This is a genomic window from Burkholderia sp. AU17457, assembly GCF_002223255.1.
Classification (GTDB): Bacteria; Pseudomonadota; Gammaproteobacteria; order Burkholderiales; family Burkholderiaceae; genus Burkholderia; species Burkholderia sola.
This window is the reverse complement of the sequence record NZ_NKFB01000003.1, coordinates 1,188,893-1,416,966: the sequence shown is the minus strand read 5'-3', so window position 1 is coordinate 1,416,966 and position 228,074 is coordinate 1,188,893. Positions and strand designations below refer to the sequence as shown.

Below are 228,074 nucleotides of genomic sequence, written 5' to 3'. Positions count from 1 at the left end.
GGCACACGCGCCGCTGTCGATCGACGGCGACGCAAGGGATCGGAGCAGGCATCGACAGGAGCAGACGATGGGAATGAACGTGCCTTCGGGCGGGGGCGGCAGCGAGCCGGACGTGATGGTCGACATCAACACCACGCCGCTGATCGACGTGATGCTGGTGCTGCTGATCATGCTGATCATCACGATCCCGATCCAGATGCATTCGGTGAAGATGGACCTGCCGGTGGGCAATCCGCCGCCGCCGGCCACGCAGCCGGAAGTCGTGCAGATCGACATCGACTTCGACGGCACGACGACGTGGAACGGCGCACCGGTGCCGGACCGCGCGGCACTCGAGGCGAAGCTGACGCAGGTCGCGCACGAGCCCGTGCAGGCGGAGATCCATCTGCGACCGAACAAGCTGGCGCCGTACAAGGACGTGGCGGCCGTACTGGCGTCCGCGCAGCGCGTGGGCGCGACGAAGATCGGCCTGATCGGAAACGAGCAGTTCATGCAATGATGGAACGGGCCAACCGATGAACCAGCGACGATGGAAACGGATGATGGCGCTGACGGCGCTCGGTGCGGCCTGCATGCTCGGCCGGCCGGCGTGGACGGCCGACGCGTTGCGGCCCGAGGTGGCGAAGCCGCTGGCGGCGGCGCAGGACCTGTATCGCGCGCACAAGTATCGCGACGCGCTCGGCAAGATCGCGCAGGCGGCCGCCGTGCCCAACCGCACGCCGTATGAGACCTACATGGTGGAAGCGACGCGCGGCGCGGCGGCGATGGCGGCCGGCGATACCGGCGTGGCCGCGCAGGCCTACGAAACCGTTCTGAACTCGGGACGCCTGTCGGGTGCGGACGAGCAGCGGACGACGGCGGCGCTCGCGGGAATCTACTTCCAGCAGAAGAACTATCCGCAGGCGATCCGCGTCGCGCAGCGCTACCTGAAGGCGGGCGGCACGGATCCGGAAATGCACACGCTGCTCACGCAGTCGTATTACTTGTCGAACGATTGCAGCCAGGTCGTGAGCCAGTTGAAGGCGGGCGCGGATGCACAGGTGAAGGCCGGCCACGCGCCGGACGAAGGGCAGTTGCAGATGCTGGCGACCTGTGCGCAAAAGAGCAAGGATTCCGGTGCGTATCGCAGCGCGCTCGGCATGTTGGTGGCTTATCATCCGAGCCCCGCGTACTGGGAGGAAATGGTTTCGGCCATTCGCGGCAGCCCCGGTTATCTGTCGTCGCTCGACCTCGACATCTATCGGCTGCGCAGGGCGACGGGCTCGCTGACGACGGCCGACGCCTATATGGAGATGACGCAGCTCGCGCTGGTGGCGGGCACGCCGGCCGAGGGCCGGCAGGTGATCGATCAGGGCTTCGCGTCCGGCGTGTTGGGCAAGGACGCGCAGGCGGACCGCGAGAAACGGCTGCAGGCGCTGGCCGCGAGGCGCGCGCAGTCGGGCGCGGACGCTGCCGACCCGGTGGCGCCGATCGACGCCGGCATGAATCTGGTGTTCGCGGGCCACGCGGCGCAGGGGCTGTCGATGATGGAGCAGGCGATCGCGAAGGGCGGGCTCGAGCATCCCGATGCGGCGCGGCTGCGGCTCGGCGAGGCGTACTACGTGGCGGGCCAGAAGGCGCATGCGGTCCAGGTGCTGCATACGGTGAAGGGTACCGACGGATCGGCGGATCTGGCGAAGCTCTGGACGGTCGTCGCGTCGCGGTAAGGCGACGCTGGGGACGCGGGGGCCAAACGCGGGATGGGCGCCGTACCGCATACACGTGCCATTGCGCCACCTGAAGGAAGGGAAGTCTGACTGGACGACGAAAAGGGGAAGCCTTGTTAATTAGTAAGCCGAATGAAATGAGCGCGAATCGCGAGACCGCGAAGCGGGAATCCCGTTTCGCGCGGCGTGCGACGTGCGCGCGGCGGCAAAGGGCAGCGGAGCCTCGCGCCGCGGCGGCAGCCTCATGGCGCCGGGCAAGGCCCGCCGACATCAAACCGATTTCGATTGAGAGGGTCCGTTCTTCCATGGTCTTGCCTCCCGATGAATCGGTGCTCGTCGCGGTTTCGCTCGGCAACAAGATCCGCGCGCTTCGGCAGCGGCTGAAACTCACGCTCGACGAAGCGGCCACGACGGCAGGGATATCGAAGCCGTTCCTGTCGCAGGTCGAGCGCGGGCGCGCGACGCCGTCGATCACGTCGCTGGTCCGGATTGCGAAGGCGCTCGGTGTGACGGTGCAGTACTTCATCGACACGCCGACCGAGGCGCGCTCGGTGTGCCGCGGCGATGCACTGCGGTATTTCCAGTTCACGAACTCGGCGAATTCCTTTGCCCGGCTGACGAATCTCGTGGACGGCCGCAAGCTCGACGCGATTCTCGTCAGAATACCGGCGGGGCAGTCGCCGTCGGAAGTGACGACGCATGCAGGAGAGGAGTTCCTCTATGTGATGCGTGGAAGGGTCGCGCTCACGCTGGAGGATTGCACGTTCGTGTTGAGCACGGGCGACACCGCGCACTACGAGTCGACGATGCCGCATGCGTGGCACAACACGGCCGACGAAGAGGCGGTGATCGTCTGGGTTGGTACGCCGCGGCTGTTCTAGCCGAGGCGGCAGGCGCCGTACGCCGCGATGCAGGAGAAGTCACCGATCGATGGAAGGCCGCACGCAATACGGCGGGCGAACATTTTCGCTGCCGACAGGGCGGGCCCGTCGTCCATCGAATCGGAAGTAGCAGGAAGTGCGCTCATTCCATGTAGTAAGTAAGACGAATCAAATTATAGAGACGGTGATGCTGAGTGGCACGGGTGCCCCGAGGCCGATCCGTTCGAGTCGTGGCAGTCGGAAGCGTGGCTATCGCGGGTTCCGTTACACGGGCGCCCAGGGCGAGCAAGGAGTGCAGCAGGTGGGGTCTTACTACGAGCGAGAGGGAACAAGATGAAGCAGAGAGTTTTGGCGTTGGCCATCAAGCGGATAGTCTGGGCGGAGCTGGCGCTGACGGCCGCGCTGGTGCCGCCCGCGTTCGCCCAGAGCCAGCCGGCGCCGGGAGCCGCATCGATCGCGGACGCAGTCGCGAACGGCGCACCGATGACCGTTGCACAGGCGGACGGTGCGGCGGGTGCTGTCGCTGCCACGGGGGCTGCGGGATCCGGAGCGGCACCCGTGGCGACGCCTGGCGCGAATGGGCAGGGCAAGGTCGCGCAGATCAAGCGGTTCGAAGTGACGGGTTCGCTGATCCGGCAGGCCGACAAGGTCGGCTTCAACCAGGTTCAGACCGTCACGAGCAAGGACATCGAGAACAGCGGCCAGACCAGCGTCGCCGACTACCTGCGCAGCACCTCGGCGAATTCGGCAAGCAGCTGGAGCGAAGGCTCGACGAACAGCTTCGCACCGGGCGGCGCAGGTATCGCGCTGCGCGGCCTCAGCGAGAAATACACGCTGGTGCTGATCGACGGCATGCGGGTGTCGCCGTATGCGTTCGCGGTGAACGGCAGCGATCAGTTCTTCGACCTGAACACGCTGCCGCTCAACATCATCGACCGTATCGAAATTGTCAAGACCGGCGCGGTGTCTCAGTATGGTTCCGACGCAATCGCGGGCGTGGTGAACATCATCACGAAGAAAAACTTTCAGGGTCTTGAATTGGGTGGCAGCTACGGTGGCGCGACGAACGGTGAAGGTGGCCAGGGCACGACGAAGTTCAGCGTCCTCGGCGGCTTCGGTGACCTGAACGCGGACCGCTTCAACGTGACGGCGGCGCTCAGCTACTACAAGTCGAACGGCATTTCGATCGCCGATCGCGACACGACGCAGAACCAGAACTTCTCCAATTTCCCGGGCGGCCTGTCGAACCAGAGCGTCTCCTACTGGCGCAATCCGACCACCGGCGCGAAGGTGCCGCTGAGCCCGTGTCCGAACGGAGGCCAGGCCGTGCCGGGCACCTCCGTCGCGCAGGTCAACGGGCCCGGCACGGTCTGCGCAAACAACACCGCGTACGCATCGTCGCTGTCGCCGTGGACTGAACGTCTGAGCGCGAAGGTGCACGCCGACTTCAAGATCAACGACGCGATGCAGGCGTTCGCCGATCTGTGGGAAAGCAACAATACGACGGTCACGAACAACTTCGTCGGCCGCCTCGGTAACAGCACGCAGACCTATGATCCGGCGACGGGCGGTCTCAACCCGATTTCGAACCTTGTACCGGGCAGCAACCCGTATAACCCGTTTGGCGTGCCGGCGAAGCTGGTCTACGCGTTCCCGGCCGCGCAGGCCGTGCATACGAGCTCCAACTTCTGGCGTGCCGCGACAGGCGTGAAAGGCTCGTTCAGCACGCCGCGCGTGGGGGATTGGGATTGGACGGCGTCCTACACGCATTCGCAGGACACGGTGTCGAACAACTATTCGAACCTGATCAACGCGGCCGCACTGGAGAATATCGTCCAGAACGGCGTATTCAATTTCGCCAATCCATCGTCGACACCGAACGGGTTGAACGGGCTGTACGGAAGCACGTCGACACAGGCCATCACGAAGCTCGACGCTGTCGACGCGACGCTGTCGACGCCGAACCTGTTCACGTTGCCCACGGGTAACGTCGGCCTGGGTCTCGGTACGCAATTCACGCACCAGAGCCAGTACATCGGTACGGGCGCGGACTACGCGAATGGCACGCTCATCCAGCCGTCGCTGCAATCGGTCAACGGGGAGCGCAACGTCGCGGCGGTCTACTACCAGATCGACATTCCTATCCTGAAGAACCTGACGTTCAGCCAGTCGGGGCGTTATGACCACTACAGCGACTTCGGTGGCGCGTTCTCGCCGCGCTTCGCGTTGCGCTTCCAGCCGATCCGCGAGCTGACGATGTACGGTTCCTACAACCGTGGCTTCCGCGCACCGACGCTGATCGAAAACACCTCGTCGCGGACCTACGGCGCGCAAGGCGCGGTCGATGCGAACGATCCTAACAACCCGAACGCATACAACCTCGTTGAGGAAGTGCAGACCGGTAACAGCAAGCTGCAGCCGGAGCGGACCAAGAACTACAACATCGGCTTCCAGCTGTCGCCCACCCGCAATACCGATTTCGGCTTCGACTGGTACAAGATCCACATCGACAACGTGATTGGCACGGAAGACATCCAGACGGTGGTCGACCAGAATGATCCGTCGAAGGTGATCCGTAACCCGAACGGCTCGATCGCGTACGTGCTGCTGCCGTACATGAACCTGTCGTCGCTCGATACGGACGGCTTCGAGACCACCTTCCGCCAATCAGTGTCGACCAAGATCGGCACTTTCACGCTGTCGGGCGACTGGGCCTACGTGTGGCACTTCAAGATGCCGGTGGGCGGCGAGACGACCGACTTCGCGGGCAACAACGGTTCGCTGAACGAGCCGTTCGGCGGCAGTTTCCCGCGCTGGAAGGGCAACACGAGTCTGAACTGGAACTACCACAACCAATGGAACGCAACGTTGACGTGGATGTTCACGGGGCCGTACAGCCAGGCCATCCTGTCGCCGGGCCAATATCCGAACATGCAGGACAGCGTGGCTTCGTACAGCCAGTTCAACCTGATGGTCAGCTACACCGGCTTCAAGCACTGGACGATCTACGCGGGCATCGACAACATCTTCAATCGTGCGCCGCCGTTCGACCCGGTTTATATGAACGCGAGTTACCAGACGGGCTACGACACGTCGCTGTACACGTATGTCGGTCGATTCGCACAGGTTGGCGCGACCTACAAGTTCTGATGGCGATTGCGATGCACTGATGGGCTTTAGACCGGCCGCTCCACGTCCACCTCCCCATTTTTTGGAGCGGCCCTTTTTCGCCTGGCGCCACGACGGCCTGCAACCGGGACGTGCGGCGATGCAGTTTGCAGGATCGTTTTCAGCACGAACAACCAGTGGGGTGCAGGTGGCACGCGGCATCCTGCACAGGCATCTACCGCGCGCAGGCATCGCGCCCGCACGCTTTCGGACAGACGGACCATGAAACTGTTGAAATGGCGATGGGCAGGCGTGCCGCGCGCGGCGCTGTTCGCATGCGCCGTGCTGCTCGTGTCGGGCAGCGCCATGCCACGTGCGGCGCTCGCGGTGTCGGCGATCGCGCAATACGACCAACCCAAATACCCGGCCAATTTTACGCATTTCGATTATGCCGATCCCGACGCGCCGGACACCGGCACGCTCAACTTCGAAAACTACGATCAGGCACAGAGCTACGACTCCCTCAACCCGTTTCTGACCCGCGGCTCGCCCGCACCGGACATCAAGAACCTGATGTTCGACACGCTGATGCAGCGCAGCTGGGACGAACTCGCGTCCGAATACGCGTTGATCGCCGACGACGTCGAGGTGGCGCCCGACGGGCTGTCGGCCACATTCCACATCAACGCGGCCGCGCGCTTCTCGAACGGCGACCCGATCACCGCGGCCGACGTCAAGTATTCGTTCGATACGCTGACGAGCCCGCAGGCGTCGCCGCTGTACAACGCGCAGTTCTCGATCATCCGGCGCGCGGTGGTCGTCGACGGTCACACGATCCGCTTCGAGTTCAAGCACGCGGAGCGTGACGCCGCGCTGATCGCGGGCGACCTGCCGGTGTTCTCGCCGAAATGGGGGCAGCGCGCGGACGGTACGCGGCCGCCGTTCGACCAGATCGCGAACGTGCCGCCGATCGCGAGCGGTGCATACCTGATCGAGCAGCGCAGGAACGACAAGCAGATCGCCTATGTGCGCAATCCGCACTACTGGGCGGCGAACTTGCCGTCGCGGCGCGGGATGTTCCGTTTCGCACGCGTGTCGTTCAAGCTGTATCTCGACCAGTACACGGCACTCGAGGCGTTCAAGGCCGGCGATGTCGACGCGCGGATGGAGTACAGCTCGACGCAGTGGGCGCGCAAGTACGTCGGCAAGAATTTCGGCAACGGCACGCTGAAGAGGGGGGAATTCCCGGACGGCCCCGCGCAGATGCAGGGTTTCCTGATGAACCTGCGCAAGCCGATGTTCCAGGACGTGCGCGTGCGGCATGCGCTCGCGCTGGCATTCGACTTCGACTGGATGAGCCGGATGATGTTCTACGGACAGTACCGCCGCACCAACAGCTTCTGGGACGCGAGCCCGTTCGCCGCGTCCGGCATGCCGAGCGCGAAGGAGCTCGCGCTGCTCGAACCGTACCGCTCGACGCTGCCGCCGGAGGTGTTCGGCCCGATGGTCAAGCAGCCGTCGACGCTGCCGCCGGGCTCGCTGCGCGCGAACCTCAGGCAAGCGCGCGACCTGCTCGCGCAGGCCGGCTGGCATTACCGCGACGGCGCGCTGCGCGACGCGAGCGGCACGCCGATGACGATCGAGATCATCGACGACCAGCCCGGCATGGATCGCCTGATCCTGCCCTACACGCAGGCGCTCGCGACGCTCGGCATCCACGCGTACCTGCACGAGATCGACAGCGCGCTCTACCAGAAGCGGCTCGACAATTTCGAGTACGACATGACGACGTATATCTACTCGCCCGTGACGATCCCGGGCGCGGAGCTGACGCGCCGTTTCGGCAGCGCGGCCGCCTCGCAGACTGGTTCGGAAAACTATCCGGGCGTGAAGTCGAACGCCGTCGACGCGCTGATCCGCGCGGCGCTCGCGGCCAACACGCTCGACGATCTCGAGACGGCCACGCACGCGCTCGACCGCGTGCTGATCAACCTGTACGTGCTGGTCCCGCAGTACTACATGCCGAACGCGCGGATCGCGTACAAGACGACGCTCGGCCATCCGCCGGTCGTGCCGGCTTCCTATCAGTACGAGGACTGGATCATCGACTACTGGTACGTGAAGCGGCCGGCGGCCCAACCCGCTCCGGCGGCCTGACGGAGAACGACCATGCTGGCATACATACTCAAGCGACTGCTGCTGATGATTCCCACGCTGATCGGGGTGGTGACGATCACGTTCGCGGTCACGCAGTTCGTGCCGGGCGGCCCGGTCGAGCAGGTGCTCGCGCAATTGCGCCACGGCAGCGCGCGCGGCGGGGAGGCGGGCGGAGGCGGGGGCGGCTACCACGGCAGCCAGGGCGTCGATCCGCAGCAGATCGAGCAGATCCGCAAGCAGTTCGGCTTCGACAAGCCGCCGCTCGAGCGCTACGCGCTGATGCTGAAAAGCTATGCGACGTTCGACCTCGGGCAGTCCTATTTCGCGCACCGCAGCGTATGGGCCGTGATCCGCTCGAAGCTGCCGGTGTCGATCACGCTCGGCTTGTGGACGGTGTTCCTCACGTACCTCGTGTCGGTGCCGCTCGGCATCGCGAAGGCCGTGCGCAACGGCTCGCGCTTCGACACGGTGACGAGCGTGCTCGTGCTCGGCGGCTACGCGATTCCGGGCTTCGTGCTTGGCGTGCTGCTGCTGATGCTGTTTGGCGGCGGCACGTTCTGGCAGGTGTTTCCGATGCGCGGCTTGACCTCGGACGACTTCGACGAGCTGACGCTGATCGGCAAGGCCCTCGACTATCTGTGGCATATCGCGTTGCCGGTGACGGCCTCGGTGGTCGGCAATTTCGCGATCGTCACGATCCTCACGAAGAACACGTTCCTCGACGAAATCGGCCGGCAATACGTGCTGACCGCACGCGCGAAGGGCGCGCCGGAGCGCGACGTGCTGTGGAAGCACGTACTGCGCAATGCCGCGATCCCGCTGCTCACCGGGCTGCCGGCCGCGTTCGTCGGTGCCTTCCTGAACGGCAACCTGCTGATCGAGACGCTGTTCTCGCTCGACGGCATGGGGCAGCTTTCGTACGACTCGGTGATTCGCCGCGACTATCCGGTGGTGCTCGGCTCGCTGTTCCTGTTCACGCTCATCGGCCTCCTGACCAAACTCATTGCTGACGTCTGCTATGTCCTCGTCGACCCCCGCATCCAGTTCAACCGCCTGGATCACTGATCCGGCCGCCGTCGCATGCGCGACGTCCCCGTCGCCGTGGCGACGCACGTGGCTGCGGTTTCGCACGCAGCGGCTCGGCTACTGGAGCCTCGTGATCTTTGCCACGCTGTTCGCGCTCAGTCTGCTGGCCGAAGTATTGTCGAACGATCGGCCGCTGGTGGTGCGCTACGACGGGCACTTCTATTTCCCGATCGTGAAGAACTATCCGGAAACGCAGTTCGGCGGCGATTTCCCGGCGAAGACCAACTATCTCGATCCGTACATCCGCGCGAAGATCGAATCGCACGGCAACTTCGCGATCTACCCGCCGAACCGCTACCGCTACGACACGATCGACTATTTCGCGTCGCGGCCGTATCCGGCGCCGCCGTCCGCGAGCAACTGGCTCGGCACCGACCAGTTCGGCCGCGACGTGCTGGCGCGGCTGCTGTACGGATTTCGGCTGTCGGTGCTGATGGCGTTCGCGCTGACGGTGTCGGGTGTCGCGCTCGGCGTGCTGACGGGCGCGCTGCAGGGCTTCTACGGCGGACGCACCGATCTCGTCGGGCAGCGCCTGATCGAGATCTGGAGCGCGCTGCCCGACCTGTACCTGCTGATCATTTTCGCGTCGATCTTCGAGCCGTCGCTGTGGCTGCTGTTCGTCCTGCTGTCGATGTTCGGCTGGCTCGTGCTGTCCGACTACGTGCGCGCGGAGTTCCTGCGCAACCGCGCGCTGGACTACGTGAAGGCCGCGCGCACGATGGGGCTGTCGAACTGGCAGATCATGTGGCGGCACGTGCTGCCGAACAGCCTGACGCCGGTGATCACGTTCCTGCCGTTCCGGATGAGCGCGGCGATCCTGTCGCTGACGAGCCTCGACTTCCTCGGCCTCGGCGTGCAGCCGCCGACGCCGAGCCTCGGCGAGCTGCTGCAGGAAGGCAAGAACTACCTCGACGCTTGGTGGATCTCGATCTCCGCGTTCTCGGCGCTGGTCGTCACGCTGCTGCTGCTCACGTTCATGGGCGACGCGTTGCGCAATGCGCTCGACACGCGCGCGCGCGGCTCGGCCTTCGGCGGGGAGCAGCGATGACGGCCCCTTTGCTGGACATTCGACGGTTCTCCGCGCACTTCGGCGCGAAAGCCGCCGTGCAGGACCTGAGCCTCGCGGTCGGGCGCGGCGAGCGCGTGGCGCTCGTCGGCGAGTCGGGCTCGGGCAAGAGCGTGACGGCCCTGTCGATCCTGCGGCTCGCGCAGCAGGCGACGCTGTCGGGACAGGTGCTGTTCGACGGCGAGGATCTGCTCGCGAAGACCGAGCAGCAGATGCGCGGCATCCGCGGCGCCGATATCGCGATGGTGTTCCAGGAGCCGATGACGGCGCTCAATCCGCTCTATACGATCGGCAAGCAGATCGCCGAGAGCCTGCGGCTGCACGAGGGGCTGCGGCCGGGCGCCGCGCGCGAGCGCGGCATCGCGCTGCTGCGGCGCACCGGGATTCCGGAGCCGGAGCGGCGCATCGACAGTTTTCCGCATCAGTTGTCGGGCGGCCAGCGGCAACGCGCGATGATCGCGATGGCGCTCGCGTGCCGGCCGCGGCTGTTGCTCGCGGACGAACCGACGACGGCGCTCGACGTGACGGTGCGCCAGCAGATCGTCGACCTGCTGATCGAGCTTCAGGAGCAGGAGGCCGCCGCGCGCGGGATGGCCGTGCTGCTGATCACGCACGACCTGAACCTCGTGCGGCGCTTCGCGCAGCGCGTGGCCGTGATGGAGCAGGGTGTGCTCGTGGAGACGAACACGACCGGCGCGCTGTTCGCCGCGCCGCAACACGCGTACACACGCCGGCTGCTCGACAGCGCGCCGCAACGCGCGGTCGAACCGGTCGCGGCCGGCGCGCGGACGATCCTCGACGTCCAGCAACTCGCCGTCGATTACCGCATCGCGGCGAAGGGCTGGCGCGCGGTGTTCGGCAAGACGGCGTTCCGGGCCGTGCACGACGTGCAGCTGAGCCTGCGGCGCGGCGAGACGCTCGGCATCGTCGGCGAATCGGGATCGGGGAAATCGACGCTGGCGGCGGCCGTGCTCGGCCTGCAGCGGCCGGCGTTGGGTGGCATCGAGATCGACGGCATGCCGCTGGCATCGCTGCGCACGACCCGCGGCCGGCGCGCGCTGTACGGCCGCATGCAGGTCGTGTTCCAGGATCCGTTCGGCTCGCTGTCGCCGCGCATGACGGTCGAGCAGATCGTCGGCGAAGGTCTCGCCGTGCACCGGCCGACGGTGGCCGGCGCCGCGCGGCGTGCGCGGATCGCGGCCCTGCTGCAGGAGGTCGGCCTGCCGGCCGACGCGATGCTGCGCTATCCACACGAATTTTCCGGCGGCCAGCGCCAGCGCATCGCGATCGCGCGCGCACTGGCGGTCGAGCCGGAACTGCTGGTGCTGGACGAACCGACGAGCGCGCTCGACGTGTCTATCCAGAAGCAGGTGCTGAATCTGCTGACGAACCTGCAAAAGAAGTACGAACTGAGCTACCTGTTCATCACGCACGATCTGGCGGTGATGCGCGCGATGGCCCATCGGGTCATCGTGATGAAGGCGGGGCGCGTGGTCGAGGAGGGCGAAACGCTCGACGTATTGCACGCGCCGTCCCACCCGTATACGCAGGCGCTGCTCGCATCGTCGATGCTCGCGCCGGAACCGGGTCCGCTGCAGCGGGAAGGGGGCGCGGATGATTGACGTGAACCGGGCGCGGCGCGCCCGTGCCGTTCGCTGACGCGTCGCGATGCCGTCGTTCTTCATCGACCGCCCGGTGTTTGCGTGGATCGTCGCGCTCGCGATCGTCGTCGCGGGCGTGCTTGCCATTCCGCAATTGCCGATCGCGCAGTATCCGCGCCTTGCGCCGCCGCGCGTCGTGATCACCGCGACCTATCCGGGCGCGTCGACCGAGACGGTCGACGGCAACGTCGGCAGCATCATCGAGGAAAGCCTCGACGGCGCCGACGGGCTGCAGTACTACGAGACGAGCAGCGACGGTCACGGCAATCTCGAGATCGACGTGACGTTCGCGCCCGGCACTAATCCGGACATCGCGCTCGTCGACGTCAACAACCGGCTGAAGCAGGTCGAGCCGCGGCTGCCGCAGCAAGTCGTGCAGCAGGGCATCGGCGTGTTCAAGGCCGCCAACACGTTCCTGATGCTCGTCACGCTGACGTCGACCGACGGCACGCGCGATTCCGCGCAACTCGGCGACTATCTGAACCGTTACGTGCTGCGCGAACTGAAACGTGCGCCGGGAGTCGGTGCGGCCCAGCTATGGGACGCCGACGAGGCGCTGCGAGTCTGGCTCGATCCGAACAAGTTGCGCGAATACGACCTGGGCGCCGACGACGTGATCGCGGCGATCGGCGTGCAGAACGCGACGGTGACGGCCGGCGCGATCGGCGATGCGCCGTTCGTGCACGGCCAGCAGCTCACCGCGACGATCGTCGTCAAGGGGCAGTTGACGTCGCCGGAGGAGTTCGGCCGGATCGTGCTGAAGTCGAAGCAGGACGGTTCGGTGGTGCGCGTCGCCGACGTCGCCCGCGTCGACATCGGCCGCGACGACTATTCGTTCTATTCCCGGCTGAATGGCCGTCCGGCGGCCACCGTCGGTATCCAGCTCGGCCCGCGCGGCAACGCGCTCGAGACGTCGAACGCGATTCGCGCGCGGCTTGCCGAGCTGTCGAAGACGCTGCCGCCGGGCGTCGCGATAGAGATTCCGTTCGACGGCGCGCATTTCGTTACGATCGCCATCCGGGAAGTCGTGCTGACGCTCGCCGAAGCCGTCGTGCTGGTGTTCTGCGTGATGTGGCTGTTCCTGCGCGAGCTGCGCTACACGCTCGTGCCGACCGTGGTGATTCCCGTCACGCTGATGGGCGCGTTCGTCGCGATGTGGGCGTTCGGGCTGTCGATCAACGTGTTCACGATGTTCGGCCTTGTGCTGGCGATCGGCATCCTCGTCGACGATGCGATCGTCGTGGTCGAGAGCGTGCATCGCGTGATGGAGGAGGGCGTGTCGCCGCGCGATGCGACGCGCCGCGCGATGAAGCGGATCGGCGGGGCGATCGTCGGCGTGACGGCGGTGCTGACCGCCGTGTTCGTGCCGATGGCGTTCTTCCCGGGCAGCGTCGGCGGCATCTACCGGCAGTTCGCGGTGTCGATGATCGCGTCGATGCTCGTGTCGTCGTTCATGGCGCTGTCGCTCACGCCGGCGCTGTGCGCGAATCTGCTGAAACCGGTCGGCCGTCGCGAAGGCGGGGGTGGCCGCGTGCCGCGACGCGGCATCGGCGCGCGCGTGGCCGACCGCTTCGGCGTCGCGTTCGCGCGCGCGGAGGCCGGTTATCGGCGCATGACCGTGTCGGCGGTACGCCGCACGGGCGCGGTCGCGGGCATCTACGTCGCGCTCGTGGCCGCTTGCGGGCTGCTGTCCTGGATGATGCCGGGCGGTTTTCTGCCGACCGAGGACCAGGGACAACTGCAGGTGATGATCCAGTTGCCGGCTGGCGCCACGCAGGCGCGCACGGTCGCGGTCGTCCAGCGCGTCGAGGCGATCCTGCGAGCGGAGCCGGCCGTCGCGAACGTGACGAGCGTGATCGGCTGGAGCTTCGCGGGCAGCGGGCAGAACGTCGGGATGGCGTTCGTCGAGCTGAAGGACTGGGCGCAGCGCGACGCCGATGCGATGACGTTGCGCGATCGTCTCAACCGGCGTTTCGACGCGATTCTCGACGGCGACGTACAAGCGACGCTGCCGCCGTCGGTGCCCGGCATCGGTCACGCGGACGGCTTCACGTTCCGTCTCGAGGATCGTGGCGGGGTCGGGCTCGACGCGCTGAAAGCCGCTCGCGAGCAATTGGCCGCGCGTGCGAAGACGGACCCGGCGCTCGCTTCCGTGCATGTCGAGGACCTGCCGGATGCGCCGCGCATCGAACTCGACGTCGATCGCGCGAAGGCATATGCACTTGGCGTGCCGTTCGAGCGCGTCGCTGGGCTGCTCGGTGGCACGTTCGGCTCGAACTACATCAACGATTTTCCGGCGTCGGGCCGGATGCGCCGCGTGATCATCGAGGCCGATCCGGCCGCGCGCGCGACCGACGCGCAGTTGATGGCGCTGACGGTGCCGAACCGGACGGGGGACATGGTGCCGCTGTCGGCCATTGCCGCGCCGCACTGGACGGTCGGGCCCGTGATGCTGAATCGCTACGACGGCTACCCGTCGCTCGACGTCAGCGGGCGGGCGGCGGCCCACACCAGTTCGGGCGCGGCAATGGCGGAGATGGAGCGGCTGGCCGCCATGCTGCCGGCCGGGATCGGTTACGACTGGGTCGACGCGGCGCGCGAGGAGCGGATCGCCGAGCGGCAGACGCCGCTGCTGGTGGGGTTGTCGGTGCTCGCGGTATTCATGGCGCTGGCCGCGCTGTATGAAAGCTGGACGATTCCGCTGTCGGTGCTGACGATCGTGCCGCTCGGCATCGTGGGCGCGTTGGCGGCGGCGCTCGCGCGCGGGATGCCGAACGACGTGTACTTCAAGGTCGGGATGATTACGGTGATCGGATTGTCGGCGAAGAATGCGATTCTGATTGTGCAGTTCGCGCGCGAACTCGTCGCGCGCGGTGTGCCGCTGCGGCCGGCGGTGGTGGAGGCGGCGGCCGCGCGGTTTCGGCCGATCGTGATGACGTCGATGGCGTTTCTGCTCGGCGTCGTGCCGTTGGTGCTGGCGACCGGCGCGGGCGCGGAAAGCCGGCGTTCGATCGGGACCGGCGCGTTCGGGGGCGTGCTGGCGGCGACGATGTTCGGGCTCGTGTTCGCGCCGGTGGCGTTTCGGGTAGTCGTGTCCCTAGGTCGGCGCGGGCGACGTGCGGCGGTGACGAAGCGCGTGGAAGCGGCTGGGAATCTGGAGGTCGATTGATGGTCGAGACGGGGTGTTGCGGAGGGATCAAGGGACGACGATGTGTGAATAACACACGAAAGCCGTCAATTCGGCGGTGCGCGACGCCACGCACGTGCTCGAAGGGCGGTTCTATCAGGAATCCTATCGGCTATTCGAGGAGCACCACACGGGCACGACCGGGGAATCCCGTTCTTGACGGGTATCCGTCCCGGCTAAACAAAACAGTTCGGACCGGCGAGCGCCTGCCGTGTGCTCCATTGCGGCGCATTCTCGATCGGTTGAAAAAAGCAGCAGAACAAGCAAGAAAGGCAACGGTGGCGGTTGATGAACCATATCTATTTTCATTCGGCACCAACCGAGTGCATTTAATGCACCTAAACAAAGTTATGTACTATCAAATATTTTTTGACGCGTCGATTCTGTCCTGCTATGTTCGCGTCCAACGTAAAACTTTGGTAGTGAACGGTAACGAAGATTCCGTGCATTAAGACTTTCAAAGTGAAGACGTAAAGCAGCCCTTCAACGGGCGACTGCCTTACCGCGCAGCGCATGCGCCGTAGTTGATGAAGCCGATGGCGACAATGTGCCAGGTGCAGCTTGTAGTGCGGCTGGCATGCAGCCGTCCGATGCATGGATGGATCGATCCATGTAATTAGAGGTACTTATTTATAGGTGTGTCGCTTCTTGTACTTAAGCTTAATTTCCTTGGAAAAAGAATAAATAAATTTGAAAGAAATAAGCAAGCGAATGGAATGGTTGTGAGCACCAGATGACGGATCAGGAACGCGGGGCAACGCTATTTAAAGGCCGGCGAATCTCCGTGCATACAAAAAGGTCAGGCCTTGCGACGACAAAGGGGTGTTATGAAACCAACGGCTTTGGGATCGGCAATACGCAGCATCGCATGGGCTGAAGTCGCGTTGACGGCGGCTTTGGGTACCACCGCTTACGCGCAGACAACGCCAGTCGACGGGAGCGTCGCCGCCGAGCAAACCGGCAGCACTGCCGCCACCGCGCCCGCGCCGGCATCGGGCACCGCCGCGGGCGGGCAGACCGTGAAAAAGCTCGACAAGTTCGAAGTGACGGGCTCGCTGATCCGCACGTCCGACAAGGTTGGCCACACCGAAGTGCAGGTCATCACCGCGAAGGAAATCCAGCAAAGCGGATACACGACGGTCGCCGATTTCCTGCGTTCGACCTCGGCCAATTCCGCAAGCAGCTGGGGCCAGACGACGATGAACAGCTCGGCCCCCGGTGGCGCCGGCATGGCGTTGCGCGGGCTCAGCGAGAAATACACGCTCGTGCTCGTCGATGGCCAGCGTGTCGCGAACTATGCGCAGTCGGTGAACTTCACCGACACGTTCTTCGATGTCAACGCGATCCCGCTGAACATGGTGGAGCGCGTCGAGATCGTCAAGACCGGCGCGGTGTCCGTCTACGGGTCGGACGCGATCGCGGGCGTCGTCAACATCATTACGAAGAAGAACTTTCAGGGCCTGCAGATCGACGGCCAACTCGGCAAGGCGCAGCATCCGGGCGACGGGCAAGGCAACTTCAGCGTACTGGCCGGCTTCGGCGATCTGAATTCGGATCGCTTCAACGTCACCGCGGCCGCCAGCTATTACCGCGATTCGGGCTCGACGCTCGGCGATCGCGACATGACGTCGGCGCAAGACTTCACGCAATATCCCGGCGGGCTGGCCGCGCCGCTCGGGCCGAACCAGCAGTCGTACTGGTCGCTGGCGGACGGCTCGAAGGTGCCGCTTTCGCCGTGCCCGCCGGGCAGCAAGACGAGCGCGACCAATTGCACGTACAACCCGGCCGCCTCGACATCGCTCGTTCCCTCCACGACGCGCCTGAACGCGAAGGTGCGCGCGACCTTCAAGATCGACGACAACACGCAGGCCTATGCGGGCTTCTGGGTGAGCCGCGATGAAACGGTCCAGTTGCAGGGGCCGGCCTCGATCTCGAGCACGACGAACATCTACAACCCTTCGACCGGGTCCGTTTCGCCGCTGCCGCGCACCGTACCGGTGAGCAACCCTTATAACCCGTTCGGCGTGCCGACGGCGATCAACCTGACCTTCCCGGGCAACGTCGTGGGGGCGGACACGGTATCGACGTTCTGGATGGCGAACACGGGCGTCAAGGGCGCGTTCGACGCGGGCAGGTTCGGCGCGTGGGACTGGTCGGCCGATTACGGCCACTCGCAGAGCACCGTCGATACGACGTATCGCAACCGGATCAACGTCGCGGGCCTCGAGAACATGCTCGCCAGCGGCAGCTACAACTTCTCGAACCCGGCCTCCACGCCAAATGGCCTGAAGGGCGTTTTCACGGACGACGATCAGCAGGCCATCTCGAAGGTCGACAGCGTGACGGCCAAGGCCTCGACGGCGAATCTCTTCACGCTGCCCGGGGGCGCGGTCGGTCTGGGCCTGGGCACCGAGTTCCGCCACGAATCGTCGACGATCAACCCGCAGACGCTCGCGTCGCAAGGCGTATCCGCGCCCGCGAACGTGCAGACGGTGGAGGGCTCGCGCAACGTCGCCGCCGCGTTCTACCAGGTCGACATTCCGATCCTGCACAACCTGACGTTCACGCAGGCGGGCCGCTACGATCACTACAGCGACTTCGGCGGGGCGTTTTCGCCGAGCTTTGCGCTGCGTTTCCAGCCCGTGCAAATGCTGACGACGTATGCATCGTATAGTCGCGGCTTCCGCGCGCCGACCCTCGTCGAAAACTCGCAGGCCGTCTATCTCTCTCACCAGAACCTCGTCGATCCGAACGATCCGAGCGGTGTGCCGACCAAGCACTTCACGACGGAGCAAGTCGCGGGCAATCCGAATCTTCAGCCCGAGCACACGAAGAACTACAACATCGGCTTCCAGCTTTCGCCAGACGCGATGACCGATATCGGCGCGGCGTTCTACAAGGTCCGCATCGACGGAGTCATCGGCACCGACGATCCGAACGCGGTGCTCGTCGCCAACGATCCCTCCCGCGTCGTGCGCAACGCCGACGGGTCGGTGCGTTACCTTGTGCAGCACTTCGTGAACCTCGGCGCGCTCGACACCGATGGTTTCGATCTCAACTTCCGCAAGGCGCTACGCACCAAGTACGGCACGTTCACGCTCGCAGGCGACTGGGCTTATGTGTGGCACTTCAAGCTGCACAGCCCCGGAACCGCACCGCAGGACTTCGCCGGCAACAACCTTGCGCTGCTGCAGCCGTTCGGCGCGAGCAACCCGCGCTGGAAGGGCAATACGAGCCTGAGCTGGGACTACCGGCAACTGACCACCACGCTGACCTGGCAATACACGGGACCCTATACGAACGCCGTGGCCGCGGAATTCGGCGACGGCGGCACGGGCTCGGTGGCGTCGTACAGCCAGTTCAACCTGATGTTCAACTACCGCGGCTTCAAGCATTGGACGATTTACGGCGGCATCACGAACCTTTTCGACAAGAAGCCGCCGTTCGACGTCGAGTGGCAAGCCGTGCCCGACATTACGGGCTATGACCAGTCGCTCTACACGGACCTCGGCCGATTCTTCCAGATCGGGGCGACGTACCGGTTCTGACGGCGAGGAAGCAGCCAGGCGGCAACGGTCCCGGCGCGCGGCGCGCGCCGGGACGACGAAGGATGAGCGAGGATCAGATCGGCTATATCGAGCAGAAGTACGGTGGTGAGATACACACGTTCGATCCGCTTGCAGCACGAACGACGGTGGCCGGCGGTATCTTCTTCATGTTTTCAATTTGACATAATCAACACCGCCCCGACCCCATTTCCTTCCGCTGGCGCGGGTTGCGCGGGGGTAGGTGTCACAAAATTTGTGACAGCGGCGTCTGCCTCGTTAGGCGTCGTCGAATAGATCGCCAGTCCAAGGGTCACGGTCGCGGCTACCCCGGCCGCTCGTAGGTTTCCCAGGGCGCGCGCCCATACCGATGCGTGCTTCTCGTCCAGTTGCTGCTCAACTTTCGCGAGCGTTTCGAACGGCGGGAGTTCTGCCATCTCGGCAAGCATCATGATTTGGCTCGCGTTGGGCTTTTCTCGTCCGGATCGCCAGTTGGATAGGTTGGACTGGTGGAACCCGAAACGCTGCGCGATCACGCCCAGCGATCCCTGTTTGCGCTTCGCTGCGTCCAGAAGTTCGGCGATCGTCATATCAAATCCTCTTGACTTTTTTGGTTAACACCAAAATAATGCGCTCGTGTGTTTGGCTTTTACCAAAAAGTTTTGGTGATGGCCCATAAACGCGCAGTCTATCAGTCTGGTTGGAAAGGTAAACCCCGGTCGTCGGGGTTTGTAAGTTAACGGACGGGGGTCTCCGTGGCTGCATATCGAGTCCATGCCTATACGCCGCACGCGCATGCCCGCGTTGCGACGATCGAAGTCCGCGCTCGTGATGGCGAGAGCGCGCGTCAGAAAGCCCGTGCCGAGTTGTGTCGGCAGGGCCGTCAACCGGATTTCCTAACGCTCGTGCCCGTTGAAGTCGGCGCGACGTTCAATCCCTTCCGAGTGTGAGCCGTGGCAAAGAGCCCGACCGATTACGTCACGCCTGATCTGTTCGACGGTCGTACGTCGGTGCCGCCGCGCCGGATGCCGATCGACGTGCGGCGTCGCGATATGCGGGCGGTCCCGGTAGAGGTCGCGGATGAGATTTGCGGCTGGTGCGGCGTTGACCGTGCTGGCGGCTGTGGTGCCTGTAGTGATCTGAGAGTCGTTGAGCGCTGAGAGCGCATTTTGTCGCCCGACATGGGCTTGTTTCATGTGATTAGTGGTCCTAATGGAGATAGGTATGAACAAGCAAAAGTTGTCCATTCTGCAAGTCATCAAGCGCGACGGTGTGTCCCAAAAGACGGGCCGGCCGTGGGCGATTCATTCGGCGCAATGCGTTCTGGAGCAGGACGTCGATGGTCAAAAGCAACTGCTCGTTGGCACGATCAACCTGCCGGACCACCTCAAGGCCGTCGAGCCGGGTGAGTACTTGGCTGACTTTGGGTTCTTCCAGTCGATGGAGGGCCGGCTTGAGCCGCGTATCACGTCGCTGGTGCCGTTCGGCATGCCCGTTGCGAAGCCCAAGCCGGGTGCGGGCGTGGGCGCGACGGCGTAAGGCCGTGGTGGCTCGATGCGGCTGCTCGGCGTGCGCGTGGGTATACCTATGGCGCGCTCGGTTGCTTGACGCGCTGTCGGCAGGCGATCACGGGTTGGCAGCGTCGAGCCTTTCGATGCTCGGCGGGCTGTGTGGGGTGTGGTGAATGGAGAGTCTTCCGATCGATGCGTTGGACCGGATTGCGCTTCAGCTGACGTTGCTGAACGTGATGCTCGGAACGTATCTGTGTTGCAAGGGCGTGGGCTACGTGTCGCGTGTTCTGCTGCGACGCGATCCACCGAAGAAGTCGATTCGTTCGAGGCTGGCCCAATCGGACGGATCCTAATCGGCGGGCCAATCAGGGAGAAAAACGATGTTGAAGATGAAGAAGCTGGTCGCGGGTGTGAAGGGTGCTGCTGCTCGCGCGGCGGTGGGTGTGGTGGCTGCGGGCGGTTCGGTTGCGGCGTTCGCGCAATCGACCGGCACGGGATCGACGTTCGACACGACCGGGATCGTCAGCGCGGTGAGCGGCACGACGGCGTCGGTCGTCGCGGTCGGCACGGCGGTGTTGGGTGTCGTGGCCGTGGCGTGGGGTATCAAGATGGTGCGGTCGTTCCTCGGTCGCTGATCGAGGGCGGGTGGTGTTGGGGCGGCGTTCTGGTGTCCGGGGCGTCGCCCTTTTTGTTGGCGAGGGCGAGGGCGTGAGCATGGGCGAGGCAATGAGGATGGGTTTCGGTGTGCGGCGGTGGTGTGCGGGCGCGTGGCGCGTGCTGGCCGTGCTCGTCGTTGCGCTCGTCGCTTCCGGCGCACGCGCTCAGTCCTCGGCGCTGGCGGCAAACATTGTTGTCTGCGGCCCGCAAGGCTTGGCGGGTGTCACGTATGTGAGTGCGGCAGGCCAGTCGGTTTCGTGCGGCACCGATGCGAACGGTAATGCACTGGTATTGCAGTTGAGCACGCAATTAGTTGCGCTGAACGTGAACGATACGACGGATGACGGCGGCGTTGCGGTCGGCTTGCCAATTGGCGCTGCGGTGCTCGGTGTGCTGGCGGTGGCGTTCGGATTTCGGGTACTGCGCAATCTGATCAATTCGTCGTCCGAGGGGTAAGCGATGCATATCGGCTTTTGGTTCGAAGTGGCGCTCGTCGTTGGGACGTGCTGGTCGGTCGGTTTGATTCTTTTTCTCTGAAGCGATACGCGGGGGCGTCATGCGGTTTTCTCACTTCGTTCCGTCGTGCGCTGCTTTGTTGTACGGCATCTTTGCGACGATGCCGCACGACGTGGCTTATGCGCAGGTGTCGCCGGATTCGACGTCGGTGCCGCGTGCGATTGCGCGGTTGATTGCAAACAAGGCGGGGCAACTGGGGTACACCGGCACGGCGTTGGATGAGATTGTCGCGGCGACGGAGCAGGCAATGGCCGCTGCCGCGCAAGCTGAGGCTGCCGCATCGGCAGGTGCATCGTGGCTGTTGGTAGGGCTACAGGCCGTTGTAGGGGCGGGGCTAATGGCGATCCCTACGTCGTTGGGTAACGATACGTTGACGACGTGGCAAATCAATAAGGACGGGACAGTGACGCTTGCGCATGGCTCTGGGGCAACGGTTTCAAGTCCTTATCCGCCGTTGAATCCGGGGGTTGCCGTGTGGTGCTACTACGGCTGGTGCGGGTCGTCGGGCGAGGCCGCCGTGCAGTCGTTTACGCAGTACAACTCGGGTATCTTGGCTACGCAAGGGCAGTCTGAGCGCCTGGTGAGTTGTTCCGCCGGTTCGAGTAGTAATTCAGTAACATGCACTGTTGAAATCGATCGAGTGTCCGATGGTTCCAGCTATACGCAGGATGGCTTTATCGCAAATCGAAATGGCACGTATGGCGGCGGTGCATGTGCGAGCGGGATGCTCGATAAGACCGGTGCTTGTACGGCCTATGTGCCGCCGAAGTCAACGACGCCGACTCCGGTGAAGGAATCGTTGCCTCAGGCTATTAGCGGCTTGTCGAACGACGAATTGAGCCAACCGCTGAACCCCGAGGTTCTCGCGGACGTTGTTGATGCGCTTTGGCAGGATGCATCGCAACAGTCCGGCTATCAGGGTATTCCGTATCCGGTTGATAACCCTGTTACTTCATCGGATGCGGGTGCGGTTCAGCAGTCGAATCCTTCGGCATGGCCGACAGTGGGCGGTGCGGCTGCACCGGTTGCGGCACCTTCGGGCGGTGGTAATCCGTACGTGATTCCGAGTCCGTCGACGGGTACCGGCACCGGTACAGGTACAGGTACAGGTACAGGTACGGGCACGGGAACAGGCACTGGAACGGGTACGGGTACCGGCACAGGAACAGGAACAGGAACAGGTACCGGTAGCGGAACGGATCCGGGAACAGGAACGGGAACCGGCACAGGCACTGGTTCGGGGTCCGGAGGATCGTCCGACACGTCGGACCTGTGTCGATTGAACCCGTCAATTGTCGCGTGTCAGCAGTTGGGCTCTGCGTCGGCGCCGACGTTGCCGGCGAGCGGCGCAACAGTTTCGCTTTCTCCCGTCTCGGTTGGTGGCCCGTCGAATCCGGTCTGTCCCGCACCTGTCAGCGTCGATGTGTTCGGGAGCCAACTGCTTATCCAGTATCAACCCGAGTGCGATTTCATGGTCCGCGTTAAGCCATTCATATTGGCGATGTGCGGGATCATCGCGGCGGGGATTTTTGTTGCGGGGCTCCGATCATGACGATTGCCGCGTGGTTAATGTCTTTGGTCGGGCCGATGCTGATTCAGGCGCTGATTGCGCTTGGCGTCGGTGTCTTGACCATCGCTGGAACAGACGTGGCGTTGAATCAGGCCATCGCATGGATTACAGGCGGCGTCGGTGGGCTGCCGAGCGACATGGCGAATGTGCTGGCGCTCGGCGGTGTTTTTCAGGGTGCGTCTTACATCGTCGGGGCCTTTACTGCGCGCGTGACGATGTTCGGTCTGTCGGCTGCTAAACGGTTCTTCCTGAAATGATTACGCTCATAACGGGGGTGCCCGGTAGCGGCAAGTCGTTGCGGGCCGTGTTTGAAATGTCGCGCGAGGTCAAGGCCGGTCGGCGACTCATGGTCGACGGCATCAAAGGTTTGGCGCTCGATCATGTCATGGTCGACGAGCCTTGGTTGCGAAAGTGGTTCGAGCATGCGGAAGCGCAGGACCTGATTGTCGTGGATGAGGCTCAGCGGATCTGGCCGCCTACGTCCGTGAGCGTGAAGCCGGGCGAGGATATCGAAAAGCTGCACGTGCATCGCCATATGGGCGTCGACTTCATCCTGATCACGCAACACCCGCAGCGAATCAACAAGACAGTGCGCGATCTGGTCGGCCGGCATGTGCACGTTCGCAAGCTGTTCGGGCTCAAGCGGGCGATGCTCTACGAGTGGGACCACTGCCATAACGTCGCGAGCCTTAAGGACGCGGTTAAAACGGTGTGGGCGTATCCGCGCTCCGTGTTCAAGCTCTACACGAGTGCCGAGGTCCATACCAAACCAAAGGCGGTCATTCCAAAGTCCCTGTTGTTGATACCTATTGCTGCTGTCGTCACGGTCGTCTCTGCATACGTCGGTTTGAAGTCGATGCATAGCGGCTTTGGTGCGACCAATAAATCGGGCGGTCAGGCATCGATGACGGCGTCGGGGCCTTCGGGTATTGGAGGGGTATCGAGCACGGCGGCAGCGTCGGACGGTGGCTCCGAAACTTGGCGAGTCGTCGGCCGCTATGCGTTGGGTAGCCGGGCGTTCGTAGTTGTCGCGAATGAGCGCGGTGCGCTGCGGGTCGAGGATTCCTCGCGGTTCGTTGGCGAAGGATTGGCGACGGTCGGGACCGTTGACGGGCAACGCGTCGGTATGTGGTCGGGCAAGCTACGGGGAACAGAAAAATGATGCGTGCGTTAGGCGTTGCGCTGTTGATGGTTTGCGGTCCTGTTTGGGCGGACGTGCCGGGTTTGCCCCCGTTGCCGCCGTCGCTCGCGTCTGCGCCTATGCCTGCGGTCGCGTTAAAGCCGCTGCCGCCCGTTCGCAATGGTGCGTTCGACCTGCGATTCGTGAACGTCGGCCAAGTGGTCGATCTTGTGTATGGAGACGCGCTCAAGGTGCCGCACGTGATTTCGTCGGACGTGCTCGAAGATAACCGGCTCGTGTCGTTTCAGTTCGATAGCAGCAAGGGCGATTTGCACGAGTTCTTTAAGGCGTTCCTCGATTCGCAAGGCTTCGAAGTGGTGACGCGTAGCGGCGTGGATTTCGTCGGGAAGAAGCGTGATGCGAGGCCGTCCGAACGCGAGACGTTCGTGTATACGCCGCGCCATCGCAGCGCGGGCTACCTGCTGAAACTCGTGCAGCCGCTTTTCGGCAGTCGGCTTGCGAGTGTCGCGCAAGTACTGCCAGTGCAGTCGGTCGCCGCGGCCGTGCCAGCTACCGCGTCCGGCGTTCCAGCGACTGTGCCGAGCGCGGCCGTGCCGGGTAATGACGGGCCGATGGCGGCGGCCGGCGATCAGCTCGTGTTCGTCGGTGCGCCGGGCGACGTGAAGCAAGTCAGGGCGCTGTTGCCCGAACTAGATACGGTGGTGGGCGAGGTCGTCGTACGGGGATGGGCGTATGAGGTTGACGATACGGACGGGGGGAATACGGGCTTTAGCATCGTCTCGCGGCTGCTCGGCGTGGGGCTGCAAGTCGGCGGGGGTTCGACGGCTATCGATACAACGGCGCTGCAATTCGGCGCGGGCCGACTGAGTTTCGCGATATCGGCGCTGAGTACCGATTCTCGCTTTCACGAGGTGTCGTCGCCGAATGTGCGGTGCGTGTCGGGGCAACAGGTCAAGCTCAATGTCGGACAACGTGTGCCCACAGTGTCAAGCATCAGTTACCAAGGGACGAGCGGCACGCCTGTGCAGTCCATTGAGTACCAAGATGCCGGCGTCATCTTCAACGTGACGCCGACCGTGCTTCAAGACACGATTCAGTTGAGCATCGATGAAGAAATTTCCAGCTTTGCGGCGACGACGACGGGCGTGAACGGCTCGCCGACGAAAAGCACTAGGTCACTGCAAACCGTCGCGGCGCTCAAGGATGGCGAGGTGATCGTGCTCGGCGGGCTGATTCAGGATCAAGACAGCGAGACGCATAGCGGGCAGCGTTGGTTGCCGTCGTTCCTGCGCGGGCACACGCGTTCGAAGGGACGAACCGAAGTTGTGCTCGTGCTGCAAGTGCAAAAGGTGTAAATGCCGGCGTGCGGGTGGGGCGTCTAGCGTTAGGAGTGTCCCGCCGTGTTCGAAGCGACGTACCGCCTCGGCGGTTGTGCGAAGTCGGGGCGGCTGCGGCCTCTCAAGGCCCCTCGCGGGACCGAGTAGCGGGTATCGGCGCAGGCCGTGAACGTAGGCGGTGCGGCAATGCCGGGGCACCCCTCATTGCTAAGCCGATTTTCCGGGGCGTCTGCCGAGCTATAGGGGGCTAGCGTAGGGCGCTTTCGCGGGCCGGCCGATGGTTGTGTAGGGGAACATGCTGGCGGGGCGCGCGCGGGCCTCCCGCGAGCCGCAGGCCGCGAAGGCCGGCGCGCGCAGCGCGCCTAAACTTGTACCTCTAACACTTAACGGAAACGGCCTACAGCAGGGCGCTGGCAGCAAGGCGGAGACAGGCGGCAGTAAAAGAAAAACCCGGCGATCGCGGCAACGATCCCGGGCGGTGGCAAACATCGGATAAAGGGCTATCCAACGTGAGCAACGATATTGTAGTCGATGGTGGGCGCGAGTACGGCGATGGCTTGATGCAGTTTTCGCCGTTCAGTGACGAGTACATTGTCCGCACGCGGCGCTTTGCCGATGGCCAGCAAGAGGTAGTGTCTTTTGCTGCGCGCATCCGGCGACACTTTCAAGAGATCAGGTTACGTCCCAGGGCAGCAAGGGGCGAGCGCGAAAAAGCTGACGGTGAGACTGATGAGCAGGTCACGGCGCGGGCGTCGAAGTCGTTGCAAACGTCTATCGAGCGATCAAAGCGCATGGTGCGGTTGAGGTGCAAGGCGATCGGCGCCGACCGCATGCTGACGCTCTCAACGCGTGAGAACGAGACGCGCGTCGAGGTTTGGGCGAAGTGGTGGGACGAGTTCCGTCGCCGGTTGAACCGCATTCACGATTTCCATTACGTCGCGGTGCTCGAGCGACAGCAGCGCGGCGCATGGCATATCCACGTGGCCGTGAGCGGCCGGCAGAACTGGAAACTGCTGCGCTCGATCTGGCTGTCGGTCGTCAGCAAGGCGGGCACCGATGGTGCGGTCAATGACAGCACCGGCAACAAGAAATGGCGTGCACTGGTGCGCCGGATGGGCGGCAAGGGACGGGCGATGCGCCATCGGATTGCCACTTACATCGCGAAATACATCGGCAAGGATGCCGACGCGTCGACGTTCAACAAGAAACGGTATTGGACGAGCCGGGGCATTGTCGTGCCTGAGGTCGAGCCGTACGCGCATCTGGGACCGGAGTTTGGTGCGAAGGATGCCATTGTCGAGGCGCATCGCGCTGTGTTGTCGGCCGGTTCCTCGTGCGACGGGGCGCAGTTTTACTGGAATCAGGGAATAGGCGTTTTCTGGATGGCGACGGGCAACGGGACGTAATGATTTTGAATGTATCGGTAATGCACTCGAAGCCAACGTAACAGATTGCAACAGATTGTAGTCAGCGTTTGCTTAAATGCCGGACATTCGTGTTTTTTGTCGGGGTGGGTATGCACGGATTGCTTCCGATTTTAGCTGTCGGTCTGGTTGCGATTCTTCTAATGACTGGCGGCGCTAAGAAAGGTGCGAGCGGTCCTAGACGCGACGGTTCTGTGCGTTACGTTCGCCGTCGGCTCATGACGGCTCGGGAATTTCAGTTTTTTGGCGCGTTACGGGCGGCGCTTCCTGATGCGGTGATTCATTCGCAGGTGGCTATGGCTGCGCTTATTGACGTTGAGGGTGCGAACCGGTCGGCGCGGAATTCGTTCGACCGAAAGATTTTCGATTTCGTGGTATGTCGCGCGGACGGGGATGTGCTGTACGTAATCGAGTTGGATGACAGGTCGCATGCGTCGGGGAGCGCACGTCGTCGTGACTCGGTTAAGGACGATATTGCGGCCGCTGCTGGTTTGCGTGTGGTGCGATATCGGAGTGTTGGCACGGACGCGGCCGTTTTGCGACGCGATTTCGAGTCGCTGGATGCGTTGGCGACGGGTAGCGCGAGGCGTGTCGCCTAGCTATGGTTCAATTGGAGCTGTGGGAACGTGAGCCGTTGTCTGGATCTCAGTTGGCGGCGGTGGTCGGCGAGATACGGAATTTGTACTGGCATATTCGTAACACGCGTCCGGGGCTGCACGACGCACGTCGTCGGCGCGTGTATCGTCAAATCGCGGTGCAAAAAAAACGCCTGCTCGTGGCAGGCGTCTCGAAGCGTGAAGTTTTGGACTTCCTAGCGTGTTGCCGGGCGAGGCAGTGTCGGGATACATGTTGCATAGGCTGCGTTCAGCCAGCGGCGTAGCTTGCGCATCCAATTTGACATAATCAACATTATCGACATTTTTGTTTGTGGCAGCCATATCCTAATGTCGTGTTCTGGCTATTTACAGATGTCGTGTTTTTGACTGCTGGCATGCTGGACGGCTCGTTGAGCAAGCGCGGGAGCCGACCATGCAGCCAGCCGGATTGGTGACACTGACGATGCGAGAGCTTGATCGACTCAAGGTGATCCAGGCCGTGGTGGATATGGGTTTGAAGCCCGGGCGTGCAGCCGAACGGCTGGGCCTGAGCGTGCGCCAGGTAGAACGGCTGGTCATCCGGTATCGCGAGCACGGACCTGGCGGCGTCGCTTCGGGCCGTCGTGGCCGGCCAGGCAACCGCAAGCTCGACGACGGGCTCGCGTTACGCGCCTTGACCATTATTCGAGAGCGCTACGCCGATTTTGGGCCGACGCTGGCCTGCGAGAAGCTCTGGGAGTGTCACGGCATTCGGCTGGCCAAGGAGACGGTCAGGAAGCTGATGACAGACGCAGGTTTGTGGATTCCGCGCCGGCAGCGTCCGCCGAAGGTCTACCAGCCGCGAGCGCGCCGGGCGTGTCTGGGTGAACTGATCCAGATCGACGGCTGCGATCATCGGTGGTTCGAGGAACGAGCGCCGGCCTGCACGCTGCTGGTGTACGTGGACGACGCGACGAGCCGGCTGATGATGCTGCACTTCACGCAGGCGGAGTCGACGTTCAGCTACTTCGAGGCCACGCGAATGTATCTGGAGCGCTACGGCAAGCCGGTGGCGTTCTACAGCGACAAGTACAGCGTGTTCCGCAATACGAGCGCCAGCAAGACCGGCCAGAGCGTGACGCACTTCGGCCGGGCGATGTACGAACTGAACATCGACACGTTCTGTGCGAACAGCAGCTCGGCCAAGGGGCGCGTCGAGCGGGCCCACCTGACGCTGCAGGATCGGCTGGTCAAGGAGATGCGACTGCGCGGCATCAACACGGTAGCGGACGCCAACGCGTATGCGCCCTCCTTCATCGCCATGTATAACGCGCGCTTCGCGAAGCCGCCGCGCAGCGGCTTTGATGCGCATCGGCCGCTGCGATCCGACGAGGATCTGGATCTGCTGCTGACCTGGCGTGAGACACGCCGGGTGACGAAGGCGTTGACGGTGCAGTACGACCGGGTGCTGTACCTGCTGGACGATACGCCGGAGAATCGAGCGTGGATACATCGCGACGTCGAGGTGTGGGAGTACCCGGATGGTCGGATTGAAATCCGAGCAGCCGGTCAGATACTGGCAGCTCAGTCCTATGACCGGCTGGCTGAGGTCGACCAAGGCGCAATCGTGGACCACAAGCGGCTGAGTCACGCGTTGCAGGTGGCGCAAGCGTTTCAGGCGCAGCGCGACAGCCGGCGGATCGGCACCGCGCCGTCGCGAACGCATCGCGGGCTGCCGGTGCGGGCAAATGAAGCGCAACCCGGCACGAAGAAACCCCGCCGGTTCACGGTGGCTGACATGGAAACGGCGATTCTGGAAGTTGCGTCAAAAGCAGAAACTGAGCGGCGGTCTGCGAAGGCCCGCGGGTGAACGTAAGCGCCCTGCTGCTTCGGGCTTGGCGCTTCAACGTTCAATGATGGAAAGGCCGATGAAACATGCGACATCTGAATTTAGCTGGCGCTACGACATCTGAATCCGGGTATGACATCGTTTGTAGTATGGAACTAGAAATTGCGCGCCACGCCGACCATGAACATGTCCTGGTCCTTGTCGTTGCCGGTTGCGACACGATTGAAGCGCAAGCTTGCCGCCCAGTCGTTCGTGATCTGATAGGCCACTTGCGCGCTGAGCAACGCATTGAGCCGTGTCGTGCCCGAAACATCGTTCCGATCCCGCGAGAGATACGGACCGACGCCTGCCGAAAGCGTCCATTTGTTCTTGATCGGCGCGACGTACCAGAATTGCGCGGCCACGCCTCGTCGGCCGGCAACACCATTGTTGCCTTCATAGATGAAGCTCGCCGAATACGCCCACGCATTGCCGAGCGGCCGCTTGACTTCGACCATGTATCCCTTTTCGATCGGCACTTGCGGACGGTTCGTCTGCGACGTCCCGGCCCAAACGCCGACCTGCGTCTTGCCGTCCGAAAACGCCGGGCGAGGATCGCCGCCGAAATCCGAGCCGATACCGAAGAGCACCGCGTCGGAGTTGAATCCGCCGATCATCTGGACGTGGTTGTACTGCAGCTTGAGGAAGAAGCGGTTGGGAACGACGTAATACCGCACCGCTGCCGACGCACGCCCCAGCGCTTTTCATTGCGTGGCTGGTCGTCGACATGTGTCGTGTCCATGCTGAAATACGGGCCCGCCGAAAATTCGAGCGCCAGACGACTGCCGACCGGCCAACGAAACGAACCCAGGGCGGCGAAACCGTCACGGTGGTGATCCAGCGGATGCCCCTCGTTCATGTACGCGAGGTAGACCGACAGGTAATCGTTCAAGACGTCACCGAAGCCGACTTCGTAAGCACGCCAATGCATGTCGCCGCCCTCGGTCGCGCGTCCGTCGCCATACACCGCATAGACGTTGAGCGCTCGCTCCGATGGTTTGGGCCCGATCGGCGAGCTTGAAGGACCGTCCTCGGCGTGCGCGTGTGCCGGGCACGCCAGTATTGTCAGACCAGCGATCGAGCTTGCAAGGACGAAGCGCGAACAGATGCGACGGCACTTTTCCATCTGGACACCCTCACCTCGGTCACCACGATTTCGTGGACAAGCTGATAGCGATTATAGGCGGCGTCCGGTCAGTCGGCTGACGTGTATCGCATGCCGACCTACCCTCCCGATCCCGCCAAACCGCTCATTTACCCTGCAACTACCACTACTGCCAGTACCTGCACTGTCCCTGCCCCCGTAACCTTGTCGTCATCGCTGGCGCGCCGTCGAAGGCCGCGCCGCTTCGACCGGAGACACGAACAGATGCCATTCGACTGGACACAGGAACAGCACGCGACGCGTGCGCGGTTTCGCGATATCGGCGCGGAGATCGCCATCGCCGTGGAGCAGGACGGCCGCACGCCCGCCGAATTCGACGAAACCGGCTGGACGCGGCTCGGGCACGAAGGACTGTGGGACATGATCGTGCCCGAGACGTATGGCGGCGACGGTCACGGCTGGTGGCATTTTTCCGCGGCGCTCGAAGGGCTTGCGTCGTCGATCCGCCGCCCGGCGCTGCTGCTGTCGGTGATCGCGCAGGCCGGCATGGTGCGCGCACTCGAGCGCCATGGCACGGCGGCGCAGCAGGACCGCTATTTCGGCTCGATCCTGCGTGGCGAACTGAGCGCGACCGCGATTGCCGAGCCGGGCACCGGCACCGACGTGCGCAGCATCGCGACGACGCTCGCCGAGCACGGCGACGGCTACCGGCTGACCGGCAGCAAATTCAATATCGCGCATGCGCCGCTCGCGCGCTTCATCCTCGTCGTCACGCGCATCGAAACGCCGGGCCGGCGCAACACCGCGCTCGTGATCGTCGATCGCGACCAGCCAGGCATGACGGTGGCCCCGCCCGACCGCAAGCTGGGCCTCAACGACCTGCCCACCGGGGCGCTGCATTTCGACGACTGTCCGATCACGCGCGGCCAGTTGCTCGGCGAACCGGGCGCCGGGCTCGGCAACCTGATCGACATCATCTCGCTCGGCCGTCTCTATTACGGCCTCGTCGCGGCCCAGGTGACGGCGCCCTATCTGCGCGATGCGATCGGCTATTGCCGCGAGCGACGCAGCTTCGACAGCACGATCGATGCTCACCAGTACGTGCAGCGCCGTCTCGTCGACCTGCAGATCGGCATCGAGCGCGGTACGTGGCTCGCGCGCGGCGCGCTCGCGCAATTGCTGACGGATCACCCGCAGGCGTTGATGACGTGCTCGGTCGCGAAGCTGGTCGGCGCACAGGATCTCGTCGACGGCGCGATCGGTCTCGTGCGGCTGTACGGCAGTCTCGGCTATCAGGCCGGGCCCGTGGCCGCGTTCGCGTCGGACGCGCTGGGCTTCATGAGCGTCGGCGGCACCGAGGAAATGCATCGCAAGAACATCTTCAACCAGATGATGCGCGCCGGCTGAGTGCCCGCGCCATCGCCACGCGCAGCCCCGCGCCCTACAGGAAACCACGCATGACACCGACGAACCGACGCCCTTCCCGCCTGCGCCGCTCCTGGCTCTTTCTCGCCGGCGCCGATCACGATGCGCTCGTTGACGGCACCGCGAGCGGAGCGGATGTGTTGATCCAGGAACTCGAAACCTTTACCCCGCCCGACCGGCGCCCGGCTGCGCGCGAACTGAGCGAGCGGGTGCTCGCGGGCTGGCGCGACGCCGGCGTGCTGGCCTCCGTGCGCGTGAATCCGCTCGACGCAGGCGGCATCGACGACCTGCGCGCCGCGATGCGCGGCCGTCCGGACATCGTGATGATGTCGTACGTCGCGACGCCCGAGCAGGTCGTCGCGCTCGACGAAGCCGTCACGCGCTTCGAGCGCGAATACGACATCGCGCCGGGCTCGACCGAACTGGTGCCGAACGTCGAGACGACGCTCGGCCTCGTGAACACGATGGCGATCGCGCGCTCGAGCCCGCGCGTGTCGGCCGTGCTCGTCGCGACCGAGGACATGGTGGCCGACATGGGCGCCGAGCGCACCCGTGCGGGCCGCGAGCTCGACTACGTGCGCTCGCGCTTTCGTGTCGAATGCGCGGCGGTCGGCGTGACCGCGATCGACTGCCCGTACAGCTATGCCGACAACGAAGGCGCGGAACGCGACATGCGCGTGTCGCGCGGCCTCGGCTACCAGGCGAAAGCGATCGTCAACGCACAGTTCGTGCCGGTCGTCAATCGCGTGCTGACGCCGACGGCCGATGAAGTCGCCCTCGCCCGCCGCGTGATCGACGCGTTCGATCACGCGCGGCGTACCTCCGGCGGTCGCCGTGTGGCCGCCGCCGTCGTCGACGGCTTCCTCGCGGAAGTCCCCGACTATCTCGCCGCGCATCGGCTGATCGCCCGCGCGACGCAATTCGGCATCGCATGAGTGTCGCCATGGATACGATCGCCACGCGCCTGAAGGCGCTGAAAACCCTCGCGCATGCCGCGCCGCACGTGCCGGCCGACAACTGGGCCGCCACGCCGCACGCGCAGTTCGAGCGCTGGCTCGACGAGGCCGTGACCGCGGGCGCGCTCGAACCGCAGGTGACGACGCTGTCGACGGTCCGCCCGGACGGACGGCCCGATGCACGTTCCGTCGTACTGCTGAACCTCGACGCGCGCGGCTGGCATTTCGCGGCGAACGCGCGCAGTCCCAAGGGGCGCCAGCTCGCGAACCGGCCATTCGCGGCGCTGACGTTCTACTGGCCCGCGATCGCGAGCCAGATCCGGCTGAGCGGCCCGGTCGAGCGCTTGCCGGACGCCGAAGGCCATGCCGATTTCGCGAGTCGCCCCGAGCGGTCGCGCGCAAGCATCCTGGCCGGACGGCAAAGCGAACGGCTCGACGATCCGGCCGATCTGACGCGTGCGATCGACGCGCAGCTCGAACGGCTGGCCGCGGATCCGGCGCTCGTGTCGGACGACTGGCACCTGTATACGCTGGCGCCGGACGACGTCGAGTTCTGGCGGGCCGACAGTTCGCGCCGTTTCGCGCGGCAGGCTTATCGTCGCGTCGGCGAGCGCTGGGAGCGGTGTGCGCTATGGCCGTGAAGCGTGACGAACCGCCGTCGCTGCCGCGCGACGGCGCGCACGACCGCCTGCACGACGACACGCGGCTCGCGCACGCGGGCCGCGACAGCGCCGCGTGGCACGGCTTCGTCAATCCGCCCGTCTACCATGCGTCGACCGTGCTCAGCCCGACGGTGTCGGATCTGCTGAACCGCACGCAGCCGTATATCTACGGCCGTCGCGGTACGCCGACGACGGAGGCGCTCGAGCGTGCGGTGACGAGCCTCGAAGGCGGCGCCGGCGCGGTGCTGTGCCCGTCGGGCCTGTCCGCGTGCACGCTCGCGCTGCTGTCGTGCCTGACGCCCGGCGACCATCTGCTGATGACCGCGTCGGTCTACGGCCCGGTGCGTCACGCATGCGAAGGCGTGCTGGCGCGGCTCGGCGTCGAGACGACGTGGTACGACGGCAGCACGCCCGTCGCGGCCGCGTTTCGTCCGAACACGCGCGCACTGTACGTCGAGGTGCCCGGGTCCTACACGTTCGACATGCACGACATCCCTGCCCTCGTGCGGCTCGCGCACGCGCACGGCGCGCAGGTCATCGCGGACAACAGCTGGGCCACGCCGCTGTTCTTTCAGCCGCATGCGTTCGGGATCGACGTGTCGATCCAGGCCGGCACGAAGTATCTGGTCGGGCACTCGGATGCGATGCTCGGCACGGTATCGGCCAACGCGCGCGCGTGGCCCGCGCTGAAGCAGCTGCATGGCGATCTCGGACTGTGCGCGGGCCCCGACGACGTCTATCTCGCGCTGCGCGGGCTGCGCACGCTCGGCGTGCGGCTGCGGCAGCACCAGCGCAACGCGCTCGCGGTCGCGAGCTGGCTCGCGCGGCGTCCCGAGGTGCAGCGCGTGCTGTATCCGGCGTTGCCAGGGGATGACGGCCACGCGCTGTGGCGCCGTGATTTCCGCGGCGCGTCGGGGCTGTTCTCGGTCGTGCTGCAGCCGGCTCCCGCGCAGGCGATCGACGCGTTTCTCGATCATCTGACGCTGTTCGGGCTTGGCTATTCGTGGGGCGGCTACGAGAGCCTCGCGCTGCCGTTCGAGCTGGACGCGCACGGTCTCGCGGCGCGCTGGCCGTCCGGCAGCCGCGGCGTGCGCCTGCACATCGGGCTCGAGGATGCGGACGACCTGATCGCCGATCTTGCGGCGGGCCTCGACCGCTACGCGGCATGCGCGTCGATCGCCGCCTGCGAGGATGCCGCGCGATGCTGACCGTCTGGGGCCGCCGCACGTCGTTCAACGTGCAGAAGGTGTTGTGGCTCATCGGCGAGCTCGGCCTGCCTTACCGGCATATTGCGGTCGGCGGCGAGCACGGCTCGCTGCAGACGCCCGCGTTCGCCGCGCTGAATCCGACCTGCCGGATTCCGGTGATCGACTGGGACGGCGACGTCGTGTGGGAGTCGCACACGATCCTGCGCTATCTCGCCGCGCGCGTGCCGAACAATCCGTTCTGGTGCCGCGACACGTTCGCCCGTTCGCGCGCGGAGCGCTGGATGGACTGGTCGCAGACCACGCTCGAACCCGACGTGATGACCGGGTTGTTCTGGGCACTCGTGCGAACGCCGCCGGAGCGGCGTGACGAAGCGATGGTGCTCGACAAGGCCGCGCGCAGCGCGACGCATTACCGGCTGCTCGACCGGCTGCTGTCGACCCAGCCGTTTCTCGGTGGCGCGTCGCCGGGCCTGGCCGACATTCCGGCCGGCACGACGCTGTTCCGCTATTTCTCGCTCGACGTCGAGCGGCCGCCGTTGCCGCACGTCGAGGCCTGGTACGCCCGCCTGTGCCGGCGGCCCGCCTATCGCGAACAGGTGATGGTGTCGTTCGACGCGTTGCGCGGCCAGCCGGGCTGACCTTCTACCGACCATCCGACATGACGCACTTAGCCCTTCGTCCGATCCTGATCGTGCTGCATCGCGAACAGTCGAGCCCCGGCCGGATCGGCCGGCTGCTCGCCGCCCGCGGCCATCCGCTCGACATCCGCCGTCCGCCGCTCGGCGATCCGTTGCCGGCGACGCTCGCCGACCATGCGGGCGCCGTGGTGTTCGGCGGGCCGATGAGCGCCAACGACGACGATCGCTGGATCCGCGACGAGATCGACTGGATCGGTGTGCCGCTGCGCGAGGCGGCGCCGTTCCTCGGCGTCTGCCTCGGCGCGCAGATGATGATTCGCCACCTGGGCGGTCGCGTGAACGCGCATCGCGACGGACGCGCGGAAATCGGCTACTGGCCGATCGCCGCGACGCCCGCCGGCCGGCGACTCGGTTCATGGCCGTCGCACGTGTACCAGTGGCATCGCGAGGGCTTCGAGCGCGTGGCCGGGCTCGAGATCCTCGCGACCGGCGAGCATTTCGAGAACCAGGCCGTTCGTTACGGGCCGCGCGCGTACGGTGTCCAGTTCCATCCGGAAGTGAGCTATCCGATGATGCGGCGCTGGAGCACGGCGGCCGCGCACAAGCTGACGGTGCCCGGCGCGCAGGACCTGGCGACGCAGGCCAGCGAAGGCCGCCGGCACGACCGCACGACGGCCGCGTGGCTCAGCGCGTTTCTCGACCGCTGGCTCGACGAGACGCCGGCATCGGCGTCAGGTGGACACCGTCACGTCGGAGATGCTGATCAGCCCCCACTCCACCGCGCGCAGCACGGCTTCGTGCCGACGTGACACGTTGAACTTGCGACGGATGTTCATGAAGTGGAAGTTGATGCACGACTCGGTCACGTTCAGGATGTGGCCGATTTCCCACGAGGTCTTGCCGGCCGCATGCCAGCGCAGGCATTCGACCTCCCGCCGGCTGAGGCGCGGCACGCTGTCGGGCGGTGCGTGGCAGCGCGTGCCCGCGATCGCTTCGCAGGCGATGTCGCGCAACAGCGTGAGCGCCGCCAGATGCCGGTCGCAGCGCTCGCGCGTGGCGGCGAGATCGTCCGCGCTCGCGCACGACAGCATGCCGACCTCCCCCTTCGGGCCGCGCACGGGCAGCACGACGCCGCTGCGCATGCCGTATGCGGCCGCCGCTTCGTAGCATGGCCGTTGCCCGGCCAGCCCGAACAGCGTGTCGTCCCAGACGAGCGGCAGCGCCGAGCGGAAGCAATGTTGCAGCGTCGGATCGATGCGGTCGAACTGCCGCTGCCGGTACAGCGCCGTCCAGCCCGGCACGCCGCTGCTCCATTTGCGCGCGAGATCGAACGATGCGCCGGTAAACGGCAACACGATCAGCACGACCTTGTCGAATCCCATGCCGGCGGCCGCGTCGGTCATCCGCTGCCATGACGCATCCGTGTCGCCGGGTACCAACCATTTCAGACAATCCAGTCCTTTCATACAAGCCACCCCGTTTATTTGTTGGAATCTGCAATCAGGCGGACTTGCGCAACCGGTTCGAGGCGTTGCGCGCGAACGGGCCGCGCTAGACCGCCTCCATCAGGCGTCGCCGGCCGGCCTGCTTCGCATCGTCGAGCGAAGCGGTCACGTCGAACGGAATCCCGAACGCCTTTTCGATGCCGGCCGCGTTGGCGATGGCCGCTTCCCGCTCGTTCGGGTCCGGTTCGACCGACACGAGCGCGCGGCAAACCGCGGCGAGCGCGGCGCGGTTCTGCTTGAGCCACATGCCGCGTTCCTTGCGGTCGTCATGCTGCTCGTCGGGCCGGGCCGGCGGAAAGATCATGACAAACGGCTCGCCGTGCCGCATCAGCGCGTGCATGTCGTCGAGCCAGCGCTGCGCGTAGCCGCGGGATGCAATGGCATCGTTGCGGACGATGACGAGCGGAAATTCCGTGACGTCGAACACGGCGAGCGCCGCCAGTGCGGAGGTGGCGTTTTCAGCGTGGTGGGTAGGCATCGGGTCAATCTCCATCGAATTGAACAGCATGGGTCGGAACGGGCCGCGCGGCGCCCGCTTCATCGTTTCGCGGCGGCGCCGGGGCCGAACGGCGGACGGGCGAGCCACACCACCGCGATCACGGCGAGATACACGCAGCCGAGTGCGAACGACACGTCGTTGAACGAAATCTGGTATGCCTGCGCGTCGACCAGGTTGCCGAGCAGCGTCGCCGCGCGTTGCGGATCGCCGCCGCCGAGCTGTGCGAGTTCGGCGCGAACGGCCGGATCGAACTGGCTCAGGTGTTCGCTGAGCTGCGCGTGATGCAGGATCGCGCGCCGGTCCCACAGGAACGACGTGATCGACACGGCGAAGCTCGCGCCGAGCGTGCGCAGGAACGTCGACAGGCCGGAGCCCGCGGCGATCTCGTCCGGCTTCAGGTCGGACAGCAGGATGCTGTTGATCGGCATGATGAACAGCGCGAGGCCGAGGCCCTGCAGCAGCTGGATCAGCGCGATGTGCGTGAAGTCGACGTCGGGCACGAAGCCCGCGCGCAGGAACGACGACGTGCCGAGGATCGCGAACGCGCAGCACACGAGCACGCGCATGTTGAAGCGCGGCGCGTACTTGCCCATGAACGGCGTCATCAGCACGGGGATCACGCCCATCGGCGCGACGGCCAGCCCGGCCCAGAACGCCGTATAGCCGAGCGTGCGCTGCAGCCATTGCGGCACGATCACGTTGACCGCGAAGAACGCCGAGTACGCGAGCACGAGCGTCAGCGTGCCGGCCGCGAAGTTGCGATGCGCGAACAGCCGCAAGTTCACGATCGGGTTCGGCTCGTTGAGCTCCCAGATCAGGAACAGCGCGATCCCGAACGCGGCGACCACCGACATCACGACGATGAACGTCGAGTTGAACCAGTCCGCTTCGTTACCCTTGTCGAGCACGATCTGCAGCGCGCCGACGCCGACGACGAGCGCCGCGAGGCCGACATAGTCGACACGCGCGGCGACCGTCGTCTCGACGCGCGCGCGCATCTGCGCGAACACGCACATCGCGGCGAACACGCCGATCGGCAGATTGATCAGGAACGCCCAGCGCCACGAGTAATGTTCCGTCACCCACCCGCCGAACACGGGGCCCGCGATCGGCGCGACGACGGTCACCATCGCGATCATCGACAGCGCGAAGCCGCGCCGCTGCGGCGGGTAGATCGACAGCATCAGCGCCTGCGTGGTCGGGATCATCGGCCCGGCCACGAGACCCTGCAGCGCGCGGAACGCGACGAGTTGCGGCAGGTTTTGCGCGAAGCCGCACAGCAGCGACGCGAACGTGAACGCCAGCGTCGCCCACACGAACAGCCGGACCTGCCCGATGCGCTTGACGAGAAACCCGGTCAGCGGCAACGCGATCGCATTGCTGACCGAGAACGTCGTGACGACCCATGCGCTCTGCGTCGTGCTGACGCCGAAGTTGCCGGCGATCGTCGGCAGCGATACGTTCGCGACGGTGCCGTCGAGCACCTGCATGAACACCGCGAGCGCGAGGCCGAACGTCGTCAGCGCGACGTTCGACGGACGAAAGCCGGCGTCGGCGGCCGGCATCGGGCCGCTCATCGCACACGCTCCGCACGCACGGCCGCCGGCAGGTTCGCATGCACGACGTCGGCGATCAGGCTGTCGGCGCGCGCGAGCTCGTCGCGGTACACGTCGGTCCGGAACACCGGCGCATCCTGCGCGCGATGCGACAGCATCGCACCGCTGCGGTCGTGCTGGTCGACGCGCGCATGCATCGACAGGCCGATGCGCAGCGGATGCGCGTCGAGTTGCGACGGGTCCGTCAGTTCGATGCGCACTGGCAATCGCTGCACGATCTTGATCCAGTTGCCGGTCGCATTCTGCGCGGGCAGCAGCGAGAACGCGCTGCCGGTGCCGACGCCGAGGCTCTGCACGCGGCCCGTATAACGCACGGCGTCGCCGTACAGGTCGGCGGTCAGTTCGACCGGTTGGCCGATCCGCATGTGCTCGAGCTGCTTTTCGGTGAAGTTCGCGTCGACCCACAGCTGGCGCAGCGGCACGACCGCGAGCAGCGGCACGCCCGGCGACACGCGCTGCCCGACCTGCACCGTGCGCTTCGCGACATAGCCGGTGACGGGTGCGACGATGTCGGTGCGCGCACGGGCCAGATAGGCGGCGCGCAGCCGCGACGCCGCGGCCTGGACGTCGGGATGCGACGCGACCGCGGTGTCGTCGACGAGCGCCTTGCTCGTCTGGTGCTGTTCGCTCAACGTCGCGAGCGCGCTTTGCGCGGCGGCGTACGCGCTTTGCGCGGACGTCAGCGTGTCGAGCGCATGCGCGAGCTCCTCGCGCGAGATCGCGCCGGAGCGGCCGAGATCCTCGCGGCGCCGGTAGTCGGCCTTCGCCTTGTCGAGCGCGGTGCGCCGCGCGTCGAGGTCGGCGCGTGCGCCGTCGATACTGTTCGCGAGCCCGCGCTCGTTGCTGTACAGGCCACGCACCTTGCGCACCGTGGCCGCGAGATCGGCTTGCGCGGCCGCGAGCGCGATCTGCGCGTCGCTTGCGTCGAGACGGACGAGCGGCGTGCCGGCGCGAACGAGATTGCCGTCGTCCGCATCGATCGACACGACGGTGCCCGTCACCTGCGGTGTCAGCTCGACGACGTTGCCTTGCGCGTACGCGTTGTCGGTGGATTCGTACCAGCGGCCGACGATCCCGTACCAGATGCCCCAGCCGACGATGCCGAGCGCGAACACGGCGACGAGCGCCCGCACGAGGTACTTGCGTCGTGCGGGCGGCGGTGTGGCCGGTGCGGCGCCGCCCGGCGCCGGTTGCGTGCGGGCGTCCGACCCGCCTGGCGCGCGCGGCGCACCGGTGTGGTCGGCCGACGGGGGCTGGCGGGCATGGGCCGGATCGGCGGCTGCGGGCCGCGCGGGAGTCTGCAGGGTGTTGTCGCTGCTCATGGTTCGATGTCAAGGACGGTGGGAGGGAGTGGCGGCGAGCGCGACGTCGTCCGGCTCGGCGTGGAAGCCGCCGCCGAGCGCGGCGACGAGCTGCAGCGACTGGTCCGCGCGCTGGGCGCGCAACGCGGCGACTTCGCGGCTCGCGATCAACAGCTGCTGGCGCACGACGAGCGCGTCGAGGTAGCTGCCGACGCCGGCCCGGTAGCGCGCGTCCGCGAGCCGCCACGCATCGGTGGCGGCGTCGAACGCCTGCTGCTGCGCATCGACCTGCACCGCGAGCGAATGCAGCCGGTGCAGATCGTCGGCCACCTCGCCGATCGCGCCGATCAGCGTCTTGTTGTAGCTGGCGACCGCGACGTCGTATTGCGCGTCACGCTTGCGCAGCACGCCGCGCCGTTCGCCGCCGTCGAAGATCGGCAGGCTCACGGCCGGGCTGACGTTGTAGGTGCGCGAAGCGGCCTGGAACAGCGATGCGCCGCCGCGCGTCGCGAGACCGATCAGCGCGGTGAGACTCACGTCGGGCAGGAAGTCCGCGCGCGCGGCCGCGACGTTGCGGCTCGCGGCTTCCACCCGCCAGCGTGCGGCGACGAGATCGGCGCGCCGGCCGAGCAGCGCGGCCGGCAGGTCGGCCGGCACCGCGAGCGCGGCGGTGGGCAACGGCGCGGGCCGCACGAGCGCGAGGCCGCGATCGGGGCCTGCGCCGAGCAGGATCGCGAGCGCGATGCGCGCGCTGTCGATCGCCTGCGCCGCGCGTGCCTGCTCGCGCATCGCGGCCGCGACCTCGCTTTCCGCCTGGCGTTGCTGTGCGACGTTGTCGATGCCTTTCGTGACACGCTGACGCGTGAGCGACAGCGCTTCGTCGGCGCGCTCGTATTCGGCCCGCGCGACGTCCTGCTGATCGAACGCATAGGCAAGATTCACGTAGGCGCGCGCGACGTTGACGGACAGCAGCACGCGCGCGGCCCGCGCATCGATCCGCGCGGCCCGCGCTTCGCCGAGCGCGGCTTCCCACGCGGCGCGGCGGCCGCCCCACAGATCGAGATCCCAGCTCAGGCCGAGATTGATCTCGCGCGTGTGGCTGAAGAAACCGCCGCCCTCGCTCGCCGAGAACTGCGTGCCGGACGTGCGTTCCCCTTTGGCGCTGGCGCGGCCGACGAGGTGCGGCAGGCGCGCAGCCTGCGCTTCGATCACGAGCGCCTGCGCTTCGCGCGCACGCGCATCGGCGGTCGCGAGATCGGGATTGCCGGCAAGCGCCTCGTCGATCAGCGCATTCAACTGCGCATCGTTCAGCGCAACCCACCAGTCGGCGGCCGGCCAGTCGGCGGCCGGCGCATGCGCGAGGCTGCGCGACGCGGCGAGCGTATCGGCGCCGCGCAGCGTGCCGGCGGGCGTGAGCCCGTCGCGGCTCGCGCATGCGCCGAGCATGGCGAGTGCCACGGTGACGGCCATTCGCGACAGGACGCGCGACGCGACGGCATCGCGTGGCGGCGGAGCAAGTGCTGCATGCATCGCATTCCTCGGATTCGTTTGGATATGAATACGACACGCATTGTTGGACGCTCCCCGGCAAAGCTGATAATGTTGTTTAGACAAAAAATAATGAATTCCGGCCATGCCCATCCGAGACACCTCTCCCGTCCGCGCGGCGCAACGCGCCGACGCCGATCCGAGCGAACGCGCGGACGGCCCGTCGCTGATCGCCGTCTGGGGCGAGGACGACGGCAGCAACGCCTACCAGCTCGGCACGCGCGAGGTCGACTGGCACAGCCATCTGCGCGGCCAGGTGTTCTGCGTCGAAAGCGGGTTCGCGCACGTGCGCACGCCGCACGGTTCATGGCTGCTGCCGCCGCATCGCGCGGGCTGGATTCCGCCGGGCGAGCAGCACAAGGTCAGCATCAGCGGCGCGTTGAGCGGCTGGAGCGTCGTGATCGCACCGGCCGCGAGCCGCCGGATGCCCGACCAGCCATGCGTGATCGCGATCAGCGAACTGATGCGCGCGCTCGTGCGGCGCGCGGTGTCGTGGGCCGACCAGGACCGGCTCGACCTCGAGCAGGCGCGCATGAGCGTCGTGCTGCTCGACGAGATGCGCCGCGCGCCGCACGAACCGCTGCACTTGCCGATGCCGCGCGACCGGCGGTTGCTGCGGATCGCCAACGCGATCCTCGGGCAGCCGCACGACAGCCGGACGCTCGACGCGTGGGCCGAATGGGCCGGGCTGTCCGCCCGCACGCTGAGCCGGCTGTTCGTCGCGGAAACCGGCACGAGCTTCGCGCAGTGGCGGCAGCAGGCGCGGCTCACGCATGCGCTCGAACGTCTGGCGAACGGCGACAGCGTCGCCAACATCGCGGACGCGCTCGGCTATGCGACGCCGAGCAATTTCATCGCGATGTTCCGCCGCGCGTTCGGCGATTCGCCCGCGCATTACTTCGCGAAGCGCAAGCAGCCGTAATGCCGCGCGGCATCGCCCGGCCCCCTATCACCCCTGCCAGTACTGCGCGCGCATCGACGTCGCTATAGTCGCCGTGCGACCGGCCGGTCGGTCGCCCAATGTGACTTATGGAGGGTGTCGATGTCGAATGCCGTCGGATCGGACAACACGCCGATCGTCTCCGAGCAGCAGCTCGTCGATCATCTCGCCGCCGGCTGCAAGCCGGCCGCGCAGTTCCGGATCGGTACCGAGCACGAGAAGTTCGTCGTTTCCCGCGCGACGCACGCGGCTGCGCGTTATGAAGGACCGTCCGGCATCGCCGAGGTGCTGGCGCGGCTGCGCGGCGACGGGACGCCGATCGTCGACGCCGGGCACACCGTCGGCGTGATCCAGCGCGACGGCGCCGCGATCTCGCTCGAACCGGCCGGCCAGCTCGAACTGTCGGGGGCGCCGCTCGATACGCTGCACGATACGCACGCCGAACTGCATGCGCACCTCGCCGCGGCGCGTGCGGCATGCGATCCGCTCGGCCTGCGCTGCGTGCCGCTCGGCTTTCACCCTCACCTGTCGCGCGACGCGCTGCCGTGGATGCCCAAGCAGCGCTACGCGATCATGCGGCGCTACATGCCGCGCGTCGGCACGCGCGGGCTCGACATGATGCAGCGCACCTGCACCGTGCAGGTCAACCTCGATTTCGCGTCGGAAAGCGACATGGCGCGCAAGCTGCGCGCGTCGCTCGCGTTGCAGCCGATCGCGACCGCGCTGTTCGCGAATTCGCCGTTCGTCGACGGCCGCCCGTCGGGCCTGCTGTCGACGCGCGCCGACACGTGGCTCGATACCGACGCGGATCGTTGCGGCGTGCCGGCCCTGTTCCTGTCGCGCAGCTTCGGCTTCGAGCGCTACGTGAGCTGGCTGCTCGACAACGTGCCGATGTACTTCGTGCGGCGCGGCGACCGTTATGCGGACGCGACCGGGCATACGTTCCGCGATTTTCTGCGGCGGCGCATTCCGCATCTCGAAGGCGAGATGCCGACGCTGGGCGATTTCGCGGACCATCTGACGACGGTATTCACCGAGGTGCGGCTGAAGCGCTATCTCGAGATGCGCGGCGCCGATGCCGGCTCGCCGGCCATGATGGTCGCGCTGTCCGCGCTCTGGACGGGCCTGCTGTACGATCCGGCCGCGCTGTCGGAAGCCGCGACGCTGGCTGCCGAGATCGACCGCGGTACGCTGCTCGTGCTGCGTCGCGACGTGCCGCGTACCGGGCTCGACACGCCGGCCGGCGGCCGGTCGTTACGCGCGATGGCGGCCGATGCGCTCGCGATCGCGCATCGCGGGCTGCGCGCGCGGGCGCGCAAGGATGCGGCCGGACGCGACGAATCGATGTATCTCGCGCCGCTCGACGACATCGTCGCCGGCGCGCCGACGCAGGCCGAACACTGGCTGGCCCGCTATCGCGACGCGTGGGCCGGCGACGCGACGCGGATCCATGACGAAGCCGCCATCTGAGCGCGTCGCGCCGGGCCGCTCACGCGCAACAGGCGAGCAGCGGCTCGTGCGCGAACTCGGCGCCGAGCGGCAGCGCATGGCCGCGTCGCCGTGTCCGCACGGCGTGCGCGAGCGTCTCGAACAGCTGCGCGGTATCGGCGAACGACAGGCACGCGTCCGTGATGCTCTGCCCGTAGCGCAGCGGCACGCCGGGCACGAGATCCTGCCGCCCTTCGATCAGGTTCGACTCGATCAGCACGCCGACGATGCGCGTATCGCCGGCCGCCACCTGCGCGGCGACTTCCGCGCCGACGGCGAGCTGGTTCCGGTACTGGCGGCGGCTGTTGCCGTGACTGACGTCGATCATCACGCGCGGCGCGACGTGCGCGGCCGTCATCCGCTCGCAGGCGGCATTCACGGCGGCCGCGTCGAAGTTCGGCTCGCGCCCGCCGCGCAGCACGACGTGCGTATGCGGATTGCCGGGCGACGCGCTCGCGCATAGCCGGCCGTCCGCATCGATCGACAGGAAGCGATGCGCGTGCGCCGCCGCGCGCATCGCATCGACGGCGACCTGGACATTGCCGTCGGTGCCGTTCTTGAAGCCGATCGGGATCGGCAGCGACGACGCCAGCTCGCGATGCACCTGCGACTCCACGGTGCGCGCGCCGATCGCGCCCCAGGCGACCAGATCGGCCAGGTAGCGCGGCGACAGCGGATCGAGAAACTCGGTCGCGGCCGGCATCTCCGTGCCGTTGACGTCGCACAGCAGCGTGCGGGCCGTATGCAGGCCGACGTCGATCCGGTCGCTGCCGTCCAGCAACGGATCGTTGATCAGCCCCTTCCAGCCGACCGTCGTGCGCGGCTTCTCGAAATACACGCGCATCACGATTTCCAGCTCGTCCGCAAAGCGCGCGCGTTGCAGCGCGAGCCGTGCCGCGTAGTCGCGCGCGGCGTCCGGATCGTGTATCGAGCACGGGCCGGCGATGACCACGAGCCGGTCGTCCGCGCCGTCGAGCACGTCGACGATCGCGCGGCGGGTCGCATGAACGGTGCGCGACGCGCGCCACGCCGGCGGCAGCGCGCCGGCGAGATCCGCAGGGGACGGCAAGCGCGGCACGGCGTCGCGGTTGGTCGTCCAGGCGTTTGCATGCATGGGGACTGCCCTCCTGTCGATAATGAACGGGATTTTTTACTACAGCGCGACTGTATTGAATGGCGCTTTCCATGCGCAACTAACATATTTATCAGTTTCTCATTCATAACCTTATGAATGAGAAGAATAAGAGTCGGATTCGATAATCGAGGGGCCGGGTGCGAGCCCGTTTGCGGCGTTGCGGGAGCCGTGTGTTAATCGGGTTTCATTCGAAAATGCGGATGTGATATTGCAGAGCGGAATGCAGGCTGGTGCGACTTTCCGCCACGCGTCGCTATTCGTTCTGATAGTGGCGGCTCGATAGTCGTTCGATTAATTTTCGGATGCCCGACAGGCCATTCGGGCTCGAAAATATAAATCAACCCAGTCATTGCGGAGAGTCACCATGTCGAAACGACATTACGAAACCCCCATTCACGTCAAGTATCGCGATACGGATTCGATGGGGCATGTGAGCAGCCCCGTCTATTACGACTACCTGCAGCATTCGTATCTCTGCTACATGTTCGACCTGCTCGGCCTGCCCCGCAGCGAGAAGCTGCCGCACATCATGGTGAAGACGCAGTGCGAGTACCTCGCGCCGGCGCAATTCGGCGACAACCTGACCATCCGCTCGAGCATCGTGCGCTTCGGCAGCAAGAGCTTCGATCTCGAACACCTGATGGAGCGCGACGATCGGACCATCGTCGCGCGCGGCGTGTCGACGCACGTGATGTTCGATTACGTGAACAACACGACGCTGCCGGTGCCCGACGAATTCAAGACGCGCGTGCTCGAATTCCAGGGATCGCTGTGATGCGTGCGCACCCGTTCGGGAGCAATACATGAGCTGCGCGGTGGCGCGCGCCCGGCGCCGGATCGGCGCGATCGTGGAGCGGCGGGACGATCGCGCGATCGTGATCGTCCGGCATGCGGCGCAGGCGTTGCTCGAGCCGGCTGCGCTCGAGCGGCACCGTGCGCTCGCGTACCGCCACGAGGACGAGCTCGAGGTGCTGCTGCAGCCGTGCGGTGGCGCGCACGACGGCGTGCGGACGCTGCTCGGCCGGCTGCGGGATGCCGGCGTGGCCGTGGCGCTCGATGCGGCGACGGTCACCCACGATGCGTCGCTGCTCGAATTCGCGAGCTGGGTCACACGATGTACGACGCACGACGGCTCGGCGACGGCCCCCGACGACGCGGCCGTGCCGGGCGGTGCGCTGCTCTCCGGGCTGGTCGTGCGATGGCGCGATCTGCACGGCAGGTGGCGGCGGACCGAGCGCGATGCCGAAGCGGAACGCACGCCTCGGACCATCGCGGCGGATGCAGCCGAGCACATCGCAGCCGGCGATCCGGACGAGCCGATACTCGGCGCGCTGCTCGACGCCGACGACGCGTCGACCGGTGCGGCGCTCGACACGCTGTCGGATGCGGTGCGCGCGCGACGGATCTGCCTGGCGACGCGGGCGCGCTGGCCGCTCGCGCGACGGTTATGAACACCGCCGTCGCGACGACGGGCGGGCGCGCGTTTCTGGTCGGCATGATGGGCGCGGGCAAGTCGACGCTTGGCCGCGCGCTCGCGGCTTCGCTAGGCTGGGCGTTCGCCGACAGCGACGACGAGATCGAGCGGCGCACGGGCCGCTCGATCGCCGCGCTGTTCGACCTGGTCGGCGAAGGCGGCTTTCGGCTGCTGGAAACGCAGATCGTCGACGAGCTGACGCAGCACGCGAACGTGGTCGTGGCGACCGGCGGGGGCGCGGTCCTGAATCCGCGCACCCGCGCCCGCCTGAGCGAACGCGGCAGTGTGATCTATCTGCATGCGGACCCCGATGTGCTGTGGCGCCGTACGCGCGACGACGCGCGGCGGCGGCCGCTGCTGCAGGCGGGCGAGCCGCGGCAGACGCTCGCCGCGCTGTACCGGATGCGCGACCCGCTGTATCGCGAATGCGCGCATGCGCTGGTCGATACGACCGCACACGGCGTCGCGCGTGCAACGGCGGAGGTGTTGACGCTGCTGTTTGCGCGGATGAATGGGCCGGTGTGATGGCGCGTTCACTTCCCTGCCCTTCGAATCGGCCGCACGCTCGACGCCATACGCGTTTTTGAAACGGCAAGTTTGGATTCTACATAGTGCTATTGTGATAAGAAAAGTTATCCGGATAGAGGCATTGTTTTATCCAACTGCGTGTTCCGCGACAGAAGGTGCAGGTCATCAAACCACCGGAAAATCGGTTCCCTCGCGAGCTCTCGCCACGTTTCGACATTCACTCGCGGCGATCACCTTGCCGAGCGCCCGAACCCTATCGGCCAAGAACCACATCGGCGAAACCGCATCGTCTGGCTGGCGGCCGTGGCTCATTGGGGGCGAAATCGTCTGAAAGCCTTGCCAGGCAAGGCGCTACCCGTTTCAGATACATTGAAATACAAAATATCGCATGCGATTTAATCGAATCCGCTTGACGTGGGCGGTCGTCAAGCGGAAACTGCATCGCATGCGATCGAATCGCATCTGACACAAACCCCAAACTGACGGAGCAAACGATGAGCAAGATCGACAAAGTGCTGTACACGGGCAAGACGCATACGACTTCCGGCGGTCGCGACGGCGCGGCGCGCAGTTCCGACGGCCGCCTCGACATCCAGTTGTCGTCGCCGGGCAGCGCCGGCACCGGCACCAACCCGGAACAACTGTTCGCCGCAGGCTGGTCGGCCTGCTTCATCGGCGCGATGCAGCTTGCGGCGCGTGCCGAGAAGGTGACGCTGCCGGCCGATCTCGCGGTCGACGCCGAAGTGGATCTCGGCACGGCGGGCAACGCGTACTTCCTGCAGGCCCGCTTGAACGTGAGCGTGCCGGGGCTCGAGCGCGACGTCGCGCAACGCATCGTCGACGCCGCACACCAGACCTGCCCGTATTCGAAGGCGACGCGCGGCAACATCGACGTCGACATCCGGATCGCCTGAACGTTGCATCGGGCGGCCGAGCGCCGCCCTCCCGAATTCCCGATTCCTTTTCCATCGAGGTGAAAAAATGAAGACCCAATTGATCGCTGCCCTGCTCGTCGCTGTTTCGTCCGCCGTTGCCGCTCCGGCGTTTGCCAATGAAGCCGCCGTGACGCGTGCGCAGGTGCGCGCCGAACTCGCGCAGCTTCAACAGGCCGGCTATCCGCTGAACCGCGCGACCGACGCCACCTACCCGAACGATCTGCAGGCCGCACTGACGCAGATCCACGCTGACGATGCCGTCGCGGCCAACGCACCGGCTGCCGGCTACGGCAGCAACGGCGACGCCGCGACGCAATCCGGCCGCCGATATGTCGCAAGCGTGGCCGAGCGCTCGGTGTACTTCGGTCATTGAGCACCACGCCGGTACGTGAACTCCGAGTCCTTTTATCCCTGATTCCATTTTGTCGAGGTGAATGATGAAAACCCAATTGATCGCCGCCCTTCTCGTCGCCGTTTCCGCTTCCGTCGCCGCACCGGCGTTTGCCGACGCAGCCGTCGTGTCCCGCGCGCAAGTACGCGCCGAACTCGTCCAGCTCGAACAAGCCGGCTACCGGCCGGGCCGCGCGAACGATCCGCATTACCCGGCCGACCTGCAGGCCGCGTTGACGCGCATTCACGCCAGCGACGCGGTGGCGGCCGATGCGTCGGCATCCGGTTACGGCAACGATGCCGCCGCCGCGACGCAGTCGGGCAGCCGCCCGGCGACGCGTATCGCCGAACGCTCGATCTACTTCGGCCATTGAACGAACGCGCGGACGACGCCGATGGCCGGCGTGCGGCGCGCGCCCTGAATTCCTGAATCCCTGTCGAGGTGAATGATGAAGACCCCACTGATTGCCGCCCTCCTCGTTGCCGTGTCGGCCGCCGTCGCCGCGCCGGCTTTTGCCAGCGAAAGCACCGTCACGCGTGCGCAGGTGCGCGCGGAACTGGCCGCGTTGCAGCAAGCCGGCTACCAGCCGAATCGCCCCAACGATCCGAATTACCCGGACAATATCCAGGCGGCGCTGAAACGGATTCGCGACGACGGCGCCGTCGCGGCCGATACGCAGACAGCCGGTTACGGCAGCGATGCCGGCGGCGTCACGCAGTCCGGCAGCCGAAACACGCTGCGCACCGCCGAGCGATCGATCTATTTCGGACATTGAACGCGGTACCGCGAATTCGGTCGCTGGAGTCCGCCATATAAAGCGCATGCGATATAATCGTGTGCGCTTTTTTCATGTTGCCTGAGTCTGCGTGGACAGTGCTACCTGCCCGGCCCATCCAGGATTATTCTGTGCGGCATTCCATCTTCCACCAAGGAGCCGCCGATGCCGGACGCCGTGACCGGAAACACGACAGGCGATGCGCACGTGCTCGACCGGGTCGTCTGGAATGCGCTCGCGGGCAGGCAGCGCCGTTTTGCGCTCGGCGACGGCCGTGCGCGGCGGTTCCCGGCGGCCATCGCGCCGTTTGCCGCGATCGACGACACGAGCCCGGCGTCGTTCGACGCACTGCGCGGGCTGATCGCCGCACACGGGCCGGCGGCGCTCGTCACGCCGGACGAAATGGAGCCGCCGGCGGGACTGTCGGCGATTCGGCGCGCGACGTTGCTTCAAATGATTTGGCAACGGACGTTCGACCCGGCACACGAATCGGAACATGTTCCGCTGGGCGAAGCCGACGTGCCGGACATGCTCGCGCTGACCGCCGCCGCGCAGCCGGGCCCGTTCGGCCCGCGCACGTTCGAGCTCGGCCACTACATCGGCGTACGCAGCGAAGGCCGGCTGGCCGCGATGGCCGGCCAGCGGATGCAGGTGGACGGATTTACCGAGATCAGCGCCGTCTGCGTCGATGCCGCGTTTCGGCGGCAGGGGCTGGCGGCGCGGCTGATCCGGTCGTTGATCGCGACGATCGGTGCGCGTGCGGAAACGCCTTTCCTGCACGTCCTCACGACGAACCAGGTGGCGATCGAGCGCTATCTCGCGCTGGGTTTCGTCGTCCGTCGCGAGATGCACCTGCTGGTGCTGGAGGATGCGCACGCATGACGACGCGGCCGGCGCGATTCACGCGCCGGCCGCTTGCGGTGCCTGGGGGTTTTTATGCGTCGGTCGACCGGATCAGGTTGCCGCGCAGCGTGACGATCGCCTTCTGCACTTTCGCGAACTCGTCCGGCTTCAGCCCGGTCGCTTCGACCAGGTTCATGTCGAGCCCTTTCTCGCGCACGCGGCGCCCGCTTTTCGTCAGGCTGACGAGCACCTGACGCTCGTCGGACGGATCGCGGTGCCGCTCCAGATAGCCCATTGCCTCGAGCTTCTTCAGGATCGGCGTCAGTGTGTTGGATTCGAGGAACAGTTTCTCGCCGAGCTGGCCGACGGTCTGGTTGTCCTGCTCCCACAGCGCAATGATCGTGATGTATTGCGTATACGTGAGGCCGAGCTCGTCGAGGATCGGCTTGTACGCCTTGCCGAACGCGAGGTTCGCCGAGTAGATTGCAAAGCACAGGAACTCGGACAGCTTCGGCGCGGCAGGCGACGGGGTTTCGGTCGGTTTCATGGACTTCCTCCAGCGACACGAACGGTCGCACACAACCGCATTATATATCGCATGCGATCTTATCGGAAGCATGATAATCGGGGCCGATCGGCTGACGCGCGAAGCGCTCAGCCCGGCTTGCGGCGCTTGCCGGTTTGCTGACGGCTCACCGACAGCAACGTGCACTGCACCGGATGCGCGATTTCGGTCGCGAGGCCGCCCGCGGCAAACAGCAGGATCATCAGCCAGCGTTTCATGCGTCCTCCACGACCGACAGGCTCGCGCCATCGGCGACCGTCGCGTCGAGCGCGTACGGATCGACGCCGTCGAGGCAACCAAGGTTGACGCGCCAGCAGGCCGGATCCTTGCGGGTCTGGTGAAACGGATAGACGCCGCAGCCGCTGCAGAAGTAGTGACGCGCGGTGTGCGTGTTGAAGCGATAGCACGTCAATGCGTCCTCGCCTTCGACGATCGTCAGATTGGCGGCGGCGAACATCGGGCTCATCAGCGCGCCGCGCCGGCGGCACAGGCTGCAGTTGCAGCGGATGGCCGGCGCAATGGCCGTCGTGACTTCGAATTTGACGGCCCCGCAATGGCAGGACCCCTTGAACCAGGTTGCAGACATGATGGACTCCGGAAGAGGTCATGCCTGCTTTATAGCGAACCCGCGCGCGGGCGGTGTATCGCACTGTATCGATGGTCGGCGCGGATACAGGACATTGCAAATCGGCGGCTCGTGCGGTCTGTCCAGCACGCGTTGTAACCGCTCGATTGCCGTGCGCGTGTTTCATGGAACGGCGTTCGTGCCGGCCGATTGAGCACGACCGTGTGGCCGTCGGCGGCGGTTGCGCCGGCGACCACGCAACCGGCGTCATGGTTTTCCCGGACCGCCGGATGGTGCGAGTGCCCATCGTTTTCGATACGCGCCCGCCCGCCACGCAGGCTGCAACGGCCTGCCGCGCGAATCCTGGCCACCGCGCGTGCCCTACCCTTTCTGCCCAGGAAACGAGGCTTGAGACATCCTCAATTATCACGTGCTGCCGATTTGCCCACCATGTGTTGGACGATCGGCACAGCCCGCATGGCCGGCGCTTGCGCGAGCCAGGCGATGCCTGTCGTCGCGCCGCGCGGCCGACGCGTTACGCCGGTCGCGAACGGCCAGAGCCTCGCGCCACCGCATATCGATAATCAGGAGACACCATGAACAGCCAATCCCTCGACCTCGACGGCCACGCGGGTGGACCCGCGTCCGCCCGACCGCCGGCCGCCTCCGCAGGCGCCGGCGTCGACGCAGCGGCCCTCCCCGGCTGCCGCGTCACGCTCGGCGATTTCATGGACGATCTGCCGGTCGGTGCGTTGCATCGATTCGTCGTCTGGGTGATCGGCATCGGGTTGTTCTTCGACATGTACGAGATCTTTCTCGTCAGTACGATCGGCTCCGCGTTGCAACACGAATACGGGCTGAGCCGGCAAAGCGCCGATTTCAAGCTGCTGCTGGCGTCCGCGTTCATCGGCATGTTCGTCGGCGCGATGTGCCTGGGCAGCCTGGCCGACCGTATCGGCCGGCGCAAGGCGTTCCTGCTCACGCTCGGGTGGTACAGCGCGTTCTCGCTGGTCGGTGCGTTTTCGGTGAATGCCGACATGCTCGTGGCATGCCGCTTCCTGACCGGCATCGGCGTCGGCGCGATCTATCCGGTCGCCGACAGCTTCCTGTCCGAAATCCTGCCGAAGGACAAGCGCGGCCGGCTCGCCGCGTGGGCCTATACGACTTCGTATGTCGCGGTGCCGCTCGTGGGCTTTCTCGCGCTGTGGCTGAACCCGTTGCATGTGGCGGGCGTCGCCGGCTGGCGCATCATTCTCGCGATCGGCAGCCTTGGCGCCGTGTACGTGCTGTTCGTCCAGCACCGGCTGCCGGAAAGTCCGCGCTGGCTGCTCGCGCAAGGCCGCACGGCCGACGCGCATGCGGCGCTGCGGCGTTTCGCGGAAAGCGCCGGCGTGCGCGTGCCCGAACACTTCGCGGAACCGACCGAACCGCAGCGGCCGCTCGGGCTGGGCGAGCGCATCGCGCTGCTGCGCCGCCAACCGTATGGCGCGCGCTACCTGATGCTCGCAATCTTTCACCTGTTCCAGGGTTTCGGCTATTACGGGTTCGGCACGCTGGCCGGCACGGTCGTGAAGAGCCGCGGCTTCGACGTGACGGACAGCACGCTATTCATCGCACTATCGTTCATCGGCTACCCGATCGGCTCGCTGTTGTCGATTCCGCTGCTCAACTGGATCGAGCGCCGCACGCTCGTGATCGTATCGATCCTGTCGATCGCGGTGTTCGGGCTGTGCTTCGCGTATTCGGGCAATACCGTGCTGATCGTCGGCTTCGGGTTCCTGACGACGTGCGCGTCGAACGTGTTCAGCAACGCGTATCACGTGTACCAGGCCGAGATCTTCCCGGCGCGCGTGCGCTCGACTGCGATCGGCAGCACCTATGCGCTGTCGCGCATCGTCAGCGGCGCGCTGCCGTTCGTGTTGCTGCCGGTACTCGTCAATTACGGCGCGGGCGCGATGTTCGGCGTGATCTCGGCCGCGCTCGGGATCGTCGCCGTCACGCTGCGCGTGCTGGGGCCGCTGACCACGCGGCGTAGCCAGGATGAGATCAATCCGGTTTGACGCGGCGATCGGCGCGGAGCGCACGGGCGCATGCCCGTGCGTCGCCGCTTCATCGCACCCCTCGCATTCACCGCGCCGACATGAAATCGAACAGCTTCGCGACGTCGGTCGTCAGCACCGTGTCGGCTTTCACGCCGACCCACAGCGTGCGCGTCGCCCACGTATCGTCGAGCGTCACGACACCGAGCCGCGCCGCGCGCTCGCGGGTCACCGCGTCGCGCGGCAGCACGCCGATGCCGAGGCCGGCCTCGATCATCCGGCTCACGCCGTCGAAATTCGATACCTGGATCCGCAGCTTCAGCGAGCGCTCGGCCGCGAACGCGGCGTCGGTCATCCGTGCGAGCAGCGAGCTGCCGTCGCTCAATCCCACGTAGTCCTCGTCGAGCGTATCCGCGAAGCGGATGCTGTCCCGCGCGGCGAACCGGTGCGTGCGCGGCACGAGCAGCACGAGCTCGTCGCGCCGGTACAGCCGCCGGTCGATGCCGGGCGCCGGCACGTTGTCGGCGAATACGCCGAGATCGGCCTTGCCCGACGCGAGCGCGTCGACGATCTCGTGGCTCAGCCGCTCCTCGAGACTGACCTTGATGCCGGGGTTGTCGGTGAGGAACGCGGCAAGATCGGCGGGCAGGAACTGCACGATCGCGGACGTGTTGGTCCACACGTGGATATGGCCGCGCACGCCGGCGACGTAGTCGCTCATCTCGTGCGCCATCCGGTTCACTTGCTCGATCACTTTCGCCGCATGATCGAGCAGCGCGCGGCCCGCGGGCGTCAGCTCGACGCCGCGCGCATGCCGGACGAACAGCGCGCTGCCGGTCACGCTTTCGAGTTCGGCGATGCGCTTGCTGACCGCGGACAGCGTGAGCTGGCCGTGTTCGGCGGCCCGCGTCAGGCTGCCGTGCTCGGCGACGAGCGCGAACACGCGCAGCGACTGCAGATCGAAATGAAGCGGGTTCACCATGTCGGGATCCTGGAGGGCCGTGCGGATACGCGGTCAGCGCGCCGGCCTGACGCCGATCATACGCCGGGCCTTGCGCGGGCGATACGCACGATATGGCGCGGGCTAACGCGGCGCGATTGCGTGCAATGCGGCGAGCATCGCACCGTCCGGCGTCGCGAGATCGTCGAGCACCGCGAAGTGCTGCATGCCGGGCAGCCACGCGCGGGCGATCCGCTCGCCGGCGGCTTCACATGCCGTCGCGTATTCGTCCGCTTGCCGGATGAGTTCGGGCAGTTCGGCGTCGCCGACCGCGACGACGATCGGTGCGCCCGGTCCGACATGACGCAACGGGCTGTACGCGTCGACCTCCCGCGCGGTGAGCTGCAGCTTGTCGTTCAGGCAGCACAGCGCGATCGGTTCGAGATCGACGAGCGGGCTGATCGCGAGTGCCGACACGACGGCCGGATGCGCGCGATGCATGGCCGTCAGGTGGCCGCCCGCCGAATGGCCGCTCAGGTGGATCGGCCGCCCCGCGGTGCCGAGGCCGTCGGGGTCGGCCGCGAGATGGTCGAGCAGCGCGCCGATCTCGCCGACGATATCGGTCATCGTCGCGACCGGCGCGAGCGTGTATTCGGCCAGCACGACGTCGTAGCCGCACGCAAGCGGCCCGCTCGCCGCATACGCGAAATCCTCCTTCGTGCAGTGTTGCCAGTAGCCGCCGTGGACGAACACGAACAGCGGCGCGTCGGGCTGCCCGCACGGCAGCCAGTCGAAGCGCTGCGCGGGTTGCGCACCGTAACGCAGGTCGCGGCGGCCGGGCGTCGCAGCGTACAGCGCCGCGCTGCGCGCCTGGCATGACGCGAGCAACGCGGGGAAATCGGGAACAGCCTTCGTGTTCAGGTAGGCGGCGTCGAGCGCCGCGCGGTCCATGCCGCGATAGAGGATCGTCATTCGGGAAGCGCCTTGGATCGGGTTGCGGATGCGCGCGGCCGGTTTGTCCGTGCGCGCGGCGAAGGCGACGGCCGGGCCGGCGCCGTTGCACCATTATCCGCAGCGCGGCCGCGCACGGCTATCCGGAATCGGCGGCCGCGGCGCGGGCCTGTCCGTTTTCGGCGAAGGACTGTTGCGTCGTGCGCACGGCGTGCCGGCGCCCCGCGCGGGCGGCCGGACCCGGCAGGTCAGATCGGCTCGGCGATTTCGATCAGGTTCAGGTCGGGATCGCGCACGTAGACCGAGCGGATCTTCTGCGTCGCGCCCGTGCGTTCGACGGGCCCTTCGACGATCGGCCAGTCGACACGCCGCAGGTGCGCGATCACGTCGTCGAGCGGGACCGACGCGATGAAGCACAGATCGAGCGCACCCGGCGCCGGCAGGTGCGCTTTCGGCTCGAATTCCGCGCCACGTACGTGCAGGTTGATCTTCTGGTGACCGAAACGGAACGCGAGCCGGCCCGCGCCGAAGGTTTCGAGCTGCATCTGCAGCACCTCGGTGTAGAAATGCTTCGTCCGCTCCGGATCGACGCAGGTCAGCACGAGATGATCGAGGTGGTCGATCAGCGCCATGGCATTCGCTCCTGTTTCTGTTGACGTTCACGAGAAAGCGCGCTGCGCGGGCATGTCGCCGGCGTCGGCGCGCGGCGGCGGATGAAGGTCCGAGCGGCGTCCGGCCTTCAGGAGCTGGCTCGGCACGTCATGCCCGATCAGCGCGGGCAGCCGCGCCGCCGCGGCGAGCACGGCCGCGAGGTCGATGCCCGTATCGTAGCCGTCGAGTTCGAGCATGTGCACGAGTTCCTCGGTGCACGCGTTACCGGTCGCGCCCGGCGCATACGGGCAGCCGCCGAGCCCGCCGAGCGACGCATCGAAGCGGTCGATGCCGGCGTCGAGCGCCGCAAGGGTGTTCGCGAGCGCCATCCCGCGCGTGTTGTGGAAGTGCAGCGTGAGCTGCAACGCGCGGAAGCGCTCGCGTGCGCGGCGGGACAAATCGCGCACCTGCGACGGAAACGCCATGCCCGTCGTGTCGCACAGCGTGAAGCCGTGCACGCCGAGGTCCGCGAAGCGCTGCATCCACGCGAGCACCGTTTCGGCCGGCACGTCGCCTTCCATCGGGCAGCCCATCGCGGTCGACAGCGACACGTTGATCGCCACCCCCGTGCCGCGCACCGCGTCGATCACGTCGCGCAACTGCGCGAACGACTGCTCGCGCGTCATCCGCAGGTTCGCGCGGTTGTGGCTCTCGCTCATCGACATCACGAGGTTGACCTCGTCGACGCCGCACGACAGCGCGCGCTCGGCGCCGCGCACGTTCGGCACGAGCACCGTATAGACGACGCCCGGCGCGCGCGCGATGCCGTGCATCACGGCCTCCGCGTCGCGCAGCGCGGGAATCGCCTTCGGCGACGTGAACGACGTGACCTCGATCTTCGCGTAGCCACAGGCGCTCAGCGCGTCGACGAGCGCAATCTTGTCGTCGGTGTCGACGAACGCCGCTTCGTTCTGGAAACCGTCGCGGGTCGCGACTTCGTGGATATGGAGTCGTTGCGGATGGCAGGTCATGTCTTCGTCCCGGTGGTTGTTTCAGATCACGCCGCGCGTGCGCCAGTCGTCGCGGGTCGCCGCATCGATGCCGAGCGATTCGAGTACCGCATCGGTATCCGCGCCGAGCGCGGGCGCCGGCCGCTCGATGCGCCCGGGCGTCGCGTCGAGTTTCGGCACGATGCCCGGCACGAGCACGGGTGTGCCGTCGGGCAGCGCGGCGTCGACGATCATGTCGCGCGCTCGGTAGTGCGGATCGGCCGCGATGTCGGCCACGTCGTAGATGCGCCCGGACGGAATGCGTGCGTCGTTCAGCGCGGCGAGCACGTCGTCGAGGTCGTGGCGCGCGCTCCACTCGCCGATCGCCGCATCGATGCGCGCGACCTGCGCGACGCGCCCGTCGTTGTGCGCGAGCGCCGGATCGTTGCCGAGATCGGGCCGCCCGATCAGTTCCATCAGGCGCCGGAAGATGCTGTCGCCGTTGCCGGCGATCAGCGCGTACCGGCCGTCGCGGCAGCGGTACGCGTTGGTCGGCGCGATGCCCGGCAGGCTGCTGCCGGCCGGCTCGCGCACCGCGCCGAACGCCGCATATTCGGGCAGCAGGCTTTCCATCATGTTGAACACCGATTCGTACAGCGCGACGTCGACGACCTGGCCGTTGCCGCCCTGCCGTTCGCGATGGCGCAACGCGAGCAGCACGCCGATCACGCCGTGCAGCGCCGACAGCGAATCGCCGAGCGAGATGCCGACGCGTACCGGTGTGCGGCCCGGCTCGCCGGTCAGGTGGCGCAGGCCGCCCATCGCCTCGGCGATCACGCCGAAGCCGGGGCGGTCGCGATACGGGCCCGTCTGGCCGAAGCCCGACACGCGCAGCATCACGAGCCCGGGGTTGATCGCGGACAGCGCGTCCCAGCCGAGCCCCCAGCCTTCGAGCGTGCCGGGCCGGAAGTTTTCGATCAGCACGTCGGTGTCGGCGACGAGGCGGCGCACGACGTCCTGCCCTTCGGGCGTGCGCAGGTCGAGCGTGAGCGAAGCCTTGTTACGCGACTGCGCGGCCCACCAGACCGACGTGCCGTCGTGCAGCAGCCGCCATTTGCGCAGCGGATCGCCGACGCCGGGCGGCTCGACCTTGATGACGTCTGCGCCGAATTCGGCGAGCATCCGGCCCGCGAACGGCCCGGCGATCAGTTGGCCAAGCTCCAGCACGCGGATGCCGTCCAGGGGGCGTGTCATGACTGTCTCCGATGAAATCGTGTTGTCGACGACAGCGATCATGACGGCGTTCGCGCACCGCGAAAATCGATCGATGGTCAACCAGCCTTTCCGGAACGGAAAGGGGTGCGACGACGCGAGCGCATTGTCGGCTGCGTGTGGGTAGCCAGCCTTTCCATACCGGAAAGCGCGCTCGCGCAACGGTCAAACGACGGCACGCGCGGCGCCCGCAGAATCGGATCCGTTCCGCGCCACCGGGCGCCTGTCAGCGAGACCCGCCATGTTTTCCGTTTCCTCTCCCGCGAAGATCGTGTTGCTCGACCGCGCGACGCTGTCGCCGCAGACCGTGCTGAAGCCGTTTCCGTTTCCGCACGTGGCGCAGACGTTCGACCGGACGGCCGCGCACGAAGTCGCGGCGCGCATCCGCGATGCGGACATCGTCGTGACGAACAAGGTACGGCTCGACGCGACAACCCTCGCCGACGCGCGGCGGTTGCGGATGATCGCGATCGCCGCGACCGGCACCGATATCGTCGATCTCGATACATGTGCGGCACGCGGAATCGTCGTGAGCAATATTCGCGGCTATGCGGTGCGTACGGTGCCCGAGCACGCGTTCGCGCTGATCTTCGCGCTGCGCCGCAGCCTCGTCGCGTACCGCGACGCGGTACGCGACGGACGCTGGCTCGACAGCGGGCAGTTCTGCTTCTTCGATCATCCGATTCGCGACCTGGCCGGTTCGACGCTCGGGATCGTCGGCGACGGCGTGCTCGGGCGTGCGGTGGCCGCCATCGCGCGGGCGCTCGACATGCGCGTGCTGTTCGCCGCGCACGACGACGCGGCAGGCGACGGTTATGCGCCGCTCGACACGCTGCTGCGCGTGAGCGACGTGATCACGCTGCATTGCCCGCTCACGCCCGCGACGCGGCATCTGATCGACGCACACGCGTTCGCGCGGATGGCGCGCCGGCCGCTGCTGATCAATACCGCGCGCGGCGGCCTCGTGGACGAAAGCGCGCTCGTCGAGGCGTTGCAGTCGGGACGGATCGCGGGCGCGGGGTTCGACGTGGTCACGCAGGAGCCGCTGCCGGCCGCGCATCCGTTTCACGCGATCCTGTCGCATCCGGCGTTCATCCTGACACCCCATGTCGCATGGGCCAGTGACGAAGCAATGCAGGCGCTGGCCGATCAACTCGTGGACAACGTCGCCGCGTTCGTCGCCGGCGAGCCGCGGCATGTCGTGTGACACGCGCAAACGGAACGGCCCCGCTCGATTGCTCGAAGCGGGGCCGACGGAATGCAGGGTTGCCGACGGCAGCGACGCGGCACGTATCGGAGTCGTGCATTCGCGCTGTCTTGCGGCGGGTTTCCGAATACGTAACGAGACTGCTGCAGGGCATTCAGGCCGGCAGTGACGTCGCGCAAGTCCGAAAAGCGGAAAGCCGGTTCAGTAAGCGGACATCTCGACGCAAGGGTCGACCTTGGACGGCGAGCAGATGGCCGAGTACTTGGCGCTCTCGCGCATCAGCGCTTCGCCTTCGTGCAGCGCGATCTTGATCTCGGGGTGACGTTCGTACGCGAGGAAGGCCGAGCACACGACGGCGGACATCACGACGAGGGAAAACACAAATTTTTCAAGGGTTTGGAAGCGTTCAGGCATGGTATGACCTTTCTCTCATACCTGAAATTATACCTTGAGATAAGGGTTTTCCCTATACCTCTGCCCGCATACCGAGGATGCGTTCAAACGAGATGGACGCGGCGCTCGCGCCCTTTTTATCGGGAAAAGCAGCAGAGCGGCCCGCACAAGCGCAGCCGCCTGGAGGATGCAGGAGAAGAAGGCTGCCGCCGGCGCGTCACTGCGGCGCCGACGCGCCGCTCGCCGCATTGCCCGGCCAGGCCTTGCCGATATGGTCGATCAGCGACTTCGCGGTGCCGGTCACGAGCGCCGCGTCGACGCCCGACGTCTGCCATGAGCCGTCGGCCGCCTTCACGAAGGTGAGGTTCGCGCGCGACGGCGAGTAATCGGCGTTGCGCCACGTGACCACGACGTCGCACGAGTACGTCCGATCGCCGAGCTTCTTGCAGTCGCCGTCCGGTTTCGCCGACACGACGTCGGCCGACACGGGCAACGGCTGGCCGAACAGCGCGTTCAGCCCACCATGGTTCTCCGCTTCGAGCGCGCGGCGCACGGCGGCGTCGACGTCGCTCGACCCGGGACCGTCGTGGAGCAGATTGCAGGCGGCCAGCAGCGTCGAGGCGCCGGCGAGTGTCAGCAGCGTTTGAAACTTCATGGATATCCGTCGATCGGGTGAACGCCGCGTAGTCTGCAACGTCCGCGTGTCGTGCGCGGTATCCATTTGTAACCAATTGCACGGTTGCCCGACAGGCTGCCGGCCCGCGCGATCGTGCGGCGCCTCGCCTACTGCCGCTCCTGCTTCACGCGGCTCACGAGCTGGGTCGGACTGACGAACTGCAGCGCGATCACGACCCACACGAGCGTGATGGCCATGTAGATCATCGCCATCGCGTCGATCGACTGCGGCGCGCGCACGCCGGTCGAGAACACCGCGTAATACAGCGCGACGACGAGCGTCTGCGTGCTCGGGCCGGCGGTGAAGAACGTCAGCTCGAACATCCCGATCGTGCGCACCAGCACGAGCAGCCCGGCCGCGAGCATGCCGGGCACGAGCAGCGGCAGCAGCACGTAGCGGAAATAGCGCGACGTGTTCGCGCCGAAGATGCGCGCGGCGGCTTCGAGATTCGGGTCGATCTGCTCGATGAACGGCGTCATCACGAGGATCACGAACGGCAGCGCCGGCACGAGGTTCGCGAGGATCACGCCCGGCAGCGTGCCCGCGAGCCCGATCTTGTACATCACGGTCGCCATCGGAATCCCGTAGGTGACGGGCGGCACCATCAGCGGCAGCAGGAACACCAGCAGCGCGAAACGCTTGCCGCGAAACTGCACGCGCGCGAGCGCATACGCGGCCGGCACGCCGAGCGCGATCGACAGCAGCACGACCGCGCCGACGACCTCGACGGTCACCCACAGCACGCTCGCGAGCTGGAAGTCTTCCCACGCCTTCGCATACCAGTGCAGCGTGAAGCCCTGCGGCAACGGCGTGCCGAACCAGCGCGTCGCGACCGAGTTCACCGCGACGGTCGCGATCAGCAGCATCACGTTCAGCAGGAAGAACGTCATCAGCCCCCAGACGAGCGCCCTCCATGCGCGGCCGGCGAGATGGCTTTTCATCCGGTGCGGTTCCCTTGCATCGACGGGCCGCGCACCGGGCGCGTCGTGCTTCGGCGGCCACGTGCGAGCGGCATGATTGTCGGTCGCCATCAGCCCTTGCCTCCCATGACCGCACCCGTATAGAAGAAGCGGCGCGCGCCGAGCATCGACGCGACCACCAGCAGCTGCACGAAGCCCATCACGATCGCAATCGCCGACGCGAGCGAATAGTCGTAGCTCTCGAACGCGGCTTCGGCCGCCGCGATCGAGATCACGCGCGTCGGGCCGGCCGGCGCGCCCAGCAGCACGGCCGACGGGAACACCGAGAACGCCTGCACGAACGACAGGCATGCGGCCATCGCGAGCCCCGGTACGAGCAGCGGCAGGTAGATCCGCCGGAACTGCTGCCACGGGTTCGCGCCGAGCGTCGCGGCCGCGCGCGCGAGCGTCGGGTCGATGCCGCTGATGTACGACAGCATCAGCAGGAACGCGAACGGAAAACCCGACACGATCAGCGACAGCAGCACGCCCCAGTAGTTGTGCGTGAGGCGCACTTCGTCGGTGTACAGGCGCAGCCCCTGCAGCGCCTGCGGAAACCAGCCGTTCGGCCCGAAGTACGTGAGCATCCCGTCGGCGACGAGCACCGTGCCGAGCGTGACGGGAATCACGAGCAGCGTCGTGACGAACTTCTGGTACGGCGAATTGCGGCGCAGCGCGAACGCGACGGGCACCGCGATGCCGACGTTGAGCAGCGTCGCCGGCACCGCGAGCTTCAGCGTGACGAGCACGGTCGGCCACATCGCGGTGTCGGTGAAGAACTGCACGTAGTTCGCGAGCGCGCCGCCGCCGTTCGTCGGCTGGAACGACAGCACGAGGCCATACGCGAACGGATAGATGAACAGCGCGGCGATGAACGCAAGCGCCGGCGTGACGAGCCAGGCTTTCGCGTCGCGCGGCGCGCCGCCGGTCGCGAGCGTGCTCATGCGGCCTCCGGACGAGGTACCCCCGCGCATGCCGATTGGTGCAGCCCGTTCATTGCGCGTCTCCCGCATAGACGAGCGTGCGCGCCGGCGGCACGCGCAGCCGCAGCGCCTCGCCTTGCGCGAACTCGCCGGCCACGCGCGCCCAGATCGCGCCGAACGGCGTGATCGCGCGGATCAGCGAGTCGCGGCCGCCGTACTCGACCGTCTCGACGGTCGCGTCGAACGCATTGTCGGCACCCGCTTCCGCGCGCTCGATGTCGTCGGGGCGCAGCGCGATCACGACTTCCTTCGCGTCGAAGCCGGCCATCGGCACACCGACGAGGCGCACGCCACCGGCTGTCACTCGAACGCCGTCGCCGGCCATCCCTTCGAGCGTGAACGGCAGCACGTTGCGATAGCCCATGAAACGCGCGACGTGCAGATTGTGCGGGCGCGTGTAGACGTCCTTCGGCGACGCGACCTGCTGCACGACGCCCTCCTTCATCACGACGATGCGGTCGGCCATCGACAGCGCCTCGTCCTGGTCGTGCGTCACGTAGATCGTCGCGCGTTCGAGTTGCGTGTGGATGCGGCGGATCTCCGCACGCATCTCGATGCGCAGTTTGGTGTCGAGGTTCGACAACGGCTCGTCCATCAGCACGAGCGGCGGCTCGATCACGATCGCGCGCGCGATCGCGACACGCTGCTGCTGCCCGCCCGACAGTTGCCCGGGCAGCTTGCCTTCGTGACCGACCAGTTGCACGAGTTCGAGCGCCTGCTGCGCGCGCCGCCGCGTTTCCTGCTTCGCCACGCCGCGCATCTTGAGGCCGAAGCCGACGTTGTCGAGCACGGACATGTGCGGAAACAGCGCGTAGTTCTGGAACACCATCCCGAAGCCGCGACGCTCGGGCGGCAGCACGTCGATGCGCGTGTCGTCGAGCCAGATACCCCCCCGCGTGAGCGGCTGCAGCCCGGCGATGCAGTTCAGCGCGGTCGATTTGCCGCAGCCCGACGGGCCGAGCAGCGCGATGAATTCGCCGCGCCGGATCTCGAGGTCGAGGCCGTTCAGCGCGGCGACCTGCGCGCCTTCCGCATTGGTGAAACTGCGGCACACGCCGTCGAGCCGCAGCCGTTCGAAACTGTGCTTCATTCCACGAACTCCATCGACGCGGGCGCCGCGACGCCCGCCGGTTCAGCCGTCATTTCGACTTCTGCGAACCGATCTCGCGGTCCCATTTCTGGAACGCGGCGACCATCGCCTGCGCGTTGAGCGGCTGCACGTGCGGGCGATCGGCGAGCAGCTTCGCGTATTCGGGGCGGCCGAATTTCCTGATCACTTCCTGGCTGTGCGCGGGCGCCATCTCGAGCGTCACGCCCTTCACCGCCGGGCCCGGATAGAAGTAGCCGTCGTCGTAGGTCATCGCCTGTTGCGCGGGCTCGAGCAGGAAATTCATCAGCTTGAACAGCACGTCTAGCTTTTCCTTCGGCACGCCCTTCGGGATCACCATGTAGTGCGCGTCGTTCACCCACGTCATGTTGTCGAACGCCTGGACCCTGAATTCGGCCGGCACGATCCCGAGCGCGCGCGGGTTGAGATCCCAGCCGGTGACGGTCACGGTCATGTCGCGCGTGCCTTCGCCGAGCTCCTTCATCACCGCCGACGTGCCGCCCGGGTAATACGGCACGCAGTCGTTCAACTGTTTCAGGAACGCCCAGGTCTTGTCCCAGCCGTTGATCGGGTCCTGCGGATTCTTGTCGCCGAGCACGTACGGCAGCCCCATCAGGAACGTACGGCCGGGGCCGGAGTTCGCCGGGCGCGCATAGATCAGCTTGTTCGGATGCGCCTTGCACCACGCGAGCAACTGGTCGGGCGTCTTCGGCGGGTCGCTGACCTTCGCCGGGTTGTATTCGAGCAGCGGGCCGGCCGGCATGTAGGTCACTTCGAGGCCGAAGCCCTGCGCGAGATCCTGCATCTTGCGCGGGCCGGGCGCGTACTTGTCCAGCACGCCGGGAAGCGCGGCCGCGTTGTCGGGCAGGAGCTTCTGCCACAGGTTCTGTTCGATGCCGGCGGCCAGTGCGTCGGTGCCCGTCAGCACGAGATCGATGTCGGAGCGCCCCGCCGCCTGCATCGCCTTGATCTTGCCCGGCAACTGCGGCGCGGGTGCGTTCGTGAACGTGACGCTCGCGACGAGCCCCGGATTCTTCTCCTTGAATGCCTCGATGGCCTTCTGCGTCAACTGCAGGTTGCCTGCGACGTCGACGATGTTCAGCGATACGGGGGCGGCAACGGCGGCGCCCGACAGCGCGAAGCCCAGGGCGAGTGCGATCCGGCGGACGCGGCGAGCGATCGGGGTGGTGTTCATGTCTCCTCACTTCGGTCGATGGAAGGGACCTTTCTTGTCAGGAAATCATGACGGCGTTATACGATGTCGGTCAACAAAAAACCACGGGATGCGGGGCGGGACTTTCCCTGACAAAAAGCTTCCGTTGGTTGATGAATTGCGTTGGGGTGGATTTTGCCGGCGGTTGCGCCATCGCCTGACACGTCGTGTAGGACGTCGTATCTCGGTGGAAGACGGAACGCGTCGGACCGTATGTTGTCCGGCGGCCGGCGGAGCCGTGATGCTTGCCGTGTCTTGCGGCATCGTGAGCGACGCCGGGCACGGCTATCGCGCCGGACGACCGACCCCTGCATCGATTCCCCGGATCGGCTACAGTGGGCGCTTTCGGCGCGCTCCGCCCTGCCGCCGCGAACCGTGCGCGAGCGCGGCGGCACGGGCGCAGCGCGAATCATTCACTTCGACGAGCGAACCTTCATGCCCGATCTGTCCGCCTTCCCGATCACGCAAAAGTGGCCGGCCCAGCATCCCGACCGTCTCCAGCTTTACTCGCTGCCGACACCGAACGGCGTCAAGGTGTCGATCATGCTCGAGGAAACCGGCCTGCCGTACGAGCCGCACCTCGTGCGCTTCGACACGAACGACCAGTTGTCGCCCGAATTCCTGTCGCTGAACCCGAACAACAAGATCCCGGCGATCATCGATCCGAACGGCCCCGACGGCCAGCCGCTGCCGCTGTTCGAATCGGGCGCGATCCTGATCTATCTCGCGGACAAGACGGGCCAGCTGATCCCGAAGGATCTCGCGGGCCGCTACGAGACGATCCAGTGGGTGATGTTCCAGATGGGCGGCATCGGGCCGATGTTCGGCCAGGTCGGCTTCTTCCACAAGTTCGCCGGCCGCGATTACGAGGACAAGCGTCCGCGCGACCGCTACGTCGCCGAATCGAAGCGCCTGCTCGGCGTGCTCGACGCGCATCTCGCGAACCGCCAGTGGATGATGGGCGATACCTACACGATCGCCGACATCGCGATCTTCCCGTGGGTGCGCAACCTGGTCGGCTTCTACGAGGCGGGCGATCTGGTCGGATTCGGTGAATTCCGGCACGTCAAGCGGGTGCTCGACGCGTTTGTTGCGCGGCCGGCTGTCGAGCGAGGGCTCAATATTCCGGCACGGGGCTGAGTGACGGGGCGGCAGCGGGCATGCCGCCCGAGCCACGCTCGAGCCAGCCCACCGCAATGCGCGGTGGGCATTTTCTGCTCATCGCGAATTGTCGGGGACCGCTGGAAGACTGTCGGTGCTCGGCCAATCGCCGTCATACACGTCGTTGCTGCTTCGGAAATTCAAACGACGAATTTCCGCCCGTGAGCGGCCCTTTGCCTCGCACGAATCCTCGGATTGCCCGCCATGTTCGCACGCTCCGCGTGTGCCCGATCAGAACGCAGAGCGGATCGTGCCACCATCTACGCGGATCGTGGCGCCGCTCACGTAATCGGCATAGTGGCTTGCGAGATAAGCAACCGCGGCCGCGATCTCTTCGGGACGACCAAGACGGCCGACGTCGTTGGGCACCATGTCGCGAACGAAGCCGCGCTCGATCTCCTCCCACGTTTGGCCCCATCCGTGCTGCGGAGCAATGTGCTCGAGCAGTTCCCGGACGGCAGGCACGAGAATCGCGCCCGGCGCCACGATATTCGAGGTCACGCCGGAGTCCTTGAGGTCGCGGGCCAGCGAAACAGCGAGGTTGTGCCTGGCGGCAAGCGACGCGTTGTAGTCAGGCTGCATGGGGACCGGCTGACCGGCGAGCCCACCGCCGATCTGGATTACGCGGCCCCACCCACGCTCGCGCATGGCGGGCACCAGCCGCTGGATCATGCGCACGGCGGACAGTACGTTGACCTCATAGCTCTCCATCCACTTGTCGGGTAGGGCCGTGTTCCAGGTCAGATGGTGATAATAGCCGGCGTTATTGACCAGGATGTCGATGGCTCCCCCTTCGGTCGCCTGGGCAACCACGGCATTGGCGCCCGCATCGCTTGCAAGATCGCCCAGTGCGACTTCGGCATGGCCGCCCGCCGCTGTGATCGCTGCCGCGACCGCCGCTGCGCGATCACCGCTGCGGCCATGAACGACCACCGTTGCACCTTCCGCCGCGAGCATCTTGGCAATCGCCTCACCGAGTCCGGCCGTCGATCCCGTCACCAGCGCACGCTTTCCCCTCAGATTCAAATCCATGAGTGTTTTCCCTTGATCACCGTAAACTTATACAATCGTATACTTTTATGTTCAAAAAATCTACGGGTGTTTGATTAATGAAAACGCTGGGCAAGAAAGGCGCGGCTACGCGCGAGGCGATCCTCGCAGCCGCGCGACAGGCATTTACGCAGTCGGGCTACGATGTCGGCGTGCGCGAGATCGCTGAGAAGGCGGGCGTCACCGCGATGCTCGTGAATCGTTATTTCGGGTCCAAGGAACAGTTGTTCGAGGAGGTAGTCGACGTGGTACTGTCGGCGCCGGGCATCCTCACTCGGGAAGTGATGACCAACACGCCTGACGTATCGACACTATGCCGCGATGTCGCTGCCGCGCTCGTGGCGAAGACAGCACCGGACATCACCTCGATGGACGGGTTTCTGATCATGCTGCGGTCGGCCAACAACAGGCAGGCTACCGCCATTCTGCGCAGCAAGTTCGAAACGCACTTCGCCCGACCGTTAAGCGAACTGCTGCCCGGCGAAGCAACCTCGCAGCGGGCCGCGATGTTTCTCGCGGTCATTGCCGGCTTCCAGGTCATGCGGCAGGTCGTCGAGATGGCCGCATTGGCGCAAGCAAAACCGGATCAGCTGGAGCGACAACTACAGGCGCTCTTTGAGTTGCTGATTAGCGGAACTCCGATCAAGGACTTGGCGGGCTGAAGTGTTGCGAAAGGGCATTGCAAATATTGCCTAATGGCGGGTATGGCGTTGGTTGAGCCGTCCGCGCGCAAAAGCCGGACTGACCGCAACGGGTCGGCAAGCGACGTCCACGAAAATTCCGAAGAGCTTTTTTGCCCGCCGCGTACGTTTCCATCACGCAGTCTTCAACGCGGCGTCTCTTGCTCCTCTTCAGGCGCCCCGGCGTCCAGCCCCGCCAACAGTTTTCCCAGCAAGTGCGACAACTGCGCCTGTTCCGCCGCCGACAACACAGCCAGCACCGCACGCTGGTTATCGATATGCGCAACAACCGCTTCGTCGATCAGCGCTCGCCCGGCATCCGTCAGCGCGACCAGCGTGCCGCGCCCGTCGGCCGGATTCGGCCGGCGCTCGACCCAGCCGGCCTTCTGCAGCCGGTCGATGCGCGCGGTCATTCCGCCCGACGACATCATCAGCGCGTCGTACAGCGCGGTCGGCGTCAGCGCGAACGGCGCGCCGCTGCGCCGCAGCGTCGCGAGCACGTCGAATTCGCCCGGCTGCATGCCGTAGCGCGCGAATAGCGGATTGAGACGGTCGCGCGCGATCACGAGCGCGGCTTCCTGCAACCGCCCCATCACCACCATCGACGTTGCGTCGAGATCCGGACGCTCGGCGCGCCATTGCGCGAGCGCATGCTCGGCTCGATCCATTAACCCTCCTCGGTCTACCAGTTATCTTGACGTCGAGACAAATCCGCGTTTATCTTGATGTCGAGATACTTTACCTGAAAAACGCGCGGCGCCTTGCTGGCAGCCGCGCACCGATATCGAGGGCCTTGCGATGAATCGCTTCACTTCCCCCGGATGGCGGCTCGCCGCGATCGTGCTCGTCGGGCTGAACCTGCGGCCGGCGCTCGCGGCGATCGGCCCGCTGCTCGACATGATCCAGCGCGCAACGGGTATCGGCGACGGCGCGGCCAGCCTGCTGACGACGATTCCGATCCTGCTGATGGGGCTCGGCGCGCTGAGCGCGCGGCGCCTGCAGCGCATGACCGGGATCGCGGGCGGCGTGTGGCTCGGCGTCGCGTTGATCGGGCTGGCTTGCGCGTCGCGCGTCGGTGCGCAGCACGCATGGCTGCTGCTCGCGAGCGCGTGCTGCGCGGGCGTCGGGATCGCGATGGTGCAGGCGCTGTTGCCCGGCTTCGTGAAGGCGCATTTCGCGACGCGCATCGGCGGCGCGATGGGCGTCTATTCGACGTCGATCATGGGTGGCGCGGTGCTCGCGAGCGTCGTCGCGCCGTTCGCCGCCGCGCGCTGGGGCTGGCTCGCCGCGCTCGCGGGCTGGGCGCTGCCGGCGGCGCTCGCCGCGCTGGCCTGGCCGCTGGCGAGCCGTGGCGGCGACGCGCTTGCCGGCGGGCCGGCGTCGGTATCGAATGCACGGCCGTTGCGCTCGCCGCGCGCATGGCGGCTCGCGCTGTTCTTCGGCATCGCGACCGGCGCTTACACGCTCGTGCTCGCGTGGCTGCCGCCGTACTACATGCGGCTCGGCTGGTCGCCGACCGCGGCCGGCAGCCTGCTCGGCGGCGTGACGCTCGCGGAAGTCGTCGCGGGGCTGACGATTTCCGCGACCATCGATCGCCTGCCCGATCGCCGGCCCGCGCTGCATGCGGCGATCGCGTCGCTGTTCGTCGGCTTGCTGGTGATGCTGGCCGCGCCCGACGCGCTCGCGTTGCCTGCCGCGCTGCTGCTCGGCGCGGGGATCGGCGCGCTGTTTCCGCTGTCGCTGATCGTCACGGTCGACCATGCGGCCACGCCGGCCGATGCCGCGTCGCTGACGGGGTTCGTGCAGGGTGTCGGCTACCTGGTGGCGGGCGTGTTCCCATTCGCGGCCGGCCTGGCGCGCGAGCATCTCGCGGACCTGACGCCCGCGTGGATCGCGATGGCGTGCCTGTGCGCGGTGCTGTTCGTGCTCGCTGCCGGGTTTGCACCGAAGCTGGCGCGGCACGTCGCGCGGGCCTGAGCGACGCCGCGAGCCAGCGGCGCTGGCGCGCGTGCGTCAGCCCGCGCTCGCGTACAGCGTCGAATCCGCGAACCCTTCGGCGTCGAGCACGCGCCCGATCAGGATCAGCGCGGTGCGCTCGATTTGCGTGCCCTGCACCTTGCCGACGATGTCGGCCAGCGTGCCCGTCACGCGTTCCTCGTCGGGCCAGCTCGCGCGATAGATCACGGCCACCGGGCAAGCGGCGCCGTAGTGCGGCAGCACTTCGTCGACGATGCGCGCGAGATGACGCACGCCGAGATGGATCGCGAGCGTCGCGCGATGCGCGGCGAGCGCGCCGAGCGCTTCGCCTTCCGGCATCGTCGTCTTGCCCGCGAAGCGCGTGAGGATCACCGTCTGCGCGACGCCGGGCAGCGTCAGCTCGACGCCGAGCGTCGCCGCGCACGCGGCCGTGGCCGTCACGCCCGGCACGATTTCGTACGGAATCCCGAGCGCTTTCAGGCGGCGGATCTGCTCGCCGATCGCGCCGTACAGCGACGGGTCGCCCGAATGCACGCGCGCGACGTCCTGCCCTTTCGCGTGCGCGGCGGCAAGCAGCGCGACGATCGCATCGAGGTCGAGCTCGGCCGTGTTGACGACCTGCTCCGCGCAATGACCGTCGAGCACGGCGGCCGGCACGAGCGAGCCCGCATACAGGATCACCGGGCACGTGCGCACGAGGCGCTGGCCTTTCACCGTGATCAGCTCCGGGTCGCCGGGGCCCGCGCCGATGAAGTACACCGTCATCGAAAATTCTCCGTCAATTCGTGGGATGGCCCGCTGCGTCGCGTCACGCGCGCGCGGCCGGATCGAGTGCGTCGATGAGCGCGTTGACCGAGTCGAACGCGCGGTCGGCATCGGGCAGCGGCGGCCGGCGCAGCATCACGACGGGCAGCCTGCGTTCGCGCGCGACGTCGAGCTTGGCCTCGGTGGCCGCGCCGCCGCTGTTCTTGCTGACGACGACGTCGATGCCGGCCAGCGCGAACAGCGCGCGCTCGCCGTCAGCCGTGAACGGCCCGCGCGCGGCGATGACCTGTGCGCGGGCGTTGCCGGGGTGCGCATCGAGGCAGCGCACGAGCCAGTACTGGTGCGGCGGGATCGCGTCGAGGTGCGCGAGCGGTTCGCGGCCGAGCGTGAACAGCGGACGCCTGAACGGCGCGAGCGCGGCCTCGATGCCGGCCCAGTCGTCGACCATCCGCCAGTCGTCGCCCGGTTGCGGCGTCCACGGCGCGCGGCGCAGTGCCCACAGCGGCACGCCTGCGTCGCGCGTCGCCGCCGCGGCGTTCGCGCTGATTTGCGCGGCATACGGATGGGTGGCGTCGATCACGAGGCCGATGCCGGCGTCGCGAAGATACGCGGTCAGCCCGGCTGCGCCGCCGAAACCGCCAACGCGCACGTCGCACCGCAAATCGTCGGGCGTCTTGCCGAGGCCGGCCAGACTATAGACGTGATGCGGGCCGAGCGCGCGCGCGATTTTCAGCGCATCGCCGGTGCCGCCGAGCAGCAGGATGCGCGGGCTCATCGCGCCTCCCCGACGAAGCGGCCCTGTCGGTCGATCGCGAACATCTCCACCGCGACCGACGGCGGCACGATGTCGCGCGCCACTCGCAGCGCATGCGCGCAGACGAGATCGCCGAGCGGCACGCCGTCGGCCTGCGCGAGTTTCAACGCTTCCTGGCTCGTGTTCGCGGCGCGCATCGCGTCCTGCAGCGCCTCGCTCGCGCCGGCTTCCGCCGCCCACTGCGCGAGCAGCGGCAGATCGATGCTCGAATGGCGGCTGTGCAGGTCCAGATGGCCGGCCGCGAGCTTGCTCAGCTTGCCGACGCCGCCGCACATCGACAGGCGCGCGATCGGCGCGCGCCGCAGGTGCTTGAGCACCGCGCCCGCGAAATCGCCCATCTCGATCAGCGCCATGTCAGGCAGATGGTAATGCGCGCGCATCGCATCCTCGCTCGCATTGCCCGTGCAGGCGGCGATGTGCGCGATGCCGTTCGCCCGCGCGACGTCGATACCCTGATGAATCGACGCGATATAGGCCGAACACGAGAACGGCCGCACGATGCCGGTCGTGCCGAGGATCGACAGCCCGCCGACGATGCCCAGGCGCGGGTTCATCGTCTTCAGCGCGAGCGCCTCGCCGCCTTCGACGCCGATCGTCACGTCGAAACCACCCGTATAGCCGTGTTCGGCGGCAAGCGCTTCCAGGTGCGTGGTCATCATCTGGCGCGGCACCGGGTTGATCGCCGGTTCGCCGACCGCCAGCGTGAGCCCCGCGCGCGTGACCGTGCCGACGCCCGGCCCGGCATGAAAACGCACGCCCGGCGCCGCCGCGAGCGCGACGCGCGCGAAGATCAGCGCGCCGTGCGTGACGTCCGGATCGTCGCCGGCATCCTTGATCGTGCCGGCTTCGGCGCCGTCGGCCGTGGTGCGGCAGAATTCGAGCCGCATCATCACGCGCTGCCCCTTCGGCAGCACGATCTCGACCGCGTCGTCCGCGTGACCCGCGAGCAGCAGCCGTGCCGCCGCGAGCGACGTCGCGGTCGCGCAGCTGCCGGTCGTATAGCCGAAGCGCAGCGGCGCGGGCTGTTCGGGGGTTTCGTCGCGCATCACGCGTCCGTTGGGTTCGACATAGTCGACGAACCGGCCGCGTCGGCAGCGGCTGTCGTGTCGGGCTTGCGCACGTCGTACAGCGTGACCGGCAGCGGCTGTCGCCACGTGTCGAAGCGCCCGAGCGGCTCGGCATGCGCGAGCGACACGCGCGTGAGCGTGCCGCCGTGCGCATCGCGCCACGCGGCGAGCGCCATCTCGCCTTGCAGCGTGACCGCATTCGCGACCAGCCGCCCACCGGGTTTCAGCGACGCCCAGCACGTGTCGAGCACGCCGGGCGCCGTCGCGCCGCCGCCGATGAAGATCGCGTCGGGCGCGGCGAGCCCCGCGAGCGCATCGGGCGCACGGCCCGCGACGAGTTGCAGGCCCGGCACGCCGAGCGTATCGCGGTTGTGTTCGATGAAGCGCTGCCGTTCCGCATGCGCTTCGATCGCGATCGCCTGGCAGGATGGATGCGCGCGCATCCATTCGATGCCGATCGAGCCGCTGCCGGCGCCGACGTCCCACAGCAGTTCGCCGGCCGCGGGCGCGAGGCGCCCGAGCGTCATCGCGCGCAGGTCGCGCTTGGTGAGCTGACCGTCGTGGCGGTACGCGTCGTCGGGCAGGCCGGGCGTGAGCGCGCGGCGCGGCGCGTTGGGGCTCGCCCGGCAGTCGAGCGCGACGAGATTGAGCGCGGCGGTTTCGTCGATGTTCCAGTCCTGCGCGAGGCCGTCGATGCGCCGCTCGAGCGGGCCGCCCAGATGTTCGAATACGCTGACGCGCGTCGGCCCGAAGCCGCGGGCGGCGAGTTCGGCCGCGACCGCGGCCGGCGTGCGGCCGTCGGCGCTCAGCACGAACAGCCGCCGGCCCGGCAGCAGGTGGCGGCCGAGCGTCGCGAGCGGACGCCCGACGAGCGAGACCGCGCCGACGTCCTGCAGCGCCCAGCCGAGGCGTGCGGCCGCGAGCGACAGCGACGACGGCGCGGGCAGGACGCGCCATTCGTCGGGGGAAAGCGCGCGGGCGAGCGTCGCGCCGACGCCGAACAGCATCGGGTCGCCGCTCGCGAGCACGCACACGGGCGCGCCGCGGCGCGCGAGCAGCCCCGACAGGTCGAACGGCGACGGCCATGCTTCGCGCGCGGCGCGCAGCCGCGCCGGCAGCATGTCGAGATGCCGTTTCGCGCCGACCACATGGGTCGCATCGTGCAGCGCGCGCCGCGCGTGGCGTCCGAGCCCCGCGTAACCGTCGTCGCCGATGCCCACTACCGTCAGCCACGCCGTCATGCACCCTTCCCCATCGTTCGATTCCATCGTGTCGCCGCGCGGCCGTGAAAGCGCCGATGCAGCCGTCCGTATTGCAAAAAACGGCATGGTACCGTGTTCCACCCGGCGTTTCATCTGCCGGCCCGCCCGCGCCCGACCGTTGCCCGCTTTGCCCGCCGCGAACGCCGGGCCGGTCGCGAATCGCGGCCGAAATCGGGTATCCTACGGCCGTTCGTTCGCCGGTGCCCTTCGGGGCCGAAGAGGGAACACAGGGCGCACCGCGCGCCGCTGTGGCTGCCCCCGCAACTGTAGACAGCGAGCCGATCTCCCCCTCATGCCACTGGTTTCACCGGGAAGGCCGGGAGGCGGCGCCGACCTGTCAGCCAGGAGACCTGCCGGCCAGAAAGTGCGTGCGTGCCAGTCGGCGTCGGGCGGGGTGTACCGATGCGTTGGCCGCGGCGCCACACTGTTCCGGTATCCCGTTGAGTTCCGCCCCCGATTCGATTCCTGCGTCGCCCGTCGTGCGCCCGTCGGCTTGCCCGGGGCTCGTGCGCGTGGTCGCGGCCGCCGACGGCGGGCTGTGCCGGATCAAGCTGCCGGGCGGCCGGCTCGACGCGCGCCAGGCGCGTGCGATCGCCGCCGCCGCGCGCCTGTACGGCTCCGGCGAGATCGATGCGACCAATCGCGCGAATCTCCAGTTGCGCGGCGTTCGCGACGGCGCGGCCGATGCGCTCGCGCATGCGCTGCTCGACGCGGGGCTCGGCCCGCGCACCGGCGCCGACAACACCGCCGTCGATGCGGCCGCGCTCGCGGCCAGCGACGACATCCGCAACGTGATGCTGAGCCCGCTCGCCGGGCACGACCCGGCCGCGCTCGTCGATAGCCACGCGCTCGCCGTGCCGCTGCTCGACATGCTGGCGAGCGAGCCGCGCCGCGGCGAACTGTCGCCGAAGTTCTCGATCCAGTTCGATGGCGGCGAAGCGGTCGCGGCGCTCGATCATCCGCACGACATCTGGCTCGCCGCGTGGCGCCGTGGCGACGGCGCGGTACGTCTCGCGGCGGGGCTGGCCGGCTGTCCGCCGGTTGCGCACGGCGACCGGCCCGCGTCGGTCGACGTGTCGGTCGATCAGGGCGTCGCACTGGTTCGCGCGCTGCTGCTTGCGTTCCTCGATCTCGCGCCGGCCGACGTCACGCGGATGCGCGCGTTGCTGGCGACGTGCGGCGAACGCGCGCTGCTCGAGCGCGCGCAACAGGATCTGCCGTTCCCGCTCGCGGCCGATCCGACGCTTGCCGGCTGGCGGCGCACGCGCGCGGACGCCGCGTTGCGTTTCGGCGCATACCCGTCGCGCGACGCGGCGCGCTGCAGCGTCGGCGCGCAATTCGCGCTCGGGCGGCTCGACGCGGCGCAACTGGAGCGGCTCGCCGCGCTGGCCGAAGCCGACGGCGACGGCACGCTGTCGATGACGCCGTGGCAAGGCGTGTTCATGCACGGCGTGCCGAACGAACGCGCGGCTGCGGCGCGCGAAGCCCTCGCGTCGCTCGGGCTCGTGTGCGCAGCGTCCGACCCGCTGGCGACGCTCGTCGCCTGCACCGGCAGCGCGGGCTGCGCGAAAGCGCGCGCCGACACGAAGCACGACGCGCGCGTGCTCGCCGCGCGCGCCGGCCATCCGCTCGACGTGCATCTGACCGGTTGCGAACGCCACTGCGCGCTGCCGCACGCTGCCGCGCATACGCTCGTCGCGGTGGCGCCCGCACACTACGACCTTTATCGGCGCGACGCGGCCGCGGGCCTCGGCGCCCCGCTCGCGCGCCGTCTGACGATTGACCAGGCCGCGGTCCGACTCATGGACGCGCGGCACAGCCAGGACACCACCGATGCTTGACTACATTCGCGACGGGCAGGAAATCTACCGCCAGTCGTTCGCGACGATCCGCGCCGAGGCCGACCTGTCGCAGGTGCCGCCCGATCTCGAGAAACTCGCGGTACGCGTGATCCACGCAAGCGGGATGGTCGACGTCGTGTACGACCTGCGCTTCTCCGCCGGCGCCGGCACGGCCGGCCGTACCGCGCTCGCGGCCGGCGCGCCGATCCTGTGCGACGCGAGGATGGTCGCCGAAGGCATCACGCGCGCGCGGCTGCCCGCGGCCAACCGCGTGATCTGCACGCTCGGCGAGCCAGAGGTGCCGGACCTCGCGCAACGCCTCGGCAACACGCGTTCGGCCGCCGCGCTCGAACTGTGGCGTCCGCATCTCGCGGGCAGCGTCGTCGTGATCGGCAACGCGCCGACCGCGCTGTTCCACCTGCTCGACATGATCGACGCCGGCGCGCCGCGCCCCGCGCTGATCGTCGGTTTCCCGGTCGGCTTCATCGGCGCGGCCGAATCGAAGGCGGCGCTCGACGCCGACAGCCGCGGCGTGCCGTACGTCACGCTGCTCGGCCGGCGCGGCGGCAGCGCGATGGCCGCCGCCGCGGTGAATGCGCTTGCGACGGAGGTCGAATGACGAGCGCGCGCGGACGGCTGTTCGGCGTCGGGGTCGGCCCCGGCGATCCCGAACTGATGACGATCAAGGCGCTACGCGTGCTGCAGGCGGCGCCCGTGGTCGCGTATTTCGTCGCGAAGGGCAAGAAAGGCAACGCGTACGGCATCGTCGAGGCGCACCTGCTCGACGCTCAGACGCAACTGCCGCTGGTCTACCCGGTGACGACCGAGGCGCTGCCCCCGCCGCTGTGCTACGAGACGGTGATCGCCGATTTCTACGACACCGCGGCCGAGATCGTCGCCGCGCACCTCGATGCAGGCCGCGACGTCGCGGTGATCTGCGAAGGCGACCCGTTCTTCTACGGCTCGTACATGTACCTGCACGACCGGCTCGCGCCGCGTTACGACGCCGAGGTGATTCCCGGCGTATGCGCGATGCTCGGCGGCACGGCCGTGCTCGGCCAGCCGCTCGTCTATCGCAACCAGAGCCTGTCGGTGCTGTCGGGCGTGCTGCCCGAGCACGAACTGCGCGAACGCCTCGCGCGGGCCGACGCGGCCGTCGTGATGAAGCTCGGCCGCAATTTCGACAAGGTGCGGCGCGTGCTCGACGAACTCGGGCTCGCGAAGCGCGCGCTGTACGTCGAGCGCGCGACGATGGCGAACCAGCGCATCGTGCCGCTCGACGAAGTCGATCCGATGGCGTCGCCGTATTTCTCGTTGCTCGTCGTGCCGGGGGAAAAATGGCAAGGATGACGACGCCGCCCGCGATCGTGATACTCGGCGCGGGCGCGCTCGATACCGCGCGACGTATTCAGGCGCGTTATCCAGGCGCCCTCGTGCACGGTCTCGCATCGCGCGTCGATGCCGACGTGCCGTTCGACGAACTCGGCGCGCACCTGCGCGAACTCTATGCGCGCGGCTCGCCGATCGTCGCGCTGTGCGCGGCCGGCATCGTGATCCGCTGCCTCGCGCCCGCGCTTGCCGACAAGGGCATCGAGCCGCCGGTGCTCGCGGTCGCGGAGGACGGCTCGGCCGTCGTGCCGCTGCTCGGCGGGCTGACGGGCGTCAACGCGATCGCGCGCGAAATCGCCGCATGCGTCGGCGTCGCGCCCGCGATCACGACGAGCGGCGAACTGCGCTTCGGCGCGTGCGTGCTCAATCCGCCGGAAGGCTATGCGCTCGCCGATCTCGCGCAGGGCAAGCGCTTCGTGTCCGACCTGCTCGCGGGCGCGTCGACGCGCATCGACGGCGCCGCGCCGTGGCTCGACGACGTCGCGCTGCCGCGTGATGACGCGGCCGCACACGCGATTCGCGTGACGCCCGATGCGTGGCGCGGCGCGCACGATGAGCTCGTGATTCATCCGCGCAGCGTGGTGGTCGGCGTTGCCGCGGATGCCGTGCATGCGGACGAAGCGCTGGCCGCGCGCATCGAAGCCATGCTCGACGCACAGGGGCTCGCGCGCCTGGCGCTCGCGGCCCTTGTCGCGCCCGCATCGGCGATCGGCGAACCCGTGCTGGAAGAAGCGGCGAGCACGCTCGACGTGCCGCTGCGTTTCGTCGATAGCGACAGTGATCGCCACGCGCCCGCCGACGCCACCACGCTGGTCGGGCGCGCATTACGCGTCACCCACACGCTGCGTGAAGAATCGCACGGCCTCGCGTGCGCGATCGCATCGCATCCGGTCGATCCAGCCACGCTCGGGCGCGCACGCGGCCGCCTGACGGTGCTCGGCCTTGGCCCGGGCGGCGCCGCCTGGCTCACGCCGGCCGCGCGCGCGGCGCTCGCGGACGCGACCGACATCCTCGGCTATACGACCTACGTGAACATGGCCGGCCCGTTTCGGGCGGACCAGCGCGTGCACGGCACCGACAACCGCGAAGAAATGCAGCGCGCGCGCCATGCGTTTGAACTGGCGACCGAGGGCCGTCGCGTCGCGGTCGTGTCGTCGGGCGACCCCGGCGTCTTCGCGATGGCCGCAGCCGTACTGGAGGCGCTCGACGACGCGCGCGACCCGCGGTGGGCCGCGGTCGACCTGCGCGTGGAGCCCGGCATCTCGGCGTCGCTCGCGACGGCGGCACAAGCCGGCGCACCGCTCGGCCACGATTTCTGCGCGATCTCGCTGTCGGACAACCTGAAGCCGTGGGACGTGATCGAGACGCGCCTGCGGCATGCCGCGCAAGCCGATCTCGTGATGGCGTTCTACAACCCGATTTCGCGCGCGCGGCCGTGGCAGCTCGACCGTGCGCTCGATATCGTGCGCGCGCATCGGGCGACCGATACGGTGGTCGTGCTCGGCCGCGACATCGGCCGGCCCGGCGCGACGCTTTCGACGACGACCCTCGGCGCGCTGCGCGGCGACCAGGTCGACATGCGCACGATGGTAATCATCGGTTCGTCGACGACGCGTCGCTTCGCGATCGGCAACGCGCGCGAATGGGTCTATACGCCGCGCTGGTATCGCTGAGCGCAGTGGCACCCGCCGGGTTGCGCATGTCGCATCCGGCGGCGTTCGCACGAATGCGCATGCGCGCGAGCGAGCCGTTGATCGGCATGCCGGTTCGCTGGAACCGGTCCATCCGCGCGGCGTCGCGCGATCGATCGGAAAAAGTGCCCTCCGCGCGTTTCGATCTTCGACCGAATCGGCAAGTTCGTTACGTATCGGGAATCGAATAACAAAAAGAAGAACAACTAAGTTTCCTATTCGATGCGAATCCTCCAAGATAGGCACGCCGCCGGCGGGACACGTGCGTTGCCTGCCGGCGACGATACGCAGGCCAGCGTATCCCTCTTCCACTTGGAGAACACAGAATGAACAACAATGTGTTGCCGCGTTTCATTCCGCGTGCGTTTGCCGCGGGTTGTCTGCTCGCGATGGCGAGCGTGTCGCAAGGGGCCGGCGTCTATGCGCCCTATGTCGACGTGACGCTTTATCCGACACCGTTGGTCGATCAGATCGGCGTGCGCCAGGGCATCCAGCAGTTCACGCTCGCGTTCGTGGTCGCGGGCAACGGCTGCGTGCCGTCATGGGGCGGCGTCCAGCCGATCGGCAACGGCGCGAGCGGCGGGCTGCTGACCGCGCTGTCCACGTCGATCGCGAGCTACCGTGCGAAAGGCGGCGAGGTCGCCGTGTCGTTCGGCGGGGCGAACGGCACGCCGCTGATGCAGGCCTGCTCGACGGTTCCGGCGCTGAAGACCGCGTACCAGACGGTGATCGACACGTACGGCCTCACGCATATCGACTTCGACATCGAGGGCGCGTCGCAGCAGGACACGGCGGCGATCGCGCGCAACTTCCAGGCAGTCGCGCAACTGCAGGCCGACTACGCGGCGAAGGGCAAGCCGCTGCACGTGACGCTGACGCTGCCGACGATGCCGACCGGGCTCACGCAGGACGGCGTGAACGTCGTCAACGCAGCCATTGCGAACAAGACCGCGTTCGACGCGGTCAACGTGATGGCGATGGATTACGGCCCCGCGAACATCGACATGGGCGCCGCCGCGATCAGCGCCGCGCAGGCGCTCTATTCGCAGCTCGACACGGCGTTCAAGTCGGCCGGCCAGCCGAAGACCAACGCGCAGCTGTGGCAGATGGTCGGCGTCACGCCGATGATCGGCGTCAACGACGTGCAGGGCGAAACCTTCACGCTCGCGAATGCGCAGACCGTGCTGAACGCGGCCGTCGCGAACGGCTACGGCTTCTTCGGCAACTGGTCGGTCGGCCGCGATCAGGCGTGCCCGTCGGGCGGCACGTATGCGTCGCCCACCTGCTCGGGCGTCGCGCAGCAGCCGTACGCGTTCGCGACGATCTTCAAGAAGCTCGACGGCAAGTGGGGCGCGGGCGTCACGCAGGACCCGAACTACGGCGGCGGCTCGGACGGCGGCACGCCGCAGCCGGGCGCACCGTGGGCGGCCGGCCAGGTCTATACGGCCGGCGCGACGGTCACCTACCAGGGCACCACGTATCAGGCGCAGTGGTGGACGCAGGGCGACGTGCCCGGCCAGGCGGCCGTGTGGAAGCCGGTCGGCGGCGGCACGCCCGCGTGGTCGGCGACGACCGCCTATCAGGGCGGCACGTGCGTGACGTATCAGGGCGCGAAGTATTGCGCGAAATGGTGGACGCAAGGCGACAACCCGAGCGCGGGCGGCGTGTGGGTGAAGTCGTGACGGGGCGACACGCTCGCGCGTGACGTGCGGCGGGCCGTTGCCGGCGTGGCAGGACTGAACGCCGCCGACGGCCCGCCGCCGGCGCCGACGCGCGCCGCTGCCCTACCCGCGCGCGTGCTCGGCCTGCAGCCGCGCTTTCGCGTCGACGAGCAGCGCCGCATGCGTGTCGCGATGCTGGCGGATCCGCTCGGTCGGCCCGACGACCGACAGCCCGTACCAGTCGCCGTCGAGCGTCAGCGCGACCGCGATCGCCGACAGTTCGGGTGCGCTCTCGCCGAAGTTCTCCGCCCAGCCGAGTTCGCGAAACCGCGCGGTCTGCGCGACGAGCGCCGGAAGGTCGGCCACCGTCGCATCGGTAAAGCGTTCGAACGGCAGTTGCACGCCGAGCGCCTGCTGCGCGTCGCTCGCGAGTTCCGCGAAGATCGCCTTGCCGATCGAGTTCGCATGCAGCGGCCGCAGCTCGCCCGGCTGGCGCGTATAGCGGATCGCCTGCTCGGATTCGACGACGTCGAGATACGTGACCGACGCGCCCTGGATCTTGCCGAGGACGGCCGTTTCGCGGCTCGCGTCGCGTAGCGCGACGAGATGCGGATGCACGATGTCGACGACCGGATCGGTCGCGTCGATCGCGGCGGCGACCGTCTGCAGGCGCCGCGTCGGATAGTAGCCGCCGCGCCTGCGCACTTCGTACAGATAGCCGCGGCTCACGAGCGTGCGCGCCATCGCGAGGCAGCTCGACGCCGGCACGTTGAGCAGGCGCGCAAGTTCGGTGAGCGGCAGCGGCCGCCGTTCGGCGGCGAACAGCTCGAACAGGTCGAGCGTGCGGGCAACGAGTTTGACGTCCATGGCGAGCGCTTGATTCGGAACGGGAAACCGCGCGCCGGGCGGGCCGCCGGGTCGCTACGGTCAGTACGACTTCGGCAGCCCGAGCACTTTCTCCGCGATGTAGCACAGGATCAGTTGCGGACTCACGGGCGCGAGCCTCGGAATCATACACTCGCGCAGATAGCGCTCGACGTGGTATTCCTTCGCATACCCCATCCCGCCGTGCGTCGCGATCGCCGTCTGGCACGCCTGGAACGCGGCTTCCGCGCCGAGGTATTTGGCCGCGTTCGCCTCCGCGCCGCACGACTGGCCGGCGTCGTAGCGCGTCGCGGCCTTCATCACCATCAGCCACGCGGCCTCGAGCTGCATCCACGCCTGCGCGAGCGGATGCTGGATCGACTGGTTCTGCCCGATCGGCCGGCCGAACACCACGCGCTCGCACGCATACTGCGTCGCGCGGCGCAACGCGGCCTGCCCAAGCCCGATCGCCTCCGCGGCGATCAGGATCCGTTCGGGGTTCAGCCCGTGCAGCAGATAGCGGAAACCGTCGCCTTCGTTGCCGATCAGGTCGTCGCGCGACACGCGCAGGTTGTCGATGAACAACATGTTCGAATCGACCGCCTTGCGGCCCATCTTGTCGATTTCGCGCACCTCGACGCGCGCCCGGTCGAGGTCGGTATAGAACAGGCTCAGCCCGTCGGTCGGTTTCGCGACCTGATCGAGCGGCGTCGTGCGCGCGATGATCAGCATCTTGTTCGCGACCTGCGCGGTCGAGATCCAGATCTTGCGTCCGCTCAGCACGTAGTAATCGCCGTCGCGGCGCGCCTGCGTGCTCAGGTGCGTGGTGTCGAGGCCGGCGTCGGGCTCGGTCACCGCGAAGCACGCCTTGTCGCGTCCGGCGATCAGCGGCGGCAGGAAGCGCGCCTTCTGCGCGTCGTTGCCGAACACCTGCACCGGGTTCAGCCCGAAGATGTTCATGTGGACGGCCGACGCGCCCGACAGGCCGGCGCCCGACGCGCTGATCGTGCGCATCATCAGCGCCGCCTCGGTCATCCCGAGTCCGGCGCCGCCGTAGGCCGGGTCCATCGCGATGCCGAGCCACCCGGCGTCGGCGAGCGCCGCGTGGAAATCGGCCGGAAACCCGCCCGCGCGATCGCGTTCGAGCCAGTAGTCGTCGCCGAAGCGCTCGCAGATTTTCTCGATCGCGCTTTCGATCGCGCGCTGGTCGTCGGTCAGGTCGAACTGCATGGACTGCTCTCCCGGAAAGCGTGAACGGCCGCGCCGCTCACAGTGGAAACAGGCCCGTCGCGACCGCGGCGAAGACCATCAGCACGGTGGCGGCGAACAGGAACGGAATCGTGAATTTCTGGTGCTCGGCGAGCTCGACGCCGGTCAGGCCGACGATCAGGAACGTCGCGGGCGTGAGCGGGCTCACCGGAAAGCCCGTCGTCATCTGGCCGAGCAGCGCGGCCTGCGCCATCTGGATCGGCGGCACGCCGAGCAGCTTGCCGCTCTCCGCGAGCACCGGCAGCACGCCGAAGTAGAAAGAATCGGGATCGAACAGCAGACTCAGCGGCATCGACAGCAGCCCGAGCACGAACGGCATATGGCGCGCATGCTCGACCGGCACGTGCGCGACGACGACCTCGGCCATCGCCTTCAGCATCCCGGTGCCGGACATGATGCCGGTGAACGCGCCGGCGGCGAGCAGCACGCTCGCCATCATCAGCGCGGCCTTCGCATGCGCGTCGATCCGCTCGCGCTGCGCGTGCACGTCCGGATAGTTGATCACCAGCGCGGCGACCGTGCCGAGCATGAACATCACCATCGGGTCGACGATGCCCGACACCAGCGTGGCGAGCACGACGAGCGTCAGCGCGACGTTGATCGCGAAGCGTCCCGGCCGGCGCAACGCGCGTTCGGCGTCGGTCAGCTCGCGCGGCGCGATCGCGAGCGCGGCCGCGCCGGCGCGGTCGAGCCCGAGCCGTTTCGCCTCGCGCACGCCGAGCACCCAGGCGGTGCCGAACACGAACGCGAGCCCGACGATCTGCACCGGAATCATCGGCGTGAAGATCGCCGAACCGGGAATGTGCAGCGCCGCCGACGCGCGCAGCATCGGCCCGACCCACGGCAGGAAGTTGACGCCGGCCGCCATCGACGCGACGCATGCGAGGATGCGGCGATCCATCCCGAGCCGTGTATAGAGCGGCATCATCGCCGGCAGCGTGACGAGAAACGTGACCGCGCCCGAGCCGTCGAGATGGATCAGCAGCGCGAGCAGCGCCGAGCCCATCACGATGCGCGGCGGATGGCAACCGATCACGCGCAGCACGCCCGCGATGATCGGGTCGAGCATGCCGGCATCGGTGAGGATACCGAAAAATAGAATCGCAAAAACGAACATCCCGGCGATCGGGCCGATGTTCTGTACGCCGTGCACGACGAACTTGCCGGTCTGCAATCCGAAACCGGCCGCGAGCGACGCGGCCACCGGCACGACGATCAGCGCGACGAGCGGCGACAACCGCTTCGTGATGATCAGGCCGAACAGCGCGACGATGGCGACCGCGCCGATCCATGCGAGCATGATGCGTCTCCTCTTCAGCCGGTGCGCATGTCGGTGCGTGTCGATGCGCGGCCCGGCGTGATGTCCGAACGGGGGTGTGCCGGCGCGTGCGGCCATGCGCCGCCGGGCGGCACGGCCGGCGATGCCGGTCAGGTGCGGCGGTGGTCGTCGTTGCCGTTGTCGTCCGCGAACACCTGCGCCGCATGTTCGTTCAGCGCGGGCGGCGGCCGCCGGTACGTGGCCGGCGTGCGGCCGAGCTTGATCGGCGACGCGATGCCGCGATGCCGGCCCAGCTCGACCTTCATCCGCCGGTGCGCGACATGCGGATGGTCGAGCGCCGCGTCGAGCCCGAGCACGGGCGCGCACGGCACGCCGCGGCGCATCAGGTGCTCGGCGAGCGTCGCGCCGTCGTGCGCGGCCAGCGCCGTTTCGAGCAGCGCGCGCAGCGCGGCGCGGTTCTGGCTGCGCGTGCGGTTGTCGGCGAAACGCGGATCGTCGAGCCAGTCGCGCGTGCCGAGCACGTCGCACAGCGCGGCGAACTGCCCGTTGTTGCCGACCGCCAGGAAGATGTCGACGCCCGCCGTCGGAAAGCTGTCGTACGGCGTGATGTTCGGATGCGCGTTGCCGGTGCGCACGGGCGCGTTGCCCGAATGAAAGAAGTTCGGCGTATGCGGATGGAGGATCGACAGCGCGCAGTCGAACAGCGTCGATTCGACGAACTGGCCGCGCCCGCTCGCATCGCGCTCGCGCAGCGCCATCAGCACGCCGAGCGCCGCGTTCAGCCCCGTGACGAGATCGACGATCGGCACGCCGACGCGCAGCGGCGCACCGCCGGCTTCGCCGTTGACGCTCATCAGCCCCGCGAGCGCCTGCACGGCCGCGTCGTAGCCTGGCAACCCGCCGAGCGGGCCATCCGCGCCGAAACCCGACACGCGGCAATAAACGAGGCGCGGAAACCGCGCATGCAGCGCGTCGAACCCGAGCCCCCAGCGCTCCATCGTGCCGATCCTGAAGTTCTCGACCAGCGCGTCCGCGTGTTCGAGCAGGCCGAGCAGCCGCTCGCGATCGGCCGGCTGCGTCAGGTCGAGCGCGATGCCGAGCTTGTTGCGATTCACGCCGAGGAAGTACGACGCGGTATCGCCGTCGAACGGCGGGCCCCACGTGCGCGTCTCGTCGCCGGACGGCGGTTCGACCTTGATCACCTCCGCGCCGTGGTCGGCGAGGATCTGGGTCGCGTACGGGCCGCCCAGCACCCGCGACAGATCGATGATGCGCAATCCCGCCAGCGCGCCCTGCTGCTCGTGTTCCGCCATGCGTCTCGCTCCTGGTTCCGGTCGATCGGACTGCCGGTTCCGGTGGTCCGGCGCTTGCGCGCGGCTTGTCCGGATTCGGCGAATAATTCTTGTATGTGAATTTATATTCACACTCAGGAATTTCGTTGTCAAGCCCGGATGCACCCGGCCCCGGCGCGGCTCACGTCGCCGCGCGCAAGGGGGACGACATCGAACGCGGGCCGGTTGCGGTGGCGCCCCGCCGTTCGCTAAGCTGACGGGCCACGTTCATCCCGAACGATACGAGGCGAAACATTCATGAAACGATTGTGGCTGGCGGCCTTCGTGCTGGCGTCGACGCTGGGCGTCGCGCATGCGCAGAACCAGACTTTCCATTTCGGCGAAGGACAAACCGGGATGCCGGGCACTGCGCCGCATGCCGCCGCGCCGGCGGCCCGGCCCGCGCCCGCCCGTCGGCACGTGACCGCGCCGTCGCCCCATCACCGGCGTGCCGTTCACAAGCGCCGCCATTCGCGCCGCGCGAAGCCGACGCGCAGCGGGATCTACACGCACGCATGAGCTGTCGGCCGTTCCGTCGTGTGATCGCGGTGCACGGAACTGTCACGAACGGCCGGTAACATCGGCGCGGCGGCTTGCATGCCGTCGCCGCCTGCTGTCGGACAACGGCCGCCGGCGTGCACTTCTCTCCACGATTCAGCACCTGTCTTGCCAGAACATGCGCACCGGGCCGGATACCCTCGCCGTCATCAAGGAACGCGCCACGATCGTGTGCCGCCAGCGCAGCAGCGTGCTGCTGGTCGCGCGCACCGCGGCGCGCTGGTCGCTGCCGGGCGGCACGATCCGGCGCGGAGAGACGCCGCTCGAAGCCGCGCGGCGGGAACTTGTCGAGGAAACGCAGCTCGAGGGGCTCGCGCTCGACTACGCGGTGCAGTTCGGTGGGCTGACGAAGCTGCATCACGTGTTCGTGGCCGACGTACCGGCACACCTCACGCCGCGCGCGAGCAACGAGATCGCCCACTGCAAGTGGTTCGCGGTCGACCGGCTCGACACGCTACGGGCGAGCGTGCCGACACGCAAGATCATCGAGCTGCTGCGGCTCGACTGTTTTTCTGCGTTCGTCAGCGAGCCGCTTCGCTGAAGTCGGTACCGGCGCAGGCTCGGGCACGGATTGCGGCGACTACCCGCGCAGGAACGGGCCGGCCTTGCGTTCGAGCAGCGCGACGAGTTCGGGTTGCATGAACGCGTAGCGGTCGGGGATGTCGAGGCAGACGATCTTCCGGTGCTTCAGACGCGCACCGAATTGCGCCGACAGTCGCGCTTTGCGCGCGCGCTCCATCACGAACACGATGTCCGCCCAGTCGAGCTGCTCGGCGGACAGCCGCACGTCCGCGTCGGGCGCGAGGCCCGCGGAGTCGGTTTCGATGCCCGGCCACGCGGCGAACACCGCTTCGGCCGTCGGGCTGCGCAGCCGGTTGCGGCTCCAGATGAACAGAGCACGTGTCATGTCGCTTCGCGGCCGCCCGGGGGCCGGCTTAACCCTGCGGAATCGTGCCCGGCCGCACGTACGCGAGCATGTGCGGCACGTAATCGGCCTTGCCGAGTTCGACGCCGTGATGGCGCAGGATCGCGTACGCGGCGATCGCGTGAAAGTAGAACTGCGGCAGCGCCCAGTCGCGCGCGTACTGTTCACCCGTCATGTCGAACGCGATCCCGTTCGGCATCTCGAGCGAGATCGGCAGCGCAGCGCCGCCATCGAGCGCATCCGGTGCGAGTTCACCGAGAAAGGCGAGCGTGCCGGCGATGATCGCCTGCGCATCGGCCGGCGAGCCGGGTTGCGCATCGGCGTTCCAGCCCGCCTCGCGCAGTGCGAGCAATGCCGCCGGCAGCGGTTCGCCGCGCAGCCGGTGCACCGGCTCCATCGCCTGGAAACACGAGAAGCGCACCTGCGCGGCGAGCGGATACATGTCGGGCGCGAGCCTCAGCGTCATCGCCGCGTCGGGTTCGTCGCCGGCGGCCTGCCGGTGGGCGACGGCCTTGTCGAGCCACGCGGACTGGGCGCGCAGCATCTGGGTGTAGGTCGGAACGAGAAGTTGGGTCGGTGACACGCGTGCGCTCCTGTGCTGGGGTTCGGGCCACACGATAGCAGCGTCGGCGCGAACCGGCATCCTGACCGGGCGCAGATGCGTGACGTCACGGCTTGCCGTGCCGCGCCAGGAACCGGTCGAGCTGCGACGCGAACGTCTTGCCGTCGCGCGCGCTGAACGGCGCCGGCCCGCCCGTGTCGATGCCCGCGCTGCGCAACTGGTCCATCATCGCGCGCGTCGACAGGCGTTCCTCGATGTTCTCGCGGCTGAACCAGTTGCCGCGCGGGTCGAGCGCATGCGCGCCCTTGTCGAGCACGGCGGCGGCCAGCGGGATGTCGGCGGTGATCACGAGGTCGCCGGGTTCCGCCAGCTCGACGATGCGCGCGTCGGCCACGTCGAAGCCGGCCGGCACCTGCACGGCCTTGATGAACGGCGACGGCGGCGTACGCAGAAACTGGTTCGCGACCAGCGTCACGCGGATTTCGGCACGACGCGCGGCGCGAAACAGCATGTCCTTGATGACGGCCGGACACGCGTCGGCATCGACCAGTACTTGCATGGCGGGAGTTTCCAGTGGGCGGAAGCAGAAGCGGCGATCATAGCGCACCGCGGGCCGGCCATCAGCCGGCGAGATCCGTGCGAAGCGCGTCAGCCGTCACCCACTGCGCGCCCCAGGCCGCGGCGAGCCGCGCACCCTGCCCGATTCGCACGGCCGCATCGTCGAAGTCGACGAACACGACGTGATCGGCCGCCGCGGGTTTGGCCGGCATATCGCGCGTGCGCCCGTCGGACAGCACCCACAGCCAGCGCGTTTTGCCGGGCTCGCGCCGCGCGTCGCGGGCGAGCAGCTGCGCGGCGGTCGCGATGCCGTCCGCGAGCGGCGTGCCGCCGCCGCCGTCGACCGGTTCGAGCCAGCGCGCGTTCCACCAGCGCGGCACGGCCGGGCCGAAGCGCCGCGCGGCGCCGTTGCCGCCGAAGCAGACCAGTGCGGTTTCGACACGTGCGCGCGCAGCCTGGTCGAAATACGCGACGATCAGCCCCTTCGCGAGCGCGAGCCGCTCGTGCGACAACATCGACGCCGAACAGTCGAGCACGAAGCAATGCAGCGCGTGCGGCGTGCCCGCGCGCTTCCCGTAGCGCAGATGCTCGCGATGCAGCGGGCCGCCGCGTTTCGCGGCAAGCGTCGCCGGCCACGCGACGGCCGTGCCGACGCGCACCGTGCCCGGCACGCGCCCGGCGGCGCCTGACTGCCATCGAGGACCGCGAATCGCGTTCGCGGCGGCGCCGGCTCGATGGCTCAGCGTTTTTTTAGCGGCAGCGGCACCACGCTTTTCACGTCGCGCAACCCGACCGGCTCGGGCGGCAGGTAGCCCCAGTCGCCCTGCGATGCGGACGCGTCGGCCTCCGTGTCGTCGGTGTCGCGCTGTTGTTTGTCAGGCTGCCGCGGGTTATCCGACCGCAAACGATCGTCGCGCTCATCACCTTGCCGCGACGATTGCTGCGACGGCGGCGGCCCCGCATGGCGCCGATGCCGCAGCACGGCGTCGGCCACGCGCGCCACATGCGACACCGTCACCGCGTCGGCCTGCTCCAGCGCGGCCAGCGCACGCGCGGCGCGCAGCATCACGAGATCGGCGCGCAATCCGTCGACGGCCGCGTCGATGCACAGCATGCTGACGCGCGCATGGACCGCATCGTCGAAATCCAACGCCGGCAGCCGTGCACGCGCCGCATGAATCCGGTCCGAAAGTTCGCGCTGGGCCGCCGCGTGACGCGCGCGAAACGCGTCCGGATCGAGATCGAACGCAAGGCGCGCCTTCACGATCCGCTCGCGCTGGGCGGCGTCGAAGCAGTTCTCCAGCTCGACCATCAGCCCGAAGCGGTCGAGCAGTTGCGGGCGCAACTCGCCCTCCTCGGGATTCATCGTGCCGACCAGCACGAAGCGCGCGTCGTGCGCGTGCGACACGCCATCGCGCTCGACGATATTCACGCCGCTCGCGGCGACGTCGAGCAGCGTATCGACGAGTCCGTCGGCGAGCAGGTTCACTTCGTCGACATACAGCACGCCGAGATGCGCGCGAGCCAGCAGGCCGGGCCGGAAGCGCACGCCGTTTTCGGCGAGCGCGTGCGCGAGATCGAGCGTGCCCGTCACCTGCTCGTCGCTCGCCGACAGCGGCAGCGTGACGAACTGCCCTTGCGGCAACAGCTCCGCGAGGCCGCGCGCGGCCGTCGATTTCGCGGTGCCGCGCGGCCCGCTGACGAGCACGCCGCCGAGCGACGGGTCGATCGCGGCAAGCAGCAGCGCCTGCTGCAACGCGTCCTGCGCGACGAGCGCCGCAAACGGAAAAACCGCGCGGGCGCGGTGCGTCGTCGGATCGGTCATCGCCGTCCTCCTTCCTGGCGTTGTTCGCTGGCGAGCCAGATCGCCTCGATCCGCTCGCGATAGGGGCCCGGCTGCTGCCACAGCCCGCGCTGCATCGCTTCGACGAAGCGCTCGCAGATGCCGTGCAGCGCCTTCGGGTTGTGCCGTTCGACGAACGCGCGGGTGGCGTCGTCGAACAGGTACGCGTCGGCGACGAGCGCGTACTGGTGATCGGACAGCACGCGTGCGGTCGCGTCATAGCCGTACAGGTAATCGACGGTCGCGGCGAGTTCGGCCGCACCCTTGTAGCCGTGACGCTTCACGCCGTCGAGCCATTTCGGGTTGACGACGCGCGAGCGGATCACGCGCGCGATTTCCTCGCGCAGCGTGCGCATCTTCGGCGCGACCGGGTTCGCATGGTCGCCGTGATAGACGCTCGGCTGCTGCCCGGACAGGTGCCGCACCGCCGCCGTCATTCCACCCTGGAACTGGTAGTAATCGTTCGAATCGAGGATGTCGTGCTCGCGGCTGTCCTGGTTCTGCACGACGACGTCGATCGTCGCGAGCCGCGCGCCGAACACGTCGGGCGCCGCGTCGCCCGCGCTGTTCTGCGCGTATGCATGGCCGCCCCATTGACGGTAGGCATCCGCGAGATCGGCGTCGGTCTGCCAGCGGCGCTGGTCGATCAGGTCCTGCAGGCCCGCGCCGTAGCTGCCCGGCCGCGCACCGAACACGCGCCAGCCGGCGCGGCGCCGTGCTTCGTCGGGCGCCACGCCCTGCGCGATCCATTTCGCACGTTCGCGCTCGATGCGCGCGCGGATCGGGTTCAGTTCCTCGGGCTCGTCGAGCGCGGCAACCGCCTGCACGGCCGCGTCGAACAGGTGCATCAGGTTCGGGAACGCATCGCGGAAGAAACCCGACACGCGCAGCGTCACGTCGATGCGCGGCCGGTCGAAGATCTCGATCGGCAAAATCTCGAAGTCGGTCACGCGATGGCTGCCGTGCGCCCATTTCGGCCGCACGCCGATCAGCGCGAACGCCTGCGCGATGTCGTCGCCGCCGGTGCGCATCGTGGCCGTCCCCCAGACCGACAGCCCGATCGCGCGCGGATAGTCGCCGTGATCCTGCAGATGGCGTTCGATCAGTTGCTGCGCGGATTTCAATCCGAGCGACCACGCGGCCTGCGTCGGCACCGCGCGCGTATCGACCGAGTAGAAATTGCGGCCCGTGGGCAGCACGTCGGGACGGCCGCGCGACGGTGAACCGCTCGGCCCCGGCGGCACGAAGCGGCCGTCGAGCCCGCGCAGCAACTGGCGCATTTCCTCGCCGCCGCACGCATCGAGCGCGGGCAACAGCGTCGAACGCACGCGTTCGAGCACCGCGAGCGTATGCGGCCATTCGCCGGCCGGCGGAATGTCGAGGTCGGGATCCTCCGAAGCGGCTCCGCACACGACGTCGAGCCAATGCTGCGCCAGCCGTTCGAGCCGCTCGCGCGTATCGCCGGCATGACGCCACGGCGACGCGTCGAGCGTTTGCAGCACGGCCGGCCGCGGCCCGGTCCACGGTGCGGCCCAGTCGGCCGAAAGCGGGTCGAAATCGTCGCCAAGCGCGAGATCGCGCGCGAGCGCGCCGATCAGGCCGGCCCGTTCGCCCTTGCCGTCTCCAATCGGGAAGCGTGCGAGCGCGAGCAGCGTGTCGCGCCGCTGGCGCTCGACCGGCGACGCGCCGAACACGTGCAGCCCGTCGCGAATCTGCGCTTCCTTCAACTCGCACAGCCACGCATCGACGCGCGTGAGCAGCGCATCCTCGTCGCCCGCATCGCGCGGCGGCGACACGCTCAGCTCGTCGTGTAGGCGATGCTCGGCGATCGTCGCGAGGATCGTCCTGCGCAGCAGCTTCGCGCGCCGCGCATCGACCATCAGCGCCTCGTAGTATTCGTCGACCTGCCGTTCGAGATCCTGCAGCGGACCGTAGTTTTCCGCGCGCGTGAGCGGCGGCATCAGGTGATCGACGATCACCGCCTGCGCGCGCCGCTTCGCCTGGCTGCCCTCGCCCGGATCGTTGACGATGAACGGATACAGGTGCGGCAGCGGCCCGAGCGTCAGGTCGGGCCAGCACGCGTCGGACAGCGCGACGCTCTTGCCCGGCAGCCATTCGAGGTTGCCGTGCTTGCCAAGATGGATGACCGCGTCGACGCGATACGCATCGCGCAGCCAGAAATAGAACGCGAGATACGCGTGCGGCGGCACGAGGTCGGCATCGTGGTAGCTCGCGTAGTCGTTCTCGTCGCGCGAGCGCGACGGCTGGATGCCGACGAACACGTTGCCCGCGCGCCAGCCGGCGATCGTGAAGCGCTGTTGCCGCAGCGTCGGGTCCGCTTCGGGCGGCCCCCAGCGTTCGTTCAGCGCGTCGCGCACGGCCGCCGGCAGCCGCGCGAAACGCGCGACGTAATCGGCCAGCGCGTAACTCTGAAACGCGGGCCGCAGCGTGCGCATGGCGGGATCGTTGGTCACGCCTTCGGTGAGTTGCGCGATCAGTGCGTCGCCGTCGGGTGGCAGGTCGGCTACCGTATAGCCCGCATCGCGCAGCGCCGCGAGCACGCGCAGCGCGGATGCGGGCGTGTCGAGCCCGACGCCGTTGCCGATCCGCCCTTCGCTTTGCGGATAGTTCGCGAGAATCAGCGCGATGCGTTTGTCGGCGTTATCCAGCGTGCGCAGCCGGCACCAGCCGCGCGCGAGCGCCGCGACGAACGCGATCCGCTCCGCATCCGGCTGGTAGCGCACGACGTCGACTTCGGTGTGCGCGCAACGATACGCGAGCCCCTTGAAGCTCACCGCGCGCGTGACGATGCGCCCGTCGACTTCGGGCAGCGCGACATGCATCGCGATGTCGCGGGCGTGCAGCCCCTGGTTGTCGGCCACCCATGCGTCGCGATTGCCGCCGGACAGGATCACCTGCAGCACCGGCGCGTCGCCGGCCAGCACGTCGGGCTCGGGGCTGTCGATCGCGCCGGCCGCGAACGCGGTGGTATTCAGCACGAGCGCGACGTCATGCGCATCGCACAGTTGCGTGATGACCTCGCGGCTCACCGCGTCCTTCAGCGACGTCACCGCGATCGGCAGCGGATTCAGCCCTTCGTCTGTCAATGCATCGGCCAGCGCGTCGAACACGGCCGTGTTCGCAGCCTGCCAGTGCGCGCGATAGAACAGGATCGCGACGACCGGCGCGCCGGGCGTCCAGCGCGGCCGCCAGTCGTCGACGCTCGCACGGTCGCGCGCCGGGTGATACAGCGCGGCGGCCGGCAGCGGGCGCGGCGGTTCGGGCGCTTCACCGAATCCGAGCGTGTGAAACGCGATGCTGCGCAGCAGCGCGTCGGCGTTGTGCACACCGCCTTCGCGCAGGTAGCGCCACCACAGCCGGCACAGCTCGGCCTCGACCGTGCTCTTCGCGACGAGATTCGGGTCTTCCTGCAGGTCGCCCGAGAACATCGCGAGCTGCTGCCCGCGCTTCGATGCGAGCGACACGGCCTGCTCGATCCCGTACGGCCAGTACGCTTCGCCGCCGAGATGATCGATCACGACCGTCTTCGCGTGGCGCAGCACGTCGTCGACGTAGAAATCGACCGACGCCGGCTGCCGCAGGAACGTGACGTTCGCGAGCCGCACGCTCGGGAATCCTTCGGGCAAGTGCGGCACGACGCTCGCGAGCAGCGACAGCGTCGTGTCGGCCGAACTCAGGATCACGATGTCGGCCGGCTGCTGGTCGATCCGGACGACGCCCTGCGTATCGTCGACGAAGCCGCCCGGCGTGGTGCGCAACAGATGCATCGTGCGTTACGCCTGTTGCGGCTCGGCCGCGCACGCGGCGTCGAACGCACGTTGCAGCACGGCCGCGTCGAGATCCTCGCCGATCAGCACGAAGCGGCTCGCGCGCGTTTCGCCGTCCTGCCAGCGGCGGTCGAAATAGCTGTCGAAACGGCGTCCGACGCCCTGGATCACGAGCCGCATCGGCGCGCCGGGCAGCGCGGCGAAGCCTTTCGCGCGGTAGATCGTGTGCGTTTCGACGACGCGCTGCAACGCGGCGATCGTCGCTTCCCGCGTGCCGGCGTCGCCGGACACGACCACCGAGTCGAAGTCGTCGTGATGGTGATCGTGATCGCCGTCGTCGGCCGAGCCGTGATGATCGTGGCGCAGGTGGATCGTTTCCTCCGATGCCGATTCGAGGCCGAGCAGCATCGCGAGATCGAGCTCGCCGCGCGTCGCGCGCACGATCTTCACCTGCGGCGGGATTTCTTCGCGGATCGCGGTTTCGATCTGCGCGAACTCGACGTCGTCGACGAGGTCGGCCTTGTTCACGATCACGAGATCGGCGGACGACAGTTGATCGGCGAACAGTTCGTGCAGCGGCGATTCGTGGTCGAGGTTCGGATCGGCGCGACGCTGCGCGTCGACGGCCTGCGGGTTTTCCGCGAACTGGCCGCTCGCGGCGGCCGGCCCGTCGACGACGGTCACGACCGCGTCGACCGTGAAGCTGTTGCGGATCGTCGGCCAGTTGAACGCCTGCACGAGCGGCTTGGGCAGCGCGAGGCCCGACGTCTCGATCAGCACGTGGTCGATATCCGCGCGGCGCTCGACGAGCGCCTCCATCACCGGATAGAACTCTTCCTGCACGGTGCAGCACAGGCAGCCGTTCGCGAGTTCGTACAGCTGGCCCGATGCTTCGCCCTGCGCGCCGTCGGCATCGTCGCAGCCGATGCCGCAGCCCTTGAGGATTTCGCCGTCGATGCCGAGCTCGCCGAATTCGTTGACGATCACCGCGATGCGGCGGCCTGCGGCGTGCTGCAGGATGTGGCGCATCAGCGTCGTCTTGCCGCTGCCGAGAAAGCCCGTGACGATCGTGACGGGCAGCTTGCGTAGGGTCATGGTAGGTCCGGTGTCGAAGAGGGAATCAGGACGGGATCGTCGCGTCGGTGGCGGCGTGGCAATTCATCGGGCGACGCGCAGGAAGATCGCCGCGTGATCCGCGCGGACAGCCGCGCGACAGGCGGAACAACGAATCGGGCATGGTGCTTCCTTGCGAACGGTCGACATCGTGAATGCCAACACGGCTGCCGCCGGCCTCGCCCGTGCCGCCTCCCGTTCGCCGCGCCCGCCGCGCACGTGCGGCGGCAGATGGACGGAGCAAGCGTCGAACACCGGGCGTCGGGCCGGCTGCGGCCGTGGACGATGCGCCGCCTCCCCGCGGCGCTGAACCCCAACGTTTAGGCCGGTATCCGGGCTGACGAACACGCCGCTTCGCCTTCCCGGATGCGTCGCATCCAGTGGCGGTCGTCCGCATGCGCATGGCATGCGGCGAAGCGGCACTGCGTGGCGCTTGCGCGCGACGCGTTCGCTTACCGTTGCGGGGGCAGCACAGGTTGGCTCGACTGCGGTGCAGGCAGGCTCCCTGTTTCCCGTTTAACTGCGCGTGCCGGAGCGGCGCGCGCGAGCACCAAAACGCGTGCGAGTGTAGGCGGCGGGGCCGGGAGCGTCAAGGCAAAACGGGCCGCCGCCGGGCGTTCGCCGCGGCCGCGCGCCCACGCGGGAGGCCGCATCCTGCCCCCCGCAGCGGGTTCGCGCGGGTCGGTCGCTGTGCTATCGTATGCGCCGCGTTCGGTGCTCGCATGCGCGTTCCGCGCCTGCAGTTAAACGGGAAACAGGAGGCGGACATCCGCCCGGCCTGTGCTGTCCCCGCAACGGTACGCCGCCCGCGCAACGCGCTTTCCCGCGCGTGCGCCCAGGCCGCCCGCGATGCCACTGCCCTTCGACCGGGCGGGAAGGCTGCGGCCTGGCAAGCGGCCAGCCCGGATACCGGCCGACGCAAGGGGCGAGCGCGATGCTCGCCGAACGCCCGATCCGCGGGGAACGGATGGGGTGCGCATTCCACCGCGTTCGCGCGGGTTTCGCCCGATCCGACATGCACTGCCTGCCCGCCGGCCGCCGATGTGCCGCCCGCCTTCCCTGTTCCACCGTTTCGACACGGTGTGCGCCGTGCCGCGCGCGATGAGCCGCGCGTGGCTGATCGGCGCCGGCCCCGGCGACGCCGACCTGCTGACGCTCAGGGCCGTGCGCGCGATCGGCGCGGCCGACGTGCTGCTCGTCGACGATCTCGTGAACCCCGACGTGCTGCGTCACGCGCGCGCCGATGCGCTGATCGAGCACGTCGGCAAGCGTGGCGGCCATGCGTCGACGCCGCAGGAGGCGATCGTCGCCACGATGCTTGCGCACCTGCGCGCGGGCCGCAGCGTCGCCCGGCTCAAGGGCGGCGATCCGTTCGTGTTCGGCCGCGGCGGCGAGGAGCTGATCGCACTCGGTGCGGCAGGTTTTCCGGCGGAAGTCGTCAACGGCATTACCGCGGGCATCGCCGCGCCGGCCGCGCTCGGCATCCCGGTCACGCACCGCGGCGACGCGCAAGGCGTGATCTTCGTCACGGGCCACGGCGCGGGGGCCGATGAGCCCGACTGGCGCGCACTCGCGGCCACCCGCATGACGATCGTGATCTACATGGGCGTCCGCCGGCTCGACGCGATTGCCGCGGCGCTGCGCGACGGCGGCCTGCCCGGCGACACGCCGTGCGCGGCGATCGAGAACGCGACGCGCCCCGAACAGCGCCACGTGCTCGCGACGCTCGATACGCTCGTCGATCGCATCTCGGAAACCGGTATCGGTTCGCCGGCGATCGTCGTGATCGGCCGCGTCGCGGCGCTCGCCGACGATCCGGCGGTGCGTGCGGCGCTCGGCGGCCGCGCATGATGCGCATCGCGCTCGGTGTCGGTTTTCGCTCGGGCGTCACGGCCGCGCAACTCGATGCCGCGATCCGCGCCGCGCTCGCGCGCTATCCGGCCGCCGAACCGGCGCTCGTCGCGACGCTCGCCGACAAGGCGCGCGCCCGTGCGCTGCGCACGCTGTGCGCGCGCCGTGGCTGGCCGCTCGTCGCGTTCGACGCGGCGCAACTCGCGAGCCATCCGGAACTGGCCGCGAGCGGCCCGTCGGACGCCGCGCTGGCCCGCTTCGGCATCGCGGGCGTGGCCGAGCCGTGCGCGCAGCTCGCCGCGCCGCACGGCCGGCTGCTCGGCCCCAAATCCATTCTGGGCGGCGTGACGGTCGCGCTCGCCGGCCCGCTCTGAACTCATTGTTTCGCTTTCGAGAGGACGATTTCCGATGAAGACCGATTCCGAATCCCATCAGCGGATGGCCGAACGCCGCCGCGCCGGCCACGAGAAAAAGCAGGCCGCCGCCACGCATGAGAAAGGCCTGCTGATCGTCCACACCGGCAACGGCAAGGGCAAGAGCACGGCCGCGTTCGGGATGGCCGTACGCGTGCTCGGCCACGGGATGCGGCTCGGCGTCGTGCAGTTCATCAAGGGCGCGCTGCATACATCCGAGCGCGACTTCCTCGGCGCGGTCGCGGAGTGCGATTTCGTGACGATGGGCGACGGCTATACGTGGAACACGCAGAACCGCGACGCCGATATCGCGACTGCGCGCAAGGGCTGGGACGAAGCGCGCCGGATGATCGAAAGCGGCGACTACCGGATGGTGATCCTCGACGAGCTGAACACCGTGCTGAAGTACGAATACCTGCCGCTCGACGAAGTACTCGCGACGCTCACGGCCCGACCGGAGTCGGTGCACGTCGTCGTCACCGGGCGGCACGCGCCCGATGCGCTGATCGATGCGGCCGATCTCGTCACCGAAATGCGGCTCGTCAAGCATCCGTACAAGGAGCAAGGCGTGAAGGCGCAGCGCGGCGTGGAGTTCTGAGCATGCCGGCCTGCCCCGCGCTGTTCGTCAGCGCGCCCGCGTCCGGACAGGGCAAGACGTCGGTGACGGCCGGCCTCGCGCGGCTGCACCGCCGGCTCGGCCGCCGCGTGCGCGTGTTCAAGACCGGGCCCGATTTTCTCGATCCGATGCTGCTCGAACGCGCGAGCGGCGCACCCGTGCATGCGCTCGACCTCGGGATGGTCGGCGAGGCCGGTTGCCGCGCGCTGCTCGCCGACGCCGCACGCGACGCCGATCTGATCCTGATAGAAGGCGTGATGGGACTGTTCGATGGCACGCCGAGCAGCGCCGATCTCGCGGTCGCGTTCGGCGTGCCGGTCGTCGCGGTGATTTCGGCGAAGGCGATGGCGCAGACGTTCGCGGCGATCGCCTTCGGGCTCGCGCGGTTCCGGCCCGAAGTGCCGTTTCACGGCGTGCTGGCGAACCGCGTCGGGTCGGCACGGCACGCGGAGTTGCTGCAACAGGCATTGCCCGACGACCTGCACTGGCTCGGGCACGTGCCGGCCGATGCGGGCATCGCGCTGCCGGAGCGGCATCTCGGGCTGCACCAGCCGGCCGATATCGACGATCTCGATGCGCGGCTCGATCGCGCGGCCGACGTGCTCGCGCAAACCGCCCTCGCCAAGTTGCCGCCTGCCGTCTCGTTCGCCGAACCGGACGTTGCCGCGCCGCTGCCGCACGCGCTGGCCGGCAAGCGGATCGCGGTGGCGCGCGATGCGGCGTTTTCGTTCATCTATCCGGCCAATCTCGCGTTGCTGGATACGCTCGGTGCCGAGCTGCGGTTCTTCTCGCCGCTCGCCGACGAACCCGTGCCCGACGATTGCGACGCGCTGTTTTTGCCGGGCGGCTATCCGGAACTGCATGCGGCGACGCTTGCCGGAAATGCCGTGACGGCTCGGACGATTCGCGCGCATGCGGCAGCCGGCCGGCCGATCGTCGCGGAATGCGGGGGGATGGTGTATCTGTGCGAGTCGCTGACCGACGTGGATGGCTCGACGGCGCCGATGCTCGGCCTGCTGCCGGGGCATGCGACGATGCAGCGCCGGTTCGCGGCACTCGGCATGCAGGAGCTCGATACGCGCACCGGGCCGATACGTGGCCATACGTTTCATTATTCGCGGCTGGATACGCCGCTGGCGCCGGTCGCGTCCGCCGCCCGGCCCGATGGCGAGGCCGGCAGCGGCGAAGCCGTTTATCGCGCGGGCGCGATCGTCGCGACGTACATGCACATGTACTGGCCGTCGAATCCGGATGCGGTCGTGGCGCTGTTCGGTGGGGAAGTGTTCTGAACGGTCGATCTCATGCCTGCATGAGGTGGCACAAAGCCTGTCGGAATTGGGTGCTGCCGTGTAGCAACTACAGCATTCGACGTGCGCGGCTACAGATTTCGTTCGATGTCATCCGCTGATACAGGACACGGATGACGTCGATGGTTTCATCCGTTTCGCGGTAAAACACAACGTGAGCGCCGGCGGGGTAGATAGTCGGCCCAGTGCCGCATGTCTCGCATCCTCCATCACACCAGAAACGCCTCGGCCAACTTCACCCAGTACGACGCACCGGTCGGCAGCACGGCATCGTTGAAGTCATAGCCGGGGTTGTGCACCATGCAGCCACCTTCTCCGTCGCCGTTGCCGACGATCAGGTAGCACCCCGGCCGCTTCTCGAGCAGGAACGCGAAATCCTCGCTACCGGTAAGCGGCACCATCCCGTCGATCAGATTGGCTTCACCCGCCCATTCGCGTGCGACGCCGCGCGCGAACGCCGTCATCTCCGCATCGTTCACGAGCACCGGATAGCGGCGCTGGTAATCGATCGTCGCCGTCGCGCCGAACACGGCCGCCTGCGCATGCACGACCTCGTTGATGCGCGTTTCGAGCAGGTCGCGTACGTCGGGCTTCAGCGCACGCACCGACAGACGCATCTGCGCGCGATCGGGAATCACGTTCGGCGCATCGCCCGCGTGGATCGCGCCGACCGTGATGATCGCCATGTCGAGCGGCGACACGTTGCGCGATACGATCGTCTGCAACGCCAGCACGATCTGCGCGCACACGACGACGGGATCGATCGCCCGGTGCGGCACCGCACCGTGGCCGCCGCGGCCCTGCACGTCGATGACGACGGTATCCGACGACGCCATGAACGGCCCGGGCAGGAAACCGAACTTGCCGGTCGGGAAGCCCGGCATGTTGTGCATCGCGAAGATCGCGTCACACGGAAATTGGTCGAACAGCCCTTCGTCGAGCATTTTCTTCGCGCCGCCGAGCCCTTCCTCGGCCGGCTGGAAAATCAGGTTCAGCGTGCCTGAGAAGCGGCGCGCGCGCGCGAGATGCTTCGCGGCCGCGAGCAGCATCGCCGTGTGGCCGTCGTGGCCGCACGCGTGCATCTTGCCGGGGATCGTGCTCTGGTACGGCAGGCCCGTCGCTTCGTGGATCGGCAGCGCGTCCATGTCGGCGCGCAGGCCGAGGCGCTGCTTGCCCTCGCCCACTGTCAGCTGCGCGACGACGCCGGTGCCGCCGAGCCCGCGATGCACGGTGTAGCCCCACGACTGCAACTGCTCGGCGACGAGGTCGCTGGTCGCGAATTCCTCGAAACCGAGTTCGGGATGGGCATGGATGCGGTGCCGGATCTCGATCATTTCGTCGGCGAGGCCTGCGGGGATCACGCTGTGCGTCACGGTGTCGTCTCCTGAAGTGCGGTGGAAAATATGCAGGCAACGATAGTTGATTCGTCAGCAACCGGGCAGATGGATAGTCGTGGCGGGAGCAACCAGAAGTTGCCATATGTGACGTGACTCGCGACAAGGAGGGCCGGCCATCTGGACGATTGCCGCGAACGCCGTGGACAGGCAAACCTTCCACGTCGATTTTTCGCGCGCGAGGAAAGCGAACGTGGTGCTCAGACTAGCCAGTCTTCCAGCGACAACCCCGCGACACGATCGAATTCACGCCCATTGTTCGTCACGAGCACCGCGCCGGCCGCGATCGCATGTCCGGCGATCGACGCATCGTTCGCGCCGATCGGCGTGCCGCGCACGGCAAGATCCGCGCGAATCGCGGCGGTGGCATCGACCGCCGCCGAATCCCACGACAGCACGCCGTCGAGTCGCGAAACAAAGGCCGCGACGAGCTCCGCATGCTTCGGCGACGCTTTCCTGCCCACCGCGCCAAAGCGCATCTCGGCGTAGGTAATGGCCGACACGACGATCCGGTGCTGTGCGTTGACGCACGACTGCAACCGCGACAGCACCACGGGCGGCCGCTCGCGCATGATGAACGAACAGATGTTCGTATCGAGCATGTAGAGCGTAGTCACCGGTTGGACCCCGCCGGTGCATCGGCATCGCCGGACAGGTCGAAGCGACCGGACTCGATGACGGCCGGGCGTTCGGCCAGGAAATCGGCATCGGCCAGCGGTTCGTTCGCAAACGACAGCCACGTGGGACGTACCGGTCGCAACAGCAGCGTGTCGCCCTCGCGGCGGATCTCGAGTTCGGTGACACCCTCGAACTCCATGTCCTTCGGGATGCGGATTGCCTGGTTACGGGCGTTCTTGAAAATGGAAACGGTGCGCATGAGCCACTCCACGGGAGTACGATGCGCCCATTCTAGACATATGCTGGCATATGTCAATTTGGCGGGAGGCGAATTCGCCGTTGCGTCCCACGTTGTCGAGGATGTCTGATTCATGCTGCCGGCCTGTCGTCGATGAGAGGAGCGATCCATTCTTCATGACGCAGGCCGCACGGTCCATATGCCGGACGGCCGATGCGTACGCATCGCAAGCACGCCGTCGCACCGACGCCGCGCGCGCGCCCCGTCACGGCAACCGGAAAGTGTCAAAGAACGTATCGCGCTCGATCACCGTGAGCGCCGCGCGCTTGTGCGGGAAATCGAATTCCTTCAGCGTGTAGAACCCGAGCCGATGCATGTACGCGATATGCCGCACGTGATCGACGCGCGGCTCGCCGACGAGCCGCCGGGTACGCGGTTCGTCGACGAACATGTAGTGCAGCACCCCGCTCCACCACGCATGCAGCTTGCCGGCGCTCTGGAATCGCGAGTCGCCGATCAGCAGGTGCAGCCCGCGATCGTAGTCGTGCGCGTCGTAGAACGGCGCGAGGCGGTCCTCCTTCGCCCAGTAGAACTCGAAATAGCCGAACGGCGTGTCGTCGAAATAGCCGATCATCGGGTGCATGTGCGGATCGGCCAGCCGTTCGGCGAGATACGCCGCATGCTCGTCGCGCGTGCCGCGCTGGTCCCAGAAATGCGCGACGCGGTCGAGGTTCATCCAGTGGCTGAACAGGTCCGCGTGTGCGTCGATATCGACGGTGCGCAGGCTGAACGTCATCCCGACCTGCGGCATGGTGCGTGAATAGATCTCGCCGGCCGGCGACGGCGGCCGCACCGGATGCCGGTGGCCGTTCGTGATCGCGTAGCGCAGCGGCATCCCGCCCGACGCGGGCGCCTTCAGCCACGGCCGCGGATTCTGCCAGAACGTCGTGCGCGACACGGTGAGCCGCAACGTGTCGCCCGCGACCTGCGCGCCGTCGATCACGCCTTCGCGCACCGCACGCGCGACGTACGAAGCCACGGCCGCCGCATCGGCGCCGCCGAGCGGCACCGAGACCGTCGCCGCATCGTGCCGCGTGTCGGTGTTGAACAGCGCCACCAGCGTCGGGAGCAGCGCGTCGGGGGCGTCGTCGGGCCGCCATGCGTCGAGCGCATGCTCGACGACGGCTGCCGCCTGCCCGTGCGCGGCGCCGTCGAGCGCGGCGGCCACTTCACCTTCGACGGCGTCGGCGGCGCCGGCCGGTTTCGTCAGCGTGTCTTGCATCACAATGCTCCCGCGTCGTGGCGATCGGCGAGCACATGCAGCCCGCGCTCGAGCGCCGGAAACAGGCTGCGCTGGAAGTTGTTCCAGCGCAGTTCGAGAATCGTGTCGTCCGGCGCGATCGGCGTGTCCAGCACGTCGCAGATCACCTCGCCGGAATCGATGCCGTTGTCGACGTAGTGGAACGACGCACCCGTCATCGTCACGGGTTCGATGGACGACGTCGCGCCGGTGGCCCAGTCGACCCGTTCGCCGCGCGCGCCGTGCAGCGCGTCGAGCGTCGCCCACGCGCCGCGCCGCTGGTACGGCGAATCGTCGGCGGTGATGCCCGGGTGGATGTTCGCGATGCGCCGGTGAAAGCGCGCGCCCGGCCGCACGAGTTCGTCGAGGATCACGAGCAGCCCGTCGAGGACGACGATATCGGCATCGAGTTCAAGCAGGCGCTCGAGCAGGCGGCGCTCGAACGCCTGTTTGCCGGCCACGCGCTCACGCGCGTCGCGCGGCAGCCGCCGGTACGTCGACGGGATCGAACAGAACAGCTCGTCGACCGGCCGGCCGTGCACCGTCAGGCCTTCCGGCAGGATCCACGGGCGGCCCGGCGTGCGCGCGAAACCGTAATCGGCCACTTTCGCGCGGTCGGCCGGCGAGCCTTCGTCATCGTCGACGATCACGCCCTGGAGCGTGTAGCGCTCTCCGAGCGGCGAATCGTTCAGGCGCTCGACGAGGAATTCGAGGGGCGCCTTCATGTAGCGCGTGCTGCCCCGATAAGCGACCGGCTGGCCGGCGCGATCGGCCGCGCCGTTGCGCAGCGACTGGATGTAGACGAGATTTTTCTTCGGCATGGATGCGTCGTGGAAAAAAGCGGACGAAGGCGCCGCGGCCGGGCCGCGCCGGCCCCGAAGGCCAGGCCGGCCGGCGAGCCGCGGCGCGCGACGTCACCAGTTGTATTTCGCGGTGGCAATCACCGTGCGGTCGGTCCCGAAAATGCAGACGTTCATCGACTGGCAACCGCTGATGTAATGGCGGTTGAACAGGTTCGTCCCGTTTACCGCGAAGCGCCAGTTGCGCGTGTCGTAATGCAGGCCCGCGTCGAACAGCGTGACGCTCGATACCGTCAGCGAGTTGTCAGCCGCCCCGGCCGCCGCGCTCTGGTAGCGAATGCCGCCGCCGAGGCCGAAGCCGGCGAGCGGCCCCGTGTACCAGGTCCAGTCGGTCCACAGCGACGCCATCTGGCGCGGACGCGGAATGTCGACCGGCCAGTTGTTCAGCGAGACGTCGTTGGCCTGCACGTTCTTCACGTCCTGATAGACGTACGACGCGATCACCGACAGGTTTCGCGTGACCTTGCCGGTCGCGCTCAGCTCGATCCCGCGCGAACGCACTTCGCCCGTCTGCACCGACTTCGTGCCGGTCGGGTCCTGGCTCGGCAGCGCCGACGTGAGCACGTTGGTCTGGTTGATCTGGTAGATCGCCGCGTTCAGCATCAGGTTCTTGCCGGGCGGCTGCCAGCGCAGGCCGGCTTCGATCTGCTTGCCGCGCGTCGGCTGCGGGAGTCCGCCGCCGACCAGGTTCACGCCGATCAGCGGATTGAACGACGTCGCGTAGCTGACGTACGGCGACAGCCCGTAGTCGCCCTGGTACGTGAGGCCGACGCGGCCGGTGAATGCCGTCACGTCGGCCTTCGTCGACGTGCCGGCCGCGCGGTCGTCCTGCCGCATGTCGACCCAGTCCTCTCGGCCGCCGAGCGTCAGCGTCCAGCGGTTCCACTTGATCTGGTCCTGCGCGTACAGGCCGAACGTGTTCAGCGTCGTGTACGTATTGGTGCGGAACGTCGCGTCGGGCGTGAACACCGCCGTCGTGACCGGCTGGTACACCGGGTTGTAGATGTTCAGCTGCGGCGCGGCGGCGAGCCATTCGCTGTCGGTCGCGGTCTGCCGGTTGTACTGGAAGCCGAGCAGCAGCGTGTGCTGCAGCGGGCCCGTCGCAAAGCGGCCCTCGAGGTTGTTGTCGATGTCGAAGCGGCTGTAGTTCATCTGGAACACGCCGGCCCAGCGGTTGATGTCGGTCAGGCTGCCATCCGCGAAACCCGCGCCGAACACCGAACCGTTGTCGAGCGACAGGTGCATCAGCCGCGTGTTCTGGCGGAACGTCCAGGCCGGCGTCAGGTTGCGCTCGAACTGGTAGCCGACCGACCATTGCTTCTTGCGGTAGTAGTTGAAATTCGGGTCGCCGCCGTAGACGTCCTTGCTCAACTGGCCGTTCGGGTTCGGCAGCACCGTGCCCTGCGCGGGCAGGAAGTTCGACGAGATGTCGCCCCAGTCCTGCAGGTAGGTCGCGGACAGCGTCAGCGACGTATCCGCGTCCGGGCGCCAGCGGAACGACGGCGCGAGCGCGACGCGCTGGTCGTTGTTCGGGCCCGTCAGCGCGTTGCCGTCGCGCGCGACGCCGACGAACCGGTACGCATACTTGCCGTCCGGATCGAGCTTGTCGCCGACGTCGATCATGAACTGCTTGCGCGCATAGTTGCCGATCTGCACGCCGGCTTCGCGCACGCGCTCGCCGTCGGCCAGCTTGGTGTGCACGTCGATGATCGCACCGGGGTCGCCCGCGCCGTACAGCACCGAGGTCGGCCCGCGCAGCACGCTGATGCTGTCGATCATGTACGGATCGACGCGCCAGCTCGCGAGGTTGATCGTGTTCGGCACCTGCAGCCCGTTCACGTAGGCGGTCGGCGTGAAGCCGCGTAGCGCGGCGTACCAGTCGGAGCGGTTGTCCGACCCGTACGACGAGAAGCCCGGCACGTAGCGCAGCGCCGCGTTCACGTCGGTGGCGCCGGTCATCTCGATCTGCTGCGCGGTGACGACGTTGATCGTCTGCGGGATCTCGTTGAGCGGCGTGTCGGTCTTGGTGCCGGTCGTGCTGCGCTTCGCGACGAGTCCGACCGTGCCGTCGCCGGCCGCGGCCGCGTTGACGGTGATCGCCGGCAGCGTGCCGTTTTGCGCGCCGGTCGACGTACGCGTCGTCGCGCCGGTTTGCGCACTGCTGGCCGACGCCGCGGCGCCTGCGTTCACGGCCGGCGCCGTCTGCGCGTAGGCGTGCCCTGCCGCCGCCGTGCCGAACGCCACGCTTGCCGCGGCTGCGATCGCACGCAAACGCGTGCCTGTTGCCCACTCCATCTTCTTCTGCTCCACTTTTTTCATGCGGTCTCGGACCGCGCCTTTGTCAAAGAGCGAAAGCCATCCGGCCCGCGCTCACCCCGTTGTTCGGTCGTTTTTCGTGCGTGTCCCGGGCCGCGCCTTCGTCGTGCGCGGGCGCGATCCCGTCTTCGAGCGACGCGCAGATCTCGTCGGCGCGGCGCGCCAGCACCGACAGCAGCGTGTCGGACAGGCCGTGGCTGTCTTCGCAGCAGCCTTGCAGATAGATGCGCGGCGCGAAGTGCTCGGGCGTCGCGAGCAGGTAGTCGCGCGTGACGTCGCCGCGCGTGAGCGCATCGCCCAGGTGCGGCGCGAGCCCTTCGAGCAGCGCCGAATGCGTGTCGCGGCGGTAGCCGGTCGCGAGCACGAGCGCGTCGAAGCGCTCGACGCGCGTGGCGCCGCTCATCCGGTCGCGCAGCATCAGCTCGATGCGGCCGTCGGCGGCGCGCACCGCGGCCTCGATCGCGCTGTTCGCGAGCAGCGCATGACGCGGCGTGCCGTCGATGCGCTGCAGATACAGCATTTCGTAGATTTGCTCGATCAGCGGCCGGTCGACCACCGCGTAGTTCGTGTCGCGATAGCGCTCGAGCAGCGCGCGGCGCGCGTCGTGCGGCTGCGCATAGACAACGTCGGTGAATTCGGGGCTGAAGATTTCATTGACGAACGGGCTGTCATCGGCCGGTTTCAGCGCGCCTGCGCGCATCACGAGGCTCGCGTCGACGTGCGGGAAGCGGCGCGCGAGGTCGATGAACACCTCGGCCGCGCTCTGCCCCGCACCGATCACCGCGACGCGGCGGCGCTCGCCGTCGCGCGACGCGACGAGCCGGTCGATATCGGCCAGATACGTCGACGAATGGATGACGCGGTCGCGGCCGAGCGCGGCGAACGCATCGGGAATCGCCGGCGTGCCGCCGACGCCCACCGACAGCGCGCGCGTGACGCGCTGGCGCTCGTGACCGGCCGCGTCGCGCGACAGCACGCGCAGCGCGTCGATCTTCGCGCCGTCGCCGCGCACGGGCTCGATCCCCAGCACGGTCTCGCTGTAATGGACGCGATCGTCGAACGCGTCGGCCACCCAGCTCAGGTAGTCATGGAATTCGACGCGGGTCGGATAGAAGTTCTTCAGGTTGATGAATTCGTTCAGCCGGCCGCGTTCGAACAGGTAGTTGATGAACGTGTAGCGGCTTTTCGGATCGCGCATCGTCACGAGATCCTTCAGAAACGAAATCTGCATCCGGCAGTCGTCGAGCAGCATCCCGCGATGCCAGCCGAACTCCGGCTGGCGCTCGATGAAGCAATGGGCGAACGTGTGCGCACCGCCGCGCTCCGCGAGGCGCACGGCCAGCGCCAGATTCGACGGCCCGAAGCCGACGCCGATCAGGTCGAATACGGTTTCTCTCTGCATGTCTCAGCTCCCTTGTCGATGAATCCGGCCCGTCAGACGTGACGGCCGGAGAAGAACGTCTCGCGCAGCGTGCGCATCCACAACGGCTGCGCGTCGGCCAGCGCGAGACGGCGCTGCCGCGCGAAGCCATGCCGCGCGAGATGGTCGGCAACCCGCGCGTGGCCGGCCGGCACGGCACAGCCGACCGCTTCGGTACGCAGGTCGTCGAGAAACAGGTAATGCACGACGGACGGCAGCCAGCCGGCCACGCGGTGCGCGCCGCGCCAGCGCGGCGCGCCGACCAGCATCCGCAGCCCGCGGTCGTAGTCGCGCGCCGCGACGTGCGGCGCGAGTGCGTCCTCTTTCAGCCAGAACGCCTCGAAATACGCGAATGGCTCGCCGTCGAAACAGCCGACGAGCGGCGTCACGTGCGGATCGGTTTCCTGCGGGCCGTCCGTGCCGCGTTGCGCGGGCTGTGCGCCCGGCCAGCCGTCGCGCACGCGCTGCTCGTCGAACCAGCGCGCGAGCCGCCCGGTATCCTCCGCCGGCCGCCAGCCGCGCAGCGTGAAGCGCACGCCGAGCGCCGGCAGGTCGCGCGCATAGACTTCGCCACGCGGTGCGGGCGGCCGGCGCGGATGACGCCGGCCGTCGGTGATCGTCGGCAGCGTCGCGCACGGCAGAAGCGGGCCGACGCGCCACAGATCGGCCTGTTGCGCCCAGCCGTCGCGCATGCAGCGGCCGCCGTCGGCCAGCACGCCGCTCGCGCGCAGCGCGTCGAGCGCGACCGCCGGCCAGGCGGCCGGGTCGAGCCGGATCGCCGCGTGGCGCGCGCTGTCCGAAAACGCCGCGGCCAGTGCGGCCAGCAGCGCCCGCCGCTGATCGGCCGGCGCCGCGCGATGGTTGTAGGCGACGAGGCGCAGCGCACCGTCGTCGCCGAGCTGCGCGCGCAGCAATTGCGCGCCGATCCCGTCGCCCTGCGCGACGCGGATCTCCGCGCCGTCGCGCGCGGCGAACAGACCGTCCGCGAACGCGAGCCGGTAGGTATCGAGCATCGTGAATCCGTCCGGGCGCACTTCAGCCAGCATGGCGCGCCTCCTGCCCCGTTTCCGCGTGCGCATCGAGCCGCGCGCCGAGCGCCGCGAGCGTCGGCGCCGCGAACACGTCGGCGACCGTCAGCGCATGGCCGGCACGGCCGGCCGCGTCAACGAAGCGCACGACGTCGAACGACGTCGCGCCGGCCTCGAACAAGTCCGCATCGGGCTCGGGAGCGGCCGTCGCGAACGTGTCCGACCACAGTGCGGCGAGCGCGGCGGCCGCCTGCGACGGCATGGCGTGGGGCCGTGTTGCGGCGCTGGCGCGTGCGCCGGACGCGGCGTGCGTGGCTGCGCGCGCATCGGCGGCGCCGAGCGCCGCCTCCGATGCACCGGCGAAACACGCGACTTCGTCGTGGTACAGATCGACGAGCGTCTCGACGAAATCGCGCGCGAGCAGTTCGTCCGCATACGAGAACGCGGCGCTCACGCGGCCGTCCGGATGCTCGACGACGTCCAGCTCGAGCGTGAACACGACGCGATGGCGTACGTCGTCGAATCCGGCCAGCGACAGGCCGGCCCAGTCGCGCGCGGCGGCGCCGGTCGGGCGCAGGTAGTTGAACATCACCTGGAACAGCGGATTGGCCTGCGCGGCGCGCGGCGCACGCAGCGCGGCCACGACGTCGGCGAACGGCACGTCGGCATGCGCATACGCGGCGAGCGCGGTGTCGCGCACTTGCGCCAGCACGTCCGCGCGGCGCGCGGCCGGATCGATCCGCGTGCGCACGACGACCGAGTTGATGAACAGGCCCAGCGCGGCGCGGGCCACGTCGCCCGTGAGCTCGCGCGTCGACGCGAGCACGCCGACCGGCTGGTCGGCCACGCCCGTCGCGCGGAACAGCGCGGTGTTGAGCGCCGCGTGCAACAGCATCGGCAGCGTCGCGTGCGAAGCCGATGCGGCGTCGCGCGCGGCGCGAATCAGTTGCGCATCGAACTCGAACGCGATGCGGGCCGCGCGCCATTGCGGCACGGCCGGCGCGTCGGCGCGCAGCGGCAATACGCGCGACGGCAGATCGGCGAGCGCATCGCGCCAGTACGCGACGCGCGCCGGATGGCACGGTGCGGGCAGCACGAGCGGTTGGGCGGCCGGTTCGACGGCTGCGTCGGCCGACACTGCGCTGCGTTGCACGCGGGAAACATAGCGGGCACGCACCGCGTCGAGCCACAGCTCGATCGATTCGCCATCGGACACGATGTGGTGAATCGTCACCGACAGCACGTGGTCGTCCGCACCGAGCCGCAACACGCGGGCGCGCCACAGCGGCGCGTCGGCCGCGAGGTCGAACGGTGCGAGCGCATCCGCGTCGGTCAGCGCGGCCGCGCGGGCCAGTGCATCGGCTTGCGCCGACAAGTCGATCACCGACAGGTCGACGGCAACGTCGGCGTCGATCCGCTGGCCCGGCAGCGCGCCGTCGCGAACGACGAGCCGCGCACGCAGCGCGGGATGCACGGCTGCCGCTTCCGCGAACGCAGCGCGCAGCGCATCGACGTCGAGCGGGCCGCGCACGCGCAGCGCAACCGGAATGTTGTACGCGGCGTTGTCCGGCTGCGCGCGCCACAGAAACCACAGGCCGAGCTGCGCGGGCGACAGCGGCCACACGCCGTGCGCGTCCGGTTTGGCCACGGCGACGCCCGGCGCCGTGGCGCCGGTATGCGCGGCGCGCGGCGCATCGGCCACCTGCCGCGCGTACTGCGCGAGCACGGGCGCCTCGAACAGCGCGCGCACCGGCACGTCTCGGCCGAGCCGCTCGGCCACGCGCGTCGCGACGCGCACGGCCGCGAGCGAATGGCCGCCGAGATCGAAGAAGTGATCGCCGCGGCCGACGCGTTCCAGGTTCAGCACGTCGCACCAGATCGCCGCGAGCGCGGCTTCGTCGCTGTCGCGCGGCGCCTCGTACGCACGTTCGACCCGCACCGGCGCCGGCAGCCGCGCACGGTCGACCTTGCTGTTCGCGTTGCGCGGCAGCGCGTCGAGCACGATCAGTTGCGCGGGCACCATGTAGTCGGGCAGCGTGCGGCGCAGGTGCGCGTCGAGCGTCGCGGCTTCGACCGGCTGCGCGGCCGCCCGCGCGTCGGCGGTCAGTTCGACGTATGCGACGAGCTGCGCGAGCGCGCCTTGCCCGTGCACGACCGCGCAGGCTTCGCGCACCGCGTCGTGCGCGGCGAGCTGTGCTTCGATTTCACCGAGTTCGATGCGCAGGCCGCGCAGTTTCACCTGATGATCGACGCGGCCGATGAAATCGAACACGCCGTCCGCACGGCGCCGCACGAGGTCGCCGGTGCGGTACAGACGCGCGCCCGGCGCGCCGTATGGATCGGGCACGAAACGCTCGGCCGTCAGCGCCGGGCGGTCGAGGTAGCCGCGCGCGACGCCGATCCCCTCGCCGCCCAGGTACAGTTCGCCGATCACGCCGACCGGCAACGGGTGCAGCCGCGCGTCGAGCACGTGCGCGGTGCGCGCGCCGACCAGCGTGCCGATCGGCAGATACGCGGCGTCGCCGAGCTTCGCGAGATCGTCGCCGGGACGGAACATCCACAGCGTCGGCGTGATGACCGTTTCGGTCGGGCCGTAGCCGTTGACCACGCGCACGTTCGGCAGCGCGCGGCGCAGCATCGCGAACGCCTCGCGCGACGTCGCCTCGCCGCCGACGGTCAGCGAACGCAGCGTCGGCGGCGCGCCATGCGCGAGCGCCCATTCGGCAAGCTGGGCGGCGCAGCCTGGCGGCACGTAGGTCATCGTCACGCCGTCGCGGATCATCATCGCGCAGGTCTGCGCGGGCGGCCACAGCACGTCGGCCGTCACCGACACGGCGGCGCCCGACATGTATTGCGAAAACCAGCCTTCGTGCGCGCCGTCGAAATTGACCGACTGGAACAGCAGGAACACGTCGTGCTCGCCCGCGCCATAGCGCTCGGCGATCGCCGCGCAATGCAGCGCGAACGACGCGTGGTCGACGATCACGCCCTTCGGCTTGCCGGTCGAGCCCGACGTGTAGATCGCATACGCCGCGTGGCCGGGCAGCACGTCCGGCAGCGCGACGTGCGCGGCCTCGTCGAGCGCGTCGATTTCGTCCGCGCGCCAGATGCGCAGTTCAGGCAATTCGGGCAGCGACGCGGCGCTCGCGGCGTCGGTCAGCACGTGCGCGATGGCCGCATCGCCGACGATCTGCGCGAGCCGTTCGCGCGGATGCGCCGGATCGAGCGGCACGAACGCGGCGCCCGACTTCAGCACCGCGATCAGCGCGACGAGCAGGTCGACCGAGCGCTGCAGCGCGACGCCCACGCGCATCTCGGGCCGCACGCCGGCCGCCACCAGGTGGCGCGCCAAACGTGCGGCACGGACGTCGACCTCGCCGCGCGTCAACGCGCGATCGATATCGGCGACACCGCGTGCGTCGGGCCGCGCGTGGGCATGCGCGGCGATGCGCGCATGCACCGGGACGAACGGCTCGGCGTCGGTCGCGCCGGCCGGCGCGTTCCACGCGAAGAGTTGCGCGCGTTCGTCGGCGGGCAGCCAGTCGAGATCGCCGACCGGCAGATCCGGGCGCGCGAGCGCATCGGTCAGCAGCGTGACGAAGCGCGCGGCCAGCCGTGCGATCGCGTCCGCGTCGAACAGGTCGAGCGCGTAGATGAAGGCGGCGTCGAACGTGCCGTCCGGCGTCGCTTCGACGGACAGCGTCAGATCGAATTTCGCGGACGGCGTACCGGACGGCAGCAGCGCGGCCGACGCCGCGCCGAGCGGCGGCAGCGCGCGGCGTTCGCCATACGCGGCCATCACCTGGAACAGCGGATGGTGGCTCGCGCTGCGCGGCACGCCGAGCGCGTCGACCACCTGCTCGAACGGCACGTCCTGGTGCATCTGCGCGTCGACGAGCGCACGCTGCGTACGCGCGACCAGCGACGAGAAATCGCCGTGCGCGGGCACGTCGACGTCGATCGCGAGCGTGTTGACGAAGAAGCCGATCAGGCCGGCGACTTCCGCGCGCTCGCGGTTCGCGGCCGGTACGCCGACGCAGATCCGTGCGTCGCCGGTCGCGCGCGCCAGCAACGCATCGAGCGCGGCGAGCAGCACCGCGAACGGCGTCGCGCCGGACGCGGCCGCGAACGCGCGCAGCTGCGCGCCGGTGCGCGCGTCGAGCGAAAACACATGGCGCGCGCCGCGCGCACTGCGACGGGCCGGCCGCGCGGTCGCGCCCGGCAGCGTCAGCACGCCGCGCTGCGGATCGAGCCGCTCGCGCCAGAACGCGAGCTGACGGTCGCGCTCGCCGGCATCGAGCCAGCGGCGCTGCCACAGCGCGTAGTCGGCGTACTGGATCGGCAACGGCGCGAGCGGCACCGGTTCCCCGGACGCATATGCGCGATAGAACGCCGCAAGCTCGGACAGCATCACGCCCGACGACCAGCCGTCCGACACGATGTGATGCACGGTCAGGGCGAGCCAGTGATGCGTCGCGTCGAAGCGCACCAGGTGCGCGCGCACGAGCGGCGCCGTGCCGAGATCGAACGGTTCGGCTTCGTCGGCCGTCGCGACGGCTTCGGCGCGTGCCGCGCGCTGCGCGTCCGGCAGCGCTTCGAGATCGGTTTCGCGCCACGGGCAGCGCAGCGGCGCGTGGATCGTCTGCGCGACGCCGTCCTGCGCTTCGTCGAAGGTCGTGCGCAGCGTCTCATGGCGCGCAATCAATGCGTCGCATGCAAGACGCAACGCGTGCACGTCGAGCGGCCCCGTCAGCGCCAGGCGCTCGGTGATGTGATACGCGTCCGGCGCATCGATCAGCCGCGCGTGCAGCCACAGCCGCGTCTGCGCGAACGACGCCGGCACGCGGTCGCTGCGCGGCGTGCGCGGCGGAATCGGCAGCACGCGGAAGTCGATGCCGGCCGCGCCGAGCTTGTCGATGAACACCGCGCGCTGCGCGTCGGGCAGTTGCGCGAAACGCGTCGCGAGCGCGAGCCAGTCGGGTTGAACCTTCGTCATCCGTCGTCCTTATTGGGTTTCCAGTTCGCCTAGCAGCGCGTCGATCGCGCTCGCCGCATCGGTCGCGCCGCGTGCCGCGCAGGCCGCGTCGATCGCTTCCGCGCAGCGTGCGAGCGTGCGCGTGTCGAACAGCGTGCGCAGCGGCAGCGCGAGCCCCCAGTGCAGGTTGGCCTGCGCGTGGGCCTGCGTCGCGAGCAGCGAGTGGCCGCCGAGCAGGAAGAAATCGCCGTCGCGGCCGATCGCGTCCACATGCAGCACGCGCTGCCAGATGTCGGCGAGCGCGCGCTCGGTATCGGTCGCGAGTTCGACGGCGTCGGTCGCTTCGCGCACCGGCGCGGGCAGCGCATGGCGGTCGCACTTGCCGTTCGGCGTGACCGGCAATGCATCGAGCTCGATCAGCTGCGACGGCACCATGTACGCCGGCAGTTGCGCACGCAGCGCGTCGAGCAGCGCCGCGCGGTCGAGCGGGCCCGCGTCGCCGCGCGCGACATAGCCGATCAGTTGCTCGTCGCGCACGATCACGACCGCATCGTTGACGCCTGGCGCCGCGCGCAGCAGCGCCTCGATCTCGCCCGGCTCGATCCGCTGGCCGCGCAGCTTCACCTGCGTGTCGACGCGGCCGAGATAGTCGAGCGCGCCGTCCGCGCGCCGGCGCGCGAGGTCGCCGGTACGGTACATCCGCGCGCCCGGCACGAACGGATCGGGCACGAAGCGCTCGGCCGTCAGCGCCGGACGGCCGAGATAGCCGCGTGCAAGGCCCGCCCCCGCGAGATACAGCTCACCCGTCGCGCCGGCCGGCACCGGCTGCCACGCGGCATCGAGCACGTGCAGTTGCAGGTTCGCGATCGGATGGCCGATCGGCACCGCGACCGCCTGCGCGTCGTCGGGGCCGCAGGTCCAGTGCGACACGTCGATCGCGGCCTCGGTCGGCCCGTACAGGTTCACGAGCGTCGCGTTCGGCAACAGGCGCGCCATCTTCGCGACGAGCTCCGGCGCCAGCGCCTCCCCGCTCGCGACGATCAGCCGCACGCTGTCGCATTGCGCGGCGGCCGAGAAATCGTCGAGATGCGCGGCGAACGCGGCCAGCATCGACGGCACGAAATGCAGCACCGTCACGCCGTGCGCGTGGATCGCGGCGGCCAGACGCGCCGGATCGCGATGGTCGCCCGGCGCGGCGATCGCGAGCTTCGCGCCGATCGCGAGCGGCCACACGAATTCCCACACCGACACGTCGAAGCCGAACGGCGTCTTGTGCAGCACGACGTCGTCGCGCGTCAGCCGGTACGCGTGCTGCATCCACGCGATCCGGTTCGCGAGCGCGCCGTGCGTGTTGCCGGCGCCCTTCGGCTTGCCGGTCGAGCCGGACGTGTAGATCAGGTACGCGAGCTGCGCGTCGTCGATCGCGACGGCTTCGCGGTCGATTTCGCCCGCTTCGTCGGCCAGCAGATCCGCGACCGTCAGCAATTGCGTGTCGGCGCCCTCGCCCAGCGCGGCCTCGACCTGCTCGCGCAGATGCGCCTGCGTGATCGCGACGGCCGGCCGCGCGTCGCGCAGCAGATATGCGATGCGCTCGGCCGGATAGTCGGGATCGACCGGCAGGTACGCGGCGCCGGCTTTCAGCACACCGACGAGCGCCATCACCATGTCGAACGAGCGCTCGACGCACAGCGCGACCGGTGTGTCGGGCTGCACGCCGCGCCGGCGCAGCGCGGCGGCGATACGCGACGTAGTGCCATCGAGTTCGCGATAGGTCGCGCGCTGCACGCGGCCGTGAGCGTCCGCGTATTCGAGTGCGGTCGCGTCGGGCGTGGCCCTCGCGGCGTCAGCGAATTGCAGGTGCAGCGGCTGCCGTTGTTCCGCCGGCCAGACACGCGCGGTGTCCTGCGCGCGCGCCAGCGCGTCGCGGGTCGCGTCGTCGGCGATCGACAGCGTGCCGAGCCGCGCGTCCGGCGTACGGGCCAGCGCATCGAGCGCGCAAGCAAACGCGCGATGCCAGGTCTCGACCTGATGCGCGTCGACGCGTGCGGTGTCGTAACCGTAGTCGATCGTCAGTTCGGCGCCGCTTTCGATCACGAGCGTCAGCGCGAAATCGGTCGCTTCGATGCTGCGTACGCCGCTCAACGCCAGCGCGCGCGGATCGGCGTCGCGCACCGACTCGTCCACCGGATAGTTCTCGAACACCACCAGCGTGTCGAACAGTGCGCCGCCCGACCCGCGCGCCCAGCGCTGGATGTCGGCGAGCGGCGTGTGCGCATGTTCGGCCGCCGCCGCGTTTTCGCGTTGCAGCGCTTGCAGCCAGTCGGCCGCGCGTTGCTGCGGCCCCGGCGCGGTGATGACCGGCAGCGTGTTGATGAAGAGGCCGAGCACCGAGTCGACGTCCGCGAGCGCATCGGGCCGGCCGGCGACGGTCGCGCCGAACGCCACGGCCGGCTGGTGCGTCATCCGCTGCAGCGCGAGCGCCCATGCGCCCTGCACCAGCGTGTTGACGGTCAGCTTCAGTGCGCGGGCGGTCTGCGCGACGCGCGCCGTCGTGTCGGCGTCGAGCGCCGCGCGCCACGCGGCCATCTCGGCATCCGCGCGGTCGGCGGTGCGCTCCGCGATCAGCGTCGGTGCGTCGAGCCGCGCCAGGCGGTCGGTCCAGAAGCGCTCGTCGGCGTCGCGGTCGCGCGTGCCGAGCCATGCGATGAAATCGCGATAACGCAGCGCCGGGCGGCTCGCGAACGGCGACACGGCGTCCGGGTCGCGGTAGTCGCGCAGCACGTCGGCGAGCAGGCGCGCGGTGCTCCAGCCGTCGAGCAGCACGTGGTGGCGCGTCCAGACGATCCGCCACGCATCGTCCGTCACGCGGATCAGCGTGAGCCGCATCAGCGGCGGCTCGCGCCAGTCGAAGCCGCGCGTGCGGTCGGCCGCGAGCCACGCGTCGAAATCGGCGTCGAGCGTGTCGCCGCGCGTGCGCCAGTCGAGCTGCTCGACCGGCATGCGTGCGTGGCGATGCACGCATTGCAGCGGCGCGGCTTCGTCCGGCATCACGCTCGTGCGCAGGATGTCGTGACGCGCGATGGACGCGTCGAACGCGGCCGCGAGCCGGTCGGCGTCCAGTGCGGTCGCGGTCGCGACGAGCTGGTTCACGTAGCTCGCGTGGCCGGGCGCGAACAGCGCATGGAACAGGATGCCCTGCTGCATCGGCGACAGCGGATACACGTCGTCGATCGCGCGCCAGTCGAGCGGCGCGCGTTCGATCGCGGCCTGCGTGAGGCCGGCGGCCTGTGCGAGCGGGAAATCGCCCGGCGTCGCACCGGCGCCGCGATGCGCGACGCGCGACCCGCATGCGTCGACGAGTTCGCGCAGCGCGGCCGCGAAGCGTTCGGCGAACGCGTCGATCGTCGCGCGTTCGAATTGCGGCGCACCGTAGACCCAGTGAACCTTCAGCGTACGCGCGCCATCGCCGTCCGTGTCGAGATACGCATGGATCGCGAGCGTATTGCCGAGCGGCCCGTTTGGATCGCGCTCGACGCCGGTGCCGCCGAAACGCGGGACGAGCGTCGCATCGCGCGGTGCATCGAACTGGCCGAGATAGTTGAACGTGACGCGCGGGCGCGGCACGGCGGCCAGCACCGCACGCGTGGCCGCATCGCCGTAGTGCGCGAGCACGCCGAAGCCGAGCCCCTTGTGCGGCACCGCGCGCAGCGTGTCCTTGACCGCGCACAGCGTGTCTCGGGCCGTCGCTTCGACCGGCAGCGTCACCGGGTAATGGCTCGTCAGCCAGCCGATCGTGCGGCTGGCATCCGCGTCGTCGAACAGTGCTTCGCGGCCGTGTCCTTCCAGTTCGACCCGGCACGATGCGGCGCCGCGCGCGCCGGCCAGCGCCAGCGCGAGCGCCGCGCCGAGCAACTCGATCGTCTGCGTGCGATAGGCCGCGTGCGCGTCGGTCAGCGCGGCGCGGGTCAATGACGCGTCGATCGTCTGTACGACGACGGCCGCATCGGCGTTCGTCGCCGCTGCGTCGGGGTGATCGGGCGCGACGTCGTCGCCCTGCGCCATGCCGGCCCAGTAGGCGGCTTCGCCCGCGAACGGCGACGCCGACTCCGTTGCCGCACGGGCGAGCCGCGCGGCCCAGGCGGCCGCGCGCAGGCCCGGCTGCGACAGGCGGACCGGCGTGCGCTCGCACGCCGCACGGTAGGCGGTGTCGAGGTCGTCGAGCAGGATGCGCCACGACACGCCGTCGACGATCGCATGGTGAAGCGCCAGATAGAGCCGCGTCGAACCGTCCGGCAGTCGTGCCGCGCACGCGCAGGCGAGCGGCCCGTTGCCGAGGTCGAGACGGCGTTGCAGCGCATCGAAGCGCGCCAGCGCGTCGGCTTCATCGCGTGCGGCGACTTCGACGAACGGCAGCGCGTCGTACGGCTTCGCCGCATCGCTCGCCTGCCACGTGCCGTCCGCGCCGCGCGCGAAGCGCTGGCGGAATGCATCGTGATGCGTGAGCAGCGCGTCGAATGCGCGTGCGAATGCGTCCGCGTCGAACGCGCCGCGTACATCGAACGATACCGACTGGTTCCAGTGGCCGCGCTGCGGGATATCGAGTGCGAAGAAGCGTTGTTGCGCGGGCGTCAGGATCGGCGCGGCAGTCGATGTTACGTTTGTCGTTCCGATCGTGCTCGCCGGCTGCCGCGCGGCGACGGCCGTATCGTCCGTCTTCGCGATGCGCGCGAGTTCGGCGACCGTCGGCCCGTCGAACAGCTGCTTCGGCGTGAAGCGCACGCCGCGCTTGCGCGCCCGGGCGATCACCTGCAGCACGAGGATCGAATCGCCGCCGAGTTCGAAGAAATTGTCGTCGCGGCCCACCTTCGGCGCCTTCAGCACGGCCTGCCAGACGTCGGCGAGCACCGTTTCGACCTCGCCTTGCGGCGCGTCGCCGGACGCGGCCGCGACCGGCACGGCGGCCCGTTCGCGCATTGCCGCGCGATCGATCTTGCCGTTCGCCGTCACCGGCAGGCGCGCGAGCGCGACGAATTGCGCGGGCACCATGTAGTCGGGCAGCGTCGCCGCCAGCGCGGCGCGCACCGCGGCTTCGTCGAACGCCGCGCCGTCGCGCATCACGACGAACGTCGCGAGCCGCAGGCGGCCATCGTGCTCGATCGCGAGCGTTTCGGCCTGCGCGATCGGGCCGGCCGCGCGCACGGCCGCACTCACCTCGCCCGGCTCGACGCGGTAGCCGCGAATCTTCACCTGGTCGTCGATACGGCCGAGGAATGCGAGCCGGCCATCCGTGCGCAACCGCACGCGGTCGCCCGTCCGATACAGCCGCGCGCCGGGCGTGAACGGATCGGGCACGAAGCGCTCCGCCGTTTGCGCGGGCCGGCCGAGGTAGCCGCGCGCGACGCCCGGGCCGCCGAGATACAGCTCGCCGGTCGCGCCGGCCGGCACGCACGCGCCGAACGCGTCGAGCACCAGCGCGCGCGCATTCGGCAGCGGCAGGCCGAGCGGCACGCCGCTCGCCGGATTGCGTGCGTCGGCGGCAATCGACGCGGTGTCGCATGCGATCGCGCCGACCGTCGCTTCGGTCGGCCCGTAATGGTTGATCACGCGGCAGGCCGGCGCGAGCGCGGCCAGCCGTGCGACGAGCGCCCACGTGAGCGTTTCGCCGCCCGTCACGAGCGCGTGGCGCGGCAGCACGTCGGCCGGCACGCGCGCGTCGAGCAGCGCCTGCAGGTGGCTCGGCACGATCTTCAGCACGCCGACGTCGCGGCGGCGCATTTCGTCGGCGAACAGGTCCGGATCGAACGCGCACGCGGCCGGCAGCAGGTGCAGCGTGCGGCCCGCGCACAACGCGCCGAACAGCGTCGTGTGGCCGAGATCGGCCGCGACGGTCGAGACCATCGCGAACGACGCGTCCGGCGCGAACGCGAGTTCGTCGAGCATCCCGTGCACGTAGTCGGCCAGCGCGCCGTGCGAGACGACGACGCCCTTCGGCGTGCCGGTCGAGCCCGACGTATAGATCAGGTACGCACCCTGTTCCGGGTGCGGCGCGACGCGCACGCCCGCCGCATGGGCGAGCGTCGCGTCCTGCGCGAGTGCGTCGACGTCGAGCGGCTGCGTGTCGATGCCGGCCGGCCACGCGGCCGGCTCCGCGACGAGCGCCCAGCGCGCGACGCAGTCGGCTGCCGCCGCGGCGAGACGCGCGGCCGGCTGCGCGGGGTCGAGCAGCACGGCCAGCGCGCCGGCTTTCAACGCACCGAGCAGGCCGACGACGAAACGCGCCGAACGCTCGATGCAGACGACGACCGGCGCTTCGGCGGCCACCCCGCGTTGCGCCAGCGCCCGCGCGATGCGGTTCGATGCATCGTCGAGTTCGGCGAACGTCAGCGATGCCGATGCGTCCGCAAGCGCGACCCGATGCGGATACGCAGCCGCCTGCCGTGCGAATGCGGCGACGATGTCGGCATGTTCGATGCGCAGCGCACGGCCGTTGCGCGGCTGGCGCGACGCAGCCGATGCGTCGCACGGCAGCGCGGCCGTCGTCGTGTGCGGGTCATGTGCGGCGGACGCGACGAGCGCTGCATAGCTGTCGAGCCAGGCACGCGCGGTATCGGCATCGATGCAGTCGGTCGCATAGGCCGCGACGAGTTCGATCCCGTTCGCGTCGTCGGTGAAATCCAGCGCGAAATCGAAGCGCGCGGCAAGATCGGGCCCCGGCGTCGCGACCGCCGTGGCGCCCGGCAGCACGCTGTCGTGCCGCGCATCGAACTGCTGCGCGAACTTCACGCGCAGCCATTCGTCGCCACGCTTGACGGGCGGCTTCACCGCGTCGACGACGCGCTCGAACGGCACGTCCTGGTGCGCGACCGCGTCGAGCGCCGCGGTACGCGCCGCATCGACGAGCGCACGGAACGGCAGCGTCGGCGCCACGCGTACGCGCAGCGCGACCGTATTCAGGAAAAGACCCAACAACGCACGCGTTTCGGGGCGCTGACGATGCGCGACCGGCACCGCGACGACGACGTCCGTTTCGCTGGTCAGCCGCGACAGCCATGCGTCGAGCGCGGCCAGCAGCACCGTGAAGACGGTCGCCTGCGCGTCGCGTGCGAGTTGCCGCACGTCGGCCGCGACCGCATCGGGCAGGCGCACCGACACGCGCGCGCCGTGCAGCGTGCGTGCGGCGCCCGGCTGGCGATCGACCGGCAGCGAGAGCGGGCCCGGCACGTCGCGCAACGCGCCGCGCCAGTAGTCGAGCTGACGCTCGCCCTCGCCGCCGGCCAGCATGTCGCGCTGCCAGTCCGCGTAGTCGGCGTACTGGATCGGCAATGCGGGCAGCGACGGTTCGCGGCCTTCGGCATACGCGCGGTACGCAGCCGACAGTTCGTCGAATGCGCAACGCGAGCTCCAGCCATCGGTGATCGCGTGATGCGCGGTCAGCAGCAGGCGGTGACGGTCGTCGGCGAGCGCGACCAGCGTCGCGCGCAGCAGCGGGCCGCGCGCGAGATCGAACGGTTCGGCCGCGTCGCGCTCGGCGAGACGCGCGGCTTGCGCGTCGCGGGCAGCCGGCGGCTGGTCGCGCAGGTCGACCGACGCGATCGACACCGGCAGATGCGCGTGAATCCGCTGCATCACGACGCCATCGTCGTTGTCGACGAGCGTCGTGCGCCATGCTTCATGTCGGCCGATCACGTGATCGAGCGCGCGCTGCAGCGCGTCGCGGTCAAGTACGCCGTCGATCGTCCAGTGCGCGGCGATGTGATACGCGGCGCTTGCATCGCGCGTTTGCGCGAGCACCCAGAAGCGCTGCTGCGCGAGCGATGCCGCACGATCGACGTACGGCGCATCCGACGCGGCCGCGTCGGCCGGCGCGCGGCGCGCGGCAATCGCGGCAAGCGGTTCGCCGGTCTCGCGTTCCGCGCGGTCGACGGTTTCGGCCAGTTCGGCGAGCGCCGGATCGGCGAACAGCGTGTCGAGCCGCAAATTCACGCGCACGGCGGCACGGATCGCGGCCTGCAACTGCATCGCGGCGAGCGAATCGGCGCCCAGCGCGAAGAAACGATCGTCGCGCGACGGCGTGACGTCGAGGCCCAGCAGCGTCTGCCAGAGGTCGGCGATCCGTTGTTCGGTCGGCGTGCGCGGCGCATCGCCGACAGCTTGCGTCGTGTCGCGCGCGGCGGCAATCCGCTCGCGCAGCGCGGCGCGGTCGAGCTTGCCGTTCAGCGTATAAGGCAACGCATCGCAACGCACGAACCGGTGCGGCTGCCACGCGGCCGGCAATTGCGCGGCCACGTGCGCCTTCAATGCGGCATCGTCGGCCGCCGCGCGCAGCGCGACGCACGCGATCAGCCGCGTCGGCCCGTTGGCGGTGTCGGCCAGCACGGCCGCATCGGCCACGGCCGGGTGCGAGCGCAGGCACGCAGCGATTTCCGCCGGCTCCACGCGCACGCCGCGCACCTGGACCTGATCGTCGAGGCGGCCCAAATAATCGTATGCGCCGTCGTCGCGCAGGCGCGCAAGGTCGCCGGTGCGATAGACGCGCGCGCCGGGTTCGCCGTCCGCGTCGGGAATGAAACGCTCGGCCGTGAGCGCCGGGCGACCGTGATAACCGCGTGCGACGCACACACCACCGAGCAGCAACTCGCCCACCCCATCGGCGGCGGCGCCGTCGATGCGCGCGACCCGCGGGCCGATCACGCGGCCGATCGGCAGCGACGCATACGCGTCGTCGGCTGCCAGCACCGGCGTCTCGCCCGGCTCGACCGGCCACAGCATCGGCGAGATCACGGCTTCGGTCGGCCCGTAACCGTTGATCAGGCGCACCGCCGGGAACGTGCGGCGCACGAATTCGAACGCCTGCTGCGGCAGCGCTTCGCCGCCGAACGCAAGCACGCGCAAGGCCGGCGGCACGCCGTCGCGCGCGGCGACCGCCGCGAATTCGCGCAGGTACGCAGGCGGAAACGCGGCGACGTTGACCGCTTCGCGCACCATCAGCGCGTGCGCGGCGTCCGGCGCGAATGGTTGCGGCGGTGCCACGACGATGCCGGCGCCGACCGCGAGCGGCGCGAGCCAGCATTCGTGCGCGGCGTCGAAGTTGACCGACGCGAAATGCAGCAGACGGTCGCCGGCCTCGATCGGCAGCGCGGCCGCGAGCGCGTCGCAATGCGCGGCGAGCGGCCCGTGCTCGACGACCACCGCCTTCGGCGTGCCGGTCGAGCCCGACGTATAGATCATGTAAGCGGCCGAACGCGGATGCACGGTCACGATGTCGTCATCGAACGCGCGGTCCTGCGCGACGTCCGGTGCTTGCGCCGTCGCGTCGAACGCGTGTTCGAACGGCGTGCCGAGCGCCGCGCGGCCGGCGGCGTCGACGATGCCGTGCCGCAGTTGCGCGTCCTGCACGATCCAGTCGAGGCGCGCGGCCGGATGGCGCGGATCGAGCGGTACGAACACGCCGCCGGCCTTGAGCACGGCCAGCAGCGCGACGAACAGGTCGCCCGAACGCTCGACGCACACGCCGACCCGCACTTCGGCGCCGACGCCGGCCGCGCGCAGTCGCCGGGCAAGTTGCGATGCGCGTGCGTCGAGCGCGCCGCGCGACAGGCGCAGGTCGTTCTGGAAAGGCACCGCGATGGCGGGCGCGTCGGGCGCGATGCGCGCCAGTTCGCGGATTCGGTGATGCAGCGCAGTCGGGAAACTCGTCATGTGCGTGAAGTCCTTCGGTCCGGCCGCTTCGGCCAAGTCTCGGGGCCGCTTGGGGCGGCTTCACTGGTTTGACGAACGACGCGGCCGATTTTTTACCGCCTTGTGCGCAAAATGCGTGCGACCGCTTTTTTTGGCGATGTCGCTAAATATTTGCGCGGCCCGTTCGTCTATCAGGAAGGAAAGCCGGAACGGGGCTCGCCCCGCCGGCCGCTTTCCCGTCAGATTTGCCGTTTTTCGCGTTATTGCCTGCCTTCCCTTTACCGACGTTGCCGATGACAGCCGCCCACGAGCCTTCTTCCCCGCCGTCCCTCGACGCTTCCCCCGGCCGCCCCGCGGCGCGCCTGATCCTTGCGCTGCTGCGCGAAAGCCGCGTGTCGCTCACGCTGGCGCTCACCGCGTGCGTGCTGAACGGCGTCGCGAGCGTGCTGCTCGTCGCGACGTTGAACCGCGCGCTGTCGCAACCGGGCGCCGCCGACGCGTCGCTCGCGTGGCGCTTCGCGCTGTGCGCGGTGATCGCGCTCGTCACGCGGATCGTGTCGGGCACGCTGTTCGCCCGCCTGTCGCAGGACACGATGGCGCGATTGCGCGTGCATCTGGCGCGGCGCGTCGGCGCGGCCGAACTGCGCGACATCGAGCGGATCGGCGCGGCGCCCGTGCAATCGGTGCTGACCGATGACGCGACCAACGTGTCGATGCTGTTCTTCGCGCTGCCGAACCTCGTCATGCACGGCTCGATCGTGTTCGGCTGCCTCGGCTATCTGGCGTGGCTGTCCTGGCCCGTGTGCCTGCTGGCGCTGGCCGCGATCATCGCCGGCTCGCTCGGCTATCACACCGGCGACCGCCGCGCGATCGCGGCGCTCGAAGCCGCCGGCCAGGCGCAGGACCGCCTGTTCGGCTATCTGGGCTCGCTGTTCTCCGGCGCGAAGGAGCTGAAGCTGCACGACGCGCGCGCCCGCCAGTTCGTCGACGGCCAGCTCGGCGCCGCGATCGGCGAAGTGCGCGACCACCGCCGCCGCGCGTTCAGCGCGTATGCGGTCGGCGTCGGCTGGATCATCTTCCTGTTCTACGTGTTCCTCGGCGTCGCGTCGTTCTGGCCGCAGCTCGGCGTGCATGCCGACCCGGCCGCGGCCGCCGGCTACGTCGTCGTGTTCCTGTTCATGCTCGTGCCGCTCGACGGCCTGCTGAACAACCTGCCGACCGTCAACGCGGCGCGCGTGTCGCTCACGCGGATCGAAGGCGTGATGGCCGAATTCGGCGCGCTGCGCACGGTGCCGCCCGCGGCCGATGCGCCCGACGTGCCGCCGGCCGGCGCGGTCACGCTGCGCGGCGTCACGCATGCGTATTTCCACGAGCGCGACGAACGGATGTTCAGCATCGGGCCGATCGATTTGACGATCAAGCCGGGCGAGCTCGTGTTCATCGTCGGCGGCAACGGCAGCGGCAAGACGACGCTCGCGAAGGTGCTGACGGGGCTGTACGAGCCGGAGCAAGGCACGATCGAGGTCGACGGCCGCACGATCGGCTGGCGCGAACGCGCGGCCTACCGGCAGCGCTTCAGCGCGGTGTTCAACGATTTCCACCTGTTCGACGCGCTGCTCGGCATCGTCGACCCCGACGATCCGTCGCGTGCGCAGGCCGATGCGCGGGCGAACGCGCTCGTCGCGAAACTCGCGCTCGACCACAAGGTGAAGGTGATCGACGGCGCGTTCTCGACGCGCGCGCTGTCGACCGGGCAGCGCAAGCGGCTCGCGCTCGTCGTCGCGTACCTGGAAGATCGCCCGTTCTACCTGTTCGACGAATGGGCGGCCGACCAGGACCCGTCGTTCAAGGCCGTGTTCTACGAGCAACTGCTGCCCGAGCTGCGCGCGCGCGGCAAGGCCGTGATCGTGATCACGCACGACGACCGCTACTTCGATCTTGCCGACCGTCTGCTGAAGCTCGACAACGGGCGCATCGTCAGCGACACGCAACCGGCGCGCCTGCGTGCGCAGGATGGCGTCGATGCGCTGAGCGCGTAACACGACACCGGCAGTCGATCGAAAAAAATCGCCGGCACGCTGCAATGGCAGTGTGTCGACGACGGTCGTTTCAGCGGGGAATTCGACTGACGTGTGGCGAAAAGGAAAGACTGAAACCGCGCGTCGTCAAGCTGATCGCGACGCCCTGCCCGTCAACGCGGCATCGTCCGCCGCTCAACTCACGGCCGGCAGCTTCAGCATCGTGTCGGTCATCACGTCGGCCAGCTTCAGCGCCGACATCGGCCCGCCGAACCCCCAGATGTTGCGCTCGATCAGCGCGATCCGGTGTGCCTTCAGCGCGGGCACGAAACGCCACACCGGCGAATCGAGTTTCGCCGACAACGGCACGTCCATCCCCGACGCGGTCACGAACAGCACGGCCAGGTCGCGCTGACGCAGCAGATCGGCCGACGTCACGTACAGCGTGCCCTCCCGCGTCGGCTTCTTCGGCCACGGATCGAGCCCGAGCGCCCGCGCGAGGCCCGCCGACGTGCTGTTGCCCGTATAGGCCCAGTACCGGTCGGGCAAGCCGAGATCCTGCAGCAGCGCGACGCGCTCGCCGTGGCGGCCCGCGGCCGCGAGCCGCGCCGCATCGCGCGCGATGCCGGCGTCGAGTTGTGCTTCGACCGCCTGCGCGCGCGCGTCGCGCCCCGTGACCGCACCGATCGTCCGGAAAATCTGCCGCATCCAGTCGAGCTGCGTGACGGGCACACCGCCTTCGGACACGTTCGGGCTGAACTGGAACAGGATCGTCGGCGCGATCCGGTCGAGCGCGTCGAAGATCGGCGCATGCCGGAAGCCGACGCCGATGATCAGGTCCGGCTTGACCGCCGCGATCGCCTCGAGCCCCGGCTCCTGCCGCGAGCCGATGTCGGTCACGTGCGCGAGCTGTTCGCTCCGGTAGCCGAGCCAGCCCGGGTAGAACGCGGTATCGGCCATCCCGACCGGCACGATGTCGAGCGCGATCACGCTTTCCGCGAACATGAAGTCGAGCGCGACCACGCGCTGCGGCCGCACGGGCATCCTCGCGCTGGCCTGCGACACGACGGGATTGCCGGCCAGCGACACGGCGCCCTGCGTACCGCCCGTGCTCCCGGCCGCGGAAACCGCGGCCGCCGGTGCGGAAAACGCGCCGCAGCATGCGGCGCCGAGCGCCGCCGCGAGCGTGCCAAGCACATGCCGGCGGCCGGCGTGCATCACCGGATCGCGTCCTGCTCGGCCAGCGCCGCGTCGTCCATCGTCAATAGCAGGGGGCAGCTTCCACACAGTTGCGTTTCTCCAGGAATTTCGTAGCGCAGGCAGCACACGCGGCGCGCGCGAAACGGCGTCGGCAGCAGCGGCGAGCGCGGCACGGCATCGCGCACGGGCATGCGCAATGGATTCGGCTCGCCGTGCACGCAGGTCGAGCCGAACAGCCAGTCCGCATCGCGGACGGGATCCGCCGCACACGGCAGCGAACGATACGTGTCGAGCAGATAATCGAGCAGGTTGCCCGCGTTGCTCCACAGCACGCGCGGCGTGACGCGGCCCATCGCCGCGAGCAGGTCGATCACCGCGCCGAGATGCGCGATGAGGCCCGCATAGCGCGGCGCGGGATCCTCGCACGGCGCGCCGAGTGCATCGCTCGCGAAATACAGCGCGGCCGGCATCCCGTCGTCGAGCGCGACGAACGTGCGCTCGGGCGTCATGTCGAGCGGCCGCCCGAGCGTCAGCGCGGCGACGACGCCGGCCGGCGCCGCGCGGCCGAAATAGTATTTGCTCCATTGCGACATCAGCGCACGTGCATGCTGCGCCGGATCGCCGCCGTAATGGTCGACCATCGCGGCGAGCACGGCGTCGCGGTGCGCGGGCAATTCGGCGACGGGCACGACGATGCGGCCCGGCGCGCGCACATCGTCGGGCATGCCGAGCCAGACGACGTCGAGGTGCTCGGCGAACGGTTCCGGCGCGAACGCCGAAAAGCGCGTGGCGCGCGCGCCGTCGAGCGCCGGCGTCATCGCCCCGCGCGCCGGGCGCGGCGCCCCTCGAGAATCAGCAGCCCGAGCAGGTACGGCGCGCCGATCAGCGCGGTCAGCACGCCGGCCGGCACTTCGCGCGGCGCGACGACGGTACGCGCCGCGAGATCCGCGACGCCGAGAATCAGTGCGCCGCACGCCGCCGCGAGCCACAGCCGCGTGCGATGCCGGCGCGCGCCGAGCATCGTCGCGACGTGCGGCGCCATCAGCCCGATGAAGCCGACCGGCCCGACCGCCGCGACGGCCGCGCACGCGGCGAGCGTCGCGATCGTCAGCGCGAGCGGCCGCAGCGCGGCCACCGGCAGGCCGAGCGCGGCCGCCTGATCGTCGCCGAGCGCGAGCATGTCGAGCGGTTTCGCGAGCCACGCGAACACCGGCACCGCGAGCACGCACCACGGCAGCAGCATCGACACCTCGCCCCAGCTGCGGCCGTACGTGCCGCCGACGAGCCATACGACGAAGCGTGCGGGCTGCACGCTTTCCTGCGTGATCAGCCATTGCGCGAGCGTGGTCCACAACGCGCCGATCACGATGCCGGTCAGCGCGACCGCGAGCGGCGCGTAGCGATGCCGGTGATTCAGTGCGAGCGTGATCGCGAGCGACAGCCCGCCGCCGATCAGTGCGGCGGCGGCAAGCGTCACGTGGCCCATCAGCGGCCACGTCGACAACGCGAACAGCGTGACGAGCCCCGCGCCCTGCGTGACGCCGAGCACTTCGGGGCCCGCGAGCGGATTGCGCACGACGCTCTGCATCGCGACGCCGCTGACCGCCAGCAACGCGCCGGCGAGCAGCGCGCACAGCAGACGCGGCATGCGCAGGTCGATCAGCATCCGCGCGAGCGCATCGTGACCGGACAGCGCGGCCGACCAGCGCGCGGGCGCGAGCCATTCGGGGCCGGCCGACACGCCGACGAAGAGCACCAGCACGCCCGCCACGACGAACAGCACGGTGCGCAACGGCCAGCCGAGCCGTTCGAGCCAGCCGACGAGCCGCGTCGAGCCGCCGCCCGCCGCGCGTTCGGCATCCGCGTGCAGCACGCCCGACCACGCGGCGCCGCGCCGGATCATCGCGAGCATCAGCGGCGTGCCGACCAGCGCGAGCGCGACGCCGGTCGACAGCGTCGCGTCGAGGCCCGATGCGAGCACCGCGCTGTCGGTGACGAGCACGAGCGCGCCGCCGGCGAGCGCCGACAGCGGCACCAGCACGCCGAGCCGCGCCGCACGCGCGCCGCGCACCTGGCGCAGCAGGTTCGGCGCGACGAGGCCGACGTACGACAGCGGGCCCGCGATGCTGACGGCCACGCTCGTGAACGCGACCGCGACGATCGTCGCGGCGAGCCGCGTCGCATCGACGCGCACGCCGGCCGCGGCCGCCGCATCGTCGCCGAGCGTGAGCGGATTCAGCGGCCGGATCACGAACGGCAGCGCGACCAGCGGCACGACGAGCCAGCGCGCGGCGAGCGCGAGGCCCGTCGCGCCCGGCTGGTACAGGCTGCCGTTGGTCCACAGTGCGGCGCCCGCGATGTTCTGCTCGAAGAACGCGAGCACGAGCGTCGACAGCGCCGCGAACAACAGCATGCACACGCTGCCCGCGAGCACGAGCCGCAACGGCGTCGCGCGCCAGCCGCCCGCCGCGACGATCGCGCACGCGGCGGCCGCGAGCCCGCACACGAACAGCAGCGGCACCGACGCGACGCCCGCCAGCGCCGGCACCAGCATCGCCGCGAGCAGCCCGAGCTGGGCACCGCCCGTCACGCCGAGCAGGTCGGGCGACGCGAGCGGATTACGCGTGAGCGACTGGAACAGCGCGCCGGCGATGCCGAGGCAGCCGCCCGCGACGAGCGCGGCCGCGACGCGCGGCAGATTGAGGTCGAACAGGAATACGTGCGCGAGCGCCGCGGCATCGCTGCCGGGCGCCGCGTCCCACCACACACGCAGGTCCGGGGCAATCCGCAGCGCGGCGAGCAGCGCGATCAGCGCGACGAGGCCGAACGCGATCGCGCCGGCCCGCCCTTTCGTCGCACCCCTGCCCGTCGCCGCGAGGCGCTTGCGCATCGCGAACGTCGTCATACGGCGAGATCCCGGTCGAAGACGCCGGCCGCCTGCGGCGCGCCGTCGGTCGACGGCCCGTAGGCCGGCACGCACATCGGCGCGCCCGTCTGCGGATGCGCGAGCTTCAGCATCTCGACGCCGAACGCCGCGCGCAGCCGCGCCGGCTCGAGCATCGCGTCGGGCGTGCCCTGCGCGACGAGGCGGCCCGCGCGCATCAGCACGATCTCGTCGCTGTACGCGGCCGCCTGGTTCAGGTCATGCAGCACCCAGACGATCGTCAGCCCGCGCGTACGGTTCAGCGCACGCAGCGCATCGAGGATGTCGAGCTGGTGATGAATGTCGAGATACGTCGTCGGTTCGTCGAGCAGCACGATCGGCGCCTGCTGGGCGAGCGCCATCGCGATCCACGCGCGCTGGCGTTCGCCGCCCGACAGCGCGCCGACGTCGCGCTCCGCGTCGCCCGCGAGGCCGCTCGTGTCGAGCGCCTCGTCGATCGCCGCATGATCGGCCCGCGACAGGCCGCGCAGGAAGCCGCCGTACGCATAGCGCCCGTACGCGACGAGCTCGCGCACCGTGAGGCCCGACGGAATCTGGTTGAACTGCGCAAGCATCGTCAGCTCGCGCGCGAGCGCGCGACGGCGAAACGACGCGAGCGGCTTGCCGTTCACGTCGACGTGGCCGGCACGCGCGGGCTGCAGGCCCGCGAGCGTGCGCAGCAGCGTGCTCTTGCCGCAGCCGTTCGGTCCGCACAGCGCGGTTACGCGGCCGGCCGCGATCGACAGGTCCAGCCCGTCGATCACGACATGGTCGCGATATCCCACCGACAGCCCGCGCGCGGCAAGCGCGGCGGTACGACGCGTCATCAATCCTCCGTTCGGTCGCGCGGGACCGTGTAACTCTGCGCCATCGCGACGACGACCTTGCGCGGCCCCTCGAACGGGTCGCGTGCATGCGCGGTCAGCATGTTGTCGAGCATCAGCACGTCGCCGGTGCGCCACGGGAACACGATGCGCTGCTGGTCGAGCACGCCGCGGATCTGCGCGAGCGCGTCGGCCTCGAGCGGTTCGCCGTCGCCGTAGTACACGTTGCGCGGCACGTTCTCGAGCCCGACCGCGTCGACGAGCGCTTCCTGCATGTCGTCGTCGAGCGCCGACAGGTGAAACAGGTTCGCCTGGTTGAACCACACGCGCTCGCCCGTGCGCGGATGGCGCGCGACCGCCTGGCAACGCTCGCGCGTGCGCAGCAGAAGCTCGCCGTCGTCGTCGGTGCGCCACGCGCACTCGATGCCGCGCGCCGCGCACATCCGCTCGACCTCGGCCGGCTCGTCGGTGCCGAACGACTGCTGCCACGGCAGATCGAGCCCCTGCCCGAAATTGCGCACGTACAGCAGCTCGCGCTTCTCGAAGCGGGCGACGAGCGCCGGGTCGAGCGCGCGGTAGACGGCGCGGCTGTCCGCGATCGGCGTCGCCCCGCCCTTCGGCGCGGCGAGCGCGCAGTGGAACCAGATCCGCAGCGGCCATTCGCGCGTGTACGACTGCTCGTTGTGCAGCGGAATCGCGCGGTGCGGCGGGTATTCGGTCGACGTGTAGACCGCGCCCTCGACCTGGCTGCGCGGCGTCGACGCATATTCATAGCCGATCAGCGGATCGCCGAACGATGCCGCGAATTGCTGGAACGTATCGATCGACGGCACGCGAAAGCCCGTGAACAGCACGCCGCCCGCCCGTTCGAGCGTGTCGGCCGCGATCTCGCGCGCGAGCGGCGCGACGTCGTCGATCGACATCCCGTCGTTGCCGCGCGGCGACACGACGGTGGGCAGTCCCGGCTCGATACGCAGGTCGTCGAGCGTCGGCAACGAAAGCAGGGTCATGCAACGTCCTCTTCAGGTGGCGCGCCGCACATGCGGCGCAACGGGTCACGACGCGCGCGTCGTGCGCTCGCCGTCCATCGCGCGGCGCAGGCTCGCGGGGCGCATGTCGGTCCAGACGGTTTCGATGTGCGCGAGACAGTCGGCCTTCGGGCCGCTCACGCCCACTTCGCGCCAGCCGGCGGGCACGGGCCGGAAGGTCGGCCAGATCGAATACTGTTCTTCGTCGTTGATGACGACCGTATAGACGAGATCGTCGGTGTCGGCGGAAGGCATCGGGGCTTGCGTCATGATCGGAAATCGCTGGGCGGTTGAAGGAGGCGAAGCGGCAAATTCGGCCGCTCCTGTCTGATAGACGGTTGGCCGGCGCGTTTTTTTACCGCCGCCGTGCGCGGCCGCCCAGGAACACCGGGCAGGCGACGCCGCGATGGCATGCGTCGAGGCATTCCGCGCAGTGGCGCTCCGCGTCGCGCACCATGAAATGCACGAGCGTCTGCGACACGTTCAGCGCGCGCGCCGCGGTCTGCAGCGTCTCCTCGCGCAGCCGCACCATCTCGAATGCCGCACGGCTGCGCGCCGGCAGGTCGTCGAGCGCCGCCCACACGCGCCGCAGCGTATCGCGCGTCATCAGCGCGGCTTCCGGCGTCGGCTCGGGCGACGGCACGTCGAAACCGTCGTCCTCTTCCGTGTGATAGACGTTTTCGAGGCTTTGCCGGCGGCACGCGTCGATCGATGCGTTGCGCACCATCCGCGTCACGTACGCGACCGGCTGGCGCACCGCGTCCTGATTCGGGAATTCGACGAGCTTCACGAACACGTCGTGCACGACGTCCTCCGCGCGGCTCGCGCAGCCGACGAAGCCGCGCGCGACGTTGACGAGCATCGCGCGATGCGAGATCAGCACGTCGAGCAGCGCACCCTGCGCACGGGGCTCGGACGCCCGGCGCGCACGCGGCGCGGCGCGCGGCGGCAGGTCCGGATAACTGCCGAGGAACGGGTTTGCCGCTGCCGCCGCCGGTCGGTCGAGCACTTCCGCCATCGCCATCGATCTGCTCCGTCAAATTCCGAGATAAGGGAATTTAACGTAAACGCAAATCATTCTCAATCCGATTACGAGATGACCCTTCCGGTTGTCGGGATTTGTCTGAACAATTGCCGGAATGCCTGCTCTGGCGGACGGGACGAACGCGACGGGTCTGCGGAGAACGGCAGGCTTTCCAGGCCAAAGGCGGTGGCCCGGCGGCCGACACGGCCGAGGTTCATGATGACGGCCCCGCCCCGCATTGGCGCACGGCACGGCGCCGCGATCCACACGGCTTGTGTTACGTCGACAAGCCGTTTCGGCGATCCGACGGAACGCACGCGGCCGCGCCTACCGCCGTCAGTAGATGAACAACCGGATCGTCGCCGTCGCATCGAATCGGCCGATCTTCGGCGGGCCGAACGACTTCAGCACCGCGTCCATCAGCACGCTCTGGTTCATCACGTTGGACGCGAACTGGGCCAGCGTGAACTGCTGGTTGAACGGAATGGCCTTGCCCTGGCTGTCCTCGATGCCAATCCCGAAATTGCTGTCCTTCGCCGGCACCAGCAAACCGTTCTGGACCGGAAAACTCGTCTCGAAATACCCGTCCACCCGCACCGCGACGTTGCATTTCTTGGTCAACGACAACGAGAACCGCTTGCGCGGCACCGCCGGCATGAAGCCGTTGCCCGCCGCCTGCACCTGCCCGAAATCGACGATGCCCGGTTCGGGCGTCACGAGTACGTCGACGAAGCACGGCGTCGGCTTGAGATTGCGCAGGCCGCTCAGGCGGTACTGAAAGCTCGTGCCGAACGCATTCAGCCCGAATTCGCCGTCGAACTGGAACACCGTATAGATATCGCTCGGCGGCTGGATCCAGTTGCCCTTCTTGCGCACGACGACCTGATAGTCGATGCTGATGTTCGTGCGCTGGCAACGCCCGCGGTCGAAGTCGTACCGGGTGCACGGCGGCACCGCATACCCGGTAAACACCCCGCCGCCGCGATTGCTCGTCTTGTCGAAATAATCGACGCCCTTGTAGCGGATGCCGATCTCGAGCCCCCATGCGGCAGGGTCCGTACGATTCGGATTCGCGTAGAAGTAAATGTTGTCGACGACCTTCAGGCTGCCGGCGTCCCCGAGGTCCTTGTAGCAATACCCCGACGTCGTGCGCACCGGCGACACCCAGATCACGTAGCCGTCCGGCGCGTCGGTCGGATACGACGCCACGCCGCCGATCGGCTCGGTCAACGACGTCGCGCCGCTGTTCGTCAGGCAGCGCAGCGCCCACGCCGGCTGCACGGCCGCGATCAGCAGCACGAGTACGACCCAGCGCAGCCATGCCGCCGGCGCCGCCCGATGACGCATGCCCGCGCTCATTTCTTCACGCTCTTGCACGCACCCGCGTCGCACGCATACTCGACCGCCACCTGGCCGCCGTAATCGTCGATGTGCGTGACGAACAGCGTCGCCGGCGTCGCGGCCTTGAACGGCACGTCGGCCGTGCTCATCGGGCTCACCATCACCGGCTCGATCGGCACCGGCGTCTTCTGCGCACCCGCGCTCACGTCGACCACCGTCACGTGATACGGCGTCGGGTTGTCGAACACGAGCGTGTGTGCGGCCGCATCCACCCGCAGCGTCATCGGCAGTGTCCAGTCCTCGTCGCGCGGGGGCTGCACGGCCTCCGGCCGGTAGAACAGCTTCATCTGCGTATGCAGCGCGATCTGCAGCGTGTTCGGCGTATCGGTCTTCGGCGGCACTTCGCGGATGTTCAGGTAGAACACCGTTTCGCGATCGGCCGGCAACTCGGTGCCCGGCAGCTTCGCGATCCGCAGCACGTTGCGCTCGTTCGCCTCGATGCGTTGCAGCGGCGGCACGACCATCAGCGGCGACGTGGTCTTGTTGCCCTTCGCGTCCTCGAGCCACGACTGCACGAGATACGGATACGTCGCGCTCTTGTTGGTGATCGTCACGATCGCGGCCTGTTCGCCTTCGTTGAAGATCACGCGCGTGCGATCGGGCACGATCGCCGCATGCGCGGTGCCTGCCAGCATCGCGCCGACGGTCGCGAACACGCACAGCGCGCGCCGCGGGAAAGAAAGGGAGAAAGCGTTCGTCATCGCTGGATCCATGAAAATCATCGTTCGACCGGCGCGGCCGCCGCATGCGACTCGCCCGGTGTCCGGCACGTCACCGGAATCGGCGTGCCTTCGAGTTGGAGCTGGTTCGGCAGTGCGTCGATCGTGCACAGCGTGCGTTCGCCCGCCCGCACCGCCAGCGCGGATTTCGGCTGAACCTGAGTCAGGAACGCCGCGCCGCCCTCGCCGACGATGCCGAGTTCCTTGCCGTTCGCCGCGTCCTGCACCGACGCGCCGAACGGCAGCGCCTTGCCGGCCGAGTCGGTCAGCGTCAGGTACAGGTTGCTGCCGCGCGCGGCGGCGAACTTCACGAAACCGATCGCGCCGTCGGTCAGCACCATGCGCTGGATCGGGTTCGTCACCTGCACTTCGAGCGGCAGCTTCTCGACGTTGACGGTCGCGTCGTACACGTTGTACGGCGAGATGCCGTCGAGCACCGCGTAGCCGCGCGAATCGGTATGCGCGAGCGTGCCGGACAGCGGCACGTCGGGCACGCCGTCGGTCGACACCAGCAGCCGCGTATCGCCCGCATTGCCGTTCGCGTGCGCGGACACGCCGTACTGCGTCGCGACGAACGAGCCGTCGACTTCGAGCGACGCGGCCGCATACGCATTGGCGAGCGTCGATGCCTGCGCGGTGAGCTGGTACGCCGACGTGCGCTGCCGGAAGCTCGCGTTGGCCGACGCGCGGCCGTCGGTCGCGCCCGCATTGACCTGGTAGGTGCGGCCGGCCGGATCGTCGTAGATATAGCCCGCGTTCACGCTGGTGCTGCCGTTGCCCGTCGTCAGGTTCGACGTGACGGTGTGGCGGCCGCCGATCGGCAGCGTCGCGGTGACCGAGAACTGGTTGCCGCTCGCGCCGGCGCTCTGCGTGCGGAATGCCGACACGCTGACGTTCAGGTTGCGCAGCGTGCCGATCGAGAACGCGCGCGTGAGCGTCAGGCCGACCCGCTGCTCGGACGCGCGCGCCCAGTAGGTCGTCTGGTCGTACGAGAAATAGGTCGACGTGTCGCCGAAGCGCTTCGACAGCGTCGCCGAATAGCGCTGCTTGCTGTTGGCGAGGCCGTACGCGGTCGGGTCGCCGGAGAACTGCGCGAAGCTGGTGTACTCGCGCTCGGAGAAGCGGTAGCCGAAGAAGCGCACGTCCGCGTCGAGCCCGTCGAAGTGCTTCGAATAGTTGATGCGATACGAGTTGCCGTTGCGTGTCGCGCCGCTCCACCACAGGCGCGCCCGCGCACGCGTGACGTCGGCCGACACCGCGCCGAAGGCGCCGAAATCGCGACCGACGCCGAGCGCGATCGACGTATAGCCCGACGCGGCGATGAAGCCGCCATACGCGGTGACGTCGAACGGCAAACCGTACGCGATTTCGCCGAAGCCGAAGAACGGCGTGATGCCGGCGCCGCCGAACAGGCGCGGCTTGCCGACCGCGGCCTTGTAGCGCAACTGGCCGGTGCGCGCGAGGAACGGCACGGCGGCCGTCGTCACCTGGAAGCGCTGCACGCTGCCGTCCTCTTCCTCGACCGCGACGTCGAGCGTGCCCTGCACGCTCGTGTTGATGTTCTGCAGCGCGAACGCGCCCGGCGACACGCGCGTCACGTACAGCACGCGGCCGGCCTGCGACACGGTCACGGTCGCGTTGGTGCGCGCGACGCCCGAGATCAGCGGTGCATAGCCGCGCAGCGACGGCGGCAGCATGCGGTCGTCGCTGCGGATCGACGCGCCCGTCAGCGCGAACGTGTCGAAAATGTCGGAGGTCAGATAGTCGTCGCCGAACGTCACCGTCGACTGGATCGACGGCAACGCGCGAAACGCATAAAGCCGGCTGAAGCGGAACGTGCGGTCCGCGTACGCGGTGTTGCCGACGTTCGATTGCGCCTGGTAGTCGCCGCGAAAACGCCACGCGCCCCAGTTCGCGCCGACCGTCCCGTACGCCTGGATCGCATTCGTCTGCCCGCCGCCCGTACCGAAGTTGCGGTTCGTGTTCGCGATCACCCGATAGTCGAGCATCGCGCCGGGAATCCCTTCGGACCAGTGCTCCGGCGGCAGGTAGGTCGAATCGGTGAATTCGAGCGCGGCCTGCGGAATCGTGATCTTGAGCCGCCCGTCGCTTTTCAGGTAACGCACGGTCGCCCCTTCGATCGCGGCGAGGTCGACGCAACTGCCGCCCCGGAAGCGCGGCAGGTCCTTGACCAGCGAAGGTTTCAGGCCGAACCGCGCGACGAGCGCCGGCCGCAGGCACGGCTTGCCCGCGCCCGTCGCATCGACCGCCACGAATTCGATCGGCTGCAATCCGAGGTACAGGTCGTTGACCTGCACGTCGAGCATGTACTCGCCGGGCAGCGTGAAGTCCGCCTGCGAGAACTGCGACAGGTCGACGTTGCTCGTTCCGTCGATGTCGAGGAACGACGAATTGAATTCCGTCGCCTGGCTCTGGCTGCCGACGACCAGCACGGAGACGCAAAGGAAGGAATGTCTGATTCGCACGCGGTGCTACCGGGAGTCCGAGGAGAAGGAAAACGGGAGGAAGGACGAAGGAGGAAGGGATGCACGCATCCCTCCTCCGGCACGGATGCTTACTGGTAGCGGACCGTGAAGTTCGCGACGCCGTCGGCGGTACCCGGCGTCACGCCGGCTGCCGTCGCTTCGTACATCGCCGCGAAGCGTGCGATGTTCGTGCCGTTCTGCAGCAGCGTCGGCGCCTTTTGCTCGGCGCCGTTGTCGAGGTATTCGCCCGACGCGGCCTGCAGGCGGATGCCGACGTTGGTTGCCGAACCGATCGTGGCGAGCAGCTTCGGCTGGCCCGCGCTCGACGTGCCCGTGAACGTGAAGTACGCGTTCTTCGCGACGCTGGTGTCGCAATCGGTCAGCTTGATGTCGAAGTTGGTCGGGGTGGACTTGTCGCCGGCTTGCTTGAACACGTTGGTCGGCACCTTGCCGAGGTTCACGGTCTGGTTGACCGAGCCCGAGTCGATGCCGCATGCGCCCGCGACGATCTCGCCCGTGAAGTTGATCGTGCCGGTGCCCGCTGCGAAGGCCGAGGAGGACAGGGCTGCGAGTGCGACAGCGCTCAGGATGGATTTTTTCATGAGGTTTCCTGTAAGGAGTACAAATGGAATGGACGACGTGGCGGACACAAACGGCTGCGCATGGTGGCTCCCGTCCGACACGAGGCGGCATTATCGAGATAACAGCGAAAGATTTCTGTAAATCATTGTCAAATACATCTGACAATGTTCGATTTACCCCTCCAAACCCCCATTCCTTCCTTTCAATTTTCAATCCCGGATTTTTTATCCGCAGTCCTTTTTGATTTTCCGGAACCAATTGAAGATTAAGGGAATTTCTTGCCGAAAATCATCGCAGACGCACGCTTCCTTGCTGGCATTGGCTTGCGCGCGACCACCACTCAACGGACAAAATATTGTCCAGCACCGCCATCGTTGCCCAATTACAACGCCAATATCGAATCATTTTCAACTGACAGGAAATTAACAACGGCATTTCATCAACATGAATTTATCGCGCAAACGATTGCGCAAGAATACAAACGTTTTACCGCGACACTTTGCCGCCGCCATTAATTCCAATATATTGATTAATCCGTTCGTCAATTACCTATCTTGAATCGCATACATGCGCGGCCGCTGAAACGCGGCTGGCATGCCGGATTGGACGAGATGAAACAGGAAGGAACGCGGCACACGTTTGCGCCGGAGAGCGACGCGATTGGTCGCCGGGTGCGGGGAGCGCGCAAGCAGCCTGCGCCCGGCCGGGAGATGAAAAGGATGCGTGGAACAGCGCCAGGAAGCGCCGATGCGGCGCGCGCGAAACGGCGGGCATCACACCCTGTCGAAACGACGGCCGCACGTCGAATCGTACGGCCGCCGTCATGCCACCCGGTACGCTGCGGCGTCAGGCGACGCGTCGCACGTCACGAGAGAGCCGCGGCCTCCGCCGTTGCGGGCGCCCAGCCGCCGCCGAGCGCGCGATACAGCGCGATCGCGTTCGCGAGCCTGAGCTGCCTGAGCCGGATCAGCTCCTGCCCCGACTCGTACGTGCTGCGCTGCGCGTCGAGCAGTTCGAGATAGGTCGCGACGCCGCCCGCATAGCGGCGCTCCGCGAGCTTCAGCCGCGCGCCGTCCGCCGCATACACGTCCTGCTGCGCGGCAAGCTGCCGGTCGATCCAGTCGCGCGCGGCGAACGCATCGGCCACTTCGCGAAACGCGGTCTGCACCGCCTTCTCGTATTCGGCGACCGCGATGTCCTTGCGCGCGTGCGCCACGTCGAGATTCGCGCGATTGCGGCCGCCCGCGAAGATCGGCAGCGTGATGCGCGGCGCGAACGTCCACACGCTCGTGCCGGCCGCGAACAGGCTCGAGAACGCATCGCTCACCGAGCCGTAGTCGGTCGTCAGCGCGATGCGCGGGAAAAACGCCGCGCGCGCCGCGCCGATGTTCGCGTTCGCGGCCTTCAGCCGCGCCTCGGCCTGCCGGATGTCCGGCCGCCGTTCGAGCAGCTCGCTCGGCGCGCCCGGCGCCACGGGCGCGATCGACAGCGTGTCGAGCGCGGTCGCGTCATCGGGCACGTTGCGCGCGAAATCGCCGGCCAGCAATTGCAGCGCCCGTACGGCCTGCGCATGCTCGCGCTGCAGCGCGGCCTGCGACGCGCGCGCGGACGCCACCAGCATTTCGGCCGAACGCAGCTCGATCGCGTCGCTCGTGCCGGCGGCATAGCGACGTTGCGTGAGCGCGGCCATCCGCTCGCGGGCTTCGAGCGTGCGCTGAGCAAGCGACAGTTGCGCGTGCAACGATCGTTCGGAAACGTACGCGCCCGCCACTTCGGCGATCACGCCGATACGAACCGTGCGCTGCGCGTCGGCCGTCGCGAAATACTCGGCGAGTGCCGCGTCGGACAGGTTGCGCACCCGGCCGAACAGGTCGAGCTCGTAAGCGCTGACGCTGACACCCGCGCGATACAGCCCGCTGATCGCGCTTTCGCGCACGACGGGGTCGTACTGGCGCGCGCGTTCATAGCCGAGATTCGCGTCGACCGACGGCATCCGGTCCGCGCGCTGCACGCCGTACAGCGCGCGCGCTTCCTCGAGCCGGCCGGCCGCGATCCGCAGGTCGCGGTTGTGCGCGAGCGCCGCGTCGATCCACGCCTGCAGCGCCGGATCGGTGAAATACGCATGCCAGTCGTCGAGCAGCGCGGCATCCGGTGCCGCACTCGCCTGGATCACCGGCGCCGTACTGCCGTCGACCGGCGCATAGGTCGTCGGCACGGGCGCCGCCGGGCGCTCGTAACGCGGCGCGAGCGAGCACCCGGCGAGCGCGAGCGCGGCGGCCAGCGCGACCGGAACCCGCCGCGCGGCGCGTGCATTCAGCGCGAACATCATGGTTGCGAACCCTCCATCGTCGTCGGCTGCGCGCCGCCGCGCCGGCGCGGGCCGACGTCGAACAGGCGGCCGACGATCACGAAAAACAGCGGGACGAGGAACACCGCGAGCACGGTCGCCGTGATCACGCCGCCGAGCACGCCGGTGCCGATCGCCGTCTGCGCGCCGGACGCGGCGCCCGACGCGAACGCGAGCGGCAGCACGCCGACGCCGAACGCGAGCGACGTCATCACGATCGGCCGCAGCCGCAGGCGCGCGGCCTCGAGCGCCGCATCGACGAGCGACATGCGCTGCGCGACGAGATCCTTCGCGACTTCGACGATCAGGATCGCGTTCTTCGCGGACAGCCCGATCGTCGCGATCAGCCCCACCTTGAAATAGATGTCGTTCGGCATCGTCCGCAGCGTCACGCCGAGCACCGCACCGATCACGCCGAGCGGGACGACCAGCATCACCGCGAACGGAATCGACCAGCTCTCGTACAACGCCGCGAGCGCGAGGAACACGACGAGCACCGACAGCGCGAACAGCATCGGCGCCTGCGCACCCGACAGCCGCTCCTCGAACGACTGCCCCGACCACGCATAGCCGATGCCGGCCGGCAGCTTCGCGGCGATCCGCTCGATCGCGGTCATCGCGTCGCCGCTGCTGTGGCCGGCCGCGGCCGAGCCGTTGATCGTGAACGACGGATAGCCGTTGTAGCGCGTGAGCTGCGGCGGCCCGAGCGTCCAGTGCAGCGTCGTGAACGCCGCGAGCGGCACCATCTCGCCGCGTGCATTGCGCACGCGCAGCTTCTTCACATCGTCCGGATCGAGCCGGTGCCGCCCGTCGGCCTGCACCATCACGCGCCGCACCTGCGTGCCGTGCATGAAGTCGCCGATATAGTCGGAGCCGAACATCACCGCGAGCGTCGTGTTGATTTCGTCCATCGACACGCCGAGCGCGGACGCCTTCGCGCGATCGATGTCGAGCTTCAGTTGCGGCGCGTCCTGCGTGCCCGCGAACATCAGGTCGGTGAGCGCACGATCCTTGCCGCCCGCCGCGAGCAGTTGCTCGCGCGCGGCGCTGAACGTCGCGTAGTCGAGCCCGCCGCGGTTCTGCAGCCGGAAGTCGAAGCCGCTCGACGAACCGAGATCGGGCAGCGCCGGCGAATTCATCGCGAACACCGTCGTGTTCGGCGTGCCCGCGAAGCGTTCGTTGATGCGCGCGACGATCGACTGCACGTGATCGCGCTGGGCCTTGCGTTCCTTCCAGTTCTTCAGCGTGACGAAGATCATCCCGCCGTTCGGCCCTTCGCCGTACAGGTTGAAGCCGCCGAGCGCGTACGTATAGGCGGTCGGCTCGTCGCGGCGGATGACCGACTCGACCGCGCGCACGCTCTGCATCGTTTCCGCGAGCGGCGTGCCTTGCGGGCGGATCACCATCACCATGAAGTTGCCCTGGTCCTCGTCCGGCAGGAATGCGGTCGGCAGCTGCGTGAGCATCAGCACCGCGGCCGCGGTCAGCGCGCCGTACACGACGAGCCAGCGCAGCGGCTTCTTCAGCATCGCGCCGACCCGCGTCGCATAGCGCTGGGTCGCGCGCGCGACGAAGCGGTTGAACCCGCCGAAGAAGCCGCGCTTCTCGTGATGGTCGCCGGCCACCGGCTTGAGCAGCGTCGCGCACAGCGCGGGCGTCAGCGACAGCGCGAGGAAGGCCGAGAAGCCGATCGACACAGCGAGCGATAGCGCGAACTGCCGGTAGATGTTGCCCACCGCGCCGCCGAAGAACGCCATCGGCACGAACACCGACGTCAGCACCACGGTGATCCCGACGATCGCGCCGCTGATCTGCTGCATCGCCTTGACGGTCGCGTCGTACGGCGCGAGCCCCTCCTCGACCATCAACCGCTCGACGTTCTCGACGACGACGATCGCGTCGTCGACAAGGATGCCGATCGCGAGCACCATCCCGAACATCGTCAGCACGTTGATCGAGAAGCCGGCCGCGTACATCACGCCGAACGTGCCCGCGAGCGCGACCGGCACGACGAGCGTCGGAATCAGCGTCGCGCGCAGGTTCTGCATGAACAGGAACATCACGAGGAACACCAGCACGCCGGCCTCGACCAGCGTCGTGACGACCTTGTTCATCGATACCCGCACGAACGACGACGTCTCGTACGGGATCTGGTATTTCACGCCCGGCGGGAAGTATCGGGACAACTCGTCCATCGTCGCGCGCACGCGCTTCTCGGTGGACACCGCGTTCGACCCCGGCGCGAGCTTGATGCCCATGCCGGTCGCGACCTTGCCGTTCACGTACGACGGATAGTTGTAGTCGTTGCCGCCGAACTCGATGCGCGCGACGTCGCGCAGGAACAGCGCGGCGCCGTCGGCCCGCGCGCGCAGCGCGATCGCGCCGAAATCGGCCGGCGTCTTCAGCGGCGCGTCCGCGAATACGGTCGCCGCGATCGGCGCGCTGTCCGGCACCGCGCTGCGGCCGATGTCGCCGATCGTCACGCGCGCGTTGTGCGCGCGCACGGCCGACGCGATGTCCGACGCGGTGAGGCCGTGCCCGGCCAGCTTCACCGGGTCGGGCCAGATCCGCATCGCATATTCCGCGCCCCAGAACTGCACCTTGCCGACACCCTCGACGCGACGCAGCGCCTGCACCACGTTCGCCGACGCGTATTCGCCGAGCTGCACGTCGGTCATGCGGCCGTCGTCGGACGTGAGCGACACGACGAGCTGGATGTTGTCGGCGGCCTTCTCGACCTGGATGCCGTCGCGGCGCACGGGCTCGGGCAGGCGCGCGTCGACCGTCTTCAGCCGGTTCTGCACTTCGACGGCCGCGAGATCGGCGTTCACGCCCTGCTTGAACGTCAGGTACAGCGACGCCGCGCCGGCGCTGCTCGTCGCGGACGTATACAGCAGCCCCGGCGCGCCGTTCATCTCGCGCTCGATCAGTGCGGTCACCGATTCCTCGACGACCTGCGCGGACGCGCCCGGGTACGTCGCATAGATGCTGACGACGGGCGGCGCGATGTCCGGGTACTGCGCAACGGGCAGCGTGCGGATCGCGAACAGGCCGCCCAGCATGATGAAGATGGCGATTACCCACGCGAAGACGGGGCGATCGATGAAGAAACGTGCCATGTTGGTTTGAACCGGTCAGGTTTGACGGGCGGCCGCCTGCGAAGCGGCCGCTGCCGGCGCCGCCTTCGACGGCGGCGCCTTTTCGACGGGCTGGACGGCCGTATCGGGCGCGAACTGCGCGACGTCGTCGACGATCACGCGCTCGCCGCCCGCGAGGCCGCGCGTGATGCGCCAGTCATGGCCGCTCATCTGGTCGGCCGTGACCTCCACGTCCTTGACCTTGCCGTTCGCGCCGACGACGCGCACCGACGTACGGTCGGCCGTGCGCAGCAGCGCGTCGCGCGGCACGAGGATCGCCCGCCGGTCGACCGCCGTGTCGAGCGCGATCCGCACATACGCGCCCGGCAGCAGCTCGCGCTCCGGATTCGGGAACAGCGCGCGCATCGCGACGGTGTCGGTGGTCGGATCAACCGCGAGATCGCTGAACAGCAGCTTGCCCTTCAGCGGATACGCGGTGCCGTCGGCGCGCAGCAGCGTCACCGCGACATCGTGCTGCGCGATGCCCGCCGCGCGCCCGCTCTTCACCGCGCGGCGCAGGGCGTCGACGTCGGCGGCCGGCTGCGAGAAATTCACGTAGATCGGATCGAGCTGCTCGACGGTCGTGAGCGGCGTCGCCTGGTCCTGACCGACGAGCGCGCCCTCGGTCACGAGCGCGCGCCGTGCGCGGCCCGCGATCGGCGCGGTGACGGTCGCGTAGTCGAGCTGCAGTTGCGCGCGCGCGAGTTCGGCCTTCGCCGACGCGACCTCGGCCTTCGCCTGCGTATCGGCCGCAACCGCCTCGGTGTGGTCGCGCTCGCTCACCGCGCGATCGCGCACGAGATCGTCGTAACGGCGGCGCTTGTCGGTCGCCGCGAGCGCGGCGGCCTGCGCCTTCGCGAGCGCGCCCTGCGCGGCGTCGCGCGCGGCCTTCAGCGGCGCGGGATCGATGCGGAACAGCACCGCGCCCTGCTTCACTTCCTGGCCTTCCTCGTAGGTGCGCGCGGTGACGATGCCCGCGACCCGTGCGCGGACTTCCGCCTGCCGGTACGCGTCGAGCCGGCCCGGCAGTTCGACGGTCATCGGCACGGCCGTCGGGCGCACCGTCACGACGGTGGCCTGCTTGGCGGTCTCCGGCGCCGTGTCCTTGTCGCCCTTTCCGCATCCGGCCACGGCCAGCAGCGCCGCGAGCGCGAACGGCGCCGGCCGCATGCGGCGCCACAGGGTGCGTTTGTTATTCATGTTCTGACCTCGGATCGTTCCCCGCCGATACAATGCGGCGGCTCAGGGTGGCCGATTATAATCAGTCACGACTGATTAAATACATGCGCTTTCAATCCGGCTGACGCACTGTCTCAATAAAACGACAGCGAACTGTAAGGAATTTCACGACATGGCCCGCAAGACCCGGGAAGAATCGCTCGCCATCAAGCACCGGATCCTCGACGCCGCCGAGCTTGTGCTGCTCGAAAGAGGCGTCGCGCAAACCGCGATGGCGGACCTCGCCGAAGCAGCCGGGATGTCGCGGGGCGCCGTCTACGGCCACTACCGCAACAAGATGGAAGTGTGCCTGGCGATGTGCGACCGCGCGTTCGCGCGCACGTCCGAAGGGTTCGACGCGGGCGACGGCCTGCCGCCGCTCGCCACGCTGCGGCGCGCCGCATCGCACTACCTGCAGGAATGCGGGGAGCCGGGCCCGATGCAACGCGTACTCGTGATCCTCTATACGAAGTGCGAGCAGAGCGAGGAAAACGGCGCGCTGCAGCGGCGCCGCATGCTGCTCGAGCTGCAGATGCTGCGGATCACGAAGGCGCTGCTGCGTCGCGCGATCGCGGCCGGCGAGGTCGCCGCCGATCTGGACGTGCATCTGGCCGCCGTCTATCTGGTGTCGCTGCTCGAAGGCGTGTTCGCGTCGATGATCTGGACGAACCGGCTGCGCGGCAATCTGTGGAACGACGCCGAGGCGATGCTCGACGCCGGTTTCGACGCCGTCCGCACGTCCACCGCCCTGCGCCGACGCGCGCAAAAATTGCCGGACTCACGGAAATCGTCGTAACAAATGCTGATTTAACCCGATTTACCGCACTGCGAAACGAGTGAGCCGACCCTCTTTAAAATTTTTAACGTTTCGCGGAACATCGGTAGACTGACGCTGTCATCTTTCTTTAGCGTCTTCGTGATAACCGGGTTCGACCCGGTATGCACGCCGCCGTTCGAAGCGGGCACTGCCCCGCAGGTTGGGTCGAACGGAAACGACACAGGCCCCTGGCGGGGCCTGTTTTGTTGCACGCCCGCCGCCCGCCCCGTCGCCGTTCGACGGATGTGCCGCCGGCGGCCCCCGCCCACACCCCTTTGAACCGCTTTCCTGGATGTGGACACCTTGGTCAAGTCTGTCGCAACCCCTGATGCCGTCGCGCCCGGTCGCGCGCAGCGCGCCGTGCGCGCGCTCGTGCCGGCCGCCGTGCTCGGCGCCCTCGCCGCATTCGGCCTCGCGGCCGCGCTGCCGGCCGTGTCGCAACTGCCGGGCGCCGTCGATTCGGGCACGGCCGCGCTGCCGCAGCGCGTGCTGTCCGATACGCCGTTTCCCACCGCGCAGCATTTCGTGACGAGCGAGCTCGCCCGCACGATCGGCGAGCGCAACGAACACGTCGATCGCAACGATCGCAGCCTGCAGCCGGGCCTGTTCGCACCGCTCAGCGCGCATCGCAACGACATGCTCGGCTACACGAGCCTGTTCCAGTTCGCGTCGCCCGATCACCGGCAAGGGATGCGCGCGGGCGACATCGAGCTCACGCTGTCCGATACGCTGAACCGCCTCGACGTGCCGCCCGAAGTACGCATTCAGCTCGGCGACCTCGTCACCGGCAAGGTCGCGATGCGCGCGAGTGCGCAGCGCGGCGACTATTACCGCATCGCGTTCGACACGAACGACGGCACGCCGCGCCTCACCGCGCTCGAGCTGCGCGTCGCCGGCCGCACGTTCGGCGCGATCTGGTTCCGCGCGCCGGGCGCCGAACACGGTGCGTACTACACGCTCGACGGTTCGCCGCTCGAAGCCGCCGCGTTCACGATGCCGGTCAAGTGGACGCGCATCAGCTCGTTTTTCGGCGAGCGCGTCCATCCGTTGTCGCAGGCGATGGCGTTCCATACGGGCGTCGATCTTGCCGCGCCGAGCGGCACGCCGGTCGATGCGGCGGCCGACGGCGTCGTGTCGTTCGTCGGCACCGATCCGGGCGGCTACGGCCGCTATGTGATCGTCGATCATGCGGATGGCTATTCGACCTACTACGCGCACCTGTCCGCGTACGCTCGCGGGCTGAAGGTCGGCGAAACCGTGAAGCAGGGTCAGCGCATCGGCTCGGTCGGGATGACGGGCGCGGCCACCGGCCCGCACCTGCATTTCGAGGTGCGGGTCGCGAACGATCCGGTCGATCCGCTCGTCACGCTCGCGAACGCGCAGACGGGGCTGTCCGACATGCAGCTCACCGCATTCCGCCAGGAAGCCGCGCAATGGCGCTTCCGCCTCGCGTCGATCAATAAGACGCCATTCGCGTTCGCGCAGAACGACGGACCGCTGTGGGGGGATTTTGCGACCGGTCCGTCGACGTTGCGGGCGGTTTTCGATACGCACTACTCGGCGGAACGAAGCTGACGCGCTGAAGCATCGGAACACCGCAGCGCCATCACGCGCGGCTCCCCGGCCCATCGTTACCGCGCGGGTTCCGTGTACTCGGCCGTCGCCTGCGCCGCGAGCCGCGCCCGCGGCCCCCGCAACAGCAACCACCGCGCCGCACCGTCGAGCGACGTGCACAGCACCAGATAGATCACCGCGACGAACAGGAAGATCGGCGCCGGATACACCATCAGCCGGTTGTTCACCTGCGTCGCGACGAACGACAGTTCCGGCACGCCGACGATATACGCGAGCGACGTGTCCTTCACGAGCGCGACCCACTGGTTGACGAACGACGGCGTCATGATCCGGATCGCCTGCGGCAGCAGCACGTAGCGCACCGTCTGCCAGCGCGTGAGCCCGAGCGACAGCCCGGCCTGCCATTGCCCGTCGCCCGCCGCGACGATCCCCGCGTGCACCGCATGCGCGAGATACGCGCCGCCGATCAGCGCCAGCGCGCACACGACCGTCGCGAGCCCCGGTACATCCATGTGCAACAGCACGGGCATCAGGAAATACGTCCAGAAGATCAGCATCAGCACCGGAATCGCGCGAAAGAAGCCGATGAACGCGAGCAGCAGCACGCGCGCCGGGCCGCGCGCCAGCGCCATCGCGACGCCGAGCGCCACGCCGAGCACGGCCGACGCGATCGCGGATGCAAGCGCCAGCACCAGCGACAGCGCGGCGCCGCCGAGCGGGCCGTCCGGAAACGCACCGACCAACAGGTACGGCAGATTCGACAGAAGCAGCGAAAGGTCCATCGTCAGCGCCCCGCTCCGAGCCGGTCGCGCCATTGCGTGGCCGCATACGCACCGGCCTCGATCGCGGCCACCGCCGCGACGTACAGCAGCGTCGCGACGCCGAACGCGGCGAACGTCTTGAACGTCTCGGTCTCGACCTGCCGCGACGCATACGACAGCTCGGCCACGCCGATCGCCATCGCGAGCGACGAGTTCTTCACGAGATTCATGTACTGGCCGAACAGCGGCGGCAACGCGATGCGCACGGCCTGCGGCAGCACCACGTAGCGCAGCGACTGCATCGGCGTGAGGCCGAGCGCGGCCGCCGCATCGTGTTGCGCCCGCCGCACACCGCGCAGGCCGGCTTCGCATTCCTCGGCGACGAACGCGGCCGTATAGGCGCTCAACCCGACCCAGCCCGCGACGAATTCGAACGACGGCCACGCGAGCGTGAACGGGCCCGCGCTCACCGCATGACGCGCATTGAGCCACGCGATCCACGTGTCGGGCAGCAACGACGCGACGCCGAAATACCAGAACAGCAGCTGCACGAGCAGCGGCGTGTTGCGGAACGCGACGACGTACGCGGCGGCGGCCGCGCGCGGCGCCCTGCCGCGCGCATGGCGCATCACGGCGAGCAACAGCCCGCCGACGGTCGCGGCGACGGCCGACGCGGCCGCGAGGCCGAGTGTCAGCAGGAAGCCCTGCCAGAGCCAGGACAGATATTTGGGAGCCAACCCGAGCATGCTGTAGAGCGCGCACGACGCGCGCGGTCGGATGAAAACGAAAAGCGCCGCGCGGCCGGTGTTCCGGCCGATCGCGGCGCGCGTGCGGCGAAGGTCAGGTCTTGTCGCCGATGCGGAAAATACGCGTGAGCGGCGTTTTCGTCGTCGGCCCGAACCATGCGTCGTAGATCTGCGCGGCGCGGCCGTTCGCCTCGAGCCCCTTCAGCGTGTCGTTGACGAAGCCGAGCAGGCGCGTTTCGCCCTTCGGCACGCCGACGCCCATGTAGTCGTTCGAGATCGTGAACGCCGGGATCTCGTAGTTCTGCTTGTCGGGCACGTTCGCGAGCAGGCCGATCAGTTTCGGGCCGTCCTGCGTGATCGCCTGCACGTTGCCGGCGCGCAGCGCGGCGAACGCGAACGGCGTGTCGTCGTACGCGACGATCGTCGCCTTCGGGAATTTCTCGCGCAGCGTGATCTCGTTGGTCGTGCCCTTGTCCGCGCCGACGCGCAGGCCGTTCAGCTGGTCGGCCGATTTCAGCACGCCCTTCTTCGCGAGAAACTGCTGGCCCGACGAGAAATACGGGATGCTGAAGTCGACCTGCTTCGCGCGTTCGTCGGTGATCGTGAAGTTCGCGAGCACGAGATCGACCTTGCCGGACGTCAGGAACGGGATGCGGTTCGCGGGATTGGTCGGTTGCAGCTGCAGCTTCACGCCGAGCTTGTCGGCGAGCGCTTTCGCGTAATCGACGTCGAGACCGACGATGTGGTTGCTTTTCGCGTCGACATAACCGAACGGCGGATTGCTGTCGAACGTCGCGACGCGCAGCACCCCGGCCTTCTTGATGTCGTCGAGACGGTCCGCATGGGCGACGGTGCCTGCGGTAACGAGCGCGACCCCGACGAGCCACGTAGCGAGCGTGTTGATTTTCATGAGCACGACCTGATTTGTTATGGAGGCCGCCGCGGATCGCGCGGCGGCACGGTTCGAAGAACATCGCGACGGAGTGTGTCGTCGCGAAGCCGCTAACGTATCAGCGCGTGCGGCGAATCCGAACCAACAAATGGTGCTTTGCTCTGCGGGTTTCGTGATGAGGCAGGCGGGCTGCGGGCACGCATTGTCGCCGTGCAAAAAAAGACGCCCGCTGCAAGCAGCGGGCGCGAATCCCAGTCAAGGAGGTGTCACACGAACTACGCAGTCAGATTAAGGAAATCGCCCGCCACGGACAACGAATCGATTTCCATATCGATATGACGCGGCGCGCTCATGCCGGCACTTCGCGGGTCGAACAATGGATGCCGCCGCCGCCCGACGCGATGCCGAGGATGTCGACCTGCACGATCGCACGGTCCGCCGCATATGGCCGGATCGCGGCGACCGCGGCCGCGTCGGCCGCCGCGTCGTTGAACTTCGGCATGACGATCGCGCCGTTGCACGTATAGAAGTTGATGTAGCCGGCCGCGAAATGCGACATCTGCCGGTCGTTCAGCGTCGTGCCCGCCGACGTGCCGAAGTTGACCGGCGGCACGAGCTCGACGATTCGCAGCGGTCGGCCGTTCGCATCGGTCTGGCCAGCCAAGCGCTGCCGGTGGACGTCCGTCAACGCGCGTTCGCCGGTCGAATTCGACGCGTCGTAACAGCACGCGACCACGCCGGGTGCAAGAAAGCGCGCATAGAAGTCGACGTGACCGTTGGTGATGTCGCTCTCGCCGGCCGGCGTCGACGCACCGCCCGCGCCACCTGCGCCGCTGCCGCGCGGATAGGTCGCCGTGCCGGGCAGCCAGATGATCTTCCGCACACCGAGCGTGCGCTGCAGCTCCGCGAGCACGGTGTCGCGCGCCGTCGGCAGCAGCGTCGCGTTGGCGACTGCGCCGTTCGGGATCTCGAACAGTTGCGGGTTCCGGTTCACGTGCAGCACGGCCGACTCGGTGAGAATCGCCGTCGCTTCGCCATCGAATTCGATCGCGCCGCCTTCGAGCGTCAACGTGCTGCGGATCAGGTTCGCACCTTTCGTCTGCGCCATCCAGCCGGCCACCGTGCTGTCCTGGCTGAACGGCTGGAAGAACTTGCCGGCCTTCGACCGATTGCTCGCGGGCGGGATCGTCGCCCCTGCACCCAGGCCGACGCCGTCGGTATTCGCGTTGCCCCATCCGTTGAAATTGAAGCTGACCGCGTTCAGCGCGTTGCCGTTCGCCGTGTCCCGGACGAACAGGCAGCCCGTGTCGCGGACCCAGAAATCGTTGAAACCGTCGGCGAGCGGCACGAGGGTGACGCCCCCCGTGCCAGCGGCGCGCGCCGCATAACGCGCATGCAGGTCGGGATTCGCGACGCTTGCCGTCGCGAGCAGCGCGCGGGCTGCGTCCAGATCGGCCGGCAACACCAGCATGTTCACCGGCTCGGTTGCGCCGATCGCCTTCGCGACGTCCATCAGGTCGGCCCGCACGCGATCGATGCCGGCGTCCGTGTTCTGCGGCGTGACGGGCGACCAGATGCCGTCCGCACCGGACGCGAACGCCATGTAGGTCGACGCGTGCCGCGCGTCTTCGGCCGGCAGCCGGTACACGGCCTGTCGCGCCGACGGCGTCGGCCGCGGCAGCGCGGAAGCCGCGGCCGATGCGTCATCACCGCCGCCGCATGCGGCCAGGCTGCCCAGCAGCGGCATGCCGAGCCATGCGGCCGACAACCGGATGAATCCGCGTCGGCCGGGTTCCGGCATGTGCGGCGCGGGCTGGCCCGTGCTTGCAAGGGTTTCTTTTTTCGTCATGTATGCCACTCCATTGCGCAATCGGCGCGCGTGCGTACGCACCGGGGTCCGTCCTTCCAGACGGATTCCGCGCCGTTTATCAGTAGTTCGAAGAGAATGAGAACGACCACGGCCCGACGGACCGGTCACGCAGGCCAGTCCGTGGCCGTGCTCAGGCAGGCTGTTGTTGCGTGGTGCAGTGGATCCCGCCGCCGCCCGCGGCAATGCCGTCGATGTTCAGCTGAATGACTTCTCGGCCGGGAAACAGGTCGACGAGCGTGTCGCGCGTATTGCGGTCGGCGCGGCTGTCGCCGAACTGCGGCGCGATCACCGCACGATTGCACACGTAGAAGTTGATGTAGCCAGCCGCGAACTCCGCGTTCTCGTACGTATGCCGCACCGTCTTCGGCCCCGGCAGCACGACGACCTTCAACGGGCGCCCTTTCGCATCGGTGGCTTTGCGCAGGATCTCCAGATGCTGCCGCGTCACCGCGTGATCGTACGATGACGGGTCCGTGTCGAGCCCGGCCACCACGACGCCCGGACTCGTGAAGCGCGCGTAGAAATCGGTATGCCCGTCGGTGATGTCCTTGCCCGCGATGCCGGGCAGCCAGATGATCTTCTTCAACCCGAGCAGGCGGCTCAGCTCGGCCTCGCACTGCGCCTGGCCGACGCCCGGATTGCGGTTCGAGTTGAGCACGCAACTGCGGGTGATGATCGCCGTGCCCTCGCCGTCCACCTCGATGCCGCCGCCTTCGAGCACCAGCTGTGTGTCGACCAGCCGGGCGCCCGCGCGCTCGGCAACGAACGGCGCGACTTCGGCATCCCGGTCATGTTCCTGCTTGTTGCCCCAGCCGTTGAAATTGAAGCTCACGCCGCCAAGCTGGCCGGACGCGTGCTTCACGAACACCGGCCCGGTGTCGCGCATCCAGAGATCATCGACCGGATGCTGGACCAGCTCGACCGACGAACCGCACAACCGAGATGCGATCGCATAGTCCTCCTCCCGCACCAGCATCTTGAGCGGTTCGTGCGCGGCGATCGCCTTCGCGACAGCCGCGAGGTTCTCGCGCACGACCGGCAGCAGCCGCGCGCCCCAGATGTCCTCGCTCGGGCCGAACGCCATCCACGTCGCCGTGTGCGGCGCGCCTTCGTCCGGCATGTGCCAGGTTGCGCCCTGCTGTGCGTGCGCGGCGCGGCCGAACAAGCCGCCCAGCGCGCTGGCGGCCAGTGCCGCGCCGGAGACGGACAGGCCGCGTTTCAACAGTTGACGTCGTGTGGTCATGGGATTCCTCTTTCGCTTGCCGGTTACTTCAATGGTTTCGGGGTGCGTCGTCACGGTCGCGCCGCCTTGAAGGCGAGCCACGTACGGCCTTCGAGCCGCATCACGGCCGGCGATTCGGCGATCGGCGTGAACAGTGTGCGTCGGGTCGCCGCGTCCGGATAGACGCCGGGATCGCGCACCAGCGCCGGGGCCATCAGCTTGAGCGCGGCCTGGTTCGCGTTCGCGTAGCGCGTTGCATTCGAGATCTTCGCGATCACGTCCGGGCGCAGGATGTAGTCGATGAACGCGTGCGCGTTGTCCGGGTGCTTCGCGGAAGCCGGAATCGCCATCGCATCGAACCACATCAGGCTGCCGATGCGCGGGATGTCGTACGCGATATCGCGCTTCGGATCGCGCGCCTTCGCCTTCTGCGCGGCCAGGTTGATCGCGCCGGAGAAGCCGACCGTCACGCACAGCTCGCCGTCGATCAGCTCGTTGGCGTCGGACGAGCCGACGAACTGGCGGATGAACGGCCGGATCTTCACCAGCATCGCCTGCGCGGCCGCGTAATCCTGCGCGGACGGATGCATCGGATCGCGGCCGATGTAGCGCAGCGCCAGCGGCAGCACCGTACTCGCGGCGTCCTGCAGGCCCAGCCCGCATTTCGCTGCGATGCGCGCCGCGATCGCCGGATTGAACAGCAGATCGAGGCTGTCGGCCGGCATGTCCTTGCCGAGGATCGCGCTCACCTTCGCCCGATCGTAGCCCACGCCCACGGTGCCCCACATGTACGGCACGCCGTACTGGTTGCCGGGATCGGATTGCGCCATCTGCTCGAGCAGCGACGGATCGAGATACTTCAGGTTCGGCAGCCGGCCCTTGTCGAGCTTGCGGTACACGCCGGCCTGGATCTGCCTGGCCATGAAATCGTTGGTCGGCCACACGAGATCGTAGCCGCTGTTGCCGGTCAGCAATTTCGACTGCAGCGTCTCGTCGCTGTCGTATGCGTCGTAGCGCACCTTGATGCCGGTTTCCTTCTCGAACGCGGACACCGTATCCGGCGCGAAGTAGTTGCTCCAGTTGTACAGGTTCAGCACCTTCTCTTCGCCGGCGCGGGCGGTACCGGCCAGCACGCACAACGCAAGTCCCGGCGCCGCGCAACGCAGCCATCCTTTCCGTTTCATCGCGGATTCCTTATTGATGACAGGACGACACGCCGTCGCTGGTCAGCAACGTGCGATACATCTCCGGGCGACGATCGCGGAAGAAACCCCACGACTGCCGGTCGGCGCGGATCGCATCGAGATCGAACGCATGCACGAGCACGGCTTCATCGGTACGATTCGCCTCGGCCTGCTTCTCGCCGGTGTGATCCGCGATGAAGCTCGACCCGTAGAACACCCCGGTCAGCCCCTGCTGCCGCGGATTGCCGTTGCCGAAGCCGACTTCGCGGCCGATCCGGTTCGCCGCCACCACCGGCACCATGTTGGCCGCCGCATGACCCTGCATCGTGCGCTGCCAGTGGCCGGCCGAATCGAACGCACTGCTGAACGGCTCCGAGCCGATGATCGTAGGAAAGCACAGGATCTCGGCACCCATCAACGCGAGACTGCGCGCCGTCTCCGGATACCACTGGTCCCAGCAGATGCCGATACCGATTCGCCCAAAGCGCGTGTCCCACACCTTGAAGCCGGTGTCGCCCGGCGTGAAATAGAACTTCTCCGTATAGCCGGGGCCGTCCGGGATGTGCGTCTTGCGATAGACGCCGAGCACGCGCCCGTCGGCATCCGCCACCGCGATCGAGTTGTACGCGGCATTGCCCGCGCGCTCGAAGAAGCCGATCGGCAGCACGATGCCGAGTTCGCCGGCCAGCGCCGCAAAGCGGGCGATCTGCGCGTTGCCTTCGAACGGCTGCGCGAGTTCGAGATGACGCACGTTCTGGTCGAGACAGAAGTACGGCATCGCGAACAATTCCGGGCACAGCACGAGATTCGCACCCTGGGCGGCGGCCGCGCGGATCAAACGCTCCGCGCTCGCCATGTTGTCTTCGAGATTCCAGCTGCCCGACGCCATCTGCACGGCGGCGACGGTGATGTGTTTGGACGGCATTGCGCTTGCTCCTCGGTGAGACGAGACGGGAAACCGCTGATCGAACGCCGCTCAATGCGCGACGGAAGGCTGCTGCTGCGTCGAACAGTGGATGCTGCCGCCGCCGATCGACAGCGTCGGAATCGGCAGCATCTCGATCTGGCGCGCCGGAAACGCGCGACCGAATGCGTCGCGCGCGGCCGCGTCCTGCTCGACGCCGAACGCGGTCGCGATCACCGCGCCGTTCACCAGAATGTAGTTCGCGTAGCAATCGCAGTAGCGCTCGGAGCCGAAGCGTTCGCTGACGATCGGCGACGGCAGGTCGAGCAGCTCGAAACGGCGCCCCGCCGCATCGGTCGCGAGCTCCAGCGCGCGGCGGTTTTCGCGCATCACGCGGAAATAGTCGCCCTGCTCCGGCAGGGCGGTCTGGCACAGCATCCGGCCCGGCGCGATGAACGACGCGATGCCGTCCACATGCCCGTTCGTCTCCACTTCGTCGGGGTTGCCCGGCAGCCACACGATCTTCTCGACGCCCAGCATGCGGCGCAGCTCCGCCTCGATCTCGGCGCGGCTCAGGTGCGGGTTGCGGTTCGGATGCAGCAGGCAGCTCTCGGTCGTGACCAGCGTGCCCTGTCCGTCGACGTAGAACGCGCCGCCCTCCAGCACCATGTGCGAATTGAAGATCTCCGCACCGGCCGCGCGCGCGATGTCCTGCCCGGCCTGCTGGCAACCGTCGTACGGCTGATACTTCTCGCCCCAGCAATTGAAGCGGAACACGGCCGCACCGAGCCCGTGTCGCTCGCTGACCAGGAAGATCGGCCCGCAATCGCGCAGCCAGTTGTCCTCGGCCGCGACCGGCAGCACGTCGACGCTCGCGCCCAGCAGCTCGCGCGCCGCGTCGGCCTGGCCGTGATGCACCGCCACCACGCAGCGCTGGTAACGCGCGATCGTCCGTGCGACCAGCGCGAACTCGCGGCAGACCTGCGCGTAATGCGCGCCCCACAGGTCCTCGCGATTGTCGAGCACCGGCCATCCGAGCCACGTGGCGTGCATGGATTCCCATTCGGCGGGCATCCGGTAACCGCGCTGGCGAGCATCAAAGCGACCCATCGATCCGACTCCGTTGTGATTGGATGGCCGATTGTGCGTCAGGTTAAACTTGATGAATATTGATATTTCTTGGCCGAATCAATCAATCTACTTCATACCTTGATGCAACGCGTTCCGTCCCTGAAACTACTGACCGGCTTCGAAGCCGCGGCCCGGCTGGGCAATTTCTCGCGCGCGGCCGACGAGCTGCACCTGTCGCAATCGGCGGTCAGCCATCAGATCCAGCAACTCGAGGCGCAACTCGGGCAGCCGCTGTTCCGCCGGCGCGGCCGCGGCGTCGAGCTGACGATCGCCGGCGAGGTCCTGCAGCGCAGCGTGCAGCGCGCGATGGACACGTTGCGCGGCGGGCTCGATCGCATCGCGACCTACCTGAACCCGGGGCTCGTCGTGCTGGTGTGTCCGGCCCCGTTGCTGCACGGTTGGCTGCAACCGCGCCTCGAGCAGTTGCAACAGGCGCTGCCGGACCTCTGCCCGCTGCTGTCGACCGACGAAACCGCGCGCTACGTCGACGAGATCGACGTCGACCTCACGATCGGCACGCGACCGCTGCTGCAGCCGGGCCTGCTCGATCTCCCGTTCATGTGCGACGAGTGGGTAACGGTGTGCGCGACGCCGCTGGCGGAGCAGCTCGCCCGCGTGCCGCGCGGCGAACACGCGCGGCACGCGGGGCTCATCTGCCTCGAGGCGAGCCTGACCGATGAGCGCATGGCGACGGTGTTTCGCGAGCAGTTGTCGGCATTCCGGATGCATGCAATCTACGACGACCAGCGGCTCGTGCTGGACGCCGTGCTGCGCGGTCGCGGCATCGCATGCCTGCCGCGCCTCGTCGCGCAGGCGGGCCTCGACCAGCATGCGCTGACCGTTCTCGCCGACTACCCGCGCCTGCCCGGCACCACGTGGTGGCTGTCGCGCATGGAAGGTCCGTCGCGCTCGCCGATCGTCGAGCGGATGTTCGACTGGCTGGTCGAGCAAGGCCGGGAATCGGGCGCAATCGACCCGGCAGCGCCCGCGTAACCGCACGCCGCAAAAAAAACGTCCCGCCAACCGGCGGGACGTTCGTCATGATGCGAGTACGCGCCACGCGCGGCCGATCACGGCTCGTGACGCAGATACCCTTCCTTGCTCGGATCGCGCATCCGCCACGACACGATCAGCGAGATCGCGCACAGCGCGGTCACGTACCAGTAGAAGGTTTCCTCGCTGCCGATGGACTTGAACCACAGCGCGACGTATTCGGCCGAACCGCCGAAGATCGCGTTCGCGACCGCATACGACAGGCCGACGCCCATCGCGCGCACTTCCGGCGGGAACATCTCGGCCTTGATGAGGCCGCTGATCGACGTGTAGAAGCTGACGATCGCCAGCGCGACCGTGACCAGCACGAACGCGGCCACCGGGCTCGTCACGTCCTTCAGCGCATGCATCAGCGGCACCGTACCGATCACCGCGAACGAACCGAACAGGATCATCGACGTGCGGCGGCCGATCTTGTCCGACAGCGCGCCGAACACCGGCTGCATCAGCATGTAGACGAGCAGCGCGACGGTCATCACGTTGCTGGCCGTCTTCGCGTGCATGCCGGCCGTGTTCACGAGGTACTTCTGCATGTACGTCGTGAACGTGTAGAAGATCAGCGAGCCGCCGGCCGTGAAGCCGACTACCGTGAAGAACGCGCCCTTGTGCTGCCATACGCCGCGGATCGTGCCGGCGTCCTTCTTGTCGCGCGATGCGCTCGTCGACGTCTCGTCGAGCGACTTGCGCAGGTACAGCGAAATCAGCGCGGCCGCCGCGCCGACCACGAACGGAATGCGCCAGCCCCATGCTTTCAGTTCGCCGGCCGACAGCGTCTGCTGCAGGATCACGAGCACCAGCAGCGCGCACAGCTGGCCGCCGATCAGCGTCACGTACTGGAACGACGCGAAGAAGCCGCGACGCCCCTTCAGCGCGACTTCACTCATGTAGGTCGCGCTCGTCCCGTACTCGCCACCCACCGACAGCCCCTGGAACAAGCGCGCGACCAGCAGCAGCGCCGGCGCGAGCGCGCCGATCTGCGCATAGGTCGGCAGCACGGCGATCACGAGCGATCCGCCGCACATCATCAGCACCGAGATCATCATCGCCGCGCGACGGCCGTGACGGTCGGCGATGCGGCCGAACAGCCAGCCGCCGATCGGACGCATCAGGAAGCCGGCCGCGAACACGCCGGCCGTGTTCAGGAGCTGCGTCGTCGTGTTGCCGCTCGGGAAGAACGCCGGCGCGAAGTACAGCGCGCAGAACGAGTAGATGTAGAAGTCGAACCACTCGACGAGGTTGCCCGATGAGGCGCCGACGATGGCGAACACGCGCCGCCGGGTGTCATGCGCGGACAGCGCAGCTTGGTCGGTCTGGACGTCCATGGGTTGGTCTGTTCCTTTTAGTGCTTTCTGGGCGAGACGGCCGGGGCCGCCGCGTGCGGTCGCTCGTGGCACCGGTTCCGGCGCACGGCGCTACGAGATTTTAGCGAAATGTAAAGTAACAAGCGCTCCGGGTTCGTCCGGATGTAGAAAATTTTTCTCCTAGCACGCGTTCGTCATATGAAAACGCCAGCCCGAAGGCTGGCGTTCGATGCAAACATTTCCGACTGCGGCGACGATCACACGCGCACTTCCGGCGGCACGTAGCGGCACTCGTAGCGCTTGCGCACGGTGCCGGCCTCGTCGACGCTTTCCAGGTACACGTCGAACTGCCAGAGCCGCGCCATGTGCTTGAGCACTTCGTCGCTATCGTTCGACAGGTGGCGGTTGTCGGTCATGAAGTGGCGCAGCGTGAGGCTACGGTCGCCGCGCGTGTTGACGGCCCACACCTGGATGTTCGGCTCGCGGTGATGGATGTCGTACTGCCGCGACAACGCCTGCCGCACGTACTGGTAGCCGGAATCGTCGTGGATCGCCGATACCTCGAGCGAATCGCGCATGTCGTCGTCGAGCACCGAGAAGAGCCGCATCTCGCGGATCAGGTTCGGCGACAGGTACTGCGCGATGAAGCTCTCGTCCTTGAAGTTGCGCATCGCGTAGTGCATCGCCGGCAGCCACGGCGTGCCCGCGATCTCGGGAAACCACTTGTAGTCTTCCTCCGTCGGCGCTTCGCAGATCCGTCGGATGTCGCTCATCATCGAGAAACCGAGCGCATACGGGTTGATCCCGCTGTAGTACGGCTTCGTGACGGGCGGCTGGTAGACCACGTTGCTGTGCGAATGCAGGAACTCCATCATGAAGCCGTCTTCCAGCTTCCCCTGGTTGTACAGCGTATTGAGCAGCGTGTAGTGCCAGAACGTCGCCCAGCCTTCGTTCATCACCTGCGTCTGCCGCTGCGGATAGAAATACTGGCCGATCTTGCGGACGATGCGGATCACTTCCCGCTCCCACGGTTCGAGCAGCGGCGCATTCTTCTCCGCGAAATACAGCAGGTTCTCCTGCGGCTCGGACGGATAGCGGTCGTCCTGCTCCTCCGTCAGCTCGGGCTTCTTGCCCGGCAGCGTGCGCCACAGCTCGTTGACCTGCGACTGCAGGTACGCCTCGCGCTCGCGCCGCAGCGCCGCCTCCTTCGACAGCGACGGCTTTTGCGGCCGCTTGTAGCGGTCGACGCCGTAGTTCATCAGCGCATGGCACGAGTCGAGCAGTTCCTCGACGCGATCGAGGCCGTAGCGCTCCTCGCATTCGGCGACATAGTTCTTCGCGTACACGAGATAGTCGATGATCGCGTGCGCGTCGGTCCACAGCCGGAACAGGTAGTTGCCCTTGAAGAACGAATTGTGCCCGTACGCCGCGTGCGCGATGACGAGCGCCTGCATCGTCATCGTGTTCTCTTCCATCAGATACGCGATGCACGGATTCGAATTGATGACGATTTCGTAGGCCAGGCCCATCTGGCCGCGACGGTAGCTCTTCTCGGTCGCGAGGAAGTGCTTGCCGAACGACCAGTGACGGTAGTTGACGGGCATCCCGACCGACGCGTACGCATCCATCATCTGCTCGGCGCTGATCAGTTCGAGCTGGATCGGGTAGATGTCGAGCTCGTACTGTTCGGCGACCTGCGAGATGTGCGTGTCGTATTCCTCGAGCAATTCGAACGTCCAGTCGGACGGGCACGGCAACGGCTTGCGTTCGGCAACGTTCATACGCGCTTCCTTTTGCCCGGAGCCGGGCAAGTCGGCGGCCGGCGGCGGCGGTTCGGCCTGCACGCGTTGCTGCGGTGCGGCAGGGCCGGCCGTGTCGTCGCCGGAAGGGCGCGGCTCGTAGCCGCGCGACTCGTTGTGCAGATGGCGGGTCGTCATGACATTTCCACCTGCTTTTCGAACAATTCGCGAAACACCGGGTAAATGTCCGCAGCCGATTCCACTTTTTTCATCGCGAGATGCGGTTGCGACAGGGCCAGTTGCGCGTATTCCAGCCACAGATTCTGCTCTTCCGGCGCGACCTGGATATACGCGAAGTAACGCGTCTTGGTGAGGATATCCTCTTCCAGGATTTTGCGACACTTGGGCGAATCGTCAGTCCAGTTGTCGCCGTCGGACGCCTGCGCGCCGTAGATGTTCCACTCGGTCGGCGAGTAGCGCTCGTCCATCACCTTGCGCATCAGCTCGAGCGCGCTCGACACCACCGTGCCGCCGCTTTCGGTCGAATGGAAGAAGGTGTCCTCGTCGACTTCCTCGGCGCGCGTGTGGTGACGGATGAACACGACTTCGATGCGCTCGTAGTTGCGCTTGAGGAACAGGTAAAGCAGGATGAAGAAGCGCTTCGCGAGATCCTTGCGCTGCTCGTCCATCGACCCCGACACGTCCATCAGGCAGAACATCACGGCCTGGCTCGACGGTTGCGGCTGCTTCACACGGTTGATGTAGCGCAGGTCGAACGGATCGATGAACGGAATCCGCCAGATGCGCCCTTTCAGGTGATGGATCTCGGCCTCGAGCGTCGCGATTTCCGCGCGGCGGTCTTCGGGGTCGCTCTTCAGCGCTTCCAGCTGCGCCTCGAGCTCGCGCAGCTCGTTGACGAGCGGCGAGCCGAGCGCGATGCGCCGGCCGAGCGCGCTGCGCAGCGAACGCACGACGTCGATGTTGTTCGGCGTGCCTTCCGCCGACCAGCCCGCGCGCACGTTCTTCCAGCTCGGCACCGTCAGCAGGTGCGTCTTCACGAGGCGCGGCAGTTCGAGATCATCGAAGAAGTACTGCATGAACTCGTCGCGCGACAGTTCGAACACGAAGTCGTCCTGCCCTTCGCCCTCGTTGCTCGCCTGACTGCCGCCACCGCCCGAGCCGCCCTGCGGACGCGGAATCTTGTCGCCGCGCACGTAGTCCTCGTTGCCGGGATGCACGTATTCGCGACGCCCGCCCGGCGCGTGCCGGAAATTCGGCTCCGCGATGTCCTTGCGGGGGATCGTGATGCTCTGCGTGCTCTGGATATCCTTGATGCTACGGTCGCGCACCGCGTCGGACACGGCACGACGAATGTAGTTCTTGACGCGACGCAGAAAGCGTTCGCGATTGGCGATGCTCTTGTTCTTGCCGGCCAGCCTGCGGTCGATGATTTGATGAAGCACTCCCGGTCTCCCGCTCGAAAATCGATCTGCCGGGGCACTCGCCGCGCATGCCGTCTGCCGTCATGCGGGCGGCGCCTCTGAAAGCGCCCGTACGGACTCGCCGGACGGGCGCGATACCGCGCGCGTCATGACGACTTGCGCACGCGCAGGTACCAGTCGCAAAGCAGCCTCACCTGCTTCGGCGTATAGCCCTTCGCGACCATCCGGTTCACAAAGTCCTCATGCTTGCGCTGCTCCTCCGCCGAACCCTTGGCGTTGAATGAAATGACCGGCAACAGTTCCTCGGTGTTCGAGAACATCTTCTTCTCGATCACGACGCGCAACTTCTCGTAGCTCGTCCACACGGGGTTCTTGCCGGCGTTCGCCGCCCGTGCACGCAACACGAAGTTCACGATCTCGTTGCGGAAATCCTTCGGGTTGCTGATCCCGGCCGGCTTCTCGATCTTCTCCAGTTCCGCGTTCAGCGCGGCGCGGTCGAAGCTCTCGCCCGTGTCGTGATCGCGGAATTCCTGATCCTGGATCCAGAAGTCCGCATACGTGACGTAGCGATCGAAAATGTTCTGGCCGTATTCCGAATACGACTCGAGATACGCCGTCTGGATCTCCTTGCCGATGAATTCCGCGTAGCGCGACGCGAGCACGTCCTTCACGAAGGACAGATACTTCTGCTCGGTTTCCGGCGGGAACTGCTCGCGTTCGATCTGCTGTTCGAGCACGTACATCAGATGCACGGGGTTCGCCGCGACCTCGCTCGTATCGAAGTTGAACACGCGCGACAGGATCTTGAACGCGAACCGGGTCGACACGCCGGTCATCCCTTCGTCCACGCCCGCGTAGTCGCGATACTCCTGGTACGACTTCGCCTTCGGATCGGTGTCCTTGAGGTTTTCGCCGTCGTACACCTGCATCTTCGAGAAGAGGCTCGAATTCTCCGGCTCGTGCAGGCGCGACAGCACCGAGAACTGCGACATCATCTTCAGCGTGCCCGGCGCGCACACGGCCTCGGCCAGCGACGAGTTGCGGATCAGCTTCTCGTAGATCTTGATCTCTTCCGACACGCGCAGGCAGTACGGCACCTTCACGACGAAGATCCGGTCGAGCAGCGCCTCGTTGTTGCGGTTGTTGCGGAAAGCCTTCCACTCCGACTCGTTGGAGTGCGCAAGAATCACGCCGTCGAACGGAATCGCGCCGAAACCTTCGGTGCCCTTGAAGTTGCCTTCCTGCGTGGCGGTCAGCAGCGGGTGCAGCACCTTGATCGGCGCCTTGAACATTTCGACGAATTCGAGCAGGCCCTGGTTCGCGAGGCACAGGCCGCCCGAGTAGCTGTACGCGTCGGCATCGTCCTGCGCGTACTGTTCGAGCTTGCGGATATCGACCTTGCCGACCAGCGACGAGATGTCCTGGTTGTTCTCGTCGCCCGGCTCGGTCTTCGCGATGCCGACCTGCCGCAGGATCGACGGAAAGCGGCGCACCACGCGGAACTGGCGGATGTCGCCGTTGTATTCGTGCAGGCGCTTGACGGCCCACGGACTCAGGATGCTTTTCAGGTAGCGGCGCGGAATGCCGTACTGTTCCTCGAGGATCGGACCATCCTCGTCGTAGTCGAACAGCCCGAGCGGCGATTCGTTGACGGGCGAGCCCTTCAGCGCATAGAACGGCACGCGCTCCATCAGTTGCTTCAGGCGCTCGGCGATCGACGACTTGCCGCCGCCCACCGGGCCCAGCAGATAGAGAATCTGCTTCTTCTCTTCAAGACCTTGCGCAGCGTGGCGGAAGTATGCGACCACCTGCTCGATCACCTCCTCCATTCCGTAGAACTCACGGAATGCCGGATACACCTTGATGACCTTGTTCGCGAAGATCCGCGACAGGCGCGGGTCGTTGCGGGTATCGATCTGTTCAGGTTCCCCGATTGCTTCCAGCATGCGTTCACCAGCCGTCGCGTACGCGGATGGATCGTTCTTGCAGAGCGCGAGATACTCCTCCAGCGAGAGCTCTTCCTCTCGCGTTTTTTCGAAGCGGTTCGCGAAGCTGCTGTAAATATCCATGCTACCTCCCTCGCCTGAGTCTGAAGACGTGCCTGCCTTCGTATGACTGCGCAGAAGCAAGCGCGTTCGAATTCATCCTAAACCCTTTCTTATTTTTTTTCACGAACTCTTCGTATGAAGTTCGTCATTCTCGACAACACCGCTTGGACAACGCATTTCGTCGTTTTACAATCGACCTCCCGAGCCGCAGAAACTGCATCCGCCGCGTCTCGTCGAGCATCGAAACGTCTCGTGCGTTGGACACCTCCGACGTCGCCGCCTCTCCCCTTCATCCCTATACGTTCGAGCGACCGCGTGCGATGACACGCCGCGCGCACCGTTACAAATTTTTTTCGCAGCCCCTTACGGACATACCCGTACGACGAACGCGGGAACATGACGCGCACGCATCGGATTCCGGAGGATTCATCGGTGCATGACGCGCGACGCACGTGCCGTTGCACGATCGATCGTCCGCGCTGTCACATTCGACCTGTCGCGGAAACGACGACGCCCGCAATCGCGGGCGTCGTTCGTCACCAAATGGGGATAGATACGCGGCGCGCGCGGATCAGAACGTCTCCCAGTCGTCGCCGCCGGCGGTCGCGGCGGCCGGCGCCGGCGCGGGCACAGCCGATACGGCGGCAGGCTTGCGCGCCGGCGCCGTCGTTGCAGCGGCCGCGCGTTTCGGCGCGGCGTCGCGTTCGACGCGTGCGGCAGCCGGTGCGGGGGCCGCCGGGGCGGAAGGCGCGCGCGGCGCATGACGCGCCGCCACCGCGACGGCGGCGCCCGCGCGTGCCGCTCCGTCGTCGAGCTGGAATACCGCCGCCGTTTCGCGCAGGCGGGCCGCCTGTTCCTCGAGCGACTGCGCGGCAGCCGCGGCTTCCTCGACGAGTGCGGCATTCTGCTGCGTGACCTCGTCCATCTGCGTGACCGCGCGCGCCACCTGGTCGATCCCGCCGCTCTGTTCCTCGGACGCCGCAGCGATCTCGCCCATGATGTCCGTCACGCGCTGGACCGCGCTGATCACGTCGCTCATCGTGCGCCCTGCTTCGTCGACCAGCGTCGAGCCGGTCCGGATACGCTCCACCGACGCGTCGATCAGCGCCTTGATTTCCTTCGCCGCGCTCGACGAACGCTGCGCGAGGCTGCGCACTTCGCCGGCGACGACCGCGAAGCCGCGGCCCTCCTCGCCCGCCCGCGCGGCTTCGACGGCCGCATTCAGCGCAAGAATGTTGGTCTGGAACGCGATTCCCTCGATGATCGCGATGATGTCCGCGATTTTCGCCGAGCTGTCGTTGATTTCGCCCATCGTGCCGACCACCTGGCCGACCACCGTATTGCCCTTGTTTGCAATCTCGGACGCATTCGCGGCCAGCGAGCTTGCCTGACGCGCATTGTCCGCATTCTGTTTCACGGTGCCGGTCAGTTGCTCCATGCTCGACGCGGTTTCCTGCAGCGCGGCGGCCTGTTCCTCGGTACGCGACGACAGGTCGATGTTGCCGGCCGCGATCTGGCGGGCCGCGGTCGCGATCGACTCGCTGCCGCCGCGCACGGTGCGCACCGTGTCGACGAGCCCGCGCTGCATCCTCGCGAGGCCTTCCAGCATCTGGCCCATCTCGTCGCGCCGGTTCACGACGATCGGCCGGCGCAGGTCGCCCGCGGCGATTGCGTCGAAATGCGACAGCGCGTCGGCGATCGGACGGCCGATCGCGCGGCTCAGCGTCAGCCACGACAGCACCGCCGCGCCGATGCCAGCCAGCAGCACGACGACCGACAGCGCGCGCATCGTCTCGAACACCGATTCCGCCTGATCGAAGCGCGCCTGTGCATTGGTGAACTGGGCGCTGCGCAGCGCTTCGCCGGCCGTGGCCAGCTCGGTATAGCGCGCCTGAAGCTGCTTCGCGCCGTCGCCGATCCGGTCGTGATCACCGGCCGCGACCGCACTCGCGAACGCGTCGCAACTGCTTTGCAGCACCTTGCGCCGGGCGGCGACGTCCTGGGCGAGCCGGTCCTCGTCGGCGTCGCGCGGCAGCGCAAGGTATTTCTGCCACCACGCGTCCGATTGCGTGCGCATCGCACGGCTGCGCTCGATGGCAGCCGCCGAGTCGGGCGTGCCGGCCAGCAGCGCCGCACGGTCGAGCGCGAGGCGCTCGCGCGCGGCGAACATTTCCGCCATCGCCACATCGACCGCGCTCGGCATCTGGTTCGTGAAAATCTCGCGCGTCGAATCGTTCGAACGCGTCATCCCGTGCAGACCGAGCACGCCGGTGACACCCAGCAGTACCGCCAGAAACGCCATCGTCAAACCGATGCGCGCACGAATCGTCAGGTTCCTGAACACCATCATCCACCCTGTGTTGCGTCGTCATGAACGGGCCCGGCCCGTTGGCTCGAAGCATTGCTTCACTGGGTGCATTTACGACCGCGCGGCGCATAACTTGATGGTTTTGCCGTGTTTATTTCGCATTATTCGTCTGTTTATTGAATAAGACTGAATAATCGACGCAATTCGGGTCGGAAGCGAGAACGGGCAAACGCCGGTGGGCACGCCAATGCAGCGCCGGCCGCGCACTCGGCCGTCTCGTGCGACGGGCCGGGCGCGCGGAGGCGCCGAAAACCGGAAACCTGAACTCCGGCCCTAGTCGGCCAGTTCGGCGCGCGTGGGGATAGACGGCTGCGCGCCCGCTCGCGTGACCGACAGCGCCGCCGCGCGTTGCGCGAAGCGGATGGCGGTATCGACGTCCGCGCCGGCCGCGAGCCGTGCGGAAAAACCGCCGATGAAGGTATCGCCGGCCGCGGTCGTGTCGACGGCCTGCACGACCGGCGCCGGATAGTGCCGCGCGGTGCCGTCGGCCGTCAGCGCGAGCACGCCGCGCGCGCCGAGCGTGACCAGCACGTTGCGCGCGCCGCCGGCCTGGAGCGCCCGTGCGGCGGCTTCGGCGTCCGCGGGGTCGCGCACCGGCCGCCCGGTCAGCGCGGCCGCCTCGACCTCGTTCGGAATCAGGTAATCGACGAGCGGCAGCCAGCCGTCCGGCAGCGGCGCGACGGCCGGGGCCGGATTGAGCACCACCGTGCGGCCGAGCCGGCGCCCGGCCGACAGCGCCGCGAACACCGCGTCCGGCGGCGTCTCGAGCTGGCAGATCAGCACGTCGGCGGCGGCCAGCGCGGCCTCGTGCCGCGCGATCGTGTCGGTCGTGACCTCGCCGTTGCCGCCCGCGACGATCACGATCGCGTTCTGGCTCGCATCGTCGACGACGATCAGCGCGACGCCGGTCGACGCCGATGCGCTCGTCGCAAGCCCCGTGCAGTCGATTCCCTCGGCCTCGAGGCCCGCGCGCAGCGCCGCGCCATGCGCATCCGCGCCGACGCAGCCGATCATCGCGACCCGCGCGCCGAGCCGGGCGGCGGCGACGGCCTGGTTGCCGCCCTTGCCGCCCGCCGCCTGCGCGAACGTGTGCCCGGCGAGCGTTTCGCCCGGCAGCGGCAGCCGCGGCGCGCGCACGACGAGATCCATGTTGAGGCTGCCGACCACCGTCACGCGGCCGGCGCCCGTCGCGCTCGCCGTCATGTGCGCGCACCCGGCGCGGCCGGCTCGCGGTAGACCGCCGTCGATTCGCGCAGCACGAGGCGCGGCGACACGACGCGGCGGCGGCTCGGCACGGCGGTCGAGCCGCCGCCGATCCGTTCGATCAGCGTCTGCGCGGCCATTTCGCCGAGCGCGCGCACCGACTGGCCGACCGTCGACAGCGCCGGATACGTGTAGCGGGAAAATTCGATGTCGTCGAAGCCGATGATCGAACAATCGTCGGGCACGCGCAGCCCGCGCTCGGCCGCCGCGCGCAGCGCGCCGACGCCCATCAGGTCGTTGCCCGCGAAGATCGCGCTCGGCCGCACCGATTCGAACAGCCGCGACGCCGCGTGATAGCCGCCGAGGCACGAGAAATCGCTTTCGGCGATCGCGCCCGGCACGATGTCGACGCCGCGCTCGGCCATCGCGCGGATGAAGCCGTGCACGCGCATCGCGCTGACCGCGGTGTCGGTCGGCCCGGTGATGCAGCCGATCTTCGCGTGCCCGAGTTCGAGCAGGTGGCGCGTCGCGAGATACGCGCCGCGCTCGTGGTCGATCTGCACGAGATCGGCCGCGAGCCCTTCGATGTTGCGGTCGACGACGACGAGCGGCGCATGGATATCCGCGAGCGTCTGCGCGAGCACCGCGTCCTCGCCCGCCGACGCGACGATCAGCCCGTCGATGCGCTTTTCCTGCAGCACGCGCAGGTAGTTGCGCTGTTTCACGGGATCGTCGTCCGAATTGCAGAAGAACACGCAATAGCCGTTGGCCGCGCACTGATCCTCGATGCCGCGCGCCAGCTCGGCGAAGTACGGATTCGTGCTGTTCGGCACGACGAGGCCGATGGTCGCCGTCGCACGCGCCTTCAGCGAGCGCGCCACGGCCGATGGCACGTAATTCAGCTCGCGGATCGCGCCCTCGACCTTCGCACGCACGTCGGCGGACACCGGCCGCGAATTGTTCACCACGTGCGAGACGGTCGTAAACGACACGCCCGCCATGGCCGCCACATCCTTGATCGTCGCCATTTCCCGTTTCTCTCTGGTCTGTTCTGTCTGTCTTTTTACCGCACACGCGTACGCCGGCTGCGATACGTATCGAGCACGACCGCCACCACGATCACCGCACCCGTGATGATCCGTTTCGTCGGCTCGTTCGCGCCGATCTGCGCCAGCCCCGCGGCCAGCACGGAGATGATCAACACGCCGAAGAACGTGCTGATCACCGAGCCGCGCCCGCCCATCAGGCTCGTGCCGCCGATCACGACGGCGGCGATGACCTGCAGTTCGAGGCCCGCGCCCGCGTTCGGATCGGCCGCCTCGAGCCGCGAAATCTGGAACAGCGACGCGAGCCCCGCGAGCGCGCCCATCAGTGCGAATACGAGGATTTTATACGGCCGCGGGTTAACCCCTGCAAGTCGCACCGCTTCCTCGTTCGTGCCGATGCCCACCAGATAGCGCCCGAACACCGTGCGCGTCAGCACGAACTGGGCCGCGATCATCACCGCGACCGCGATCAGGAACGCCGGCGAGATGCCGAGCGCGATCGGGTTCGACAGGAAATCGAACGCGTCGCCGATATATGCGGTGCGCGAATTCGTCAGCTGGTACGCGAGGCCGCGCGCGGCCTCCAGCACGCCGAGCGACACGATGAACGACGGAATCCGCCAGCCGACCGTGACCGCGCCGGTCAGCGCGCCCGTCGCGGTCGCGACCGCGATCCCGATCAGCGCGGCCGGCAGCGGCCCCCACTGCCATTTCAGCGCGGCGACGCTGACCATCGACGCGGCGAGCGCGAGTACCGAGCCGACCGACAGGTCGATCCCGGCGATGATCAGCACGAAGGTCATCCCGACCGACATCACGACGAGATCGGGAATCTGGTTCGCGATCGTGCTGAACGTGTCGTAGGTCAGGAAATGCGAACTCAGCACCGAGAACAGCGCGATCATTGCAGCCAGCGCGCCGGCGAGCCCGAGATAGTTCGACAGGCCGAGCCGCGTGCCGGACAGCGTGCGCGCGCGGCGGCCCGTCACGTCCTGCTGCGCGCCTGCGTCGGTCGGGGATACGGGAGGCTGGGTCATTGCTGTCGTCCTGTCGTCGAAGTGCCCGGAGCGGCGTCGCGCGCGCGCTCCGTGTCCGGATGCTGCATGGCGGCCGCCGGCGTCTCGCGGCCGAAGCCGGCGAAGGCCGCGGCCAGCAGCGCGTCCTGGGTCCAGTTGCCGCGCTCGAACACGGCGGTCATGCGCCCGGCCGACATCACGCCGATCCGGTCGCAGATCAGCATCAGCTCGCGCAGGTCGCTCGATACGACCACCAGCGCGCGGCCTTCGCGCGCGAGCGCGCCCATCAAAGTGTAGATCTCGAATTTGGCGCCGACGTCGATCCCGCGGGTCGGCTCGTCGAACAGCAGCACACCCATGTCGCGCGCGAGCCAGCGGCCGATCACGACCTTCTGCTGGTTGCCGCCCGACAGCTCGCCGACCGGCTGCGCCGCCCCGTGCGTGCGAATCCGCAGCGCATCGATCTGCTGCTCGGCGAGCGCCGTTTCGCGTGACGCATCGACGATGCCGCCGCGCGCGAGCCGGTCGAGCTGGCCGAGCGACACGTTCGCGGTGATCGACTGCGACAGCAGCAGCCCTTCGCCCTTGCGATCCTCGGTGATCAGCGCGATGCCCAGCTTCACCGCATCGACCGGCGATGCGATCCGCGCCGGCTTCAGCGGCTGGCCGACGGCGATCGTCCCGGCATCCGGCGTATCGGCGCCGTAGATCAGCCGCAGCAGCTCGGTGCGCCCCGCGCCGATCAGCCCCGAGATGCCGAAGATCTCGCCCGCGCGCACCTCGAGCGACACGTCGCGCACCGCCGTCCCGCGCGTGAGGCCCGATACGGCGAGCCGCGGCGCGCCGAAGCGGCGCTCGCCGAGATCGATGTGCTCGCCGACCTCGCGTCCGACCATCAGCGTGACAAGCCCGTCGGACGTCGTCGCCGCCATGTCGCCCGCATGCACGAGCCGGCCGTCGCGCAGCACCGCGACGCGCTCGGCGACGCGCGCGAGCTCTTCGAGCCGGTGCGAGATGTAGACGATCGCGACGCCGCGCGCCTTCAGCCGATCGATCTGCTCGAACAGCAGCTCGACTTCGCGCGCGGTCAGCATCGCGGTCGGTTCGTCGAGAATCAGCACGCGGCAGTCGCCGATCAGGTTGCGCGCGATCTCGACCATCTGCTGGTGGCCGATGCCGAGCGCGCCGACCGGCGTATCGGGGTCGACCGCGTCGAGCCCGACCTGCGCCATCGCCGCGCGCGCGTCGTCGCGCAGCCGCGCGCGATCGATGATGCCGAAACGCCGCGGCAGGCGGTTCAGGAACAGGTTTTCGGCGACGCTCAGCGTGGGCAGCAGGTTCAGCTCCTGCATCACCATGCGCACGCCGAGCGCCTCGGCCTGCGTGCGGCTCGCCGGCGCATAGGCCTCGCCGCCGAGCTGCATCGTGCCGGTGGTCGGGTCGACGAGCCCGCCGATGATCTTCGACAGCGTGCTCTTGCCGGCGCCGTTCTCGCCGGTCAGCGCGAGCGCCTGGCCCGCGTCGAGCGTCAGCGTGACGTCGGCGAGCACGGGTTCGGCATAGGTCTTGCCGATGCCGGAGACGGACAGCACGGGGTGGGCTGAACGGGAGGGTTGGAAGGTCGGTTCCATCGCGATCCTGGTTGCGGCCGCGCGCACGAGGCGCGCGGGTATGACGCTCACAAGTGCATGTGCATGCAGTGGCCGTGATCGCGCTCACACCGGATAACGGCCGCCGCGCCGGATTCTTGAGCGCGGCGGCCGGACCGGTGCGGCGTTACTTCGTCACGAGATCCACCGGCGTCTCGACCACGCCGGACATGTCGGCCTGCTTGCGATGCTCGGCGATCGCCTTGAGCGCCGTGTCGATGCCGAACACGGCCTGCTTCGCCGCGTACTGGTCGGCGGTCGCGAGCACGCGGCCGTCCTTCAGCATCGGCTTGATCGCGTTGATGTTGTCGTAGCCGACCACGAGCACCTTGCCCTGCTTGCCGGCCGCGCGCACGGCCGACACGGCGCCGATCGCCATGTTGTCGTTGCCGCACAGCAGCGCCTTCAGGTTCGGGTACTCGTTGAGCATCGCGGCAGCCACCGCATTGCCCTTGTCGATCTCCCATTCGCCCGACTGCACCGACACGACCTTCATCCCGCCCGCCTTCATCGCGTCCTGGAAGCCGGCCGTGCGCTGCTGCGCGTTGGTCGTCGTCGACACGCCTTCGACGATGCCGACCTGGTCGCCCGCCTTCAGCCGCTTCGCGAGGTAGTCGCCGATCTTGCGCGCGCCCTTGCGGTTGTCCGGGCCGACGAACGGCACGTTCAGGTTCTTCGACTTCAGCACGTCGGGATCGAGCCGGTTGTCGATGTTCACGACGACGATGCCGGCGTCGACGGCCTTCTTCACGACCGGCACGAGCGCCTTCGAATCGGCCGGCGCGAGCACGATCGCGTCGACCTTCGACACGATCATCTGCTCGACGATGCGGATCTGGTTCGCGGTGTCGGTCTCGTCCTTGATGCCGTTGGTGATCAGGTCGAACTGGTTCGCGTTGTGCTTCTGGTATTCCTTCGCGCCCGTTTCCATGGTCAGGAAGAACTCGTTGGCGAGCGACTTCATCACGAGCGCGACCTTCGGCTTGGCCGCGGACTGCGCGTGGACAGCCGGTGCGGCGGCCACCGCGACGGCGGCGAGCGCGGCGGTCAGTAAGCGACGGCGAAAGCGGACATTCATACACATCTCCTGGCGACTGGCCCGAAGGCCGGATTGTTGTTTGGTTGTTGTTTTAATGTGAGCAAACGTTTGCGCCACACTACCCGGGCAATGGCCATCGATGCTGCTGTCGGTACCACGGAATGGAAGCGAGGCAGACGGCCGACTGCCTGGCGCGTGCTGGCGTTGACGCGCCACCGCCGGCGGGACGCCGGCGGAGTGAAGGCTATGCTGTACCGATTCGCTTCGGCGCGCAACCTGTCTAACCAATATTTAAGGGTTTATTCGGAGCGCGCGAGCGCGCTTCACGACGCGCAAATACGACACTCGCGATGCCGACGGCAGTTCGCCGAAGCGCTGTGCAGGTTCGGCGTTGCCGGATGTTCTCGTTTTTCTGTCGGCACCGGAAGGCAGGTCGATCGCCGGCTGACGCGACGCACCCGACCGGGATGACGGCGACAATCCGCCGCCGCCCGGTGCGGCGTACGGCAAGGTGCGCGTAATGCATGCCGCGCGCCGCCCGCGGCATCTGCCCGGACGGCGCGCGACACGCGCGAATCAAACGGCTTCGCGCAACAGCCCCGCGATTTCCGCCTCGTTCAGGTGCGGCGCGAACATTTCGATCAGCCGGTACGCGTATGCACGCAGGAATGCGCCCTTGCGCAGCCCGACCCGCGTCGTGCTCGCCTCGAACAGGTGCTGTGTGTCGAGCGCGACGAGCCCCGTGTCGCGCTGCGGGTCGTAGGCCATCGCCGCGACCACGCCGATCCCCATCCCGAGCTCGACGTAGGTCTTGATCACGTCCGCGTCGATCGCGGTCAGCACGACGTCGGGCACGGCGCCCGCCTGCGTGAACGCCTGATCAATGTGCGAGCGGCCCGTGAAGTCCTGGTCGTACGTGATGATCGGGTATTCGGCGATTTCCTCGAGCGTCAGGTTCTCGCGGCCGACGAGCGGGTGGCCCTTCGGCACGACGACCGTGTGGTGCCACGAATAGCACGGGAACGTGACGATGTCCGGATAGCGGTCGAGCGCCTCGGTCGAGATGCCGAGATCGGCCTCGCCGTTCAGGATCATCTGCGCGATCTGCTGCGGGCTGCCCTGGCGCAGCGCGAGATGCACCTTCGGGAACACCTCGGTGAACTGCCGGATCACCTTCGGCAACGCGTAGCGCGCCTGCGTGTGCGTCGTCGCGACGACGAGGTGGCCGCTGTCCTGATCGGCGAACTGGCGCGCGACGCGGCGCAGGTTCTCGGCGTCGAGCAGCATCCGCTCGATCAGCTGATGCACCGCCTTGCCGGGCTCGGTGAGCCCCGTCAGCCGCTTGCCGCGCCGAATGAAGATGTCGACGCCCAGCTCATCTTCCAGATCCTTGATCTGTTTCGACACGCCCGACTGCGACGTGTACAGCACGTTCGCGACTTCCGTCAGGTTCATGTTCTGGCGCACCGCTTCGCGCACGAACCGCAATTGCTGAAAATTCATGGGTATGCCTCTTAGGCTGTCGTTGTTTGATTGTCGAATCGGAGCGAATCCCGCCCTCTGCCCCGCGTTGTCTCGTCAACGCGCGGGAAATACCCGCACGGCGCGCGGCACGGCGGTCGCGCCGTCGCCGACCTGCAGCGAAAGCGCGCGCCATGCGTCGCGGTCGAGTTCCGCCTCGAGCGCGCCGCCCGCACGCGCCTCGAGCTCCACGCGCACCGAACCGCCGAGCGGAATCACGCGCCGCACGTCCACCGCGATACCGTCGCGGTGCCCTTCGCCCACCGGCCACAGCTGCAGATCGTGCGGCCGCACGTACGCGTTCGCGGGGCCCGCGAAATCGGCGTCGACCTCGATCGGCGCAGCCGCGCCCTCGGCGACGAAGCCGCGGCCGGCGACCGTGCCCGGCAGCCGGTTCGCCGCGCCGAGAAACTCGTACACGAACGCGCTTTGCGGATGATCGTAGACGTCCTGCGGGCTGCCGACCTGCTCGACGTGACCGCGATTCAGCACGACGATGCGATCGGCCACTTCGAGCGCCTCTTCCTGATCATGCGTGACGAAGATCGTCGAGATGTGCAGGTCGTCGTGCAGGCGACGCAGCCAGCCGCGCAGCTCCTTGCGGACCTTCGCGTCGAGCGCGCCGAACGGTTCGTCGAGCAGCAGCACCTTCGGCTCGACCGCGAGCGCGCGGGCGAGCGCGATGCGCTGGCGCTGACCGCCCGACAGCTCGGACGGATAGCGCTGCGCGAGCCAGTCGAGCTGCACGAGCTTGAGCAGTTCGTGCACCTTCTCGCGAATCGCGGCTTCCGACGGCCGCTCGCGGCGCGGCTTCACGCGCAGCCCGAACGCGACGTTCTCGAACACCGTCATGTGGCGGAACAGCGCGTAGTGCTGGAACACGAAGCCGACCTGGCGCTCGCGCGCGCCGACCGACGCGACGTCGAGCCCCTGCAGCACGACCTGGCCGGCGTCCGCGTGCTCGAGGCCCGCGATCACGCGCAGCAGCGTGGTCTTGCCGCAGCCGGACGGCCCGAGCAGCGCGACCAGTTCGCCGGGCGGGAAGTCGAGCGATACGTTGTCGAGCGCCGTGAAATCGCCGAAGCGCTTCTGAAGGTTACGGACGGTGATACCCATTCTGGTTGCCTCTTTACGATTTCGACGAAACGGCGCCGACAGGGCCGGCGTGTGCGGGAACGGCGTCGTGCGCGTCGGCCAGTTCGGCCGCGAGATGACGCTCGGCGATCAGCTTCAGCGCGAGCGTGACGAGCGCGAGCAGCGCCAGCACCGACGCCACCGCGAACGCCGCCGCGAAGTTGTATTCGTTGTAAAGGATCTCCACGTGCAGCGGCATCGTGTCCGTCACGCCGCGGATGTGGCCGGACACGACCGACACCGCGCCGAACTCGCCCATCGCGCGCGCATTGCACAGGATCACGCCGTACAGCAGGCCCCATCTCACGTTCGGCAGCGTCACGCGGCGGAAGATCTGCCAGCCCGACGCGCCGAGCACGCGCGCGGCTTCTTCCTCGTCGGTGCCTTGCGCCTGCATCAGCGGAATCAGCTCGCGCGCGACGAACGGGAACGTGACGAAGATCGTCGCGAGCACGATACCCGGCACCGCGAAGATGATCTGCACGTCGTGATCCTGCAGCCACGGCCCGAACCAGCCCTGCGCGCCGAACAGCAGCACGTAGACGAGGCCCGAGATCACCGGCGACACCGAGAACGGCAGATCGATCAGCGTCGTCAGCAATGCCTTGCCGCGGAATTCGAACTTCGCGATCGCCCACGACGCGCACACGCCGAACACGAGGTTCAGCGGCACCGCGATCACGGCGACGGTCAGCGTCAGCTTGATCGCCGACCACGCATCGGGATCGGCCAACGATTCGAGATAGAAGCCGATGCCCTTGCGCAACGCCTCGACGAACACCGCGGCGAGCGGCACGACGAGGAAGAACGCGAGGAACGCCAGCGCGATGCCGGTGAGCAGCCAGCGCACGACGCGCGACTCGCTGACGGGGTCGAGCCGCTTCGAGGCGCGCGCGGCCGGCGACGGGGTTTTCAACACGACGGTGGCCTCCTGGCTCATTGCTGGCCTCCTGCCGCGACGGCGGTGACGGTGGCGGGCGCCGGGCCGCTCGCGCCCTTGCTCGTCCTGCGCTGCAGATACCACTGCAGCGTGTTGATCAGCAGCAGCATCAGGAACGACACGACCAGCATCACGACCGCCAGCGCCGTCGCGCCCGCGTAGTCGTACTGCTCGAGCTTCGTGATGATCAGCAGCGACGTGATCTCGGATTTCATCGGCACGTTGCCGGCGATGAAGATCACCGATCCGTATTCGCCCAGCGCGCGCGCGAACGCGAGCGCGAAGCCGGTGAGCAGCGCCGGCAGCACCGACGGCAGCACGACGCGGCGGAACGTCAGCCAGCGCGACGCACCGAGGCACGCGGCGGCTTCTTCCTGCTCGCGCTCGAAATCCTCGAGCACCGGCTGCACGGTGCGCACGACGAACGGCAGCCCGATGAAGGTCAGCGCGACCAGCACGCCGGCCGGCGTGAACGCGATCTTGATGCCGAGCGGCGCCAGATACTGGCCGACCCAGCCGTTGGTCGCGTAGACGGCCGCGAGCGAGATGCCGGCCACCGACGTCGGCAGCGCGAACGGCAGGTCGACGACCGCGTCGACGAGGCGCTTGAACGGAAACGAGTAGCGCACCAGCACCCATGCGACGAGGAAGCCGAACACGGCGTTGATCAGCGCGCCGCCGAGCGCGGCCGAGAACGTCAGCCGGTACGACGCGAGCACGCGCGGCGACGTGACGGCGGTGACGAACTGGTCCCACGACAGCGTCGCGGTCTTCAGGAATGTAGCGGCGAGCGGAATCAGCACCACGAGGCTCAAATAGGCCACCGTGATGCCGAGTGTCACGCCGAAGCCGGGTAGCGCGCTCGGCTTGCGAAAGGTGTACGTCGTCATCGGATGCTCTTGCTGGGTCGATGCTGCTCACGGGTCCGACGCAAACGCCGGCGCAGTGAATCGCGCCGGCGGGCCGTCGGGGACGCGGCGCGCTGTCGTGGCGCGCCGCTTGTCGTTATGGCGTTACTGCGGCTTGTAGATCGAATCGAACACGCCGCCGTCCGCGAAATGCGTCTTCTGCGCATTCGTCCAGCCGCCGAACGTGTCGTCGACCGTGTACAGCTTCAGCTTCGGGAACTGCTTGGTCAGCTCCGCCGGCACGTTCTTCGAACGCGGCCGGTAGTAGTTGCGCGCCGCGATTTCCTGGCCCTGCGGGCTGTACAGGTAGTTCAGGTACGCCTCGGCCAGCTTGCGCGTGCCCTTCTTGTCGACCACCTTGTCGACCACCGCGACGGGCGGCTCGGCCAGAATGCTCACCGACGGCACGACGATCTCGAACTTGTCGGTGCCGAATTCCTTGACCGACAGGAATGCCTCGTTTTCCCATGCGATCAGCACGTCGCCGATGCCGCGCTGAACGAAGCTCGTCGTCGCGCCCCGCGCGCCCGAATCGAGCACGCCCGCGTTCTTGTAGAGCTTCGTGACGAATTCCTTCGCCGTCTGCTCGTTGCCGCCCGGCTTGTGCAGCGCGTACGCCCACGCGGCCAGGTAGTTCCAGCGCGCGCCGCCCGAGGTCTTCGGGTTCGGCGTGACGATCGAGATGCCCGGCTTGGTCAGGTCGTCCCAGTCCTTGATCCCCTTCGGATTGCCCTTGCGCACGAGGAACACGATCGTCGACGTGTACGGCGACGCATTGTCGGGCAGGCGCTTCTGCCAATCCTTGTTCACCAGCCCCTTGTTCGCGAGCGCGTCGATGTCGTACGCCAGCGCCAGCGTGACGACGTCGGCCTGCAGCCCGTCGAGCACCGAGCGCGCCTGCGCGCCCGAACCGCCGTGCGACTGCTTGAAGTTGACGGTTTCGCCCGTCTTCGCCTTCCACTCCTTGCCGAACGCCTGGTTGAAATCCTGATACAGCTCGCGCGTCGGGTCGTACGACACGTTCAGGAAGGTCGTGTCGGCCTGCGCATGCGTCGCGACGCCCAGCGCCGCCGCCGCGCCCAGCGCGAGTGTTGCGATCAGGCGGCCCACTCCGCCCACCAGCCCCGTATTGCGCTTCGCCATCCTTGGTTCTCCAGTGTTGTCGGTGTTGCGATGTCGGGCCAGTCTATCGAACGGGTTACATGATTAAAAATAATCGTTCCTTATTTTTTAATACTCAAAAGTGCTAACGCATACCGGATGGACGGTTGCGGCGGACAAACCGGCGTCAAGACGTCGCGAAATCACGCCGGAACCGACGCGATCGCGTCGAACCTCAAGTAACACTTGAAATTCCCCAAGTACTGTATAAAAATACAGCTCACTGTCTATCCATACAGTTGAGCCATGACCAAACTCACCGCCCGCCAGCAGCAAGTGTTCGACTTGATCCGTCGCGCGATCGAGCGCTCCGGATTCCCGCCCACCCGTGCCGAGATCGCGGCCGAGCTGGGCTTCAGCTCGCCGAATGCCGCCGAGGAGCACCTGCGCGCGCTGGCGCGCAAGGGCGTGATCGAGCTGGCGGCCGGCGCGTCGCGCGGCATCCGGCTGCTCGGCATCGACGACGCCCCGCACCAGTTCACGCTGCCGCACGCCGGCCTGATGCAACTGTCGCTGCCGCTCGTCGGCCGCGTCGCGGCCGGTAGTCCGATCCTCGCGCAGGAGCACATTTCGCAGCACTACGCGTGCGATCCCGCGCTGTTCACCAGCAAGCCCGACTACCTGCTGAAGGTGCGCGGCCTGTCGATGCGCGACGCCGGCATTCTCGACGGCGACCTCCTCGCCGTGCAGAAGCGCACGGAAGCGAAGGACGGCCAGATCATCGTCGCGCGTCTCGGTGACGACGTCACGGTCAAGCGCCTGATGCGTCGGCCCGGCGGCCTCGAGCTGATCGCGGAGAACCCGGATTACGAAAACATCTTCGTCAAGGCCGGCAGCGCAGATTTCGCGCTGGAAGGCATCGCCGTCGGGCTGATCCGCTCGGGCGAACTCTGACATTCCGTCTCGCTAGGAGAACATCATGGAACGCCTTTCCCGCCTGCTGCCTTTCCGTCAATTCGGTCGCCTGCGTCATCTGCGCGGCCGCACGCCCTGCGCACCGCTGTCCGCGGCGGCGCCTGTGCAAGAAGAAATCGCAGTCGAACGGCAGGCGTCCCTGCTGCCGTCAGCGCTCCCCGCGTTCGCCCGGGTATCGCTGAACGCCGGTCTGAATCATGCGGAGCCCGCGCGCCGTGCGCCGGTGCGCGTCTATCACGGTCGGTCGCGCCTGATCATGGTGGGCACGATCGATGCCGTGTGCCGGATGATCGATCGCTGCATCGCGGAGGAACGATCGGCCACGCCGGGCGGTCTCTGATTGGGGAACCTTCCCGCACCCGGAGGCAACGTGACTGAATCGTCGCGCCGCGCTTGGCGAATCAAGCCCCTGCTGATCGTCGCGCTGGTCGTCGCCCTCATTGCGGCGCTCGGCTATGCGTACGCGTCGCCCTATGTCGCGCTCGGTCGCCTGAAATCGGCGATCGATGCACGCGATGCGCAGGCGATCAGCGAGTATGTCGACTTTCCGGCGCTGCGCATCAGCCTGAAGCAGCAGGTCACGGAAGAGTTGATGCGCCGGATCGACGCAATGAAGAAAAACAGTCCGTTCGCGGTGATTGGCGCGCTGATCGGGTCAGCACTGATCGGCCCGCTGGTCGATGCGTACGCGACCCCGGAGGGCGTCGCCGCGTTGATGAGCGGATTGCCGCCGCGCGGCAATCCCGGCGAGCGCCCGCCCGAATGGTCGAATCAGCCGCCAGCAAACAATGCGTCCGGCAACCCGCCTGCCGCACCGCCCGCCAATCCAGCGCCGGCAAGTGCTGCGGTACCGGGCGGCAACGCGGCCGCTTCGGCGGCATCGTCGCCGGCACCCGCGCCCGCCCCGCCGGCCAGCCCGAGCGAAACAACGCAAGCGCCGCGCCAGCAGCAAACCAGCGCGGGCTACCGGAATATCGATGAATTCGTCGTCACGTATCAGCGCAGCGCCGATGGCACGCGCTATGCGGCGATCTTCCACCGCTTCGGGCTGTTCTCGTGGAAATTGTCGGGGATCGACCTGCACGCATAGCAAGCCGCGCTCGATGCGCGCACCGCCGATGCAGCGCGACGCCTGACCGGCCCGCATCGCCGGTCGGGCTGTCAGGCGGGTCATCCGGCCTTTAGATCATTGGCCGCTCGCCGTGGCCGCTTCACGTTCGCGCGCGATTTCGGCCTTCTGCTCTTCCGCCGACGAGCACGCGACCAGAATGCTGCAGTTCACGCGATCGAGCAGTTGCGTATTGCCCGACCCCATCCACCATCTCGACAGTCCGCTGCGGCACCGGTGGCCGACGACGACGAGGTCGACCTTCAGCTCCGACGCGAGATTCGCGATTTCGTCGATCGGATAACCGAATGCGAAATGGCCTTCGGCCTGGACGCCCCGCTCGCGCAGCCAGTTCACGCCTTCCTGCAGGATTTCGCGCGCGGTTTCCTCGAAGCGGCCGCATGCGACGTCGGTCAGCAAACCCGCGCTTTGCGCAATGCTCGAACGCATGTCCACGACCGACAGCAAATGCGTTTCGGCCTTCAGGTCCATTGCGAGATTGGCGCCGTAACGCAGCGCCTTGCGCCCTTCGAGCGTGCCGTCGTAACACAGCAAAATCTTGTTGTAGCTAGCCATGAAGCCTCCCTATCGCGACAACGAGCCTACGCATTCATCATGGTGCGCCGCAATTCAGGACGCAAGGGATGGAAAACGCTGATTCGCCCCGCGCGGCGCGTGCGCGATGATGCAGTGCACGATCGTCGCGCGCTTGCCCCGCACCGTGCACGCATGCCCTCAAGCGAGGCAGCCGATGCACTAGAATGGCCCCGTTCCACATCCAGCGGGCCACCTCGCGCCGGCATCGTATGCTTCGGCCATGCCCGTGTGACCTGCCTGCGCGCGATCCGTTCGCACACCGGCCACACACCGGGCAGCGGAACGCACCCGCTTACAACGACAACACGCCCATGTCCGTCGCACCGATCGATTTCCGCAACGTCGAAAAGCGCTATGGCGACAAGCTCGTCGTCGATGGCCTGTCCTTCAACGTGAAGGCCGGCGAATGCTATGGCCTGCTCGGGCCGAACGGCGCCGGCAAGACCACGACGCTGAAGATGCTGCTGGGCCTCGCGCATCCCGACGCAGGCACGATTGCGCTGTGCGGCGAACCGGTTCCATCACGCGCGCGACATGCACGCCGGCGAGTCGGCGTCGTCCCGCAGTTCGACAACCTCGACCCCGACTTCACGGTCCGGGAAAACCTGCTCGTGTTCAGCCGCTATTTCGGGATGTCGGCACACGCGGCACGTGCGCTCGTGCCGCCGCTGCTCGAATTCGCCAAGCTGGAGAACAAGGCCGACGCGAAGGTCGGCGAGCTGTCGGGCGGCATGAAGCGCCGCCTCACGCTCGCCCGCGCGCTCGTCAACGATCCCGACGTGCTGGTGCTCGACGAGCCGACGACGGGCCTCGATCCGCAAGCGCGGCACCTGATGTGGGAGCGGCTGCGCTCGCTGCTCGCGCGCGATCGAGGAAGGCCGCAAGATCGCCGAAGGCGCGCCGCATGCCCTGATCGAATCGGAGATCGGCTGCGACGTGATCGAGATCTACGGGCCCGATCCGGCCGCGCTGCGCGGCGAGTTGTCGGCATTCGCGAAGCACACCGAGATCAGCGGCGAGACGCTGTTCTGCTATGTAACCGACCCCGAACCGGTCAGCGCACGACTCAAGGGCCGCCCGGGGTTGCGCTATCTGCATCGCCCGGCCAATCTGGAGGATGTGTTCCTGCGGCTCACGGGCCGCGAGATGCAGGACTGATCGACCATGGACGTCCGCAACTATTCCGCCACCACGCCATCGGCCACGCCGCGCGCATCGCGCTTCGCGATCGCGATGCCGGCGAACGCAAGCAACTGGGTCGCCGTCTGGCGGCGCAACTATCTCGTGTGGCGCAAGCTCGCGCTCGCGTCGATGTTCGGCAATCTCGCCGATCCGATGATCTATCTGTTCGGGCTGGGTTTCGGGCTCGGCCTGATGCTCGGCCATGTCGACGGCGTGTCGTACATCGCGTTCCTCGCGGCCGGCACGGTCGGCTCGAGCGTGATGATGTCCGCGAGCTTCGAGTCGATGTATTCGGGTTTCTCGCGGATGCACGTGCAGCGCACGTGGGAAGCGATCATGCATACGCCGCTCGCGCTCGGCGACATCGTGCTCGGCGAAATCGTCTGGGCGGCCAGCAAGGCGATGCTGTCGGGGAGCGCGATCATGCTCGTCGCGGGCGTGCTCGGCTACGCGGCGTTTCCGTCGATGCTCGCGGTGCTGCCCGTGATCGCGCTGGCCGGCCTCGCGTTCGCCAGCCTCGCGATGATCGTCACGGCGCTCGCGCCATCCTACGATTTCTTCATGTTCTACCAGACGCTCGTGCTGACGCCGATGCTGCTGCTGTCGGGCGTGTTCTTCCCGATCACGCAGTTGCCACCGCTCGCGCGGCATGCGGCGCAGGCGCTGCCGCTCGCGAATGCGGTCGAGCTGATCCGGCCCGCGATGCTCGGCCGGCCGGCGGCCGACATCGCGTTGCACCTCATGGTGCTCGCCGGCTACGCGGTCGGCGGGTTCCTGCTGTCCGCGTGGCTGTTCCGGCGGCGGATGATGCGCTGACGGCCGGCGCGCCGGGCACCGGCTTCATGCGACGACGTTACTCGTCGTCGTCGCTCCACGGAATTTCGACGTCGGTCAGGAACGCGACGGTCGCGAGCGGGCCGCCTTCCTGGCGGCCGAGCTTGCCGTCCGCGCGATGCCATTCGACGCGGAACTGCGTGCCCGGATCGTCGGCCACCAGATAGACCGTGCGCAGTTCTTCCTTGTCGGCTTCGTCCACCGGGCCGTCGAACGACACCAGCATCTTCTGCGGCCACAGGCCGTTGACCGGATCGTAAATGCGATCGCCTTGCGGAATGTCGATGCTGGCCTCGACGCCGATCGTTGCGGATGCCTCGATGATCATCGTGCCGAGTGCGTGCAACACGGCAGTCGCCCGCGCGGAATTGGCCTGGCGGATCGCGAGATCGCCGCGCGTCAGCGCCTTTTCGAGTCGAGGATGGATCTTCGGTTGGGTCATGCGTTTTCCTGTTTGCTTCTTGTAAAGGGCGCCGCACGCATGAAGCGGCGGCGCCGGATGAATACGAATGCGACGGTTGCGCGAGGCCGGCGTGTTGCCCGCGTTGTCAGAATCCGAACGCGATCGCGAGCAAGCCGCTCACGATCCCGAATACCACGACGAGGGTCGCGACGATCGCCAGCATGTAAGGCTTGAACGAACGCGCGAGCATCGCGAGCGACGGCACGCTGATCGGCGGCAGCGTCATCAGCAGCGCGGCGGCCGGACCGACGCCCATGCCGAGCGACAGCATCGCCTGGATGATCGGCACCTCGCCGGCCGTCGGGATCACGAACAGCATGCCCGCGACCGCGAACGCGACGATCCAGCCGAGGTGATTGCCGATGTCCGGGCCGATGTGCGGAAACAGCCATGCGCGCGCGGCGCCGAGCAGCAGCACGAGCACGATGTATTCGGGCACGAGCCGCGCGGCCATGCGCGCAAGCAGCCTCATCCAGCGGACGAACGGATTGCCGGCCGCGGCCTGTTCGGCCGCCAGCGCGGCGAGCTGCGCATCGTCGATGCTGCGGTCTTCGGGACGTGCGATGCGGTTCAGCAGATAGCCGATCCCGAACACCATCGCGATGCCCAGCACGAGGCGCAGCGCGCTCCAGTGCCAGCCGAGCACGAAGCCCATGAATACCAGCGCGGCCGGGTTCAGCACCGTATTGCCGAGCCAGAACGCGACCGCGCCGCCCGGCGACGCATGGCGCGCACGCAAGCCCGCGACGACCGGCGCCGCGCAGCACGTGCACATCATCCCGGGCAGCGACAGCAGCCCGCCCGCGGCGACGCTGCCGAATCCCGTGCGGCCGAGCACGCGGGCCACCCAGTGCGCGGGCAGCAGCGCCTGCACGGCCGAGCCGAGCAGCAGGCCGAGCACCATCGCCTGCCAGATCGCCTTGCCGTATGCCCATGCGTAGTCGAGCGCCGCCTTCAGCGACGGCTCGGGTGCGGCCGCCGACGTGCCCATCAGGATCGACTGGCCGATCGAATGGTGCTCGGCGGCAACGAATGCCTTGTTGTAGTACGGGAACCATTTTACGTAGAACAGTCCCGCGACCGCGATCAGCAGGAAGGTCATCCAGCCGAGGGCCGGATTGGGTTGGGTGCGTGTGGTCGTCATCGTGTAGTGATCGTCGATTGGTTTTTGTCGGTTTCGGATGTCGTTCCGGCGGCAAGCGCGGCCGATGCGGGCAATCCGGCCCGCGCGAGTTCGGCCAGCAGCGTGCGCGCCTGATCGCGCACGTCGGCCGCGTTGGGCCGGAACGTGAACGTCAGCGCGCGGTTCGGCTTGTCGTATGTCGCGCGATACGTGCGCGCGTAGGCGGGATCGTAATGTCTGTCGATCAGTTCGGTGAACAGATCGACCCGCGCGCCGGCATCGATCAGTGCCTTCCAGCGCATCACCTCTTCGCGGCTGTGCAGGCCGATCAGCCGATGAAGCTGCGCCTTGAATGCGTCCGGTTCGTCGAACAGGTGCGCGTAATCGTCGAGCAGGAACGCGATCCGCTCGTCGTGCGCCGCCTCGACTTGCACCCACGGCCCCGCGTGAAATGCCTCGATCAGCGCGATCGGCAACTGCACGAGCCCGATCCTGCGGCTTTCCGACTCGACGAACACCGGCCATTGGGGGTCGAAACGTCCGAGCGTCTCGACGAGCCCCGAATCGAACCCCTTCTGAGCCGGCTGCGGCGTGCCCGGCAGCGCGCCCAGCAGCGAGCCGCGATGGCACGCGAGCGCTTCCAGGTCGAGCGTCTGCGCGCCCACGTCGCGCAGCGCGTTCAGCAGGCGTGTCTTGCCGCAGCCCGTATGGCCGACGAGCGCGATGTAGCGAAAGCGCGTCGGCAGCGAATCGAGGGTCGCGCACACCGAGCGACGGTACGCCTTGTAGCCGCCGTCGAGCTGGCGCGCCTTCCAGCCGATCAGGTTGAACCAGGTCGTCATCGAGCCCGAACGCTTGCCGCCGCGCCAGCAGTAGATCAGCGGCCGCCAGTTGCGCGGCCGGTCGGCGAACGTCGTGTCGAGATGGCGCGCGATGTTGCGCGCCACCATGGCCGCCCCGACGCGCGTCGCGTCGTACGGCGACACCTGCCGGTACATCGTGCCGACGAGCACGCGCTCTTCGTTGCTGAGCACGGGCGCGTTCAGCGCGCCGGGGATATGGTCCTCGGCGAACTCGAGCGGCGTACGCACGTCGATGATCTCGTCGAACTCGCCGGCGCGATCGAGGGTGACAATCAGGTTCTTCAATTTGGCGTCGAACAGGGGGCGATGCGGCTCGGGGAGCCGCATGGGCACGGAAGGCGGATTGACGATTATCTCACGGGCCGGCGTCCCGGGGCTCGCGCGGCAGTCGGCGGCGACGACGCGGCCTGCATCGCGTCGATCAGATGGTCGCGGAACGCGCGCACCGACGCAGGCAGATCGCGGCCCGCCATCGTCTGCACCTGGATGCTGCGTTCGCGCAGTTGCGGGTTCGTCACGGGCACGACGACGAAGCCGTCCGCATCGGCGCGATCGCGCACCGACAACAACCCCGTGAACATCACCGCGCCCGTGCGGCGCGCGTAGCCGTACATCGCCGCAGTGTTGTTGCTCGTCAGTTCGGGCTCGAGCAGCAGCCCGTCGAGCGCGCACGCGATGTCGATCAACTGGCGCACCGTCGTGCCGGCCTCGGGCAGCACGTGCGCGTGCCGCGCGACATCGGCAAGCGACACCGCGTCGCGCGCCGCGAGCGGATGATCGTGCCGGACCAGCGCAAAGACCGGCGCGCGCTCGGTGTGGTCGACGCGCACGCCCTTCTCCGGCGCGAGGCTGAACGTCAATGCGATGTCCGCATCGCCGTCGCGCACGCGCCGGGTTGCGTCCGCCGGCGATACGACCCATACGGTGAAATCGACGCCCGGGTGGCGCGCCTTGAAGCTCGCGAGCACGCCGGGCAGAAAATCGATCGCGAACCCTTCCGAGCACGCGATCTTCAGCAGGCTGCCGTGCAGCGCGTCGAGTCCGCCGATGTCCTTCATCACGTGCTCGGCCTCCAGCAGGCTGCGCTGCGCGAACGCCAGCAACCGCTCCCCCGCCTCCGACAGCGCCATCCCGCGCGGGCGCCGCTCGAACAGCGGCGCGCCGAGCTCGCTCTCCAGCTTCGCGATCTGGCGGCTGATCGCCGACACGGCCACGTGCAGCCGCGCGGACGCGTCGCTGATCGAGCCGGTACGCGCCACCTCGACGAAATACCGCAACGCCAGGCCATGCAGGAAAGCCGCCATCGCTCTGTCTCCGCACCGCATCCGGGTGCGCTGCTTTGCCTTTTTGGCAAAGAAAGGTTCGAAATTCGATCATTGTGACAAAAAAACCGGCTTTCTAGAATCGATCGCACTTCACGTTGCCTGCGCGGCCCGCGCACGGCGAACCCGACCGAGGAGACACGATTTGAGCCGTACCGCCGCCATCCAGCACGCGCTGAACCAGTTCGAATCCGGTGCGTTCTTCACGACCCTGAGCCGCCGCGTCGGCCTGCGCACCGAAAGCCAGGAAAGCGGCAGCGAAGCCGCGCTGCGCGCCTATCTGACCGACGAGATCGCGCCCGAGGCCGCCCGCCTCGGTTTCACGTCGCGGATCGTCGACAACCCCGTAGACGGCGGCGGCCCGTTCCTGCTCGCGTCGCGCCACGAAGACGACGCGCTGCCGACCGTGCTGATCTACGGCCACGGCGACGTCGTGCGCGGCTACGACGCGCAGTGGCGCGCGCCGCTGTCGCCGTGGACGCTGACGGCCGACGGCGACCGCTGGTACGGCCGCGGCAGCGCCGACAACAAGGGCCAGCACACGATCAACCTGGCCGCGCTGGCGAGCGTGCTCGAGGCGCGCGGCGGCCGGCTCGGCTTCAACGCGAAGCTGCTGATCGAGATGGGCGAGGAAACCGGGTCGCCGGGCCTCGACGCGCTGTGCCGCCAGGAGCGCGACGCGCTCGCGGCCGACGTGCTGATCGCGTCCGACGGCCCGCGCATCGCCGCCGCACGCCCGACGGTCTTCCTCGGCTCGCGCGGCGCGGTCAACTTCAGGCTGAGCCTGCGCGCCCGTGATGGCGCGCATCATTCCGGCAACTGGGGCGGACTGCTGCGCAATCCGGCGATCGTGCTCGCGCATGCGCTCGCGAGCCTCGTCGACGCGCGCGGCTCGATTCGCGTCGCGGGGCTGCGCCCGCCGCCGATCCCGGCCGCGGTGCGCGACGCGCTCGCCGATCTTTCCGTCGGCGGCGGCCCCGGCGACCCGGCGCTCGACGCCGACTGGGGCGAGCCCGGGCTGTCCGCGGCCGAGCGCGTGTTCGGCTGGAACACGTTAGAGATCCTCGCGTTCAAGGCCGGCAATCCTGAGCACCCCGTCAACGCGATCCCGCCCGCCGCGTATGCGCACTGCCAGCTGCGCTTCGTCGTCGGCACCGACTGGGAAGCGCTGAAGGCGCACCTGCGTGCGCACCTCGACACGCACGGCTTCGCCGACATCGAGATCGACGTCGAGCGCGGCGCGCCGGCAACGCGCGTGCCCCCGGACGATCCGTGGGTTCGCTGGGCCGTCGCGTCGCTCGCGCGCACCACCGGCAAGAAGCCCGCGATCCTGCCGAATCTCGGCGGCACGCTGCCGAACGAGGTGTTCGCCGACACGCTCGGGCTGCCGACGCTGTGGGTGCCGCACTCGTACCCGGCGTGCTCGCAGCACGCGCCCGACGAGCACCTGCTCGCGAGCGTCGTCAGCGAAGGGCTGCAGATGATGGCCGGCCTCTTCTGGGATCTCGGCGACGACGCGCCGTCCGTTCGCCGCACGGCATCCGCCGCGGCCGGCGCCGCCCTGTAACGCGCTTCGCCCCTTTCACGGGACCTGCATACATGATGAATACGACCACCCTCACCGCGCAGGACGCCGCGCGCCCGAGCGCCGCGAAAATCCGGCGCATCATCTTCGCGGCGTCGATCGGCAACGCGCTCGAATGGTTCGACCTGATCGTCTACGGCTTCTTCGCGGTCACGATCGCCAAGCTGTTCTTCCCCGCCACGAGCGAAGCGACGTCGCTGATGCTGACGCTCGGCACGTTCGGGCTGTCCTACCTGATCCGGCCGATCGGCGGCTTCGTGCTCGGCGCGTACGCCGACCGCGCGGGCCGCAAGGCATCGCTGCTATTGTCGATCGCGATGATGATGGCCGGCACGCTGCTGATCGCGCTGATGCCGACCTACGCATCGATCGGCATTCTCGCGCCGCTCGGGATCATGCTGTCGCGGCTGATGCAGGGCTTTTCCGCGGGCGGCGAATTCGCGAGTTCGACCGCATTTCTCGTCGAACACGCGCCGCAGCGCCGCGGTTTCATGTCGAGCTGGCAGTTCGCGAGCCAGGGCCTCGCGACGTTGCTCGCGTCGGGCTTCGGCGCGCTGCTGACGGCCACGCTGACCTCCGCGCAGCTCGAAAGCTGGGGCTGGCGCGTGCCGTTCCTGTTCGGGCTCGCGATCGGCCCGGTCGGGCTGTATATCCGCCGCTACGTCGACGAAGGCGTCGAGTTCAAGACGCAGGCGCGCTCCGAGGCGCCGGTGCGCGAGCTGTTCGCGGACCAGAAGTTGCGGCTGCTGCTGTCGATCGGCGCGCTCGTGATCTCGACCGCGATCAACTACATGATCCTGTACATGCCCACCTACGCGATCAAGCAGCTCGGCTTGCCTGCATCGACGGGCTTCGCGGCGACGCTCGCGACCGGCTTCGTGCTGACGCTCGTCACGCCGGTCGTCGGCCACCTGTCCGACCGCACCGGCCGGATCCGCATGATGGCGGTCGCGGCCGTGCTGATGCTCCTGACCGTGTGGCCGACGTTCGCGTGGCTCACGCGCCATGCGTCGTTCGCGACGATGCTCGCCGCGCTGATCTGGATCGGGGTGCTGAAGGCGATGTACTGCGGCGCGCTGCCGGCGCTGATGGCCGAACTGTTTCCGTCGCAGACGCGCGCCACCGGGCTCGCGGTCAGCTACAACACCGGCGTCACGCTGTTCGGCGGCTTCGCGCCGTTCGTCATCACCTGGCTGATCAGCGCGACCGGCAACCGGCTGTCGCCCGCGCTCTATCTGATGGGATGCGCGCTGCTGAGCCTCGCCGCGCTGTTCGTCGCGCGCACGCGGCTGAAGATGCGCTGACACGAGAAACGACGGCGCGGCACGGCGCTGCCGCAACCGCTCGACTCGGCCCGTCGCGGCATTGCTGTCGCGCGGGCCGCGTGCCGTTTACGGCGCCGGATTCGGCTGCCGTTCGTGCAATGCGTCGATCTCGGCGAGGATCTCGTCGGACAGCGTCACGTCGATGCTGCCGATGTTCTCCTTCAACTGCTCGAGCGACGTCGCGCCGATCAGGTTGCTGCGCACGAACGGGCGGCTGTTGACGAACGCGAGCGCCAGTTGCGCGGGCGACAGCCCGTGACGCCGCGCGAGCGCGACGTAACGCGACGTCGCCTCGACGGCGTGCGGCTTGCTGTAGCGCTGGAAGCGCTCGAACAGCGTGATGCGCGCACCGGCCGGACGCGCGCCGTTCTCGTACTTGCCGGACAGCCAGCCGAACGCGAGCGGCGAATAGGCGAGCAGGCCGACGCCATCGCGATGCGTGAATTCCGACAACCCGTTCTCGAACGTGCGGTTCAGCAGGCTGTACGGATTCTGGATGCTCGCGATGCGTGGCAGCCCAAGCCGCTCGGCCGCGCGCAGGAACTGCGCGACACCCCATGGCGTTTCGTTCGACACGCCGATCGCACGCACCTTGCCGGCCTTCACGAATTCCGCGAGCACGCCGAGCGTTTCGTCGATCGGCACCGTGTACGCGTCGTCGACCCATGGATACGCGGGCCGGCCGAACGTGGTCGTGCTGCGATCGGGCCAGTGCAGCTGGTACAGATCGACGTAGTCGGTCTGCAGGCGCTTGAGACTGCCGTCGAGTGCTTCGGTCAGGTTCTTGCGGTCGAACTGGTTGCCCTCGCCGCGAATATGGCGCGGATTGTGCGGCTGCCGCGCCGGCCCCGCGATCTTCGTCGCGAGCACGATACGGTCGCGCTGCGCGCGATGCTGCGCGATCCAGGTGCCGATGTATTGCTCGGTGCGGCCTTGCGTGTCGGGCTTCGGCGGCACCGGATACATCTCCGCGGCGTCGATCAGCGTCACGCCCTGCCCGAGCGCGTAGTCGATCTGCTCGTGCGCGTCGCGCTCCGAATTCTGCTCGCCCCACGTCATCGTGCCGAGACCGATCAGGCTGACCTCGATACCCGAATCGCCGAGTGTGCGGTATTCCATGCTGTTCCTGTCGCGTCGGTGGAAAGCAGGAAAGCTATCACATTGACGCAACTGCTTCACGCAGGCGCGGCGCACGCTTACAGGCGGCCTCCAGCGCTGCCCCGAGCGTTCGCGCGCCCGCCCGGATGCGGCCGCGCTCCGTCACTGCGGTCGCTGGATGAAGCAGGTTGCCGACGCATGCGCGACGATCTTGTCGTCCGGTGTCTTCAGCGTGCCCTCCGCCACGCCCAGCGAACGCGACAGGTGAATCACGCGCCCTTCCGCGATGAGATCGACGTCGCGCGGCACCGGCCGCAGCATCTTCACGTGCAGATCGACGGTGCCGTAACCGACGCCCGCGTCGAGCATCGAATGCACCGCGCATCCGGTGACCGAATCGAGCACCGTCGCGGCGAACCCGCCGTGCACGCCGCCCAACGGGTTCAGGTGCCGGCCGTCCGCCCGCGCCGAAAACTTCACGTACCCGAGCTCGACGTCGAGCGGGCGCATCGGGATCGTCTCGGAAATCGACGCAAGGGGCGCGTCTCCCGACGCGGCGGCACGCAGCAGATCGAGGCCAGACAGGGAAAGCGGGTTCATCGGGTTGTCTCCTGGTTGAAAGCGCGTCGCCGCGCGAGTAAGTTCTAAATTGGAACTCATTATTGTCAACGAGGCCGGCCGTTGTCAACGCGGCTGCGCCCGTTGCGACCGAAGGCGGGTTCTATAATCGAACCCGCTATTTCGCTGAACCGCCGCAAGACCGCCGCAACAGGCAAGAGACTCGACGATGAAATGGGATGACATCGGCACGCTGAACTGTTCGGTCGCGCGCACGCTCGCCGTGCTCGGCGACCGCTGGACCATGCTGATCCTGCGCAACGCGTTCCTCGGCTGCCGCCGCTTCGACGCGTTCCAGGCCCAGCTTGGCCTGACTCGCCACGTGCTGGCCGAACGGCTCGCACGGCTCGTCAACGAAGGCGTGCTCGTCAAGCGCGCGTATCAGGAGCGCCCGCCGCGCTTCGAATACCGGCTGACGGAAAAGGGCATCGACCTCTACCCGGCCCTGCTCGCGCTGATGGCGTGGGGCGATCGCTGGAAGGACGACGGCCAGGGGCCGCCGGTGCAATTACGCCACCGGGCCTGCGGCCAGCTGATGCACGCGGTGACCGTATGCTCGGCCTGTGGCGAACCGCTCGACGCGCGCGACGTGCAGCCCGAGCCGGGGCCCGGATGGATCGCGCCCGACGGGGCCGAGGCGTCCGCATCCACGGATTGACGATGCGTTGCGCGCGGATGTCGTTCCGATGCGCCCGCTGGACATACGCGTGGGCGACAGGACGCGTCGAGTCGCAGCCAGCCCGCCCGGGCGCACGCATTACTCGCACACGGGTGTGCTGCAACGGCAAACGCAATCGCATGCCATCGCCGGCACTGTCGCTATGCGTTGATCGCCCCGCTCGCCCGCACACGCTGCACAACGCAACTCTGCGTCACGCTCTCCACGCCTGCCGATCACTGCGTACGCCCTTGCTTCGCATCCGCGCGTGACCGGCCCGCCACGCGTGCGTTACACTCACGGCCCGCTGTCTCGAAATTATTCGCTGTCCAAGATGTTGTCGCGCAATCGCCTCGCCGCCGCCTGTCTCGCCGCTTCCCTGCTCGCCACACCCTTCGCCGCGTTCGGCAAGACGCAAAGCGAATCGCTGCTCCAGCAAGCGATCGATCTCGTGTCGCGATGGCTACCGGCCCCCACTCACGAAGCCCCCTCGACCCAGGTCGTCGAATCGGCATTCTCGCCCGACGGCGGCGCCGAGGCGCTCGTGCTGAAAGCGATCGGGGCGGCGCGCAGCTCGATCCGGGTCGCCGCGTACTCGTTCACGTCGCCGCCCGTCGCGCGCGCGCTGCTTGCCGCCAAGCGCCGCGGCGTCAACGTCGCGGTGGTCGTCGACGACAAGGGCAACCGCGCGAAGAGCAGCAAGCAGGCATTGAACCTGCTCGTCAACGCGGGCATCCCGACGCGCACGATCGACGCCTATGCGATCCATCACGACAAGTACCTCGTGATCGACGCCGAGCACGTCGAAACGGGTTCGTTCAACTACAGTGCGTCGGCGGCCAGCCGCAATTCCGAGAACGTCGTCGTGGTCTGGAACAATCCGCAACTCGCGTCACGCTACCTCACGCACTGGCAAAGCCGCTTCGACCAGGGCACGCCGTACCGCTCCAGCTATTGACGCGCGACACGCGCTTTCTCCTGGCGCTCGCCCCCTCGCATTCTTGCCGCCGCGTTGCAGATGATCGGCGAGCATGGCGCGATGTTCAATTCGGCCGAATGGCCAGCGCACCGCGTCGCGAAGCGCCCTTCACGCCCGACGCACCGCGTTCAATGGATTTCGGACCCCCGCCCGGTCGCGACGCCCGCATGCGCGCTCGCCACGCAGCGGCTCGCGTGCCCGTCCGCGCCGCTGACCGCATTCGCCGAGCGCCTGCGGTCGCCCATCGGCAGCACGGTGCGCACGCAATCGGTGCTGAACGTCAGCGTGTTCTGAACCAGCGGGTAAAGGAGATACAGCGCGAACGCGAGATAGCCCGCGTACAGAATTCGAACCATGGTGCGATCGGATGAGATGGGATGAACGATTGGACTCGTCGTGTTTACGGCAGGCCGACGCGCCCCCTTGAGGCATCGCGTGTCCGATTCCGCATCGGGACGAAACGCGCGCCGAGGCCTCCCGCCTCTTGCCGCACTTCACCGACACCCGCGAACCCGATCAGCGCCACGGCGGGACTTGCAGCGTGGCGATGCATCCGGGAATGCGCGATACTGTCAGACATATGCCCGATGACCGGCCCGACGGCCGGGACAAGAGACCAGGCCTATGCAAATCGCACCGAAACCGGCCGACGAGGCGGCTCGGCTCGATACGCTTCATTCGCTCTCGATCCTCGATACGCCGCCCGAAGAGCGCTTCGATCGCCTGACACGTCTCGCGCGACGGCTGTTCGACGTACCGATCGCCCTCGTCAGCCTCGTTGACGAGAATCGCCAGTGGTTCAAGAGTCATGCGGGACTCGACGCCACGCAGACGCCGCGCGACGTGTCGTTCTGCGCGCACGCGCTGCTCGCGGGCGATACGATGGTGATCCAGGATGCGCGGAACGACGATCGCTTCCACGATAACCCGCTCGTCACCGGCACGCCGGGCATCCGCTTCTATGCCGGCCGGCCGCTCGCCGCACCGAACGGCGCGCCCATCGGCACGCTGTGCCTGATCGACACGCGGCCCCGCTCGCTCGACGCCGACGAACTCGCGCTGCTCGGCGATCTGGCCCACATGACCGAGCGCGAGATCGCCGCGCTGCATTTCGCGACCACCGACGAACTCACGCAGCTGACGAACCGGCGCGGCTTCGAGATTCTGGCCCGGCATGTGCTGAGCCTGTGCGATCGCGTCGGCCGTCACGCCGTGCTGCTGTTCTTCGACCTGAACGATTTCAAGACGATCAACGACCGCTTCGGCCATGCCGAGGGCGATCGCGCGCTCAAGGCGTTCGCCGAAACGTTGACGAGCGCGCTGCGCGACAGCGACGTCATCGCACGACTCGGCGGCGACGAGTTCGTCGTGCTGTTGAGTGCCACCGATGCGGCCGATGTCGCCGAGCCCGTCGAACGCGTGACGCAGGCGCTCGCGCAGCGCAACGCAGCCGACGCACGCGGCTACGCGATCCGCTTCAGCGTCGGGCACGTTGCCTATGATCCCGCCTGCCATCGCACCGTCGCGGACCTGCTGGCCTCGGCCGATCGGAGGATGTACGAACACAAGCAGCGCGGCAGGACGGCCGGCGCATGACCGTCGACGAGCCAGGCCGACGCGGCGCAATCAAGCCGCCGCGCCGCCGCCCGGCCGCGCTCGTGTGTCGGTTCAACTGCCGCAGGGCGGCGCGCTGGCCATTGCGTCCGCGATCTGCTCGGGTGTCAGATCGCGCTGATGCGTCGCCAGCGACCAGCGATGCCCGAACGGATCCTCGACCTGCCCGTAACGATCGCCCCAGAACATGTCGGCGGCCGGAATCGTGACCGTCGCGCCGGCCGCGACCGCCTTTTCGATCGCCGCATCGGTGTCCGGCACGTACAGATGCAGGCAGACGGGCGTGCCTTTCAGCGCCTTCGGCCCCAGCGCACCGTGCTCGGGCATTTCATCGACCAGCATCAGCGTCGAATCGCCAATCGCGAGGCACGCATGCGCGAGCCGGCCATCGGGCATCGCGAGGCGAAATTGTTCAGTCGCATTGAATGCACGCTTGTAGAAGTCGATGGCTGCGGTTGCGCCCGCACAGATCAGATGCGGGGTCAGCGTACGCATCCCTTCCGGGATCGGCTTGACGGACGTGGGCATGGTGTCGCTCCTTGAGTCGGTTGTCGTATCGAAAATCGGGACGGACGCGCGATGCGCACGCCTCCGATGCTACGACGGACGACTCCCGCGGAAATCGACACGGTGCCCGGGATTTTTTTGTTTGCTCAAGTGACGCGGCGCGCCGGACGCCGCGTCGGGCATCATCGGCCCGTTCGGTCGGCCGGTTCGTCCGGCGGGCCGAACTGCCGACGGCAAGTCTCCAGCAACGCGGCGACCGCGTCGAGCGGAAGATCGGCAAACCGGGCGATCGGCAGCATCACGCCGCCCGGCACCTTCGTACGGGAAGAATGTACGGAGAACTGGTAGCCGATGTAACGATTACCGGCGACACTGACGATCCGGAATTCAGCGACGTCGCGCCACGGCGTGACGGTTTTTTCGCGGGCAGAACCGATCAGCCGGAAGCCCGTCTCGTCGACCTGCAGCGCGAGCTTGCGCCGCGACGAGACGAACAACGCGGCACTGGCAAGCCCCAGCAACGCGGCCATCGCCGCTACCGGCCAGAGCGTCGGGGCGGCCACGTAACCGCACAGGCTCGCCGCGGCCAGCCCCGCACATCCTGCCGCCCTGCTTTTCAGGCTTCGGCTGTCGACCGCAAGCGTCACCGGCAACGCGCCGATGACCGTTCCCGCAACGGGATCGACGTGCCAGCCGGAATCCGTCGTTTCGCGTTCGTCGTTCATTGCACGCCGGCTCGTGTCGACGGCCGCCGGTCCATCGACGCGGGCGGCATGTCGGGACTTCGATTCCGTTTGCACGCATCGGGCGTCATTGCGCCAACGTCGGTCAATGGCATACGTTGACGGTACCGTTGGTCGTGCATTGACCGACGGCCCAGTGGCTCTGCCCGGCCAGACGGGGCGCGACGCCCATGCCGCGAATCGGCGCGGCCGGCGGCGACGATGCGGGAACGGTCGTCGACGCAGTCTCGGGCGACGGTTGCACGGGCGTCGGCCCGGACGCGGTCTGGCAGGCGGCAAGCGCCAGACAAAGCGCGAATGCCGGCGGGAAGATGGCGAATCTGGACATGGTCGTGGGCGCGTTCGCGCGATTCGGTTTGGGTAACGGCTTGCGGTCAGATCTGCGGCAGATCGCGCAACGTGCGCGACTCGCTCGTTGCGTCGATGTCGAGCTCGATGCCTTCCGACGCATCGCGATACAGCACGCGTTTCAGCCTGGGCCCGATCGCCGCGGTGTCCGATTCCGAGAAGATCGCGCGGACATCGTTACCGGATGCGAGCGCGCGCGCCACGTCCGCCACCGGGGCCTCGCGGGGCGTCGCCGCCCACGAGCGATCGGCCGGGTTCACGGCCGCCCAGCGCACGTGCGTCACGCGCGCGCTGAGCGGATCGATTCGGACACCATTCACCGCGAACGTCGACATCGGCATCTCCTTTGAATTTTTTACGGCCGGCCGCATGCATGCGGCGCGCTGCGAACAGCCCGGATCCAGCGTGCGCGGCGCGCACGGCCCGCGATCAGGGGCGCGGGTCCGGCCAACGGGATTTTCGATGATACATTGGGACGCTTTGCAACCGTCAACAGACAATCGTGTACGGGAGAAACACATGAGCGACGCCTGGGGAACCTTCCCTGCCAGAATGGGCGACCATCAGGCTTTCATCAGCTTCAACCACGGCTTTGCGGAAATCGCCGAAGGCGATCCGCGCACGTCGCTGCTCAGCGTGCGCGTCCCCTTTGCGCGTCCGTCGCCCGAAGGTCTGCCGGCCGGCGACGAATTCGCCGATCTCGCGAAGATCGAGGATCTGCTCGACGCCGCGATCGTCGCGAAAGGCGGCGTGCAGGTCGGCCGTATCACCGTCGACGGCAACCGGGATTTTCTCTTCTACGTACCGTTCGACGAAGAGGCGGCCGCGGAGATCGTCGACTCGCTGGCCGACCAGACGACCTATGCGCTTCAGTACGCGCATCAGGACGACCCGGACAAGACGACATACTGGCAGACGCTCTACCCGACCGACGACGACTGGCAGATCATGCGCGACATGCGCACGCTGGATGCGCTGCGGCAGCAAGGCGACGCGCCCGACGTGAGCCGGCGCGTGATGCACTGGGCGTACTTTCCCGACCCGAGCGACGCGCACCAGTTCGCGGACTGGGCCGAAGCAAAAGGCTATCCGGTGGAGTCGGTGGCGCCGACCGAGGACGGCAAGTCGGCGGTACGGTTTTCGCACGAAGGCACGATGGCGCTCGCCGACATCACGCGCCATACGATCGCGCTCAATCGCGAGGTGCGCGCGCTCGGCGGGGACTACGACGGATGGGAAACCAGCGTCGAACAGGCGGGCTGAGCGGAGCACCACGCCCATGACGCGCGATGTGACGTCATGCAGGCGACGCAAAAAACATCCCGGCAGCGCGGTGACGCGCCGCCGGGACAAGGCATCGCCGGCAAAGACCGGCGATGGGCCTGAGGGTTCGCTCAGGCACGAGGAAAGCAATTCGTACGGATCGGGCGAACGGATGTCGGGGTGCAAACGTGTGCCGTCGCGCAGCCCGCCGAACGCCTGTCCGGTTCCGCCGACGCAACCTTCCGGCGTCGGGGGGCAAAAAGCCCCCGCTCCTGCACGAGCGAGCGGGGAAATGGTTGACCGGGCCGGGGAAGAACGGCCAACCGGTCAAATTGTGATCGCGGGTCGCGCGACGGTCTGTGCGGCAACTCACCCTTTAGTGACAATGTGGCGGCAACCGGCATGCTCGCGTGCCGGCGAATACCGTCATGATTCAAGCGCGACGCCTTGTTTGCCGGCCGCTTTGACGAGGAGCCGGCGACAGCGTCGCCTTTTCATTTCAGCGTTTTATCTTGTTTTAATTCAAGTCGATCTTTCAGACCCGGGCGCAGTTTCCGGTAAGCCGCGGATATTGTCAAAGCAGGATTATTCTATTTTTTGCGCAATGCAATTCTCGCCTCGTTTTTCGAACGGAATTTCTCGCGCGCAATGATCTGCGTCACGAAACCACGAGTTCGTCGCTACAACGCGCCACTGGAAAGCCAGTCGGCAACCATATCGATCCAGTCCAGATTGCCGACGATTTCAATAGCGGCGTCGCCGACGATTTCGGCGGTCGACAGATCTGCCGCCGCCACGCCGGTTGCCACCGCGCGCGCCTTCGCAATCTCGGTCGAAGGGACGGGCCTCGGATCGGCAAGCCGCGCCAGCCAGTCGATGATATTGGCACGCGCGTCCTCCTCATCGGCGAAGTCGTTTCGCTCGAGAAAACGATCGAACACGATCCATCCGAGCGTCTTGCCGCGCACTTCGGATTCGAGCTGCCTGTCGACAACGGCGGTACGGCCGGACTCCGTGATTTCGAGCATTGCCGTGAAGCAGTAATCGAGATAGTCGATCTCGAGTTTCGACGACCTGGCCTCTCCGTTCAATGTGCCCTCTCAATTTTCATGATGCCCGTTGCCTGACGCGTGCTTCGCCACCCTGTATGAATCTTGCGTGAATTTCGCGCAGGGCTTCATTCTCGCTGGCCGTATCGCGATATTGTCGCGGCCTGTCGACGCGGACCGTCAACGGATGACCGCCCCATTCCTTTTTGCAGATCGAGCCGCAAGGCGCTCCGTTTTCGTATTTTTGGTCTCGACCTGCTGCGCAGTCGTCCGCGCTGCTAAACTCGAATCACGAAGACCGCTTGCGCCACCAGAGGAAATAATGACGCTTGCTCACGCACGACAAAGCGGCGTAGATGTCTGGATCGTCCAGCTTCCAGGGCACGTTCCCTATGCCTACACACACCTCAAGCGCGTATTCTCGTCCGACGACTCTCGCCATCGGGTCGTGACGATCGACCTGAGGAAACTGCTTGCCTGCGCGGACCACGACACCACCGACTATGTGCTGCCGTCCGTCCAGTACTGGGCGCCTGGAAAAGCCGCGGGCATTCGCGAATTCCTCGATCCGAGCCGGGACCGGATTCCGGACATGCCGTTCATCACGTTTCGCGAGACGAGAACGCGAACGTTGCTCGGCATTCCCGGCCTGTCGAAAATCGGCGTCGCATCGTTCCGCAACGGCCAGCATCGCGCGCGCTATCTCGCCTATGCTGGCGCGACGATCTTGCCCGTCGAAATTCACGAGACCGAAGCCGATTTGCTTGTCCGGTATTGCGGCGAGTGATCGCAAAATCCGTTCGGCTTTCCCCTGGCGCGACGCCATAGCGGCCGGCTGCGGCTGCACTCGCGTGCGGCCGAGCGCCGATGCCGATGCCGATGCCGATGCCGACAAGCATTCAAGCGTGGATCGCGTAAATCCGGTCCGTGACTTCCGTCTGGCCGATGCGACACGTTTCGACACCGGCCAATTGCCAGCCGTTGTGTTCGTAGAACCCGATCGCACGCACGTTGTCCTCCAGCACCTGCAGATGGACCTTGGCCACGCCGATCGAGCGAGCCCATGCGCGAACGGCTTCGATCATGCGCTTGCCCGTGCCGCCGCCGTGATGCGAAGGATGAACGTGCAGGCAGTCGAGCAGCACACCCAGCGCCGGATCGACGGGGCGCTCTGCGCTGACGAAGCCGACGGGTTCGCCGTTCGACTCGGCGATCAGTGCGAGGCCCCATTCACTCTCGTTGCGATCGAAATAGTTGCGCCACCGGACCGCGTGCTCAGTCGGCACCTCGTCGGACAGATAGGCGGCCGGAAGGATGTGGCTATAGGCGGTTTGCCAGCTCAGCGTGTGCAGGCGAGCGATGTGGTTCGCGTCGTGGCGCGTCGCGGCGCGCAGTGTGACCCGGGTGTCCGGCATCGGTAGCCACTCCTTGTGTAGGTTCTCTTGATCGGCCTGTGTCGTCGCAAAATATACCGCGCTTTGCGGGATGATATTTCGCAGGGCTTGTCAGCGGGTCGTCGGCGAGCGGGCAAAAAAAATCCCGACACCTTCTCCGGTCGTCGGGATCGAACGGCCCTGCAAAGCATGAGGGCACGAGGAAGGTCCTACATTACACGCATGTAAGACTGTTGCGCTTTGTCGGTTTGCGCCAAGCCCCTGTTCGATTCCGCCAATCAGCCGGTTACGGGCGGCCGTAAACGAAAAAAGCCTGCTCGCGTTTGGCGCGAGCAGGCAAGAAAACGGATCAGCATTCGAGGCACGAGGGCTGTCCAGAGAAGATAACGGCACGGCGAGCGGGAACCTTAGGCGGGAAGAGAAACGTCGCGGGAACAGGTGCGAACGTTGTCAGCACAACGACAAGGAAACGCGATACGAAGCAGGCCCGGGGACCTCGTCGCATCGTCCGAGGTCTCATATTCGGTATCGAAGTCATATCGCCCGAGCGACTCGATTTATGCGAGAGCTCTTTTGACGCGCACGAGGCCGAAATGGCATCGTGGTTGATTCGTTGAATACGAGGATGCTACTTCGCTTCGTTAAAGACGTCATGACTAAGCCACACGTTGGCTGTGTCAGAACGCCAGAAAGCAAAAAGCCCGGCTCATTGAGCCGGGCTTTTTGCTTGAATTTGTTGGGGTGGCTGATGGGACTCGAACCCACGACGACAGGAATCACAATCCTGGACTCTACCAACTGAGCTACAGCCACCACTGATACTGCTTGCTTCGTTTCGCTGTTGTGTTTCAGCAGCGAAGAACAAGATTATACGAACACTTTTGAATCTTGCAAAGCATTTTTTTCAAAAATTTCTTCGGCTGCGTTCAGATGCGCGCGTGCCTCGTCGAACACGGCCAGATCGCCGCGTGCGAGCTTCTTGTTGTCGGACAGCACGCGACGCCAGCCACGCGCACCCGGCATGCCGCGATACAGCCCGAGTGCGTGCCGCACGATCGCGCCGAGGTAGGTGCCGCGCTTCAGTTCGGCCGCGCAATACGCGATCAGTTGCGCTTCGGCCGCTTCGCGCGTCGGCACCGCTGCGCTCGATCCGTAGAAGCGCGCATCGACCTCCGCCAGCACGTACGGGTTGTGATACGCCTCGCGGCCGAGCATCACGCCGTCGACGTGCTCCAGATGCCGCGCGACTTCATCGAGCGTCGTGATGCCGCCGTTGATCACGATCTCCAGCGACGGAAAATCGCGCTTCAGCCGATACGCATAGTCGTACTTGAGCGGCGGGATCTCGCGATTCTCCTTCGGCGACAGCCCCTTCAGGATCGCGTTGCGGGCATGCACGACGAACGTTTCGCAACCGGCCTCGGCCACCGTGCCGACGAAATCGCGCACGAACGCGTAGTCCTCGACCGCATCGACGCCGATCCGGTGCTTGACCGTCACCGGCACCGACACCGCATCGCACATCGCCTTCACGCAGTCGGCGACGAGTTGCGGCTCGTTCATCAGGCATGCGCCGAACGCGCCGCGTTGCACGCGCTCGGACGGGCACCCGCAATTCAGGTTGATTTCGTCGTAGCCCCACTGCTCGCCGAGCTTCGCCGCGCGCGCGAGGTCGCCCCGCTCGCTGCCGCCCAATTGCAGCGCAACCGGCGATTCGCTCGGCGTGAACGCAAGATGCCGCTGGGCATCGCCGAACAACAGCGCGCCCGTCGTGATCATCTCCGTATACAGCCACGTATTGCGCGTCAGCGTGCGGTGGAACGACCGGCAATGACGGTCGGTCCAGTCGAGCATCGGCGCGACGGATACGCGGCGGGGAGGAAGCGAAGGCGAAACGGACATGGAATTCGGGTACAGGCCAGGCGGCACGGAAACAACCCGATATTTTACCGCAATACCGGCCATACCCACCCGACACGTGCGCTACCGGTCGTCCAGCTCCGCATCGACCGCCCGGCGTGCCTCGTCGAACACGCGCTCGATCACGCGCCGCTCGGTCAGCAGCACCCCGTCGATCTTGACCAGCCGCCAGTCGATCCGCACGGCGTCGCCCCGCAGCACGCGGTAGTGCGCATGCTCGCCGTCCCAGACCTGCTCGGTCTTCACCTCGATCTCGAAGCCGCGGTACGGCTCGCTGAAATCGCCGAGGTCGCTGCCTCTCGGTTCCATCGCACGCCTCCGTGGCGACGCCGCGCCGGGCCGCGTGCGCGGCCGGCGCCGCGCGCTCAATCGTATTCGTCTGACAAAAAGGACCGGCCATCGGCCGTCAGGTCGACCCGGTCGGCCGTCGCCTGATAGATCAGCCCGTCGTTCAGCAACGCGTAGATAACGTCATTGAACGCGGCGGGAACCGGCCGGCTGTCGCCGAACTGGTCGATCCATTTCAGCGCCTCGATGGCTTCGGGGGAAAGGATGGGGGTCATGCGTTCGCCTCCGGCATCGGTGTCGTTCCATCCTAGCACTTCGTCCGGCAGTCGAATACCGAGGCAAACGCGCTGCGCGAATGCAATGCGGCGCCGCCGGGCACGTTGCCTGCCCGGCGGCGCCGCACCGAGGCTCGACCCGCGCTCAGAGACGCGCGATCGAGACTTCCGTCGACTTCACGAGCGCGACGACTTCGGCGCCGACCTTCAGTTCGAGTTCATCCACCGAACGGGTGGTGATCACCGACGTGACGATGCCGAACGGCGTCTCGACGTCGACTTCGGAAACCACCGACCCGCGAATGATCTCCTTGACCTTGCCCTTGAACTGGTTACGTACGTTGATTGCGGTGATGCTCATCGGGATGATCGCTCCGAAGAAAAAAGTCTCAGAACGGGCGGCCGAAGCCGCCCGGAATTAAACGGCCCAGCGGATCTGCCCGACCGGTCGAACCTTGTCTGCTTCATGCTCCGTGTCTTGATCGGCCGCGCCGGGCCCGCCGGCGAGCACGCGTTTCAGCACGCGATCCTCGAGCGCCGCGAAGGCCGCCGACGCGCGGGCACGCGGCCGGTCGAGCAGCACCGGCTGGTCGAGCGCCACCCGCCCCTGCTCGATCAGCAGGATGCGGTCGCCGAGCGCCACGGCTTCCTGTACGTCGTGCGTGACGAGCAGCGCGGTGAATCGATGCTCGCGCCACAGGCGCTCGATCAGCGCGTGCATTTCGATGCGGGTCAGCGCATCGAGTGCGCCGAGCGGCTCGTCGAGCAGCAGCAGTTGCGGCCGGTGCACGAGCGCACGGGCCAGTGCGACGCGCTGCCGCTGCCCGCCCGACAGTTGCGCGGGCCAGTCGTTCGCGCGTTCCAGCAGCCCGACTTCGTCGAGCACCGCGCGGGCCTGGTCGCGCGCGCCGCGGCCGAGGCCCAGCATCACGTTCTGCAGCACGGTCTTCCACGGCAGCAGACGCGCGTCCTGGTACATGATCCGCGTATCGAGCACGCCGCCGCCCTCGCCGTGCGTCACGAGCGCGCCGCTGCTCGGCTGCTCGAGTCCCGCGACGAGACGCAGCAGCGTCGATTTCCCGCAGCCGCTGCGGCCGACGATCGCGACGAAGCTGCCGCGCGCGATGTTCAACTCGACGTTGTCGAGCACCGTGCGGGCGCCGAAGCGCTTGCTGACGCCCGACAGCGTGACCGCATCGTCGGATGCCGGACCGCCCCCGCGCCGCCGCGCGAGCGGCACGACCGATGCGCTGCCGTCACGTTCGAGGATCGCCGCATCGCGCGCGTCGCCGTCCGCGACGCGGGCCTGCGCCAGTTCGGCCTCGAGATCTGCGCCGGCGAGCGGGCCATAGGCGGCCGCTGAAGTCGTCGCGTTCATGCCTTTGCTCCTGATTGATAGGCGGGGTGCCAGCGCAGCGTCACGCGCTCGATCGATTTCGCCAGCACATCGGCCAGCTTGCCGAGCACCGCGTACAGCAGGATGCCGACCACCACCACGTCGGTTTGCAGGAATTCACGCGCGTTCATCGTCATGTAGCCGATGCCCGACTGGGCGGAGATCGTTTCCGCGACGATCAGCATCACCCACATCAGCCCGAGCGCGAAACGCACGCCGACGAGAATCGACGGCAACGCGCCCGGCAGGATCACGTCGCGGTACAGCGCGAAGCCGCGCACGCCGTAGCTCTTCGCCATCTCGATCAGGTTCGCGTCGACCGAGCGGATCCCGTGATACGTATTGATGTAGACGGGGAAGAACACGCCGAGCGCGACGAGGAACAGCTTCGCCTTCTCGTCGATGCCGAACCACAGGATCACGAGCGGGATCATCGCGAGCGCCGGGATGTTGCGGATCATCTGGATCGTCGAGTCGAGCGCGACCTCGGCGGCCTTCGACAGCCCGGTCGCGAGCCCCAGCGCGAGGCCGACGCCGCCGCCGATCGCGAAGCCGAACAGCGCGCGCCACGTGCTCACTTTCACGTTCGCCCACATTTCGCCCGACGTCACGAGCGACCAGGCCGCGCGCACGACCGCCACCGGCTCGGGCAGCACGCGGGTCGACAGCCAGCCGGTGCGCGCACCGACTTCCCACACCACCAGCAATGCGAGCGGCACGAGCCACGGCGCAACGCCGCGCCACGCGCGGGCGGCCACGGCGACGCCCGTCGTCGACGTTTTCGTTGTCATCGCAAGCCTCCGTCGCTCAGCTCTGGCTCGTCTTCGGCAGATAGTTGTTGCCGACGATCTCGCCGAACGGCCCCGACAGCGGACCAGCCGCCTTCTCGACACCCTTGCCCTTGATCAGCGGGAACACGAGTTCCGCGAAGCGATACGACTCCTCGAGGTGCGGATAGCCGGACAGGATGAACGTCTCGATGCCGAGATCCTCGTATTCGCGCATGCGTTCCGCGACCTGCTCGGGATTGCCCACGAGCGCCGTGCCGGCGCCGCCGCGCACGAGCCCCACGCCGGCCCACAGGTTCGGATAGACCTCGAGCGCCTCGCGGCCGCCGCGCTTGCCGCCGTGCAGCGCGGCCATCCGGCGCTGGCCTTCCGAATCCATGTTTGCGAACGCCTTCTGCGCCCGCGCGATCGTGTCGTCGTCGAGCCGGCTGATCAACCGCTCGGCGTCACGCCATGCCTCGTCCTCGGTCTCGCGCACGATCACGTGCAGACGGATGCCGAACTTGATCTTGCGGCCGCGCGCGTCGGTACGGGCGCGGATGTCGGCGATCTTCTTCGCGACGGCCTCGGGCGGCTCGCCCCACGTCAGGTAGGTATCGATGTGATCGGCGGCAATCGCGTGAGCGGCCGGCGACGAGCCGCCGAACCACAGCGGCGGATGCGGATGTTGCACGGGCGGATAAAGCGCCTTGCCGCCTTTCGACTGCAGGTGCTTGCCGATGTAGTCGAATCCGCCGTTGTCATGCGACGCGGTCAGCAGCCCGCGCCAGATGTTCAGGAAATCGTCGGTGATCTCGTAGCGCGTATCGTGATCGGCGAACAGGCCGTCGCCTTCGAGCTCGGCCGCATCGCCGCCCGTGACGACGTTGATCAGCAGGCGGCCGCCCGACAGACGGTCGAACGTCGCGGCCATCCGCGCGGCCAGCCCCGGCGAAGCGATGCCGGGACGCACGGCGACCAGGAACTTCAGGCGCTGTGTCGCCGGAATCAGGCTCGACGCGACGACCCACGCATCCTCGCAGGAACGGCCGGTCGGCAGCAGCACGCCGTCGTAGCCGAGCGTGTCGGCCGCCACGGCGACCTGCTTGAAGTAATCGTAGTCCGCGGCGCGCGCGCCTTCGGCCGTGCCGAGATAGCGGCTGTCGCCATGCGTGGGGATAAACCAGAACACATTCATCTGCTGCTCCTGCTTGACTGTCACTGCCGAAATTTGAAAAAAACATCGCCCTGCTCGCGTCGCGGATAAGCGACGCATGCATGGTGTGCATTCGAATCGGGATGGCTCGCCGGTCAGGCCGTGCTGCGGACGAGGACGCGATTGCACGGCTGTTTCTGGGAAATCAGTCTAGGGATCGGTACAGGGCTTTGGAACGATTTTTTTGAGCTTAGGTTTTCCGCTTTCGTGATTAGCACGACGCTGGAGCGAATATCGTCGCGGCCGGGCCCTATAATGGCGCACCTATCCGAATAACTCCGCGCGCCCGGCCCCCGCCGTGCGCGCCTGCGGTGCACTCATCGATGCAGAAAGTCATCCTGCCCTTCCTGTCCGGCTTCCTGGCCGCACTGTTCTTCCGCGAGGCCACGCTCGCCCTCCTTCACACGGCCGACCTGATCGCCGCAACCGGCTTCTCGACACAACCGTTCGCGCCGCTCGGCATTCCTGAATTCGTCGCGAATGCGCTGATCAGCGCGTGCTGCGCGATTCCGATGGCGTGGTTGCTGCGCGTGTCGCCGGAACGCGAAGCATCGTGGATCGGCGCGCTCGTGTTCGGCGGCATCGTGCTGACGGCCGCCCGCGTGTTCGCGATCGATCCGCTGCGCGGCATCTGGCCGTCGGGCAACATGATGCCCGTGCTCGCGGCCGGCTTCGCGGCGAATGCGGTGTGGGGTTTCGGCGCGCTCGTGTTCATGCGCGCGTTCATGTCCGACGACGCGGGCGACGAGTAACGCCTGCGCGGGCTGCGCGCCCTTCGGTCGCGCCCGCCCGACGTCGTTCATGAAAAAGGCCGCGTGCATGATGCACGCGGCCTTTTCGTTTCCGTGTCGCGCGCCGATCGGCTCGCGCGGGTCAACCTGATCGACGTCAGTCCTTCAGCTTGCGCAGCGGATGCGCGTCGGGCGTCCACGGGCTGTCGAACATCGCGAGCACGTCGGCGCGCCGGACGTCGGCAGCCGACTTGAAACGCCACACGGGCTGGTGATCCTTGTCGACGATCAGCGCGCGCACGCCTTCGATCACGTCGCCGCGCGCGAAGGTCGAGCGCGTGAGATCGAGATCGCGCCGCAGGCAATCGGCCATCGTCGCGCCGCGCGCGCGTTCGACGACTTCGAGCGACACGGCCATCGACAGCGGCGACAATTGCTCGCGCATCGCGTGGGTCGCCTTCTCGACCCACCCGTCGACCGCCGCGCAATCCTGCTCGGCGTCGAGCGACGCGAGGATCGCGTTGATGTCCGGCTGCGCGAAATGCCGGTCGATCCCGGCACGCGCATCGGCGAGCGCCGACGTGCCGGGCGTCGGCACGACCTTGTGCGCGGCAGCCGCGTCGGTCACGCACGCGACGGCCTGCGCGCCGCTGTCGATGCGCGCGGTGCGCAGCGTGTCGAGCAGCGCCGGCAGTGCGGCATCGGGCAGATAGACGTCGGCGAGTTGCGCGTACAGCGCACCGGCCGCGTCGAGCGTCGCGCCGGTCACCGCGAGATAGCGGCCGATCGCGCCGGGCGTGCGCGCGAGAAACCAGCTCATCCCGACGTCCGGGAACAGGCCGATGCGCGTTTCGGGCATCGCCATCTTCGTCGAGTCGGTCACGACGCGCAGGCCGCCCGTATGCCGCGCCGCCTGCGAAATCCCCATGCCGCCGCCCATCACGACGCCGTGCATCAGCGCGATGTACGGCTTCGGATACGTGAAGATCGCATGGTTCAGCGTGTATTCGTCGATGAAGAACGTGTCGACCGCGTCGCGGTCGCCGCGCTGCCACGCGTCGTGGAAGAAGCGCACGTCGCCGCCCGCGCAGAATGCGCGCGGATGCGGGCTGTGCACGACGACCGCGATGACGTCGGGGTCGTCGCGCCACGCGTCGAGCGCCTGCTGCATCAGCCGGATCATGCCGACCGACAGCGCATTCAGCGCCTTCGGCCGGTTCAGTTCGAGAAAGCCGATGCGGTTCGCGACATACGCGAGCACGTCGGGCTGGGCGGATTCGGCGGAAGCGGCGGCGGAAGAAGAATCGGTCATGAAGGTCGTCCGGCAAACGGCAGTCGCACGCTCAATGCGCCTGCATTTTCGAGAACAGGTTCAGCACCACGACCCCGGCGATGATCAGCCCGAGGCCGATCACCGCCGGCACGTCCGGCACCTGGCGATAGAGCAGCATCGCGACGAGCGTGATCAGCACGATGCCGGCGCCCGACCAGACTGCATAGATGATGCCGACGGGCATCGTGCGCAACGTGAGGGACAGGCAGTAGAACGCGACGCCGTAACCGGCGACGACAAGCACCGACGGCCACAAGCGCGTGAAGCCGTCCGCCGCGCGCAGCGCGGACGTGCCGATCACTTCCGCGACGATCGCGATCGCGAGCCATGCGTAACCGGGCAATTGCATCGCTCAGCTCCGTGCGAGGGCCAGTACCGCGTAGTCGTGACCGAGCTCGGCGCACAGCGCCTCGACGACGAACTCGTGGTCCGCGCGCTGCGGCAGCCCGGACGCGGTAATCGAGCCGATCACGCCGGCGCCGGCGACGGTCAACGGAAACGAACCGCCGTGCGACGCATAGTCGGCGGCCGGCAGCCCGTGCTTGTCCGCGAGCGTCGCGCCGGCCTGCTGCATGCGCAGGCCGATCGCGTACGAGCTGCGGCGGAAATGCGCGACGACGTTGCGCTTGCGGCGCACCCAGTCGGCGTTGTCCGGCGTCGCGCCGGCGAGCGCGGCGTAGAACAGCGGCTGGCCGAACGTGACGATATCGATCGCGATCGCATGACCGCGGGACGTCGCGAGCGCATGCATCCGGTTGCCGAGCGCCCACGCGCGGGCCGGGTCGAAATGGGGAAACACGAGCGCCTGTTCCTGCGCGCCGATCGATTGCAGATCGTGAGCGATGTCCATGAATCCGTCGATGCAGTAATGAGAATCGCAGCGGCGCCGATGCGATCGCGCAGGGCCGCTGCCGGGATGGCGACACAAACCGCTCGATTCTAGCGCACGCGCCTCTCCGTACCGGCCCCACCCACGCTCGCGACGCGATCGTCAGAAAACAGTTGCGCGCATCCGGGTTAGCCCATATAATTCATTTCTTCGACGGACGCGGGGTGGAGCAGTCTGGCAGCTCGTCGGGCTCATAACCCGAAGGTCGTAGGTTCAAATCCTACCCCCGCAACCAACCGTCCAGAATGTCGCAAAAAGCCCGGCCTCGCGCCGGGCTTTTTGTTTTCGCGCGTCCGGACGCCGCGCGCGCTTCGCGCACGCGCGCGCCGTTTCGCCCGACACGCCGCCGCATGCGCAGGCGTTCAAGAATGCCGCGGCCCGGTGATACACTCGCATCACCTCGTCCCTTCCACTCGACATGAAATTCTGCTCCGTCTGCGGCCACGAAGTCCTCGCGCGCATTCCTCCGGGCGACAACCGCGAACGCTTCGTCTGCGATCACTGCGGCACGATCCACTATCAGAATCCGCGCAACGTCGTCGGCACGGTGCCGGTCTGGGGCGACCAGATCCTGCTGTGCCGCCGTGCGATCGAACCGCGCTACGGATTCTGGACGCTGCCGGCCGGTTTCATGGAAATGGGCGAGACGACCGCGGAAGCCGCCGCGCGCGAAACGCTCGAGGAAGCTGGTGCGCGCGTCGAGGTGCAGAACCTGTTCACGCTGCTCAACGTGCCGCACGTACATCAGGTCCACCTGTTCTACCTTGCGCGGCTCACCGATCCGGGTTTCGAAGCCGGCGAGGAAAGCCTCGAAGTGAAACTGTTCGACGAAGCCGACATCCCGTGGGACGAGATCGCGTTTCCGACCGTCAGCCAGACGCTGCGCTTCTTCTTCGCCGATCGGGCCGCCGGCGACTACGGCGTGCACACCGGCGATATCTTCCGCTCGCTGCGCAACGGCTGAGCCCCTGCCCATGGTTCCCTGGCTCGGCCCGGACGATCCGTTTCCGTCCATCGAACGCGCGCTCGGTCCCGCGACCGGCGCGCCCGGGCTGCTCGCCGCGAGCGCCGACCTGCTGCCGTCGCGCCTCATCGACGCCTACCGGCGCGGCATCTTCCCGTGGTACTCGGACGGCCAGCCGGTGCTGTGGTGGAGCCCCGACCCGCGCATGATTCTGGTGCCGGCCGAATTCAAGGTATCGCCGTCACTGCGCAAGACGCTGAAGCGCGTGCTGCGCGCGCCGGAATGGGAAGTGCGCGTCGATCACGACTTTCCCGGCGTGATGCGCGCGTGCGCGCAGGCGCCGCGCCGCGGGCAGCGCGGCACCTGGATCACCGCCGAGATCATCGACGCCTATACGTCGCTCTACCGCTCCGGCAACGCGCACAGCATCGAAACGTGGCGCGACGGACGCCGCGTCGGCGGCCTCTATGGCGTGTCGTTCGGCCGGATGTTTTTCGGCGAGTCGATGTATGCGGACGTGACCGATGCGTCGAAAATCGCGCTGGCCGCGCTCATCGCGCACCTTCGCGACCAGGGGCTGGAAATGATAGACTGCCAGCAGAACACGTCGCATCTAGCGTCGCTCGGCGGCCGCGAGATCGCACGCAAGGCCTTTGTCGCTCACGTGCGCAGCGCGGTAGCCGAACCGCCGATTCCGTGGCAGTTCGACAAGCGCGTGCTCGCCGCGCTGACGAGCCCCGCCGAAACGGCGGCGCCCACCGGGAGCGAGCGCTAGCGCGGCACTCCTTCCCTGCATCGAGAGCTGCCCATGACTCACCCGACTGAGCTGCCGCTTTCACCGCTTTCGGCGCTGCAATTCTATGCAACGGCGCCCTATCCGTGCAGCTATCTGGACGGCCGCATCGCACGCTCGCAAGTCGCGACGCCGAGCCACCTGATCAATTCCGACATCTACACCGAACTCGTGAAGGCCGGCTTCCGTCGCTCCGGCGTCTTCACGTACCGCCCGTACTGCGACGGCTGCCGCGCCTGCGTGCCGGTGCGCGTGCCGGTCGGCGAGTTCGCGCCGACGCGCACGCAGCGCAGGATGTGGAAGCGGCACCGCACGCTGGTCGCAACGGTGTCGCCGCTGCACTACGACGAAGAGCACTACGCGCTCTACATGCGCTACCAGTCCGCGCGCCACGCGGGCGGCGGCATGGATCGCGACAGCCGCGACCAGTATGAACAGTTCCTGCTGCAAAGCCGGATCAACTCGCGCCTCGTCGAATTCCGCGACCTCGACGCACCGGGCGGCGAACCCGGCAAGCTGCGGATGGTCAGCATGATCGACATCCTCGGCGACGGGCTGTCGTCGGTCTACACGTTCTTCGAGCCGGACGACCGGCACACGAGCTACGGCACCTACAACATCCTGTGGCAGATCGAGCAGGCGAAGAGCCTCGGGCTGCCCTACGTGTACCTCGGCTACTGGATTCGCGAGAGCCCGAAGATGGCCTACAAGGCGAACTTCCATCCGCTCGAGGGGCTGATCGACGGCCGCTGGAAGACGCTCGATCCGGAGCGGGTCGACCTGCCGCCCGTCGACGCGGCGCTGGCGCGCGCGCCATTGCCGGGCGGACATTCCGGCTCGGGCTGACGCGCGTCGCGGCGGCTACGAAGCGAAGCACGCCCGTGCCGCGCAACTCCCGGTAAAATAGCGGGTTGTCATTCATTTCGGCCGTCCGCCCCATTCCCGTGTTCAGTTCCCTCTATCCGCTGGCCCGCGCATCCCTGTTCAAAATGGATGCGGAAGACGCTCACCACCTTACGCTGCGCGCGCTCGGCGCGGCCGGCCGCACCGGCCTCGCCTGCGCGCTGTCGGCCCGCGTGCCCGACGCGCCGCGCACCGTGATGGGGCTCACGTTCCGCAACCCGGTCGGCCTCGCGGCCGGCCTCGACAAGGACGGCGCGGCCATCGACGGCCTCGCGGCGCTCGGCTTCGGCTTCATCGAGGTCGGCACGGTCACGCCGCGCCCGCAGCCCGGCAACCCGCGCCCGCGGATGTTCCGGCTGCCGCAGGCCGAAGCGCTGATCAACCGGATGGGCTTCAACAACCACGGCGTCGACCAGTTCGTGAAGAACGTGCAGGCCGCCCGCTATCGCGGCATCCTGGGCCTGAACATCGGCAAGAACGCCGACACGCCGATCGAACGCGCGGCCGAGGATTACCTGTACTGCCTCGAGCGCGTGTACCCGTTCGCGAGCTACGTGACGATCAACATCTCGTCGCCGAACACGAAGAACCTGCGCCAGTTGCAGGGTGCAGGCGAGCTCGACGCGCTGCTCGCCGCGCTGAAGGACAAGCAGCGGCGCCTCGCCGACCTGCACGGCAAGCTCGTGCCGCTCGCGCTGAAGATCGCGCCCGATCTCGACGACGAGCAGGTCAAGGAAATCGGCGACACGCTGCTGCGCCACAAGATCGAAGCGGTGATCGCCACCAATACGACGCTGTCGCGCGCGGCCGTCCAGGGCCTGCCGCACGCGGACGAAGCCGGCGGCCTGTCGGGCCGCCCCGTGTTCGACGCGTCGAACGAAGTGATCCGCAAGCTGCACGCCGAGGTCGGCAACGACGTGCCGATCATCGGTGTCGGCGGCATTTTCTCGGGCGAGGACGCCCGTGCGAAGCTGGCGGCCGGCGCGGCGCTCGTCCAGCTCTATACCGGCTTCATCTATCGCGGCCCGGCGCTCGTGTCGGAATGCGTGAAGGCGATCGCCCGCGAACGCAGCGCGTAATATAGCCATAAACAAACTGTATTTATCCATCGATAGCGTTTTTGCTATCATCGCACCCATATCAGAATCATTGACCCGGACAGGGCAAGGACACACACGATGAAATTTTCGCTGTTGAAGAAGCTGCTGGTTGCCGGCGTGATCGGCACGTCGTTCGCTGCGGCAACCGCCCACGCGGCCGACCTCCTCGACCAGGTCAAACAACGCGGCACGCTGCGCGTCGGCCTCGAAGGCACGTTCCCGCCGTTCAACTCGAAGAACCCGCAAGGCGAACTCGTCGGCTTCGACGTCGACATCGCGAAGGCCGTCGCCGCGAAGCTCGGCGTGAAGGCCGAGTTCGTGACGACCGAATGGAGCGGCATCATCGCGGGCCTGCAGGCCGGCAAGTTCGACGTGATCGTCAACCAGGTGGGCATCACCGACAAGCGCAAGGAAACGCTCGACTTCTCGCCCGCGTACACGTACTCGTCCGCGCAGCTGATCCAGCGCAAGGACGACACGCGCGAGTTCAAGTCGCTGGAAGACCTGAAGGGCAAGAAGCTCGGCGTCGCGCTCGGCACCAACTACATGGACATGGCGAAGTCGGTGCCCGGCATCGACGTGAAGACGTACCCGGGCGCGCCCGAGTACCTGCGCGATCTCGCGGCCGGTCGCCTCGACGCGGCGCTCAACGACCGCCTGATGCTCGCGTACCTGACGAAGAATTCCCAGCTGCCGCTGCGCCCGGGCGCGAACGTCGGCTCGGCGAACCCGTCGGGCATCCCGTTCAAGAAGGGCAACCCGAAGTTTCAGAAGGCGATCGACGACGCGATGGCGCAACTCGAAGCCGACGGCACGTTCACGAAGATCTCCGACAAGTGGTTCGGCATCGACGTGACGAAACCGATCAAGTAAGCACGCCTGCATTTCCCGCCTGACGGCGGGCCGGAAAGGGCGGCATCCGCAACGATGCCGCCCTTTGTTTTATCGGTCCGGTTTATGATTGCGCTTTCGCGCACGCATTCGCTTCGTATTCCATGTCGACAACGTCCCTGCTCGTCCAATCGCTGCCGGTGCTCGCCCAGGGTGCCGTACTGACCGTCAAGTTCGCCGTGCTGTCGATGGTGTTCGGCCTGCTTGGCGCGGTCGTGCTCGCGATGATGGGCATCCGGCAGAGCGAAGCACTCGACGGCTTCGAGCGCATCTGGGTCAATGCGCTCGCGTGGCTGGCGCGCGCGTACGTGAGCCTGATGCGCGGCACGCCGCTGCTCGTGCAGATCTTCGTCATCTATTACGGGCTGCCGAGCCTCGGCATCTCGCTCGACCCGACGCCGGCCGGCGTCATCGCGCTGTCCGCGAACGTCGCGGCGTACATGTCGGAAAGCATGCGCGGCGCGATCAACGGGATCGCGCGCGGCCAGTGGCTCGCCGCGTACAGCCTCGGGCTGTCGTGGGGCCAGACGCTGCGCTACGTGATCGGCCCGCAGGCGCTGCGCATCGCGGTGCCGAGCCTGTCGAACAGCCTGATCAGCCTGATCAAGGACACGTCGCTCGTGTCGGTGATCACCGTGACCGAACTGCTGCGCAGCGCGCAGGAAGTGATCGCCGCGACCTATCAGCCGCTGCCGCTCTATCTCGCCGCCGCGGCCGTGTACTGGATCCTGTGCCAGATTCTCGAATGGGTGCAGCGCTGGTACGAAAAGCGCCTGTCGCTGCCGTCGCGGCACTGAGCCACGCCGTTACGCCGGGCCGCGATCGCGGGCCCGGCGCCCTTCTTTCCGTCTATTCGCCCGAATAGCGCACGCCGAGCACGGCGCGCGCCGCATCGGTCATCGCGATCATCTGCCGCGAATGGTCATGCGTCATGATCGGGCTTTCGGTCTCGCCCGCGCGCAGCAGGTCGCAGAAATGCGCGGTTTCGTAGTTCAGCCCGCCGCCCGCGGCCGGTGCGTCGAGCTCGACGGTGCGCCCGTCCGCATAGCGGATCGTCGCACGCTCGGGGTTCCACCACTTCTCGTGAATCGTCACGTGGCCGCCGGCGGCCGCGATCAGCGCGTCGCCGCGCCCCATCACGTCGAGCCCGCAAAAAAGCTGCGCGATTCCGCCATTCGCATGCACGCTGTTCAGGCTCGCGAACAGGTCGACACCCGTCGCACCGACGCGGCCGAGCGTCTGCACGTCGCGCGCCGCGCCAAGCCAGTCGACGGCGAGAAACGCCTCGTAGATGCCGATATCGAGCAGCGCGCCGCCCGCGCGATCGAGCCGATAGACGGAATGATCGTCCGGCACCGACGACGAGGCGCAGCCCGCCCGCACGAGCCGGATCTCGCCGATCGGATCGTCACGCAAGTGCGCACGCAGTTGACGGTACAGCGGGAAGAATGGCGGCTTCATCGCCTCCATGAAGAGCCGCCCGGCATCGCGCGCCGCGTGCAGCACCGTGTCGAGTTGCGCGGCGTTCAGCGCCGCGGGTTTCTCGCACAGCACGGCCTTGCCGGCAGCCAGCGCGGCCAGCGAGTACTGCGCATGACTGTCATGGAGCGTCGCGATGTAGACCGCGTCGATCTCGCTCGCGAGGAGCGCGTCGAAGCGCGCGGCGGGCGTGCCGCCGTATGTCTCGCAGAAGGCGGCCGCTGCATCGGCGCGGCGGGCCCAGACGCCGGCGAGCGTGGCGCCCGGCACGTGTGCAAGGCTTTGCGCGAAGCGGCGCGCAATGCCGCCTGCACCGACGATGCCGAAGCGCACCGGGCGATGGTCGTTGTCGTTCATCCTGATCTTCCGTGTCGGTCGTATGACGGTTGCCGGCACGCTGCCGGCCGGCCGTCATGATAAACGGCCCGACGGCACACGGATGAGCGACACGCATGGCGTCAGGCGCGCACCGGCACGTCGACCGAGAAATCGCGCGAAATCTCGTCCGCGCTGAAATCGATCAGCGCGAGCGACGCCGCTTCGGCTTCGCGCGGGTCGCGCCGCTCGATCGCATCGACGACGCGCGCATGCGCCTTCACCGCGATGTCGTGCGCGCCTTCCTTCTGCACGACGCGCGGATTCACGAGACGCACTGCGCCGCGCACGATCGCCGCCATCTGCTGGAAGAACTGGTTGCCGCTCGCCTGGACGATCCGCGTGTGCAGCAGCTCGTCCGCCGTGTCGTAGCCGGCGTCGCCCGGCTGCAGCACCTTGAACGCATCGAACGCTTCGCGAATGCCCGCGATATCGGCCGCCGTCGCACGCACCGCCGCCTGCGCGGTCGCACGCGGCTCGATCAGCATCCGGAATTCGATGACGTCGCGCATGAACTGCGGATCGGGCTTTGCCCGAAATCGCCAGCTCACGACGTCCTCGTCGATCATCCGCCAGTCGCGCATCGGCCGCACGCGCGTACCGACTTTTGGACGCACGTCGAGCATGTCGCGCGCAAGCAACATCGACAACGCTTCCCGCATGACCGTGCGGCTTACGTCGAACTCTTTCGACAGCACGTCCTGTGGCGGCAAGATGCCGCCGTACTTGTCTTCGACGATACCCGCGACAAGCCCATCCATCACTTTGGCGACCAGTGACCGGTCTTTGCCCTGCTCCATGACACCTCCCCGTGCGTCGATTTGCGAACACCTGCTCCGCAGTTCCGCCGGCCCTGGTTACTACTCTGTTCTTATGATCTATAAGTTGATGAGTTCGACGATATTTCGCTATCTGGTAAACACCTGACAGGGTTATCCCTCTTTTGAACGAGGTGATTTATACGGCTAAAAAAAAGGCCCGGGAAGCGCGCCGCGCCTGCCGGACCCCGGTTTCCACAAGATTTAACCATCCAATCCATGACGGCCGATACCGCGCCGTTACGGACTGCTTCTCATTCAGATTCAGCCAGCCGGATAAACGATCGTTTCGACGCCGTTTTCCGTGCCGAGCAAGCACAGATTCGCGCCGCGTTCGGCGAACAGGCCGACGGTCACGACGCCCGGCCATGCGTTCACCTGTGCTTCGAAACCACGCGGATCGGCGATCTGCAGGCCCTTCACGTCGATGATCTCGTTGCCGTTGTCGGTGATATACGGCGCGCCGTCCTTCGTCACGCGCACCACGGGCACGCCGCCGAGCGCGGTCACGCGCCGGCCGATCGCCGTGCGCGCCATCGGCACGACCTCGATCGGCAGCGGGAACGCGCCGAGCACCGGCACGCGCTTGCTGGCGTCCGCGATGCAGACGAACGTGTCGGCCACCGACGCGACGATCTTCTCGCGCGTCAGCGCGCCGCCGCCACCCTTGATCATCGCGCCGCCGGCGTCGATCTCGTCGGCGCCGTCGACGTACACCTGAAGCGACTCGATCTCGTTCAGGTCGAACACCTTGATGCCGTGCGATTTCAGGCGTTCGGTCGTGGCGACCGAGCTCGACACGGCGCCGCGATAGCGCGATTTGACGGCGGCGAGCGCGTCGATGAAGCAGTTGGCGGTCGAGCCGGTGCCGACACCGATCACGGCGCCTTCCGGCACGTTCTGGATCACGTAATCGGCGGCGGCCTGGCCGACGAGGCGTTTGAGTTCGTCTTGAGTCATGGCGTGGTAATGCTGCGGGATGGCGAAAAACCGCCAGTTTACCGGAGTCGGTGGGCGCCCCCGCGTTTTTCGGCATGCGCCGCGCCGCGTATTCAGCGCGTGTCGGCCGCCGGTGCGGGGTCCGCCGCTGGCGCGCCGGGGAAGTACTTGTCGAGCAGCGCCTGCGCGATCGCGTCGCTTTCCGCGTCCGGATTGCCCGCGTAATCGGACGGCCTGAAATGCATCTGGAACGCCGCGAACACGCGTTGCGTGCGCGTGTCGAGCACGCCGTCGGTCGGCACGTCGTAGCCGTAGCGCGCGAGCTTGAGCTGCAGTTCGCGCACGTCGACCGGCGCGTGCGGGTCGCGCCCGCCGAGCCGCGCGGCGACGGTCGCGTCGTCCGGCCATGCGCCGACGCCGGCTTGCGCGAGCGCATGCCACGGAAACAGCGGCCCGGGATCGATCTTGCGTTGCGGCGCGACGTCGCTGTGCCCGACCACGCGCGTCGGCGCAATCCCGTAGCGCGCGACGATGTCCTTCGACAGACGGATCAGCGCGTCGACCTGTTCGGGCGGATACGGCTGCCAGGTGCGCCGCTGCGCGTCGAGCGGGCCGCGGTTCACGTTCTCGATGCCGATCGACACCGCGTTCAGCTCGGTCGTGCCCTGCCACTCGCTGACGCCCGCGTGCCACGCGCGCCGCGCCTCTGGAACGAGCTGGTAGACGACGGGCATCCCGCGCTCGGTGCGCGGCTGCGGCGGGATGACGTAATGCACGCTGACCGACTCGCCGGTCAGCGTGCGCAGCGATTTCGTCTCGTCGCTTTCGGTGTAATGCATCACGAGAAAGCGGATCCGCGAATCGGCGCCGCGCGCGTGCAGGCTCGTGTCGGCATAGTAGGCGTCGCGTTCGACGAGCGACGGCGACGTGCAGGCCGCGAGCAGGCCGAGCACGGCGCAGGAAACGCCAACACGAAACAGGGTCATCGGTCGCGGGTTCCGGAGAGCCGCGTGCCGCGTTGCATCGCGGCACGCGTCGTTCGGGTCATTCGACGCCCGCGCGTCGCGCGCGGGACGGATCGGGTCGGCGCCGGGGCAGCCGCGGGCTCAGCCCTTCACGCGCCGCTGGCGCACGGCTTCGTACAGGCACACGCCGCTGGCGACCGACACGTTCAGGCTTTCCACGCTGCCGGCCATCGGGATGCTCATCACTTCGTCGCAGGTGTCGCGCGTGAGCCGGCGCATGCCCTCGCCTTCCGCGCCCATCACGAGCGCGACGGGGCCGTCTAGCTTTGTGTCGTAGAGCGTCGCCGATGCTTCGTCCGACGTGCCGATGATCCACACGCCGGCTTCCTTCAGCTCGCGCAGCGCGCGGGCGAGGTTCGTCACCGTGATGTACGGCACCGTATCCGCCGCGCCGCTCGCCACCTTGGCAGCGGTCGCGTTGAGGCCGACCGCCCGGTCGCGCGGCGCGATCACCGCGTGCGCGCCGGCCGAATCGGCGACCCGCAGGCACGCGCCGAGGTTGTGCGGATCGGTGACGCCGTCGAGCACGAGCAGCAGCGCGGGCCCGTTGATGCCGTCGAGCAGCTCGGACAGGTTCTGCGCGAGCGGCATGTCCTCGACGCGCGCGACGACGCCCTGGTGGCGCTCGGTGTGCGCGAGGCCCCACAGGCGCGTTTCGTCGGCCGCGATCAGCCGCACGCCCGCTTCCTTCGCGGTGTGCAGGAAGTCCTGCATGCGGCGGTCGCGGCGCGTCTGGTCGTACAGCACCTCCGCCACCGTCGATGCATCGTGCCGCAAACGTGCGGTCACCGCATGAAAACCGTAAAGAACCTTCAGACGTGACATGACTGGAACAACCTTCGATCAAACGTGCGGCCGCGCGACGTGCGCAGCCGCGATCCATGGAAAAGGAAAGCGCCGCGTGGCCGGCCGATGACCGGTGACGCGGCGTCTCTCGATACTGCAGGGCGTGCGCGTACGCCGCCCCGAACGCTCAATACTTCTTGCGGGCGCGGGCCTTCTTCGCGGTCGGCTTCGCGGGTGAGCCGCCGCCACCGCCGCCGCCCTTCTTCTTCGCGGCGCCACGCGCGGTGCGCGCTTCCTTCACCGCGACGCTCGGCGCGCTCGCGGCCGTCTTGCGACGCGGCACGGCCTCCTCGACCGGCGGCAGCGCACGCACGCGCGGGCCGCTGCCGTTGCGATCGACGCCGGCAGCCGGCACGGGCGACGGACGCGGCGCCTTCACCGGCGTATCGCGCACAAGGCGGAAATCGATCTTGCGCGCATCGAGATCGACGCGGCTCACCTGCACGCGCACGCGGTCCGACAGGCGATAGCGGATGCCCGTGCGTTCGCCGCGCAGCTCGTTCTTGATCTCGTCGTACTGGAAGTAGTCCGAGCCGAGCTCCGTCACGTGCACGAGCCCTTCGATGAACAGCGTGTCGAGCTGCACGAAAATGCCGAACGACGTCACGCCGTTCACCATCCCGCCGTACTCCTCGCCGAGCTTGTCGCGCATGAAGTAGCACTTGAGCCACGCTTCCACGTCGCGCGACGCCTCGTCCGCACGGCGCTCGTTCGCCGAGCAATGCAGGCCCAGCTCTTCCCAGATCGCCGTGTTCGAGCGCGAACGGCCGCGCGCTTCGTCGTCGGCCTGCTGCATCGCGCGGGCGCGCGGCGACAGCGCGGTATTCAGCTCGAAGCCTTCCGGCGCCTTCGGCGCGTACTTCTTGCCGGACAGGATCGCGTAGATCGCGCGGTGCGTGAGCAGGTCCGGATAGCGGCGGATCGGGCTCGTGAAGTGCGCGTACGCCTCGTACGCGAGACCGAAGTGGCCGATGTTGTCCGGGCTGTAGACCGCCTGCTGCATCGAGCGCAGCAGCATCGGCTGCAGCATCTGCGCGTCCGGCCGGTCGCGGATCTGCGCCATCAGCGCCGCGTAGTCGCTCGCATGCGGCTTGTCGCCGCCGCCGAGCGACAGGCCCATCCCGCGCAGGAACGCACGCAGGTTCTCGAGCTTCTCCGGCGTCGGCCCCGCGTGCACGCGGTACAGGCCCGGATGCTTGTTGCGCTTCAGGAAGTCGGCCGCGCAGACGTTCGCGGCCAGCATGCATTCCTCGATCAGCTTGTGCGCGTCGTTGCGCTGACGCGGCACGATCTGCTCGATCTTGCCCTGCGAATTGCAGACGATGTAGGTCTCGGTCGTGTCGAAGTCGATCGCGCCGCGCTTTTGGCGGGCGGCGAACAGCGACTTGTAGACGCCGTACAGATCCTGCAGGTGCGGCAACAGATCGGCCCGGCGCGCGGCCTCCGGCCCCTTCGTGTTCGACAGCACGGCCGCGACTTCGGTGTACGTCAGGCGCGCCGCCGAGTGGATCACCGCCGGATAGAACTGGTATGCCTTGATCTCGCCGCGCGCGGCGATCACCATGTCGCATGCGAGCACGCAGCGGTCGACCTGCGGATTCAGCGAACAGAGGCCGTTCGACAATTTCTCCGGCAGCATCGGGATCACGCGGCGCGGGAAGTAGACCGACGTACTGCGCTCGAGCGCGTCGGTATCGAGCCCGCTACCCGGCTGCACGTAGTGCGATACGTCGGCGATCGCGACGATCAGCCGGTAGCCGTCGCCGCGACCGACCTTGACCGGCTCGCAGTAGACGGCATCGTCGAAGTCGCGGGCGTCCTCGCCGTCGATCGTCACGAGCGGCACGTCGCGCAGGTCGACGCGGAAACGCAGGTCGGCCGGCCGCACCTTGTCGGGCAGCGCGGCGGCTTCGTCGAGCGCCGGCTGGCTGAATTCGTGCGGCACGCCGTACTTGCGCACCGCGATTTCGATTTCCATGCCCGGATCGTCGATATCGCCGAGCACTTCGACGACACGGCCGAGCGGCTGCGAATGACGGCTCGGGAAATCGGTCAACTCGACGACGACGACCTGCCCGACCTTCGCCTTCTTCACGTTCTGCGTGATCAGGATGTCGTGGCCGATGCGCTTGTCTTCCGGCGCGACGATCAGCGCGCCGTTCTCGTTCAGCAGGCGGCCGATCACGCGCTTGTTCGCGCGCTCGGTGACTTCGACGACATGCCCTTCCGGCCGGCCGCGGCGATCGTAGCCGACGATCCGCGCGAGCACACGGTCGTTGTGCATCACCTTCTGCATTTCGCCGTTCGGCAAGAACAGATCGTCCTGACCGTCGTCGCGGATCACGAACCCGTAGCCGTCGCGATGCCCCTGCACGCGCCCCGCGACGAAATTCGACGGATGGGTCAACTGGTAGTGGCCGCGCTTGTCGAGGCGGATCTGGCCGTCACGTTCCATCGCGGCGACACGCCGGAAGAACCCCTCGCGCTCCTGACGCTTGATCGACAGGGCTTCGGCGATGTCGTTGGCGGCCAGCGGCGCGTCGCTCGTACGCAGCACGCCGAGAATCTCTTCACGGCTCGGAATGGGGTACGGATATTTGCTCAAGGGTTTGTCGATGATTGTTCTCGTTGCGTTGACTGATGGTGCACGGCATCAACATAGAGGTGTCCGTCTGACAGTTCTATATTGACGGCGGCGGGTCATTCTATCACCCGCCCGTGTCGTCAAATGACGGAAAGGCCGCCGGCACGCGCAGCGGCAGCCGGTTTGCGCTGCATCGCAAAAAAGTGTTGACAGGAATAATTGGGGCGCTATAATTTCGCTTCTTTGCAGCAAGCAGCTACTGCAAAACGTGCCCAGGTGGCGGAATTGGTAGACGCACTAGGTTCAGGTCCTAGCGGTGGCAACATCGTGGAGGTTCGAGTCCTCTCCTGGGCACCATCTGTTTTTAAAAAGGTCGGCTTTATGCCGGCCTTTTTTCATTTCGGGCACCGTATTACCGGCACGCGCCTGCCATATGCCCACCACTCCGATCGATAGCAGAATTAATCGCTTATCGATTGCCGTCCCCGTTGGTACGTTAGCCGCCTCGCTTTCAACGAATCCAACGAGGCACCATCCATGATGTCGATGAACCGCCGTGCGTTCGCACGCGCGATGCTGGCCGCCGGTCTGAGCGCCGCCGGCATTCGAGCGCACGCCGAGAACATGCCCATCACGCTGCGCATCGGATACCAGAAATCGTCGACGCTCATCACGCTACTCAAGACGCGCGGCACGCTGGAGCAGTCGCTCGCACCGCTCGGCCTGCGCGTGTCGTGGCATGAATTCGCGAGCGGCCTGCCGCTGACCGAAGCACTCAACGTCGGCGCGCTCGATTTCAGCGCCGACGTGGCCGACACGGTTCCGGTCTTCGCGCAAGCCGCGCATGCCCGTTTCGTGTACGTCGCACAGGAAGCGCCGTCGCCGAAGGCGCAGGCCATCATCGTCAAGCAGGACAGCACGCTGCGCACGCTCACCGATCTCAAGGGCAAGCGGATCGCCGTCACGAAGGCGGCCGGCAGCCACTACCTGCTGCTTGCCGCGCTCGCACGCGCGAAGCTCACCACCAGCGACACCACCATCCACTATCTGACACCGGCGGACGGCCGCGCGGCATTCGAGCGCGGCAGTGTCGATGCCTGGATTACGTGGGATCCGTACGTCGCGTCGGTCGACGCGAATCCCGACGTGCGGATTCTGGCCGACGGCAGCGGTCTCGCGTCATACCAGCGCTATTACCTCGCGTCGAGCAGTTTTGCCGCCGCGCGCCCCGACGTCATCCAGATCGTGTTCGACCGGTTGTCGCAGGCCGGCGCGTGGCTGCGCGACCATCAGCAGGAAGCGGCCCATACCCTGGCGCCGATCTGGGGACTCGACGCAGGGACAATCGAGCGCGCGAATGCGCGACGCAGCTATCTGGTGCGCGCCGTTGCCACGCAGAATTTCGGTGAACAACAGAAGATCGCGGATACGTTTCTCGCAGCCGGCTTGCTGCCGGCCCGCGTCGACACGAGTGAAGCGCTGCGCTGGAATTTCACGGCCAAACGGGCGGAGCCGATCGGCGCGTGATGGCGCGGCTCGCAATATTTTTTGTCATCGATCGAATTGTGTTGACAGCGTTTCCAAGCACGCTATAATCTCTCTTCTTTGCAGCAAGCAGCTACTGCAAAACGTGCCCAGGTGGCGGAATTGGTAGACGCACTAGGTTCAGGTCCTAGCGGTGGCAACATCGTGGAGGTTCGAGTCCTCTCCTGGGCACCATCTGTATTTAAAAAGGTCGGCTTTATGCCGGCCTTTTTTCATTTCGCGCCCAGGAAGCAAAGCGCCTGCGCGCTTTGCACGAGGCCTCGAAAGGCTGCGCTTGCAAGCGCAGCCGGGTCGCACATGGTGACTGAGTCCTCCCCTGGCACCGTCTGTTTTCCAAAAAAGGTCGGCTTCTAACCGACCGCTTCACTTCCGGCGCCGAGTCGCGGTACGTACCGACAGACGCCCCCCCCTCACTCGCAACTCGAATCGACGATTGCGCACATCGACGCCGCGCACGCCCTTCCTCGCCGCAAAACGGTCCCGAATTATTTGCGTTCAAGACCTGAAATTGTATTGACAGACTCCGCCAGCACGCTAAAATAGCGGTCTTCGCATCGCAGCAAGCGAAACGTGCCCAGGTGGCGGAATTGGTAGACGCACTAGGTTCAGGTCCTAGCGGTGGCAACATCGTGGAGGTTCGAGTCCTCTCCTGGGCACCATCTGTTTTTAAAAAGGTCGGCTTTATGCCGGCCTTTTTTCATTTCCGCCGCCGCAAGCGGCGATCCCCCGGCAACATCGTGATTACACCGTCACGCGCACGACATGCCGAATCCCGCGCCGCGCCATCTTCGCGTACGGACATATCGCCTCCGTCTCCGCGACCCGCTCGCGCGCAGCATCTGCATCGACGCCCGGCATGCCGACCGCGACATCGGGCGCGATCGCAAACAGCCCATCCGCCGGATCGCGCTGAAACGTTGCGGTGGCCGCGATCGCGAGATCGGTCGGCAGGCGAATCCGGTGCCGCATCGCAACCAGCGTCGACGCGCCATGAAAGCATGCCGCGAAGCCGGCCACGAATAACTGCTCCGGATTCGTACCGTCACCCGCGTCGTACGATGCATGGCGTTTCTCCCGAGTGCAGACGTGGACGCAGCCTCCGCCGTCCTGCACCCAATGAACGACCGACGCTGCCACCCCCGCATCACGCGGCGCCCGCAGACGTCGCCCTCTTCCGGCTGCGCTGTCGTATGCGGCCCGGCCGGCGATCATGACGCGTGGCCAACGGCAAATCCATCAGACGAATTCGCAATTGCAGGTCATCCGGCGTGCCGCAGGCGGCCGCGCCCGGCCGTCGTTCCCGGACACAACCGGGATTTCCCTAGGCTGACAGGTCGCCGCTCACGCGGTTAAATAAATCAACTTGATTTATTTAATGCGCCGCCGAGCGGTGCGACATGGAAGGAGACGCCATGAGAAGCCCGCACTTCGGCCAGGGAAGCAATTCGGCCAACGTGCGCCGTTACAACGAGCGCCTGCTGCTGAAAACGCTGCGCCGTGCGGGCAGCGCCTCGAAGGCCGATCTCGCCCGTCTCGCGAGCATGACGGGTACGGCGGTCGGTAGCATCATTGCGTCCCTCGCCGACGCGAAGCTGATCGAATTCGCGGGCCGCACCGAAGGCCAGCGCGGCCAGCCGGCTTCGCTGATCCGCCTCGATCCGCGCGGCGCGTTCGGCATCGGCGTCCATCTCGACCGGATGCGCATCGAGACGGCGCTCGTCAACTTCGCGGGCGACGTGCTCGGCCGCCGCTCGCACGACACGCTGCTCCCCGCGCCTGCCGAGGTGCTCGAGATCGTGCGTCACGACATCGACGCGATGCAGGCCCTGCTCCCCGACCATGAACGTGCGCGCCTGACCGGCGTCGGCGTTGCGCAGCCGTACAACCTCGGCGCGTGGATGCGCGAGCTCGGCCTCGCGCCCGATACGTTCCGCGCGTGGGAAGACGTCGATTTCGCGGCCGACCTCGGCCGCACGCTGTCGCTGCCCGTATTCGGCGAAAACGACGGCAACGCGGCCGCGATCGCCGAACTGTTCTACGGGTACGGCCGGCAGTGCGACGACTTCGTCTACCTGTTCATCGGGCCGGCGATCGGCGGCGGAATCGCGATCGACGGCGACTGCCTGCGCGGCGTGACCGGCAATGCCGGCGACATCGCGGTGATTCCGGTGCCGCCTAGCCGGCTGGCGTCCGCGCCGCCGCCGCGCGGCCAGTGGGACATCCTGCTCGCGCGCGCATCGCTGCATGCGCTCGTGCGCCACCTGCGCCATCACGGCGAGACGGTCGAGAACCGCGCCGATCTCGAGGCATGCATCGCCCGCGGCCTGCCTGCCGTCGACGAATGGATCGACGACTGCGTCGACGCGCTCGCGCCGGCGTTGCGCGCGGTGCTGTGCGTGATCGATGCGCCGGTGGTCGTGCTCGACGCCGATACCGACGCGGGCCTGCTCGACGCGGTCACGACCCGCCTGCGCGCGGCGCTCGTAGCCACCGCGCCCGAGGCGCGCGGCACGCCGGTACTCGTGCGCGGCACGTTCGGCGCCGACGCCGGCGCGATCGGCGCCGCCACGCTGCCGATGTTTTTCAACTTCTCCCCGCGGGCCGGCATCCTCAAGGGCGCCCGCACCGATTTGCAGGAGGTCCACCATGTCGCGTTCTGAGTCGCCCCGCCCGCTGCTCGAGATGCGCGGAATCAGCAAGACGTTCCCGGCCGTGCGCGCCCTCGACAACGTCAGTCTCACCGTCTATCCGGGCGAGATCCACTCGCTGATGGGCGAGAACGGCGCGGGCAAATCGACGCTGATGAAGATCCTGTCGGGCGCCTACCGCGCCGACGCCGGCGGCGAGATCCTGATCGACGGCCAACGCATCGACATCGACGGCCCGCTCGCCGCGCGCGATGCCGGCGTGGCGGTGATCTACCAGGAGCTGTGCCTGTCGCCGAATCTGACCGTCGCGGAAAACATCTACATCGGCCGCGAACTGCGCCGCGGCAACCGGCGCTGGGGCACGATCGACCGCGCGGCGATGGCGCGCGGCTGCCAGGACGTGCTCGCGCGCCTGGGCGCCCCGTTCGGGCCCGATACGCTCGTCGACACGCTGTCGATCGCCGAGCAGCAACTCGTCGAAATCGCGCGCGCCGTGCACACCCGCGCCCGCATCCTCGTGATGGACGAGCCGACCACGCCGCTGTCGTCGCGCGAAACCGAACACCTGTTCCGCCTGATCCGCCAGTTGCGCGAGGAAGGTCTCGCGATCATCTACATCAGCCACCGGATGGCGGAGATCTACGAGCTGTCCGATCGCGTGTCGGTGCTGCGCGACGGCACGTACGTCGGCACGCTGGAGCGCGCGGCGCTGTCGGCCGAGCGCCTCGTCGCGATGATGGTCGGCCGCGACATCTCCGGCTTCTACAAGAAGGAACACGCACCGTACGACCCCGGCCATCTGCTGCTGTCGGTGCGCGACATCGCCGACGACGCGCGCGTGCGCGGCTGCAGCTTCGACCTGCATGCCGGCGAGGTGCTCGGCATCGCGGGCCTCGTCGGCGCCGGCCGAACCGAGCTCGCGCGGCTGATCTTCGGGGCCGAGCCGCGCGTGCGCGGCGACGTGAAGCTGGGCGAGCGCACGTTCGGCGCGCACTCGCCGCGGGACGCGATCGATGCGGGGCTCGTCTACCTGACGGAAGACCGCAAGCGCCAGGGCCTGTTCCTCGACATGAGCGTGCGCGACAACATCAACATCTCGGTGTGCAACCGCGATGCGCGGCTCGGCGCGCTCGATCTCGCCCGCGGCGCCGAACGCGCGCGCGACGCGATTGCATCGCTGTCGATCCGCGTCCCGCATGCGAACGTCAACGTCGGCGCGCTGTCCGGCGGCAACCAGCAGAAAGTGCTGCTGTCGCGCCTGCTCGAGACGAAGCCGCGCGTGCTGATCCTCGACGAACCGACGCGCGGCGTCGACATCGGCGCGAAATCCGAGATCTACCGGATCATCAACGAACTGGCCCGTGCCGGCGTGGGCGTGATCGTGATCTCGAGCGAACTGCCGGAAATCATCGGCGTCGCCGACCGTGTGCTCGTGATGCGCGAAGGCGAGATCGCGGGCGAACTCGGCGGCCACACGCATACGCCGATCACGCAGGAAGCGATCATCGCGCTCGCCACCGGCTCGCAGGCCGAACTGGCCGACGCGCACTGAGCGTCGCCCCTTTTCATTTCACTCTCACCTTCAGGCTACCGAAATGATCAACCCGACCAAGCAGCGGAACCTCGCTTCCGCGACCGCCCATCCGGTCGCCAACCGCACGCCCCTGATGCGCGGCGCCGATCATCGCGCCCGCATGCAATCGCTGATCCGCACGGCCGGCATGCTGCCGGTGCTGCTGGTCCTGTGCGTCGGCTTCGGCTTCCTGACCGACGGTTTCTTCACGCTGCAGAACCTGTCGATCGTCACGCAGCAAGCGTCGATCAACATCGTGCTCGCCGCCGGCATGACCTTCGTGATCCTGACGGGCGGCATCGATCTGTCGGTCGGCTCGGTGCTCGCCGCGTCGGCCGTCGCGGCGCTCATCGCGTCGACGATTCCCGGCTGGGGCTGGCTCGGCGTGCCGTTCGCGCTCGTCGTCGGCCTCGCGTTCGGCGCGATCAACGGCGGGCTGATCTCGTTCCTGCGCCTGCCGCCGTTCATCGTCACGCTCGGCGCGATGACGGCCGTGCGCGGCGTCGCGCGGCTGATCGGCAACGACACGACCGTGTTCAATCCGCAACTGCCGTTCGCGTTCATCGGTAACGGCTCGATCCTCGGCGTGCCGTGGCTCGTCGTGATCGCATGCGCGGTGATCGCGATCTCGTGGTTCATCCTGCGCCGCACGGTGCTCGGGATGCGGATCTATTCGGTCGGCGGCAATCCGGAAGCCGCGCGCCTGTCGGGCATCAACGTGCGGGCGATCCAGATGTTCGTGTATGCGGCGTCGGGCCTGCTCGCCGGCCTCGGCGCGGTGATGTCGGCCGCGCGCCTGTATGCGGCCAACGGCCTGCAGCTTGGCCAGTCGTACGAGCTCGACGCGATCGCCGCGGTGATCCTCGGCGGCACGAGCTTCGTCGGCGGTGTCGGTTCGATCGTCGGCACGCTGATCGGCGCGCTGATCATCGCGGTGCTGACCAACGGCCTCGTGCTGCTCGGCGTGTCCGACATCTGGCAGTACATCATCAAGGGGCTGGTGATCATCGGCGCGGTCGCGCTCGACCGCTATCGCCAGCGCGACTCGGCCCGTACCTGACACGCATTTCTCACAGTTCAACCATCAGGGCGCAGGCAGGTCCTCCTGCGCCCGTCCGCCAACGGACCCTCCGGAGACACAACGACATGTTCAAGCACAAAACCGCCCTGACCGCCGTCGCCTGCGCGCTCGCCTTCGGCGCCGCCGCCGCCCATGCAGCCGACAAGCCGCTGAAATCGATCGGCGTCACGGTCGGCTCGCTCGGCAACCCGTACTTCGTCACGATCGTGAAAGGCGCAGAAGCGCGCGCGAAGCAGCTCAACCCGAATGCGAAGGTCACGGCCGTATCGGCCGACTACGACCTGAACAAGCAGTTCACGCAGATCGACAACTTCATCTCCGCGCACGTCGACATGATCCTGCTCAACGCGACCGATCCGAAGGCGATCGAACCGGCGGTGAAGAAGGCGCAGGCGGCCGGCATCACGGTCGTCGCGGTGGACGTCGCGGCGGCCGGCGCGAACGCGACCGTGCAGACCAACAACGTGAAGGCCGGCGAACTCGCGTGCGACTATCTCGCGAAGAAACTGAACGGCAAGGGCAACGTGATCATCGAGAACGGCCCGCAGGTGTCGGCCGTGATCGATCGCGTAAACGGCTGCAAGGCCGTGCTCGCGAAAAACACCGGCATCAAGCTGCTGTCGAGCGACCAGGACGGCAAGGGCTCGCGCGAAGGCGGGATGAACGCGATGCAGGGCTACCTGACGCGCTTTCCGAAACTCGACGGCGTGTTCGCGATCAACGACCCGCAGGCGATCGGCACCGATCTCGCGGCGAAACAGCTGAATCGCCCGAACATCGTGATCACGTCGGTCGACGGTGCGCCCGACATCGAAGTCGCACTCAAGTCGAATACGCTCGTGCAGGCATCGTCGAGCCAGGATCCGTGGGCGATGGCGCAGCAGGCCGTCAACGTCGGCTACGGGATCATGAACGGCCAGAAGCCGGCCAATCCGATGATCCTGATCGAGCCGACGCTCGTCACGCGCGACAACGTGAAGGCCTACAAGGGCTGGAGCTCGCCGCGCTGATCGTGGCGGTCGCCCGCGAGACCGGGCGGTGCCGGGCCGCGTCGCCGCGCGCGACGGCCGGCACTGCCCGACCGTTCAGATTCAGATCAACCGCCGTACGGCCGCGCGCGACGCCGCGGCACAAGGTTTCAACATGACGACGACGTTTCCCCGCCTGATCGTTTTCGGCGAAGCGCTGACCGATTTCATCCGCGACGACGCGCAGCACTGGCACAGCATCGCCGGCGGCTCGTGCTGGAACGTCGCGCGCGTCGGCGCGCGACTCGGCGTGCCGACGGCCTTCGCCGGTACGGTCAGCCGTGACACCTTCGGCGACGAGCTGATGCGCAAGAGCGCCGACGCGGGGCTCGACATGCGTTTCATCCGGCAAGTCGACCGCGCACCGCTGCTCGCGATGGTCGTGTCGAAGCAGCCGCCCGACTATTTCTTCATCGGCGAAAACAGCGCCGATCTCGCGTTCGATCCGGCCGACTTGCCCACCGGCGCGTTCGACGCAGCCGACATCGTGCACGTCGGCTCGCTCGGCGTCGTGCGCGAACCGCTCGCTTCGCGCCTGATCGCGCTCGCGCAGGCCGCTCGCGCGGCCGGCAAGCGCATCTCGTTCGATCCGAACTTCCGCGCGCCGATGGCCGCGCCGTCGTATCGCGACACGCTGCGCCGGCTGACCGCGCTCGCCGACTGGATCAAGGTATCCGACGAAGATCTGCGCGGGCTGTTTCCCGAGCTCGACGAAGCGGCCGCGCTCGCGCAGTTGCGCGCGTGGGCGCCCGACGCGACGATGCTCGTCACGCGCGGCGCGGCCGGCATGCAGCTGCTGCATCGCGATACCGTGCTGTTCCAGCCCGCGTTCCCGACCGACGTTGTCGATACAGTCGGTTGCGGCGATGCGAGCATCGGCGGCTGGCTCGCGAGCCAGCTTGCGCGGCCCGATGCGTCGGCCGCCGAACATCTTCGCTACGCGGCCGCGTGCGCGGCAGTCGCCTGTGAACATGCGGGCGCCTATGCGCCAACTGCCGCGGAAGTGGCCGACATGATCGAGCGCACCGCCGCCGGCGCCGCCCTTTCGCAATAGACGGCGCCGACGCGCCTCGCCGTCACGCGGCGCCCGTGCCGTCGCTGCCGTTCGGCGGCCCGCCGGCCTGCAGCGATTGCAGGCTCTCGTCGACGCTCAGCTCCGACATCGCGTCGGCGTGCAGCGTACCGTCCGCCGCGCGGCGCAGCGCATGCAGCGCGTGCACCTTGAGCCGCACGAGCGCGAGCCGCAGCCCGCGCGCCGCGCATTCGGCCGCGAACGTGCGCAACGATTCGATCGTCGTGCCGTCGACATCCGGCGTTTCCTCGAGACTCACCATCACGGTATGCGTGTCCGGCGCGGCCTTCATCAGCGCCCGCACGCGATTGAGCATCCGGTCCGCGTTCGCGAAGAACAGCTGCGCCTCGGGCCGCACGATCAGCACGCCCGGCACCGGCTTCGCATCGGCATGGCTCGCGACGTCGACGAAATCGTGGCTGTCGCGCAGCCGGCCGAGCACGCTCACGTTCGGCTCCGACAGCTTGCGCAGCGTCAGCAGCAGGCTCACGCCGATGGCGGCGAGCAGCCCGTGCAGCACGCCGAGCAC

199 protein-coding genes, 5 tRNA genes, 2 pseudogenes and 3 riboswitches (1 of these 209 cut by a window edge) are annotated in these 228,074 nt (G+C 67.7%); of the genes and pseudogenes, 86 read left to right on the top strand and 120 right to left on the bottom strand.

The genetic code is table 11. The features are described from left to right. Positions 1-67: 67 nt before the first annotated feature. The 10 genes from CFB49_RS09155 to CFB49_RS09110 all read left to right on the top strand — a co-directional run bounded on the left by CFB49_RS09155 (position 68) and on the right by CFB49_RS09110 (position 18,400). Positions 68-499, top strand: coding sequence for an ExbD/TolR family protein (locus CFB49_RS09155; protein WP_069620775.1), 432 nt, complete (start codon positions 68-70; stop codon positions 497-499). Positions 500-515: 16 nt separating this feature from the next. After that, positions 516-1,706: a tetratricopeptide repeat protein gene (locus CFB49_RS09150; RefSeq protein WP_069620774.1), complete on the top strand. Its 1,191-nt coding sequence runs from the start codon at positions 516-518 to the stop codon at positions 1,704-1,706. Positions 1,707-2,011: 305 nt separating this feature from the next. Beyond that, on the top strand, positions 2,012-2,587 hold the full coding sequence (locus CFB49_RS09145; protein WP_089491189.1) for a helix-turn-helix domain-containing protein: 576 nt from the start codon (positions 2,012-2,014) through the stop codon (positions 2,585-2,587). Between the two features lie 333 nt (positions 2,588-2,920). Then, the gene (locus CFB49_RS09140) at positions 2,921-5,737 is read left to right on the top strand and encodes a TonB-dependent receptor (RefSeq protein ID WP_089491188.1); all 2,817 of its coding nucleotides are present in this window, start codon (positions 2,921-2,923) and stop codon (positions 5,735-5,737) included. A gap of 240 nt (positions 5,738-5,977) precedes the next feature. Beyond that, positions 5,978-7,852 carry an extracellular solute-binding protein gene (locus CFB49_RS09135; protein WP_069620771.1) on the top strand — a complete coding sequence of 625 codons (1,875 nt, stop codon included), beginning with the start codon at positions 5,978-5,980 and terminating at the stop codon, positions 7,850-7,852. Between the two features lie 12 nt (positions 7,853-7,864). Continuing rightward, entirely contained in the window at positions 7,865-8,917 is a 1,053-nt protein-coding gene (locus tag CFB49_RS09130) for a microcin C ABC transporter permease YejB (RefSeq protein WP_069620770.1), read from the top strand. After that, complete coding sequence (locus tag CFB49_RS09125) at positions 8,871-9,986, top strand: ABC transporter permease (protein WP_069620769.1); 1,116 nt, start codon at positions 8,871-8,873, stop codon at positions 9,984-9,986. Before CFB49_RS09130 ends, CFB49_RS09125 begins: the two co-directional genes overlap by 47 nt. Next, positions 9,983-11,626 (top strand): ABC transporter ATP-binding protein, encoded by a 1,644-nt coding sequence (locus CFB49_RS09120; protein ID WP_089491187.1) that lies wholly within the window; start codon positions 9,983-9,985, stop codon positions 11,624-11,626. Before CFB49_RS09125 ends, CFB49_RS09120 begins: the two co-directional genes overlap by 4 nt. A 46-nt stretch (positions 11,627-11,672) precedes the next feature. Continuing rightward, a complete protein-coding gene (locus tag CFB49_RS09115) occupies positions 11,673-14,834 on the top strand; it encodes a multidrug efflux RND transporter permease subunit (RefSeq protein WP_089491186.1) in 3,162 nt (1,053 codons plus the stop codon). Between the two features lie 845 nt (positions 14,835-15,679). After that, positions 15,680-18,400 (top strand): TonB-dependent receptor plug domain-containing protein, encoded by a 2,721-nt coding sequence (locus tag CFB49_RS09110; RefSeq protein ID WP_089491185.1) that lies wholly within the window; start codon positions 15,680-15,682, stop codon positions 18,398-18,400. Positions 18,401-18,573: 173 nt separating this feature from the next. On the opposite strand, the gene CFB49_RS36255 is transcribed toward CFB49_RS09110, so the two are convergent. Both CFB49_RS36255 and CFB49_RS35570 read right to left on the bottom strand, forming a co-directional pair. Beyond that, positions 18,574-18,987, bottom strand: coding sequence for a transcriptional regulator (locus CFB49_RS36255; protein WP_089491184.1), 414 nt, complete (start codon positions 18,985-18,987; stop codon positions 18,574-18,576). 306 nt (positions 18,988-19,293) lie between these two features. Beyond that, a complete protein-coding gene (locus tag CFB49_RS35570; protein ID WP_143329266.1) occupies positions 19,294-19,593 on the bottom strand; it encodes a hypothetical protein in 300 nt (99 codons plus the stop codon). 28 nt (positions 19,594-19,621) lie between these two features. Between CFB49_RS35570 and CFB49_RS09100 the strand changes: the two genes are divergently transcribed. From CFB49_RS09100 to CFB49_RS09045, 10 genes are all read left to right on the top strand, one after another. Further along, positions 19,622-19,936, top strand: a complete 315-nt coding sequence (locus CFB49_RS09100) for a cellulose synthase (RefSeq protein ID WP_089491450.1) — start codon at positions 19,622-19,624, stop codon at positions 19,934-19,936. A gap of 352 nt (positions 19,937-20,288) precedes the next feature. After that, the gene (locus CFB49_RS09090; protein ID WP_244101388.1) at positions 20,289-20,543 is read left to right on the top strand and encodes a major capsid protein; all 255 of its coding nucleotides are present in this window, start codon (positions 20,289-20,291) and stop codon (positions 20,541-20,543) included. A gap of 97 nt (positions 20,544-20,640) precedes the next feature. Next, entirely contained in the window at positions 20,641-21,021 is a 381-nt protein-coding gene (locus tag CFB49_RS09085; protein WP_179234872.1) for a major capsid protein, read from the top strand. Positions 21,022-21,121: 100 nt separating this feature from the next. Continuing rightward, entirely contained in the window at positions 21,122-22,633 is a 1,512-nt protein-coding gene (locus CFB49_RS35565) for a virulence factor TspB C-terminal domain-related protein (protein ID WP_143329264.1), read from the top strand. Next, on the top strand, positions 22,630-22,908 hold the full coding sequence (locus tag CFB49_RS09075; protein WP_089491180.1) for a DUF2523 family protein: 279 nt from the start codon (positions 22,630-22,632) through the stop codon (positions 22,906-22,908). Before CFB49_RS35565 ends, CFB49_RS09075 begins: the two co-directional genes overlap by 4 nt. Continuing rightward, the gene (locus tag CFB49_RS09070) at positions 22,905-23,813 is read left to right on the top strand and encodes a zonular occludens toxin domain-containing protein (RefSeq protein ID WP_089491179.1); all 909 of its coding nucleotides are present in this window, start codon (positions 22,905-22,907) and stop codon (positions 23,811-23,813) included. The genes CFB49_RS09075 and CFB49_RS09070 overlap by 4 nt, the downstream gene beginning before the upstream one ends. Further along, positions 23,810-25,147, top strand: coding sequence for a type II secretion system protein GspD (locus CFB49_RS09065; protein WP_089491178.1), 1,338 nt, complete (start codon positions 23,810-23,812; stop codon positions 25,145-25,147). The genes CFB49_RS09070 and CFB49_RS09065 overlap by 4 nt, the downstream gene beginning before the upstream one ends. 542 nt (positions 25,148-25,689) lie before the next feature. After that, positions 25,690-26,535 (top strand): rolling circle replication-associated protein, encoded by an 846-nt coding sequence (locus CFB49_RS09060; protein ID WP_089491448.1) that lies wholly within the window; start codon positions 25,690-25,692, stop codon positions 26,533-26,535. 110 nt (positions 26,536-26,645) lie between these two features. After that, positions 26,646-27,152 (top strand): DUF2726 domain-containing protein, encoded by a 507-nt coding sequence (locus tag CFB49_RS37125; RefSeq protein ID WP_089491177.1) that lies wholly within the window; start codon positions 26,646-26,648, stop codon positions 27,150-27,152. Between the two features lie 430 nt (positions 27,153-27,582). Then, positions 27,583-28,998 (top strand): ISNCY family transposase, encoded by a 1,416-nt coding sequence (locus CFB49_RS09045; protein WP_089491176.1) that lies wholly within the window; start codon positions 27,583-27,585, stop codon positions 28,996-28,998. Positions 28,999-29,132: 134 nt separating this feature from the next. On the opposite strand, the pseudogene CFB49_RS37070 reads toward CFB49_RS09045, so the two are convergent. Next, positions 29,133-30,142: pseudogene (locus CFB49_RS37070) on the bottom strand (hypothetical protein). A 243-nt stretch (positions 30,143-30,385) separates the two neighbouring features. Here CFB49_RS37070 and CFB49_RS09035 point away from each other — a divergent pair. From CFB49_RS09035 to CFB49_RS09010, 6 genes are read left to right on the top strand one after another with little or no spacing between them, the layout of a single operon-like run. Beyond that, positions 30,386-31,528, top strand: a complete 1,143-nt coding sequence (locus CFB49_RS09035) for an acyl-CoA dehydrogenase family protein (RefSeq protein WP_069620764.1) — start codon at positions 30,386-30,388, stop codon at positions 31,526-31,528. Positions 31,529-31,578: 50 nt separating this feature from the next. Next, the gene (locus CFB49_RS09030) at positions 31,579-32,481 is read left to right on the top strand and encodes an HpcH/HpaI aldolase/citrate lyase family protein (RefSeq protein WP_089491175.1); all 903 of its coding nucleotides are present in this window, start codon (positions 31,579-31,581) and stop codon (positions 32,479-32,481) included. An 8-nt stretch (positions 32,482-32,489) separates the two neighbouring features. Next, complete coding sequence (locus CFB49_RS09025; RefSeq protein ID WP_084044463.1) at positions 32,490-33,143, top strand: pyridoxine/pyridoxamine 5'-phosphate oxidase; 654 nt, start codon at positions 32,490-32,492, stop codon at positions 33,141-33,143. Then, the gene (gene metC, locus CFB49_RS09020; protein WP_069620761.1) at positions 33,134-34,372 is read left to right on the top strand and encodes a cystathionine beta-lyase; all 1,239 of its coding nucleotides are present in this window, start codon (positions 33,134-33,136) and stop codon (positions 34,370-34,372) included. Before CFB49_RS09025 ends, metC begins: the two co-directional genes overlap by 10 nt. After that, complete coding sequence (locus tag CFB49_RS09015) at positions 34,366-35,010, top strand: glutathione S-transferase family protein (RefSeq protein WP_069620760.1); 645 nt, start codon at positions 34,366-34,368, stop codon at positions 35,008-35,010. The genes metC and CFB49_RS09015 overlap by 7 nt, the downstream gene beginning before the upstream one ends. 20 nt (positions 35,011-35,030) lie before the next feature. Beyond that, positions 35,031-35,819 (top strand): glutamine amidotransferase, encoded by a 789-nt coding sequence (locus CFB49_RS09010; protein ID WP_089491174.1) that lies wholly within the window; start codon positions 35,031-35,033, stop codon positions 35,817-35,819. On the opposite strand, the gene CFB49_RS09005 is transcribed toward CFB49_RS09010, so the two are convergent. The 5 genes from CFB49_RS09005 to CFB49_RS08985 all read right to left on the bottom strand — a co-directional run bounded on the left by CFB49_RS09005 (position 35,742) and on the right by CFB49_RS08985 (position 41,461). Continuing rightward, complete coding sequence (locus CFB49_RS09005; protein WP_084044462.1) at positions 35,742-36,476, bottom strand: autoinducer binding domain-containing protein; 735 nt, start codon at positions 36,474-36,476, stop codon at positions 35,742-35,744. The two genes, CFB49_RS09010 and CFB49_RS09005, sit on opposite strands and share 78 nt — an antisense overlap. Before the next feature lie 85 nt (positions 36,477-36,561). Continuing rightward, a complete protein-coding gene (locus CFB49_RS09000; RefSeq protein WP_089435356.1) occupies positions 36,562-36,993 on the bottom strand; it encodes a hypothetical protein in 432 nt (143 codons plus the stop codon). 59 nt (positions 36,994-37,052) lie between these two features. Continuing rightward, the gene (locus CFB49_RS08995) at positions 37,053-38,591 is read right to left on the bottom strand and encodes a DHA2 family efflux MFS transporter permease subunit (RefSeq protein WP_069620757.1); all 1,539 of its coding nucleotides are present in this window, start codon (positions 38,589-38,591) and stop codon (positions 37,053-37,055) included. Then, positions 38,588-39,952 (bottom strand): efflux RND transporter periplasmic adaptor subunit, encoded by a 1,365-nt coding sequence (locus CFB49_RS08990; protein WP_089491173.1) that lies wholly within the window; start codon positions 39,950-39,952, stop codon positions 38,588-38,590. The genes CFB49_RS08995 and CFB49_RS08990 overlap by 4 nt, the downstream gene beginning before the upstream one ends. 9 nt (positions 39,953-39,961) lie before the next feature. Beyond that, complete coding sequence (locus CFB49_RS08985; RefSeq protein WP_089435064.1) at positions 39,962-41,461, bottom strand: efflux transporter outer membrane subunit; 1,500 nt, start codon at positions 41,459-41,461, stop codon at positions 39,962-39,964. Positions 41,462-41,564: 103 nt separating this feature from the next. Here CFB49_RS08985 and CFB49_RS08980 point away from each other — a divergent pair, with 103 nt between their 5' ends. Both CFB49_RS08980 and CFB49_RS08975 read left to right on the top strand, forming a co-directional pair. Continuing rightward, on the top strand, positions 41,565-42,401 hold the full coding sequence (locus tag CFB49_RS08980; RefSeq protein WP_089435063.1) for an AraC family transcriptional regulator: 837 nt from the start codon (positions 41,565-41,567) through the stop codon (positions 42,399-42,401). 120 nt (positions 42,402-42,521) lie between these two features. Further along, positions 42,522-43,889, top strand: coding sequence for a glutamate--cysteine ligase (locus CFB49_RS08975; protein ID WP_089491172.1), 1,368 nt, complete (start codon positions 42,522-42,524; stop codon positions 43,887-43,889). 19 nt (positions 43,890-43,908) lie between these two features. Here CFB49_RS08975 and CFB49_RS08970 read toward each other — a convergent pair whose 3' ends face one another. Beyond that, on the bottom strand, positions 43,909-45,021 hold the full coding sequence (locus CFB49_RS08970; RefSeq protein ID WP_089435062.1) for a 3-deoxy-7-phosphoheptulonate synthase: 1,113 nt from the start codon (positions 45,019-45,021) through the stop codon (positions 43,909-43,911). A 385-nt stretch (positions 45,022-45,406) separates the two neighbouring features. On the opposite strand from CFB49_RS08970, the gene CFB49_RS08965 reads away from it, so the two are divergent. The 8 genes from CFB49_RS08965 to CFB49_RS08930 all read left to right on the top strand — a co-directional run bounded on the left by CFB49_RS08965 (position 45,407) and on the right by CFB49_RS08930 (position 50,027). Continuing rightward, positions 45,407-45,817 (top strand): acyl-CoA thioesterase, encoded by a 411-nt coding sequence (locus CFB49_RS08965; RefSeq protein ID WP_069620748.1) that lies wholly within the window; start codon positions 45,407-45,409, stop codon positions 45,815-45,817. A gap of 28 nt (positions 45,818-45,845) precedes the next feature. Then, complete coding sequence (locus CFB49_RS08960) at positions 45,846-46,493, top strand: hypothetical protein (protein WP_069620747.1); 648 nt, start codon at positions 45,846-45,848, stop codon at positions 46,491-46,493. Continuing rightward, positions 46,490-47,041 carry a shikimate kinase gene (locus tag CFB49_RS08955; protein WP_089491171.1) on the top strand — a complete coding sequence of 184 codons (552 nt, stop codon included), beginning with the start codon at positions 46,490-46,492 and terminating at the stop codon, positions 47,039-47,041. The genes CFB49_RS08960 and CFB49_RS08955 overlap by 4 nt, the downstream gene beginning before the upstream one ends. Before the next feature lie 497 nt (positions 47,042-47,538). Beyond that, on the top strand, positions 47,539-47,958 hold the full coding sequence (locus CFB49_RS08950) for an organic hydroperoxide resistance protein (protein WP_069620746.1): 420 nt from the start codon (positions 47,539-47,541) through the stop codon (positions 47,956-47,958). Positions 47,959-48,025: 67 nt separating this feature from the next. Then, complete coding sequence (locus CFB49_RS08945) at positions 48,026-48,352, top strand: DUF4148 domain-containing protein (RefSeq protein ID WP_089491170.1); 327 nt, start codon at positions 48,026-48,028, stop codon at positions 48,350-48,352. 64 nt (positions 48,353-48,416) lie between these two features. Then, positions 48,417-48,743, top strand: a complete 327-nt coding sequence (locus CFB49_RS08940; protein ID WP_069620744.1) for a DUF4148 domain-containing protein — start codon at positions 48,417-48,419, stop codon at positions 48,741-48,743. Between the two features lie 72 nt (positions 48,744-48,815). Then, positions 48,816-49,145: a DUF4148 domain-containing protein gene (locus CFB49_RS08935; protein WP_089435058.1), complete on the top strand. Its 330-nt coding sequence runs from the start codon at positions 48,816-48,818 to the stop codon at positions 49,143-49,145. 165 nt (positions 49,146-49,310) lie between these two features. Then, positions 49,311-50,027: a GNAT family N-acetyltransferase gene (locus tag CFB49_RS08930; protein WP_069620742.1), complete on the top strand. Its 717-nt coding sequence runs from the start codon at positions 49,311-49,313 to the stop codon at positions 50,025-50,027. A 52-nt stretch (positions 50,028-50,079) separates the two neighbouring features. Here CFB49_RS08930 and CFB49_RS08925 read toward each other — a convergent pair whose 3' ends face one another. The 3 genes from CFB49_RS08925 to CFB49_RS08920 form a co-directional block, all read right to left on the bottom strand. Beyond that, positions 50,080-50,535, bottom strand: coding sequence for a MarR family winged helix-turn-helix transcriptional regulator (locus CFB49_RS08925; RefSeq protein ID WP_050012664.1), 456 nt, complete (start codon positions 50,533-50,535; stop codon positions 50,080-50,082). 107 nt (positions 50,536-50,642) lie between these two features. Then, positions 50,643-50,771: a hypothetical protein gene (locus tag CFB49_RS36730; protein WP_256122098.1), complete on the bottom strand. Its 129-nt coding sequence runs from the start codon at positions 50,769-50,771 to the stop codon at positions 50,643-50,645. Next, the gene (locus CFB49_RS08920; RefSeq protein ID WP_089491169.1) at positions 50,768-51,139 is read right to left on the bottom strand and encodes a GFA family protein; all 372 of its coding nucleotides are present in this window, start codon (positions 51,137-51,139) and stop codon (positions 50,768-50,770) included. Before CFB49_RS08920 ends, CFB49_RS36730 begins: the two co-directional genes overlap by 4 nt. Positions 51,140-51,714: 575 nt before the next feature. On the opposite strand from CFB49_RS08920, the gene CFB49_RS08910 reads away from it, so the two are divergent. After that, entirely contained in the window at positions 51,715-53,178 is a 1,464-nt protein-coding gene (locus CFB49_RS08910; protein WP_089491167.1) for an MFS transporter, read from the top strand. Positions 53,179-53,245: 67 nt separating this feature from the next. Here the strand turns inward: CFB49_RS08910 and CFB49_RS08905 are convergent, their stop codons facing one another. From CFB49_RS08905 to CFB49_RS08885, 5 genes are all read right to left on the bottom strand, one after another. Beyond that, positions 53,246-54,139, bottom strand: a complete 894-nt coding sequence (locus CFB49_RS08905) for a LysR family transcriptional regulator (RefSeq protein WP_069620739.1) — start codon at positions 54,137-54,139, stop codon at positions 53,246-53,248. 102 nt (positions 54,140-54,241) lie between these two features. After that, the gene (locus CFB49_RS08900) at positions 54,242-55,069 is read right to left on the bottom strand and encodes an alpha/beta hydrolase (protein WP_089491166.1); all 828 of its coding nucleotides are present in this window, start codon (positions 55,067-55,069) and stop codon (positions 54,242-54,244) included. 227 nt (positions 55,070-55,296) lie between these two features. Beyond that, on the bottom strand, positions 55,297-55,680 hold the full coding sequence (locus CFB49_RS08895; protein WP_069620737.1) for a VOC family protein: 384 nt from the start codon (positions 55,678-55,680) through the stop codon (positions 55,297-55,299). A gap of 27 nt (positions 55,681-55,707) precedes the next feature. Next, a complete protein-coding gene (locus CFB49_RS08890; protein WP_069620736.1) occupies positions 55,708-56,670 on the bottom strand; it encodes a hydroxymethylglutaryl-CoA lyase in 963 nt (320 codons plus the stop codon). A gap of 21 nt (positions 56,671-56,691) precedes the next feature. Further along, positions 56,692-57,882, bottom strand: a complete 1,191-nt coding sequence (locus CFB49_RS08885; RefSeq protein ID WP_069620735.1) for a CaiB/BaiF CoA transferase family protein — start codon at positions 57,880-57,882, stop codon at positions 56,692-56,694. Between the two features lie 259 nt (positions 57,883-58,141). Here CFB49_RS08885 and CFB49_RS08880 point away from each other — a divergent pair, with 259 nt between their 5' ends. Then, positions 58,142-59,107, top strand: a complete 966-nt coding sequence (locus CFB49_RS08880) for a D-2-hydroxyacid dehydrogenase (RefSeq protein WP_089491165.1) — start codon at positions 58,142-58,144, stop codon at positions 59,105-59,107. 201 nt (positions 59,108-59,308) lie between these two features. Here the strand turns inward: CFB49_RS08880 and CFB49_RS08875 are convergent, their stop codons facing one another. The 6 genes from CFB49_RS08875 to CFB49_RS08850 all read right to left on the bottom strand — a co-directional run bounded on the left by CFB49_RS08875 (position 59,309) and on the right by CFB49_RS08850 (position 64,421). Then, on the bottom strand, positions 59,309-59,521 hold the full coding sequence (locus tag CFB49_RS08875) for a hypothetical protein (RefSeq protein WP_069256690.1): 213 nt from the start codon (positions 59,519-59,521) through the stop codon (positions 59,309-59,311). A gap of 196 nt (positions 59,522-59,717) precedes the next feature. After that, positions 59,718-60,155, bottom strand: coding sequence for a hypothetical protein (locus CFB49_RS08870; RefSeq protein ID WP_059234165.1), 438 nt, complete (start codon positions 60,153-60,155; stop codon positions 59,718-59,720). A 128-nt stretch (positions 60,156-60,283) separates the two neighbouring features. Then, positions 60,284-61,207 (bottom strand): ABC transporter permease, encoded by a 924-nt coding sequence (locus CFB49_RS08865; RefSeq protein WP_089491164.1) that lies wholly within the window; start codon positions 61,205-61,207, stop codon positions 60,284-60,286. Next, positions 61,207-62,079: an ABC transporter permease gene (locus CFB49_RS08860; RefSeq protein ID WP_089491163.1), complete on the bottom strand. Its 873-nt coding sequence runs from the start codon at positions 62,077-62,079 to the stop codon at positions 61,207-61,209. Before CFB49_RS08860 ends, CFB49_RS08865 begins: the two co-directional genes overlap by 1 nt. A gap of 49 nt (positions 62,080-62,128) precedes the next feature. Further along, the gene (locus CFB49_RS08855; protein WP_089435049.1) at positions 62,129-63,208 is read right to left on the bottom strand and encodes an ABC transporter ATP-binding protein; all 1,080 of its coding nucleotides are present in this window, start codon (positions 63,206-63,208) and stop codon (positions 62,129-62,131) included. Between the two features lie 49 nt (positions 63,209-63,257). After that, on the bottom strand, positions 63,258-64,421 hold the full coding sequence (locus tag CFB49_RS08850; protein WP_089491162.1) for an ABC transporter substrate-binding protein: 1,164 nt from the start codon (positions 64,419-64,421) through the stop codon (positions 63,258-63,260). Between the two features lie 453 nt (positions 64,422-64,874). Between CFB49_RS08850 and CFB49_RS08845 the strand changes: the two genes are divergently transcribed. Beyond that, positions 64,875-65,579, top strand: coding sequence for a glutathione S-transferase N-terminal domain-containing protein (locus tag CFB49_RS08845; protein ID WP_069620755.1), 705 nt, complete (start codon positions 64,875-64,877; stop codon positions 65,577-65,579). A gap of 252 nt (positions 65,580-65,831) precedes the next feature. Here the strand turns inward: CFB49_RS08845 and CFB49_RS08840 are convergent, their stop codons facing one another. Next, a complete protein-coding gene (locus CFB49_RS08840) occupies positions 65,832-66,632 on the bottom strand; it encodes an SDR family NAD(P)-dependent oxidoreductase (protein WP_069620728.1) in 801 nt (266 codons plus the stop codon). 77 nt (positions 66,633-66,709) lie between these two features. Between CFB49_RS08840 and CFB49_RS08835 the strand changes: the two genes are divergently transcribed. After that, complete coding sequence (locus tag CFB49_RS08835; protein ID WP_089491161.1) at positions 66,710-67,312, top strand: TetR/AcrR family transcriptional regulator; 603 nt, start codon at positions 66,710-66,712, stop codon at positions 67,310-67,312. 164 nt (positions 67,313-67,476) lie between these two features. On the opposite strand, the gene CFB49_RS08830 is transcribed toward CFB49_RS08835, so the two are convergent. Continuing rightward, positions 67,477-67,998, bottom strand: coding sequence for a MarR family winged helix-turn-helix transcriptional regulator (locus tag CFB49_RS08830; protein WP_089491160.1), 522 nt, complete (start codon positions 67,996-67,998; stop codon positions 67,477-67,479). 130 nt (positions 67,999-68,128) lie between these two features. Here CFB49_RS08830 and CFB49_RS08825 point away from each other — a divergent pair, with 130 nt between their 5' ends. Then, positions 68,129-69,307, top strand: coding sequence for an MFS transporter (locus CFB49_RS08825; protein WP_089491159.1), 1,179 nt, complete (start codon positions 68,129-68,131; stop codon positions 69,305-69,307). Between the two features lie 36 nt (positions 69,308-69,343). Here CFB49_RS08825 and cobM read toward each other — a convergent pair whose 3' ends face one another. Genes cobM through cbiE form a run of 4 tightly spaced genes read right to left on the bottom strand, consistent with a single transcriptional unit; the run spans position 69,344 to position 73,194 of the window. Next, positions 69,344-70,072, bottom strand: a complete 729-nt coding sequence (gene cobM, locus CFB49_RS08820) for a precorrin-4 C(11)-methyltransferase (RefSeq protein ID WP_089435045.1) — start codon at positions 70,070-70,072, stop codon at positions 69,344-69,346. A gap of 43 nt (positions 70,073-70,115) precedes the next feature. Next, a complete protein-coding gene (locus tag CFB49_RS08815; protein WP_089491158.1) occupies positions 70,116-70,847 on the bottom strand; it encodes a cobalt-precorrin-6A reductase in 732 nt (243 codons plus the stop codon). Next, positions 70,844-71,932: a cobalt-precorrin-5B (C(1))-methyltransferase gene (locus tag CFB49_RS08810; protein ID WP_089491157.1), complete on the bottom strand. Its 1,089-nt coding sequence runs from the start codon at positions 71,930-71,932 to the stop codon at positions 70,844-70,846. The genes CFB49_RS08815 and CFB49_RS08810 overlap by 4 nt, the downstream gene beginning before the upstream one ends. Beyond that, positions 71,932-73,194 carry a precorrin-6y C5,15-methyltransferase (decarboxylating) subunit CbiE gene (gene cbiE, locus CFB49_RS08805; RefSeq protein ID WP_089491156.1) on the bottom strand — a complete coding sequence of 421 codons (1,263 nt, stop codon included), beginning with the start codon at positions 73,192-73,194 and terminating at the stop codon, positions 71,932-71,934. Before cbiE ends, CFB49_RS08810 begins: the two co-directional genes overlap by 1 nt. A gap of 202 nt (positions 73,195-73,396) precedes the next feature. Next, positions 73,397-73,587, top strand: a riboswitch (cobalamin riboswitch). A 107-nt stretch (positions 73,588-73,694) separates the two neighbouring features. Here cbiE and cobG point away from each other — a divergent pair. The 5 genes from cobG (at position 73,695) to CFB49_RS08775 (ending at position 79,818) form a co-directional block, all read left to right on the top strand. Continuing rightward, positions 73,695-75,056: a precorrin-3B synthase gene (cobG, locus tag CFB49_RS08800; RefSeq protein WP_306426984.1), complete on the top strand. Its 1,362-nt coding sequence runs from the start codon at positions 73,695-73,697 to the stop codon at positions 75,054-75,056. Continuing rightward, a complete protein-coding gene (locus CFB49_RS08795) occupies positions 75,049-75,675 on the top strand; it encodes a precorrin-8X methylmutase (RefSeq protein WP_089491154.1) in 627 nt (208 codons plus the stop codon). The genes cobG and CFB49_RS08795 overlap by 8 nt, the downstream gene beginning before the upstream one ends. Further along, a complete protein-coding gene (locus CFB49_RS08790) occupies positions 75,672-76,406 on the top strand; it encodes a precorrin-2 C(20)-methyltransferase (protein WP_069620718.1) in 735 nt (244 codons plus the stop codon). The genes CFB49_RS08795 and CFB49_RS08790 overlap by 4 nt, the downstream gene beginning before the upstream one ends. Then, positions 76,403-78,118: a precorrin-3B C(17)-methyltransferase gene (cobJ, locus tag CFB49_RS08785; RefSeq protein ID WP_089491153.1), complete on the top strand. Its 1,716-nt coding sequence runs from the start codon at positions 76,403-76,405 to the stop codon at positions 78,116-78,118. The genes CFB49_RS08790 and cobJ overlap by 4 nt, the downstream gene beginning before the upstream one ends. Positions 78,119-78,462: 344 nt before the next feature. Then, positions 78,463-79,818 (top strand): chitinase, encoded by a 1,356-nt coding sequence (locus tag CFB49_RS08775; RefSeq protein WP_089491152.1) that lies wholly within the window; start codon positions 78,463-78,465, stop codon positions 79,816-79,818. Between the two features lie 102 nt (positions 79,819-79,920). Here CFB49_RS08775 and CFB49_RS08770 read toward each other — a convergent pair whose 3' ends face one another. From CFB49_RS08770 to CFB49_RS08755, 4 genes are all read right to left on the bottom strand, one after another. After that, positions 79,921-80,664, bottom strand: coding sequence for an IclR family transcriptional regulator (locus CFB49_RS08770; RefSeq protein ID WP_089491151.1), 744 nt, complete (start codon positions 80,662-80,664; stop codon positions 79,921-79,923). A 60-nt stretch (positions 80,665-80,724) separates the two neighbouring features. After that, a complete protein-coding gene (locus tag CFB49_RS08765) occupies positions 80,725-81,891 on the bottom strand; it encodes an acyl-CoA dehydrogenase family protein (RefSeq protein WP_069620714.1) in 1,167 nt (388 codons plus the stop codon). 37 nt (positions 81,892-81,928) lie between these two features. After that, the gene (locus CFB49_RS08760; RefSeq protein WP_069620713.1) at positions 81,929-83,230 is read right to left on the bottom strand and encodes a CitMHS family transporter; all 1,302 of its coding nucleotides are present in this window, start codon (positions 83,228-83,230) and stop codon (positions 81,929-81,931) included. Positions 83,231-83,358: 128 nt separating this feature from the next. Next, a complete protein-coding gene (locus tag CFB49_RS08755) occupies positions 83,359-84,522 on the bottom strand; it encodes a CaiB/BaiF CoA transferase family protein (RefSeq protein ID WP_089491150.1) in 1,164 nt (387 codons plus the stop codon). A gap of 276 nt (positions 84,523-84,798) precedes the next feature. On the opposite strand from CFB49_RS08755, the gene CFB49_RS08750 reads away from it, so the two are divergent. Further along, positions 84,799-85,059, top strand: coding sequence for a hypothetical protein (locus CFB49_RS08750; RefSeq protein WP_089435014.1), 261 nt, complete (start codon positions 84,799-84,801; stop codon positions 85,057-85,059). Positions 85,060-85,216: 157 nt separating this feature from the next. Continuing rightward, positions 85,217-85,639, top strand: coding sequence for an NUDIX hydrolase (locus CFB49_RS08745; RefSeq protein WP_089491149.1), 423 nt, complete (start codon positions 85,217-85,219; stop codon positions 85,637-85,639). Between the two features lie 39 nt (positions 85,640-85,678). Here the strand turns inward: CFB49_RS08745 and CFB49_RS08740 are convergent, their stop codons facing one another. The 7 genes from CFB49_RS08740 to cobW form a co-directional block, all read right to left on the bottom strand. Further along, positions 85,679-86,005 (bottom strand): low molecular weight protein tyrosine phosphatase family protein, encoded by a 327-nt coding sequence (locus tag CFB49_RS08740; protein WP_089491148.1) that lies wholly within the window; start codon positions 86,003-86,005, stop codon positions 85,679-85,681. Positions 86,006-86,033: 28 nt separating this feature from the next. Next, the gene (locus CFB49_RS08735; protein ID WP_176730251.1) at positions 86,034-86,606 is read right to left on the bottom strand and encodes a DUF1993 domain-containing protein; all 573 of its coding nucleotides are present in this window, start codon (positions 86,604-86,606) and stop codon (positions 86,034-86,036) included. A gap of 85 nt (positions 86,607-86,691) precedes the next feature. After that, positions 86,692-87,144, bottom strand: coding sequence for a YaiI/YqxD family protein (locus CFB49_RS08730; protein WP_069620707.1), 453 nt, complete (start codon positions 87,142-87,144; stop codon positions 86,692-86,694). A gap of 61 nt (positions 87,145-87,205) precedes the next feature. Beyond that, positions 87,206-87,814 (bottom strand): vWA domain-containing protein, encoded by a 609-nt coding sequence (locus CFB49_RS08725; RefSeq protein WP_089491146.1) that lies wholly within the window; start codon positions 87,812-87,814, stop codon positions 87,206-87,208. A gap of 68 nt (positions 87,815-87,882) precedes the next feature. After that, entirely contained in the window at positions 87,883-88,968 is a 1,086-nt protein-coding gene (locus CFB49_RS08720; RefSeq protein ID WP_089491145.1) for an ATP-binding protein, read from the bottom strand. Continuing rightward, a complete protein-coding gene (cobN, locus tag CFB49_RS08715) occupies positions 88,965-92,774 on the bottom strand; it encodes a cobaltochelatase subunit CobN (RefSeq protein ID WP_089491144.1) in 3,810 nt (1,269 codons plus the stop codon). The genes CFB49_RS08720 and cobN overlap by 4 nt, the downstream gene beginning before the upstream one ends. Positions 92,775-92,780: 6 nt before the next feature. Further along, positions 92,781-93,869 (bottom strand): cobalamin biosynthesis protein CobW, encoded by a 1,089-nt coding sequence (cobW, locus tag CFB49_RS08710; RefSeq protein WP_089491143.1) that lies wholly within the window; start codon positions 93,867-93,869, stop codon positions 92,781-92,783. 324 nt (positions 93,870-94,193) lie between these two features. Then, positions 94,194-94,457, bottom strand: a riboswitch (cobalamin riboswitch). 124 nt (positions 94,458-94,581) lie between these two features. Further along, positions 94,582-94,819, top strand: a riboswitch (cobalamin riboswitch). Between the two features lie 109 nt (positions 94,820-94,928). Between cobW and cobA the strand changes: the two genes are divergently transcribed. The 4 genes from cobA to CFB49_RS08690 are packed head-to-tail and all read left to right on the top strand — an operon-like array spanning position 94,929 to position 98,056. Beyond that, positions 94,929-95,738, top strand: coding sequence for a uroporphyrinogen-III C-methyltransferase (gene cobA / locus CFB49_RS08705; protein WP_179234870.1), 810 nt, complete (start codon positions 94,929-94,931; stop codon positions 95,736-95,738). Continuing rightward, complete coding sequence (locus CFB49_RS08700; protein WP_089435006.1) at positions 95,735-96,112, top strand: cobalamin biosynthesis protein; 378 nt, start codon at positions 95,735-95,737, stop codon at positions 96,110-96,112. The genes cobA and CFB49_RS08700 overlap by 4 nt, the downstream gene beginning before the upstream one ends. A gap of 34 nt (positions 96,113-96,146) precedes the next feature. Next, positions 96,147-96,749: a cob(I)yrinic acid a,c-diamide adenosyltransferase gene (gene cobO / locus CFB49_RS08695; RefSeq protein ID WP_069620701.1), complete on the top strand. Its 603-nt coding sequence runs from the start codon at positions 96,147-96,149 to the stop codon at positions 96,747-96,749. A gap of 2 nt (positions 96,750-96,751) precedes the next feature. Further along, positions 96,752-98,056, top strand: a complete 1,305-nt coding sequence (locus tag CFB49_RS08690; protein ID WP_089491142.1) for a cobyrinate a,c-diamide synthase — start codon at positions 96,752-96,754, stop codon at positions 98,054-98,056. A gap of 227 nt (positions 98,057-98,283) precedes the next feature. On the opposite strand, the gene CFB49_RS08685 is transcribed toward CFB49_RS08690, so the two are convergent. From CFB49_RS08685 to CFB49_RS08640, 10 genes are all read right to left on the bottom strand, one after another. Further along, on the bottom strand, positions 98,284-99,447 hold the full coding sequence (locus CFB49_RS08685) for a M20 aminoacylase family protein (protein ID WP_089491141.1): 1,164 nt from the start codon (positions 99,445-99,447) through the stop codon (positions 98,284-98,286). A 221-nt stretch (positions 99,448-99,668) separates the two neighbouring features. Further along, the gene (locus tag CFB49_RS08680; protein WP_069620698.1) at positions 99,669-100,085 is read right to left on the bottom strand and encodes a type II toxin-antitoxin system VapC family toxin; all 417 of its coding nucleotides are present in this window, start codon (positions 100,083-100,085) and stop codon (positions 99,669-99,671) included. After that, entirely contained in the window at positions 100,082-100,345 is a 264-nt protein-coding gene (vapB, locus tag CFB49_RS08675; protein WP_069620697.1) for a type II toxin-antitoxin system VapB family antitoxin, read from the bottom strand. The genes CFB49_RS08680 and vapB overlap by 4 nt, the downstream gene beginning before the upstream one ends. A gap of 244 nt (positions 100,346-100,589) precedes the next feature. Then, on the bottom strand, positions 100,590-101,606 hold the full coding sequence (locus tag CFB49_RS08670; RefSeq protein ID WP_069620696.1) for a GNAT family N-acetyltransferase: 1,017 nt from the start codon (positions 101,604-101,606) through the stop codon (positions 100,590-100,592). Further along, positions 101,606-102,445 (bottom strand): N(5)-hydroxyornithine transformylase PvdF, encoded by an 840-nt coding sequence (locus CFB49_RS08665; RefSeq protein WP_069620695.1) that lies wholly within the window; start codon positions 102,443-102,445, stop codon positions 101,606-101,608. Before CFB49_RS08665 ends, CFB49_RS08670 begins: the two co-directional genes overlap by 1 nt. 93 nt (positions 102,446-102,538) lie before the next feature. Continuing rightward, the gene (locus tag CFB49_RS08660) at positions 102,539-104,803 is read right to left on the bottom strand and encodes a TonB-dependent siderophore receptor (RefSeq protein ID WP_069620694.1); all 2,265 of its coding nucleotides are present in this window, start codon (positions 104,801-104,803) and stop codon (positions 102,539-102,541) included. A gap of 22 nt (positions 104,804-104,825) precedes the next feature. After that, positions 104,826-106,202, bottom strand: a complete 1,377-nt coding sequence (locus tag CFB49_RS08655; protein WP_089491140.1) for a lysine N(6)-hydroxylase/L-ornithine N(5)-oxygenase family protein — start codon at positions 106,200-106,202, stop codon at positions 104,826-104,828. Positions 106,203-106,234: 32 nt separating this feature from the next. Next, a complete protein-coding gene (locus tag CFB49_RS08650) occupies positions 106,235-107,266 on the bottom strand; it encodes a GNAT family N-acetyltransferase (RefSeq protein WP_089491139.1) in 1,032 nt (343 codons plus the stop codon). Next, a complete protein-coding gene (locus CFB49_RS08645; RefSeq protein WP_089491138.1) occupies positions 107,256-112,244 on the bottom strand; it encodes a non-ribosomal peptide synthetase in 4,989 nt (1,662 codons plus the stop codon). The genes CFB49_RS08650 and CFB49_RS08645 overlap by 11 nt, the downstream gene beginning before the upstream one ends. A 9-nt stretch (positions 112,245-112,253) precedes the next feature. After that, entirely contained in the window at positions 112,254-121,922 is a 9,669-nt protein-coding gene (locus CFB49_RS08640) for a non-ribosomal peptide synthetase (protein WP_089491446.1), read from the bottom strand. A 272-nt stretch (positions 121,923-122,194) separates the two neighbouring features. On the opposite strand from CFB49_RS08640, the gene CFB49_RS08635 reads away from it, so the two are divergent. Beyond that, positions 122,195-123,940, top strand: coding sequence for a cyclic peptide export ABC transporter (locus CFB49_RS08635; RefSeq protein WP_069620690.1), 1,746 nt, complete (start codon positions 122,195-122,197; stop codon positions 123,938-123,940). A 174-nt stretch (positions 123,941-124,114) separates the two neighbouring features. On the opposite strand, the gene CFB49_RS08630 is transcribed toward CFB49_RS08635, so the two are convergent. The 11 genes from CFB49_RS08630 to CFB49_RS08580 form a co-directional block, all read right to left on the bottom strand. Beyond that, positions 124,115-125,140 (bottom strand): ABC transporter substrate-binding protein, encoded by a 1,026-nt coding sequence (locus tag CFB49_RS08630; RefSeq protein ID WP_089491137.1) that lies wholly within the window; start codon positions 125,138-125,140, stop codon positions 124,115-124,117. Further along, the gene (gene fhuF / locus CFB49_RS08625; protein ID WP_089491136.1) at positions 125,137-125,937 is read right to left on the bottom strand and encodes a siderophore-iron reductase FhuF; all 801 of its coding nucleotides are present in this window, start codon (positions 125,935-125,937) and stop codon (positions 125,137-125,139) included. The genes CFB49_RS08630 and fhuF overlap by 4 nt, the downstream gene beginning before the upstream one ends. Further along, positions 125,934-128,024: a Fe(3+)-hydroxamate ABC transporter permease FhuB gene (gene fhuB / locus CFB49_RS08620; protein ID WP_089491135.1), complete on the bottom strand. Its 2,091-nt coding sequence runs from the start codon at positions 128,022-128,024 to the stop codon at positions 125,934-125,936. Before fhuB ends, fhuF begins: the two co-directional genes overlap by 4 nt. Then, positions 128,021-128,869 (bottom strand): ABC transporter ATP-binding protein, encoded by an 849-nt coding sequence (locus tag CFB49_RS08615; protein WP_089434996.1) that lies wholly within the window; start codon positions 128,867-128,869, stop codon positions 128,021-128,023. The genes fhuB and CFB49_RS08615 overlap by 4 nt, the downstream gene beginning before the upstream one ends. Continuing rightward, on the bottom strand, positions 128,869-129,876 hold the full coding sequence (locus tag CFB49_RS08610) for a TauD/TfdA family dioxygenase (protein WP_069620685.1): 1,008 nt from the start codon (positions 129,874-129,876) through the stop codon (positions 128,869-128,871). The genes CFB49_RS08615 and CFB49_RS08610 overlap by 1 nt, the downstream gene beginning before the upstream one ends. Positions 129,877-129,921: 45 nt before the next feature. After that, positions 129,922-130,164: an MbtH family protein gene (locus tag CFB49_RS08605; RefSeq protein ID WP_089434994.1), complete on the bottom strand. Its 243-nt coding sequence runs from the start codon at positions 130,162-130,164 to the stop codon at positions 129,922-129,924. Between the two features lie 85 nt (positions 130,165-130,249). Further along, positions 130,250-130,918: an RNA polymerase factor sigma-70 gene (locus CFB49_RS08600; RefSeq protein ID WP_034201800.1), complete on the bottom strand. Its 669-nt coding sequence runs from the start codon at positions 130,916-130,918 to the stop codon at positions 130,250-130,252. 336 nt (positions 130,919-131,254) lie between these two features. Next, the gene (locus CFB49_RS08595; RefSeq protein ID WP_069620683.1) at positions 131,255-132,277 is read right to left on the bottom strand and encodes a fimbrial protein; all 1,023 of its coding nucleotides are present in this window, start codon (positions 132,275-132,277) and stop codon (positions 131,255-131,257) included. Continuing rightward, positions 132,274-133,020, bottom strand: a complete 747-nt coding sequence (locus CFB49_RS08590) for a fimbrial biogenesis chaperone (protein WP_089491134.1) — start codon at positions 133,018-133,020, stop codon at positions 132,274-132,276. The genes CFB49_RS08595 and CFB49_RS08590 overlap by 4 nt, the downstream gene beginning before the upstream one ends. Positions 133,021-133,037: 17 nt before the next feature. Then, positions 133,038-135,491 (bottom strand): fimbria/pilus outer membrane usher protein, encoded by a 2,454-nt coding sequence (locus CFB49_RS08585; RefSeq protein ID WP_089491133.1) that lies wholly within the window; start codon positions 135,489-135,491, stop codon positions 133,038-133,040. A gap of 122 nt (positions 135,492-135,613) precedes the next feature. Next, positions 135,614-136,126 carry a fimbrial protein gene (locus CFB49_RS08580; protein ID WP_069620680.1) on the bottom strand — a complete coding sequence of 171 codons (513 nt, stop codon included), beginning with the start codon at positions 136,124-136,126 and terminating at the stop codon, positions 135,614-135,616. Between the two features lie 258 nt (positions 136,127-136,384). Here CFB49_RS08580 and CFB49_RS35560 point away from each other — a divergent pair, with 258 nt between their 5' ends. Further along, on the top strand, positions 136,385-136,621 hold the full coding sequence (locus CFB49_RS35560) for a hypothetical protein (RefSeq protein WP_141723489.1): 237 nt from the start codon (positions 136,385-136,387) through the stop codon (positions 136,619-136,621). A gap of 350 nt (positions 136,622-136,971) precedes the next feature. Here the strand turns inward: CFB49_RS35560 and CFB49_RS08570 are convergent, their stop codons facing one another. Genes CFB49_RS08570 through CFB49_RS08560 form a run of 3 tightly spaced genes read right to left on the bottom strand, consistent with a single transcriptional unit; the run spans position 136,972 to position 142,790 of the window. Next, positions 136,972-138,432: an efflux transporter outer membrane subunit gene (locus tag CFB49_RS08570; protein ID WP_089491445.1), complete on the bottom strand. Its 1,461-nt coding sequence runs from the start codon at positions 138,430-138,432 to the stop codon at positions 136,972-136,974. Continuing rightward, positions 138,432-141,572, bottom strand: a complete 3,141-nt coding sequence (locus CFB49_RS08565) for a multidrug efflux RND transporter permease subunit (RefSeq protein ID WP_089491132.1) — start codon at positions 141,570-141,572, stop codon at positions 138,432-138,434. The genes CFB49_RS08570 and CFB49_RS08565 overlap by 1 nt, the downstream gene beginning before the upstream one ends. Before the next feature lie 15 nt (positions 141,573-141,587). Then, positions 141,588-142,790, bottom strand: a complete 1,203-nt coding sequence (locus tag CFB49_RS08560) for a MexX/AxyX family multidrug efflux RND transporter periplasmic adaptor subunit (protein WP_089491131.1) — start codon at positions 142,788-142,790, stop codon at positions 141,588-141,590. Between the two features lie 151 nt (positions 142,791-142,941). Here CFB49_RS08560 and CFB49_RS08555 point away from each other — a divergent pair, with 151 nt between their 5' ends. Then, complete coding sequence (locus CFB49_RS08555) at positions 142,942-143,604, top strand: TetR family transcriptional regulator (RefSeq protein ID WP_089491130.1); 663 nt, start codon at positions 142,942-142,944, stop codon at positions 143,602-143,604. A 324-nt stretch (positions 143,605-143,928) separates the two neighbouring features. Next, positions 143,929-145,200: a M23 family metallopeptidase gene (locus tag CFB49_RS08550; RefSeq protein ID WP_089491129.1), complete on the top strand. Its 1,272-nt coding sequence runs from the start codon at positions 143,929-143,931 to the stop codon at positions 145,198-145,200. A 56-nt stretch (positions 145,201-145,256) separates the two neighbouring features. Here the strand turns inward: CFB49_RS08550 and CFB49_RS08545 are convergent, their stop codons facing one another. From CFB49_RS08545 to CFB49_RS08510, 8 genes are all read right to left on the bottom strand, one after another. Beyond that, positions 145,257-145,982 carry an amino acid ABC transporter permease gene (locus CFB49_RS08545; protein WP_089491444.1) on the bottom strand — a complete coding sequence of 242 codons (726 nt, stop codon included), beginning with the start codon at positions 145,980-145,982 and terminating at the stop codon, positions 145,257-145,259. A 2-nt stretch (positions 145,983-145,984) separates the two neighbouring features. Then, positions 145,985-146,707, bottom strand: a complete 723-nt coding sequence (locus CFB49_RS08540) for an amino acid ABC transporter permease (protein WP_089491128.1) — start codon at positions 146,705-146,707, stop codon at positions 145,985-145,987. Positions 146,708-146,801: 94 nt separating this feature from the next. Continuing rightward, complete coding sequence (locus CFB49_RS08535; protein WP_089491127.1) at positions 146,802-147,617, bottom strand: ABC transporter substrate-binding protein; 816 nt, start codon at positions 147,615-147,617, stop codon at positions 146,802-146,804. Positions 147,618-147,948: 331 nt separating this feature from the next. Beyond that, positions 147,949-149,448, bottom strand: a complete 1,500-nt coding sequence (locus CFB49_RS08530; RefSeq protein ID WP_089434987.1) for an agmatine deiminase family protein — start codon at positions 149,446-149,448, stop codon at positions 147,949-147,951. A 151-nt stretch (positions 149,449-149,599) separates the two neighbouring features. Continuing rightward, on the bottom strand, positions 149,600-150,712 hold the full coding sequence (locus tag CFB49_RS08525) for an agmatine deiminase family protein (protein ID WP_069621454.1): 1,113 nt from the start codon (positions 150,710-150,712) through the stop codon (positions 149,600-149,602). A gap of 50 nt (positions 150,713-150,762) precedes the next feature. Beyond that, positions 150,763-151,875, bottom strand: a complete 1,113-nt coding sequence (locus CFB49_RS08520) for a polyamine ABC transporter substrate-binding protein (protein WP_084044517.1) — start codon at positions 151,873-151,875, stop codon at positions 150,763-150,765. Positions 151,876-151,885: 10 nt separating this feature from the next. Beyond that, positions 151,886-152,800, bottom strand: a complete 915-nt coding sequence (gene aguB, locus CFB49_RS08515; protein ID WP_062910660.1) for an N-carbamoylputrescine amidase — start codon at positions 152,798-152,800, stop codon at positions 151,886-151,888. A 51-nt stretch (positions 152,801-152,851) separates the two neighbouring features. Further along, a complete protein-coding gene (locus tag CFB49_RS08510; RefSeq protein WP_069621453.1) occupies positions 152,852-153,889 on the bottom strand; it encodes an agmatine deiminase family protein in 1,038 nt (345 codons plus the stop codon). Positions 153,890-153,991: 102 nt separating this feature from the next. Between CFB49_RS08510 and CFB49_RS08505 the strand changes: the two genes are divergently transcribed. After that, positions 153,992-154,903 (top strand): LysR family transcriptional regulator, encoded by a 912-nt coding sequence (locus CFB49_RS08505; RefSeq protein ID WP_069621452.1) that lies wholly within the window; start codon positions 153,992-153,994, stop codon positions 154,901-154,903. Between the two features lie 77 nt (positions 154,904-154,980). Here CFB49_RS08505 and CFB49_RS08500 read toward each other — a convergent pair whose 3' ends face one another. The 15 genes from CFB49_RS08500 to CFB49_RS08425 all read right to left on the bottom strand — a co-directional run bounded on the left by CFB49_RS08500 (position 154,981) and on the right by CFB49_RS08425 (position 175,460). Further along, positions 154,981-156,285 (bottom strand): MFS family transporter, encoded by a 1,305-nt coding sequence (locus CFB49_RS08500; RefSeq protein ID WP_089434985.1) that lies wholly within the window; start codon positions 156,283-156,285, stop codon positions 154,981-154,983. A 236-nt stretch (positions 156,286-156,521) separates the two neighbouring features. Further along, positions 156,522-158,201, bottom strand: a complete 1,680-nt coding sequence (locus CFB49_RS08495; protein WP_069621451.1) for a SpoVR family protein — start codon at positions 158,199-158,201, stop codon at positions 156,522-156,524. After that, positions 158,198-159,466, bottom strand: coding sequence for a YeaH/YhbH family protein (locus CFB49_RS08490; RefSeq protein ID WP_006476064.1), 1,269 nt, complete (start codon positions 159,464-159,466; stop codon positions 158,198-158,200). The genes CFB49_RS08495 and CFB49_RS08490 overlap by 4 nt, the downstream gene beginning before the upstream one ends. Before the next feature lie 125 nt (positions 159,467-159,591). Beyond that, a complete protein-coding gene (locus CFB49_RS08485) occupies positions 159,592-161,514 on the bottom strand; it encodes a PrkA family serine protein kinase (RefSeq protein WP_069621450.1) in 1,923 nt (640 codons plus the stop codon). Between the two features lie 550 nt (positions 161,515-162,064). After that, positions 162,065-163,840, bottom strand: a complete 1,776-nt coding sequence (locus CFB49_RS08475) for a methyl-accepting chemotaxis protein (RefSeq protein ID WP_089491443.1) — start codon at positions 163,838-163,840, stop codon at positions 162,065-162,067. Positions 163,841-164,134: 294 nt separating this feature from the next. Then, complete coding sequence (gene rbsK / locus CFB49_RS08470; protein ID WP_089491126.1) at positions 164,135-165,064, bottom strand: ribokinase; 930 nt, start codon at positions 165,062-165,064, stop codon at positions 164,135-164,137. After that, a complete protein-coding gene (locus CFB49_RS08465) occupies positions 165,061-166,092 on the bottom strand; it encodes a LacI family DNA-binding transcriptional regulator (protein WP_069621447.1) in 1,032 nt (343 codons plus the stop codon). The genes rbsK and CFB49_RS08465 overlap by 4 nt, the downstream gene beginning before the upstream one ends. Positions 166,093-166,127: 35 nt before the next feature. Continuing rightward, entirely contained in the window at positions 166,128-167,147 is a 1,020-nt protein-coding gene (locus tag CFB49_RS08460; protein ID WP_006476069.1) for an ABC transporter permease, read from the bottom strand. Then, the gene (locus CFB49_RS08455; protein ID WP_089491125.1) at positions 167,144-168,757 is read right to left on the bottom strand and encodes a sugar ABC transporter ATP-binding protein; all 1,614 of its coding nucleotides are present in this window, start codon (positions 168,755-168,757) and stop codon (positions 167,144-167,146) included. Before CFB49_RS08455 ends, CFB49_RS08460 begins: the two co-directional genes overlap by 4 nt. Positions 168,758-168,902: 145 nt before the next feature. Beyond that, positions 168,903-169,853, bottom strand: a complete 951-nt coding sequence (locus CFB49_RS08450; protein ID WP_089491124.1) for a sugar ABC transporter substrate-binding protein — start codon at positions 169,851-169,853, stop codon at positions 168,903-168,905. A 537-nt stretch (positions 169,854-170,390) separates the two neighbouring features. Next, on the bottom strand, positions 170,391-171,317 hold the full coding sequence (locus CFB49_RS08445; protein WP_034186954.1) for a CysB family HTH-type transcriptional regulator: 927 nt from the start codon (positions 171,315-171,317) through the stop codon (positions 170,391-170,393). Between the two features lie 75 nt (positions 171,318-171,392). Continuing rightward, positions 171,393-172,451 (bottom strand): sulfate/molybdate ABC transporter ATP-binding protein, encoded by a 1,059-nt coding sequence (locus CFB49_RS08440; protein ID WP_069621444.1) that lies wholly within the window; start codon positions 172,449-172,451, stop codon positions 171,393-171,395. A gap of 13 nt (positions 172,452-172,464) precedes the next feature. After that, complete coding sequence (cysW, locus tag CFB49_RS08435; protein ID WP_069621443.1) at positions 172,465-173,409, bottom strand: sulfate ABC transporter permease subunit CysW; 945 nt, start codon at positions 173,407-173,409, stop codon at positions 172,465-172,467. After that, the gene (cysT, locus tag CFB49_RS08430; RefSeq protein ID WP_089434983.1) at positions 173,406-174,299 is read right to left on the bottom strand and encodes a sulfate ABC transporter permease subunit CysT; all 894 of its coding nucleotides are present in this window, start codon (positions 174,297-174,299) and stop codon (positions 173,406-173,408) included. Before cysT ends, cysW begins: the two co-directional genes overlap by 4 nt. Positions 174,300-174,422: 123 nt before the next feature. Continuing rightward, entirely contained in the window at positions 174,423-175,460 is a 1,038-nt protein-coding gene (locus tag CFB49_RS08425) for a sulfate ABC transporter substrate-binding protein (protein ID WP_069621441.1), read from the bottom strand. Positions 175,461-175,724: 264 nt separating this feature from the next. Here CFB49_RS08425 and lexA point away from each other — a divergent pair, with 264 nt between their 5' ends. Genes lexA through CFB49_RS08405 form a run of 3 tightly spaced genes read left to right on the top strand, consistent with a single transcriptional unit; the run spans position 175,725 to position 177,483 of the window. Continuing rightward, positions 175,725-176,372 (top strand): transcriptional repressor LexA, encoded by a 648-nt coding sequence (gene lexA / locus CFB49_RS08415; protein ID WP_006476077.1) that lies wholly within the window; start codon positions 175,725-175,727, stop codon positions 176,370-176,372. A gap of 25 nt (positions 176,373-176,397) precedes the next feature. Next, the gene (locus tag CFB49_RS08410; protein ID WP_069621440.1) at positions 176,398-176,733 is read left to right on the top strand and encodes a hypothetical protein; all 336 of its coding nucleotides are present in this window, start codon (positions 176,398-176,400) and stop codon (positions 176,731-176,733) included. Positions 176,734-176,763: 30 nt separating this feature from the next. Beyond that, positions 176,764-177,483, top strand: coding sequence for a DUF2939 domain-containing protein (locus tag CFB49_RS08405; protein WP_089491123.1), 720 nt, complete (start codon positions 176,764-176,766; stop codon positions 177,481-177,483). 96 nt (positions 177,484-177,579) lie between these two features. On the opposite strand, the gene CFB49_RS08400 is transcribed toward CFB49_RS08405, so the two are convergent. Beyond that, positions 177,580-178,077, bottom strand: coding sequence for a universal stress protein (locus CFB49_RS08400; protein WP_069621438.1), 498 nt, complete (start codon positions 178,075-178,077; stop codon positions 177,580-177,582). A 332-nt stretch (positions 178,078-178,409) separates the two neighbouring features. Here CFB49_RS08400 and CFB49_RS08390 point away from each other — a divergent pair. Then, positions 178,410-179,256 (top strand): annotated as a pseudogene (locus CFB49_RS08390) (ATP-binding cassette domain-containing protein). A 6-nt stretch (positions 179,257-179,262) separates the two neighbouring features. Beyond that, positions 179,263-180,096: an ABC transporter permease gene (locus CFB49_RS08385; RefSeq protein ID WP_089491121.1), complete on the top strand. Its 834-nt coding sequence runs from the start codon at positions 179,263-179,265 to the stop codon at positions 180,094-180,096. A gap of 37 nt (positions 180,097-180,133) precedes the next feature. On the opposite strand, the gene CFB49_RS08380 is transcribed toward CFB49_RS08385, so the two are convergent. The 4 genes from CFB49_RS08380 to CFB49_RS08365 all read right to left on the bottom strand — a co-directional run bounded on the left by CFB49_RS08380 (position 180,134) and on the right by CFB49_RS08365 (position 183,867). Further along, positions 180,134-180,556, bottom strand: a complete 423-nt coding sequence (locus tag CFB49_RS08380) for a hypothetical protein (protein ID WP_069621435.1) — start codon at positions 180,554-180,556, stop codon at positions 180,134-180,136. Between the two features lie 106 nt (positions 180,557-180,662). Next, the gene (locus CFB49_RS08375) at positions 180,663-181,721 is read right to left on the bottom strand and encodes a permease (protein ID WP_089491120.1); all 1,059 of its coding nucleotides are present in this window, start codon (positions 181,719-181,721) and stop codon (positions 180,663-180,665) included. Continuing rightward, positions 181,718-182,848, bottom strand: coding sequence for a tRNA 2-selenouridine(34) synthase MnmH (mnmH, locus tag CFB49_RS08370; RefSeq protein ID WP_089491442.1), 1,131 nt, complete (start codon positions 182,846-182,848; stop codon positions 181,718-181,720). Before mnmH ends, CFB49_RS08375 begins: the two co-directional genes overlap by 4 nt. 65 nt (positions 182,849-182,913) lie before the next feature. After that, the gene (locus tag CFB49_RS08365) at positions 182,914-183,867 is read right to left on the bottom strand and encodes a LysR substrate-binding domain-containing protein (RefSeq protein ID WP_089491119.1); all 954 of its coding nucleotides are present in this window, start codon (positions 183,865-183,867) and stop codon (positions 182,914-182,916) included. Positions 183,868-184,030: 163 nt separating this feature from the next. Between CFB49_RS08365 and CFB49_RS08360 the strand changes: the two genes are divergently transcribed. Together CFB49_RS08360 and CFB49_RS08355 are read left to right on the top strand one after the other, a co-directional pair. After that, the gene (locus tag CFB49_RS08360) at positions 184,031-185,452 is read left to right on the top strand and encodes a M20 family metallopeptidase (protein WP_089491118.1); all 1,422 of its coding nucleotides are present in this window, start codon (positions 184,031-184,033) and stop codon (positions 185,450-185,452) included. Positions 185,453-185,487: 35 nt separating this feature from the next. Continuing rightward, positions 185,488-186,774 carry an MFS transporter gene (locus CFB49_RS08355; protein WP_069621472.1) on the top strand — a complete coding sequence of 429 codons (1,287 nt, stop codon included), beginning with the start codon at positions 185,488-185,490 and terminating at the stop codon, positions 186,772-186,774. A gap of 87 nt (positions 186,775-186,861) precedes the next feature. Here the strand turns inward: CFB49_RS08355 and CFB49_RS08350 are convergent, their stop codons facing one another. Both CFB49_RS08350 and CFB49_RS08345 read right to left on the bottom strand, forming a co-directional pair. Next, entirely contained in the window at positions 186,862-187,914 is a 1,053-nt protein-coding gene (locus CFB49_RS08350; RefSeq protein WP_089434974.1) for an NADP(H)-dependent aldo-keto reductase, read from the bottom strand. A gap of 141 nt (positions 187,915-188,055) precedes the next feature. Then, complete coding sequence (locus tag CFB49_RS08345) at positions 188,056-188,493, bottom strand: PaaI family thioesterase (protein WP_050012568.1); 438 nt, start codon at positions 188,491-188,493, stop codon at positions 188,056-188,058. A gap of 187 nt (positions 188,494-188,680) precedes the next feature. Here CFB49_RS08345 and CFB49_RS08340 point away from each other — a divergent pair, with 187 nt between their 5' ends. Together CFB49_RS08340 and CFB49_RS08335 are read left to right on the top strand one after the other, a co-directional pair. Next, positions 188,681-189,169: a winged helix-turn-helix transcriptional regulator gene (locus CFB49_RS08340; RefSeq protein ID WP_089491117.1), complete on the top strand. Its 489-nt coding sequence runs from the start codon at positions 188,681-188,683 to the stop codon at positions 189,167-189,169. Between the two features lie 334 nt (positions 189,170-189,503). Beyond that, positions 189,504-190,127, top strand: a complete 624-nt coding sequence (locus CFB49_RS08335) for a phospholipase D family nuclease (RefSeq protein ID WP_089491116.1) — start codon at positions 189,504-189,506, stop codon at positions 190,125-190,127. A gap of 149 nt (positions 190,128-190,276) precedes the next feature. On the opposite strand, the gene CFB49_RS08330 is transcribed toward CFB49_RS08335, so the two are convergent. Beyond that, positions 190,277-190,504 carry a hypothetical protein gene (locus tag CFB49_RS08330; RefSeq protein WP_089491115.1) on the bottom strand — a complete coding sequence of 76 codons (228 nt, stop codon included), beginning with the start codon at positions 190,502-190,504 and terminating at the stop codon, positions 190,277-190,279. Between the two features lie 268 nt (positions 190,505-190,772). Here CFB49_RS08330 and CFB49_RS08325 point away from each other — a divergent pair, with 268 nt between their 5' ends. Then, complete coding sequence (locus CFB49_RS08325) at positions 190,773-191,744, top strand: GGDEF domain-containing protein (protein ID WP_069621428.1); 972 nt, start codon at positions 190,773-190,775, stop codon at positions 191,742-191,744. A gap of 72 nt (positions 191,745-191,816) precedes the next feature. Here the strand turns inward: CFB49_RS08325 and CFB49_RS08320 are convergent, their stop codons facing one another. The 4 genes from CFB49_RS08320 to CFB49_RS08305 form a co-directional block, all read right to left on the bottom strand. Continuing rightward, a complete protein-coding gene (locus tag CFB49_RS08320; RefSeq protein ID WP_069621427.1) occupies positions 191,817-192,290 on the bottom strand; it encodes a VOC family protein in 474 nt (157 codons plus the stop codon). A 161-nt stretch (positions 192,291-192,451) separates the two neighbouring features. Continuing rightward, entirely contained in the window at positions 192,452-192,994 is a 543-nt protein-coding gene (locus CFB49_RS08315) for an aspartyl-tRNA synthetase (protein ID WP_069621426.1), read from the bottom strand. 103 nt (positions 192,995-193,097) lie between these two features. After that, entirely contained in the window at positions 193,098-193,340 is a 243-nt protein-coding gene (locus CFB49_RS08310) for a hypothetical protein (protein WP_089434969.1), read from the bottom strand. 46 nt (positions 193,341-193,386) lie between these two features. Further along, complete coding sequence (locus CFB49_RS08305; RefSeq protein ID WP_089491441.1) at positions 193,387-193,695, bottom strand: phosphatidylserine/phosphatidylglycerophosphate/cardiolipin synthase; 309 nt, start codon at positions 193,693-193,695, stop codon at positions 193,387-193,389. 184 nt (positions 193,696-193,879) lie between these two features. Between CFB49_RS08305 and CFB49_RS08300 the strand changes: the two genes are divergently transcribed. After that, positions 193,880-194,623 (top strand): DUF695 domain-containing protein, encoded by a 744-nt coding sequence (locus CFB49_RS08300; protein ID WP_089434968.1) that lies wholly within the window; start codon positions 193,880-193,882, stop codon positions 194,621-194,623. A 680-nt stretch (positions 194,624-195,303) separates the two neighbouring features. Here the strand turns inward: CFB49_RS08300 and CFB49_RS08295 are convergent. Further along, the gene (locus CFB49_RS08295) at positions 195,304-195,714 is read right to left on the bottom strand and encodes a hypothetical protein (protein ID WP_249190322.1); all 411 of its coding nucleotides are present in this window, start codon (positions 195,712-195,714) and stop codon (positions 195,304-195,306) included. Between the two features lie 280 nt (positions 195,715-195,994). On the opposite strand from CFB49_RS08295, the gene CFB49_RS08290 reads away from it, so the two are divergent. Then, entirely contained in the window at positions 195,995-196,459 is a 465-nt protein-coding gene (locus tag CFB49_RS08290; RefSeq protein WP_089491114.1) for a plasmid fertility inhibition factor family protein, read from the top strand. A 112-nt stretch (positions 196,460-196,571) separates the two neighbouring features. Here the strand turns inward: CFB49_RS08290 and CFB49_RS08285 are convergent, their stop codons facing one another. The 9 genes from CFB49_RS08285 to ssuD all read right to left on the bottom strand — a co-directional run bounded on the left by CFB49_RS08285 (position 196,572) and on the right by ssuD (position 202,910). After that, positions 196,572-197,087, bottom strand: coding sequence for a GNAT family N-acetyltransferase (locus CFB49_RS08285; protein ID WP_089491113.1), 516 nt, complete (start codon positions 197,085-197,087; stop codon positions 196,572-196,574). Positions 197,088-197,803: 716 nt separating this feature from the next. Continuing rightward, positions 197,804-197,879: transfer RNA gene (locus CFB49_RS08280), tRNA-His, on the bottom strand. A 54-nt stretch (positions 197,880-197,933) separates the two neighbouring features. Then, a complete protein-coding gene (gene dusA, locus CFB49_RS08275) occupies positions 197,934-198,920 on the bottom strand; it encodes a tRNA dihydrouridine(20/20a) synthase DusA (RefSeq protein WP_069621420.1) in 987 nt (328 codons plus the stop codon). A gap of 129 nt (positions 198,921-199,049) precedes the next feature. Then, complete coding sequence (locus CFB49_RS08270; protein ID WP_069621419.1) at positions 199,050-199,295, bottom strand: hypothetical protein; 246 nt, start codon at positions 199,293-199,295, stop codon at positions 199,050-199,052. A 56-nt stretch (positions 199,296-199,351) separates the two neighbouring features. Beyond that, positions 199,352-199,549 carry a hypothetical protein gene (locus CFB49_RS08265; RefSeq protein ID WP_050012556.1) on the bottom strand — a complete coding sequence of 66 codons (198 nt, stop codon included), beginning with the start codon at positions 199,547-199,549 and terminating at the stop codon, positions 199,352-199,354. Between the two features lie 145 nt (positions 199,550-199,694). Further along, entirely contained in the window at positions 199,695-199,910 is a 216-nt protein-coding gene (locus CFB49_RS08260; RefSeq protein WP_006476104.1) for a TOBE domain-containing protein, read from the bottom strand. 57 nt (positions 199,911-199,967) lie between these two features. Continuing rightward, entirely contained in the window at positions 199,968-200,927 is a 960-nt protein-coding gene (locus CFB49_RS08255) for an ATP-binding cassette domain-containing protein (protein WP_089491112.1), read from the bottom strand. After that, on the bottom strand, positions 200,924-201,736 hold the full coding sequence (ssuC, locus tag CFB49_RS08250; RefSeq protein WP_059584307.1) for an aliphatic sulfonate ABC transporter permease SsuC: 813 nt from the start codon (positions 201,734-201,736) through the stop codon (positions 200,924-200,926). Before ssuC ends, CFB49_RS08255 begins: the two co-directional genes overlap by 4 nt. Before the next feature lie 16 nt (positions 201,737-201,752). Next, entirely contained in the window at positions 201,753-202,910 is a 1,158-nt protein-coding gene (gene ssuD, locus CFB49_RS08245; RefSeq protein ID WP_089491111.1) for an FMNH2-dependent alkanesulfonate monooxygenase, read from the bottom strand. A gap of 341 nt (positions 202,911-203,251) precedes the next feature. Here ssuD and CFB49_RS08240 point away from each other — a divergent pair, with 341 nt between their 5' ends. Beyond that, on the top strand, positions 203,252-203,680 hold the full coding sequence (locus tag CFB49_RS08240; RefSeq protein ID WP_006484223.1) for a hypothetical protein: 429 nt from the start codon (positions 203,252-203,254) through the stop codon (positions 203,678-203,680). 136 nt (positions 203,681-203,816) lie between these two features. On the opposite strand, the gene CFB49_RS08235 is transcribed toward CFB49_RS08240, so the two are convergent. Genes CFB49_RS08235 through CFB49_RS08225 form a run of 3 tightly spaced genes read right to left on the bottom strand, consistent with a single transcriptional unit; the run spans position 203,817 to position 205,842 of the window. Further along, positions 203,817-204,971 carry an enoyl-CoA hydratase/isomerase family protein gene (locus CFB49_RS08235; RefSeq protein WP_069621416.1) on the bottom strand — a complete coding sequence of 385 codons (1,155 nt, stop codon included), beginning with the start codon at positions 204,969-204,971 and terminating at the stop codon, positions 203,817-203,819. A 31-nt stretch (positions 204,972-205,002) separates the two neighbouring features. Next, on the bottom strand, positions 205,003-205,335 hold the full coding sequence (locus tag CFB49_RS08230) for a DMT family transporter (RefSeq protein ID WP_371090929.1): 333 nt from the start codon (positions 205,333-205,335) through the stop codon (positions 205,003-205,005). A gap of 9 nt (positions 205,336-205,344) precedes the next feature. Then, entirely contained in the window at positions 205,345-205,842 is a 498-nt protein-coding gene (locus CFB49_RS08225) for a heme-degrading domain-containing protein (RefSeq protein ID WP_069621415.1), read from the bottom strand. 197 nt (positions 205,843-206,039) lie between these two features. Between CFB49_RS08225 and CFB49_RS08220 the strand changes: the two genes are divergently transcribed. The 7 genes from CFB49_RS08220 to CFB49_RS08190 all read left to right on the top strand — a co-directional run bounded on the left by CFB49_RS08220 (position 206,040) and on the right by CFB49_RS08190 (position 211,329). Next, a tRNA-Met gene (locus tag CFB49_RS08220) sits at positions 206,040-206,116 on the top strand. A 183-nt stretch (positions 206,117-206,299) separates the two neighbouring features. Further along, positions 206,300-206,845 (top strand): NUDIX hydrolase, encoded by a 546-nt coding sequence (locus tag CFB49_RS08215; protein WP_006476111.1) that lies wholly within the window; start codon positions 206,300-206,302, stop codon positions 206,843-206,845. A gap of 10 nt (positions 206,846-206,855) precedes the next feature. Continuing rightward, positions 206,856-207,620, top strand: coding sequence for a leucyl/phenylalanyl-tRNA--protein transferase (gene aat / locus CFB49_RS08210; RefSeq protein WP_069621414.1), 765 nt, complete (start codon positions 206,856-206,858; stop codon positions 207,618-207,620). A 33-nt stretch (positions 207,621-207,653) separates the two neighbouring features. Next, positions 207,654-208,484, top strand: a complete 831-nt coding sequence (locus tag CFB49_RS08205) for an arginyltransferase (RefSeq protein WP_069621413.1) — start codon at positions 207,654-207,656, stop codon at positions 208,482-208,484. A gap of 98 nt (positions 208,485-208,582) precedes the next feature. Then, a complete protein-coding gene (locus CFB49_RS08200) occupies positions 208,583-209,620 on the top strand; it encodes a quinone-dependent dihydroorotate dehydrogenase (protein WP_069621471.1) in 1,038 nt (345 codons plus the stop codon). 99 nt (positions 209,621-209,719) lie between these two features. Continuing rightward, a complete protein-coding gene (locus CFB49_RS08195) occupies positions 209,720-210,514 on the top strand; it encodes a cystine ABC transporter substrate-binding protein (RefSeq protein ID WP_089434964.1) in 795 nt (264 codons plus the stop codon). Positions 210,515-210,636: 122 nt separating this feature from the next. Next, positions 210,637-211,329: an amino acid ABC transporter permease gene (locus tag CFB49_RS08190; RefSeq protein WP_006484207.1), complete on the top strand. Its 693-nt coding sequence runs from the start codon at positions 210,637-210,639 to the stop codon at positions 211,327-211,329. 52 nt (positions 211,330-211,381) lie between these two features. Here CFB49_RS08190 and CFB49_RS08185 read toward each other — a convergent pair whose 3' ends face one another. The 6 genes from CFB49_RS08185 to rnr all read right to left on the bottom strand — a co-directional run bounded on the left by CFB49_RS08185 (position 211,382) and on the right by rnr (position 218,619). After that, positions 211,382-212,368 carry a Gfo/Idh/MocA family protein gene (locus tag CFB49_RS08185; protein WP_089434963.1) on the bottom strand — a complete coding sequence of 329 codons (987 nt, stop codon included), beginning with the start codon at positions 212,366-212,368 and terminating at the stop codon, positions 211,382-211,384. 101 nt (positions 212,369-212,469) lie between these two features. After that, positions 212,470-213,186: a FadR/GntR family transcriptional regulator gene (locus CFB49_RS08180; protein ID WP_069621410.1), complete on the bottom strand. Its 717-nt coding sequence runs from the start codon at positions 213,184-213,186 to the stop codon at positions 212,470-212,472. Positions 213,187-213,468: 282 nt separating this feature from the next. Next, positions 213,469-214,164 carry a ribose-5-phosphate isomerase RpiA gene (gene rpiA, locus CFB49_RS08175; protein WP_089491110.1) on the bottom strand — a complete coding sequence of 232 codons (696 nt, stop codon included), beginning with the start codon at positions 214,162-214,164 and terminating at the stop codon, positions 213,469-213,471. 92 nt (positions 214,165-214,256) lie between these two features. After that, entirely contained in the window at positions 214,257-215,129 is an 873-nt protein-coding gene (locus CFB49_RS08170; RefSeq protein WP_089491109.1) for an N-acetylmuramoyl-L-alanine amidase, read from the bottom strand. Positions 215,130-215,249: 120 nt separating this feature from the next. Beyond that, the gene (rlmB, locus tag CFB49_RS08165; protein WP_050012544.1) at positions 215,250-215,993 is read right to left on the bottom strand and encodes a 23S rRNA (guanosine(2251)-2'-O)-methyltransferase RlmB; all 744 of its coding nucleotides are present in this window, start codon (positions 215,991-215,993) and stop codon (positions 215,250-215,252) included. Between the two features lie 148 nt (positions 215,994-216,141). Further along, positions 216,142-218,619: a ribonuclease R gene (gene rnr / locus CFB49_RS08160; RefSeq protein ID WP_089491108.1), complete on the bottom strand. Its 2,478-nt coding sequence runs from the start codon at positions 218,617-218,619 to the stop codon at positions 216,142-216,144. 249 nt (positions 218,620-218,868) lie between these two features. Here rnr and CFB49_RS08155 point away from each other — a divergent pair. The 4 genes from CFB49_RS08155 (at position 218,869) to CFB49_RS08140 (ending at position 220,802) form a co-directional block, all read left to right on the top strand. After that, a tRNA-Leu gene (locus tag CFB49_RS08155) sits at positions 218,869-218,955 on the top strand. A gap of 180 nt (positions 218,956-219,135) precedes the next feature. Beyond that, positions 219,136-220,125, top strand: a complete 990-nt coding sequence (locus CFB49_RS08150) for an aliphatic sulfonate ABC transporter substrate-binding protein (protein ID WP_089491107.1) — start codon at positions 219,136-219,138, stop codon at positions 220,123-220,125. A 105-nt stretch (positions 220,126-220,230) separates the two neighbouring features. Further along, positions 220,231-220,317 (top strand) — tRNA-Leu (locus CFB49_RS08145). A 398-nt stretch (positions 220,318-220,715) separates the two neighbouring features. Beyond that, positions 220,716-220,802, top strand: a tRNA-Leu gene (locus CFB49_RS08140). 82 nt (positions 220,803-220,884) lie between these two features. Here the strand turns inward: CFB49_RS08140 and CFB49_RS36725 are convergent. Then, positions 220,885-221,355 carry an OsmC family protein gene (locus CFB49_RS36725; RefSeq protein WP_089491106.1) on the bottom strand — a complete coding sequence of 157 codons (471 nt, stop codon included), beginning with the start codon at positions 221,353-221,355 and terminating at the stop codon, positions 220,885-220,887. Positions 221,356-221,555: 200 nt separating this feature from the next. On the opposite strand from CFB49_RS36725, the gene CFB49_RS08130 reads away from it, so the two are divergent. The 5 genes from CFB49_RS08130 to CFB49_RS08110 all read left to right on the top strand — a co-directional run bounded on the left by CFB49_RS08130 (position 221,556) and on the right by CFB49_RS08110 (position 227,527). Beyond that, positions 221,556-222,803, top strand: coding sequence for an ROK family protein (locus CFB49_RS08130; RefSeq protein WP_069621404.1), 1,248 nt, complete (start codon positions 221,556-221,558; stop codon positions 222,801-222,803). Further along, the gene (locus CFB49_RS08125; protein ID WP_089434959.1) at positions 222,790-224,343 is read left to right on the top strand and encodes a sugar ABC transporter ATP-binding protein; all 1,554 of its coding nucleotides are present in this window, start codon (positions 222,790-222,792) and stop codon (positions 224,341-224,343) included. The genes CFB49_RS08130 and CFB49_RS08125 overlap by 14 nt, the downstream gene beginning before the upstream one ends. A 43-nt stretch (positions 224,344-224,386) precedes the next feature. Then, the gene (locus CFB49_RS08120; RefSeq protein ID WP_089491105.1) at positions 224,387-225,424 is read left to right on the top strand and encodes an ABC transporter permease subunit; all 1,038 of its coding nucleotides are present in this window, start codon (positions 224,387-224,389) and stop codon (positions 225,422-225,424) included. 86 nt (positions 225,425-225,510) lie between these two features. Continuing rightward, entirely contained in the window at positions 225,511-226,455 is a 945-nt protein-coding gene (locus tag CFB49_RS08115) for an ABC transporter substrate-binding protein (protein ID WP_089434957.1), read from the top strand. A 133-nt stretch (positions 226,456-226,588) separates the two neighbouring features. Next, positions 226,589-227,527 carry a carbohydrate kinase family protein gene (locus CFB49_RS08110; RefSeq protein WP_089491439.1) on the top strand — a complete coding sequence of 313 codons (939 nt, stop codon included), beginning with the start codon at positions 226,589-226,591 and terminating at the stop codon, positions 227,525-227,527. Positions 227,528-227,549: 22 nt separating this feature from the next. On the opposite strand, the gene CFB49_RS08105 is transcribed toward CFB49_RS08110, so the two are convergent. Next, positions 227,550-228,074, bottom strand: the end of a protein-coding gene (locus CFB49_RS08105; RefSeq protein ID WP_069621399.1) for a SulP family inorganic anion transporter. The gene runs 1,206 nt beyond the window's last position; only the last 525 of its 1,731 coding nucleotides appear in the window; the start codon falls outside the window, past its right edge — the gene reads right to left on this strand; it ends in the stop codon at positions 227,550-227,552.

What these genes read in the sequence shown, in the direction of transcription:
- CFB49_RS08775 (WP_089491152.1), top strand. Translation starts at nt 78,463, where the DNA reads ATGAACAACAATGTGTTGCCGCGTTTCATTCCGCGTGCGTTTGCCGCG.
- CFB49_RS09015 (WP_069620760.1), top strand. Translation starts at nt 34,366, where the DNA reads ATGCTGACCGTCTGGGGCCGCCGCACGTCGTTCAACGTGCAGAAGGTG.
- CFB49_RS08580 (WP_069620680.1), bottom strand. Translation starts at nt 136,126, where the DNA reads ATGAAAAAATCCATCCTGAGCGCTGTCGCACTCGCAGCCCTGTCCTCC.
- CFB49_RS08570 (WP_089491445.1), bottom strand. Translation starts at nt 138,432, where the DNA reads ATGTTCGCGCTGAATGCACGCGCCGCGCGGCGGGTTCCGGTCGCGCTG.
- CFB49_RS08335 (WP_089491116.1), top strand. Translation starts at nt 189,504, where the DNA reads ATGTTGTCGCGCAATCGCCTCGCCGCCGCCTGTCTCGCCGCTTCCCTG.
- CFB49_RS08530 (WP_089434987.1), bottom strand. Translation starts at nt 149,448, where the DNA reads ATGACGAAAAAAGAAACCCTTGCAAGCACGGGCCAGCCCGCGCCGCAC.
- CFB49_RS08170 (WP_089491109.1), bottom strand. Translation starts at nt 215,129, where the DNA reads ATGACCCTGTTTCGTGTTGGCGTTTCCTGCGCCGTGCTCGGCCTGCTC.
- CFB49_RS08130 (WP_069621404.1), top strand. Translation starts at nt 221,556, where the DNA reads ATGAGAAGCCCGCACTTCGGCCAGGGAAGCAATTCGGCCAACGTGCGC.
- CFB49_RS08610 (WP_069620685.1), bottom strand. Translation starts at nt 129,876, where the DNA reads ATGACCCTGCTTTCGTTGCCGACGCTCGACGACCTGCGTATCGAGCCG.
- CFB49_RS08185 (WP_089434963.1), bottom strand. Translation starts at nt 212,368, where the DNA reads ATGAACGACAACGACCATCGCCCGGTGCGCTTCGGCATCGTCGGTGCA.
- CFB49_RS08350 (WP_089434974.1), bottom strand. Translation starts at nt 187,914, where the DNA reads ATGGAATACCGCACACTCGGCGATTCGGGTATCGAGGTCAGCCTGATC.
- CFB49_RS08555 (WP_089491130.1), top strand. Translation starts at nt 142,942, where the DNA reads ATGGCCCGCAAGACCCGGGAAGAATCGCTCGCCATCAAGCACCGGATC.
- fhuB (WP_089491135.1), bottom strand. Translation starts at nt 128,024, where the DNA reads ATGACGACGTTCGCGATGCGCAAGCGCCTCGCGGCGACGGGCAGGGGT.
- CFB49_RS08540 (WP_089491128.1), bottom strand. Translation starts at nt 146,707, where the DNA reads ATGCTCGGGTTGGCTCCCAAATATCTGTCCTGGCTCTGGCAGGGCTTC.
- CFB49_RS08455 (WP_089491125.1), bottom strand. Translation starts at nt 168,757, where the DNA reads ATGGAACCGACCTTCCAACCCTCCCGTTCAGCCCACCCCGTGCTGTCC.
- CFB49_RS08895 (WP_069620737.1), bottom strand. Translation starts at nt 55,680, where the DNA reads ATGGCGCTGATCGACCACCTCGATCATCTCGTGCTGACCTGCGTCGAT.
- CFB49_RS09075 (WP_089491180.1), top strand. Translation starts at nt 22,630, where the DNA reads ATGACGATTGCCGCGTGGTTAATGTCTTTGGTCGGGCCGATGCTGATT.
- CFB49_RS08875 (WP_069256690.1), bottom strand. Translation starts at nt 59,521, where the DNA reads ATGCCTGAACGCTTCCAAACCCTTGAAAAATTTGTGTTTTCCCTCGTC.
- CFB49_RS08885 (WP_069620735.1), bottom strand. Translation starts at nt 57,882, where the DNA reads ATGACACGCCCCCTGGACGGCATCCGCGTGCTGGAGCTTGGCCAACTG.
- CFB49_RS09000 (WP_089435356.1), bottom strand. Translation starts at nt 36,993, where the DNA reads ATGCCTACCCACCACGCTGAAAACGCCACCTCCGCACTGGCGGCGCTC.
- CFB49_RS08765 (WP_069620714.1), bottom strand. Translation starts at nt 81,891, where the DNA reads ATGCAGTTCGACCTGACCGACGACCAGCGCGCGATCGAAAGCGCGATC.
- CFB49_RS08665 (WP_069620695.1), bottom strand. Translation starts at nt 102,445, where the DNA reads ATGCCGAAGAAAAATCTCGTCTACATCCAGTCGCTGCGCAACGGCGCG.
- CFB49_RS08825 (WP_089491159.1), top strand. Translation starts at nt 68,129, where the DNA reads ATGAATCGCTTCACTTCCCCCGGATGGCGGCTCGCCGCGATCGTGCTC.
- aat (WP_069621414.1), top strand. Translation starts at nt 206,856, where the DNA reads ATGGTTCCCTGGCTCGGCCCGGACGATCCGTTTCCGTCCATCGAACGC.
- CFB49_RS08475 (WP_089491443.1), bottom strand. Translation starts at nt 163,840, where the DNA reads ATGGTGTTCAGGAACCTGACGATTCGTGCGCGCATCGGTTTGACGATG.
- CFB49_RS08955 (WP_089491171.1), top strand. Translation starts at nt 46,490, where the DNA reads ATGAACACCGCCGTCGCGACGACGGGCGGGCGCGCGTTTCTGGTCGGC.
- CFB49_RS08150 (WP_089491107.1), top strand. Translation starts at nt 219,136, where the DNA reads ATGATGTCGATGAACCGCCGTGCGTTCGCACGCGCGATGCTGGCCGCC.
- CFB49_RS08255 (WP_089491112.1), bottom strand. Translation starts at nt 200,927, where the DNA reads ATGAACGCGACGACTTCAGCGGCCGCCTATGGCCCGCTCGCCGGCGCA.
- CFB49_RS08950 (WP_069620746.1), top strand. Translation starts at nt 47,539, where the DNA reads ATGAGCAAGATCGACAAAGTGCTGTACACGGGCAAGACGCATACGACT.
- CFB49_RS08365 (WP_089491119.1), bottom strand. Translation starts at nt 183,867, where the DNA reads ATGGCGGCTTTCCTGCATGGCCTGGCGTTGCGGTATTTCGTCGAGGTG.
- CFB49_RS08385 (WP_089491121.1), top strand. Translation starts at nt 179,263, where the DNA reads ATGGACGTCCGCAACTATTCCGCCACCACGCCATCGGCCACGCCGCGC.
- CFB49_RS08125 (WP_089434959.1), top strand. Translation starts at nt 222,790, where the DNA reads ATGTCGCGTTCTGAGTCGCCCCGCCCGCTGCTCGAGATGCGCGGAATC.
- CFB49_RS08310 (WP_089434969.1), bottom strand. Translation starts at nt 193,340, where the DNA reads ATGTCCAGATTCGCCATCTTCCCGCCGGCATTCGCGCTTTGTCTGGCG.
- CFB49_RS08180 (WP_069621410.1), bottom strand. Translation starts at nt 213,186, where the DNA reads ATGGAGCAGGGCAAAGACCGGTCACTGGTCGCCAAAGTGATGGATGGG.
- lexA (WP_006476077.1), top strand. Translation starts at nt 175,725, where the DNA reads ATGACCAAACTCACCGCCCGCCAGCAGCAAGTGTTCGACTTGATCCGT.
- CFB49_RS09065 (WP_089491178.1), top strand. Translation starts at nt 23,810, where the DNA reads ATGATGCGTGCGTTAGGCGTTGCGCTGTTGATGGTTTGCGGTCCTGTT.
- CFB49_RS08795 (WP_089491154.1), top strand. Translation starts at nt 75,049, where the DNA reads ATGCTTGACTACATTCGCGACGGGCAGGAAATCTACCGCCAGTCGTTC.
- CFB49_RS08660 (WP_069620694.1), bottom strand. Translation starts at nt 104,803, where the DNA reads ATGAAAAAAGTGGAGCAGAAGAAGATGGAGTGGGCAACAGGCACGCGT.
- CFB49_RS08925 (WP_050012664.1), bottom strand. Translation starts at nt 50,535, where the DNA reads ATGAAACCGACCGAAACCCCGTCGCCTGCCGCGCCGAAGCTGTCCGAG.
- CFB49_RS08760 (WP_069620713.1), bottom strand. Translation starts at nt 83,230, where the DNA reads ATGCTCGCATGGATCGGCGCGGTCGCCATCGTCGCGCTGTTCGGCCTG.
- CFB49_RS08110 (WP_089491439.1), top strand. Translation starts at nt 226,589, where the DNA reads ATGACGACGACGTTTCCCCGCCTGATCGTTTTCGGCGAAGCGCTGACC.
- CFB49_RS09025 (WP_084044463.1), top strand. Translation starts at nt 32,490, where the DNA reads ATGGATACGATCGCCACGCGCCTGAAGGCGCTGAAAACCCTCGCGCAT.
- CFB49_RS08635 (WP_069620690.1), top strand. Translation starts at nt 122,195, where the DNA reads ATGACAGCCGCCCACGAGCCTTCTTCCCCGCCGTCCCTCGACGCTTCC.
- CFB49_RS08880 (WP_089491165.1), top strand. Translation starts at nt 58,142, where the DNA reads ATGTTTTCCGTTTCCTCTCCCGCGAAGATCGTGTTGCTCGACCGCGCG.
- CFB49_RS09060 (WP_089491448.1), top strand. Translation starts at nt 25,690, where the DNA reads ATGCAGTTTTCGCCGTTCAGTGACGAGTACATTGTCCGCACGCGGCGC.
- CFB49_RS36255 (WP_089491184.1), bottom strand. Translation starts at nt 18,987, where the DNA reads ATGACGATCGCCGAACTTCTGGACGCAGCGAAGCGCAAACAGGGATCG.
- CFB49_RS08520 (WP_084044517.1), bottom strand. Translation starts at nt 151,875, where the DNA reads ATGAAACGGAAAGGATGGCTGCGTTGCGCGGCGCCGGGACTTGCGTTG.
- CFB49_RS08850 (WP_089491162.1), bottom strand. Translation starts at nt 64,421, where the DNA reads ATGAACACCACCCCGATCGCTCGCCGCGTCCGCCGGATCGCACTCGCC.
- vapB (WP_069620697.1), bottom strand. Translation starts at nt 100,345, where the DNA reads ATGCGCACCGTTTCCATTTTCAAGAACGCCCGTAACCAGGCAATCCGC.
- cobM (WP_089435045.1), bottom strand. Translation starts at nt 70,072, where the DNA reads ATGACGGTGTACTTCATCGGCGCGGGCCCCGGCGACCCGGAGCTGATC.
- CFB49_RS35565 (WP_143329264.1), top strand. Translation starts at nt 21,122, where the DNA reads ATGCGGTTTTCTCACTTCGTTCCGTCGTGCGCTGCTTTGTTGTACGGC.
- CFB49_RS08730 (WP_069620707.1), bottom strand. Translation starts at nt 87,144, where the DNA reads ATGCAAGTACTGGTCGATGCCGACGCGTGTCCGGCCGTCATCAAGGAC.
- CFB49_RS08640 (WP_089491446.1), bottom strand. Translation starts at nt 121,922, where the DNA reads ATGACGAGTTTCCCGACTGCGCTGCATCACCGAATCCGCGAACTGGCG.
- CFB49_RS08340 (WP_089491117.1), top strand. Translation starts at nt 188,681, where the DNA reads ATGAAATGGGATGACATCGGCACGCTGAACTGTTCGGTCGCGCGCACG.
- CFB49_RS08285 (WP_089491113.1), bottom strand. Translation starts at nt 197,087, where the DNA reads ATGCCGGACACCCGGGTCACACTGCGCGCCGCGACGCGCCACGACGCG.
- CFB49_RS08830 (WP_089491160.1), bottom strand. Translation starts at nt 67,998, where the DNA reads ATGGATCGAGCCGAGCATGCGCTCGCGCAATGGCGCGCCGAGCGTCCG.
- cysT (WP_089434983.1), bottom strand. Translation starts at nt 174,299, where the DNA reads ATGACGACGTACACCTTTCGCAAGCCGAGCGCGCTACCCGGCTTCGGC.
- CFB49_RS08770 (WP_089491151.1), bottom strand. Translation starts at nt 80,664, where the DNA reads ATGGACGTCAAACTCGTTGCCCGCACGCTCGACCTGTTCGAGCTGTTC.
- CFB49_RS08670 (WP_069620696.1), bottom strand. Translation starts at nt 101,606, where the DNA reads ATGCAAGACACGCTGACGAAACCGGCCGGCGCCGCCGACGCCGTCGAA.
- CFB49_RS09010 (WP_089491174.1), top strand. Translation starts at nt 35,031, where the DNA reads ATGACGCACTTAGCCCTTCGTCCGATCCTGATCGTGCTGCATCGCGAA.
- CFB49_RS09070 (WP_089491179.1), top strand. Translation starts at nt 22,905, where the DNA reads ATGATTACGCTCATAACGGGGGTGCCCGGTAGCGGCAAGTCGTTGCGG.
- CFB49_RS35570 (WP_143329266.1), bottom strand. Translation starts at nt 19,593, where the DNA reads ATGAAACAAGCCCATGTCGGGCGACAAAATGCGCTCTCAGCGCTCAAC.
- CFB49_RS08355 (WP_069621472.1), top strand. Translation starts at nt 185,488, where the DNA reads ATGAATACGACCACCCTCACCGCGCAGGACGCCGCGCGCCCGAGCGCC.
- CFB49_RS08700 (WP_089435006.1), top strand. Translation starts at nt 95,735, where the DNA reads ATGATGCGCATCGCGCTCGGTGTCGGTTTTCGCTCGGGCGTCACGGCC.
- CFB49_RS08905 (WP_069620739.1), bottom strand. Translation starts at nt 54,139, where the DNA reads ATGGTGAACCCGCTTCATTTCGATCTGCAGTCGCTGCGCGTGTTCGCG.
- CFB49_RS09035 (WP_069620764.1), top strand. Translation starts at nt 30,386, where the DNA reads ATGCCATTCGACTGGACACAGGAACAGCACGCGACGCGTGCGCGGTTT.
- CFB49_RS08910 (WP_089491167.1), top strand. Translation starts at nt 51,715, where the DNA reads ATGAACAGCCAATCCCTCGACCTCGACGGCCACGCGGGTGGACCCGCG.
- CFB49_RS08120 (WP_089491105.1), top strand. Translation starts at nt 224,387, where the DNA reads ATGATCAACCCGACCAAGCAGCGGAACCTCGCTTCCGCGACCGCCCAT.
- CFB49_RS08600 (WP_034201800.1), bottom strand. Translation starts at nt 130,918, where the DNA reads ATGGCGATGGCGGAAGTGCTCGACCGACCGGCGGCGGCAGCGGCAAAC.
- CFB49_RS37125 (WP_089491177.1), top strand. Translation starts at nt 26,646, where the DNA reads ATGCACGGATTGCTTCCGATTTTAGCTGTCGGTCTGGTTGCGATTCTT.
- CFB49_RS08215 (WP_006476111.1), top strand. Translation starts at nt 206,300, where the DNA reads ATGAAATTCTGCTCCGTCTGCGGCCACGAAGTCCTCGCGCGCATTCCT.
- metC (WP_069620761.1), top strand. Translation starts at nt 33,134, where the DNA reads ATGGCCGTGAAGCGTGACGAACCGCCGTCGCTGCCGCGCGACGGCGCG.
- CFB49_RS08965 (WP_069620748.1), top strand. Translation starts at nt 45,407, where the DNA reads ATGTCGAAACGACATTACGAAACCCCCATTCACGTCAAGTATCGCGAT.
- CFB49_RS08505 (WP_069621452.1), top strand. Translation starts at nt 153,992, where the DNA reads ATGCAACGCGTTCCGTCCCTGAAACTACTGACCGGCTTCGAAGCCGCG.
- CFB49_RS08960 (WP_069620747.1), top strand. Translation starts at nt 45,846, where the DNA reads ATGAGCTGCGCGGTGGCGCGCGCCCGGCGCCGGATCGGCGCGATCGTG.
- CFB49_RS08115 (WP_089434957.1), top strand. Translation starts at nt 225,511, where the DNA reads ATGTTCAAGCACAAAACCGCCCTGACCGCCGTCGCCTGCGCGCTCGCC.
- CFB49_RS08315 (WP_069621426.1), bottom strand. Translation starts at nt 192,994, where the DNA reads ATGAACGACGAACGCGAAACGACGGATTCCGGCTGGCACGTCGATCCC.
- CFB49_RS09045 (WP_089491176.1), top strand. Translation starts at nt 27,583, where the DNA reads ATGCAGCCAGCCGGATTGGTGACACTGACGATGCGAGAGCTTGATCGA.
- CFB49_RS09030 (WP_089491175.1), top strand. Translation starts at nt 31,579, where the DNA reads ATGACACCGACGAACCGACGCCCTTCCCGCCTGCGCCGCTCCTGGCTC.
- CFB49_RS08375 (WP_089491120.1), bottom strand. Translation starts at nt 181,721, where the DNA reads ATGACGACCACACGCACCCAACCCAATCCGGCCCTCGGCTGGATGACC.
- CFB49_RS08755 (WP_089491150.1), bottom strand. Translation starts at nt 84,522, where the DNA reads ATGGCGGAACACGAGCAGCAGGGCGCGCTGGCGGGATTGCGCATCATC.
- CFB49_RS08870 (WP_059234165.1), bottom strand. Translation starts at nt 60,155, where the DNA reads ATGAAGTTTCAAACGCTGCTGACACTCGCCGGCGCCTCGACGCTGCTG.
- CFB49_RS08790 (WP_069620718.1), top strand. Translation starts at nt 75,672, where the DNA reads ATGACGAGCGCGCGCGGACGGCTGTTCGGCGTCGGGGTCGGCCCCGGC.
- cobA (WP_179234870.1), top strand. Translation starts at nt 94,929, where the DNA reads ATGTGCCGCCCGCCTTCCCTGTTCCACCGTTTCGACACGGTGTGCGCC.
- CFB49_RS08940 (WP_069620744.1), top strand. Translation starts at nt 48,417, where the DNA reads ATGAAAACCCAATTGATCGCCGCCCTTCTCGTCGCCGTTTCCGCTTCC.
- CFB49_RS08615 (WP_089434996.1), bottom strand. Translation starts at nt 128,869, where the DNA reads ATGACGCGTCGTACCGCCGCGCTTGCCGCGCGCGGGCTGTCGGTGGGA.
- CFB49_RS08235 (WP_069621416.1), bottom strand. Translation starts at nt 204,971, where the DNA reads ATGACCGATTCTTCTTCCGCCGCCGCTTCCGCCGAATCCGCCCAGCCC.
- CFB49_RS08450 (WP_089491124.1), bottom strand. Translation starts at nt 169,853, where the DNA reads ATGAATGTCCGCTTTCGCCGTCGCTTACTGACCGCCGCGCTCGCCGCC.
- rpiA (WP_089491110.1), bottom strand. Translation starts at nt 214,164, where the DNA reads ATGACTCAAGACGAACTCAAACGCCTCGTCGGCCAGGCCGCCGCCGAT.
- CFB49_RS09110 (WP_089491185.1), top strand. Translation starts at nt 15,680, where the DNA reads ATGAAACCAACGGCTTTGGGATCGGCAATACGCAGCATCGCATGGGCT.
- CFB49_RS08380 (WP_069621435.1), bottom strand. Translation starts at nt 180,556, where the DNA reads ATGACCCAACCGAAGATCCATCCTCGACTCGAAAAGGCGCTGACGCGC.
- CFB49_RS08225 (WP_069621415.1), bottom strand. Translation starts at nt 205,842, where the DNA reads ATGGACATCGCTCACGATCTGCAATCGATCGGCGCGCAGGAACAGGCG.
- CFB49_RS09005 (WP_084044462.1), bottom strand. Translation starts at nt 36,476, where the DNA reads ATGAAAGGACTGGATTGTCTGAAATGGTTGGTACCCGGCGACACGGAT.
- CFB49_RS08445 (WP_034186954.1), bottom strand. Translation starts at nt 171,317, where the DNA reads ATGAATTTTCAGCAATTGCGGTTCGTGCGCGAAGCGGTGCGCCAGAAC.
- CFB49_RS08740 (WP_089491148.1), bottom strand. Translation starts at nt 86,005, where the DNA reads ATGACACGTGCTCTGTTCATCTGGAGCCGCAACCGGCTGCGCAGCCCG.
- CFB49_RS08975 (WP_089491172.1), top strand. Translation starts at nt 42,522, where the DNA reads ATGTCGAATGCCGTCGGATCGGACAACACGCCGATCGTCTCCGAGCAG.
- cobN (WP_089491144.1), bottom strand. Translation starts at nt 92,774, where the DNA reads ATGCATCTGTTGCGCACCACGCCGGGCGGCTTCGTCGACGATACGCAG.
- CFB49_RS08655 (WP_089491140.1), bottom strand. Translation starts at nt 106,202, where the DNA reads ATGCAGAGAGAAACCGTATTCGACCTGATCGGCGTCGGCTTCGGGCCG.
- CFB49_RS08345 (WP_050012568.1), bottom strand. Translation starts at nt 188,493, where the DNA reads ATGAACCCGCTTTCCCTGTCTGGCCTCGATCTGCTGCGTGCCGCCGCG.
- CFB49_RS08990 (WP_089491173.1), bottom strand. Translation starts at nt 39,952, where the DNA reads ATGAGCAGCGACAACACCCTGCAGACTCCCGCGCGGCCCGCAGCCGCC.
- CFB49_RS08270 (WP_069621419.1), bottom strand. Translation starts at nt 199,295, where the DNA reads ATGGAACCGAGAGGCAGCGACCTCGGCGATTTCAGCGAGCCGTACCGC.
- CFB49_RS08890 (WP_069620736.1), bottom strand. Translation starts at nt 56,670, where the DNA reads ATGACCTGCCATCCGCAACGACTCCATATCCACGAAGTCGCGACCCGC.
- ssuC (WP_059584307.1), bottom strand. Translation starts at nt 201,736, where the DNA reads ATGACAACGAAAACGTCGACGACGGGCGTCGCCGTGGCCGCCCGCGCG.
- CFB49_RS09135 (WP_069620771.1), top strand. Translation starts at nt 5,978, where the DNA reads ATGAAACTGTTGAAATGGCGATGGGCAGGCGTGCCGCGCGCGGCGCTG.
- CFB49_RS08300 (WP_089434968.1), top strand. Translation starts at nt 193,880, where the DNA reads ATGAGCGACGCCTGGGGAACCTTCCCTGCCAGAATGGGCGACCATCAG.
- CFB49_RS08690 (WP_089491142.1), top strand. Translation starts at nt 96,752, where the DNA reads ATGCCGGCCTGCCCCGCGCTGTTCGTCAGCGCGCCCGCGTCCGGACAG.
- CFB49_RS09125 (WP_069620769.1), top strand. Translation starts at nt 8,871, where the DNA reads ATGTCCTCGTCGACCCCCGCATCCAGTTCAACCGCCTGGATCACTGAT.
- CFB49_RS08535 (WP_089491127.1), bottom strand. Translation starts at nt 147,617, where the DNA reads ATGAAAATCAACACGCTCGCTACGTGGCTCGTCGGGGTCGCGCTCGTT.
- CFB49_RS09085 (WP_179234872.1), top strand. Translation starts at nt 20,641, where the DNA reads ATGGGTTTCGGTGTGCGGCGGTGGTGTGCGGGCGCGTGGCGCGTGCTG.
- CFB49_RS08205 (WP_069621413.1), top strand. Translation starts at nt 207,654, where the DNA reads ATGACTCACCCGACTGAGCTGCCGCTTTCACCGCTTTCGGCGCTGCAA.
- CFB49_RS09090 (WP_244101388.1), top strand. Translation starts at nt 20,289, where the DNA reads ATGTTGAAGATGAAGAAGCTGGTCGCGGGTGTGAAGGGTGCTGCTGCT.
- cobW (WP_089491143.1), bottom strand. Translation starts at nt 93,869, where the DNA reads ATGACCCTACGCAAGCTGCCCGTCACGATCGTCACGGGCTTTCTCGGC.
- CFB49_RS08305 (WP_089491441.1), bottom strand. Translation starts at nt 193,695, where the DNA reads ATGTCGACGTTCGCGGTGAATGGTGTCCGAATCGATCCGCTCAGCGCG.
- CFB49_RS08720 (WP_089491145.1), bottom strand. Translation starts at nt 88,968, where the DNA reads ATGACCGATCCGACGACGCACCGCGCCCGCGCGGTTTTTCCGTTTGCG.
- cobJ (WP_089491153.1), top strand. Translation starts at nt 76,403, where the DNA reads ATGACGACGCCGCCCGCGATCGTGATACTCGGCGCGGGCGCGCTCGAT.
- CFB49_RS08985 (WP_089435064.1), bottom strand. Translation starts at nt 41,461, where the DNA reads ATGCATGCAGCACTTGCTCCGCCGCCACGCGATGCCGTCGCGTCGCGC.
- CFB49_RS08425 (WP_069621441.1), bottom strand. Translation starts at nt 175,460, where the DNA reads ATGGCGAAGCGCAATACGGGGCTGGTGGGCGGAGTGGGCCGCCTGATC.
- CFB49_RS09100 (WP_089491450.1), top strand. Translation starts at nt 19,622, where the DNA reads ATGAACAAGCAAAAGTTGTCCATTCTGCAAGTCATCAAGCGCGACGGT.
- cbiE (WP_089491156.1), bottom strand. Translation starts at nt 73,194, where the DNA reads ATGACGGCGTGGCTGACGGTAGTGGGCATCGGCGACGACGGTTACGCG.
- dusA (WP_069621420.1), bottom strand. Translation starts at nt 198,920, where the DNA reads ATGCTCGACTGGACCGACCGTCATTGCCGGTCGTTCCACCGCACGCTG.
- CFB49_RS08545 (WP_089491444.1), bottom strand. Translation starts at nt 145,982, where the DNA reads ATGGACCTTTCGCTGCTTCTGTCGAATCTGCCGTACCTGTTGGTCGGT.
- CFB49_RS08930 (WP_069620742.1), top strand. Translation starts at nt 49,311, where the DNA reads ATGCCGGACGCCGTGACCGGAAACACGACAGGCGATGCGCACGTGCTC.
- aguB (WP_062910660.1), bottom strand. Translation starts at nt 152,800, where the DNA reads ATGCCGTCCAAACACATCACCGTCGCCGCCGTGCAGATGGCGTCGGGC.
- CFB49_RS09155 (WP_069620775.1), top strand. Translation starts at nt 68, where the DNA reads ATGGGAATGAACGTGCCTTCGGGCGGGGGCGGCAGCGAGCCGGACGTG.
- CFB49_RS08815 (WP_089491158.1), bottom strand. Translation starts at nt 70,847, where the DNA reads ATGAGCCCGCGCATCCTGCTGCTCGGCGGCACCGGCGATGCGCTGAAA.
- CFB49_RS08595 (WP_069620683.1), bottom strand. Translation starts at nt 132,277, where the DNA reads ATGAGCGCGGGCATGCGTCATCGGGCGGCGCCGGCGGCATGGCTGCGC.
- CFB49_RS36730 (WP_256122098.1), bottom strand. Translation starts at nt 50,771, where the DNA reads ATGAAACGCTGGCTGATGATCCTGCTGTTTGCCGCGGGCGGCCTCGCG.
- cysW (WP_069621443.1), bottom strand. Translation starts at nt 173,409, where the DNA reads ATGAGCCAGGAGGCCACCGTCGTGTTGAAAACCCCGTCGCCGGCCGCG.
- CFB49_RS09120 (WP_089491187.1), top strand. Translation starts at nt 9,983, where the DNA reads ATGACGGCCCCTTTGCTGGACATTCGACGGTTCTCCGCGCACTTCGGC.
- CFB49_RS08485 (WP_069621450.1), bottom strand. Translation starts at nt 161,514, where the DNA reads ATGGATATTTACAGCAGCTTCGCGAACCGCTTCGAAAAAACGCGAGAG.
- CFB49_RS08645 (WP_089491138.1), bottom strand. Translation starts at nt 112,244, where the DNA reads ATGACGAAGGTTCAACCCGACTGGCTCGCGCTCGCGACGCGTTTCGCG.
- ssuD (WP_089491111.1), bottom strand. Translation starts at nt 202,910, where the DNA reads ATGAATGTGTTCTGGTTTATCCCCACGCATGGCGACAGCCGCTATCTC.
- CFB49_RS36725 (WP_089491106.1), bottom strand. Translation starts at nt 221,355, where the DNA reads ATGATCGCCGGCCGGGCCGCATACGACAGCGCAGCCGGAAGAGGGCGA.
- CFB49_RS09140 (WP_089491188.1), top strand. Translation starts at nt 2,921, where the DNA reads ATGAAGCAGAGAGTTTTGGCGTTGGCCATCAAGCGGATAGTCTGGGCG.
- CFB49_RS08920 (WP_089491169.1), bottom strand. Translation starts at nt 51,139, where the DNA reads ATGTCTGCAACCTGGTTCAAGGGGTCCTGCCATTGCGGGGCCGTCAAA.
- CFB49_RS08935 (WP_089435058.1), top strand. Translation starts at nt 48,816, where the DNA reads ATGATGAAGACCCCACTGATTGCCGCCCTCCTCGTTGCCGTGTCGGCC.
- CFB49_RS08995 (WP_069620757.1), bottom strand. Translation starts at nt 38,591, where the DNA reads ATGAGCGGCCCGATGCCGGCCGCCGACGCCGGCTTTCGTCCGTCGAAC.
- fhuF (WP_089491136.1), bottom strand. Translation starts at nt 125,937, where the DNA reads ATGACGCCGGCGCTCGACGGCGCGCGCGCCACGCGCTTTTCGGCGTTC.
- rbsK (WP_089491126.1), bottom strand. Translation starts at nt 165,064, where the DNA reads ATGACGGCGAGCGCGACGGGCGCCGGCCGCGTGACGGTGGTCGGCAGC.
- CFB49_RS08810 (WP_089491157.1), bottom strand. Translation starts at nt 71,932, where the DNA reads ATGCGCGACGAAACCCCCGAACAGCCCGCGCCGCTGCGCTTCGGCTAT.
- CFB49_RS08745 (WP_089491149.1), top strand. Translation starts at nt 85,217, where the DNA reads ATGCGCACCGGGCCGGATACCCTCGCCGTCATCAAGGAACGCGCCACG.
- CFB49_RS08565 (WP_089491132.1), bottom strand. Translation starts at nt 141,572, where the DNA reads ATGGCACGTTTCTTCATCGATCGCCCCGTCTTCGCGTGGGTAATCGCC.
- CFB49_RS08260 (WP_006476104.1), bottom strand. Translation starts at nt 199,910, where the DNA reads ATGAGCATCACCGCAATCAACGTACGTAACCAGTTCAAGGGCAAGGTC.
- CFB49_RS08970 (WP_089435062.1), bottom strand. Translation starts at nt 45,021, where the DNA reads ATGCATGCAAACGCCTGGACGACCAACCGCGACGCCGTGCCGCGCTTG.
- CFB49_RS08980 (WP_089435063.1), top strand. Translation starts at nt 41,565, where the DNA reads ATGCCCATCCGAGACACCTCTCCCGTCCGCGCGGCGCAACGCGCCGAC.
- CFB49_RS08440 (WP_069621444.1), bottom strand. Translation starts at nt 172,451, where the DNA reads ATGGGTATCACCGTCCGTAACCTTCAGAAGCGCTTCGGCGATTTCACG.
- CFB49_RS08265 (WP_050012556.1), bottom strand. Translation starts at nt 199,549, where the DNA reads ATGACCCCCATCCTTTCCCCCGAAGCCATCGAGGCGCTGAAATGGATC.
- CFB49_RS08510 (WP_069621453.1), bottom strand. Translation starts at nt 153,889, where the DNA reads ATGGGTCGCTTTGATGCTCGCCAGCGCGGTTACCGGATGCCCGCCGAA.
- CFB49_RS08290 (WP_089491114.1), top strand. Translation starts at nt 195,995, where the DNA reads ATGACGCTTGCTCACGCACGACAAAGCGGCGTAGATGTCTGGATCGTC.
- CFB49_RS08465 (WP_069621447.1), bottom strand. Translation starts at nt 166,092, where the DNA reads ATGGCGACGATCAAGGATGTGGCGGCCATGGCGGGCGTGTCGTTTACG.
- CFB49_RS08330 (WP_089491115.1), bottom strand. Translation starts at nt 190,504, where the DNA reads ATGGTTCGAATTCTGTACGCGGGCTATCTCGCGTTCGCGCTGTATCTC.
- CFB49_RS09130 (WP_069620770.1), top strand. Translation starts at nt 7,865, where the DNA reads ATGCTGGCATACATACTCAAGCGACTGCTGCTGATGATTCCCACGCTG.
- CFB49_RS08605 (WP_089434994.1), bottom strand. Translation starts at nt 130,164, where the DNA reads ATGACGCAAGCCCCGATGCCTTCCGCCGACACCGACGATCTCGTCTAT.
- CFB49_RS08195 (WP_089434964.1), top strand. Translation starts at nt 209,720, where the DNA reads ATGAAATTTTCGCTGTTGAAGAAGCTGCTGGTTGCCGGCGTGATCGGC.
- CFB49_RS08750 (WP_089435014.1), top strand. Translation starts at nt 84,799, where the DNA reads ATGAAACGATTGTGGCTGGCGGCCTTCGTGCTGGCGTCGACGCTGGGC.
- CFB49_RS08840 (WP_069620728.1), bottom strand. Translation starts at nt 66,632, where the DNA reads ATGGATTTGAATCTGAGGGGAAAGCGTGCGCTGGTGACGGGATCGACG.
- CFB49_RS09150 (WP_069620774.1), top strand. Translation starts at nt 516, where the DNA reads ATGAACCAGCGACGATGGAAACGGATGATGGCGCTGACGGCGCTCGGT.
- CFB49_RS08835 (WP_089491161.1), top strand. Translation starts at nt 66,710, where the DNA reads ATGAAAACGCTGGGCAAGAAAGGCGCGGCTACGCGCGAGGCGATCCTC.
- rlmB (WP_050012544.1), bottom strand. Translation starts at nt 215,993, where the DNA reads ATGTCACGTCTGAAGGTTCTTTACGGTTTTCATGCGGTGACCGCACGT.
- CFB49_RS08460 (WP_006476069.1), bottom strand. Translation starts at nt 167,147, where the DNA reads ATGACCCAGCCTCCCGTATCCCCGACCGACGCAGGCGCGCAGCAGGAC.
- CFB49_RS08240 (WP_006484223.1), top strand. Translation starts at nt 203,252, where the DNA reads ATGCAGAAAGTCATCCTGCCCTTCCTGTCCGGCTTCCTGGCCGCACTG.
- CFB49_RS09145 (WP_089491189.1), top strand. Translation starts at nt 2,012, where the DNA reads ATGGTCTTGCCTCCCGATGAATCGGTGCTCGTCGCGGTTTCGCTCGGC.
- CFB49_RS08650 (WP_089491139.1), bottom strand. Translation starts at nt 107,266, where the DNA reads ATGCTGGCTGAAGTGCGCCCGGACGGATTCACGATGCTCGATACCTAC.
- CFB49_RS08400 (WP_069621438.1), bottom strand. Translation starts at nt 178,077, where the DNA reads ATGGCTAGCTACAACAAGATTTTGCTGTGTTACGACGGCACGCTCGAA.
- CFB49_RS08590 (WP_089491134.1), bottom strand. Translation starts at nt 133,020, where the DNA reads ATGACGAACGCTTTCTCCCTTTCTTTCCCGCGGCGCGCGCTGTGCGTG.
- CFB49_RS08525 (WP_069621454.1), bottom strand. Translation starts at nt 150,712, where the DNA reads ATGACCACACGACGTCAACTGTTGAAACGCGGCCTGTCCGTCTCCGGC.
- CFB49_RS08865 (WP_089491164.1), bottom strand. Translation starts at nt 61,207, where the DNA reads ATGGCGACCGACAATCATGCCGCTCGCACGTGGCCGCCGAAGCACGAC.
- CFB49_RS08495 (WP_069621451.1), bottom strand. Translation starts at nt 158,201, where the DNA reads ATGACGACCCGCCATCTGCACAACGAGTCGCGCGGCTACGAGCCGCGC.
- CFB49_RS08500 (WP_089434985.1), bottom strand. Translation starts at nt 156,285, where the DNA reads ATGGACGTCCAGACCGACCAAGCTGCGCTGTCCGCGCATGACACCCGG.
- CFB49_RS08845 (WP_069620755.1), top strand. Translation starts at nt 64,875, where the DNA reads ATGCCCGATCTGTCCGCCTTCCCGATCACGCAAAAGTGGCCGGCCCAG.
- cobO (WP_069620701.1), top strand. Translation starts at nt 96,147, where the DNA reads ATGAAGACCGATTCCGAATCCCATCAGCGGATGGCCGAACGCCGCCGC.
- CFB49_RS08320 (WP_069621427.1), bottom strand. Translation starts at nt 192,290, where the DNA reads ATGCCCACGTCCGTCAAGCCGATCCCGGAAGGGATGCGTACGCTGACC.
- CFB49_RS08900 (WP_089491166.1), bottom strand. Translation starts at nt 55,069, where the DNA reads ATGACGATCCTCTATCGCGGCATGGACCGCGCGGCGCTCGACGCCGCC.
- CFB49_RS08860 (WP_089491163.1), bottom strand. Translation starts at nt 62,079, where the DNA reads ATGAGCACGCTCGCGACCGGCGGCGCGCCGCGCGACGCGAAAGCCTGG.
- CFB49_RS08410 (WP_069621440.1), top strand. Translation starts at nt 176,398, where the DNA reads ATGGAACGCCTTTCCCGCCTGCTGCCTTTCCGTCAATTCGGTCGCCTG.
- CFB49_RS08325 (WP_069621428.1), top strand. Translation starts at nt 190,773, where the DNA reads ATGCAAATCGCACCGAAACCGGCCGACGAGGCGGCTCGGCTCGATACG.
- CFB49_RS08855 (WP_089435049.1), bottom strand. Translation starts at nt 63,208, where the DNA reads ATGAAGCACAGTTTCGAACGGCTGCGGCTCGACGGCGTGTGCCGCAGT.
- CFB49_RS08190 (WP_006484207.1), top strand. Translation starts at nt 210,637, where the DNA reads ATGTCGACAACGTCCCTGCTCGTCCAATCGCTGCCGGTGCTCGCCCAG.
- CFB49_RS09115 (WP_089491186.1), top strand. Translation starts at nt 11,673, where the DNA reads ATGCCGTCGTTCTTCATCGACCGCCCGGTGTTTGCGTGGATCGTCGCG.
- CFB49_RS08945 (WP_089491170.1), top strand. Translation starts at nt 48,026, where the DNA reads ATGAAGACCCAATTGATCGCTGCCCTGCTCGTCGCTGTTTCGTCCGCC.
- CFB49_RS08560 (WP_089491131.1), bottom strand. Translation starts at nt 142,790, where the DNA reads ATGAATAACAAACGCACCCTGTGGCGCCGCATGCGGCCGGCGCCGTTC.